The organism is Clostridium polyendosporum, assembly GCF_018332455.1.
GTDB classification, from domain to species: Bacteria; Bacillota; Clostridia; order Clostridiales; family Clostridiaceae; genus Clostridium_AY; species Clostridium_AY polyendosporum.
On sequence record NZ_BOPZ01000004.1, the window covers coordinates 1 to 191,222 of the forward strand.

Below are 191,222 nucleotides of genomic sequence, written 5' to 3' on the forward strand. Positions count from 1 at the left end.
TCTTGCTCTCAAAAGAATTGCTGTACTTAATTTCCTCTGTTTAATTTTCAAAGACCAAGTTACTTTTGCGTGTCATCAACTGACCGCTTGATTATCTTATCAGCTTTTCGCTTCTCTGTCAACAACTTTTTTTATAATTTTTCAAGTTGAATTGACATCTAGTGAGAAACTACTTTTTAATTTGTCGCATCAAGTCGACAAGTGATATCTTATCATCATATATCACTATAATATTTTAGCATTTACACCTTTATTTTAATTTAAAGCTTGTATACTTACTTATTATTGTTATTCCTTATGATATCTTATATTGATACACCGGGAGAAGTATATTGATAAATAGTCTTGTATTTATCTTTAGACCATTTATTTGTACTGCTGTTTTTTATAAAGATACACAACTTCAATGCTAAAAAAATTCATTTATGAAGTTGTGTATCTATAGCTTGAGTAACATTTCACTTCGTGAAATTACATGAAATAAGATATCAGCTTTAAGGGCTATCCCCTTTTGACAGAATGCTTAAAAACTATTGATTTTAGTATATCTTTTCTACCTTAATTGCACATCACTTAAAATAGCATATCCATTATAAATTTTAATTTTTGCAGTATATAGCCACTGATTGTTATTATATTCTATATTTTCTGGATATGAATTTAAAGATTTATTTTCATTAGAAGTAAAAAACCTATCTAAAGTATAAGTAATATAAACATCTTCCTTTTTAAAACCATCAATACTTTCATCAAAGTATGGTAACACTCTACATTTTAAATATAATTCTGTTTTAGGTTTTTCAATGGATATATAATCTAAGTCATATATATCTCCAGATTTTTTTAGTACAGCATAAGCATTTATAGGCCTATTGTTAGAATTTTTATTTAATGTTTTTATAGAGTCTGGTAGCTTATCAACAGTAACATTACTAATTTTATATTCTAAATATAAATTTTTTCCTCTAAATGAATCTGAAGAATGGTATGCATTTGCTAGAATGGATACTTCAGTTCCTTTATATAAAGTAAGCAAAGGTAAAATGGTCATACATAATAAAATTATTACAGGTATTAATGTGACTATTAAAAATTTTCTTTTAATATTAAGTTCTTCAAATTTAGAAAATAAATTAAACCTTAAAAATTCTTTTATACTATTAATCATATTTCTCACCTCTACTATCTTTTCTAAACTTTTCAAAATAGTAGCCAAAACCTATTAATACAATTCCTCCAATTATAAAGAATAAAGATTTAGGCATAAAATCATACAAAGTATCAAAATAATATCGCATAATTATAAAGAGTATAATAGGCAGTGAAATAAGATTTTTCTTATGTGTTTGTAATAGTAAAAATATTAGAAAACCTATTGAGAAAACTACACTTACAATCTTAGTATTAGAATCAGTTAAAAATTTAAGTTCTGTCCAATTGTCAGGGAAAGTTAACATTAAACCAGTTATTCCATATATTATGTTTCCTTGAAACTTGAATACATTCCCTTGAAAGTCCATTGGAATATAGTACATAATCATTCCAATAACAAATACTACTATAATATCTATAGTAAAATTTTTTCCATACTTATCTAATAAAAATATAAATGTATTTATAGCTATCCAATTATTAAAAAAGGTTATATTTTTATCCAAATTAAAATGGTTATTAAGATAATAAAGAATAGGAATTAGGATCAAAACAGCTAATGGTAAGTTATTCGTTGAAAAGTGGCCATTTATATAAATCAAGAGAAGAATATCTGAAAAAATAAATAAAATTTTATCTTTAAAAAATACCACAATAGAGAGTGTTCCTAGAGCCCATAATAATATTGGTGTAGTAAATTCACCTCCAAAATTAAACATTTGACCAACCAAAAATATGCCTGCTCCAAAGGTTATTACTCCACTATAAAGTAGACTCCTACTGGTTTTAGGTAATCTATTATACAGCTTATAACTTCCAAAATTAAAACCTAAAAAGATAATCAATATAATCGAAAACTTAGATAACTTACTTAGAGCTTGCCAATTACTTGCTATAAAAGTTAGTATTCCAAGGCCAATAAGTACAGAGCCTATTAAAAGTAAAATAGTAATAAAATTCAAATCATTTTTAACAGAGTATAAACTCATTATATTTTTATACTGTTCTACTGTTATGAGACTATTATCTTTATAGAAATCTAGTTCATCCTTTAAAACTTTGAATTTATTTTTTGTAAAGCTACGCATAAAATCCCCCCTTTTTTTTATCATATCATCTATGGAGCTATATTTCCATACATAATATTCCAAATATTCAAAATTAACCAATAATATTGCTATTCTTAAATTTTTCTTATATATGTAAGCCATATATTTTAAAATCTGATCTCTGATATGCATACCATATGTACCCAATAAGCTGATCTCTACTAGTATCACAGCCCCAATAATTAATTATTGATTTGTTAGTAGAAAATTGAATAAATATCTCTTTCAGTTGCAAATTATGCTGATAGCATAGAGATAAGCTTTATATTTGATACAGAGATAGAAGAAAAAATAATGGCTTGTAATCCAGCTAATATAGAAAGAATTATGCTTAAGAATTTAAAGTATTCAAAAAAATTGACGTCCTCACATGAGTGAGAACGTCTTTGTTATTTTATAACCTTGCCTATCTTGGTTATCTCTATTAAATCCTCGTATATTATATCCCTCTTTGTCATATCCTTCTGCATCAAAACCTCTTCTATCATAACCATCTCTATCAATGCCAGCTTTGTTATATCCATATATATCGAAGCCTTCTCTATCATATCCATCTATATTAAATCCGTCTATATTATATCCTTCTTTATCATATCCTTCTGCATTAAATCCATATCTATTATAGCCTTCTTTATTATAGCTTTCCTTATTGTACCCATACATATCGAAGCCTTCTCTATCAAAGCCATCTTTATTATATCCGTATCTGTCATATCCTTCTCTGTCATATCCCTGTTTATCTAGGCCACCTCTATTATATCCATCTCTATCTAAACCTAAAATATTAAAACCATCTACTCCATATCCCTCATCATCAAAATATGTTCCATTTTGATGTATACTATTTTTATTAAATCCACTTATATCATACCCACTTAAGTCATATCCATCATCATCATATCTTGTTCCATTTTTATGAAGTCCTTGCTTATTAAATCCTCTTTCGTCATAACCTCTTACATCATAACCTTCAAAGTCATATGTTGTTCTATTTCTATGAATTCCATACTTATTAAAACCTCTTGCATCATAACCTGTAGAATCATATTTTGTTCCACCTTTATGAAGTCCTTGCTTATTAAATCCTTTTTTATCATAACCTGTTATATCATAACCTTCATAGTTATATCTTGTCCCATTCTTATGAATCCCATCCTTATTAAATCCTCTTACATCATATCCACTTAAATCATATCCAGTATTATCATATTTTGTTCCATTTTCATGAAATCCATCCTTATCAAATCCACTTTTATCATAACCCTTTATATTATACCCCTCATTATCAAAGTATGTTCCATTTTTATTAAGACCTTCTTTATTAAACCCCTTTATATCATAACCGTCATTATCATACCTTGTTCCATTTTTATTAAATCCCTCTTTACCAAACCCCCTAATGTTATAACCTCGTATATCATAACCAGTATCATCAAAAAATGTTCCATTTTTATTAAGTCCTGCTTTATCAAATCCTCTTATATCATAGCCTTCATTATCATATCTTGTTCCATTTTTATTAATTCCAGCCTTATCAAATCCCCTTATATCATAGCCATTTATATCATAACCGTCATCATTAAAAAATGTTCCACTTTTATGATAACTGTCATAATCATAGCCTCTATTATCATATCTTGTCCCATTTTTATGAACTCTATCTTTATTAAACCCTCTTGAATCATACCCTCTTAAATCATAGCCTTCATCATCATATCTTGTTCCATTTTTATGAAGTCCTTGCTTATTAAATTCTCTTATATTATACCCTTTTAAGTCATATCCATCATTATCGTATCTTGATCCATTTTTATGAAGTCCCTGCTTATTAAATCCTCTTCTGTCATATCCATTTCTATCATATCCATTTCTATCATATCCATCACAATCATAACCTTCATAATTATATCTTGTTCCAGTAATATGGATTCCGTCTTTATTAAATCCTCTTATATTATATCCATTTCTATCATATCCATTTTTATCATATCCATGGTAATCGTAACCATTATCGTCATATTTTGTTCCATTACTATGGATTCTTTCTTTATTAAATCCTCTTATATTATATTCTTTATTGCCTAAACCATTTTCATAATATTCACTTAAACTCCGCACAAATCTTTTAATTATATTCAATAAACTCACCTCATTAAAAATCTTATATTTTATATTATAAGATATAATACATATTCAGATAATAAAATTATTTAATATAATCTGTTTTAAAATTTGTTATTTAAGTAAATTATACCTTCTAATTACATAAAAAGTAAATATTTTAATTAATAAAAGTAAAAAAAAGGAAATATTTAAAAAAAGATTTTAGAATGACTTTTTATAAAACAAAAACTATAAAGTACATGAAAATGAATAGTGTTAAAAATGTTTTGACAATATATCAATATAAAAAGTAATAATCTAAGGAGTAAAACTATGAATAACAAAACTATAGAAATAATCCTAAGAAGTATATCTTCATATATTATTCTATTAATTCTAGGAAGATTAATTGGAAGAAAATTAATCTCACGGATAACATTTTTTGATTTTTTAGTTGGAGTTACTATTGGGTCTGTGGCAGTAAGAATGGCATTGGGATCGGAGGATTCCTTATTCTTGGCTATAATTTCAGCAGCAATAATTACTATATTAGTGATAATTACAGATTATTTACATATTAAAAGTTTTAAATTTAGAAAATTAATAGGTGGTGAACCAATCATATTAATTAAAAATGGTAACATATTAGATTATAATCTTAAAAAATCAAAAGTTACTATAAACGACTTAATAATGCAACTAAGAGAAAAAGATATATTTAATATAGGAGATGTTGAGTTCGCAGTTATGGAGATTGATGGTGAGTTATCTGTACTGCCAAAACCTAATAAGCAACCAATAACAACTGGTGATCTAAATATTTTGAGAACTTACAAAGGATTGACAAGCGACGTAATTATTGATGGCAAAATAATATATGATAATTTGAAATATACAAATTATGATGAATATTGGCTTAGAAAACAGCTAAAAACTCATAATATTAAAGATGTGAAAGATGTATTTTATGCAGGGTTAGATACTTCAGGAAATCTATATGTTTCTCCCAAAAAAAAATAAACTTATCAAATCCACCTATCTAGTTTTATTTTCTGTCATTTTATGAAACAACAAACAAAAGCCACTACTTTTTTCGAAAATTTAGTAGTGGCTTTATTACTTTAGTCTTTATTTTAGAGTAGAATTCAATAAATTTTTATAGCCTTAACGTGGTCCATACTGTGCTGCAAAAACCTTATCACTGTAAATTAAATAAATAATTCCTTCTATAACACCAAGTATTACTGGTACCAACGTCCAGGAGAAAAGTAAGTATACAATCCCTACACCAGTTTGACCTAGATAAAATTTATGTGCACCTAATCCACCTAAAAAAATAGCTAATAATGCTGCTGCAACTCTACTTTTAGTACATTTGGGATATAGATTTACACTATCTGAAGAACTTGATAAACTAGAAGAATTGAAAGCTGTGGCATCATCTTGATCAGTATTCATAAATACCATAGACTGTTGTTTTGCCATCTCTTCTAATTCTTCAATTTTTGTTAACTTTTCAATATACATTTCTTTAATACATTTTCTACAATAATTCTTGCCATTTATCTCATTGTTACATTCAATACATATAAAACAACCACAACTATCACATGTTTCAGTGGCTTCTCTATCATTGTGAATATAACAATTCATACATATCTCTCCTAAATTTATAGTATAATCAATATATTATATTATAACAAAATTAGAATTAGAATTTGAAATGGAGTGTTTGTGAATGCTATCTAAATTATTAGTAAGAACATTTGTAAAAAATTATGAAGACACAAACAATGAAAAGGTAAGAGAAAGCTTTGGATTACTTGGTGGAATAATAGGAATAGCAATAAATATTATACTTTTTACCATAAAACTTTCAGTAGGACTTATCGTAGCTAGTATTGCAGTAATGGCTGATGCATTTAATAACTTATCTGATGCCGCTTCTTCTATAATAACTATAGTAGGTTTTAAAATGTCTAATAAACCTGCAGATGAGGAGCATCCTTTTGGTCATGGAAGAATAGAATATATATCTGCACTTATAGTATCTTTCATGGTTATACTTGTGGGGTTTCAGTTTGTTAAGTCTTCTTTTGAAAGAGTAATTAACCCAGAACCAATCACCTTTGAGGCTGTTCCCTTTTTCCTCATATTAGGATCTATAATCTTTAAATTTTGGCTAAGTAAATTTAATAAATATATAGGTAAAACCATAAACTCTTCTGCCTTGAAAGCAGCCTCCTTTGATGCTTTAGGAGATGTAGTAACTTCAAGTTGTGTTGCCTTATCATTATTACTTCCTAAATTCACAACATTACCTGTAGATGGTTATATAGGTATTTTAGTAGCATTAGTAATACTTTACTCAGGATACTCCCTTGTTAAAGAAACAGTCAATCCTCTTTTAGGAGAAGCACCTGATCCACAGTTAGTTAAAAAAATAAAGGAAAGCGTATTGGAATATGAAAATATAACAGGAGTTCATGACTTAATAATACACAATTATGGTCATGGGAAGTGTATGGCTTCTATACATGCTGAAATTCCGTCAGATATTGATATAATGCAAATTCACGATATAATCGATACAGCAGAAAGAGAAATTTCTAAAGAGTTCAATATATATTTAGTAATTCATATGGATCCAATTTGCACAGATTGCGAAGAAATAAAATCCTGCAAAAGAATGGTTGAAAAAATAATAGAATATAATCCCCTTGTAAAATCTATGCACGACTTTAGAGTTGTAGGAGATGGAGAGAAGAAAAATCTTATTTTTGATGTAGTAGTGAATTCATGGCAGTTAGATAAGATGATGACAGAAGAGGAGCTTAAAGAAAAAATTACACAGGATATAAAGAATCTACATCCACAATATAACTGTATTATTACAGTAGATAATGATTTTATGTAATTGAACTAGAAGTCGTGGCAAAAGTAATTTTAGGCAAAACTTTAGCTAAGTGACTTACAAAAATATTAAATATAGCTATAAAAACCAGTATTGGGATATCAATATAATGCTCAATACTGGTTTTTTAATTATAAAATAAATATATAATTATAAACTTACAGATAAAAAAAGCTCCCTTTTTAAGAGCTTTATATCAGTTTTATATAATATTCTTACTTCTACCTATATAATAAAAATTCTTCTTATCGCTTATCATAATCCATTCAGGTATTCTATTACTAAACAATGTTAAATATTTAAACCCTGCCTGCCTTGCAATTTCGATACCCGTCTCTAGATCCTTTCCTACATCATTTGCACAATGGGCATCAGATCCTATAGTTAATATTTCGCCTCCAAGTTCATGATAAAGCTTCAGCACATCTATTCCCGGCATAGTTTCTTTAGGAGCTTGCCTTAATCCTGAAGTATTAAGTTCAATGCCCTTACCTTTTAAAATTAATATTTTAAAAATTTGTTTTAACAATTCTTGTTGCATCATTAATGTAATCCTTGATTTATAAATATCGGTACTATATCTTTTTATTAAATCTATATGACCTACACAATTAAAATCAGCATTAATTACAAGTTTCTTTACCTGGTTGATATAAATTTGGCATATCTCTTCTAAAGCCACACTGTTATAGTCAATTTCATTAACATCTATATCTCCTGGCAATTTATGAACTGATCCAACAACATAATCAAAAGGTACAGAATTAACTAATGCTTGAGATGTTGATGAAAATAAATGTGGTTGTCCTAGTTCTACTCCAACCTTTACTTTAAGTTTCCCTCTAAATATTTCATTTGCTTCTGCAACTTCTAACAACAAATTGTTAGGTTTGTATATTTCATACTTCTCATCTTTAGATGTTGGCTCGAAATGATCTGTTATAGCGATTTCCTTTAACCCCTTTTCCACCGCACTTTTACATACTTCAAGCAGTGTATTCTTCCCATCGACTGAATAGGTAGTGTGGATATGATAATCATATAAATAATTCATTTTTTACCTCCACCATTTTATTTTAAAACACTATCTACTATTATAATAATTATCTTATATTAAGTTCTTATTATCTTAGCGTAAATTAAATATTAAAAATACATTCTAGAAATATAGATATACTTAATAAACAGCTTGAAATTGATATAGTTCCATTCATTAAGGTGCTTCTTTTTATTACACAAAAGAAGCAACAACTTTTATTTTCCAGTAAGTATATTTTATTTTTAATTATAGCTAATTATAGAATTTAATTTTTTTACTACTATAGTATAATATTACTATATAGATATTTCATAATAACGAGGTGCACTTATGAATTTTTAAGAATTAGTCAAAACCCGTCAAAGTGTTCGTTCATATTTTGATATACCTGTTAAAAAATAAATACAAAAACCTCTAAATATACCTAAAAATCAAAGGGTTGCACTAGTAATATCTGTAGGTTACCCTAAAGTAAATACTATAAGAAACAAGACCTGAAAATCTATAGATGAAATATATAGCTTTAACCCCTAATCTTTGTTTTTCTTTAATTAATGGCATACTAAGTAATATGAATTACGTTAAGGGGCGAAGAAAATGAATTATATAATATTTGATTTAGAATTTAATCAAGATTACAATTTAAACAAAGAAAATAAAAACATAGTAACCCAAAGATGCCCTTTTGAAATAATTCAAATTGGTGCAGTAAAGCTCGATGAAAATCATAAAACAATTTCAACTCTAGATAAACTAATAAAACCTGAAATATATACTGAAATTCATCCTTATGTAAAAGAAATTACAGGTATTACAATGGACGAATTAAATACTGCAGAATCTTTTAAGGAAATCTATAAAGAACTTATCGATTTTGTGAAAGATGACAAAAGTATTTTATGTGTATGGGGAATAGCAGATATGAAAGAGTTATTTAGAAACATAGCATATCATGGGTTAGATGGATCCCCAATCCCTAAAGAATATATTAATCTTCAATCTTACGCATCTAAATATCTTAATTGCCCAAAAGGCACTAATATTGGCTTAAGCAATGCAGTAGAATTATTAAATATTGAATTAAAAAATCAATTTCACCATGCTTTTAATGATGCTTACTATACTGCAGAGATCTTCAAAAAAATCTATAGTGAAAAGATTAAAACTACTATATATAATCCAAATAGACAGAGTTCAAATAGACATAGACGCAGAAAAGAAAAAATTGACACATCTAAATTAATCGAGCAATTTGAAAAAATGTTTGATAGAGAAATGACTGCAGATGAAAAATCCATAATTAAGTTAGCTTATATGATGGGAAAAACAAATCAATTTCAAATTAAAACTCCTGATAAGGATACTTTATAAATGATAAACATTAACATGATAAGATCAAAAGCGTTTATAACTGAATAGAGCGAAACGGAAAATTAATCATTTTCTATTTCACTCTATTTTTAAGTTTATAAAATATTTATCTATTATAAAGGTATCTAAGAAACTATGCTTACTTCCTAAAATATTCATATATGCTTTCAAAAGTAGTATTAACCATATACTTAATATCCTTTTCTGTTATAACGTATGGTGGTAAAAAATATAACACATTTCCTATAGGCCTTAATAAAAGACCTTTATTTAAAGCTATTTTATATATTTCATAGCCTACTCTATCCTTCCACGAAAAAACTTCCTTCGTTACTTTATCTTTAACAAGTTCCACAGCTGTTACCATTCCAAGCTGACGAACCTCCCCTACATAAGGGCAATTTTTAGCTTTCTCTAGTGTTAATTCTCTTATTAATTGCGATTTTATCTTATTATTTTCAAGAACATTGTCCTCTTCAAAAATCTTTAAACTCTCACAAGCTATTGCACAGGCCATAGCATTTCCTGCATAAGTATGACTATGTAAAAAAGCTTTAAGCTCTGTATATTCTCCATAAAAAGCCTCATATATTTCATCACTAGTCATTACTACAGACATAGGCATATATCCAGCAGAAATTCCTTTAGATAAACACATAAGATCTGGACTTATTCCTGCATGTTCACAAGCAAACATCTTACCTGTTCTTCCAAAGCCTACAGCTATTTCATCAGCAATAAAATGTATTTGGTATTTATCGCAAGCAATTCTTAGTTTCTTAAGATATATCGGAGAATACATTCTCATACCCGCTGCTCCCTGAATCATTGGTTCAATTATTATACCACAAAGCTCTTCATGTTTATCTTGTAAAACTTTTTCCATATCTTCAAAGCATTCTGCATTACAAGTTTCTCTATTTTGACCATACTTACACCTATAGCAATCAGGACCCTCTGCCCTTATAGTATCAAATAGAAGGGGCTTATATATTTTACTGTAAAGATCTAAATGCCCAACAGATAAAGCTCCTAAAGTTTCACCATGATACGCATTTGTTATAGTCGCAAATTTAGTTTTTTTACTTACTCCTTTTTGCTGATGATAATGAAAACTCATCTTTAGAGCAATTTCTACTGCAGATGAACCATTATCAGAGAAATAAACCTTCTTTAATCTGTCAGGAGTAATCTCTACAAGTTTTTCTGCTAATTCTATAGCCGGTTTATTTGAAAAATTTGCAAAAATAACATGTTCTATATTATTTATTTGATTCTGTAGTGCTTTATTAATCCTTTTATTGCTGTGTCCAAACAAATTTGTCCACCATGACGATATACAATCTAAGTATTTATTACCTTCCACATCATAAAGGTAGCACCCCTCTCCTCTTTCAATTACAATAGGAGGTAACTCCTCATAATCTTTCATCTGGGAGCAAGGATGCCATATATACTGTAAATCTTTTTTCTGATAACTATTCATTCTATCCTCCATATATAGATAAATTAAATTTCATCCATACAATTAATTAAGTCTTCTACCTGTAAAGAATTATGGACTTCATCAATAAACTTTTTTAACTTTAATTCTTCTTTATCTACGCCATCAATCCATGGAAATATTGCAAGTATAGGGACTTTAGTAAGTTTTTCAATCATTTTTATATTGTCATTACAAAGAACAGTATCCTCATAACCATTAACTATAATCCCCTTAATTTTTATTCCTAAATTCTTAATATAGGCAACTGTAGTTACTGTATGATTTATTGTTCCAAGACCTGCACTTGCTACTATTATCACAGTTAAATTTAATTCCTTTATAAGATCCTGTAGAAGATAGATTCCATTCTCATTATCTATTAAAGGACATACAATACCTCCACTACCCTCTACTACTATAAAATCATATTTCTTTTTCAAAGCTTCAAATTTTTCTTTTACAAGGTTTATACAAATAGGCTTATTTTCTATTTTAGAAGCAAGATGCGGAGCTGTAGCAGTTTTATATATATAAGGTGTTATATCTTCATATTTTTCTTTAAGGCCACTTACTCTACTTACAAACTTAGTATCCCCAGGGATTAACATATGATTTTCTTCAATGGCACCACTTAGAGCAGGCTTAAAATAACATGCATTATATCCATGAGAACGAAGTAATTCCATTAATCCTGCAGTAACAATTGTTTTTCCTACATCTGTTCCTGTACCTGTGATAAAAATACCTTTAGTCATTAAAGTGCACCTTTAAGCTTCTCTTCTATTTTAATACTATATATAAACTCTTCTTTTGTTAATATAGGTACAATTTTTACTGATGGTGCTACTAAAATCATATCTCTAGTTTTGTTATTCATATAACTCCTCCTAATATCTATTGTAAACCATCCTATAATTACAGGTTTACAATAAATAATACCTAAACATAGAATAATTGTCAATTTAAATTTAGTTTTAAAAAAAATAAGTAAAATGTGACTGAAATCATATATTCTTTATTACAATTATGTTATAATTCAATAAAGAATATCATACAATAGTAAAAACTAAATAAAACATATTATTAGTTATGAGTATAAACAACTTTAATCCTTATAAATTTAGTTATAAAATTGTTTATCGATATAATCAATCTATTTATTAGTTAAAGATATTATTAAATTATTGCAAAACTTAATACATTAGGGGTGATAACTATGGATAATAGAAATGTAACAATAGTCGTATCAGGAGATATATGTATAAATTCTCTACAATGGATAACAGATCCTCAAAATAATAAAGGTTTGAACTGGCAGACTCATTTAAATATGCATAATGCCTTAAAGTCTGGAGAGGCCCTACTTCTATCAAAACTTGTAGCTTTATCAACAGGTGCTTGTATACTTTCACCTAAAATACCAGATCTAGAATCAGCTTCATCAAGAGAATTTCTTCGCTCTACTGCAGAGTTAGAGCTTTTTCCTATATCTGCTAATGAAAAAAATAATGATAAAGTGTACAGAGTAGGACGCTTTCTTGGGTTTACAGGACCATCATCTGGTCTGCCTAAGTTACTCCCTATTATAAATGATAATGATAATGCTGATATAGTTATATTAGATGATGAAAATAATAGTTTTAATTCTAATAAAGAATTCTGGCCTTTAGCTTTAAAATCATCTAATAAATCTCCAATAATCTTATATAAGATGAATAATCCTAATGGTTCCAGCACTCTTTGGAAACACTTAGAAAAATTTCATATTGAAAAAACCATAGTAGTTATAAACGGTGATGATCTACGTTCAAAAGGAGTTAATATAAGTAAAAGTCTTTCTTGGGAAAGAACAGCTCAAGATTTTGTATGGCAAATTAATAATAATCCTAACCTCTCCTTTCTTGCAAAATGTAGTCACTTAATAGTTCCCTTCGGCCTTGAGGGTGCCATATATTATAAAAATGAAAGCTCAACTGAATCTCGTTTATACTTCCTTCCTTATGAATTTGAAGGAGGTTCTTTTAAAGAAACTCAAGGCAAAATGTATGGACTTACCTCTTGCTTCGTTGCTGGACTTGCACGTGGTATTGTTTCAGGAAATCATAACAACGACGAGCTTTCTCAATCAATAGATAAGGGTATTCGTGACGGTATTGTTGCTGCTCAAAAATATTTCACCGAAGGCTTTGGAAAAAATATTGAAGAATATCAATTTCCTAATCCTTCAATATTTCTTGAAGGAGAAAATGATTTTATATACAAGGAACATGTTCAAGATGTGAAAATACCTAATTCATTTAATACTAACTGTTATTCCTGCTGGTACATTCTTAAAGATAAAAGTTCTACGAATTTAGCAGAAATAGCTTATGATATTGTTAAAAATGGAGTAAAGAATGCACTTAAATTCATACCTATAGCACAGTTTGGGAAATTACAAACTGTAGATAGAACAGAAATTGAAAGCTATAGAAGTATTAAAAATCTCATGTGTGAATATATCTCATCTAGGAATATAGAACGTCCACTTTCTATTGCTGTATTTGGAACTCCTGGATCTGGAAAATCTTTTGGTGTAACGGAAGTAGCTGCTAGTATTGCTCCAAATTTAATTAAGAAATTAAATTTTAATTTATCGCAGTTCCAATCACTATCAGATCTAATAAGCGCCTTTCATAAAGTAAGAGATCTTTCTTTAGAAGGCAAAGTTCCTCTAGTATTTTTTGATGAATTTGATTCAGCCTTTGAAGGAAAGCTTGGCTGGTTAAAATACTTATTAGCCCCTATGCAGGATGGAGTATTCAGAGAAGGAGATTCTATTCATCCTATCGGGAAAGCTATTTTTGTATTTGCTGGTGGAACAAGCAGTACATTTAAGGAATTCTGTGGTGAGGATATAAACGATGAGAATGAGCAAAAACAATTTCTATCAGAATTCAAAGGTGCCAAAGGTCCAGACTTTGTAAGCCGTCTAAGAGGCTACGTAAATATCCTAGGGCCAAATCAAACTGATAAAAAATGGGATCAACTATTCATCATTAGAAGGGCAATGTTATTACGTTCACTACTTGAGAGAAAAGTACCTCATCTTATAAATGACAATGGAGAAGTTCAGATTGATAATGGTGTAGTAAGAGCTCTACTTAAAGTTCCAAGATATAAGCATGAATCAAGATCTATGGAAGCTATATTAGAGATGAGTATGCTAACTAATGCAAAAAAGTGGGAACAATCTCATCTACCATCTAAAGAGCAACTAAAACTGCATGTAGATGAAGAACAATTCTTACGTCATTTAATGCATGATGCTTTTTTTAGTGAAAAAATCGAAAAACTTGCAATAGATATTCATGAAAAGTATAGAATACTTAATGAGAATAACAAGAATATAGATTTGGATTTTATAAAACCATGGGAAGAACTTAGTGAAGATTTAAAAAATTCTAGTCGTAATCAAGCAAAACATATTCCAAATGCCTTACTCAGAATTAACTATGATGTCGTTTCTGTTAAAGAGAAACCAACAGCTATAGAATTTACTGAAAAAGAACTTAATATTCTAGCTGTATATGAACATACTCGCTGGTGTCTTCACAGAAAAGAAACGGGTTGGAAATATGGTGATAATAAAGATAATAAGAAAAAAACTGATCCTAGTCTTGTACCTTGGGATATTTTGGCCGATAACAAAAAAAATAAGGTATATCAAATGGTTAAGATTTGGCCAGAGATACTAGCAAATTCAAACTTTAAGATAGAACGACTAAAATTCCTATGTCAATGCGAAGCTACAGTTTAAAGTTCTATTAAATTTGAGCCAGAGTTTAGGCAGCAAATAAGAGTGCAAGGCCACTAAGCCTCCTAAAGATCTACATAAACAATTAATGAAAGTAAAAGTTAAGGGGCCGTTTCAAAAGTATTACTACTTTTGAAAAAGCCCCTTTAATATATTTTCAATTATTGACTTTTTACTTCAGTCCAAATTTTATCATATTCTTTAAGAGCATCTCCTAAATCCTTAAGATGTTCTCCTTTTTTCATATCTTCTTCACCTGGATATATAGTCTTGTTTTCTAAAGTCTCTTTATCCATATATTTATGTGCTTCTACATTAGGATTTGCATATGGAAAATCCTTTGAAATCTCTGCACTTATCTCAGGATCAAGTATAAAGTTTATAAAAAGCTCAGCATTTTCCTTGTTAGGTGCACCCTTAGGAATTATAAAGTTATCTTGCCATAAATACATACCTTCTTTAGGTAATACGGCTTTTATATCTTTATTTTCCTTTTCTGCAAGTACTGCTTCAGCACCCCAAACGATTCCAGCAGCAGCTTCTCCATTTATAAGCGAAGTTTTCGGACTATCACTGTCATAAGCTTTTATATTTTTCTTAAGCTTTAAGAACTCTTGTTTAGCTTCTTCTAATTTCTTCGGATCAGTTTCATTCATGGAGTATCCTAGCTTTTTAAGTACAGCACCTAATATTGCTCTCTCATCGTCTAATACTACAAGTGAATTGTTAAATTCACTATTCCATAAATCACTATATCCTGTAACATTAGTTTTTACTTTGCTTGTATTAACAGCAATTACAGCATTTCCCCACATATATGGAACGGTATATTTGTTTCCTGGATCATATGACATATTCTTAAATTGTTCACCTATGTTCTTAAGATTAGGAATATTGTCCATGTTTATTTCTTCAGCTAATTTTTGTTTTATCATTATATCTGCCATATAATCTGTTGCTACGGAAATATCAAACTGTGAACCACCAGCCATAATCTTTGCTAGCATTTCTTCATTTGATGAATAAGTAGTATAGTTAACCTTTATGTTATATTTTTTTTCAAACTTTTCTATAACTGATTGCGGAAGATATTCAGACCAATTGAAAACATTAAGCTCTGATTGTTTTTTGCCACATCCAGTCATGACACTTCCTAGCATAAAAGCTATAAGTCCTGCACTTATTAATCTTTTAAATATCCTTGATTTCTTAATCATTAAAATCATCATCCCCCAATTATATAAATTTTAATTGTTGTTACTAAACTTCAATCTAATTAGTTCTGAAATAACTGCAACTGTTAATGTAAATATTAACATTACTGTTGAAAGTGCATTTATTTCAGGCGTTACTCCAAGCCTTACCATAGAAAATATCTTCAGAGGTAAAGTTGTAGCTCCTGGACCCGAAACGAAGAAGCTTATTATTACGTCATCAAGTGATAATGTAAATGCTAAAAGAGCTCCTGCTATTATTCCTGGCATTATAATAGGAAGTGTAACTTTTATAAAAGTTTGAAACGGACTAGCTCCTAAATCCATTGCTGCTTCTTCAAGTGCTTTATCAAATCCTTCTAGCCTTGCCTTTACTACAATAACAACATAAGAAATACTAAATGTTATGTGTGCTAAAATCAATGTTAACATTCCAAGCGGAAGTTTCACCTGAGAAAATAACATAAGTAGCGCTATACCCATTACTAATTCTGGTATTATTACCGGTACATAGATCATACCATCTAACACTGTTTTACCCTTAAATTTATATTTATACATTCCTACTGCTGCTAAAGTACCTATCATTGTTGAAATCAAAGTGCTTATAACAGCTATCATAATACTATTTGCCATGGCCTTTAAGACTGCACTATCCTTCATCAATCCTAGATACCATTTGAAAGTAAATCCCTGCCATACAGCATTAACTTTTGAATTGTTAAATGAAAAAACCACTAAAATAATCATTGGCATATATAAAACTATATATATTAAAATTGTATATAATGAAAATATACTTCTCGTTATTCCTTTATTCCTCAACTATATCACCTCCGTTTTTTTACTACCTCCACTAAGCTTAACGTATAATCCTATAAGTATAAAAGTAATCACTATAATGACTATAGAAATAGCTGAACCAAAAGGCCAATCCCTTGCTGTAAGGAATTGATTTTTTATAAGATTACTAATAAGCATGACTTTACTACCACCCATTAAATCTGGAATGAAAAACAATCCTAATGTTGGAATGAAAACAAGTATGCATCCTGCTATTATTCCTGGCATTGTAAGAGGAATAGTTATCTTCCAAAAAGTTCTCCAAGGGGTAGCTCCAAGATCAGTTGCGGCTTCAATATAAGATTTATCAACACTATCTATGGATGCATATAACGGAAGAACCATAAAAGGGAATAATGTATATACAAGACCAAGTAAAACTGCACCATCTGTATAAAGCATTTGTATAGGTGCAGAAATCAAACCTAATTTTAATAAATATGAGTTTATAATACCTGTTGTCCTAAGTAATACAATCCAAGCATATGTTCTTATAAGAGAATTGGTCCAAAAAGGTATTATTATAAGCATAAAAAGTAATGATCTATATCTTTTTGGTGCCTTTGTTATAAAATAAGCAAAAGGATATCCAGTTATAAGACACGTAATCGTAGCTAAAAAAGAGATTTTTAAAGAATTTATTAATATCTTTATATATACTGGATTTAAAAGTTTAGTATAATTTTCTGTATTAAAATTATATTCAACTTGTCCATATACACCTCTTGTAAGAAACCCCATAACCATAACTATAATAAGAGGTATAGTTAAAAAAGCAAGTAGCCAAAATACTATTGGTGAAAGGGTCCATATAATTCCTTTGTCTTTTAATTTCCTCATGGTTTTATCACCACCGCATGTTCATATTCCCAACTCACAAATATATCTTTTCTATCCTTTCCTAAATCTAATATATATCCAGCTGGTTCATTAACAACGATTTCTTTTCCATTTTTCAAAGTTACTACAGTCTTCTGAACAGAACCAACATATATTCTTTCTTTCACAGTCCCTAAAAGAACATTCTTTCCTTGATCTTTTGAGCAACTCAATTTCATTCTCTCAGGTCTTATAGTTATTAGTATGTTATCATCTATTCCCAGAGTATATTCTGATAACATTTTAAGTTTTATACATATTTGCTGACCATCTTCTATTTCTATGTACACATTATCTTCTTCTATTGTTTTAATTTTCGCCTCGAAAATATTTATTTCACCAATGAAATCAGCAACAAACTTTGTTTTAGGTCTTTCATAGATTTCATCAGGAACTCCAATCTGCTCAATTTTCCCACCGTTCATAACTGCAATTCTATCAGACATAGTTAATGCTTCTTCTTGATCATGCGTTACATATATAAACGTAATTCCTAACTTTTGCTGAAGATGTTTTAATTCAAATTGCATTTGCTTACGAAGTTTTAAATCTAATGCTCCAAGAGGTTCGTCCAACAAAAGTACTTTAGGACTATTTACAATTGCTCTTGCTATTGCAACTCTCTGTTTTTGGCCGCCACTAAGCTGGGATGGATATCTATTTTCATATCCTTTAAGTTGTACAAGTTTTAATACTTCCATTACCTTTTCTTTTATTTCACTTTTAGAAAACTTCTTTAATTTCAAACCAAATGCAATATTATTGAATATAGTCATATGAGGAAACAAAGCATAACTCTGGAATACAGTATTAACATCTCTTTCATGTGGTTGCTTATATGATACATCTTCATTATCAATTAACAACCTACCACTTGTAGGTTCTTCAAAGCCTGCAATAATACGAAGAGTTGTTGTCTTTCCACATCCACTAGGTCCTAATAAAGTTAAAAACTCTCCTTTTTTTATATCAATAGAGATATCATCTACTGCTATATGTTCCTTAAATTCTTTTTTTAAATTGATAAGTTGTACCATATAGTCGCTCATGTTAAATCACCATCCACTATACTTTTTATTTTAATCAATTTCACACATAAACTATGTATTTGATGCTATTTACATTATAGTATATTATTTCATAAATAGTATATTACTGTATAAAACTTTCATCAACGAAGTTTATAACAATTTTTTAACAACTTCATCACATTAAAATACTAAAAACATTCCCGCTTCTCCAAAGATAACGGGAATGTTTTTATTTATAATTATCACAACATAACCTATCTAAAATCTATCTAATATTTATTCCTTAAACTTAACCTAGATAAGCCTCTCTTACCATATCATTCTTAAGAAGTTCCTCGCCAGTTCCTTCTAAAACGATACTTCCTGTTTGAAGTACATATCCCCTATTAGCAATTTTTAATGCTTTATGCGCATTTTGTTCTACAAGTAGTATTGTCATACCCTTAGAATTTAGTTTTTTTATTATATCAAATATAACATCAATCATTAATGGTGCAAGTCCCATAGACGGTTCATCCATAATTAATATAGAAGGTTCACTCATTAATGCACGACCAATAGCAAGCATTTGTTGCTCACCACCACTTAAAGTTCCTCCTTTTTGCTTTTCTCTTTCCTTAAGTCTAGGGAACAATCCATACACATACTCTTTATTTCTTTTTATTCTTTCATTATCATCAAATCTAAATGCTCCCATTTCAAGATTTTCTTCAACAGTCATTCTCGGAAATATCTTTCTCCCCTCAGGTACATGAGCAATTCCAAGCTCTGCCACTTGATGAGCATAAAGATTATTAATTGTTTTATTCTGAAAAATCACTTCACCACTTTTAGGTTTTACGATAGATGATATAGTTCTAAGAGTTGTACTTTTCCCTGCTCCATTACTTCCTATTAATGTTACTATTTCTCCACTTTTAACCTCAAAAGAAATATCTTTAAGGGCATGAATACTTCCATAGTAGGTATGAATATTTCTTAATTGCAAAACTACTTTATCGTGTAACATTACTTCACCTCTCTTAAGCTGTTATCTCTTCACTTTCTTCTCCAAGATAAGCTTTAATTACTTCTTTATGAGTTTTAATATAATCAGGTTTGCCCTCTGCAATCTTTACTCCGTAATTAATAACAGCTATTTTATCTGAAATACCCATAACAAGCTTCATATCATGTTCTATTAATAATATCGAACACCCAAAATCTTTTCTTATTTTTAAAATAAATTCCTTCATTTCTTCTGTTTCCTTCGGGTTTAAACCTGCTGCAGGTTCATCAAGCATAATAAGTTTAGGTCTTAAAGCAAGAGCTCTTGCTATTTCTAATCTTCTCTGATCTCCGTAAGGAAGACTTTTAGCAAGTTCTTTTTCTTTTTCTTCCAATCCAACGTACTCTAGAAGCTTTAATGCCTCCATATATGCACTTAGTTCCGCATCTTTCATTTTCTTTGTTTTAAAAATAATATCTTTAATTCCATAGGATAGGTTAATATTCATTCCTACCATTATATTTTCAACTGTAAGCATCTCTGGGAAAAGTCTAATATTTTGAAATGTTCTTGAAATCCTACAGGAAGCCACCTTTTCTGGAGTAAGCTTATTAAGTTTTTTCCCATTAAATATAATCTCTCCTTCATCAGAAGGATAAAGACCACTTATCATATTAAAAAAAGTTGTTTTTCCTGCTCCATTAGGTCCTATAACACTTACAATTTGCCCTTCATCAATGGTTAAATCTATAGAATCAATAGCTGTCAGTCCTCCAAAGCGTTTGGTTAATCCTTTAACTTCTAGCAGTTTCATATTATCCCTCCTAATCACTAGTTAAAAAAGAGTCTTTTTCTTTTTTAATGAATCTAAGAGTCTTTTTACCTGCAATATGAAGTTTTCTTTTAGCAGGTAAAATACCCTTGGGACGCAAAATACACATTATAATAAGAATAACACCAAAAACTAATCTCTCGTATTTAGCTGGATCTAACTGAGAAGGAATTTGTATAATTCCAGAAGTCGATAGACTTGTGAAGAAATTTGATAACTCCTTTAATACTTGAAATTGAAGAATAACTACTGCCGCTGCTCCAATAACTGCACCAGCTATACTTCCCATACCCCCCATAAGTACCATAGCAAGTATCCCTATGGATTCCATGAATCCAAAGCTTGATGGATCAACAAAGGACTGCTTAGCTGCAAAAATTACTCCCATCATTCCTGCAAAGGCTGCTCCACAAGCAAAAGCCATAAGCTTCATTTTAACAAGAGGTACTCCCATAGTTCTTGCTGCTAATTCATCCTCCCTTATTGCAGTCCAGGCTCTTCCTATTCTTGAATTATTTAATCTGTTTACTACTACAATTGTTAGTAAAAGAACAATAAGTACAATAAAATAGAAGTGCACAGAAGAATTTAATGTAATTCCAAATAATTTTGGTGGTTCAACAGGAACTATCCCCTTTGGTCCATTTGTTATATTGATTGGTTTATCCATATTGTTTAATAAAATTCTTATTATCTCTCCAAACCCTAAAGTAACTATAGCAAGATAATCTCCTTTTAGTCTTAAAACTGGAAGCCCTAATAATACTCCTACAAGAGCAGCTATTATCATACAAATTAATAAAAATAACCAAAACCAGTTCCCTGATATCGGGAAGCTAACCCATGAGGAATATATGAAATTGCTTGCTTGAGCAGAAGCAAATATAGCATATACATACGCTCCTGTTGCATAAAATCCTACATAACCTAAATCAAGTAGTCCTGCAAAACCTACAACTATATTAAGACCTATAGCTAGCACTGAATATATTCCAACCTGAGTTATTATATCCATATAGAAACTGTTGCTTCTACCCACAACAGGAATAATTAATAATAGGTTTGCTATAGCAACTCCAATCTTTATAGGAATTTTAAGTTGACACTTATATAATGTAAATAAAGAGAATAGATATAATAAAAATGTAATTGGAGAATTGTCAAATACTAAAAAGAGTGCGGGAGCTACTATAATCAGTAGAATTTGTACTTTATTATAAATATTTCTCATTTCTTACACCTTCTCTCCTACAGTTTGCCCTAATAATCCACTTGGTTTGAATAAAAGCAACACAATTAAAATTATAAAGGCAAATATATCCTTATATTCTGCGCCTAAAACACCATGAGAAACAACACTTAAAGAAGCGGATCCAAAAGTCTCAAGAATACCTAGAATTACACCTCCAAGCATTGCTCCTGGAATATTTCCTATACCACCTAAAACTGCAGCTGTAAAAGCTTTCATTCCAAGTACAAATCCTATATATGGATGAATTAGTGAATATTGAATTGAAAACAATGTACCAGCAGCTCCACCTAAAGCCGCTCCAATTAGAAAAGTAAGAGAAATTACTTTATCTACATCTATACTCATTAGCATAGAGGTAGATTGATCCTGTGCTACTGCTCTCATTGCCTTTCCCCACTTTGTCTTAGAAACAAAAAGATTTAAAGCAACCATAATAAATATTGAAATTGTAGCAATGTAAACTGCTTTCACAGGAAGCTTAAGTGAGCTTGAAATATTTACACTTGAATTAAAAATTGTAGGAGCAGTAATATAAAACGCATTTTTAATTAATCCTTCTACGAGACGAACAGCATCCTGTAAGAAGAAGGAAACTCCTATTGCTGATATAAAAGGAATTAACTTAGGTGCCTTTCGAATTGGCTTATATGCAATTCTCTCAATTATTACTCCTAAAGTACCACTAAATAACATAGCAATTAGTAAAGCAATAATTAAAGCGATTGGCGCAGGTATAGAACTTAAATACCCCATGCTTTGCATAAACAAAAGCACTTCTGTTCCAATAAAGGCCCCAACCATAAACACCTCACTGTGAGCAAAGTTTATAAACTCCAAAATACCGTACACCATAGTGTATCCCAAAGCTACAATAGCGTAGACAAGACCTAATGTTAACCCATCTATAATAAGTTGAGGAATCATCTGTAATAATTGGTCCATAGATTCACTTCCTTTCTATTAACGATAACAACTTCACTCTTTAAACAATTCATGAAAATAGTCTCAACATGTAATGCTTTTCCTAATGATATATAAGTTCAATCATTAAATCCTTAATTTAATTATGAACTTGTATATCTGAATTATAATTCAGTTATGAAGTTGTTTATCTATATTTAATTCAAAAACAGCGGACCTGAAATATCAGGTCCTAATAATATATATTAATTAAAGGAAAAATAAGGGCTATTTTAAATAATCTTTTGCTTTTATACTCTTAACTACAGTAGATGGATATTTAGCTTCTTTAAATTGACATACATACATAACAGCATCTTCATTGTCACCTTTGCTATTAAAGGTTACTTTTGTAGCTACTCCCTCAAAGCCTTTTATGGCTCTTACTGATTTAACAACTTGTTCTCTAGAAGGTTTTTTACCATCATTATCTTCAATAGCTTTCTTTATCCCATCTAACATAACATTCATAGCGTCATATCCATAAATAGACCAATTTTCTGGTGCCTTTCCAAGTTTAGCTTCGTACTTTTTAGCCCATTCTTTACCTGCATCGGTTACAGTAACATCTGCAGACATAGATGTATAATACACTCCTACTGCACTTTCCCCTGCGATTTTTACAACCTCACTAGAATCCATACCATCTGGGCCTATAAATTTTGCTTCTATATTCTTTTCCTTCATTTGCTTTATGATTAATGAACCTTCAGGATATATTCCTCCAAAATAAACTACATCTGGTTTCACAGAAGAAACTTTATTTAAAACTCCATTAAAATCTGATTCTCCAGCAGTTATACCTTCATAGCCTACTATATTTCCACCATTTGTCTCAAAGGTCTTTTTAAATTCATCAGCTACTCCTTGTCCATAGGTTGTTTTATCATGAATAACAAATGCTGTTCTTGCCCCTAGATTCTTTAATGCAAAATCAGCAGCTGCCGGCCCTTGAACATCATCTCTAGTACAAATACGATTTACACTTTCAAGGCCTCTTTCTGTTACTGCAACTCCTGTATTAGCTGGAGAAACCATAGATAAATTTTCTTTCTTATAAATCTCTGAAGCTGGAATCGCTACTCCTGAGTTAAAGTGTCCTACTACTCCTAGAACATCCTTATCAACAATTAACTTTTGTGCAATTGAAACACCAAGTTTTGGGTCAGCTTGATCATCCTGAGCAGCTAATTTCAAATCAATATTTAGCTTTTTAAATTCCTCAACACGTTCTTCAAGAGCCATTTGAGCTCCATTTTTAATTGATTCCCCAATTGCTGCCTGTGAACCTGAAAGAGGTGTACATGTTGCAATTTTTACTACCTGACTTCCTGAACTAGCACTATCAGCTTTTCCACATGCCCCTAACATGCTTGATACAGTCATTGTAGCTATCAGTCCAAAAATAAATGTTTTTTTCTTCATTAAGTAGTCCCCCTTAAAAATCTCATTTTTTAAACTAAAATCTTATGTCCCTTCTACCCCAATTAGTTTTACAAAAAAAATGGTGCTAAGGAAGTTAAACACTTCCTTAGCACCATTGCTCTATTTATTCGTAATAAATATCCCCTTAACTGCTTTTCATCTCTCTTATTAAGAAGAATTCTATTTTCAAAAAACTTACTAAACCCTAACTCTTACTATAATTTTACTTATATAGCATCATTTGTTCAACACCCAAAAACTTAAGATTTTATAAATATTTTCAATATGTAAACATTATCCACTGGGTTTTTCTCATCTTTTTGCACTTTTTTGTATTAATTTATTAACTATTCTAATTAAACACTTATAAATTAACAATATGAAAACCAATTTCCAATAATGTTCCAACTGCACCCTAAGAAAGTGAAACATGTAAAAAACTATCTAAAGTTTTGTTGTTCTTTAGACAGTCTTTTATTGTTACCGTAGCTACCTTATTTATTAATTATCCAATCATTAGGTGCTTAGAACCAAACAATATCGATATATATGAGGTTTATTTAAGTAAAATCCTATAAAACTTCTTTACCTGTAAAGCTCAATACATCCTCTGCATTTACATAAAGTAACTTTAAATCATTAGCAACTGGCTTACATGTTACAAATCCATTATAAGTATTTAATCCTAAAAGAAGTGTTTTATTAGATAACATTGCTTCTTTAGCACCCTTATCTGCAATTTCTAATAAATAAGGTAGTGTAGCTGCTTCAAGAGCCAATGTAGATGTTCTTGGAACTGCTCCTGGCATATTAGCTACTGAATAATGTATTACTCCATATTTTTCATAGTATGGTTTATCATGAGTCGTTACTCTATCTATAGTCTCAATTGAACCACCTTGATCTATTGCTACGTCTACTATTACAGAACCCTTCTTCATAGTTTTAACCATTTCTTCTGTTACTATCTTAGGTGCACTCGCACCCGCAACTAATACTGCTCCTATTAATAAATCTGCCTTTTCAACCGCACTTTCAACGTTATATTCATTGCAAGCTAATGTTGTTATTCTCCCTCCAAAAATATCATCAAGATATGCCAACCTCTCATTATTAATATCAAGCACTGTTACCTTTGCTCCTAATCCCACTGCCATCTTAGCAGCATTTGTTCCTACTATACCTCCTCCTATGATTACTACCTCTCCAGGAGCTACCCCTGGCACTCCTCCTAACAGTATCCCTGATCCTCCATTAAACTTTTGAAGAAGATTTGCTCCTATTTGAACTGACATCCGTCCTGCAATCTCACTCATTGGAACTAATAAAGGTAGTCTTCCATTTGGAAGTTGAACAGTTTCATAAGCAATGCCCGTAACCTTTTTGTCTAATAAAGCCTTTGTAAGTTCTAGATTTGGCGCTAGGTGAAGATAAGTATATAGTGTTTGTCCCTGTCTAAATAGTTCATATTCACACTCTAAAGGTTCTTTTACCTTTACTATTAGATCAACAGTATCAAATATCTTCTTTTTATCTGGAAAAATTTCTGCTCCTGCTTTTTCATATTGACTATCTTCAAACCCACTGCCTTCTCCAGCAGATTTTTCAACTAGTACTTTATGTCCTCTTTTGATTAGCACAGATACTCCATTAGGTGTTAATCCTACTCTGTTTTCATTGTTCTTAATTTCCTTGACCAAACCTATAATCATTACTAATCCCCCCATAAAGTTGTTTCTTATATATTATATAAGAAAATGGTGCCATAGAAATTAAATACTCCCATAGCACCATTGCCTTTATTTTCTACCTTTTCACAAAGTGAAATTTGGCTAAAACTTAGCAGACTTGACGCCTGGTCAGTTTTATTACATATAGATTTATTGTAAAATATGGTTACATATTAATTTTATGCCTTTTAACAATATTTATTCAATAATTAAAAATATTGTTAATTATAGATATTTTAGATATGTAAACATTACCTACTCCTACTTACTTAAATTAACATAGTATTTTTTATATTAGAAGAATACTATGTGCCTAAATATATAAAAACTATAATTATAATATAGTGAAGGAGGATGTCTCAAAAGTAGCTTGGGGCATCCTCACTAAAGAAACAACTTCTGTTTCATTTATAGGCTAAAAACTTCACATATTCAAGCAATCTATATAAAGCAGTATTTCTCATTTTATACGCTCCTATAGTGGACAGTAGATTATCTGGTTTTGAGTTTAATTCTATGATAAAAACATTAGAATCTTTATCTATAGCAAAGTCAATAGCAATTTCTCCAGCCTGTATTTGTTTATTATCAATTAGTTCTACAACTTTCCTAGATGCCTTTCTTATATCCTCTACTATTTTTTCAGCATTATCACCAAAGCAAGTTGACATCACTACTGAAGATTTAATATCATATTCCTCATACGGAGTCATAAACTTTTTATTTTTGCCTGAAACTCTTGCAACCATACAGGTTCTTAACCAAAATCCTTCACCATTTTTTTGCATTACTACCCTTATTTCAAATTTTCTTCCTAAATATTTACTAAGCGGTATAGCCTTTTGAATAATATAATCTGATGGACTACAATCAAATTTATCAAACAGATCTGTTACAGCACTTGTCAATTCTGCTCTATTTACTTTCATTTTTACGGTTTGATCATGCAAGTTTTTATAAGTTAGCTCACAGTATCTGTCATCCAATTTTTCTACAGAAATAATACCTTTGCTCCTGCTTCCTTTTCTTAACTTAAGAAATACATGTTTGTACCTATCAATACAATCCTTTAAAAGTTTATCTTTTTCATATAGGAAAGTATCTATTTGATATTCTTTAGTTCTCTCATCTGATTCCAAAAGACAATGGATATTCCATTTATCATTGGTAAGATTTATACAATCTAAACTGTTTATAGACTTTATATCATATTTATTTGTGTAATCTATATACTTAGTAAAATATTTTCCATAATGCTCTTCAGTATATACATCTCCTCTGTCATAAATCACATTAGGAATTTTAAAATATCGTTTTATCCATTTTTCTTTTTCAAAATCATAGGTATACCCTTTAACTTGATGATTTTTCCAATCTGCATCCCAAATAGTGAATACATAAGTTATAATTCCTTTATATTTAGAAAGCTTTATTAATTTTTTAAATAAAGATGTTTGTCTAGCAAAAGGTCCAAGAGGATCTTCTTCTCTATAGCTTAAAATTCCTAATATAGGTCCTGCCCTAAAGATTTTATCTTTATCATCAAACCATAAACCTACACAATCATCCCCTTTTATTCCTATTTCTTTGCATATATCCTCTGAAAAACTTACTAAGCTATCTTTTTCAGGGGAGAAATCATCTTTAGGATATACCTTAACCATATATTTATTTCTTCCAATCATTATTGTTATTGTACTACCCTGCTTGATATTAAGTTCTTCTCTTTTCTTCTTAGGAATAAAACATCTTAAGGTTTGCTTGTACACCTCATTAGATGAGGGAATACTCCAGTTTTCCTTTAAATCTGTTGTTTCATCCCACTCTTTACATTCCATAATACGTTTAAATAAAGGTCGCAATTCTTTGCTATATTGTATAAACGTATGGGTTTCTGAAATATTCTTTAGGATTTTCCCTACTTTATCTTTAAAATAATTTTTATTAACTTGATAAAAAGCTCTAATATCAGAATAATTACAGATAAATTCTTCATTTAAATTTAAATACTCTTGAGCAATAACCTTTGCAAGACAAAGTATTCCCGTTGTAATTTCTGGATTTATAAGCCAACTGCTTAAGGTACAGTATTCAAATCCACCATATGACTTTAAGCGATAGTTTCCAAGTGCTCCATATTTAATTCTTCTTTTTCTTGAAGAATAAGAGTTCTCAATCATCATAACAGGCAGTGCTAAATAGTTATCTAGAGCTCTTATGAGTTTATAATTAGGTTGAATTCCGAAGTGGATATGTCCTCCTACCCAGTAATCAAGTAAAGGCATACTACCTGCATATAATCCTATATTTTTATAGTCAATAGTTTCACCTATCATTTTTAGTATATATTTAATGGATTCTACCACATCTCGAGGATTAGTGGAATATTGTGGTCTTAACTCTACTAAAGGGTAACATCTTTTCCCCGATTCTATACTTCTATCATCCAAGCCATAGAGACCTTTCTTACCGAAAAAGTCTGAGGCATAAATCAAGCTATTTGTATCTTTATCTTTTAACATGCACTCTGGATCAGCACCAATTGTTACATTAATCTTTCTATTCATTAAATTATCGTACTTTAATAAAAGATTACTAAATTCCTTAACATATGCATCAAGGCAGTTTTTTGACATATATTTACAAGAAGCATCTACATCAAGTGCGTAAAATTTGCCATCTAAACTCTTTCCTATAGTAACTACACCAAAATCTAAACCTAATGCATAAACTGATTTTATAGCTATCGTAACTAGCTTGTCTTTTTCATTAGAACTAAGATAATTTAAATCTGTTCTTCTAAGCCTCCAACCAAATTCTTTACTTCTAATAATAATATCAGACTGATTTTCAAACTCATCTAAGTCATCTGAACAGTAAATTTGTTCCTTAAATAATTCATCTTTTCTGGCATTAAAACTAATTTTCTTTAACTTACTTGGTGATATCCTTTTAACTTTATAATATTTCTTTAGATGTATTTTTTTAGGAAGATATTTTTCTTCTATAAAGAACACTTTTCCATCCATTACATGTATTCTGTATTCTTCCTCAAGTTTAATATATTCCACAAAATATTCTCTATCACTTTTTTTATATTCAGATATACTGTCGATTACTATAATGTCTGTACCCCCGTTACTATGCTCAAACATTCTCCCGATTATAGGAAAAATAGTTTTTTTTCCTGGCTTTATTCTTCTTGGACAGTTTATATGATTCTTTCCTAAAATTAATATTACCTGTTCCTTGTCTGATGTGTTTTTTATTGCTGTGCAAGAATTAAATGTGGTTACTTTGTCTCCCTGATCTATCCAATTTCCCCATCTTATTTGATAAGAGCTATATAACTTACTACTTATTCCCTCATCCTTAAGAAGATTCTCTATTTTAACACCTTCCGGAGAACCATCAGTTATAATTGTCAACTTCATAAAACTTCCTCCTTGTGAATAGTCAATATATGTAATCTGAAGTTTTCATTTTATGAAGTAAAACTCAACTAAGAATCTGTTTATTCTAAGTTGAGTTTTTGATAAAAAGTACAAAGTATTAAGATGCTTAAAGCTTATTGAAAAAGCTATCAATATTCTACTCCCAGAGATCTAATAAGATGTCTTATAGGTACGTAAACTGAAGCTTTAAAAACTATCACACTTCCGGGAATTATTGAAGATTTAAAATACTTTTCAGCTTTTTCTACAGTTTCAAAGTAAACCATCTTTGATTGAGGAACTCCTTTACTCATAGCTCCTCTCACATATTCCTTTGCCCATTTACCAATAGCTATTAAACTATCGAACTTTATTTGAGCTAATTGTTCTCCAATAGAAAAGTGTACTTCCTTAGCATATTGCCTTACTTCCTCATCCGGACGTTCCATATCACCTAAAACCAACATAAGTGGCTTATCATCTGTAAAATAAGGTATTTCTTGAAGCAACTGTCTGGTGGAATCAGGGTTTGCATTAAAGTTATCATTAATCAATACAGTTCCCTTAATTCCATCGTATATCTTTAACCTACCACTTGAAGGTTCAAAATTTGAAAGGCCTCTTTTTATGTCTTCTTTTCTTAATCCTAGTTGAAGACCAACTAGAATAGCGGCCAATGCATTAGCTATATTATATTTTCCTACGGTATTTAATATACAATCAATCTCAATCCCTGGCCCATTAGCTCTAAAATAAGACTTAAAATTCTTATATTTAATATTTGATGCCCAAAGATCAAACTTATCTGAAAATCCATACTTCAGTACTTTCCCTTTATATCTGCCAATCGGAAAATTAATGCAGTTTTCATCCTCACCATTTATAATAAGCAATCCAGCTTCATCAAGATAGTCAAAAATCTCGGCCTTAGCTTCAATAATATTTTCAATTGAACCAAGACTAACAAGATGTGCACGTTGAATTGACGTAAGAACTCCAATATTAGGCTTTACCATCTCAGAAGATAACGACATAATACCACGCCCCTTCATGCCTACCTCTAACACTGCAGCTCTGTGATACTTTCTAATAGAAAATAGATTATACGCAACTCCCGAAGGAGCGTTATAGTTATTGTACCCTACAAGCGTTGGAATACCTGCATTAAGAACTGCTCCTATCATATCTTTTGTTGTTGTTTTTCCAGAGCTTCCTATCACTTGTATGATTGGAATATTAAATTGTGAACGAAATACTTTGGCAAGTTCCAAATATGACTCCGTGAGATGCTCCACCTCTATAACGCCAATCTTAAACTTTTTCCATTTATATATATTAAGTCTATGTGGTGCTTTTATTATCACGCCAGTTGCACCACATTCTACTAACTTCTTTAATAACTTGTCTTCATCATCACAACCGTCAAATAAATAATAAAGACAATTTAACAGAGGTTTATCTGGCTGTTCCACAAACAACTCTACTGGCCGATTGGTATTCCAATTGAGTATATTCCCATTTATAATATTTTGAAGATCCTCAAGAAAAAATTTCTTCACTATTACCATCTCCATAGTACTACTAAGTTTTAAAATTAACTGTAAGCAGTATTTGTTATTATAATATGCTTTCCAGGGAATATTCGACACAATTCTTCAAAAGAATATAGTAAATAAAGTTAAGCAAACATGGAGCCTATTTAAATATACACAGTTCAGTTATTAAGTTGTATATCTATAGTTTGAGGCAGATTTCACTCTGTGAAATGACAATAACAAAGCTGAGCAGGTATCATACCTGTTCAGCTTTACAATCTACAGATTTATTTTTAAAATGTAGTTAGATATTAAGTTTATGTTTTTTAACAATGCTTATTGAATAATGAAAAACATTGTTAATTAGAGATATTCTAGATGTGTAAACATTCCCTAGTCCTACTTACTTTAAATCAACGACTTTTTCTTCCTTAATATATTTTCGCTGCTAGTGCTATAGCGGTAGGTTCTGTGCATTCCAGAGCTACTACTAATTCTTTATCTAATATTTGAAAAAATATCTCTTCTTTCATGAATATACACTCCTTTTATTTTCTGATTATACGTTCAATATAAAATTCTTAAGTATATTCTTATACATATATACAGAATCTAGAACTACATATTCATCATCACCATGCCAATTTCCACCTATAGGTCCAAATTCAACAGCTGGTATTCCATATTTTGAGTAAAATTTTGTATCTGCAGAACCATGTTGTCCGAAAATTTCTGCATTAAGCTTTGTAAAATTAGCTATATATTGGCTAAGATTTTTAACATAAATATCATCTATCTTAGTCTTAACTGCATCACCATAAGAATGAATATTAACTTTAGTTTCTACTGCTTTCTCTATTTCTCTTATAATTTTATTTATATTTTGATCAGGCAAAAATCTTATATCAAGGCACATTTTGCAATAATCCGGAACGTTATTATACACATCTCCACCTTCAATTTTTGACAAGTTTATGGATGGAGCTTCGTAAAGGTCGGATTTTTCTTTTGTAAGAAGTTGGAATTATGCAATGGACTATAAGTATTATTGCATAGGCTACAATGTCAGTTGGATTTACTACAGCTTTCGCCAAAATCTGGCCCGCAGCTGCTAATACCTCTACAAAAAATATTATATATGAAGAAGGAAATATTTCCTACACAATCTACTATAAAAAGAAAAAACCTATAATAATCTTAACAAAAATAAAAACCCAACTCATAGAGTTAGGCTCTTTATAAAAGGTTTATTGAATTCTTTCATTATTGCTAAATATTATCTTCTTTATTTGTGCTTCAACTTCTTGCACTTTATCTATCGATCCTAGTGGAAACATTCCAAAAAGTTCACCACTAGCCTTACAAAAACCATTATAATCACAATTGCCTGCTCTCTCACCGATACCACCTATAGTACAATCTACAAATGCTGCTCCTGCTTCATAAGCAGTAAAAGAATTTGCTACTGCCATCCCAAAATCATTATGACAGTGAATCTCAATATCTACACCTGTACTTTTTCTTAAGCGAGCAATCTTACTTTGAATTTTTGTTGGTATTTCTATACCTACTGTATCCGCATATCTTACTCTATTTACTCCAAGTTTTACTGCATCCCCGCAAAGTTCTTCTAAAAAGCTAAATGAGGCTCTAGAAGCATCTTCAAGACCAATAACTACCTCTGCCCCCTTTTCCTTTGCAAAGTATACAGCCCTTATCATGTTATCCTTAACCCAAACTCTATTACGCCTAAGCTTTGAATAAATTTGTATATCTGATGCTGGTACTGAAATATGAACAATATCTACATTACAGTCCAAGGAATGACTTATATCCTCCTTACTCATCCTATTCCATGCAGATATTTTCGAAGCAAGCCCAAGACTTGCTATTTTCTCAATACTTTTTTTCTCATCGCCTCCCATGGCTGGTATACCAGCTTCAATTTGATATACACCAAGGGAACTTAAAAGCTTAGCTATCTCTACCTTATCCCAAAATCCTAGAGCTATTCCTGCCTTTTGTTCTCCATCCCTTAAGGTGGTGTCAACAATCTTTACTTCCATATTACCACCTACCTATTCCCAATACTCTTAATATTCATACCTTTAATTAAAGATAAAAGTTCTCCATCATTAAGACCTCTTCTCATTTTAATGCTCCACTCTCTTACCGTCTCAAGAACTAAACTAAGATCAAGTGGACTATAGTCAATTTCCAGATCAATAAGCTTCATCTTCAAGGACTTTGTTCCTGAATGTTTGCCTATGATAAGTCTTCTCTTCATGCCCACATCTCCAGGTTCATAAGGTTCATAGGTATGAGGATCTTTTGCTATACCATCTGCATGTATTCCAGATTCAAAATCAAATATTTCCTCTCCTATTACAGCTTTACATTTTCTAACCTTGACTCCCATTAGATTCTCATATATCTCCTTAAGCTCACTCAGCCTACCGATGCTTCCTCCAAGCTGAAACTTATTTATAACCTTAAGACCTACTAATGCTTCTTCCATGGATACCATACCATAATCTCCTCCATTAAAGCCGCATATGATACCATCTGACACCTCTGCTCCTTCCAATACAATAGCAGTACCCATCGAGAATCTATCAGTTGGAAAAAGTATAACTTCTACATTAAGGCTCTCTCTTAACTCCTCTATCATCAATGGTAAGTGTGAAAACTCATAATAGTCAATATGAGATATAACCAAAGAAGATATAGAATAGGCTTTTATACATGTTCTCAACCAATTTAGATCCAATCTCTTTAAAATAGACAGTGGAATTTCAAGTATAAGTGTTTCCTTAATATCAACTAATTTTTCATAAAAAAGATAATCCTCTACAATAGCATCATAAGTAATCATAAACTTATTAATACCAAGTCTATTTCCCCTGTTAAACTCCTCAATATTTTTTACATAAAGTATAAAATCCTTACAATGATCTTCAATTTTTATCTTTTTTAATAGATTCTGATCTATTAAAAATAGGTCTACTCCTATTTCCTTTGAGAGGTTTATGAAGGAGCTAACCATACTCTCCTTCAACTGTATATTCCTAGGTAATGTTGCATCTATAATTTTTAATTCTCTGTTATTATGATATAGTGACATTTAGCTCCCTCCTTATTAGATATATAAGTTCATATTGAGATTTATAAACTGAACTTATATATTCTAACTCTCTCATTTTATTTCAATAAAAGACAATTATAAATACTACTACATAAAATATAACTACTCCACATCCCCCCAAAAAAGATGCGGAGAGATTTACATTCTTACTTCTTAAATGTTCATTAATTTAGCAGCTTCTCTAATACCATTATCGATGCCATCGTACATTTGAATTAACTTTATTCCTTTTTCTTGCAGCTTCTTTTCTGGAGATAATCCTGCTCTCATTGTAAGAACTGCATCACAATCTTCAATTGTCTTTATTATTTTTTCAATTTTATCTTCGTGATCATCACACTCTGATTTTCCTGTACAGTACTTAGCAATTGGTCTTTTTTCTAAGAACTTAACCTTTCCTGCGCTATAAGAATATACATATAATTCTTCTACCATGCCAAAGTGTTGATCTATATTAGTTCCACTTTTTGTGGTAATTGCAAACTTGTAACTCTTTATGCTTATACCATCTTGAGATTTTGAACAAGAAGATCCACAACCACTTCCTCTAAACTCTATAGATCTGTCTTGAGCAAGTATTCCCACTGCATCCGCTCTACATTGCTTACAGTGATACATCTGCTTTAAGTGACCTTCACACTTCTTTCTCATCTCATTAAGCTCTTGATTGCTTACTAGAGACAAATCTGAAAATACACTTTCCTTAACTGGTATATGCTGCATGATGTTTGTAATAGATGCTCCATGCTCTTTTACAGTCTTAACTACTTCTTCAATATGATCGTCATTTATACCTTTTAACATTACTATGTTAACCTTACATACAACACCATGTGAAGATAGGAACTTAAGTCCTGCTAATTGATTATTCAGCAATATTTCTGCAGCCTTTTCACCAGTATATGTGGTTCCTAGGTAATTTACAAATTTATATATTTTTGCTCCCATAGTCTTATCTACTGTATTAATCGTTACTGTAACGTGAGATACACCTAGGTTTACAAGTTCCTGCGCATAGAATGGAAGCATAAGTCCATTTGTTGAAAGACATATAATTGTATCTGGATATTCTGCCTTTATAAGCTCAATAGTCTTCTTTGTTTCTTCAAAGTTTGCAAGAGCATCTCCTGGTCCAGCTATTCCAAGAACTGTTAGTTTCTCTATCTTTTCTTTAGCTTCCTTGAATCTTGCAAATCCCTGTTCTGGTGTTAACACCTCACTGGTTACTCCTGGTCTACTTTCATTAGCACAGTCATACTTTCTACTGCAGTAGTTACAGGATATATTACATTTTGGTGCTACTGGAAGGTGTATTCTGGCACAATCGTGAGCGTCCTTATTAAAACATGGATGATTTAAGTTTTTATCAAGATTTGTTATCATATTGTTCCCCTCCTGCTTTTTCTCCTCTTCAAGCTTCTTCTCTTCTTGAATCTTATTATCTACAAAATATTTTGTAAAAGCTTCTTCTCTAAAGCTTTCTTCCGTCTCTTCTATTATTACATTTGCTATTTCATCTAAAAGTAGTGCTGAACCGTTATATAGAGTTATGCACTTTTTCTGAGCTCCAACTCTGTCGTGAACAGGAAAAGCGACTCTTACTATTTTAAGATTCAACCTACTTGCCATTCTTCTACCATCAGAGCTACCAATTATGATATTTATTCCTTGCTCTTTGCATAGAGATTCTATAGTCTCAAAATCGGTATCCTTAAGTAGGATACATTCTTCTCCTAAGTTCATTGTTTCTTCCTTTAGCATTTTAATAACTTTAGGATTATTGCCACCTGTTGCTACAATCTTTGGAACTATCCCATTCTCACAACAAAGCTTAACCATTGCTATCACTAGTTCGCCTTCACCATAAATAACTGCTCTAGCCCTTCCGGTAAACTTGTGGTTATCAACCATAGTGTCAATATATCTTCCTTTATCGGTCTTTATACTTTTAGGAAGTTCTTTTCCAGCAATATTACATAAAAGTTCCAACAATTTATCAGTATTCCTTAATCCAAAAGGAAGGGAACATTTATAAAGTGGTACATTAAATTTATCTCTAAGGTATGCCCCTGGAGAACTATCCTCAGGAACTGCAATTCCCATCTCAATGGTTGCAATTGAATTTGCCATATCCTTTATATCCGCTATAGTCGTTCCACCTTTTCTTATGCGGCTATACTCTTTTTCGTATGGTCCATCCAAGGTCTCAGACACATCTGGCAGCAGTATATAGGGAATATTTAATTTTTCGAGCATTTCCTTAAGGGCTCTAACGTCACCAGGATTTAGATTACCGCAGATTATATTTATCTTACCGTTATCCTTTCCTTTTTCACTAAATCTCTCTACTACACCTTTAAGGGCACTATAATATCCTTCCTCCTGTGTACCCGCGTAACCTGGAGTATGCACTGGCACAATATCAACTCCACTTATTCCTGTCTCCTCATAATACTCTGCTACTATTCTTTCAATATCCTCACCTATGGTTTCTGCAAGACAGGTAGTGATAACTCCTATAGTTTTAGGCTGATACAGCTTAATCATGTTGCTCAAGCCTTTTTTAAGATTTTTACTTCCTCCAAATACAGTGCCATCCTCTGTAAGAGATGAAGACGCTATGTCTATAGGTTCATTATAGTGTGTTGCCATGTGCCTTCTTATGTAAGTGCTACATCCTTGTGAGCCATGGATTATTACCATGTTGTCTTCAATTCCTTTAAATGCCATTACTGCACCCATTGGCATGCACATTTTACATGGGTTTACATTTAGGTTTTTATAATTTCTGCTCATTTTATCCCCCCTACCGTATATAGCTCCATACTGGGCTATTAACTGTTAGATCTATCTCCTTAGCAAAATTTAAAGCTCCTTCAAAGCCAGAAAGCGGGTGTTTTCTTTCGTGGTTATGATCACAAAAACCTACACCTAACTTGTAAGCAAGTGGTCTTTCCTTTACGCCTCCAATTAATAGGTCTGCACCTTTTTCTTTTATAAATTTTTCAAGTTCAAATGGATTTGAGTCGTCTAATATTACTGTACCTTCATTTGATAACATTCTTATCTCATCATACTCATCTTTTTTTCCTGTTTGAGTACCAACTAATACAGTTTCAACACCAAGATCTCTTAACTGCTTTATAAGAGAAATTGCCTTAAATCCTCCTCCTACATATATCGCAGCCTTCTTTCCTTTAAGTCTCTCTCTATAATAATTCAGCTCCTTAATGACAGAATTTATCTCATCATCAAGGAGCCTCTCTGCTCTCAATCTAATTTGTGGATCATTAAAACAATCTGCTATTCTTAATAGTGAAAGTTTTGTATCTTCTATTCCAAAAAAGCTTACCTTTATAAAGGGTACATCATAAAGTTCTTCCATTCTTTTTGCTAGGTAATTCATAGAACCAGCACACTGTACTATGTTTAAAGATGCCCTTTTTGCTTTCATTATTTCTTCGCACTTACCATCTCCAGTTATCTTTGCTACAACGTTAATACCTAACTTCTTTAGGTATTCTGATATAATCCAAATTTCTCCTGCTAAATTAAAATCTCCAAGGAAATTAATTCCTTCAATTTTTTCTTCTGTTGACTTTTCTTCTCCCATAAGCTCTATTAATGCATTACAGGCAGCTTTATATCCCATAGATTTATGTCCCGCAAAACCCGGTGACCTTACAGGAATAACTCTTATAGAATGCTTCTTTTCAGCCATTCTACAAACAGCATCAACATCGTCTCCAATTACTCCAACTATACAAGTAGAATACACAAATATTACCTTTGGATGATGCTTCTCTACAATTTCATCTATAGCACCAGCTAACTTTTTCTCTCCCCCAAAGATTACATCCTTCTCTAAAAGATCTGTAGAAAAACTATTTCTATATATTTCTTCTCCACTGCTCAAGCTTCCTCTTATGTCCCAGGTATAGCTGGCACAACCAATAGGTCCATGAACAATATGATAAGCATCTGTTATGGGGTTAAGCACTACTCTAGCACCACAGTAAACACAAGCTCTTTGGCTTACAGCACCTGATACACTCTCTGAATCACACTTAAAGCCTGCTCCTCCATTTTTTTCTTTATGGCATACAAATGCTTCTCTTTCTTTTAACAACCCTTCTTTTAAGCTTAATCCCATGGACTTCTCCCCCATGCTATCCCTCCTATGACTTTTAAATTGTGATTCAGGGGAATCCCCCCTGAATCATTCAATTTTATTATCTAACTAATTCAAAATCTTCATCTGCACAGTCTCTGTCCATTCTATCTAATATAGCATCAACCATAGACTTCATAAGGTTTATTGATCCCTTATATCCAACAGTTGGAATATAATGATGTGCATATCTATCTAGTATTGGGAAACCAAATCTTACAAAAGGTACATCCTCTGCTCTTGCAATATGTTTTCCATGAGTATTACCCATAAGTAGGTCTACTCCTTCATTCTTTATCCATTGTTGTAGTTCAAAAAGGTCTGCACTGTTCTTCACTATTGAACCTTCTATTCCTGCATCCTCAATCATCTTTTCGATTACTCTGTTAAATTCTTCTCCTGGAGTACCAGTTATAACATACTTTGGAGTCATACCTAAGCTTATTACAAATTGTGTTAAAGCGATAACTAAATCTGGATCACCAAATATTGCTACCTTTTTACCATGTAAGTATTGATAGCTATCAAGCATTAGGTCAACTAATTGTCCTCTTTCTTCTTCTATGTTCTTAGGAATATCCTTTCCAGTAAGAGAAGAAAGTGTCATTAAAAGTTCATCAGTTGCTTCTAAACCGATTGGAGTCTTAAGAGTCTTAAATGGTACCTTGCACTTCTTTTCTAATGATACTGCTCCTGCTTGTGAAGCGTAACTTCCTAAAGCTAATGTTTGAGAAGAGTTTCCTGCATTTCTTATATCTTCAACCTTAGCTCCGCCTTCTGGATACATATTAAATTCTCCAGTTGCTGGAGAATCAACAACTCCGCTAGTATCTGGGAACATAGTATAAGGTATATTCATTGCTTCGAATAATCTCTTTATTTCTCTCATGTCTGCTGGGCTCACAAATCCTGGAATTACATTTACTGTATCATTTTTCTCAGCAGCAGTTGCTTTACATAGGTAATCTACGATTCCTTTAACCATGTTTGAGAAACCAGTAACATGTGATCCTTGATAACTTGGTGTATTAGCATGAATAATAACTTTACCTTCTGGTACTTCTGAATCTGATATATAAGTAGGTAAGTCATCACCTATAGTTTCTGATAAACATGTTGTATGAACTGCTATAATATCTGGGTTATATAACTTCCAAATGTTTTTAACAGCCATTTTTAAATTTGCGCCTCCGCCGAATACGCTGGCACCTTCTGTAAAGGAGCTTGTTGAAGCCATTATTGGATCTTTAAAATGTCTTGTTAGCTGCATTCTATGAAATGCACAACATCCTTGTGATCCATGGCTGTGAGGAAGACATTTGTGAATACCAAGTGCTGCATACATAGCACCGATTGGCTGACAAGTTTTAGCTGGATTTATTTTTAACGCTTTTCTTTCTACTACTTTCTTTGGTGTTGCATCTAACATTACTCTTCACCTCCAACAACTTTTCCTTCTAACATTGGTTCTACTTTCCATGGTGGAGTTACATACTTCCATGCTGGAGTATAAACTCCTGCTGCTAATTCTCTAGCAAATATTAATGCTCCCTTAAATCCTGCATAAGGACCTGTGTAATCATAAGAGTGAAGCTGTCTTGATAAAACGCCCATTTTTTGAAGCATATACTTTTCTTTTACACCTGAGAAGAACATATCTGGGTTTAATAATTTAATAAACATTTCTGTTTCATGGTGATTTAAGTCATCAACCATTATTGTTCCTTCATTCATTTCTTTAACCATTCCACCATAGTAAGCTAGTGGAATTTCTTGCTTAAGAACTTCATATCTATCTTCTGGTATGATAACACGATATCTATTTTCATCCTTTTGAACAGTTATTTCAGGAATATTCTTGCTATCTGCATCAATTTTTATTGATGGTATAACTTCTCTTCCTTCATAGTCGTCACGGTGACCAAACTCATAACCAGCAAGTATAGTTTCGATACCAAAATCCTTTAATAATACTTGATAATGGTGAGCTCTTGAACCACCAACATAGAGACATGCAGTCTTACCTTCAAGCTTTTCCTTATAATAAGTCAATTCACCTTCCATTGCAGAAAGTTCCTCTGCTATAACCGCTTCAGTTCTCTCATATATATATGGATCATTAAATACTTTTGCTAAGTTTCTTAATGTGTCAATTGTTCCTGTTACTCCGATAAAGTTAGCTTTAATCCATGGAATACCAAACTTAGTTTCAAGCATTTCAGCAATATAGTTAATTGATCTGTGACATTGTACTAAGTTACAATCTGCTGTATGAGCATTCGTAATTTGTTCATATTCTACGTCACCACTAAGTGTTGCAACAACATTGTAACCAATTTTCTCAAGTATTCTCTCGATTTCCCATGAGTCTCCACCTATGTTATATTCACCTAAGATATTTACAGAATACTTCTTATGTTCCGCATTTCCTTTACCAATCATATCTTCAAAAACGATATTATTTGCTATATGGTGACCTGCGGATTGAGTTACTCCCTTATATCCTTCACAGCTAAAAGCAAAAACATCAATTCCATAAAGCTTTCTAGCTTCTGCTGCTACTGCATTTATATCATCACCTATAAGACCAACAGGACAAGTTGCATATATACCGATAGCTTTCGGATTGAAAATTTCAACAGCTTCTTTTATTGCTTCTGCTAATTTCTTAGTTCCACCGAAAACTATATCACTTTCCTGCATGTCAGTTGAAAATGCGTATTCAATAAAATTCTGACCGCCTTCTGTTGCTCTTGCCTTGTTTCTTCTAGTACCCCAAGTGTAGTAAGCACAACCTATTGGACCATGTGTGATATGAATCATATCCTTAATTGGTCCCATAACAACCCCTTTACAACCTGCGAAACAACAGCCTCTGCTTGTGATTATACCTGGTACTGTTCTTACGTTAGCTTGTATTACTGGATTTGGATCTTCCTTTGTCTTAACAACAATATGAGTCTTTCTATTTTTAAAGGTTTTAGCAGGGTATTGTTCTAAAACCTGGTCTACAACCTTTTGCATATCTTTTTTCATATATTTCACCTCATCCTATATTTAAATGGCTTTTGGTCCTGTTTCTCCAGTACGTACTCTTGCTGCATCAATTACATCTGTAACAAATATCTTTCCGTCTCCTGGATTACCGGTTTTATTAACTTCTATAATTGTATTTACGACTTTATTTACATCTTCATCATTAACCAAAAGAACAACCATTCTTTTTGGTACTAATCTATGCATCTCTGATATTTCTTCAGCTATGCCTGAATTTAACATAACTCTCTCTGATAACTTTTCATCAATCATAGAAAAGTCTACCTTCTTCTTACCACGACCAACCACTTTTCTACAAGTGAAAGAGGGGAACCCTCCTTTCAGAAGGGCATCCTTGGTTTTACTAACCATGTTCATTCTGATGATTGCAGTTATTTCTTTCATCTCTCCCCCTCCTTCTATGTTAAAGCTCATTTGAGCCTGAGCTTATTGTATATGCTGCTTCTACAGGAACTATAAAGATTTTTCCGTCTCCGAAAGCACCTTTTTCTCCTGTTTTTGCATTTTTCATGATTATCTTGATAACATCATCTTTATCTTCATCATTTATAACTAACATAAGCATTTCTTTTGGGATTTCATCATAGAAAACTTCTCCAACTTTAACCCCTCTTTGCTTACCTCTACCTACTACATCATACTTAGTTACCGCTGGAAAGCCTGCGTCACATAACTCAGATAGAACGCAATTTACTTTTTCAGGTCTAATAATAGCTTTTACCATTAACATACATTGACCTCCTCAATACAATTGTGATATAATCTATATACGAAAATTTACTCAAGTTATTTTGAATCACCACTGTCCATCTGTTTGTTGGCTGTGGTATATTTTTTTTTATTCTTCAAAATAACCCCACCTAATTATATATCTATACTCTTAATCCATGTTCAATTCTTCTTTATCACAACGTACTTATGTTGAATTCTTCTTTAGTTAGCAACTTATTCATTTCTTCTTTAGCAAGTAACTATGTTTAGCAAGTAACTATGTTCAATTCTTCTTATATCTTATAGATCTATTAGACCATATTCCATTAATATTTCTTCTAATCTATCTTGTGTCATTGGTTTTGGTATAACAAACATTTCATTATTGTGTATGTTCTTTGCTAATGTTCTGTATTCATCAGCTTGTTCAGCTGTTGGATCAAAATCTATAACAGTTTTCTTGTTTATTTCTGCTTTTGTAACCATAGGGCTTCTTGGTACAAAGTGAATTAATTGGCTTCCTAATTCCTTAGCAAAAGCATCTAGTAATTCATATTCATTAGCAACTTTTCTACTGTTACAGATGATACCACCTAATCTAACTCCACCGCTGTGTGCATATTTTTGTATACCTTTTGCTATGTTGTTAGCTGCATATAATGCCATCATTTCACCTGAAGCAACGATGTAGATTTCTTGTGCTTTACCTTCTCTTATTGGCATTGCGAAACCACCACATACAACGTCTCCTAATACATCGTAGAAAACATAATCTAATTCTGCTTCATATGCTCCTAGTTGTTCAAGCATATTGATTGAAGTTATGATACCTCTACCAGCACATCCAACTCCTGGTTCTGGACCGCCTGATTCAACACATTTGATACCACCATAACCTGGCTTTAATATTGATTCTAATTCAACATCTTCTCCTTCTTCTCTTAAAGTATCTAATACTGACTTTTGTGCTAAACCTCCAAGTAATAATCTTGTTGAGTCAGCTTTTGGGTCACATCCTACTACCATTATTTTATTTCCCATTTCAGCTAAACCTGCTGTTAAGTTTTGAGTTGTTGTGGATTTTCCTATTCCACCCTTTCCATAAATCGCTACCTGTCTCATAATATTGCCTCCTTGTTTTAATTATTTTTTTGGTTGTTTTTTGTTTGTTTTTTTATTTGTTTTGCTTGATGTATATACTATAACACCCCCCAATTATAAAATCAATACTTTTTTTAAAATTTTTTTGATATTTTTTTAATATATTATACGTTTTCATAAACATTTGTTAATCAAAAAGACTTTTTATTAACATTTTGTTAAATGAGAACGCTTTTTTAGCTCCTAAATTTAACTTTTTATCAAAAATTTTGCGAATTATTTTATATTTATAAATAAAATAGTTCGTATATTAATATAACAATTAAGTTCACATATTAATATTCATTCGTGTTTCAGAAATTATTGGAAATATACTTTAAGAATTATTTGTATGATTAGTTCGATATTTTTAAAAAGATATATCTCTTTTGTGAGATATTATAATTGATTCGTAAGATTGGTTTAAGTTTACCAAGTTAAACAGAATTAATAGGCATCAAGTCTATTAATTTTGAGCCACATTTCATTTTGTGAAATGATAGTAAATAAAAAAACCATTCTTGCCACATAGCGCAGCAAAGAAATTTGCCACACCATCGTGAACAAGAACGGTTTAACTTAATAGATCGTTATTCTATTTCAGTAAACTATCTTTATAAGTATTTACTACTTATTAGAAACTTGTTTTTAGGTAAAATACCTTATTTTCTTTTTTCAACAATTTATGTCATAATTTTATCATTTCACCCTCTGTATGTCAATATTTACTTTAGAAATAAAAAAACCATTCCTATCACACCAGCGCAACAAAAAGATTTGTCACACCATCGTGAACAAGAACGGTTTAACTTAATATATAGTTATTCTATTTGAATAAACTATTATTATACATACTTATTACTTCTTCTAAACTTATACTTTCCGGATGATTTCTTAACTTTACTTTGTTTTTAATAAAGCCATGTGCCTATTTTATCATTTTATCCTCTGCGATGTCAATATTCATTTGAAAAAATTTATTAAAGATTCTTTCTAATTTTTCTATGTCTTTAACTTGAAGTATTTCTAACATTTTGTGCTATCCATCTTCCATCTTAGATGATGAAAAAATTTTATACAGTTTACTTGAAATTATTGGAATATAGTTTCGTCATATATTATTCTAATGTTCGTATATTAGATACCGGCACTTTATTTTTTACCTCTTCAAAGGGAAAGTTTACTCCAGGACACTGGGTATCCATAATATCTTTATGTCTTAATAAATCTGTTATTGCATATTTCTGGACAAGATGCCTAGAAAGTAAAATTAAAGAATTTATCTGTTTTTTAGTGGGCTTCTCTATCATAAAATTTCCCTCTAACGCAATACCTAATGCAACATTATTGTAGGCACCAGCATGAGCACCAACAGAATTTTCTGCTCTTCCTCTATATATCTTACCATCTTTTCTTATATAGAAATGGTATCCAATTCCCGCCCAACCTCTTTTAAGATGTAATTCATGTATATGCTGTGGTGTCTTATTTTGTTCCACAGTATGATGAAAAATTATCATTTGAGGATTTAATGTATATTCCAATTCACCTTGCCACTTATATTTTACTTCAATAATTTTTAATGAGTGCTTTGTTTTACGTATATTTAAATATATCTTTTCTAACTCTCTCAATTCTTTTCTCCTATAAAGTTTTCTTCTTTAATTTATGCTAGGAGATTTTTTTTGTCACTATCATAGTCTTAGTTATCCAGTTAAAATTATTTAAGTAATTATCAAGGTGCTGTTATCTATCCATCTCCACCGAGGTCTTAAATTCTTAATATCTTCAGTGAGCTTAAATAAAGCTAAGTCCTTCATCTTTGCTTCCAACATTATATCAAAGTCCATACCTAATTCTTTTGCAATATCTAAAAATCTAATAAAGCTTTCTGCCTCAATATAATCCGCGTGTTTTCTATCCTTTTCCCCTTCTCTTGGCGAAGAAAAATGAATTTTGGGCGGTAAACTTTCTCCTTCCCACGTTTGAAAAATTTCTCCTAATAAATCTGTTAATTTTTCCCCATTATTATTACAAATATGATGATGCACATCTAATACCATAGGTATTGATAAATCTTTACAAAGTTCTAGAACCTCCTTAGTTGTAAATGTCTTATCATCATTCTCAATTATAATTCTTGATGATATTTCTTGTGGTGTTTTATTAAAATTAGCTTTGAATCTCTCCAATGCTTTTTCCTTACCTCCTACACCACCGCCAACATGCATCACCATTTTTCCTTCTGAGTACTCCATATCTTCGAAAAAGTGAGCATGAAACCATAAGTTTCTAATTGTATTTTCTACAACTTCATCTCTATTAGAATTTAAAACATTAAATTCATCGGGGTGCGTATCCACCCTCATATTATGTTGTTTTATGAATGCACCGATTCTTTGGAAGTCCTTTCTAAAAATTTTTCTGTAATCCCACATAACTTCTGGATGTGTGCATAAAGGGACTAGTGCGGAAGTTATTCTATAGAAATGTATTTGATTTTCTATAGTATATTTAAGAATCGTATATAAATCATCTAGATTCGATAATGTTACAGCTTTAAGTTTCTCTATCTTTTTTTCCATTGAAAGAAGCTTATTATAATTTGAATAGGTTACAGTACTTGATGACGTAACTTTAGGTAAATTCAATGCAATTGCTACATATCCTAGCCTTACCTGCATTATATCGTCTCCTTAACTATTTTTTTTAGTTTATGAAGAAGAAGCTTTAATTATCTTATTTTACTGTAATAAATATAAAAAAGGATGTTCCCAACCTTGGAACATCCTCATATAAAATTACTCACCTAAATATGCACTTCTTACCTTATCGTCTTGTAAAAGCTTGCTTGCTTCTCCACTAAGAACTATACTTCCTGTTTCAAGAACATACGCTCTATGAGCAATAGATAGAGCCATATGAGCATTTTGCTCAACAAGAAGTACTGTTGTACCACCCTTGTTGATTTCTTGAATAATATCAAAAATACTTTTAACCACTAGTGGTGCAAGTCCCATGGATGGTTCATCAAGAAGAAGAATTTTAGGCCTGTTCATAAGTGCTCTTCCCATGGCAAGCATTTGCTGTTCTCCACCTGAAAGGGTACCTGCCATTTGATTTATTCTCTCCTTAAGTCTTGGAAACTTTTCATAAATCATTTCATAGTCTTCTTTGATACCATCTTTATCTTTTCTAAGATAAGCACCTAACTCTAAGTTTTCTCTTACCGTTAAGTTTGCAAATATCTTTCTTCCTTCTGGTACATGACCTATACCTAATGCTACTAGTTTATGTGCTGGAATGCTTTTTAATGGCTTATCTTGAAAGTATATTTCTCCACTCTTAAAAGGAATAAGTCCTGATATTGCCCTTAAAGTAGAAGTTTTTCCAGCACCATTGGCACCTATCAAGGTTACAATCTCGCCTTCATTTACCTCAAGTGTAATATTTCTCAAAGCTTGTATTCCTTCATAAAAAACATTTAAATCTTTTATCTTAAGCATTTGCAGCCTCCTCCTCAAGACAGGTTCCTCCAAGATATGCCTCTATTACTCTTGGATTCTTCTTGATCTCTTCTGGTGTACCTTCTGCTATCTTTTTACCGTAGTCAAGAACAGCAATTCTCTCACAAACCCCCATAACCAGCTTCATATCATGCTCGATAAGTAATACTGCAACATTAAAATTATCTCTTATCCAACTGATGAGATTCATAAGCTCGTGAGTTTCCTGAGGATTCATTCCTGCTGCTGGCTCATCTAACAATAATAACTCTGGTTCAACAGCTAAAGCTCTTGCAATTTCAAGTCTTCTTTGATCACCATAAGAAAGATTCTTTGCAAGTTCGTTTGCTTTTATATCTAAATCAAAAGCTTTTAGAAGCTCTAAAGACTTTTTCTCTATTTCTCTTTCTTCTCTTTTATATTTAGGTGTTTTCACTACTGCATCAAATAGATTGTATTTTACTCTATAGCTAAAAGATATCTTAACATTATCTAATACTGTAAGATTACTAAACAATCTAATATTTTGAAAGGTTCTTGCAATCTTTTTTTGGGTAATGTAATAGGGCTTTAATCCGTGGATATTCTCCCCTTTGTAGGAAATAGTGCCTGCTGTAGGTGAATATACTCCTGTGAGCATATTAAAAACTGTTGTCTTTCCTGCCCCATTAGGTCCAATAAGCCCTATAACTTCTTTTGGCTTAATGTGTAAATCAAATTCTGAGACTGCTTTTAGTCCTCCAAATTGAATTGTTAGTTTTTCTACCTTAAGCATCTACATTACCTCCCTTCTTTTTTTGAAAATAATTTTTTTAATGGCTTTAAGGATATTTCTTTTGTTCCTAATAAACCTTCTGGTCTAAATATCATTAGTACTATAAGGGCTACTGAGTAAATTATCATTCTTAAATCCTTTATACTTCTTAGAAGTTCTGGCATAAATGTTAATATTACTGTTGCAATTATAGAACCTGATAACGAACCCATACCTCCAAATACTACGAAAGTTAAAATTTCTATAGATTTTAAGAAGTTAAATCCATCTGGTTGAATGAACATTGTATAATGTGCATAAAGTGCTCCAGCTACACCAGCAAAGAAAGCTGCTATTGCAAAAGCCATTATCTTAAATCTAGATGTATTAACTCCCATTGCTTCTGCTGCAATCTCATTTTCACGAATTGAGATCATGGCTCTTCCTTGCGCTGAGTGTATAATGTTATAAATGATTATCACTGAAGCTATCATTAAAAAGTAAGCCCAAGCAAAAGTTGTTTTTGGTGGTATCCCTGAAAATCCTCTTGGTCCTCCTAAATAGTCTATATTAGTTAAGATTACTCTTATTATTTCTCCAAAACCTAGTGTAGTAATAGCGAAATAGTCTCCCTTAAGTTTTAACGTTGGTATACCTATAATTAAAGCCACTAGTGCTGATAATATACCTCCTGCTATAAGTGCTGGAACAAAAGGAAGATGTAACTTTACAGAAATCATAGCTCCTGTATAGGCTCCTATAGACATAAATCCAGCATGTCCTAAGCAAAGTTGTCCTGTAAAACCTGTAATCAAATTAAGTGAAGCAGCTAATATAATATTTATACAAACTAAAACTATTATTCCTCCATAATAACGGTTTACTATTCTTTCTTTCATTAAGAAATCAAAAAGGAAGTAAAACCCTATTATTAATAATGCATATACTAAATATTTAACTATCTTTTTCATGCTACCACCTACACTTTCTCTCTAGTTTGCTTTCCTAATAACCCTGCAGGTTTTATAAGCAGAACTATTATTAATATAGAAAAAGCTATAGCATCTGCAAGTCTTGAGGATATATATGCTTTTGTAAGAGTTTCTGCTACTCCCATAAATAGACCACCTATAAGTGCTCCAGGAATTATTCCTATTCCTCCAAGAACTGCTGCAACAAAGGCCTTTAACCCTGGCATTATTCCCATATAAGGATCAATTGTAGTCCACGCCAATGCAACTAACACACCTGCTGCTCCTGCTAATGCTGAACCTAAAGCAAAAGTAAAGGAAATAGTATTGTTTACATTGATACCCATGAGGGCTGCAGCTTCAATATCATATGAAGCTGCTCTCATAGCTTTACCTACTTTCGTTCTATAAACTATATATTGGAGTAATACAACAAGTATTAAAGACACAGCTAAAGTTAATATTTGAATATTAGTTACTTGCAGTGATCCTATATTTATCTTTGAAGCTTTTATAAGTTGTGGGAACGTCTTTGGTGCTGGCCCCACAATAAATCTCATTCCATTTTCTAGTAATAACGACACTCCAATAGCTGTTATTAACAGCGTTATCCTTGGAGATTTTCTAAGTGGTTTATAAGCTATTTTTTCAATAATGATTCCCAATAACGCTGAGATAACCATTGCAATTATCAAAGTTGGGAAAAATGATAATTTTAAAGCTATAGCAGCATAAAATCCTGCAAAAGCTCCTATCATGTATATATCCCCATGAGCAAAATTTATAAGTTGGATTATACCATAAACCATGGTATAACCTAAAGCTATAAGGGCGTATATACCTCCAAGTGCTAGTCCATTAATTAATTGTTGTAGTAACTCCATATTTGCCCTCCTTAATTCACTAATTTAAAAGTTAAGGATTTACCTTTGTAACTAATGATGTTTTTTCTCCTTCAACTTTTACTAATACAGATCCCTTTACAGCAGTTCTATCTTCACCAAAACTCATTTTTCCAGTAACACCAGTAATTTGTACCTTTGATATAGCTTCTCTTATCTTGTCTCCATCAGTACTCTTTGCATCTTCAAGCGCCTTAAACATTATCTTAGCTGAATCATAACCAAGTGCTGCAAAACAGTCTGGTTCTTTATTGTATTCTTTCTTATATGCAGCTACGAAATCTTGAACTTCCTTAGTAGAATCTCCAGCGAAATAGTGATTAACATAAACGGCTCCCTTCACTGCATCTCCACCAATCTTGTACAATTCTTGAGATTCCCATCCGTCACTTCCTAAGAATTGAGACTGAATTCCAAGCTCTCTTGCTTGTTTTGCAATTAATGCAGTTACGTCATAGTAATCTGGAAGAAGAAGTACATCTGCATTTGCACTCTTTACCTTTGTAAGTTGAGCATTAAAATCTTTATCTCCATTATTATAGCTTGTATATTCTACAACGCTACCACCTTGAGCTTCATATTCCTTTTTGAAAGCTTCCGCTACACCCTTTGAATAGTCTGAACCTACGTTATATAAAACTGCTGCAGTTTTCTTTCCAAGATCTTTTGCAGCATATTTTGCCATAATAACTCCTTGATATGAATCTACATAACAAGCTCTAAATACATAATTTCCACCAGTCTTTGTTATTGTTGGTTCTGTCGCTGTAGGTGTTATCATTGGCACCATTGCTTGAGTTGCCTTTGGTGCAACTGCTAAAGTTGCTCCTGAAGTTACAGGCCCAATTACTGCTGCTACCTTTTCATCATCTACTAACTTATTGAAGGCATTTATTGAAGCATTTTGATCTGCTTGGTCATCTTCATAAACAACCTTAACCTTCTTTCCATTGATTCCACCTTTATCATTTAACTCTTTTTCTGCTAATAAAACACCTTCCTTAACAGAAAGACCGTAAGTTGCTACCTTACCAGTAAGTGGAGCTATTCCACCTATTTTAATTACATCACTTTCTGATGCTCCATTCTTTGAACATCCTGCAAATAAACTAACAGATAGTGTAAGCGCTGCCGCCATACCTAACATCTTTTTCTTCATAATGTAGACCCCCTTAATAATTAAAAAAAATAAAAAATAAGTTCTATTTAGCGTACTTATTTCATATATTTTTTATCTATATATAATTTTTCTTGAGCATTGGAAAAATAAAGATAAATTGTCCACAAACAGTGTATTTGTCTTACTTTTCCGACAATAAACTTGTCTTTCTCAGTAACTATATTATCAAGTTATCTCTCAAAAATCAATAACCATTTTATCGTTTTATTATTAATCTATTACAATATAGTTTTTATTGATACTAAATTATTACAATTATACGATAATAATTAATAATTTAAACATTAGTAATATATAGGTAATCGTTTACTAACGGCAACATTTTTTTACAAATATCATGATTATTTACACATTCTTATTTTTTCAACATTGTTTTTTGAAACTAATATTCTAGATTATTGTTTTTTGACAAACTTATAATTTTTTTATATACATACAATTAAAGCATCAATTTATACTTAATATTTTATTTTAAATTTTGCTAACTAATTTCCCATATAAAAAAAACGTACTTCAGTACGATTTTTTTATACTTTTTTTGTAGTTAAATGTAACATAATTATTTTCCCTCTTAAATATTACTTATTTATGAAATTCTGAAGATTAACTCCGGAAGATTCCATCAATTCTCTAATTTTTCTAGCAAAAGTTAATGCATGAGCTCCATCACCATGTATACAAACTGTATCTGCTTTAATTTGAATATCAATCCCTTGTTGAGATAGGACTTTCCCATCTTTAATCATTCGTATTACTTGAGTGATAGCTTCATTATCATCTGTAATTACAGCATTAGATTCACGGCGCGGCGTCAATGACCCATCTTTTTGATAAGTTCTATCAGCAAATACCTCGTTAGCAGTTCGAAGTCCTATTGCATCTCCAGCTTTTATAAGCTCACTTCCCGCTAATCCAAATAATGTTAATTCCGAATCTACTTTATAAACAGCTTTTGCTATTGCCTCAGCTAATAGATGATTTTTAGCTGCCATATTATATAGTGCCCCATGTGGCTTAACGTGCTGCATTTTTGCTCCTTCAGCTTTCACAAAACCATTTAATGCTCCAATCTGATAGACTACCATATCATAAGCTTCTTGAGGAGATATATCCATATTTCTTCTTCCGAACCCTACTAAATCAGGAAATCCCGGATGTGCTCCGATTGCAACTTTATTTTTAAGTGCTAGCTGTACTGTTTTGTACATGGTACTTGGATCACCAGCATGAAATCCACATGCAATGTTCGCTGAAGTAATAAACTTAAGTATTTCTTCATCACTACCTAGTTTATAAGCTCCATAACTTTCTCCCATATCACAATTTAAATCTATATTGTACATAACCCACCTCCTATAACCTGCTTAAAGTAAGACCTACTTTTAGTTTTTTAATATCTAGTTCTCTTTGTATGTATAATATTTGCGCTTCTTCTATAGAAATTTCTTTAAACCTAATTCTTTCTCCAGGTTTTATCTGTGCAATTATTGGAAGATCTACTGAAGCAACTTGAGCAATTTTAGGATAACCTCCAGTAGTTTGCCTATCTGCAAGAAGTACAATTGGATTTCCATCAGGTGGTACTTGAATAGTTCCAAAGGATACCGCCTCTGATATCATTTCTAGAGGTTGTGATAACTCTAAAGTTGATCCCTTTAATCTATACCCCATTCGATCAGATTGAGAAGTAACTTGAAATTCGCTTGTAAAGAACAATTCTCTACTTTTAGCAGAAAATTTCTCAAATTCACCACCATGAATTATACGGATGATAGGATTAGAACTATACTTCGGCAGTATTTCTGTGCTAACAAACCATTTTGGGGCTGCGAAATAATTCGATTCACTCATAGAAGAAAGTTTCTTAATTATATTAATACCTTCATCAGAAGGCTCACTAAACTCTAAAACATCATTTTCTTTTAAAGAACGTCCTTGAAATCCCCCAATTTCAGCTCTTAAATAAGTACTCTTACTTCCCATTACTTCTTGAATATTAAATCCTCCTGCTACTGATAGATAAGCACGACAACCTGATACACAAGCTCCAAATTCAAGAATACTTCCCTCTTTTACATAAACTGACCTCCATTGTGGAACCGGATATCCACCTATCTTTGGTGATAAGTTTCCTCCGCAGATAGAAATTAATGTATCTTTTTTTATTAATAATGATGGACCCATCATTGTAATCTCTAAACACGCACTATTTTCTTTATTTCCTAGTAACAAATTAGCTATACGGAGAGAAAATTGATCCATAGCACCGCTGATTATTACACCATATCTTTGAAATCCATATCTACCTAAATCCTGTAATGTAGTAAGAAGTCCAGGACGTATAATTTTTATACTCACATAAATTCCTCCTTCCAAGTATTATATTCATCATGAGAAATAGATTTAAACTTAATTATATCTCCTGATCTTAGAAGACTTGGAATATCATCTTTAGGTCTAAAAAGCGCTAAAGGAGTTCGTCCAATTAATTGCCATCCCCCTGGTGTACCTATAGGATATACTCCAGTTTGTTTTCCTGCAATTCCTACTGTTCCAGCAGGAATTAGTAAACGTGGAGATTGACGTCTTGGTGCAGCAATTCGTTCTGACATCCCTCCAAGATAAGGAAACCCTGGTGCAAAACCAATCATATATACGAGATATTCACCGCTAGAATGAATATTTATAACCTCTTCTATGGTAAGTCTATTATGCTTTGCTACATATTCTAAGTCTGGCCCAAATTCACCACCGTAACACACTGGAATCTCTACAATTCTTGGTTTATAATTTATATCATTTTCCACAGATAATAATATTTCTTTCATTATTGACTCAACAATAAAATAAGGAGACTTATAATTTGAGATATTTTTGTTTAGTCTATTTTGGGAATCTATATTATATACCTGTAAAGGATCGTAAAATACTGTAACAGTTGTAAATGCAGTAATGTATTCTATCATTCCTGGAAATGGATGCTCATCTAAATAAGCTGCTAACGCTTTTACCTTATGGTGTGTTTGAAGATCAATACTTTTACTAAATTCAATAATGATTGCAGAATCTCCAAGAGCAGATAGTTTCACTGAATTTATATCTTCCATATTAGTATCACTTCCTATCTTTTATGTATAATTATTAAAACTGAATAGACATATAGTCTATTCAGCTTTATTGTAACTAGTTGTTTTTCATAACAAATTATTAACTCAACAATTAAAAACTCTTATTTCGACAATGAACACATCTATTTTACAATTAAATTATTAAACATTCAATAAAAGAAAATTTATTACATGGTAACTAAAAAAGCCTTACTCTAAATTTGTTAGAGCAAGGCTTCTCTGCCAATTTAATGAAAATATGTATTTATCAAGGTAATTAAATTCTATTATAAAGCTGCTTATTAACCTTGTCAAACATATTTAAGGTTCTGCATCAATTTTCGAAATATATAAAATACTAACATACTAAAATTATATATAATACTTCTTAAATTTTATGAACATTGCACATTAAGAACTTTTTCACCAAATTTTTCATACCATATATTGAGTTCTTTATATTCAATTTAATAAAAAGGAGTAATTTTTAATGATTTCCCCAAGTGAATTAATAAAAACTTTAAGGCCAACTAAATCTGTAACAGAAACAAAAGTAGTAACCATTCCACCAAGACCTCCTAAGGCAGACATCATTTTTTCTTTTGACTTGACTGGAAGTATGCTTGCTATTCTTAATACAGCCAAAACAAAGGCCATAGATTTAATGAATGCTTTAGATGTTCTCGGTGTAGATATCAATTATGGAGTAACATCACACATGGATTATCCCCACTTCTATGCAAATTTTCATGGCTACACTGCACAATATGGATCTCCTGGAGTTGATTATGCTTATCAACTTAATCAAAGCATTACTTCTGATAGAACTGTAGTGTCATCCGCAATTAACAGTTTAATAATAGGCAATGGTGTAGACTTTCCTGAAAACTATACAAGAGTTTTCTATGAAAGCTATGCAGACCCTTCTGTAGGATGGCGCCCTGGTGCAAGAAGAATATTTGTACACTTCGGTGATGACGTTCCTCATGATGACAATATAAATCAAGGACTTCCAAAATTACCACAAACTACAGGCGGAGATCCTGGTAGAGACGAAGTTGCCAATACTCCTGACGACTTAGATCTTCAAAACGTGTTAAATGAAATGGCTTTAAACGGCGTTGTATTATTAGAATGTCATACAACCAATGATTTTATAGATAATTGGGAATACTGGGCAGGTATCACAGGAGGTAAAGCTTTTATTACAAGCTCCGCTTCACTTATAGAAGACTTAGTTATTGAAATCACTAGTCTTCTTAGTAATCCAACAGTCTCCAACCTTCACCTTATAGCAAGTCCTGGATATGAAGCTTGGTTAACTTCCGTTACTCCGCCTTCCTACCCAAGCGTTCCTACTGGAGAAAGCAGAAATTTTACTATTATAATTACAGTGCCTGCTGGAACTCCCCCTGGAGAGTATACGTTTTTAATTAGTGCTATTGCAGATGAAACAGTTAATTATGGAGATCAAACAGTTCGTATCACTGTACCATGCAGAGGATGCCAATTAATTTATCTTGATTAAAACTTTAAAAGGAAAAGTATATTCCTTTTAGTGGAGTTAAAAAATGAACTATGAAACTTTCAAAAGATGATCCCTGTATTTTACAGGAGTCATCTTTTTTAAGTTCCATTGTAAATGATAATTATTATAATAATCAGTATAATTACTTAATTGTAGATTTTAGTTCATGATAGGTGTTGAATATATGAAAACAATTTTGTTCTTTAATTTAAGAGTTAGTTTACGGATTAAAAATTAATATGATAGTAAGTAAAAACACTCACCACATAGTGAGTGTTGCAATCAATTTAGTGCAACTAAGTTTATAAGCCTAGTTCTGTATTAACCAACCATCTATCTAGGCCTATTGTTACCAATAGGATCTAGAGACATACCCGGAGACGGGACGGGCAGCCCCATAATGTCTCCTGTAACTTCTATTTTTCTAATAATAAGCCTCTACATACTCTACAAATAGTAAGATCATCGATACCTGTATAACCTGGAAGAAGTCCAATAACCCTGACTTTTTTAATAATATTATTTCCCCTATCAATACTTAGAGGATCCCATTGGGTATATCCATTATTATAATTTGCAGGGCCTGCAGTGGATGCAATTAAATTATTAGATTGATCATAAGCTTCTAATGTCACATTATAAGCTGATGCATAAAATAATGATACACTTGCTATAGGGTTGGTAAAAATTATTTCACGATAATTATTAGGATAACCGGATTGACTTAACCAAAAAGCTATGGTAACTGGTGAGGGTTCATTGGAATAATTACCTGACGTAAGAGTTAACCATGCTGGAAACTGTACTGTAGAAAAACCTACATTCACATCAGGAATAGGAGTACCTTGACCTCCACCCTCGAAAGTTATTTTGGCACATTCTTTATTCAAATAAATTACTTCAATAGAGTCTGCAGCCCTAGTTTGATTTATTATTTCAAGAGAATTGTAAATACTTACTGGTTTAATACCTTTATTAATTTCCAAAATATCATCTCCTAATTAATATATCTTTTGTTGATAAAATTTTATTTTAATAACATAGGTTGTTTATATATATATCGTTGTATTAATATTTCACAAACCATAATTCTACGAGTTTCACAGACTTGTCCATAACCACCTTATCAAATGCCACTTTTATTTTTTAAGTTTTATTAATTAAACTTAATGCTCGTACTATATTATATTTAAAATAATATTAATTGTTATGATTTATTTAAAAACAAATCTATGATTCATCAGAACTATTCCTACTCCACTAATGCTTTTAACATTGTAAACTACAAATAAACAAATAAAAAATTTATTAATGATTTAGCATACTCTTATGTTTACAGGCTAAAAATTAACATATTAACAAGTAAAAAACACTCACTACATAAGTGAGTGCTACAATCAACCTCTTAAGAAAAGTATTTTATAGAGTAGCGAGTAACATTTATAAAGGTTAATATCAATACCTTTTATTCCTCTAATAATAACCCTCTGCATACTGTGCAAATAGTAAGATCATCGATACTTGTATAACATGCACGTCCAATAACCCTAAGTTTTTTAATAATATTATTTTGCTTATTAATACTTAAAGACTCCCATCGTCTATATCTATTACTATAATTTGCAAGACCTCTAATGGATGCAATTAAATTATTAGATTGATCATAGGCTTCTAATATCAAATTATAGGCTGATGCATAAAATAATTCTACACTTGATACAGGTTCACTAAAAATTATTTCACGAAAATTATCATGATAACGCCATTCACTTACCCAATAAGCTATGGTAACTGGTGAGGGTTCATTAAAGTAATTACCTGAGTTAAGAGTTATCCATCCTGGAAACTGTACTGTAGAAAAACCTACATCCACATCAGGAATAGGAGTCTGTTGTCCTCCACCCTCAAAGGTTATTTTGGCACAGTTTTCATTAATATGAATTACTTCAATAGAATCTGCAGCCTTGTGTTGACTTATTTTTTTAATAACTTCACTATTTTTCAAATAATCATCTCCTAATTAATATATCTTTTGTTTAGATAATTTTATTTTTAGTAACATATATTGGTTTTTACGAAAAATATACAGCTTCAATCCCTAAACAATTCGTGAAATAGCCTCAGCATGCAATGCTTTTTCTACGCCATACAAGTTCAGTTATGAAGTTGTGTATTCTATACATACTATGTTACTTAACAAATAAAACGTTACCTTCATCCCCTACTGTTATTCAATTTATATTTATACATACTTGTTAAATACATCTGATTGCAGTAAATAGTTAACAAACTATAAGTCCTCTAGTTTTACAAACTGGTCCACAAACATCTTGCCAAATACCACTTCTATCTTCAGGACCTGCTCCAGCTTTAAATCCAATATCAACAGGACCAATTGGAAGTTGTCTAGTTAGGGTAAAGTTTAGCACTACCCTTGTTTGTTCTCCTGTTTCTTCATCTCCTGAGGGTATATTATCAAATTTTAATCCTTTACAAGCAGCAGGATTTTCATTAGGATTAGGTATGGTGTTATCTATAAAACAATCTTCGGAAGTTATTGATGAATCATCCTCAAAAAATACAGTATATGAACATGAAGCTAATAAGGCTGTTCTATCATTATCAGAAATATTAGGACAAAGGCATATTCTAATATTACTAAGTTCCCTTGAATCTGAATATGGTTCTATACGAGTTATTGTATATTGAAAAATATTTGATGGCCCAATCGGTGCAGGAACAGTAAGCTCAATCTCCCATCCATTTACCATATCAGTTACATTACAACCATTTGACATAACATACACTCCTTTTTTAATTAACTAAACTATATTTAACAATTATAATCCTTAATCCTTCAGGAAACATAAAATTTACTAGATATCGAGTCTATTAAATTTGAGCAAATTTCACTTTGTAAAATTGCAGCAAACAACCTCGACATGCAATGCTTTTTCTAGCATATACAATTTCAGTTATGAAGCTATTTCTCTATATATTATTATATTTAAAATAACATTAATTGTTATCATTTATTAAAAGCTACCCATATCATTCATAAGAATTCTTCTTACTCCGCTATGTTTTTTTAACATTATAAGTTGCAACTGAATAACATATATTAAGCAATATCTGCTATTTAATTTTAAAAATAGTATTTTAATTACTAAGGATGCTGATAAAATGATTCGTAAAACTACAAAAAAATGGACCATACTCATTTATGCAGATGGAAATAATGAAATGAACGATACGATGTATAATGCTATGCTAGCTTGCAAAAAGGCTGGTTCTAATAAAAATATAAATGTAATTATGCAGATAGGACTAATAAATAACAACGAAAATAAGTATTCTGATATTTGGTCAGGAGTAAGACGTTATTATATAAAAAGAAATAACCCTCTTTTAATTGAAGATTTAGGAAAAGTTAATATGGCAGATCCTAATAGTTTATATAAATTTATAAAATGGGGAATGGAAAACTATAAAGCAGAACAGTACATGCTGATATTATCAGGCCATGGTGCTGACTTTGTAGGTTGTTTAACAGATTTAAGTTTAAATGTTCCTTATATTATGGGTATACCAGAAATGATTAAAGCTATTAATTCAATAAAAGAAAACTCAAAGGATAAAATCGATGTATTAGTATTGGATATGTGTTATATGAATTCTATTGAAATTATTTATGAATTAGGGAAAGCAGAAGATACTGTCGTTAAAAGCATGGTCACATATACTGACTATGCTCCTTATGAAGGACTATCTTATGATAAATTAATTTTTTTCATCAAAAAATATAGTAAAGTTCATGATTTGAATTTATTTCTAAAATATTTAATAGATAATTTAAAATTTAATCTAACAGCCTTTGAAATAAATCATAAAAAATTAGAACAAATAAAAAATTTATTTAATGATCTAGCATACTCTTATAATAATAATAATGAAATTATTCAAAATCCCATTGATTTAATAAACAATCTTACACCTAAAAGTGAGCTTCCTGATTGTATAAAAAATATTAATAATAAATTATGGTCAATAATTATATACAGTAAAACAAAATTTAATGGAATAAATAATTCTATTAAAATAACTTCGAACCATATAAATAAATTAATATTTTTTTACTATAAATTAGCTTTTGCTAAAAATAATTATTGGACGAATTTATTGAGTAATATTTCTTTAGATCAACAGGTTACCACCGAAAATAAAATTAAAGTAAGACCAATAAACTCCTCATATCCAGTAGTTCATCATATATTAGAATTTAATTCATTCACAAACAATTGAAAATTCCCTCTATTCGCTTCTAATCAAGATTTTACTTTGTAAAATGGCAGCAGATTAATTAAAAGCAAACATAAATTAAAATAAAAAATTTATATTTGCTTTTAATTAATCTGCTTAAAATATCTTGACCTAAATTACTCGTTTTTCTATATGCATTTACATATTTTCTTACCAATTATCACCACTTAAAATCAAAGTGCATATTATATTAATGAGAGGTGATCATATATGAACTTATTTAACTATCTTTTTGGAGAAAAAGAAGATACTATAAACAATATTGAAATAAAAGTAGATAATAATCAATTAAAAGAAGACACTAATACAAATATTCAAAATGAAATAGCAATGGGCTGTTGCTGTGAACCTTGTGATCCAGTACGACCACCAGATTGTTCTAATTCTGTACCTTTTCAATGCACAATAATTGTACCTGCTATATTTAATTTACCTTTACCACCACCACAAGATTTGTCAAGATTTGTAAGCATAGCCTGGAATGATGATTGTTTAGAATGTATTATGGATAAGTGTGAACTAAATGCAATAGTTGATGATCCTTGTAGACCAGGAACACCACTACCAGATTGTAAAGCATGTGTAAAGAGATTTAGATATGTTGGCTGCATTAAATTTATTGCATGTCTTTCTCCAATTACAGGAGAAGGTCCCTCAACTACAGGTGGCGTTACAATCCCAAATTCAACAGCTTGTGCATCTGGCACATGTTGTGTATGTGTTAACCAAGTTATTTGTTTCACATGTGATTGCGACGACATGTGTCCAAGCGGTAATCTTATCTCTGGATATACTATAACTAGTGCTATACCAACACGAGTTTGTGAAAATAATGTTATCTGTGTAAGTGGTACTTTTAACTTTGTAACTACACCATGTGCTCCTGCTTCAGCTCCAGCTTGCTGTGCCCCAGCTTCTCAAAAATAGCTATACTACTTGAAGTAGTTTCTAATACAGGCTGTTGATAAGTATTGAATATCAACAGCCTGTAATTATGTAACCATAAGTTATCATTTATATTAATAAACCACTATTAAAACATATTAAAAATTAATACGAAATAAAGCTGAGCAGGCTGGATGTTCTACTGTTACATTAAAGTAAAACTTGATACACAGCGGCTATCAGTAAAAATCAATAGCAAAAAAGCTCACGGTAAAACCGTGAGCTCTATTCTCTAGTTATGCGACCAAGTCTATAAGCCGAGTTCTGTATTAAGCAATCATCTATCTAGGCCTATCGTTGCCAATAGGCTCCAGCGACACACCCGGAGGCGGGACGGGCAGCCCTAATGCCTCCCTATTCGGTCTTGCTCCAAGTGGGGTTTACATAGCCGTGAAGTCGCCATCACGCTGGTAAGCTCTTACCTCACCTTTCCACCCTTACCTTAAGGGAAACCCTTAAGGCGGTATCTCTCTGTTGCACTTTCCTTCGAGTCGCCTCGACTGGACGTTATCCAGCACCCTGCCCTATGGAGCTCGGACTTTCCTCTCCTGATTATTCATCAGCAGCGATTGCCTGACTTACTCGCAAGATTTATATTATCACACAAATTTATTATTTGCAAATAAAATTTATGGAAACATAGAAAGCTTATGGCTTATAAAATTTATATATTATAGATTTTCAAATTTTGTAACATCATAACCAGTGTCTTCAATGATAGCTTTGATTTCTTGTTCACTAGCAGATCCTTCAACTATAGCGTACTTTCCCTCTAAGTTAACTTCTACACTTGAAATACCATCTAATTCGCTTAACGCATTAGTAACGTGGTTTACACAGTGTCCGCAACTCATTCCTTCAATAAATACTTTTCTTTTCATAAAAAATACCTCCTAAATTTTAAGTATTATAATAAATTATTTAAACTAAAGGCTTAAACGTCTTTAGTCTAAGAGCATTTAACAACACAGAAACTGAGCTAAAGCTCATTGCAAGTGCAGCTATTATTGGATTTAATAATGGACCACCAAAGGCATATAAAATCCCCATAGCTACTGGTATTCCAAGTGTATTATACCCAAAAGCCCAAAATAAATTTTGTTTTATATTTCTAATGGTTTTTTTGCTTAATTGCACTGCTGTAGGAACGTCCATTAAATCACTTCTCATTAAAACTATATCTGCTGATTCTATGGCCACATCTGTACCTGAACCAATCGCAATTCCTACATCTGCTTGTGCTAATGCTGGTGCATCATTTATTCCATCACCAACCATAGCAACAACCTTTCCCTGACTTTGAAGTCTTTTTATTTCTTTAGCTTTATCATTTGGTAAAACCTCAGATATAGCTACATCTATTCCTACCTGCTTTGCAATAGCATCTGCAGTTCTTTTGTTATCACCAGTCAGCATTGCAACTTCTATACCCATTGAATGCAACTTTTCTATTGCTTTCTTACTGCTTTCTTTAACAGTATCTGCCACTGCTATTATTCCCTCTAGCTTATTGTTGATTGCAATATACATAGGTGTCTTACCTTCTGAAGCTAATCTGTTTGATTCTCCTTCTAGTAACTCAAGCCCTATACCCCTATCTGTCATTAATCTTTTATTACCTAATAAAACACTTTTATCATCAATATTAACTTCAATACCTTTTCCAGATATAGCTTTAAAATCCTTTGTAGATCTTAGTTCAATTCCTCTTTCTTCAGCACATTTTACTATTGCTTCACCTAAAGGATGTTCAGAACCCTTTTCTCCACTAGCAGCAATCTGTAACAATTCATCCTCTGAAATACTCTTTGATATTACATCCGTTACTTTTGGTTTTCCTTCAGTTATAGTACCGGTTTTATCAAAAACAATGGTTTTAATTTTATGAGCAGTCTCTAAAGCTTCACCACTCTTGATTAATACTCCATTTTCTGCACCTTTACCTGTTCCAACCATAATTGCTGTTGGAGTAGCTAATCCTAAAGCACAAGGACATGCTATAACTAAAACAGCAATAAATATGGTTAATGCAAATACTGGTGTCTCTCCAAGAGCATACCAAGTTACTGAAGAAATTAATGCTAACCCTATAACAATTGGAACAAAATAACCTGAAATCACATCAGCCATCTTTGCAATTGGTGCTTTTGATCCTTGAGCATCTTCTACCAACTTAATAATTTGAGCTAAGGCAGTATCTTTTCCTACCTTTTTAGCTATATATTTTATTGAACCATTCTTATTAATACTTGCACCTATTACTTTAGATCCCACAGTCTTTTCCACTGGTATGCTTTCACCAGTAAGCATTGACTCATCTATAGAAGTCATTCCTTCGAGTACTTCACCATCAACAGGAAGTTTTTCGCCTGGTTTAACAAATATAACATCTCCAACTTCAACTTCATCTATTGGTATAACTACTTCTTTGCCATCTCGAATGATAGTTGCTGTTTTTGGAGCAAGTCCCATAAGCTTTTTAATAGCTTCTGAAGTCTTACCTTTAGTTACTGATTCTAGATATTTTCCTAAGGTTATTAATGTTAAAATTGTAGCTGCTGATTCAAAATATAAATCATAAGCATAGTCTACATTTCCAATAAAAATCTGATAAATAGCAAAAATTCCGTATATAAATGCTGCCCAAACTCCTATTGATATCAGTGAATCCATGTTTGGATTTCTCATAACTAAAGATTTAAATCCTACTTGAAAAAAACGAGTTCCAGCTAACATTACAGGTAATACTAAAACAACTTGAATTACCCCATAATTAGCAGGGTTTTTCATTGGGTCAATGAATTCTGGCAGCATATACCCTAACATATGACCCATAGTTATCACTAATAATGGTACTGTACATATCACTGAAACTATAAATCTTCTCCATAAGTTCTTTATCTCTTTTTCTTTTCTTTCTTTATCTTTATCAACTGCAGCTTCTGCTTCACTAGCTTTATATCCTGCTTTTACCACTGCTTTTTTGATATCTGATATTGTTACTGTAGAAGGCTCAAAGGCGATAGAAAGCTTCTCTGTTGCAAGATTAACATTAGCCTCAACAACGCCATCTAATTTCCTTACTGCTCTTTCAACAGCTTTAGCACAAGCTGCACAAGTCATCCCTTCAACCTTTAACGTAGCATTTGTAGCTTCATTCATTGTTTTATATCCAGCTTTTATTATAGAAGCTTTTATTTTTTCTAAATCAGACTTTCCTTCATCAAAAGTCACATTTAATTTCTCTGTAGCAAAATTTACATTTGCCTCAGTAACACCTTCTACCTTTTTAGCAGCTCTTTCAACAGCCTTAGCACAAGCTGCACAGGTCATTCCTTCAATCTTTAAAACTTTTTTAATCATATCTTCCTCCTTATTTATCAATTAATTTACCTAAAATCATAATAAGTTCGTTAATCTTTTCTTCTTTGTCTTCTTCTTTTTCCAGTGCATGTTTAATACAATGAGTCATATGCTGCTTTAGTATAAGCTTATTTGCCTTTTTTAATAAAGCTTGAGCAGCAATTATTTGATTTGATATATCTATACAATATCTCCCATCTTCAATCATCTTAATTATCCCATCAACCTGACCCTTACAGGTCTTTAATGATTGAAGAGCTTTCTTTTTTTCATCATTCATAAAATACCTCCCCACCCCCTAGGGGGGTGCTATACTTTTATAATAATTTCAAATTATTATAATGTCAAGAGAATTTTTAGAAGTCTATTTTAACTATAACTTACCTAATTAATTCGTCTTTCTTATTAAAAATAAACAACTTCAATTCTTAATCACTTCTGGAAAATATCGTTGGCATCAGATACTTTTCCTAAAATTTTTAATTCAATATGAACTTATATATAGTAAACTATAAGTTCAGTTACGAAGTTGTTTATCTCTATATTATTACTCTAAACGAAAGGACTATACCTGCAGGTGATATTTGTAAAATATTATAGTAGAGAAATATGAATTTTTTATGTAGAAAATAATATTTAGATTTATTTAATAGCTAAACTAATAGTAAGTTCTTCATATATCAAATAAACAATTTTAGCTTGGCAAGTATATTCTAAATATTGTTCCCTCATTTATATTACTCTCTACTGTTATCCCTCCACCATGTGCACTTACAATTGCTTTTGTGATTGCAAGGCCTATACCTGCACCTCCCGTATTTCTTGTCCTTGACTCATCTACTCTATAAAACCTTTCAAATATATGTGAAAGATGTTCTTTTGATATACCAATACCACTATCCTCTATGCTTATTACTCCTTTACCATCTTCATAATAACACTTTACAATTACTTCTCCACCTTCTGGAGTATATTTTAGTGCATTGGAAAGTATATTAATGATAGCTTGATTTATCTTATCCTTATCAACATTTATAATGCATTCCTTTATATCACTTATTAATTGAACTTTTTTATCAATAAACTGTTTTTCAAAATTTATTATTATTTGATTCACTAATTCCTTTACATTTATTTTTTCCTTATCTAGTTTCATTGTTTCCTGATCGTATCTTGATAATCTTTCTAGATCACCAACTAATCGCTTAAGTCTTAAAATTTCTTCATGAAAACTCGTTAATCTATCTGAAGTTGGCTCCCATATACCATCTAAAATTGCTTCTAAATGACTTTGTAGTGTTGTTAGTGGTGTTCTTAATTCATGAGCAATATCTCTTGTCAATCTTGTACGAAGTAACTCCTGCTTTTCTAAAGATTCTGCTAGATTATTTACTGATGTAACTAAACTAGTTATTTCTTCAACTTTGGATTTTTCGATAATCCTATCCTTATAATGTCCTGTAGATATTAAATTAGTTGCTTTAACCACTCTTAATATTGGATTACTTATACTACCAGAGATAATGATTCCCAAAATAATTGATGAAAGTAACCCTATTACTCCAGCTGCAACAAAAATCTTGTTTAGAGTGTTTACAAAAACAAAATCTGCATCATTGTAATAAAATGGACCGTAATAGCCAACTTCTAAAATCCCATTTTTTACTCCATCAGAAGATAAATCATACTCATTAATTACATATTGACCATTAAAATTTGGAAACTTACTCATCATATTATTACTTATTTTCCGTATCATTGCTTCACACATTCCATGATTGTACTCTCTGGCATCCCAAACTACATTTCCATTAGTATCAGTAACTTTTATTATCAATCCATCCTGTAGAGCATTAATTCCTATGTTAGTAATAGCATTTACATCCCACTGATTATTTTTATATTGACTTTCTATGGAAGTAATAACAAAGTTTTTTCGTTCGTTTATTTTATCAGATACATATTCATTAAATCCTTTTTCTAAGTACAAATTAGCAAGTATACTAATTATAATAATACTTAAAGCAGTAACAAATATATAAGAATAAATAAGCTTTTGCCTTAACTTCTTCAAAAATTATTCACCACCAAACTTATATCCAATTCCATGAACTGTTAAGATATATCTAGGCTCTTTAGAATTATCCTCAATCTTTTGTCTTAAATTTTTTATGTGTGAATCTATAACTCTATCGTATACATCTAAATATTCATTCATACTCTTATCAATTAATTCCGCTCTCGTAAATGCTCTGTTTTGATTTTTAACGAAAACAAGTAGTAATTTAAATTCTGTTGGAGTTAGATATATAACCTCTCCCTTTTTTCTTACTTCATGTTTTACAATATCAATTATTAAATCACCATCATTAACTGAAATAATATCTTGATTAACAACTAAGCTACTACCTTCTGCTCTTTTAATCACTGCATTTACTCTTGCAACAAGCTGCTTAGGACTAAATGGTTTAGTTACATAATCATCTGACCCTAATCCAAAACCATTTAAGATATCTTCCTCTTGAACCTTAGCAGTAAGCATGATAATAGGAACATTTGAATTAACTCTTATTAACCTACAAATCTCTTCACCTGAAATATCCGGAAGCATCAAATCTAATATGATAAGCGATGGATGACTTTCTTTAAATAATCTTATTGCATCACATCCATTATAAGCAGTACAAACAACATATCCTTCTCTTTCAAGATAAGCTTTTATTACTTCCGCTATTTTAATTTCGTCATCCACAACTAAAATTTTCTTATTATTTTCCATATTATCCTCCTAATAAACACAGTTAAATTATTAGTACAAAGTTCTTGATGTATATCACCTTTAATCTAAGGCTTTTTTTTAATATTAATACTTATAAAATTATACCTTTATATTACTTCTATTTTATGTAGAAAATATGAATTTAAATTTACAGAACTACTTAACATCTACATAAAAAATTCATAACATTACTATATAATTCATAACAACGAAACTTAAATGAGGTGATATATTTGACCATTAAAACTTCAAAAATTAATGTTGATGGAATGGTATGTACGTCCTGTGAAAATAGAATTGTAAATTCTATAAAAAAGTTAGATGGAGTTATAGATGTAAAGGCAAATTATAAAAAATCTTACGTAACAGTAACCTTTGATAATTCTAAATGTACCTATAGTAAAGTTTGTGCTGCTATTGAAGATGTTGGTTATAGAATAATGACTGATATTGATTATAAAAAAGGTAGCTCATCAAGTTCTTCTTCAGACATAATATCAATTATAGGTATCCTCATTATTGCAATAGTAATAATGAGACTTGGCGCAAACTCTGGAAGCTTTGATATGAGTTCTAAGCTTGGCACCAATACAAGTTATATTATGTTGTTTGTTATAGGTATATTTACATCACTACACTGCGTAGGAATGTGTGGCGGTATAATGATGTCTCAAAGCATATCAATTGATACAGGCAACAAATGGAGTAACCTTAAGCCTGCAGTTCTTTATAACTCAGGTAGAGTTATTTCGTATTCTATACTAGGTGGTATCGTTGGTGCAGTTGGCTCAGTGTTTAACATATCTCTAAATGCCCAAGCAACAATTGCAATTGTTGCAGGTATATTTATGATAATTATGGGATTTAATCTAGCAGGTTTTAAAGCTTTCAGAGGCTTTAGCATTAAATTACCATGGTCAAACTGTTCAAGCAATAATAAAAGTACAAAACCTTTTATAGTCGGTTTACTTAACGGTTTTATGCCTTGCGGACCACTTCAAACTATGCAGCTTTATGCTCTAGCAACAGGCAGCGCTTATAAAGGTGCGTTATCAATGTTGCTTTTCGCATTAGGAACTGTTCCTTTAATGCTTCTTTTTGGTTTAGCTACCAACTTATTAAGTCAAAATAGTACAAAAAAGTTAGTTAGATTAAGTGGTTTTTTAGTTATATTTCTTGGTCTGATGATGGCAAACCGTGGTCTTACTTTAAGAGGTGTAAACTTTTCTCCTATGTCCCTAATAAGTGGAAATAAAGCATCTGCAAATGTTCAAATAACAGATGAGAATAAAGCTAAAATTATAGATGGAAAGCAGATCGTAAGAATTACTGCTGATGCAAACGGCTATACTCCTAATGTTGTTTTTATACAAAAGGGAACACCAACTCAAGTTATATTTGATGGAAAAGTAATAACTTCCTGTAATAATGAGGTAATTTTCCCTAGTTTAAATAAAAGAAAGAAACTTCAAAAGGGAGAGAATATTATAGAATTTACCCCTAATGATAGCAAGGACATAAACTATAGTTGTTGGATGGGTATGTTAAGTGGAGTTATCAAGGTAGTTGACAATTTAGATAATGTTAAGGATTCGGACATATCCTCTGCTCAAAACTCACTTCCTCCTAGCAGTGGTGCTGGTTGTTGTGGTGTTGGTGGGGACCAAGGTACTATGTCGCAGGAACCTCAAGTATATGGAATTCCATTATCACAAGTACCAACAGATAGACTTATTAAAATAGCTGATAAATCATCAACAGGACAAACTTTAACTGTTAAAGATACAAATTCTAATTTTGACCCTTTAGTTATAGTATTAAATAAGGGATTACAAAGTAAAATTACCTTTAACTTAAACAATGAAAATAGTACTGATGCCGAATACAACATATATGATTCAACTACTAATAACAAAATAACCTCTTTTAAAGTAAATAAAACTATTGGTACACTTAATTTTAAATTTTATAATACTGGATTATACTTAATAGAAAAGGATTCCCAGATTCAAGCCCTAATAAAAGTAGTGGATGATATAGAAAATGTAAATACTGAAACCATTAGAGAAGAACTATTACAATAATAGTCATATATATTAAAGCTACTAGATTTAGCTAAGAAAAGAAAGAATCGACAGGTGCTTCGTACCTGTCGATTCTTTTTTTAAAAATTAACGAAATGTTTTAAAAATTAGTATAAGTATAAGAATCACCAACAGTATGGGTATCCCAATCCTGCTAAAAAGAAGAAGTACTATTATGGTTCCTAAAGCTACTATTTTAATCCAATCTCTATCTTTTCCTTTGCTTGTATGAATTTTATATCCAAGTTTTTTATATATCTCTGTAAAATCGCTTCCAATTTTTTTGAAATCATTACTTAAATCCTGAAAATCATTATTTAAGCCTTTGTAGGGTTTGATTCGTTTCTTCTTTGCCACAATTCTCAACCCCTATAATTTTTAAAAACCATCACCATCTAAAAAATTACCTATTGTTCCTAGTATACTACCTTCTTCCTTTCTAGCTCCTCCACCAACACCAGATGCAGCAAAAACCTTTGAAGCAAGTCTTGAGAATGGAAGGCTTTGAATCCATACTAAGCCTGGCCCAGTTAAAGTTGCAAGAAATAATCCTTCTCCTCCAAATAAAGTATTCTTAATTCCACCAACAAATTCTATATCATAATGTACATCCTTTGTCATTGCTACTAAACATCCTGTATCTATCTTTAGAGTTTGACCAGGCATCAAATCCTTTCTAACTATCGTTCCTCCAGCGTGAACAAAAGCCATTCCATCTCCCTCAAGCTTTTCAAGAATAAATCCTTCTCCACCAAAAAAACCAACACTTAGTTTTTTTCTAAAATCTATACCAACTGTTACCCCTTTAGCAGCACATAAAAAAGCATCCTTTTGACATATAAGTTTTCCTCCAAGTGCTGATAAATCCATAGGAATAATCTTTCCTGGATATGGAGATGCAAAAGAAACTTGAGCTTTTCCATAACCTCCATTAGTAAATGCCGTCATAAATAAACTTTCTCCAGTAAGTACTCTCTTCCCTGCTGAAAAGAGCTTACCCATAAGACCTCCACCTGCATTAGAACCATCACCAAAAATTGTTTCCATTCTGATGTTTTGATCCATCATCATCATAGCTCCTGCTTCTGCTACAACAGTCTCATTAGAATCAAGTTCAATCTCAACGAATTGCATATCATCACCGTATATTTTATAATCAATTTCATGTGCGTTCATTATATCAACTCCTCAAACGTAGTTATAATATTTATTTTATTGACAGTTTTCCATTAATAGAATACTTTTATGATATCATTAAGAAAAGTTTAAGCTTTCTTGGTGAATCTAACATAGTTTTATAATGTAATTTCTAAATATGACCTAAAACTACAAAAGAAGTGTAGTTACTATTTCATAATTACATAAGCTGAACTTTCACCATCAAATATGGTATAGCTTATCTTAACACATCTAGGCGCACCAAATAGAAGTAACTTATTTACTAAAAGCTACTTTGTCTAATTTTTAACTCTGTAGATACTATCACTTTTTTAGACACATTTCTACCACCAAATCTCTCTACTAATAAATCTACCGCTGTTTCTCCCATTAGTTCTGTATATACTTTTATTGTACTTAGGGAAGGAAAAACATATTGAGAAACACTTATATCATCTACACCTATTATATTTACCCTCTCAGGTACAGAAATTTGAGCTTCTCCAAGGGCTCTTAAGCATCCAATTGCCATTGAATCATTTCCTACAAAGAAAGCTGTTGGTAGTTGTTGACCATGTTCTTCTATTGCCTTTTTCATCAATGCATAACCATCATTTACTGTAAAGCTACCTATGTATATATAATTATCCTTTAATAATCCTTTTTCATTTAAGTAGGATTTAAAGGTTACCTCTCTAATATCTTTAATATCAGAAGTTTTATCCTTGAAAGTTTCCTTTCCTCCAATATACCCAATCTTCTGATGACCTTTTTTTAAAAAATAATCAATAACCCTTTTAGTTATCTTTTCAAAATTTACTACTACAGAATCAAACATATCTTCATCAGGTGAAGAATCCACGAATATAATATTTTTTGTTATTCCTTTAAAACAGCTTATTTCTTTTTCACTAAATTTACCTATTGCAATAATTCCTTGAATATTTTCTTTAGTAAGTTCTTCGATATTATTTTCAAAAAACTTTACTATACCTAGATTATGTTGCTTACAGCATTTTTCTATGCCTAAACGAATTGACATATAATATAGGTCTCCCAGTTCTTCTTTCTCTGTATACCAGTGAATTAGAGCAATTTTAGTAGTTGCTATTTTACGCATTGAACGTTTCTCATAGGAAAGTTCTTCTGCAATCTCAAATATTTTCTTTTTTGTTTCATCACTTACAGATAGCGTTAAATCATAATTTAATACTCTTGAAACAGTAGCAATAGATACTCCTGCCTTATTTGCAATATCCTTAATAGTAGCCATACATCCACCTTCCTTCTTCTTCTATTTTACCCCCAAAATCTATTTAGTCAATGTGAAGAATAGATGACTTTTCCCTAGAATATAAGGAGGCAAATTAGAGGGATGGAGTGCATTAAAAAGCTTCTATATTACTTTTAGAATTATAGTTAAACTTTTCATAAAAATCCTTATTAATTACAGATGGCTTGGACATAAGACAATCCATGATTTTTATTTCTAGAATCTTTCTATCACCAGAAACATTTTTAATGATTCCATTTTCACATGAATAATCTACCAACTGTTCCAGCAAATTAGGTACCTTATCATCGCTTTGTACTGAATCTCCTAACACAAAATCACTTATATTAAGAAGTTGCATAATTTGATTTCTTACGTATATTTCATCTTCTTGTTCAATAAATCCTAAAAAAACTTCACAGTCAATTAAATGCTGAATCACTTGGCATACATTCATGCATATTCCTCCTTCTTTAATCCTCGTATCCAGTTAGGGATTTTGATAACCATTCCATACATCTTAAGTAAATTTATGAATGTATGATATTTTGGTTGTCATCCCAATATCTTCTTAGCTTTTTTAAAAAAATCTATTAATTTGCTATACTTTATAAATAAATATATATAAATAACTCTAGTTACACTTATAAATTTATTTTTACCAAAACTATATATAAGTTTCCTATATTTTACTATTTTTTACCAAAAAAGTCAACTTCCACATTTTAACAATCTTATCTAACAAGTTTATAGTATTTTTATATAGATATATAACTTGATAAATTAACATATACCTCATGATATACACGTTTATATTGAGTGCCGGGACTATTTGCTATTATTTGATAAAGTGAAATAGAGACAAATAAAACTTCAACTCAGTAAGTCTTTTTAAATTAATAACTTACTGAGTTGAAGTTTTTTAGATTTAATAAAAAATTTAAGCAAAACTATATGGATCTTCGGAGGCTTTCGAAATAATAATATCAACATGAGAATCAAATTTATTGATCTGCTCTTTAATATTTTCTGAAATAGCCACTAGTGCAGGCCATTCAGAACTAAAATGTCCAATATCAATTATAGATATACCTAACTCTTTAAAATCGCTAACAAAATGGTAGGTTGTATCTCCTGTAATTATACAATCTGCTCCCATTCTTTTAGCAACTTCAAAGAAGTCCTGTCCACTGCCATTAATTACTGCAATTGTTCTTACTACTTGATTCTCTTTGCCTGCATATCTTAGTGAATTAACTCCAAGCTTTTGCTTAATTCTTTTTATTAAACTTTGAAGTTCTATGCCATCTTTAACAGATATTATTCTACCTAACCCTGAGTTTTCATATCCTCTTTGTTTTGAAAGTTCAATTATCTTATCTGAACTAAAGCCTAAAAGTCTTACAATTGTATCATTCATTCCTTCTTTTATAGAATCAAGATTTGTATGCGCACTATAAAGATTTATATCACTTTTAATTAATTCTATAATTTTCTTACCTAATAAAGTATCAGTAGTTATAGATGAAGGCTTTCTAAAGAGTAGTGGATGATGAGTAATTATAAGTTCTACCTTTTCCTTCTTTGCCTCCTCAATAACTTGAAGAGTGCAGTCTAAAGCAATCAAAACTTTTGAAACAGTAGACTCCATATCTCCAACCATTAATCCAACATTATCAAAACTTTCCTTAAGCTCCAAGGGAGCTATACTTTCCATTAGCGATGCTATATCTCGTACCTTCATTACATCATCTCCTTGAGCCTTTTAATTTTATCTACAACTTGTGATTTTCTTAATCTAGCAGACTCTGTATTTTCTTTTATATATTCTGCTATATTTTCATACTTTTCAATTTTATTTTCAATAAATTTACTTAAAAGTGGATGATGTTTTTTTCTTAATATTTGACTTACTTCATAATCTAATTCGCTATCAATTTTAATTTTATATGAATTCATACTATATTTAACCTTAAATAACTCATAGAATTTATTATCTTCAAAACATAAATCCTCATCAAGAATTTCAAATTCACTATTATAAAGAAATTCTCTTAGAACTTCTGGATTTTGTGCTGGTTGAAGTATTAAAAATTTATACTCTCTTACTTTTTCCCAATCTTCAAGAAGAATATCTCTGGTTAGGTTTCCACCCATTCCAGCTATTATAACCCCTTCTACTTCTCCTTTTTCTACCGTTTTAAGTCCCGGACCTAATCTACAACTTATTTTATCCTTTAACCCCTCAAAGGTTACGTTTATTTGAGCCTTTTCTATAGGTCCATTATTTATGTCAGAGGCCACACCCTTTTTACATATATGATTCTTAACTAGGTATATAGGTACATATCCATGATCAGTTCCTACATCCACTATACTATTACATTCATCTACTTGATTAACTATCATTTTTAATCTTATGCTTAAGTCCATTTTATCACCATTTCTATAAATATAAGTTTAATATTCTTAATTGAATTAATAAAAACGTAATTGCTGTTATTAGTGAAATATAAATATACTTGTATGCTGAACGCTTATCATATTTTGCACAAAAGTATGCTGCATAATGCATACAAATCAATATAATCATATTTAATACTCCATAAGTCATCTGCTTAAAGGCAAATTGCTTTCCAGTTCCAAATATTATAGGTTTAAAGGTTGCATCAAAAAACAACGGCATTTTTGATGGTAACTTATTCATTAAGTACAATATAAGTGGATTTAATGTTATCAATAATATTATTAAGGTTACTATTATAAAAGGAATAAAAAAGCTTCTTTTCTTAAATAAATCCCTATTTCTATTTATCTTTATCTTAAAATCACCTTTTTCATAACCTTTTCTTATAAGAAAATCCTCAAATTCTTCTACTTTTTCTGGCGAAATACCATAACTCATATTTTCTGTATGAATATATATTACTTGTTTATTAGATGTAACAAACATATGTGTTATCCCAACATTTTCTATAACTGATCTCCCAAAGCAGTATTGTGTCTTTCCAAATCCAGAAAGCCTTAACCCGTTAATTTTACCTATTTGTATATTATATCCGTTAACTTCGTTAAAAGGAATTAAAATCTTATTAAATCCCCAAAGACTACTTATTTCAAACCCATCTTCTCTTATTATATATACTAAACTAACCACTCTTAATACATAAATTAAGCAGTAAACAGAAAAAACAACCATAAATATTTTTATTAAGCTAACTTCTATATAAGAGTTTAAAAAAAATGTAAGGAAATATAGTATTCCATTCCCTAAAACTACGAAGGCTAAAAGCGCATATATTGATATACCTTTTCTAGTCTTATATTCTTGCATCTAATATCACCTCGAAGTCATTATATCATAGTTTTCATGTATTTAACATCCAGTTAAACCATATAAAACCATATAAGACTATAAATCAAACTTTATTAATAGAATTTAATCGACATCTAACCTAATTAAAGATATACACTTCAATCATTACTGAATTTTAGAGAAAAGTCTCGGTACTCAATACTTTTCCTAAAATTCTTAACTCAATTATAAAGTTGTATATCTATAATTTGAGTCAGATTTCAAGCAGATAAAAAAATCGCCAAGGCGACTGTGGAGCTGTCGATTTTTTTACGTATCTGCCTTTCCGAACACATGTGAGGAAAAATTGGCAGGCGAACTATATTTTATTTTTTACTCTTTAGGTGTCATAATTAAACTAGCTGTCCTACATTATATTTTCAAGTTATTCACAATTCTTCAATTTTATAATTTCCTAAAGAGTAAAAAAATAGCACCTAAAATAGGTGCTAATCTAAATAATCCTTTAACTTTTTACTTCTGCTTGGATGTCTAAGCTTTCTTAGAGCCTTTGCTTCTATCTGTCTTATTCTCTCTCTTGTAACATTAAATTCCTTACCTACTTCTTCAAGAGTTCTTGCTCTTCCATCATCAAGACCAAATCTTAATCTTAGAACTTTTTCTTCTCTTGGAGTTAATGTATCGAGTACATTTATAAGCTGTTCCTTAAGCATAGTAAAAGCAGCAGCTTCTGCAGGTGCTGGTGCTTCATCATCAGGTATAAAGTCACCAAGATGGCTATCTTCCTCTTCACCGATTGGAGTCTCAAGTGAAACTGGTTCTTGAGCTATCTTTAAAATTTCTCTTACTTTATCGACAGGCATATCCATATGCTTTGATAATTCTTCTGGAGATGGATCTCTTCCAAGCTCTTGTAATAATTGTCTTTGAACCCTTATAAGCTTATTAATGGTTTCAACCATATGAACAGGTATTCTAATAGTTCTTGCTTGGTCTGCTATAGCTCTTGTTATCGCCTGTCTTATCCACCATGTTGCATATGTAGAGAACTTATAGCCCTTTCTATAATCAAACTTCTCTACAGCTTTTATAAGACCAAGATTTCCTTCTTGAATTAAATCTAAGAAAAGCATCCCTCTTCCTACATATCTCTTAGCTATACTTACTACAAGTCTTAGATTTGCTTCAGCAAGTTTCTTTTTAGCATACTGACTTCCTTCTTCAATTTTTTGAGCTAACTCTATTTCTTCATCTGAGGACAATAGCGGAACCTTTCCTATTTCTTTTAAGTACATTCTAACTGGATCATCAATTGCTATACCTTCTGGAATTGAAAGATCTAAGTCTTCTTCTACGGCATCTGCATCAGCCATATCACCTATAACTTCAATTCCCATAGATTCAAGAACCTCATATATTTTTTCTATTTGTTCAGGACTTAAATCTATTTCATCTAACTCATCCATTATTTCCTTATATGTTAATGTTCCACTCTTCTTTCCCTTTTCAATTAGTTTTTTAACTATTGCCATTTTAGCATTCTTATCTTTTAAATCACCTTTTACATCACCTTTTACGGCAACTTTATCTTTCTGTACTTTACCTTTTGGTGATTTTTCATTATTTTCCATATTCATGCCTCCTTCCGCTATTTCCAACCTAACCTCTTTTTAATCTTTTTAGTTTGTCATCTATCTCTTTTGCTTCTTTTGCAAGCTTTAATGACTCTTGAAACATACCTTTTTCCTCACACATCTTCAGATTGTAAATTAACTCCTTTTTTTTCTTCTCAAGATTATGTTTTTTAAGTTGGTATATGTAATCTTTTATAAGCACTTCTATATCAGAGCTTTTATTAACAATATCTAACTCTTTGATATATATCCATTCCTTTAAGCTCTCTGCATCATCACATCTTAGCTCTACACTTTTTTCTAACTCTTCTTTTCCTTCATTTATAAGCTCATTGATGATAGTATAAAGCTTTCTGTGTGATTCTAAGATTAAATTCTCTTTACTTATATGCTCAATAATATAGGCATAGAATTCACTGTTAATCATCAATTTGATTAAACTCCGTTCTGCTTTTAGATAAGCAGGTTCTACATATAATTTTGTTCCATTTTCTTCCTTATTATTCACATATTTGTAATCCTCGTTGCTTTTTGTCATCTTATTTGCCAAAAGATCATAAAGTGCCTGTTCTCTTATACCTGTCTCTTCTGCTATCTTTCTAACATAAACATCTTTTTCAACTGGGTTTAGATTTGCTAAAACCTCTGTAACTCTTTCTCCATACTCTATTAATTTTTCATTATTTGAAAAGTCAATATCATCCTTTGCTTTACTTAAACGATAGTCGATAAGTTGCTGTGCTAAATCTATTAGCCTAATAAATGCTTCCTTACCATTACTTCTAATATATTCATCAGGATCCTTCCCTTCAGGAACTGTTAAAACTCGAACATCAAACCCTGCATTTCTTAGGATTTCTAAACCTCTTATAGTTGCTTTTTGTCCTGCAAGATCAGCATCATAAGAAATTATCACTTTATCTGCATACCGTTTTAAAAGCCTTGCTTGATTAATTGTAAGTGCTGTTCCTAGGGAAGCAACTACGTTAGTAATTCCAAATTGATGAAGTGATATACAATCCATATATCCTTCTACTATTATAAAGTACTTTTCCGGCAAGCCGTTTTTTATGGCAAAATTTAAACCATATAGATTGGTACCCTTCTGAAATATTAATGTTTCAGGAGAATTTAAATACTTTGGTTTAGAGTCATCAAGTACTCTTCCTCCAAACCCCATAACCTTCCCCTTATAATCAAAGACAGGAAACATCACCCTATTTCTAAATCTATCATAAATATTGCCTTTCTCATTTTTTAATATAAGTCCTGCATCTAATATGATATCTTGGGTGTATCCTTTAGTTTTTAAATGATTTAGCAGTGCATTCCAACTATCAATAGAATATCCAAGACCAAACTTCCTAATAGTGGATTCTGTTATTCCTCTCCTTAAAAAGTACTCACTAGCAGCTTTACTTTTATATAGGTTATTAAAGAAAAACCGTGCTGCATCAGTATTTATCTTGTAAAGTTGTTCTTTCCTTTCTGTAATCTTGCTCTTTTTTCCACTGCCTAAATCCAAAGGAATGTTTGCACGCTCAGCAAGATATTTTACTGCTTCATAAAAAGAAATATTTTTTGTCTTCATCACAAAAGTTATTACATTTCCAGCCTCACCGCAGCCAAAACATTTGTATATCTGCTTATCTTGAGTTACTGTAAAGGAAGAGGACTTTTCATGATGAAAAGGACAAAGACCCATGTAATACTTCCCAGATCTTTTTAATCTCACCTTTTCAGATACTATGTCTACTATATCATTTTGCTCTTTTATTTTTTCTAAAAGTTCCTCTGGAATTTGCAAGGAAAATTCCCCACCTTACTAAATAAATTTCGTCAAGTAAAAAATATTCGACATGAGATACTAAATTCCTTCTTTTTATTCTATATTTTTTAAACTTTTTGTAAATAAATCTATTTTTGTTTATAAATTATTTATTCTTTACTTTTTTCTAAATTCCTTCTTCTAGGTATTAACTCTCAACATTTATTTTTAGATATAATTTAAAAATTATTCCTAAAATTATTAATATATTACAAATTTGGGCATATAGAGCCTATTAAAAGTATTAAGGCAATAGTCATCACTCATACCTGCTACATAATCCGCTACTGCCCTTTCTAATCCTTCTCCCTCTACTATAATTTTATACATTTCAGGCATTTCCTCAGGATATTTCATATAATGTTCTATAACATGACTAAGTACAAACTTTGCCTTATCCCTTTCTACCCTTAATCTTTCTCCAAGATAAACTTTTTTGAACATAAAATCTCTAAGGTTTTCTAAAGCCTTACCTATATCTTCGCTTAAGCAAACCTTATAAATATTTTTTTTTATATTATATGATGTTGTTTCTACAATGTCCCTAACTAAAGTATTAATTCTTTTACTGTTAGTTCTTCCTAAAACTTTTAAAATATCCTTTGGAAGTTCTTCTTGTTTTAATAAACCTGCTCTTATCGAATCATCTATATCATGATTTACATACGCAATTTTATCACTATACCTAACTACTTGACCTTCCAAAGTCTGTGCATTAGCTATACCATTTGCAAAACCGCTATGATAAAGTATTCCATCTAACACTTCATATGTTAGATTTAATCCTTTCCCTCCGTTTTCAAGTGTTTTAACTACTCTTACACTCTGCTCATTATGTTTAAATCCTTGAGATAAAAATTTATCTAATACCTCTTCTCCAACGTGAGAAAAAGCCACATGCCCTAAATCATGAGCCAATGCTACTGCTTCAACTAAGTATTCATTTAAACCTATACCTACTGCTATAGTTCTTGCCACTTGTGAAACCTCTAAGGTGTGAGTTAATCTTGTTCTGTAATGATCACCGAAAGTTTTGATATAAACTTGAGTTTTGTGCTTTAATCTTCTAAAAGACTTGCAATGTAATATCCTATCTCTATCTACCATATAGCAAGTTCTCAAATCGTCTAATATTTCTTCTTTTTCTCGCCCTTTTGTCTGAGATGATAAAGCTGCTCCTTTTATCAATGTCAACCTTTCAAATTGCTCAATTTTTTCTCTTACCGTCATAAACTCACCTCCTTATTAATATTCTATACTTTTTCTTAAAATCCTTTCGAATTATGCTACTAATTATAATTTGCATTTTTAATCAAACTATTACTTTTTTTATTAATTAAATAAAAAATATAACTTACCTATACTTATTTTTCTTTATGTGAGTATATTGTAATAGTTTTTATAATATCTTTATAATAAGAAATACTATGCTAAGGAGGATAATATGCCCTATGAAATACACGCCATACAAACTGAGTCCCTTTCTGAAACTAACATAAAAATAAATGTACTACCCCATTTCAATCTAAACAATGCCTCCGTAAAACAAATAAAAATTAAAAATACCGATAAACAAAGAGCAGTTTACAGAGTTGATGCTAAAGATAAAACTTTCTGTTTAAAAAAAGTCTACTATAATGAGGGAGACTTACTTTTTGTATATTCAGCTATGGAGTGGCTTTATAGAAATGGAATTAATGTTCCAAGATTTTTACCCACATTAAATAAGAGTAGATTTGTTAAATATAGTAATATGCTCTTTATATTAACGCCTTGGGTTGAAGGAGAGAAATGTAACTATGACAATATAAAGAATATTATTGATTCATCTAAAAATCTCGCTAAAATGCACAAGGTTTCAAAAAAATTCACCCCCATACCTGGAAGCAGTATAAAAAAAGGATATGACGATATATACATATCCACTACTAAACACTTTCAAAAACTTTTAACTTGCTCTAATGCTGCATATATACACAAGGATAAATTCTCAAAACTTTTTCTAACAAACTTTGATAAAAACCTTCAACTTGCACAACTTTCAATAGATGTATCTTCAACTATAAATACTAATAACCTATCGACTTCTCTATGTCATGGTGATTATGTAAATAAAAATATTATCTTCGACGATAAAGGATTACTATGGGTTATTGATTTTGACAAGTGCTGTTATGACTATGCAGCTCATGATATCGGTTATTTTTTAAGAAGGTTATTAAAAAGAGACAATACTAAATGGAATGTAGAAGTTGCAGTAAACTGTTTAAAAAGTTATTGTGAAATTAATCCCCTTACTTCAGATGATTTAAAGTATATTTTAGTTTATCTTGCTTTTCCTCAAAAATACTGGCGAATCTCTAAAGACTATTATAATAATATAAAAAAATGTAATAAAAACTCTTTCTACAGACTATTAGAAAAGGCTATAGATAAAACAGATTATCACCTTCAGTTTGTATGTGAATTAGTCAAATACTTAAAAAAGGATTATGAAATAAAGATATAAAGCCCCCGGTCTCCCAGGGGTTTTATTTACTGCGACTTCACAAAGTGAAATCTGGCTAAAACTGAGCTGGCTCGATATCAGATCAGTTTTATTTTATCACTATCTCTTATTTTTAACTTGTGCTTGAGCTGCTGCAAGTCTTGCAAGTGGTACTCTAAATGGTGAACAGGAAACATAATCTAATCCTAAGTTATGACAGAACTCAACTGATGATGGATCTCCTCCGTGCTCTCCACAAATACCTAATTTAATATCTGGTCTTACCGCTTTACCCTTTTCACAAGCTATCTTCATTAATGAACCAACACCAATCTGGTCAAGCTTAGCGAATGGATCCTGTTCGTAGATTTTCTTTTCGTAGTAGTCTTTTAAGAACTTAGCTGCATCATCTCTTGAGAATCCAAAAGTCATTTGAGTTAAGTCATTTGTACCAAATGAGAAGAATTCTGCTTCCTTAGCTATATCATCTGCAGTTAGTGCAGCTCTTGGTATTTCAATCATTGTACCAACTTTGAATGGTATTTCTATACCTTTCTCAGCCATTACACTCTTAGCAGTTTCAACAACAACATCCTTAACAAATTTTAATTCTTTTATCTCTCCAATTAGAGGAATCATAATTTCTGGAACTATATTATAGCCCTTTCTTTCTCTTACGTGTATAGCAGCTTCTATTACAGCTCTTGTTTGCATTTCTGCAATTTCTGGATATGAAACTGCAAGACGACATCCTCTATGTCCCATCATTGGGTTAAATTCATGTAAATATTCTATAGTTGACTTTAATTCCTCAGAAGTCAATCTCATTTCCTTTGCAAGGGTTTCTATATCTTCAGCCTCTGTTGGTAAGAATTCATGTAGTGGTGGATCTAGGAATCTTATAGTTGTTGGTCTATCTTCTAGAGCCTCATAAATACCTATGAAATCTTCTCTTTGCATTGGCAATAGCTTATCAAGAGCTTTTCTTCTTTGCTCTTCAGTCTTAGCAACTATCATTTCTCTAACTGCTGAAATTCTATCTTCAGCAAAGAACATATGCTCTGTTCTACATAATCCTATACCTTCTGCTCCAAACTCAACTGCTTGTTTTGCATCTCTTGGAGTATCAGCGTTTGTTCTAACTTTAAGCTTTCTAATCTCATCTGCCCAAGACATAAATGTAGCAAAGTATCCACTAATCTCTGGTGCTACAGTCTTAATTGCTCCTGCATACACATTACCAGTGGAACCTTCTATTGAAATCCAGTCATTTGAAGTTAATGTCTTTCCTGCAACTTGTAACGTCTTAGCTTCTTCATTAACCTTTAATTCTCCACAACCTGCAACACAGCAAGTTCCCATACCTCTAGCAACAACTGCTGCATGAGAAGTCATACCCCCTCTAACAGTTAATATACCTTCGGCAGCAACCATTCCTTCTATATCTTCTGGCGAAGTTTCTAATCTTACAAGAACTACTTTCTCACCATTTTCTGCTCTTTCCTTTGCTTCTTCAGCAGTAAATGCTATCTTGCCACAAGCTGCTCCCGGAGAAGCTGGAAGTCCTTTTGCCACTGGATTAGCCTTCTTAAGCTCATTAGAATCAAATGCTGGATGAAGCAATGTATCTAGCTGCTTTGGCTCAACCTTTAGTATAGCTTCCTCCTTAGTCAACATATCTTCTTCTACTAAGTTAACAGCTATCTTTAAAGCGGCTTGAGCTGTTCTCTTACCATTTCTAGTTTGCAAGAAATATAATTTTCCTTCTTCAATAGTGAATTCCATGTCCTGCATATCTCTGTAGTGGTTTTCAAGAGTATTTACAATATCTTCAAATTGCTTGTAAATTTCAGCATTTTGCTCTTTTAACTTATCAATTGGTTGAGGAGTTCTTATACCTGCAACAACATCCTCACCTTGTGCATTCATTAGATATTCACCATAAATTGCTTTTTCACCATTAGCTGGGTTTCTTGAGAAAGCAACTCCTGTACCGGAAGTTTCTCCTTTATTACCAAATACCATTTCTTGAACATTTACTGCAGTTCCCCAACTACCTGGAATATCATTTAACCTTCTATAAACAATAGCTCTTGGATTATCCCATGATCTGAATACTGCTGTAACTGATTCAATTAACTGAGTCTTAGGATCTTGTGGAAATTCCTTACCTTTTTCTTTCTTATAAAGAGCTTTAAATTCTCGAACTAACTTCTTTAAGTCATCAGCATTAAGTTCAGTATCAAATTTAACCCCTTTTGCTTCCTTCATATCATCTAGTTTGTTCTCAAATAATCTTTTCTCTATATCCATAACAACATCTGAAAACATTTGAATAAATCTTCTATATGAATCATACGCAAATCTTGGATTGTTGGTTAATTTGACCATAGCTTCAACAGTAGCATCATTCAATCCAAGATTTAGTATTGTGTCCATCATACCAGGCATTGAAGCTCTTGCCCCTGATCTTACAGAAACAAGTAATGGATTTTCAAGGCTACCAAATTTTTTTCCAGAAATCCCTTCTAATTCAGCCATTTTTTCTTCAATTTGACGAATAACCTCTGGAGCAATTTTCCTTCCATCTTCATAGTACTTATTACAGGCCTCAGTCGTAACAGTAAATCCTTGAGGAACTGGTATCCCTAGGTTAGTCATTTCAGCTAAATTAGCTCCTTTACCTCCCAATAAATTTTTCATGGATGCATTGCCCTCTTTAAAAAGGTACACATACTTTTTATTCTCCATCTCAATACTCCTCCGTTCAATACTATTTATAGTAAGATTAATATATACAAACGGGATTTAGGTCCCGTAAGCTTGCTTTTTTGTATTTGACAGAAGCATTTATATTTCTTTCCTACAATTGTTTTATATACCCTTTTTTCACAATTTATACCATTCAGAATTTTATACCCATTGAAATAACTTACTACTCATTTTCAAGTTTTACAAATAATTTAGTTATATTTGTTTTTGATATCTTTCCAACTATTTTATATTGTTCTTTCCCTTCATCATCTACAACTTTTTCTACTACAGGCAAGGAGTCAATTTCATGCTCTATTATTTTTCTAGCTACATCATACGCACTTTCTTCTCTTTGAACACATATTATATTGGGCATTCTCGTCATAATAATACCCACTGGCACCTTGTGTATATCTGTTCCCCCTATTGCAATCTTTAAAAAATCTTTTCTTGATACTACACCAATAAGATAGCCATCACTTTGTACAAAAAGAGTTCCAACATCATTTAAGAAAAGGTATACTATAGCATCATATACCATTGTTTCTTCATCTACAAAAACTGGTTTTCCCATTATATCCTTAACTTTAATGTTAGTTATATAATCATACAATAATCCTCTAGAAGGATTCTCTGAATAAATATATCCAACTTTTGGTCGTGCATCTAAAATTCCTATCATTGTTAAAATTGCTAAATCTGGTCTTAAAGCTGCTCTTGTCACTCCAAGCTTTGATGCTAAAGCTTCTGATGTAACAGGCTGTCCTTCTTTTACTAACCTAATTATCTCTTCCTGCCGTGGTGTTAGCTTCAATATCTTTCCCCTCTTTCTAAAAGGTAAGAGGAATATTCCTGTAATCATATATAATCAATTACATAATATATACTTTATGCAATTGATTATACCATATTTTTCCACGTGATATATACAATTATATCACTATATTCAAGTTTTACTATCCAGAATTTTCTGAATAATATCTAAAATTTCTAGAATATCCCTCATTTACTTTTAATCTTTACTAAATTATTGTGTTTTTCTAAGAATTACTTATCCTTTTCAACTTCATCAAATTTCACTGTATAGGTATAAACAGGTGAATTATCATCCACTTTAACTGACTTTGATGAATTCTTTTGAAAAACTTCATCTTTTACTGAATTTATTTTCTCCCTTACTGTTCCTGCAAGATCTACAGCTTTATCCTTAACATCACTGACAGTTTCTTTAACCATCTTATTAACAACTTCAATAGAACCATCATCTTTAGTTATTTCTACCGTTAATTTTGTAGCTATAGCAGTTATAATACCTATAGCTAACAGCTGAGGCATAATTATAGCTATCACCCCTGCTGCAATACCAGCATTGACAGGAATATCAATTATAACTTTATCTTCTCTTTTTATCTTAACTCTTGACACATTTCCCTTTTTTATTAATTCATTAAGCCAGAGCTTGAATTCTTCAAGAGTTTCATATTTTGTGGAGGAACTTTCACCTTTAAACTTTTTCCAAGCATGTGTTTTATCTTCATTACTTCTTTTTATATTTTCAATATAAATTAAAGCTTCTAAAACATCTCCTCCATTTACTTCTAAAGCAAGCTTTGCTTCAGCATATCCTACACCAGTCCTATCTCTTACTTGATCAACCTTTTCTAATGAGATTTCACTCATATTCCTCACTCCTTAATATAATTTAGCATTTCTAAACTCTTAGGCTTTTTTGAGTAATTTAAAGAAATAATAGAAGAAGTAACCCTATATATTTCATCTTTAATTTCTCTTGAAACATTAAGTCTATAAACTTTATCCATAGGGGTTTGATTTAAAAACCTCAAAGCATTATATGCACCTTTGGAAACATATACGCCATGTTCCTTTGGACACTCCTCACAAACTCCACCGTAGTAGAATAAATTTATGTAATTTGTTGACGATAACTTTTTCATGCAAAATACACAAGTATCAAAATTCAACCCATAACCTGTTGCTTTTAAAAGTTTAAGTTCAAAACTTCTTATTAGGATTTCGTAATCTAGCGCATCAGTGTTTAGAAGATACAGGCATGTAATAAACTCTTTAAACAAAAACCTATTGCTTTCTTCATCTTGAAGACATATGTCTATAAGTTCACAAATATATGAGGAGTAAGTAAGCTTTTCAAGGTTATTTAACAATCCTTGAAAAGAATTAGTTATCTTTCCCTCTGAAAGAGTATAGAGATTTTTTCCTTTAAAAAGCACATATTCACCGAAACAAAGAGGCAATGTAATTGAAAGAAATTTACTTCTGCTCTTTTTTGCCCCCTTAGCTACTGCTGTTATTTTACCAATATTTTCCGTAAAAATCCATACCAGCTTATCATTTTCCTTAAAATCTTGTGTTTTTATAACTACTCCATTAGTTTGAAAGATTGACAGAAAATCAGCCCCTTATGCTATTTTTTCTTGTATCCTAATTCCTTTAAGAACAGTGGATTATCTCTCCATTCTTTTCTAACCTTAACCCAAATTTTTATATTTACCTTGGAACGCAAAAATTTCTCAATATCATATCTGGATCTTTCCCCTATACGCTTTAAAGTCTGACCATTTTTCCCTATTATAATTCCCTTATGAGAATCCTTTTCACAAATTAAATCTACTTCAATATTGTATAATCCTTTTTCATTTTGCTTCATCTGAATTATATCAACAGCAATCCCATGAGGGACTTCTTGACTTAATGTTCTAAGAGCTTTTTCTCTCACTATTTCAGATATAACAAATCTTTCTTGAACATCTGTAATCATTTCATCTGGAAAATATTTAGGTCCTTCTGGAAGATAGTCTATCATAAGCTTTAATAAAGTATCAGTATTCTTTTCTTTCATAGCTGAAATTGGTATTATTTCAGCAAACTCCATTTCTTCGGCATAATTTTTAAGTGTTTCTGCTACTCTTTCAGATGTGTTTTCATCTATTTTATTTACTACTAAGAATACAGGCGCCTTTTGATTTTTAAGCTGCTCTAATATAAAACTATCTCCTCTTCCTAACTCTACTTCAGGTGTGGTTAAGAAAAGAACTAAGTCTACATCTTTAACAGATTCTCTAGCTGAGGATACCATATATTCTCCAAGTTTATGTTTAGGTTTATGCATTCCTGGAGTATCTACAAAAACTATTTGATATTCTTCTCCAGTTAATATAGTCTGTATATTGTTTCTTGTAGTCTGTGGTTTATTCGAAACTATAGATAGCTTTTCTCCCATTAATAAATTTAATAGTGTTGATTTTCCTACATTAGGTCTTCCTACAATAGTTACGTATCCTGATTTAAACATTTATCCTCCTTAATCCTGCATCAATAAGTCTTTTTTTGAAAAAACTCCTGGCAGTACCTCATCTAAGGTTTTTACTATAAATTCTTTTTTATTCTTAACAATAAATATCTTTATATCTCCATTTTCGGCAAACTCAGCAATTACTTGCCTACAGATACCACATGGAAAAGTAAAATTATTTGGGTCACCTATAACTGCTACTGACTTTATTGTTCTACATCCTTCTGAAACAGCCTTAAATATAGCTGTTCTCTCAGCACAATTAGTTGCTCCAAAAGAAGCATTCTCTATGTTACAGCCTGAAAATATTTTTCCATTTTCACATAATACTGCTGCACCCACCATAAAATTTGAATAAGGGGCATAAGCATTTTCTCTAGCTTGAATAGCTGCTTCTATGAGTTTATCATACATATTATAACCCCCAAACTTTTTAATGCATATAAATTATAGCACTATTTATATTATTTACAAGTACAGCTCTTAATAATTACCTACTGAATATTTTAAATACAACTATTGTGAGCAATGTGCCCAAAATAGCTCCCACTACTACTTCCCACACACTGTGTACTTCCGAGTCTACTCTACTTTGCGCAGTAATAATAGCCATAAGATAACTAAGCATGATGCAAATTGGTTCTTCTGTTATTAAGGATATAGTTGTTGCTAGCGAAAAAGATAATGCACTATGCCCACTTGGCATTCCACCTTTTAAAGGAGTACCTTCTCCAAAAAACGCTTTAACTATTATGGTAACAATACATACCATAACAAAAGCTATAAATATTATATAGGGCTCAGCCTCTTTAACTTGCCCTATTATCCTATACGTAGCATTAGTTAGTTTATCCCAAAAAACTATATATCCAACTAAAATTGCATTTATAGCAGTTACTAACACCGCACCTGCAGCTGCATTTTTTGCAATCTTTGCTAAAGGATGATAATAGTTAGTAGATAAATCGATTGCACTTTCTATAGCTGTGTTAAACAACTCAGAAGCGATTACCATAGTTACAGAAACTGCAATTATTAAAAACTCTGTTTTTTTTACGTCGTATACAAAACAAGCAGTAAGAACCATAAGTGCCACCGCAAAGTGGATTTTCATATTTCTTTGGGTTCTTACAGAGTGAGTTATTCCATTTATTGCATAATTAAAACTATCTACTAATTTTCTAACTCTCATATCCCCACCTATATTTAACCTTATCTAGTAATACTTAATTTGTTTAATATGACCTCCTCTCTTTCTCTCATTATTTTCTTTTCTTCCTCTTCCATATGATCATAACCTAAAAGATGAAGAACAGAATGTACCACAAGATAACAAGCTTCTCTTAAATATGAATGACTATACTCATTACTTTGTTCTTGTGTCTTTTCAAGAGATAATACTATATCCCCAAGCACTAGTTCTCCTTCGTTCATATATGAAGCCTGAAAATTGTAGTTTTTGTAAACATCCTTGTAAACTTTTCCCTTAGGATAATCTAACATTGGGAATGATAAAACATCTGTTTCTTTATCTATGTTCCTTGTTTCTTTATTAATTTCTCTTATTTGACTATTATCAATAAAGATTACACTTATCTCACATTCTCTATTTACTCCCTCTTCAAAAAGTGCAAATCTTATAACTTCTTCAACTTTTTTTTCAAAATCTTCATCTACTAGTATTTTATCCTGTCTATTATCGATGTATATCATGGATTTCTCCTTCCTAACACTTACTTTTTGCTTTCCATAGGATATTCTATTCTGTTATGGTATATACCATTTAATGTTTTTAAGAAACAACTTCTAATCTTATTTATATCCTTTAATGTAAGGTCACAATTATCAAGTTGCCCTGAATAAAGCTTATCCTTTATAATGTTATTTACCATTTCTTCTATCTTACCTTTAGTGTGTTCATTTAAAGATCTAACTGCTGCTTCGACACTATCAGCAAGCATTATAATACCTGCTTCCTTACTTTCAGGAATTGGACCTGGATATCTGAAATCCTCTTCCTTAATTTCTTCTGGATTTTCAGAATTATTTTTTGCAGTTATATAGAAATACTTTACTAAAGTGGTTCCATGATGCTGCTCTATTATATCTTGAATTACCTTAGGAATATTATACTCCCTTGCTAGTTCTAAACCATCCTTTACATGTGATAAAACAATTAAAGTACTAAGGTTTGGAGTAATTTTATCATGTGGATTCTCTTTGCCCACTTGATTTTCCTTAAAAAAGTATGGTCTTTTAGTTTTCCCCACATCATGATAATATGCTCCTATTCTCGCAAGCACAGGATTACCCCCTATTTCTTCTGCTGCCATTTCTGCTAAATTTGCTACAAGCATGGAATGATGATATGTTCCATGTGCCTCCATTAGAAGTTTCTTAAGCAGTGGATTATTAGGATTAGATAATTCTAAAAGTTTGACAGTAGTTACTACATCAAATGTACTTTCAAAAAATGGTAAAAGCCCTACTGCTAATACACCTGAAAATAAACACCCAATAGCACTAAGACCTGTCTTTATTAATATATCAATAATATTATTAGACAATAGCATACCTGTCCCAAATGTTAAAAGAGATATAAACGCTGCTAGGAATATTGTTGAATAAAGAATATCATTTCTTTGTTCTATTTTTCTTAAAGATGTTACACCTAAAATAGTATTTACTATACAAAGTATAATAATTTCAGGATTAAAGTTTACTACAACTGCAATTAGCACTGAGTTTAAAAGACTCTGAACTAATGATATTTTATAATTTATTAAAAGAGTTATTAATATAGGAGCACATGCTAATGGGATTAAGTTTGGTGAAATAATAGCTAATGTTCTAGCTAAAACTAAAGACGTTAGATTAACAATACTTATTAATAATAGTTTACTTATATCTTGATAAATACTATTGTAAAACTTGTTTATATAATAAAATTGTAAAAATAATGGTATGGCAATATATAAAGCTAGATTAATATAAATAATAAGGTTAAAACTAGATTCATTTAAAAGGCCAAGATCATCTAATGTCTTTAGTTGATTTTCTGTTACAGGTTCTCCTTCTTTAACTATAGTTTGATTTTTCTTTATAACTATAGGTGGAACACTTCTTTTTGCCTCTTTTATTTTTTCATCAGTTTTTTCCTTATCGAAAAAAAAGTTAGGGGCTATCTGCGAATATCCTATATTTTTAAGTATTTCCTTTATAGTTCTATTGTAATTAATATTAGCCATTTTATTATCTATTATAATTTTAGCATTCTGTATATCACTTTGTTTATCTTCTTCAATAGCATTTGTATAAACCATTGCTATACTTTCTAGCACAATCCCTGAAAGTTCATTTATTTGCTCCTTACTCAATGATAGTAATGTAGCATACTCATCATTATCAAGTTTCACATTCAATTTACTAAGAGATAATACCTTATCATTTTCAGATATAGAAGAATCTTTAAGACTTATTAATTTTGCAAAAAAGTTTTTTATATTTTCCTCTGCCTGTTTCTGTACATCAGTCTTTAAAGTATACTGCTTATCAACTTTCTCTGCTTCCTCATTTTGCCTTGCTTGAGTAGCATTTTCATCTACTATTTCTCTTGGTGCCTTAATATCAAACTTCGGTATATCTCCTACTGTTAAATCATATTTTTTTGTTAATGTAGCTGATAATAATATTATATAAGCTATAAAAAAAGTTACTATATAAAGCAATACTCTTTTTTGTTTTCTAATTTCCTTAAACAATAAATACCTTTTTATCCTCAAACCTGTCACCTACTTATAAGGTTTTTTTATAGATACACAAGTTATAATTGAACTTGTATATCTTTAGTTACTCACATTATCACTTAAAGTTTATTATATATTTTAACATATTTTATGCGAAACTCTCCATCTTCTAAAGGTGGATATGGATAGCATAGTATTATAAATGCTTTGATACAGTTTTTAACAATTACCTTTGTATACAATGGGGGGTAGTTTACAGAATATCTACCGTTATATTTTCGTAGAAATATCCTGTTCAATTACAAATACTGCTTTGATTCTTATTTTTCCTTCTCCCAATTCCTCAATATTCACAATTTTTTTAATAAATTTACATTGTTTATCAACCTCAAGCATAACGGATTTATAAAGCCCATCAATAGCATTCTCTATTTTCTTTTCCCTACTTTCAGTAATTTCCTTAGAAATTATCTCATAGTATGTTGTTTTATTTAGTATTTTATCCCTATTCTCTATTTTATCATAGTCTTTAAAACTTTTTGTAGGCTTTTTCAAATAAATTTTCTTTCCCCATAACTCTACATAAATGGCCTCATCCTTATTACCTGTTCTCTCACTTATTTTTCCACTAACTTGAAGTTCCATAACTTTTTCATAGAAAGTGTTAGCTAAAACTTTTCCTTCAGGGTTTACGTTATATTCAAAACCTTCCTTTCCTTCGTAACCATGTACAAGAACTTGTCCTTTCTTCACTATTTCTCCAGGTTTTACTGCTGGAGTCCCAGCAGTAGTATAAATTCTAACTACTTCACCATCCATCTTTGCTACAACGTTATTTGAATCAACATTTTCTTTTATATTAGGAGGATTTATTTTTTCTTCTACTTTTATTTTAAGGGTTGACCCTTCAATTCTTGCTCTTATCCACATTATCTCTCCATTGCCATCTTCTAATTTCTTCTCAAGCTCATACACATTTAATTTTGTTTTTTTAATTCCCGGACTAATTCCTAATAATTTAAGCTGTTGTCTTACTTCATATGGAGAAACATACTTATTGGTAGTAATCTCTATTCCCCAAATATACATAGAAAGATAAAAAAGCACAGCTAAAAATAATATTGCTCCTAATACTAAAGTAGACTTTTTCTTTATCCTTAATAATAGAAATGCTATTCCCTTCCTACCTATAACTGTAATCTTAGCATCTACTCTTTTTGCAATTTCATTAATTTTTCTATAATCTGATAACAATATATCCATAGTTACTGTGGATATATCTGTCCTCTGAATGTTCTCTGCTTTTATTCCTCTGTGCCATAGCATATTAATAAATTTTTCAGGTATTAGGGCTTTAACCTCAATTTTAACAGTACCTTTTTTATATTTTTTCAAATCCATACTATACCAATCCCTCATATACCACAGATTTAAACTTTCCGCCTATAGTTATGGTATCTCCACCAATAAAAAGAATTTCAAGGCCTACTCCTTTTATAATTATAGCCCCTACCCTTGAATTTATTTTCATCTCACTGTCCTCAAAAGAAATAATACCCTTATGATTTTCAATTGTGATTTCATTATCCCCTGTAATTATAATCTTGGGAAAATTCAAAACCACATCTTTTGGTAAATCTAATTTTTCTACAAGCCCTTCTTTTACCTTGTTTATCCTATCCTCCATAATATCTCTCCTAAAAAATTATTCCATACTAGTTTATGAATGCTAATTATTATTAATGCTAATGAGGACTTGGATTTTAGTTTTAAATAAATTTCATAAAATTCTTATTTCAATTATGAAGTTGTGTATCTATAACTTTAGTTAGATTTCAATTCGTGAAATAACAACAATAAAAAAAAAGAACTCACCTTTGTGAGTTCTTTTTTATTTATCTAAATATTCTTTAACCATTTGACTTACAAGCTTGCCATCAGCTCTTCCTACAATTCTAGGTCTAACTGCTGACATAACTTTTCCAATGTCTTTAGTGCTATTTGCACCCACTTCGATAGCTGCTTGTTTGATAAATTCTAGGATCTCTTCTTCACTTAACTGCTGAGGAAGGTAACTTAACAAAATCTCTATTTCAGCTTTTGCCTTATCAACAAGATCTTGTCTATTTCCCTTTTCGAAATCAAGCATAGCTTCTCTTCTTTGCTTAACTTCTCTAGATAGAATTTCTATGACCTGTTCATCCTCAAGCTGTACTCCATCTGTTTTTTCAACTAAAAGAATCGCAGACTTTGCAGTACTTATTGTTCCGGCCTTAAACTTGTCCTTGGCCTTTAAAGCTTGCTTCCAGTCTTCTTGAAGTCTTTCTTTTATTGGCATTATTCAACCTTCTTCCAAAGAAATTCTTACTTAAACTTTCTCTTTCTAGCAGCTTCTGACTTCTTCTTTCTCTTTACGCTTGGTTTTTCATAGTGTTCTCTTTTTCTTACTTCTGAAAGAACACCAGCTCTAGCACATTGTCTCTTAAATCTTCTAAGTGCTTGATCTAATGATTCATTTTCTCTTACTCTGATTTCTGACATTCCTTTTCCCTCCCTCCGCTAGCTATATTACTGTTTTGAATATATCACAGCTATGGGCTTAACAACACACGCTATATTATACAATATAGCATTTTATACTGTCAAGAATTTAACTGTTATTTTTTAATGAGTTTTAACCTGGTGGCCATTGAAGTTCCCTTCCACCTAATACGTGGAAATGCAAATGATTTACAGTCTGACCTCCATCATTCCCACAGTTGTTTACTATTCGATATCCACCTTGTGAAATATTTAATTCCTCTACTATTTTATTAATCACTTGAAAAATATGTGCTATAACTTTTGAGTTTTCTTGAGTAATATAATTAGCACTTTCTATATGTTCTTTCGGAATAACAAGTACATGAACAGGAGCCGCAGGACTTATATCATGAAATGCTATGACTTTATCATCTTCATAAATCTTCTTTGATGGAATTTCCCCTTTAATGATTTTACAAAAAATACAGTTTTCCACATTCTCACCTCCTTTTAAGATTATAATCCTATTTATAAATTTAATTTAATGACTTTATTTATAGATAAACAACTTTATCTTTAGTTACGTTATGATTTTTCCAACAGCATAATCCTCTTCTGCTGACACCAAACTAACCTTTAATATTTTTCCTATAACAGAATTACAATCAAAAGATGCAATAACTCTCATATAATTTGAGGTATATCCTTCATAATGTCCTGGTTGAGTTGAAACCTCCTGTTCAAATAGAACATCCATCTCTCTATCTATATTTTTTTCAATAAACTCTTTTTCATTCTTTTTATTAAGGGCTATCAGCAGTTTGCTTCTTTCCTCTTTCTTAATTCCATCTACCTGATTTTCCATTGTAGCTGCCTTTGTACCTTTTCTTGGACTGTATTTAAATACATGCATTTTTGAAAGCTTAATCTTTTTTAGAAAATCATAAGTTTTTTCAAATTCTTCATCATTTTCTCCTGGGAAACCAACAATTACATCTGTAGTAATAGATACATCCTCTATATTATTCCTTAAAATATTAACTATATTTTCGTAATCTTCAGAGGTATATTTTCTATTCATTCTCTTTAGAGTTTCATCACAACCACTTTGGAGAGATAAATGATAATGTGGACAAAGTTTCTTAAGTTTTGTAATTCTCTTAACCACATCTTCTGTAAAGAAAGTTGGATCTATGGAACCTATTCTAACTCTTTCTATACCATCAATCTCTTCAATCATTTCAAGAAGATCAACTAAGGTTACCTTTTCTTCTAGATCAACACCATAAGATGCAGTATGTATACCTGAAAGTATTATTTCCTTAAAATTATGAGATGCAAGCTTCTTTACTTCTTCTATGACCTTTGCTGGTTCTTTTGAACATACAGCACCTCTTGCATATGGAATCAAACAGTACGAACAGAAACTGTTACAACCATCCTGTATTTTTAAGAAGGCTCTTGTTTTATCCTGGTATTCTTCAATATTCAAGTCCTCAAACTGGTTATTTTTTAGAACTGGAGCCACTTGTATCTGCTTCTTTCCTTCATCTCTTGATTTATGTACCCAATAAACAATCTCACCCTTATTCCTTGTTCCAAGTACTACATCTACTCCTTCTATCTCCCCAACTTCCGTTGGAGCAATCTGTGAGTAACATCCAACCACAGCGATTATAGCTTCAGCATTTAACCTTCTTGCCCTTCCTACAATCTGCCTTGATTTCTTATCTCCCATATTTGTTACTGTACATGTATTTATAACATAAACGTCAGATGCCTGATCAAAATCTACAACATCATATCCTTCTCTTATAAACTTCTCAGCCATTGCCTCTGATTCGTATTGATTAACTCTGCACCCTAACGTAGCAAATGCAACCTTCATTAAAACTTTCCTCCTATATCTCCTAACTCATACTGAAGTAAGGAAGCACAAACAAAGCCTGCTGTCTCTGTTCTTAAAATTCTAGGCCCTAATGTTACAATATAAGCTCCTTTACTTCTTAGTTCCTCAATTTCTTCTTCTTCAAATCCGCCTTCTGGGCCAACAATAATAGCAGCCTTTTTAATCTTAGAAGAATTAACCTGACTAACCATATTACGTATACCATATCCTTCTGCATTTTCATATGGCACCACTACAAGATCCATTTCCATTAGAACTTCCATCATTTCTTTAAACTCTACTGGCTCTTTAACCTCTGGAATTAAGGTTCTCTTACATTGTTTGCAAGCCTCAAGTGCAATTCTTTGAAGTCTATCCAACTTTTTAAATTCTCCTTTTAATTTTACGTCCACTCTTGAAGTTATAGTTGGAATTATTTCCTTAATACCAAGTTCAGTACCTTTCTGAACTATCAAATCCATCTTTGCTGACTTTGGAAGTCCTTGAAAAAGATAAATCTCTAAAGGGCTTTCATTATTTATTTCTAGCTTCTGTAAAAGCTTTATATTTACCTGTTGTTTATTTACTTCCTCAATCTCACCAAGGTACTCTGTCCCCTGTAGGTTATTTACAATTACTTTTTCACCAATTTCTATTCTTAACACTTTATATATATGTTTAACATCATCTCCAACAATTGTTGCGTGAGTGTCACTAAACAAATCTGATGGTGTGAAAAACTTATACATTTTTTACTCTCCTCATATATGTACTTATATCTTTAACAAAAAATACATCTCAGATATGCATTAAAAAGCTTTCTTTTTGAACAATAAATTAACTTTTATTAGCTAAGCTTTGCCACTATGCAGTTCCATTCTCCGTCCATATTTACTTCTACAACCTCAAATCCACTTCCTTGAAGCTTATCTATAACCATTTGTCTTCTATCATGAATTATACCAGACGTTATAAATAATCCTTCTTTATTTAAAACCTTCTTAACATCATCTGTTAATATACATATAATTTCTGCAATAATATTAGCAACAACTATATCAGCCTTACCGTTAACTACATCTAATAAGTTTCCTTCTAATATTTCTATATTATCTAACTTGTTAAATTCTACATTTTCTTTTGCTGAATCCACTGCTACTGGATCTAGGTCAACACCAACTACGTGTTTAGCTCCAAGCTTTGATGCAACTATAGCAAGTATTCCTGAGCCAGTACCTATGTCAAATACTGTTGTATCTGCCTTTACATACTTTTCTAAAGCTTCAACACACATTCTAGTAGTCTCATGGTTTCCTGTACCAAAAGCCATTCCTGGATCTAATTCAACTACTAATTCTTCATCACTTTCTACGTAAGCTTCCCAGATCGGCTTTATAACTATTCTGTTTCCCACTTTTGTTGGCTTATAGTATTTTTTCCAATTATTTGCCCAATCTTCTTCATGCATTTCAGTTCTAACAACCTTACCCTCACCAACATTTATTCCAATATCTTTAAGTTCCTTTATCTTTTCTTCAACATAATTTATAACTTCATCAATATTATCTTCCTTTGAGAAATACGCCTTAACTACTGCAGCATTTCCTTTATGTTCAAGAATATTTATATCTGCAAAATCCCACGTAAGTGGTCCTTGTTCTCTCCCTAAAATATCATTTGGATCTTCTATTGCAACACCTTTGCAATCTAAAGCGTAAAAAATTCCTGAAATAGGTTCTAGGGCCTCACTTTTTGTTACTACCTTTACCTCTATCCAAGTACCATTCATGTATAATCAATCCTCTCTTTCCTACTTTGACTAATATTATATTTTACACTTATAAACTTTTTATGTCTACCGTTTTAAATTGCTAAATCTCAAGTCCTAAGTAATAAAATTTTTTCCATGATATCATTTGTACAAAAGTCAACCATATTACTAAAGTTATGTTTTTCTCTGTATCAGCATATATTTTAGAAAAGAACTATCTTCATCATTATTCTTAAAATCTTTAAGAGAGGTGATATTGTGAATTGCTATGATGCAATGAAAAGAATTCTAGAAATTGATGTTAGAATGCAAGAACTCGGAGACTTATTGAGCAATGCTAAGGATAGTGCTGAAAAAATGAAATATGAAGATATGATTGATGCACTAGAGATAGAATTTTTGAAGCTTAGGAATGCCTTAAAACATACTGAAATAAATATAAACTTTGCAAAATAATTTAATAAAAATGAAATTAAATATACATTAAAAGTATTGAATTTAGTCAGATTTCACTTTGTAAAATCGTAATAAATAAAGCTGAACAAGCATCGAATCTACTCAATTTTAGCTAGATTCTACTTTGTGAAATGAGAGTAAATAAATCAAAAGAGAGTGTTGATGAAACTCACTCTCTTTTTTATATCATTACTCTTATTTAGTTTTAAATTGAGTTAATAAAGATGCAATGTTTTTACAATTCACTTCAATTTAACATATCCTTGGAAGTTGTATTCCCGACGGCATGTCCACAATCCTTTTTCCACCTATTATTGTTTTTAGGTAAACCTTATGTGCTTCTGATTCTACAACCTTTCCAATTATAGCCGCTTCTGATCCAAGAGGATGTTTTTTCATTTGTGTTATTACCTGTTCTGCATATTCTCTAGGTACGAAACAACATATTTTACCCTCATTAGCTATATATAATGGGTCAAGACCTAACAGTTCACAGACACCTTTTACTTCCTCTCTTACAGGAATAGAACTTTCTTCTAGTTCTATAGAAACGCCACTACTATCCGCAATTTCATTTAAAACTGCTGCGACTCCCCCCCTTGTAGCATCCCTAAGCACATGAATATGAGGACATACTTCTAATATAGAATCTACAAGTGAATTTAAGGCAGCACAATCACTTAGCAACTCACCATCTATACCTATACCATTTCTCTCACACATAATAACTGCACCATGATCACCTAAAGTACCATTAACTATTACTACATCATCAACTTTAGCATTATCTACCTTTATATGTGTATTCTCATATATGGTTCCTATACCAGAAGTATTGATAAATACTCCATCTACTCCACCTTTTTCAACTACCTTTGTATCACCTGCTACAATTTTTACTCCTGCCTCTTTTGCAGCAGTAGCCATTGACTTTACAATAGACTCAAGCTTTTCAATTGAAAATCCTTCTTCTATTATAAAAGCACTTGATAAATAAAGAGGTTTGGCACCACTCACTGCTAAATCATTTACTGTGCCATATACAGCAAGTTTTCCTATATCTCCACCTTTAAAAAATATAGGATTAACTACAAATGAATCTGTAGTAAAAGCAATCTTATTACTACTTAACATAAGTTGTGCAGAATCATTCATTTCACTTATAATTTCATTATCAAAATATCTTATAAATAAATCACTAATTAAATTATTTGTCTGCTTTCCCCCACTGCCGTGACTTAATAATATTTTTTCTTCCATACTTACCTCCTAGACACAATTTATATGTTAAGGCATATCTTTATTTAACCATTATATTTATAATAAGCCGCACATGTACCTTCAGAAGATACCATACAGGAACCTACAGGATTATCTGGCGTACATATCTTTTTAAAAAGAGGACATTCTAATGGAGTTATTTTTCCCTTTAATATATCACCACATTTACACCCTGGACTACCATCATAATCCTCATATACTATGTTAAAGTGTTTTATAGCATCAAAATCTTCATATTCTTTATTTAATATATACCCACTTTTGGGTATATTACCTATACCTCTCCACCTGCAATCAGTTATTTCAAAAGCATTATTTAAATATTCCATGGCATTAGAATTTCCTTCGTGTTTTACTATTCTTTTATATTCATTTACTATCCTATAATCTTTGTTAGAGATCATTTTAACTAAAGAAATTAATCCTTTAAGTACATCTATCGGCTCAAAACCTGTTATTACCCCTGGAATATTATATTTTTCTCCTAAAAATTCATACGGTTTTTCACCTATAATTGCACTTACATGTCCCGGAAGCAAAAAACCATCTATCCCCAATTCCTTATCTTCTACAAGAGCACCCATTGCAGGAGGAACTATTTTATGCGCTGTTAAAAAAAATAAATTTCTTACATTATTTTTCTTAGCTTCCATAGCAGTTACTGCAGTCATTGGTGCTGTTGTTTCAAACCCAACAGAAAGAAACACAACTTTTTTTAAAGGATTATTCTGTGCAAGTAGCATAGCATCCATAGGTGAATATACTATCCTTATATCCGCGCCCTCTGCCTTCCTCTTTAATAAAGATGTTTTCTTACCCGGCACTTTCATCATGTCTCCAAAGGTTGCAATAATAACATCTTTAGCTAAAGTTAATTCCAAAGCTTTATCTATGTAACTTTGAGGAGTAACACAAACTGGACATCCTGGTCCTGAAATAAGCCTTATATTATTAGGCAGTATATCCCTTATTCCATATCTAAATATAGACATAGTATGGGTACCGCATACTTCCATAATGTTGATTTTTTCATCTGAAATATTTTGGAGTTCTTTTACAAGACTTTTAGCATAAATTTCATCTCTAAATTCATCAACAAACTTCATCCTCTGCTAGCTCCTTTAATAAATCTAATGTTATCATTGCCTCTGCTTCGTCTACAACTTGGATAGCACATCCAGCATGGACAAGAACATATTCTCCTATTTTTACATCAGGTACAAGATGCATGAAAACTTCACGCTTCATATTCCCTACTTCCACAACTCCTTTATGATCGACTATACTTAAAACCTTTCCTGGAACTGCTAAACACATACTACGACCTCCAGTATTAAATTTTCTAAAACTTACTTAATAATTTCTTTTCTTTTTTCTATAAAATAAACAATCCAAATACTTATTTCATAAAGTAATAAAATAGGTGCTGCTATTAATGTACACGTTAATAACCCTGCATTAGATATAAATAATCCTTCAAGAGTTAAGATAAATATAATAACATACTTCCTCCATTTTTTTAGCTTGCTTGAGCTTAAAAGAGATATTTTTGATAAAAGTACAATTAAGTAAGGAATCAAAAACATAATTCCTGTTAAAAAGCAGAAAACACCAATGAAGTTAAAGTATGTACTTCCTGAAAGCAGTGGTGTCATATATCCCTGCCCATAAGATATAAGAAAACTTAATGTATAAGGTAATGTTAATGTGTATCCAAAAATTAAACCACCAAAGAATAATATAGATACAAAAAATATATTTTTATACAAAAACTTTTTCTCTTTTTTGGTTAATCCGGGATTAATAAATGCAGCTACTTGATACAATATCACAGGACTTGTAACTATAACCCCTATAAATAGAGATATTTCCATTCTAGTTGTAAAACCTTCGGTTAACGAAAAATATACAAGCTCTAAATTATATTTAGCTATAGGCACCAATAATATCTTAATTAAATAATAAACTTTATCATAAGTAATTATCGCTGCAACGCTAACGAAGGCTATGATAATTATTAATCTTTTTCTTAACTCATGAAGATGATCTACCACAGACATCTCTTCCGTAACCATAACTTCACCTCTTAAATTAACATTTATGTTTTTGCTCTAACTGCTAGCTTTTTTATTTTTTTCTAATACATAGATACACCAAATACTAATCTCATATAATGCAATAATAGGTAAAGTTATTAAAATAAATGTAAAAGCATCTAATGAAGGGCAAATAAATGCCACTGTAATAAAAGAAATCATTATTGCAAATTTTCTTTTACCCATTAACATTTTTGAATTTACAATATTTATGCTAGATAACGCAATTAATATTAATGGAAGTTGAAAAAGCAATCCTATAGTTAATAGAAGTGTATCTACAAACGAAAAATAGTCACTACCGGACAAATTTGCTTTCATAAAGTCATTACCACATTCTAATAAGAAATTAATGGTGGAAGGCAACAATAATTTATACCCAAATATAATTCCACCGATGAATAACAAAACAGCAAATGGAATTATAATAAAATATAATAGTCTTCTAGCTTCTTTTGTAATCTTTGACCCACATACGGAAATCACTATATAAGCTAATATAGGTGAAGATAAAACTACTCCCCCTAAAAAAGCAACTTTCATCTTTGCCATAATTCCTTCTACAGGAGTCATAAAATATAACTTTATTCCACCAAGAGGTTTAGTTAAAATGCTAATAATATAATCCGATTTAAAATACATAAAAGATGTAGCAATAATAACAATGATAAACATTGTTATTATTGCTTTTCTAAACTTCTCAAGAAAATGTGCCAAATGAACAATCTGTTCGCTCTTTATCATTCCTATACCTCATTTATCCTATTTTTCTTCTTTCTTTTCCTCAACCTTTTCTTCAGAAGTATTTCCTTTAGTAAGTTCACTTGACGCTTTTTTAAATTCATTAATAGCCTCTCCAACAGATTTACCAACCTGTGGCAACTTGCCTGGTCCAAATATTACTAACGCAATTACCAATAAAACCATTAACTCAGGAAATCCTATTCTAGGCATGAAACTATTCCTCCTTATACTCTAATTAATCATTCTATATATGTTTATTTTTTCTCTTCTCTACAACTTTGTTCTTTAACCACAAGCATATTTCATCAATACCTTGATCTTTTGTACAGCTTGTTTCAAAAGTTTTAGCATTAGCATTCAAAGCTTTTATATCTATATAAAACTCTTCTTTATTGAAATTAGTAAAATCTATAAGATCTATTTTATTTAATATAACTGCTCCACTCTTCTCAAACATTAGTGGATATTTAAGTGGCTTATCATTACCCTCTGTAGTACTTAAAACTGAAATCTTTATATCTTCACCGATTTCAAATTCAGCAGGGCATACAAGGTTTCCAACATTTTCAATTACAAGAAGATCCGTTTTTTCTAAATTTAATGAATTAAGAGCATTCTTAATCATTTCACCATCTAAATGACATGCTCCACCAGTGTTTATTTGCACAACTGGTATTCCTTGTGCCTCAATTCTTTCTGCATCCTTTGTTGTATAAATGTCGCCTTCTATTACAGCAATTTTTATTTCATCTTTAAGCTTTCCAATAATTTTTTCTAATAGTGAAGTTTTACCTGATCCAGGTGAACTCATTAAGTTAACAACATAAATACCTTCTTTATCTAACATTTTCTTATTTTGCGCCGTTATTTCATCATTTGTTTGAAGTATATTGGTTACAACTTTAATTTGGCTCATTTTCTAATCTCCTTCTATTGTATAAATTAAAAGTTCATATCCAGTAATAATATTGCTTGAAAACTTATTACACTCAGGACATAGTTTATTAAAGTGATCCACCTTAAATGTAATTTTGCACTTCTCACATTCTGCTGTGGCCTCAACTTTTACTATTTCAAACTCTGCACCTTCTGCTGCTGTACCTTTGGAAACACAGTTAAATGCAAAGACTAATGAATCTTCCATAACTCCAGACAGTTCTCCAACTCTTAACGAAATCTTGTTTATCTTTTTAAGGTTATTTTCCTCAGCTTTCTTTGATGCAATTTCTATAACATTTTGAACAATTGAAACTTCATGCATAACATCACCTAATTTATATTTAATTCTTTTTTAACATGACCTATAACCTCAGAGATGCTATTTTTCATGTTATCAGTCATATCTAAATCAAAGCATATGTGCTCCGGCTCTATCCCAAATATTACAACATCTGGATACTTACCAATCATATTTGCCATTTTAACTACGTCAAGAATTTGGACATCGTGTATAGATAAGTTTTCTTTTCTATAATTAGTAATATCCTCAGGTTTTATCTTATAAATAGTACCTGGTTCGTACCCAGCTTTAAGGCAGTCTATAACTACTACTTTTTTATAATCCAAAAAATATCCTAAAATATCTAGTGTAGAAGTACCTCCATCTACTAATTCAATAGTAGATGGAAGATTTTCATTTTCTAGCTGTTTTATTGTATGCACTCCTACACCGTCATCTTTAAGCAGTATATTTCCTATTCCAATGATGACAGTATCTTTCATAATTAAACTCCTAAAGGTTGTACTATAAAATTAGACATTTCTACTCCTTCTGGTGACATAACATGTACTGAACATCCTGTACATGGATCAAAAGAGTGTACTATTCTTAAAAGTTCAATAGGTTGATTTGGATCTGCAACATGTGTTCCAATTAATGCTTTTTCTATTGGTCCAACATTTCCGCTATCATCCATTGGTGATGCATTCCAGCATGTTGGAGTGATAATTTGGTATCTAGATATTTTTGAGCTTGAAACAGATAGCCAGTGTCCTAATGCTCCTCTTGGCGCCTCTGTAAGCCCTATTCCAGCTCCAGAAGTTGGCGTACTAACATTAGTGTATGCACTTGTTCCAACTACTATTTGATCAAGCCAAGTTTGCATGTTGCTTGCTATCTTTGCAGTTTCTGTATATCTTGCTTTATGTCTATCCATAACTGATACACCGTTTCTATAATCTCCACTTACCCAAGTTCTAGCTAAAGAACCTGCTTCATAAGATTGCCCATTATATCTTGGTGCTTTAAGCCATGTATATGCTCCAGTTTTTCCGTAGCTTGGAGTTGTTGTTTCACTAGCAGGGTTTACTCCTGATGGTGATGAATACCAAGAATGTCCTACATATTCTTTTATGTTTGGTTCACTAAAGCTTCCCACTGTTCCATTAGTTACAGTTCCCGCTGGGAATAGCTTACTTCCAGTTGTGTTAGTATCAAATACTCCATAGGATATTAAGTTGCCATAACCTTGACCGACGTTATAATAATCACTATAAGTAGAAGCTAATTTATTTACATCCCCTTGATATGTGTTTGTAATAAATGATGTTATGTCATTTAAATATGTTCTAAAATTGTTTATATCAGTTGAAGTTGGAGTTGCAGTCACTCCGCCTGGAACAACATTACCAACATGAGGAAGTTTACCTCCGAATATTGCTCCCATTTCATGTGCTTTTCTTCTTATTGATAACGCCGTAACATAATTATTTATTAAGTTTTGAGTATCAGTGGAATTAAATCTGAAATCTTGAGTGTATCCTGGAGTCCATGGACTCATCTGTGGTCCTTGAATAAAATCCATTAATGCAAGATGATAGAAGTGTAATATGTTACTTGATATGAAATTTGAACCTTGTATTAAGTTTCTTAAAAGTATAGCTTGTAGATTAGGAGTAAAATTTAATGCCTTCTCTACAGCTTTCGATGAAGCAATAGCATGAGAAACTGGACATAGGCCACATATTCTTTGAGTTAAAAATGCCGCATCCTTTGGCACTCTATTTATAAGCATATTTTCAAAGTCTCTATAAAGATTGCCTGCAGCCTTAGCCGCTGTTACGTTGTTATTTGCATCTAGTGTTACCTCTACCTTTAAGTGTCCTTCCAATCTAGTGATTGGATCCAATACTAGTGTACTCATTTATATCATCCCTTTCATTTTTAAATATTACTAACTTATTGATTTAGAGGATTTGTAGGGAATGTTGGGTTTGCACATCCTATACAAGGATAATTAGATCCAATGCACCAATTGACTCCATTATTCCACTTCATAGATGGACATACATTACTACATCCTGGTCCTTTACATCCTATTGCTCTATAACACCCATATATGCCTGGTTGACTTACCTGTGTTTTTCCTCTTCTTGGACAATTTGAGTGAATTTGAGAATTATAATATTGAGTTGGTCTATTATAGGAATCTAATTGTGGCATACCAGTTAAGATAAGATTTAATAAAGTTTGTATCATAACAGTTGGGTGGACAGGACAGCCAGAAAGATTTATAACAGGATTAGCAGTTTTACCACTTAATAAGGACTTTGCTGTTGTACAAGATGTTGCATTAGGGGCAGCTGCTGGTACTCCTCCAAAAGAAGCACAAGTTCCTGCTGATACTACATATTTAGCCATAGGGCCATATTTTAATACTGCCTGCTGCATTGTTAATGGAGTACCATTTTGTTCACCAATAATACAATAGTTTCCATTCTCTCCAGTAGGTATTGCTCCTTCGACCACAAGTATAAACTGTCCATTATACTGAGTTGCAGCATTTTCAAGTGCTTGCATTGCGCTTTCTCCAGCAGAAGTCATAATTGTCGTGTTATACTTCATGCTTATCTTGTTTAAAAGTACATCATCAATAGTTGTGGGATTAGTAACATTTAGCATTGATATTGTACATCCAGAACATCCAGATCCATTTAACCAAATAACAGGTGGATCTGTCTCAGCTGCAAGTACAGTATTTACTCTGCTCATATCAAACTCTAATTCTAGTGCAATAGCTGTGGCAACAGACCACTTTAAGAATTCTCTTCTACTAATTTTCATGCTTACACCCCTTTAATATGTATTTTAATATCATTAACAATTTAACATACGTTTATTAACATATTAATCCAATATGTGAGCTTATTCAACAAATAGTATGTTAATTATTTGTTAATATGTAATAAAGATACACAATATCAACTATTTACAATCTAGTTAAATAAGCATAAAATCATCCCTACCTTATCTCTATAATTTAAACATACGTATGAGAAACTGGGCATACGCCACATATTCTTTGAGTTAAAAATTCTGCATCCTTTATCTTTATACTAACTAATCACGATAACTTAATAATGGATTTGTTGGGAATGTAGGGTTAGCACAGCCTACACATGGATAATTTACACCTATACACCATCCTTGGCCATTATTCCATTTCATAGATGGACATACATTTTTACATGTTGGCCCCATACATCCTATACTTTCATAGCATCCATATATACCTGGTCGATTAGCATCTGGAGCCTCCTCCCTAGGGCATTTACTATGAACTGAACTTGCGTAATATTTAGTTGGTCTACTATAAGAATCTAATGTTGGTGTTCCTGTTAATATGATATCAAGAAGTGTTTGTATCAAAACTGTCGGATGAACAGGACATCCTGGAAGATTAACAACTGGATTTTTAGTTTTACCACTTAATAAGGACTTTGCTGTTGTACAAGATGTTGCATTAGGGGCAGCTGCTGGTACTCCTCCGAAAGAAGAACAAGTTCCTGCTGATACTACATACTTAGCCATAGGACCATATTTTAATACTGCCTGCTGCATTGTTAATTGAGTACCATTTTGTTCACCTATGATACAATAGTTTCCACTTTGTCCAGTAGGTATAGCTCCTTCAACCACAAGTATAAACTGTCCATTATACTGAGTTGCGGCATTTTCAAGTGCTTGCATTGCACTTTCTCCAGCAGAAGTCATAATTGTTGAATTGTACTTCATGCTTATCTTATTTAAAAGTACATCATCGATAGTTGTAGGATTAGTAACATTTAGCATTGATATTGTACATCCTGAACATCCTGCTCCTTGAAGCCAGATTACAGGTGGATCTGTTTCTGCTGCAAGTACAGTATTTACTCTACCCATATCAAACTCTAATTCTAGTGCAACAGCTGTAGCAACAGACCACTTTAAAAATTCTCTTCTACTAATTTTCATGGTTACACCCCTTTAACATTTATTTTTAATATCATCGATGATTTACCGCATATGCTTACTTTCATATTACTCCAAGATATGAGCTTATTCAACAACATTCGCGTTAACTTTTTGTAAATTTGTATTATAATTACATAACATGAAAAATTAGTAAAATAAGCACAAAGGGATGTTATTATATAATTAAAAAGTATTATAGATAACTACAATAGATATCTAACTTCTTCCTTACGAATTGCATAAATTTCTATTTAAAACTTCATTTGCTACCACGACTTGTCCCACAGAAACTCCACCATCATTCATCGGTACTAATTTATTTGTATAAACAATAAATTCATCATTTTTTAATTCATCAATTAATCTTTTAAGCAAGTAAGCATTTTGAAACACTCCACCGCTTAATGCCACCTCATTAATACCAGTATCTATTCTTATTAAATTGCACATTTCTTTAGAAAATCTAACTACTGTATTATGAAATTTAGCTGAAATAATCTCTTTGGGAACGCTAAGAAGTTTATCTTTTATAACTCCCTCAATAATTTTATATGGCTCTATTATATAAGTACTATCTTTTCTAATATTATAAGAATAGTAATCTAAGCATTCATCAGAAATAATTGCTTCCATTTCTACAGCAGCTTGCCCTTCATATGTAATGTTATCTCTTATTCCAATTAAACTAGCTACCGCATCATAAAAACGTCCCATACTAGAGGTTTCAGGACAATTAATATTTGCATCCAAAACAGACAAAAGCTTAATAGCCTTGTTACCATAAAGTTCCATTAACATTTCTTTTAATTTACTATTAACATTATCCCTACTATCTCTCTCTAATTTAAACATGCTATAAAGATATGATACTGCCATTCTCCATGGCTCTTCTACAGCCTTTTCACCCCCAGGCATTTTTACGTAATCCAGGTACCCTAATCTTTTAAAATCCCTAGTATCACAAAGTAAAAACTCCCCTCCCCATATCTTTCCATCAGTACCATAGCCCGTTCCATCAAAGGCTATTCCTATAACTTTACTACTTACATTATTTTCAACTAAACAACTAACAACATGTGCATGGTGATGCTGTACTTGGATTTTAGGCAGATTTAAACTGTTTGCATATTCATTTGCTGCATAGTTAGGATGCATATCATAAGCTAGATATTTAGGATAAAAGGAAAATATGTTTTTATAATGTGTAATATTGTTTTTATAATGTTCATAGGTTTCCAAATTTCCCAAATCTCCATTATGCTGACTTAAAAACAAGAAATTTTCCTTAGCAATGCTGAAGGTGTTTTTCATATTAGAACCACATGCTAAAATCTCCCTAATTCCACTTCTTTTTAAAGGTTCTGGTGCATATCCTCTTGCTCTTCTTATCATCCTAACCTCATCATCCATTACCCTTACCACTGAATCATCCACTGGTATATAAATATCTCTATTATGTTGTAAGAAATAATCTACAACATGTCCCAGTTTTTCTACAGCACTGTCATTTTTGAATTCTAAAGGTAGCCCATAAATATTGGCACTAGTCATTATTAAAACTTCTATTCCACTTGAAAATAATAACTGATGCAAAGGAGTATATGGCAACATAACACCTAACGTTTTCTGGCGTGGAGCAATACACTGTGGTAGGTTATAATCTTCTCTTTGTTTTAAAATTACTATTGGCTTCCTTATCCCAGTAAGGACTTGCTCTTCGATAGCATTTACATGACAGTACTTTTTGACAACTTCCATATCTTTCATCATTACTGCAAAAGGTTTATCCTGTCGCTTTTTTCTTACTCTTAACAGATCTATAGCTTCTGAATCAGTTCCATCACAAACTAAATGAAATCCCCCAAGCCCTTTTATTGCAAAAATTTTACCATCTTTGAATTTTTTGCTTGTCCATTCGATAACATCATCAACTTCTATTTTTGTCCCATCAGAATCCTCAATCCAAATATTAGGGCCACAATCACTGCATGCATTGGGCTGTGCATGAAATCTTCTATTAGTTAAATCAATATACTCTCTTTTACAATCCCCACACATTGTAAATTCTTTCATAGTTGTTTTTTCCCTATCATAAGGAATAGACTTAATTATTGAAAATCTTGGCCCACAATTAGTGCAGTTAGTAAAAGCATATCTATATCTTTTATTTAAGGGATCTGATATATCTCTGATACACTCCTTACAGGTAGCCATATCTGGTGAGATAAGAGTAATCTTTTTTTCTTTTTTTTCACTTTCCCTTATCTCGAAATCTACATAATTATTTAACTCTAGTTCCTCTATGATTATATTTTCTATTTTTGCAAGTGGAGGTGTATTATATTTTAGCTCACTAATAAACTCATTTAGCCTGTCTTCGTTCCCTTCTATATCTATATCTACCCCTTCAGAATTATTGTTAACCCACCCTTTTAAGTTATATAAAATTGCTAAGTTATAAACAAAAGGACGAAAACCTACTCCCTGTACGATGCCTCTTATCTTTAAAAATACTCTTTTCATAATAAAACCTACCTATAAGTATCTATTACTTTATATTATGTAGCCTCAAGAACTGCTCATCCTTGATCACCTGATTATAATCACAATGTTTTACAATACAATGTTCATCAGAAAAAACTATTATCTTATTAAATACTCCCTCTAAGTATTCAAAATCATGAGTAGCACATATAATGGTTTTTCCATAAGAATTAAGCTTGATTAGCAAATCCCTCAAAAAACTCTTTGTCTTTGGATCTAGGCTATTTGTCGGTTCATCTAATATCAAAACATCAGGATTAAGTGATAATACACTAGCTATCGCTACCCTCTTTTTTTCTCCTCCACTTAAATTGTAGGGTGCAATATCTGATAGATCTCCAATGTGTAACATATTTAAACAATCCCTCACCCTGACCTGTACCTCTTTTTCATCGATTCCCATTTGTCTAGGTCCAAAAGCAATCTCATCATAAACCGTAGAACAGAAAAGCTGTGCATCAGAATTTTGGAATACAAAACCTAACTTTTTATGAAAAAGTTTAGCAAACTTATTGTTCCTCATAGCTTTTTCACTTATTTCTGATCCTTCAAAAACGTAACTTCCTACACTTGGGAATACTAAGCCATTCAAAAGCTTTAAGAACGTTGATTTACCGCTACCATTAGGTCCTATTATAGCAACAGAATCTCCCTTTTCTATCCTAATGTTTATATCCTTCAATGCTATTCTATTTTTATAACTAAAAGTTAAATTGCTAATTTCTATCATTTCTTCACATCCTGTTAAAGATTATAAATGCTAAAACTAAAACTATAATAAATAAACCATAAATATAATCTACTAAATTTAACTTAAATTTAGTAAGATGCACATACTCTCCCTGAAAGCCTCTGCATTCCATAGCTAAGTAAAGCTCATCTCCTAAGTCCTTTGATTTTAAAAAAAGTGTTCCTATCATCTCTGATACTGACGTATATTTATCTTCATTTTTACCTATAGATCTCAGCTTAAGAGCATATAACATATCTAAAGAGAATTCACCAAGTATATATATGTACCTTAAAGTTATTTCCATAACTAGAATAAAAATATCTGGGATATACAATAGTTTTAAAGCACCTACTATATCATTCCACTTAGTAGTAAAAGATAAAATATTAGTAACTAAAACAGCACTTAAAATTCTCATTACAATTATTAAGCTATTATAGACATTACCTGCAATTATAGAAGGGATTAATGCAATTAGGGTAAAAATGGGGATTACTAGGCTTATGCATAAAATTTTTTTAATTTCCTCTTTATTTAATAAAGCGAACATAACAAACAAATAGCTATAAATTACTAATGTAAATTTATAGCTTTTAGAAATTGATATTAAAATAATAATTAAGAGTGATGAAATTAACTTTAATGCAGGATTAATACTATGAATCCTTGATGGAAATCTTCTACTACTCCTTTTTATACTGGATAATACACCTAGCAATGAAAATATACTTTTATCAACGAACGCATCCTTATCTTCTTTAGGGACATAATCATCCTGCTTAAAAAGCCAATCCATAATTTATCACCTATCCCTTACTACCAAAACTTTTTTATTTATTAATTTTATTATTATATATATTCCTAATACTCCTAACACAGCAGATATTATGTATCCTACAGTTTCTGGCAATCCTGTTACCACATAGTCAAGAAATATTGTTTTATAACTTAATCCATTTTGCATTCCTTGCGGAACATATCCTATCAATCCTTTTAGTTCCTCAACACTCCATTCCCCCCAAGCAGTGCCACTAGCAAGAAGCCCAAGTGGACATAAAATGATCATAGTAGCAATTAAAGCATATATAGGTCTTAATCTTAATTGACTATTTTCTGATTCATGTTTACGATAAATTACTTCAGGTGATAATTTTCTAACATACATATATACTCCTGCTGTAATAATCCCTTCCACTACCCCAGCAACCAAAAGATGTGGAACTAACATTGATGGTATTGTGACTTTAAGTGGATATGGACAATAGATAGGAAATCCCAAAATACTCTTAAACAATATTGGCTGTATTCCAAATTCTATAGCAGCTAAAAAAGCAGCAGCATTTATACTTATATAGGCTCCAAAAAATGCAGCAATGTAATTTCTATTTTTATTTTCACTTTTTCCTTTTATTAATTTAAAAATATAATATCCTATAAACGGCATGATAAATGCCATATTAAATGCATTTACTCCAAATGCAAGTATACCTCCATCTCCAAAAAATAAAGCTTGTATAGCAAGAGCAACAGTAATAGAAATTACAGCAGCATATGGCCCTAAAAGAATTGCAACTAGAGTAGAACCTACAGCGTGACCTGTAGTTCCTCCTGGAAGAGGAATATTGAACATCATAATAAGAAATGAAAAAGCAGCGCATATACCTAATAAAGGAAATTTCCTTTTATTGAACTCATTTTTGACCTTATCAACTGCTCTTCTCCATACAACAACCATAACAGTAGCTAGCGAAATACATGTTGATGGACTTAAATAATTATCCGGAATATGCATGAAATCCCTCCTAGTTAATATATTTTATCGGAATTTTATATATTTTTCAGTTAGATATATAATTTTAATACCTTTTTAAGTAACATTAACAATTTTTTATAAACTTTTGATTACCTTTTGGTTAACTTAATGTTAAATATCTGATAAAATATTAAATAAAAGTAGTATTATCCTAAATTTAGCAAATAAATATGAAAGATTGATATTAACCAATCTTATAGTTATATCACTTTAAGCTCAGTTCCTCACATGAATTATTCTGTTTTTATCATGTTTTGTTACTTTATGTTATGTTTTATTATAAATTATACTTAACAGCAAATCAATATCAAATTCAAATTTTACCAAGTATCCATAGTTGTTTTGTTAGTAAATCTATAAAAAAAAGAATTCAGTCTTCACTTAGACTGAATTCTTTTTTACACTTTGTACTGCAAAATGCAATAATTTTAAAATGTTAGCTGGTAAAATGAGAATTATATTTCCTATTTCAATGATAACAGTATCTTTCACAATTAATCTCTTATTATTCTCTTTCTCTTATAAAATTTATAATAATATATACTATCCCACCCAATATAATAAACTTAAGATAGGAAGATAGGAAAACAACTACTATATAAGCAAGTATAATAGCTAGAATAATATAAAGTAATCTTCCTGCTGATCCTTTAAATGAAACCTTCAGCAATCCTTCACTTAACCCAAATATTAAGAGACAAATAAATAATAAAATTATATAATAAAACATAGCTTTATATTCTCCTATAAGGCTTATTTACATAAGAAAAATCTTATTATAGATAAATAACTTTAGACAAATTTAATTTATGAAATGGCAATAAATCAATTCAGTTATGAAGGTGTTTATCTATATTATCAATATATCTTATAATACTTTATAGTTTAAGTTACAATTTCATATAAAAAAATCGTCAAGGCGACTGTGGAGCTGTCGATTTTTTTACGCATCTGCCTTTCCAACCACATGTGAGGAAAAATTGGCAGGCGAACTATATTTTTTACTCTTTAGGTGTCGTAATTAAACTGACCATCCTAAATTACAGTTTCAAGTTATTAACAATTATTGAATTTTATAGCTGTTCTAAAGAATTAAAAAGGAATCCAGTCTTTACACAGACCGAATTCCTTTTTGATTCTTTAGGAATCTATATAAGATTATTCTCAATAACTCAATATAAATTCTACTGACGGCCAGATTAAATATATCTTAGCCAAAAATCTTGCCCATAAATCCTTTTTTGTCTTTTCCATCCTTAGAGTCCTTTGGTTCCTCAAAGACCTCTCCTGAAGCCTCCATAAAGAGCTTTAAGGCTTCTTTTTGCTTATCGTTTAAGTTCTTTGGTACATCTACTATGATGTTTACATACTGATCTCCTCTTCCTGAAGAGTTAACCCTTGGTACACCTTTACCCTTTAATCTAAATAATGTACCTGGTTGAGTTCCAGCAGGCACAGTATACTTAACATCTCCATCTACTGTAGGTACTTTTATTTCCGTACCTAGAGCAGCTTTTGCCATGCTTAGATGGTAATCAATATAGATATCAAAGCCACTTCTCTTAAATGTCTTAGAAGACATTACATTTATTCTTAAATATAGATCTCCTGGAGGACCTCCATTAGCACCATGCTCACCTTGTCCTCTAAGAGGCATTACATTACCTGTATCTACTCCTGCAGGTACTTTTACAGATATTTTTCTTGTTTTTCTTACCTTACCTTTTCCCTTACACTCTAGACATGGATCATCTATAATCTGACCCGTTCCTCCACATCTGTCACAAGCTGACGTAGATATAAAGTTTCCAAATGGAGTTTGTCTTTGGGACCTTACTTGGCCAGAACCACCACACTTTGGACAGCTCTTTGGAGCTGAGCCTGATTTTGCTCCTGTTCCTTTACAACTTTCACAGTTTTCACTTCTTGTTATAGATATTTCCTTATCCACACCAAATACAGCTTCTTCAAAATTTAAAGTTAGAGTATATTCTATATCAGCGCCACGAGAAGGACCATTTCTTCTTCCGCCTCCTCCGAAACCACCACCAAAGAATGTCTCAAATATATCCCCAAAGCCTCCCATACCACCAAAATCAAAGCCTTCAAAGCCGCCTCCGCCAGCTCCAAAATCAGCTGTACCAAATTGATCATACTGTGCTTTCTTCTGAGGATCACTTAAAACTTGATAAGCTTCATTTATTTCTTTAAATCTTTCTTCAGCTTCTTTATTGTCTTGATTTCTATCTGGATGGTACTTTAATGCAAGCTTTCTAAAGGCTTTCTTAATTTCATCATCACTTGCACCTTTTTCTAGTCCAAGTATCTCATAATAATCTCTATTAGCCAAATATTTCACCACCTAGTTCTATTAATTATGTAACCTAATGATTTAAGAAAGGGAAGACGAGTTTGCCTTCCCATGTCATATTATATATGAATTCTTTTATTTGTTACAACTATTTATCATCTTCAACCTTAAAATCTGCATCAACAACATTGTCGTCCTTTGCAGTATTTCCTGCACCAGCAGCATTACCACCCATATTCATATTGTTTGGATCAAAACCAGCTGCACCTTCAGGGCTTTGAGCAGCATATATCTTTGATGATACAGCATAGAACTCTTGAGTTAATTCGTCAGTTGCCTTCTTTATTGCCTCTAAATCTTCTCCGTCCTTAACCTTCTTAACTTCTTCAAGCTTAGCTTCTATCTTAGCTTTATCTTCAGCTGAAACCTTATCTCCAAGTTCGTTTAATGTCTTTTCAGTTTGGTAAACAACTTGGTCAGCATTATTCTTAACTTCTATGCTTTCTTTTCTCTTCTTATCAGCTTCAGCAAATTTTTCAGCTTCCTTAACTGCCTTATCGATCTCTTCATCACTTAAGTTAGTTGAAGCTGTTATTGTGATATTAGCTTCCTTACCTGTTCCCTTATCTGCTGCTGAAACCTTAACGATACCGTTAGCATCTATATCAAAAGTAACTTCGATTTGTGGAATTCCTCTTGGAGCTGGTGCTATACCTGATAATGTAAATCTTCCAAGAGTTTTATTATCACCAGCCATTTGTCTTTCCCCTTGAACAACGTGAATTTCAACAGAAGTCTGTCCGTCAGCTGCAGTTGAGAATATTTGGCTCTTTCTTGTTGGTATAGTAGTATTTCTTGTGATTAATGGAGTAGCTATTCCTCCTAATGTTTCTATACCAAGTGATAATGGAGTAACATCAAGAAGTAATACGTCCTTAACGTCTCCTGTTAATACTCCAGCTTGAATTGCAGCACCTATTGCAACACACTCATCTGGGTTAACTCCCTTTGATGGCTCTTTTCCAGTAAAGTTCTTAACAGCATCTTGAACTGCTGGAATTCTTGTTGAACCCCCAACTAGAACAATCTTGTCTATTTCATTTAATGAAATATTCTTTGAGTTTAATGCATCTCTCATTATGTTTATTGTTCTGTCTACAAGGTCATGAGTAAGTTCATTAAATTTAGCTCTTGTTAATGTCATTTCAATGTGCTTAGGACCTGTTGCATCAGCAGTAATGAATGGTAAGTTGATCATTGTTTGAGTTGATGATGAAAGCTCAACCTTAGCCTTTTCAGCAGCTTCTTTTAATCTTTGAAGTGCCATTTTATCATTTCTTAAATCTATTCCATATTGGCCTTTAAAGTCTTCAGCAATGTAGTCCATAACTTTTTGATCGAAGTCATCTCCACCAAGACGAGCATCTCCACCTGTAGCATTAACTTCAAATACTCCATCTCCAAGATCAAGAACTGATACGTCGAAAGTACCGCCACCTAGGTCGTATACAAGAATTCTATGATTGTGCTCCATCTTATCTAAGCCGTATGCAAGTGAAGCAGCAGTTGGCTCGTTGATTATTCTTAATACTTCTAAACCAGCAATTCTACCAGCATCCTTTGTTGCTTGTCTTTCAGCATCATTAAAGTAAGCTGGAACTGTGATAACAGCTTGAGTTACTGATTCGCCAAGATAAGCTTCAGCATCAGCTTTAATCTTTTGTAAAATCATTGCTGATATTTCTTGTGGAGTATACTCCTTACCATCTATATTTACCTTATGGTTAGTTCCCATATGTCTCTTTATTGAGATTATTGTTTTATCAGGATTTGTAATCGATTGTCTTTTAGCAACCTGACCTATTAATCTTTCACCATTAGCTTGGAATGAAACAACTGATGGAGTTGTTCTAGCTCCTTCTGCATTAGCTATTACGACTGGTTCTCCTCCTTCCATAACAGCAACACATGAGTTTGTAGTACCTAAGTCAATTCCTATAACCTTTCCCATATTTAAATCCTCCTTTAAATTTCTGCTTTTAGTTTTAAATTTGTAGTAAAATTTATTTAATTTGCTACTTTTACCATTGTATATCTTAAGACTTTATCCCCTCTTTTATATCCCTTCTGGAATATTTCAGCTACTGCATTTTGCCCAAAAGCTTCGTCTTGAATATGCATTACTGCTTGATGAAGGTTAGGATCAAATTCACCAGTTGCATCAATTTCTTCAACACCTAGTTTTTCAAATGCTCCTTTAAACTGTCTTATAGTCATTTCTATACCTTTTTTAAGGTCTTCCACTGACCCTTCAACAGTAATAGCTCTTTCTAAATTATCTAAAACTGGTACCATTTCTTTTAAAACATCTTCACACGCATCGGTATAAATACCTTCTTTTTCTTTTGAAGTTCTTTTTCTAAAGTTATCATATTCTGCGTTTAATCTTAATAATCTATCTTTTAGAGCCTCAAGCTCATTTGAAAGCTTTGAATTTTCATTTTTTAACTTTAATAGCTCGTCTTTTAGAGTTTCATCTTCATTTTCTTCAAACTCCTGATCTTCTAGAGCTTCGCCAGTCTGCCATCCTTCGTTATTTTCATCATTTAAATCATCTATGTTTGTTTCTTGCTTAAGTTCTTCTTTTTCTTGTTCTAATTGATCTTTTTTTATTTCTTCCATAGTATTATTCTCACACCTCATCTCTATTTTTAATGCCATATGAACAATCACGTTTATTAAAAATGGAACTTGTTTATTCTTATTTTAAACCTTGATTTCTCAAAGTTTCATTTAGCTCTTTCATCACTTCTGCCATAATAGAGATTACCTTAGAGTAATTTATTCTTCTCGGGCCAATAAGTCCTATAGTTCCCAGTGGCCTTCCTCCAAGTGAATATACTGCTGAAATGACACTACAATCCCTAGCCTCAGGAAGGAAATTTTCATCTCCAATTTTTATAGTCATATTACTGTCACTTTTTATGAGTTTTGAAACATAATCCTTGTTATATAAAAGAGACAGTATTTCCTTTGCCTTTTCGATGTCATTATACTCAGGATAGTTAAAAATATTTGTAGTTCCTTCCATGAAGACTTCTGATGAATCAGAAGTGTTCAAGGTTTCATACAAAGCTGGAATAAGTTCATTAAAGATTTCTTCGAATCCTACTAAATCTACTTTTAACTTATTAATAACTTCTAGATTAATTTGTTCAATTGTAAGATTTCTCAATCTACGATTTATAATGTTATTTATTCTTAAAAGAGTATCCATAGGTGGTACTTTTGAAACCCTAATTAAAGTATTCTTAATAAGACCGCTATCAGTAACTATGACACATAAAAGATTATTAATATCAACATTTATTAACTGTATAGATTTAATTTGACTCTTCTTTACAGAAGGAGCATTTACTATACAAGTAAGTTTGGTTAACTCTGATAATAAAGTACTAGTCTGCTTTATAACCTTGTCAACTTCATAAAGTGCCGCGTCTATGATACACTTTCTTATTTTGAACTCTTCTTCCAAACTCAACCTTTCATATTCTACTAACCTATCCACATAAAGTCTGTAGCCTTTGCTAGAGGGTACTCTGCCTGCTGATGTATGAGGCTGTTCTAAATAACCCATATCTTCTAAATCAGACATTTCATTTCTTATTGTGGCAGAACTTACACCTAGAGCATATTTTTTAGCGATAGTCCTAGACCCTACTGGCTCTCCAGTGGTTATATAATCATTTATTATTGACTGGAGAATTTTTATCTTTCTTTCATCTATCACTAACATCACCTCTTTTGTTAGCACTCACTTCAACTGAGTGCTAATGACTACGATTTAAATATATTATTTATATATTTTTTTGTCAATTTTATTTATATGAAGATAATAATTAATTTTCACAAAAATAATGAATATATTGTGTTTTTCTCATCATTTCTTTTATTTACTAAGAATTTCATTAAATATTATAAAAAATCAGTCTTACTCGTACCTTTAGACACTAATAATCAAGTAAAGAATATTAAAATTTAATGTTATATAAAAAACTATTGATATTTAGAAGTTACTTTTTTCTCTATAGTTTCACTTAGATTAAATTTTTCATAGAGTTAATATAAAATCGCTCATTACATAATTTGAAAGCTCAATACCTTTATTACTTAAATATATTTTCCCACCGTTTTTTATTAATAACCCTTCAGCTATATGTTTATTAATAACAGTTTTATAAATTTTTTCAATTTTTATTCCAAACTTTTTATAAAACTTTTCCTCTGAAATTCCTTGAGTTTTTCTCAACCCCATAAACACAAATTCTTCCATATCATCCTCTTTAGTATTTACAATTACTTCATTAAAAGTTTTTTCATCATCTTCAACTGCCTTAATATAATCTTCAATACTTTCAAAGTTCTTATATCTTGTTCCCTCTATATATGAGGCCGCTGCACTTCCACAACCTAAATATTCTTCAAGCTCCCAGTACACAATATTATGTCTACATTCTTTTCCTTGCTTCGAAAAGTTTGATATTTCATACTGATGATAACCTCTATTCTTTAAAACCTGCAGCGTAATTCTATACATTTCTCGTTCATCATCTTCTGAAGGTAATGAAAGCTTATCATTTTCATATAATTTATAAAATATGGTTCCTTCTTCAACTATAAGGCTATAGGCTGAAATATGCTCTGGTTGTAATAAAAGAACCTTTTCTAAGGTTTCTTTCCACTGTTCTACCTTTTGATTAGGAAGACCAAACATTAAATCTACATTTATGTTTTTAAATCCAACGCTTCTTGCCAATAGATAATTTTCTTTAAAATCTTCAAAACTATGAATTCTTCCTATTCTTTTCAAAAGTTCTTCTTGATATGCTTGAAGACCTATTGAAAGTCTATTTACCCCTTTACTTTTCATAAGATTAAGTTTTTCCTCTGTTAAGGTTCCTGGATTACATTCTACGGTAAATTCTATATTGTTGGATAGATTTAAGGTATTCACTGCATTTAAAAGTTTTTCAAGTTCATTTAAATGCAAATAGGTGGGAGTTCCCCCACCTATAAATATAGTTGAAATATAATATTTGCTTGCTTTTTCCTTAATCTCTTTTATTAAGGCATCAATATACCTCTCCATAAGAGTATCCTTACCGCAGAATGAAGGAAAGTCACAATACATGCACTTCTGTTTACAGAAAGGTATATGTATATATAACGATATTTTTTTCATATATTTCCTCCATTCATTTTAAGAAAAAAGAGTTTACTTAAGGTTATTCAACCTTAAGCACTGCCATAAATGCTTCCTGTGGTACTTCTACAGAACCAACCTGTCTCATTCTCTTCTTTCCTTCTTTTTGTTTCTCTAATAACTTTTTCTTTCTTGAAATATCTCCACCGTAACACTTTGCTAGAACGTCTTTTCTCATTGCTTTAACAGTTTCTCTTGCTATTACCTTTGAGCCTACTGTAGCTTGTATTGGAATTTCAAAAAGCTGTCTTGGAATAATTTCCTTAAGCTTTTCAGCAATACCTCTTCCTCTTTGATATGCCCTTTCCTTCGGTACTATCATTGAAAGAGCATCTACTGTATCTCCGTTAAGAAGTATATCAAGCTTAACAAGTTCTGACTGAATGTATCCCTTTAACTCATAGTCAAGAGAAGCATATCCTTTTGTTCTTGATTTTAAGGCATCAAAGAAATCATACACTATTTCATTAAGTGGAATATCATAGTTAATAACCACTCTTGTAGTTTCAATATACTGCATATCTAAGAACTTTCCTCTTCTATCTTGACAAAGATCCATAACTGGTCCAACGTAATCTGTTGGGCTTATTATCGAAGCCTTAACCATTGGCTCCTCCATGTAATCTATTTCTGTTTGTGGAGGAAGGTTAGTTGGATTTGTAAGTTCGATAACCTCTCCATCTGTCTTTATTACTCTATAAATAACGGATGGAGCTGTTGTAATAATATCAAGATTGAATTCTCTTTCGATTCTCTCTTGAATGATTTCCATATGTAGTAATCCTAAGAAACCACATCTAAAACCAAAACCTAAAGCTACTGATGTTTCAGGTTCAAAAGAAAGTGATGCATCGTTTATTTGAAGCTTTTCAAGTGCTTCTTTAAGCTCTTCATACTTAGCACCATCTACAGGATATATACCAGAGAACACCATTGATATAGCTGGTTTGTATCCAGGAAGAGGTTTATCTGTTGGTCTGTTTGCTTCCGTTATAGTGTCACCAACTCTAGCATCCCTAACGTTCTTTATAGATCCAGTTACATATCCAACATCTCCTGCTCTTAACTCTGAAATAGGCATAAATGCTGGAGTAAACACACCTACTTCTGTAACTTCATAAACCTTATTTGTCGCCATAAGTTTAATCTTAGTTCCTGGTTTTACTGTTCCTTCTTTAACTCTTACGTAACATACAACTCCTTTGTAACTATCATAGAAAGAGTCAAAGATCAGTGCCTTTAAAGGTGCATCTTCATCTCCTGTTGGTGCAGATACCTTTTCTATGACTGCTTCCAATACATCTTTTATGTTTAATCCTGTTTTTGCTGAAACTAGAGGAGCGTCATGAGCTTCGATACCTATAACATCTTCTATTTCTTGCTTAATCTCATCTGGCCTTGCACTTGGAAGATCTATTTTATTTATCACAGGCACAATTTCTAAGTTGTTATCTAAAGCAAGATAACAGTTTGCAAGAGTCTGAGCTTGTATTCCTTGAGTAGCATCTACAACAAGTATTGCTCCTTCACAAGCAGCAAGGCTTCTTGAAACCTCATAGTTAAAATCGACATGTCCTGGAGTATCTATAAGATTTAAAATATATTCCTCTCCATTGTCTCTTCTATATACCAATCTAGCAGCCTGAGATTTAATAGTTATTCCTCTTTCTTTTTCAAGCTCCATATTATCAAGAACTTGCTCTTCCATCTCTCTTTTAGTTAAAGTTCCTGTAGTTTCTAAAAGTCTATCTGCAAGCGTTGATTTTCCGTGGTCGATATGTGCAACGATTGAAAAGTTTCTTATATGTTTTTGTCTTTCACTTTGCATATTCATAATCCTATTCTCAAGAACATAAAGTTCCCAGAACAGTTTTCACCCCCATGTATAATAAATCATGTAAAATTATATCACAGTATCCCGCTTATATGTCAATAAAGAACGATGAATACCCCACATTTATAATACTTGTTCTATAGTTCTATTAAATTTATTAATTACAAAATCTAATCCTTCTTTTGCTCCTAATAAAATATTTTCTGTTTTCTCACCAGTTTTATACAAAAATTGCTTTATATTTCCTTGATTAAAATTAATTACTTTATCATATACCTCTATAGTTATATCTCCATCATAATTAAATATTTTAAATTCGCAATTATCATTTAAAAATCCTACAAAATTATCACCAAATTCATCTTTTATGTTGTTTAATTCTTCCTGAGAAATAGCTACAGACCCTCCAATATTTTTACTAATGGCAGCAGTATTTGTGATATTAATCTTTATTATTCCCCATATTAAAAAAGATACAAAAGAGATTATTAATATTACGCTAATTTTTTTCATAAAAAGAACACCCCTAATATTTACTATCTATAAGGATGTTCATTTTCCCTGATTTTATACGCTACCTTTTTTCATTTAAGTACTCTGCTATTATTCTAGCTATATACTTAGCAGATGCTTGGGATTCTTGAGCAGTATTAAGTTCTGCTCCCACCTCTATTAACACTGAATTCTTACTAAGTTTTTGATTAAAAGTATTTTTCCCTCTTCTGTATGATACAATCCCTTTACAAAACCCTGGGAAATATTGTCTACCTAATTGATTTAACCTTTCAGCAGCTGCTGCATTATAAGTATAATATTGACTATTTTGTGCAGTTACAAACATTATCTTCGCGACATTTTCTCCATTAAGATTTGCTGTAACTGTCGCTTTATTACTAACTGAATCTCTATGCAGGTCTATTATAAGCTTAAAATCTCCATACTTTTGTAAATATTTTTTTACTGTAGTTTCTGATCTTGAATAACTATCCTCATAATTTAGACTATGCATGGTTTTATCATGTATTACAGATATGCCGTAATTTTGCTCCAGTTCACTTTCTAATACGTTACCTACGCCAACTACACTATAATTTTCATCCTTAGAATCAGCACTTGCTGGACTATACGCTTCAGTAGTATGAGTATGATAAATTAAAACTTCGGGTTTTGATTGATTTAATGTCTTCTTTAAATTCGGATTATATGCTGGTGAAGTCTTAATTGGTTTTGCAGGGTCGTTAATATTCTGAAGCTCCTCTGGATTTAGTTTTGCAACACTTCCATCATTGAGTTTAAAAGAATCAAATGTAGCAAAAGATTCCTCATATTCTATATGTGTTTCGTTAAATCTAAAATACGGTACTTCCATAGCAATCAAATTTGATGGATTAAAAAAATTTATGTTTAATTTCTGTGCTACTTCGTCTCTTAAAGATATTTTTTCTAAATTAATCCCATCAGCACTTTCTGATGTATTCTTAACCATTGGAATTGTAAGTTGTAACAGCTTTATATATATGTAATTGCTGTCTTTTATTGATGTTTTTATTATCCCACTAATAAAAACAATTAACACAATTACTATAACTGAAAAGGCTGCCGGCGGCTTCCACTTAGTGGTGTTCTTACTCCGCTGCGGATTAAAATACATATGTATCCCCTCCTCATATTAAATATTTATATGAAAAGGGGATAAGCTTTATGTTATAAATGGACAAGTTTAAAAATTTGAAATTAAAGAAAGTAAAATTGAATAGACATCAATCTTGCTCAGTTTCAGTGAGATTTTACTTTATAAAATAGCACCAAATAAATATATCTAATTCATAAACTTCGTTATTTCTTCCATATCTAAATTAGGCTGTAATGCAAGATTTAAACCACTAGATATTATTTTTGATACTGAATCTATAACTATATCTACTTCCTTCGGAGTTACCATAAGATCTCCTACATGAGGATTAAGTAAAGTTCTAATTAATTGACCTTTTTCATTTTTATCTATAGATTTTAGCATATTATAAAACTCGCCACCTGAAGAAGCTTGATTTATCATTTCATCTAATACTAAATCCATCGCATCACTAACTATAGTTGCCGCATCTACTACTGTAGGAACCCCTATTGCTATAACGGGTATTCCTAAAGTTTTTTCACTTATCTCCATTCTTTTATTTCCTACTCCAGCACCTGGTGAAATTCCTGTATTACCAATTTGTATAGTTCTATTAACTCTTCTAGTATTTCTTGATGCAAGAGCGTCTATACAAACTACAATACTGGGTTTAATTCTATCTACAACTCCCTTTATGACTTCTCCTGTTTCAATTCCTGTAATCCCTAAAACTCCTGGTGCAAGTGCACATACAGGTCTTACAGAATCATCTATAGCATCAGGCATAACTGATTTTAAATGTCTTGTTACCATTATCTTTTCTACTACTTGAGGTCCTAATGCATCCGGTGTAACGTTCCAGTTACCTAACCCAACTACTAGTGCTGTTTTTGTATGTTCTATATCAATAAGTTTTTTAAGACTTTCAGCTAAAACATGTGCTACATTATCCATAATTTCTCCATCATAATGAGTAAATTCTGGAATATCTATGGTTATGTAAGTTCCCATAACCTTCCCAATCATTCTAGCTCCCTCTTCATTTTTTACATTAACAGTGGTTATCTTTATATCATCCTTTTCCTCTTCTACTACTACTACTCCATCAGCCTCTCTTTTAAACTGTTCCTTATATATTTCACGTGCTTCAACTGCTAAATCTGTTCTAACATTTATCATAACTTCACCCCTTAAACTATTATCTTTACTTTAATTTATTTTTTCCTTAAATTAAATTATTATTAGATTATGATAAGTCTTGTTATAAAATTGATTCTCTATATTTTTTAAATTTAACACTTGAATTCACTATTTATCAATGCTATAATATCTCTTGTTGAATATAAACTCGTACGCAGATTTCCCCAAAAACTGCAGAGGCCCTATTAAAATGAAGGGGGTGAACTGGAATGGCAAATATTAAATCAGCTAAGAAAAGAATAAGAGTTAGCGAAAAGAAAACTCTAGTAAATAAAATAGTAAAGTCAGCTCTTAAGACAGCTATAAAGAAGTTTGAGGTAGCTGTTGCTGCTAGCAACGCTGATGAAGCTAAAGTTTCTTTCACTGGTGCTGTTAAGGCATTAGATATGGCTGCTTCAAAGGGAGTAATCCACAAGAACATGGCTGCAAGAAAGAAGTCAAGATTAGCTGCAAAGTTAAACGCTATGGCTTAATTGATAAACCGGTCAAATTGACCGGTTATTTATTTTTGTTAAAATTTCTAATTATTTATATGGCAACAAATAAAGTTAATAGACATCAAGCCTATTAACTTTAAGTCAGATTTCACTTTATGAAATGGCAGCAAATAAGAACTTGGTGATACCAAGTTCTTATTTTAATTATACCCTTACAGTATCAATTAGCATTAATTCCATCTCTGTTTTCTTATGGAAACCAGTACTCTTTAACCTTTTCTCAGTTTCTATACAAAGCTTCATACATTGCTGAAGTTGTTTATAAGAAAATTTTTTACTCTGTCCTATAAGCTTCTCACAAACAAAAGCTGGTCTTCTTAGCTCTCTTACAAAATCTTCTTTAGTTTTTCCTTCACTTATACCAACTTTAATTTTATATAGCATTAAGAATTGACTTTCTATCAGGGAAAGTATGAGCATCATATTTTCCCCTTTGTTTAAAAGTTCATTAATAAGATCAACAGCCTTTTCAGGTCTTTTTTGAGAAATATAATCTACAAGGTCAAAAACATCATCTTCTTCCTTATTAGGAAGCATTAGAGAGATATCTCCTCTGGTAATATCTCTGCCTTGTGTATAACTTATAATTTTTTCTATTTCTCTCTCTATTATATCAAAATTATTTTCTACAGAGTCGCAGAAAAACTTTAATTCCACCTTACCTATTCTCTTACCTTTTCTTTCAAATATACTATTTACCTTTCTATAAAGCTTCTCCCCTCTTAACTTATCAGCCTTAATCAAAGTACAAGATTTATCAAGAGACATAATCTTTTTATTTTTCATTAGATTTTCTCTCTTATCATTCAATAAATAATATAAAACTAAGATACAATGCGATGGGGTATTTTTAATATATTCTGTACATTGAGAGTAAAGTTTTGCTCCTAGACTATCAGTTTTTTCTCTTAAAAAATTTGCTCTATATATAATTACTACCTTTTTATCACTCATAAAAGGTAATGTTTCACATGCATTCATTATATCCTCAAAGGTAGTACTTACTCCATCAAGTTTTATCACATTTAAGTCTTTAAAAGTTTCATCAATTACGGTATTTATGATGTTCTCCACACTTTCCTTTATTAACATCTCATCCAAACCAGCAAATATATAACAATTATCTAACTTATTATTCTTTAAATTACCTTCTAGCACCTCTAAATCAATCACAACAATCCACCTTTCAATGATGATGTTATTTTATAGCAGTCAATTTATCTTTAGATAATCTAAAGGTTATATTATTATTTTCATTAAGCTTAATTATATCATAATAGTTATCAAAAGTTTTATTTTCTTTATTTTCAGTTAAGAAATACTTCTTATCACTACATATAACCCAAAAGCTTTTTCCATTATCATTGAAAGTTATTATATTCTTTCCAACTTTAAAACTACTTTTATTATAGTTTCTTAACACCTCAGTAGGTTGAAATTCTTTTTTCATATTTTCTAAATAATATGCATTAGAGACATCAGTTAATAGTAATCTATGAAAACCATATTCTATTAATATACCTTTTTCAAATCTTGAGTTTATATATGTTAATTTAGGATAGAAGGAAAATATAGATAAAATTGCAGCTAAGGTTAAAGCAATTGGCATTAGTTTAAATCTATCAAAGCCTTTTTTTGTCATAAAGAAACATATTAATACGGAACAGTAATGATAACAAATAATCGAATTCATATAAACTATAGGCAAAGAAAACCAGTTAATGATAGTTATTCCACCATTTAGTGCAATAAGTAAAATTTTCAATCCATAACAGCATAGATTAAATAACAGTGGATTCCATATAACCACCAACGCTATATTTCCAAGTATTACAATCCCAGTAAATATAGGTAAAATCAACAAGTTTCCCCATAAAAAGTTAGGGGAAAAAGTATTTATAGTCAATATTACTACTGGAAAAGTAAAAACTTGTGCTGAAAGTGAAATACTTATAGTATTATTAATATATTCTGGAAACATATAGAGTTTTCTCCTTAGTATTTCATAGAAAAGTATTATTCCTAGAGTTGAAAGATAAGAGAGTATAAATCCTAGATCATAAATATAATATGGTTTATAGAAAATAAGTAATAGTGCAGAAAAACATAACGATGATATTGCATCATAATTTCTATAAAGTTTCTTTGAAAACTTTAATATAGCTATCATTATAAATGCTCTTAATGTAGGTGGCTTTCCCCCTGTAAAAATTAGATAAAAGAAACTTATAACTAAGGTTATCTTAAATCCTAAAACCTTTTCAAGTAAGGTATATAATACTGCAAGGTGAAATCCCGAAACTGAAATAACATGAACTATCCCAAGTTTATTCATTTCCTCATTCTGCTCTTTTTTTAAATAAGTTGTATTTCCGAAAGAAGATGAAGAAACAATAGCTGCACCCTCTTCTCCTAATTTATCTTTGAGTTTAGAATAGATATTTTCTTGAAAAGAAAATATCTGAAAATATATCCCCTCATTAAGTTTAGTGTACTTATTTATATATATGGTACCAATTATACCTTCTTCTATTTTTCTATCCTTTTTGAAGCTTCCATGGACAAGATAATTAGTTCCTTCTTGTACATTGGGAATTTTGCCTGATAAATATACTTTTCTTCCCTCATACTCCACAACACTCTTTTTTGTATCGGTTACCTTTATATTAAAGTCTTTAATATCAGTTATATCTATAGAGTAATAGTTCCAAGAGTTCATAAACGCACAACAAAAGAATACTAAGATTATTATTGTTAGTTTTTTATTTGATATAAGCATATGAAGTGAAAAAAATGATGCAGCTAGAAAAGCTGCACCTAGAAGAGTATAATTTATCACATTAAAGCAAAAAGAACCAACTACAACGCTAATAAGAATGTTTATTAATGGTTTATTCATACTGAACTTTTGTTGAAATATTCTCATTAGAAATTAGGTCTGGTACCTCATATAAATTTCTGTCTCCAACCATACTATAATCTACATCCACTGTAATTCTTACAGTATTGGAAGCTGTAATAAGCTCAATATTTTTTACATTTGGCATACCCTCTCGTGATCTTAATTGAAAATAATTATCTACTAAGTCCTTTGCACTATCAAAATTTAATGAATTATAAGAAAAAAAGTAATCTTCTTGAGGTATACTCAAGTGTACTGTATTACTTCCTTTTATTAGCGTTTCATTTACATTGTTGAACATATGACCACCTCCATAGTGCTTATTGTTCCCTTTTTATCGCTAATAATTCAAATAAAATGTATAAACTTAGAAAAAATTTATAATATTATCCTAATTTTCAGCTAGAAATATTCTTATAATTAAATAGGTATAAAACAAATAATTTAAAAACTTTTACACTATGATTTGGTTTTAGGATTAAATATAAGTGCCATTATATATCCAAAAAAGATTACTGCAGCTATCCCTCCTGCTGTTCCCTTTATTCCTCCAGTAAAAATACCTATTACGCCCTGTTCTTTTACTTCTTTTATAGTTGATTTAGCTAAGGCAAAACCAAATCCCGGAAGAGGGACTGTAGCTCCCGCTCCTCCTATCTCAACAACCTTATCGTATATATTTAAGGCTCCTAAAATTGTTCCTGCAGTTACAAAAGCAACTAAAATTCTCCCTGGAGTAAGCTTTGTCTTATCCATAAGAATCTGAGCAATCACACATATTAATCCTCCTACTATAAATGCTGATATGTAACTTTTCATCTATATACCTCCAAAATTTAGTCATACTCTATTGCTACTGCATGAGCAATACCTGGTATGGTTTCTCCCTGAAGTGATGAAGTAGTACTCATTAAAGCACCAGTGGAAACTAAAAGCATTCGTTTTATATCCTTATCTAACATTTGTTTATATAAATAACCACAAGTTACTACTGCTGAACACCCACAACCACTACCTCCAGAATTAGTTTTTTGCCTTTCATGATCAAAAATTATTGCACCACAATCTATATATACATTTTTAACATTATATCCATATTCCCAAAGAAGGTCTTCAGTTATTTTCTTACCTACTAATCCTAAATCTCCTGTTGCAATCACATCATAATCTTTTGGACTTCTTCCTGTATCCTTAAAGTGTTTATATATAGTATCTACTGCCGCTGGCGCCATAGCTGCTCCCATGTTATTAGCATCTTTAATTCCATAATCCTTTACTTTTCCTGTAGTGACATAAGTAACGTAAGGTTTATTGCCCTCATGCGAAAGAAGCATTGCTCCTGAACCAGTTACTGTCCATTGAGCAGTTTCACTTCTCTGACTACCATATTCTAATGGAAATCTAAACTGTCTTTCAGCAGCACTAAAATGTGATGAAGTAGAGGCTATAACATAATCTGCATACCCTCCATCCATTATTAACGAAGCTAATCCTAAAGATTCAGCCATCGTAGAACAAGCTCCATAAAGTCCGAAAAAAGGTATATTAACATCTCTAGCAGCAAAATTTGAAGAAGTAAGCTGATTTAGAAGATCCCCTGCAAAAAGATAATCTATATTTTCTTCTCTTAAATTAGCCTTCTTAATGGTGTCTTTTATTGCCCTATACATCATACTACTTTCAGCTTTCTCAAAACTTTCTTCACCATACATATCATCTTTTAAAATTAAATCAAAATATTCCCCTAAAGGTCCATCTCCTTCTTTAGGTCCTACTATACTTGTTGTTGTAATTATTTTAGGGGGATTTTGGAGTTTAACAGTCTGCTTTCCAATCCTTTTATTTGATCTACTACCCATAATACCACCCTCATTTATCCTAATATAGACATTATATAATATACAATTCCTACTATAACAGATGTTCCTATACCATAGACAAGTACCGGACCTGCTATAGTGAACATCTTTGCAGCTACACCAAAAATAAAACCCTCTTTTTTAAACTCAATTGCTGGTGAAACTATGGCATTAGCAAAGCCTGTGATTGGTACAACTGTCCCTGCTCCAGCAATGGTAGCGAGCTTATCATATATTCCTATACCTGTTAAAAGTGCTCCTAAGAAAACCATTATTATTGATACAAAGGTTGATACCTTCTCTATTGGAATTCCCCAACTTAACAATGTGTTAGTGAAAAATTGTCCAATATCACAAATTAATCCTCCAATAATAAAAGCATTTATACAATTCTTTAAAAGCTTAGGTTTAGGTTCGGCCTCTGCAGATAATTTTTGAAACTTGTTTTTTATTTTAGCTTCTTTGATATCCATATTTATACATCCTCATATCTATATTTATACATACTCCTATCATAATTTTGTGTAAATACACAAACTAATCATTAAATTTATTTATGCTTATATTATTATCTGTAAAAATAGGTATGAGTTATTCAACATTATGTAGAACAAATATATTGGAGTTGTCGATTTTTTTTACGCATCTGCCTTTCCGAACACATGTGAGGAAAAATTGGCAGGCGAACTATATTTTATTTTTTACTCTTTAGGTGTCGTAATTAAACAGGCTGTCCTAAATTACATTTTCAAGTTATCCACAATTCTTTAATTTTATAACTGGTCTAAAGAGTAAAAAAGCGGATGGATACAACCCAACCGCTTTGTCACTCAGTAAGCTTTTTCTTCATTTCTTTAAGAACCTTTTTTTCTATTCTAGAGACTTGTACCTGGCTTATTCCCAACATCTTTGCTACTTGTATCTGAGTTTTATCCTTAAAGTAACGAAGCATAATAATCTGTCTTGATTTTGCATCAAGACTTTTTAATGCGTCTTTAAGAGCAATTTTATTAATCATGTCTGAATCTTCTTCACTATTTTCTGATAACTTATCTATTAAAAGAACAGGAGAACCATCATCTTGATGTATAGTGTCATAAAGATATTGCATACCATTAGACGATTCAAGTGCAAAAACTATATCTTCTTTACTAACTCCAGAGAATTGTGCTAACTCTTCTACAGTTGGATCTCTATCTAGCTTTTTTGTAAGTTCTTCTTTATCAAAATGAAGCTTTCTTGCTAAAGTTTTTGTATTTCTACTAACCTTAATAAATCCATCATCTCTTAGAAATCTTTTTATTTCACCTATAATCATCGGAACAGCATAGGTAGAGAACTTTACATTAAAAGAAGTATCAAAATTATTTATCGCTTTTACCAACCCAATAGAACCTATCTGAAATATATCTTCATAATCGTACCCTCTGTTCAAAAACTTTCTACTTATTGAAGACACTAAAGGGAGATTTATTTCTATAAGCTTATTCATAGCATCACTACTACCAGCTTGGGCTAACTTAATAAGCTCTGCATTGTTATCGTAATTAAATTCTTCTTTATTAAAATTACTTTTATCCATATAATTCACCTAGCTTACCGTTTTAAATTTTTTCTTCATCACTACCTTAGTTCCTTTTCCCCTTTCACTAAACACCTCTAAACTATCCATAAAGGTTTCCATTACTGTAAATCCCATTCCTGATCTTTCAAGATCAGGTCTAGAAGTATACAAAGGCATCATTGCCTGTTCTAAATCATCTATACCAGTTCCTTTATCTTCTACAGTAATTGTGATCTCTTCATTCAAAAGAGTAGCTTCAATAATAACTATTCCGTCCTCTTTTTCATCATACCCATGTATTATTGAATTTGTAACAGCTTCTGATACTGCAGTCTTTACATCTGTTATTTCCTCTATTGTAGGATCTAATTGAGATACAAAAGCTGCAACAGCTACTCTAGCGAAACCCTCATTTTGGGATTTACTAAGAAACTCTATCTTAATCTTATTTTCCACCATCTTGACCCCTCCATTAAATGCAACTTACTGCCTCATCTAAGTTATTGTAATAATTTATTATTTTAAACATACCGGACAGTTCAAATACTCTTTTTAAATTATTATTTACAGAAATAACAGAGACTGTGCCTTTTCTTAAAGATAGCTTTTTATATCTTCCTATTACTACCCCAATACCAGAACTATCCATAAATGTAACACCTGAAAAATCAAAAATTATATTTTTTACATTTTCTCTATCAATTCTATCATCAATTTTTACTCTAACTTCTTCAGCACTATGATGGTCTAACTCTCCTATTAAGATTACAACTAAATTATCTTGTATTTTATTAAACTTTAAATGCATACGCCTTTACTCTAAAGTGATTTAGAGTAATTCACCTCCTTTTCCTTCACAATGCCTATTTTACCTTCTTTTTCCATAATTTTAACACAATAAATCGTGTATAGTCAAACAAATTTATCATAAAATTCAATATTATGGAATAAGATCATTATGTTTAGTATTAGATGTATAAAAGAAAGCTAATCATGTATTAAACCTATTAAATTTGAGCCAGATTTCACTTCATAAAATAACAACAAATTAAGGGGGTGATTCTAAATCCCCCCTTAATTATTCTCTATTATTCATTAAATAAAGCTCAAGTTCTTTTTTAATTGATATTAGGACATCCTCTGTAGTTATATCACCTGTTAAGAGAACTTGAAGAGCATCATTCAAACTTTTCATGGTATAGATATGAAATTGTCCCTTCTTAACAGCTTCTTCTACCTCCGGAACTAATATCAATTCATCTTTATTGGCATAAGGTATAAGCACACCTTTATCCTCAATATTATGAATCAATTTACAAACCTTAAAGAAACCCTCTATCTTTTCATTTACACCTCCTATAGGTTGAACTTCTCCAAATTGATTTAAAGAACCAGTGACTGCTATATTTTGATTAATAGGAATTTTACTTAAAGCAGATATCATACTTACAATTTCTGCTACTGAAGCACTATCTCCTTCAAGCATTCCATAAATTTGTTCAAAACTTACATAAAAATCTACTGGTATTCTATTATAAGGATCTAAGAAACTATTCAAAAGCCCTCTTAATATGTTTATAGATTTACAATGAATATTTCCACTTAGATTACTTTCTCTCTGTGTATCTATGATTCGTCCACTACCTTTGCAGCATATGCAAGTTATTCTTGTTGGCTTTCCAAAACTATAGTAACCTGTATCAATTACTGATAATCCATTTACACTACCCACTAATTTTGAAGTTACATCAACTAATATTTTTTTATCTTTATATAGATCCATAATTTCCTTTTCAATTAATTCTGAGCTATAAGCTACTGATATTATTTCATTACTTCCTATTATTCTCTTATCTCTCTTTTTTGCAATATTATTAGCAAGCATTAAAAGCTTATCTATTTCATAATCATCAATGTATAGTTTTTTCTTATTTCCTGCCTTTCTTGATAAGTATTTTGCTACCTCATTAATACCATCAATAGATATTTCAAATAAATTATTCTTATCACTTATATCTTTAATAATAGATATAAGTGAAGCTTTAATATTATCTGTAATACTATCTGTAATACTAACATAAGGGTTATATTCAGCCTTAATTCTAAAAAGCTTCTTAAAGTCCTCATCATAAGTATAAAGTATATCGAAAGTTTCATAATCTCCAATAATAACTACCTTTAAATTTATATCTATTGGATTTGGCTTTAAACCATTAAGTGCTAAGAACTCAAGATATCCTCTGTTATAATCATAGCTTACTTTATTAGCCATAAGCGTTTTTCTTAAATAATAATAACTACCTGGATTATTCACAAGCGAACTTGCTCTAATTATCAAACATCCTTCATTTGCATTTAATATCGAACCTGAAGTAATCAATGACACATCTGTAGAATATGCTCCATTATGAGTTTCATACTCTATAGTTCCAATCAGGTTACTTATACTTGGATCCTCTTCAAATATTACTCGTGGATGATCATACTCTTGATTATCTACTATAACATTAACAGCAAACTTGTTTATAATATCATTTATCTTATCCTCATCTTCCTCAAAGTTCATAGAATATCCTTCAATTACTTCTTTTTCTATAACTGAAAACATACCCTCAAAATAATCTAAAGCTTCCTTATCTAAAGTAAATTCTTCTATTATATCTTCTTTAATATCACTTGATTCTTCAATTAGATATCTTTCAAGTATTTTTTTAATTTTTTCAATAGAATTAAGTTCTATATCCTTAAGCTGTTCTAAGACATCCTCTGCCCCAGTCTTAAGTTTGCCAGCCTTTGTTATTATTTCATCTTTAGACTGCTGCTCTAAGTTTTCATAATCTTTTTCTGTCATAGCTTCCCCTTCTTTAAGAGGAATAAAAGCAAATCCTGAATTGGTAGTCTTAACGTCAAATCCCTCACTTTTAGCCAGCTCTACCAAACCACTTATATAATCACTTCTCTTTTTCTGTATTTCATCAATTATATCTTCCTTTTCTTTATTTGAAGAAGAATTATAGAAAGTAAAAATTTTATCGAAATAAAAATTTTTAACAGCTTCGACCCTTTCTTTAAAAGCTTTTCCTCTTCCGTTGCTTAAAAATAAAGGTTTCGGATACCTTGTATCATCATAAGTAATATAACAAATATCCTTAGGTGCTTCTCTACTTTTTAAAATACCATCTATATAATTTATGATATTTGTAAGTTTCTCTTTAGAAAATGTATCGACTAGATAGATGTTAAATCCTTCCCTATCTATACTTAGGCCAGTTTCAATATTTTTATATACGTCACAGTATTCAGGTATTAAATTTTTACTTTTGCTTGCTATTTGTCCTGTAAAATCGATTGTGTATACAACTTCTTGTGGAGTTAACTCTCTTTTCATAAAATCCCACTCAAAAATTGCAAAGGGCAAGCCTTACCTCAATTTGTTAGAGCAGTTCCCTCCTCCATATAGTAATCTATTATATTAATATTCGATTTTCTTCAATTTAAGTATTTTTTTTAATCTTTTGTTTCACCAAATTTCCCTATAAATTAACTATTTTAAAATACAATAGCTTAAATAAAGCTTACCAGGTATCGAGCTTAATTAGCTTTAGTCTGATTTTTACTTCGTGAAATGACAGCATATAAAAAAGTCCATTACGTGAATTGTGTTATAAGTTATCTACAACTTGACGATTTTATAATTTCCTATGAAACAAAAAACAGCTTTTAAAATTAAGAATTATACTTAACTTTAAAAGCTGAATATTAGTTTTTAGTAAGTTGAGTTTGACTTCTTTCCTTCACATATAGCAATTGAAGCTGAAGCCCCTATTCTAGTAGCACCACTTTCTATTACAGCTAATGCCTCCTCATAGCTTCTTACTCCTCCTGAAGCTTTAACACCAAGCTCTGACCCAACAGTTTCCCTCATAAGTTTTATATCCTTTGGAGTTGCTCCACCCGTTGAGAATCCTGTAGAAGTCTTAACAAAATCTGCTCCTGCTTCTTTTGCAAGTTTACAAGCTATAATCTTTTCTTCATCAGTAAGAAGGCACGTTTCTATTATAACCTTTGTTAAAGTCATACTCTTTGCAGCATCTACTACTGCTCTTATATCTTCTCTTACATAATCATAATCTTTTTCCTTAAGCTTTCCTATATTTATAACCATATCAACTTCAGTTGCACCATTTTGTATGGCATCTTTAGTTTCAAAAACCTTTACTGCTGAAGTATTTGCTCCTAAAGGAAAACCTATAACAGTACATACCTTTACTTCACTATCTTTTAGAAGCTTTGCCGCTAATACTACATTTATTGGATTTACGCAAACAGATGCAAAATTATATTCAAGAGCATCTTTGCATAGTTTTCTTATTTGCTCTGATGTAGCTTCTGGCTTAAGAAGTGTATGATCTATCATTCTTGCCAGTTTATTTTTATCCATAGTTGCCTCCTTAAATTATAGAATATACATAAACAATATCATTATGAACTTTTAGATTTTTTAGTCTATAATGACCTCTTCTTTAATAAATCTTTAATTAATTGAAGATATTAATCCCTGCTGCTGATTTAATAAAGTATAGTTAATAGTTAAGGCAATTATTGAATTTATAAACTTATTACCTTTTATGTGATAAAAAATACTAATAGCCATTGAGAGTATTAATCTAAAACTTCTATCCATAAAAAAACTGTACTCTGGATATTCACATAGGTAACTGTTAATTTTCTTAACTTCTTTAATAAAAATATTAATATTATCACTTACTACTGCTCCAAGTCCTACTATTGCAGTATGCTGTGGCTGTACTTTACCACCCATTTTTTCTACATTTTTTAATATATCTATCGACTTTTGCAAATTAACTTTCCAGTTAATAAAATCTATACATAGTATATTAGCTAGAGTTTGCGCACCATTATTTGTAGTAAGCCCCTCTGAAGTTACTCTATTAAAGGAGGAATCTATTACATTAATATAGATGTCACTATTCATATCTATTACAACAAGCAATGCACAAAGAACATAATCATCTACTGAAGTAACATTCTTATACTTTTTCTTAATAAGAGAGTAAATTTCATACATTTTTTTAGAAGCTTTCTCTATTTCGTTGTCATTAAAGTATTCTGTTAAAACCCATATACCTATGGATAGATATGAACTTTCAACGAACCCTTCTTCCTTTAATCTTTCTTCCCATGTAAGTATTCTCTTAAATCTAATTTCCCAATTCTCTTCAATAGATAAAAGTATAGATAACATATAAAGAGTATCTCCTCTAAAACTTGAGAACCAGATAGTATTTTCCTTAATGTATTTTCTTATGTGCCTTATCTTCTTAGAATTGATTTCCTTATCAGAATTTGTAAAAATCAATGCAGCAAAATGATTCATATAAAGCCCATCATATTTTAATTCTTCTTCGCACCTTCTATAATTGTTAATCATGTTGTCTATTTTATATTTAAGCCTATAGTCCATATAAACCCTCTTCCCCTGTAAAATTATCATATAATAAGTTATTTAATAACCCTTATCTTAAATTCTAATCTTACAAAGCAATAAGGTCAATTAACAAATTGTTACTAAAATATTAAATTAAAGCGGAGCTTTCTATAGTTATAGATAAACAAATTCTTAATCAATTAATTTACTGCTATTTCACAAAGTGAAATCTAGCTAAAACTGATTTAAAACCCTTTATTTATAAAGTTCTTGCGACAACCCTTAAAATAGATGAATCTGCTTTAATTTTTAATGGAAATGCAATAACTTCAAAATTGTCTATTGATATTAGTTGTTCAAGATTTGTTAAGTTCTCTAATATTAGAATATTATTATCAAATAACTTTTTATGAATCTCAAAGGGATCTTTATCTGGAGAAGGTGAATCTATTCCAACAAGTTTTACCTTCTTTTCCACAAACAACTCCACCAATTCCATATCTATAATTGGATGTTGTTCAAAATATTTATCTGTTCCGAATATCCTATTAAATCCAGTATAAAGTAAAACAATACTATTCTCTGTAATTTTTTCTTTATATTCGTCTTTTAATTTTATTAATGATTGATTTCTTACATCTATTACACAACCATTACCAATAAAATTCTCTAATGGAAATTGATATATATATTCTTCTCTATCGGTTAAATGCATAGGGGAATCTATATGTGTTCCAGAATGCATTGAAATCTCCAATCTATGATTATTAAACTTATCAATTTTTAAAAATTGTGTTTGATATAGTTTTGTTTGTTCATCTCCAGGATAAACTGACATACAATCATTAATCAAATGAGTTAAATCTACTATTCTTTCCATTTCTTCTCCTAATTAAATATCTACTTATAGATTGAATACTCAAAAACTTTTTGTGGAATTTTTTCAAATAATGAACTTATTGATTTTCTATCACGCATCCTTAATATCCCTTCAGCAAACAAAGGCGCAACTGATACTATTTTAATTTTTTCTGACAGTAGCACATTATTATTATTAACCGAATTTGTGCTAATCAATAAATCAATTGGACTATTCTCAATTTTTTCTACACCAGATTGATTTATTAAAAGATGAGATGAACAAGCGTATATATTTTTCGCTCCTCTTTCCTTTAAACCATTTGCTAGATTTACTAGAGTACTGCCCGATGCTGTAAAATCATCTACTATTAATGCATTTTTTCCTTTTATATTTCCTACAATTTCTAATACCACACCATTTTTTTCGTATAACCTTTGAGTTTTATAACCTATAGTGAGAGTTGTATCAAAATAATCAGCATACTTCCTAGCTTGTTTAACAAATCCAGCCCCTGAAGAAACAACTACTAAATTATCCAACTCTAATTTATTAACATACTCTGCTAAAACAGGTAATGCAAAAAAGTTATCTAAGGGCTTTTTAAAGAAACCGTGCATATGAACACTATGTAAATCCATTGTTACTATTCTGTCAGCACCTGCTAATTCAATACACCCTGCACAAACTTTTGCTCTAATAGATACTCGTGGTTCTTCTTCTTTATCTCCTTTTGAATACCCAAAATAGGGTATTATTGCTGTTATTGAATTAGCACTAGCTCTTTTTAATGCATCAATCCAAAATAATATTTCTGTAAATTCATCATTAGGATTTACTCCAATTGATTGAACAATATATACATCCTTACCTCTAACAGTCTCATCAACCCTAACGAATATATTTCCATTAGATGATTTAGTCACCTCTGATTTTCCTATTTCTATTCCTAAGTAGTTGCACATTTCTTTAGCAAAAACAGCACCTGTACTACCTCCAAGAATTTTAATCTCTCCATTATTCAACATAAATTTTCCCCTTCTATATCTAATACTTTATATTACAAGTATATCATATTCCTTTTAATTCTTATCATAGCTTTAAACTACTTATACAAATCTATATATCAAACCACCCTTTTCGTTTAAACCAATAAAACATTACTATACCGATAATAGCCATTACTAACAAAACTCCAGGATAACCGTATTTCCAGCTAAGTTCTGGCATATATTCAAAATTCATTCCATAAACGCCTACAATAAATGTTAATGGTATAAAAATAGTTGTTATAACAGTTAAAACCATCATATTTTTATTCATACGAGTTGAATTTATTGATAAATAGTTATCACGCATATCAGAAGTCATTTCTCTACTTGATTCAATCATACTTGAAAGTTTAAGTAGATGATCATGAATATCTGAAAAATATAACTTATGTTCTTTAAAGCCATAAAGTCTTTCAGAATTTACTATTCTATATACTAAATCACGCATAGAGTTTATTATTTTTCTTAATTTAATTAAATCACCTCTTATCTTGAATACTTCATCAATTAATCTATGAAGAGATTGTCCCTCAATATTACTTTCAATATTATTTATTCTATCTTCAATCTTATAAATTGCTGGAAAAAACTGATCAACTACTTTATCCAATATTTGATGAGCAATATAAGTAGATCCCTTATTCCAATCTTTTTCATTCATTATTGCTCTTTTCCATGCCTCATCTATTTCGTTTAATTCAATACTGTGATAAGATACTATATAATTATCACTCACAAATAGAGACACTTCTATTGGATCTAAATTCTCTTGATTTAAAGCATTAAGAATAACGAAATTATAATTATCATAATAATCTAGCTTAGGACTATTTAGTGAAAAAAGACAATCTTCTATAGATAAATGATGAAAGTGAAAATTTTTTTCCAAAAACTTTATCTCTTCTTGGCTAGGGACACTAAAATCTACCCAAAACCAACTTAAATCATATTTTGATAGTTCCTCTAGAGATAAATTATAAATTGGTTTTAAATCCTTTGTTATAGCTAATATTCTAATCAAATAAATTCATCCTTTCTTTATATTACATTTATATTATTACTATATATTGTAGCTATTTCCATTACACTATTATTTATAAAAAATTATATTATTGTATAAAAATATTTTAATAATTATCTAACCACAAAAAATAATAGCGAAAGACTATCAAACTCTTTTGCTCGTATCAAATTTTACTTTGGTATATTGAAATAAAAATAAAAACACCCACTAAAAGATATACAACTTCATAACCAAATTTACAATTCGTGAAAAAGCATTGTATGTTGAGGCTATTTTCATGAATTATTTAAGAATTGAAGTTCTATATCTTTAATTAGTGAGTGTCTCAATTAAGTAATTTTGTTGCTTATAAAATTGTTTATTTATAACAAAGACTTCATGCCATCTTTAAACTTTCTTGTAACTCCTCTATAGAGTTGAACTGCATTACTTTCTTCATTACATAACTTAATTCATCAACTTTATTCATCTTTTGAATCTGCTGAATAATTCCATCCACATCCACATCTCCATATTTATGCTTTATACATTCTATTATTAAACCCTGAACTTGATATAAATTTGCATTAGAATTTTCACTTAATGCTGCTATTAGAACACTTACTATTCCTAAACCAACTCCCGCCTCTAAAAATTTAGTGAAGTTTCGAATAATTACATTCACTCCTATCTGCGAAATTTGTTCAATATATCCCTTTTGTATTAAGTCCCGTGTTATTACATTAATTCCTATTTCAAATATTTCTTCTATGTATCCTTTTTCGATTAGGTCTTTTACTGCTTTAGCACAACTTTTCCCTAAAATTTTTATTAACGTTCTCTCTAAACCCATATTTAACGTTAACCCTTGTAAATTAATTACTATTAATATGATATTTGCATTAAGCTGATAATATAACATATTATCATTATTCAATATAATAAATCTGGTAGCTAATTATTATATTAAATTTTAGTTATATTTTACTTTATGAAATAGCAATAAACAAAAAAAGAGACAGCAATCTAATGATCAGTCTCTTGTATTTTTAAATTATTTTTCGTTAAAGCTCAATATAATTTAATATCTCGGCTATAAGATCCTGATCACTAGTTCTGGATAAAACGTTTATATTTAAGGATCCTACTTTAATTTTTGTATTTTTTAGATTTTCCTTAAATTCTTTTAGCTTATTTTTTATTTGCGGAGATAGCAATAATAAATCTATCTTTTCTTTAATAGCTTCAATAATATCATTGTTAAGTATCTTTTCTTGTGCAAAAATAAATGTTATGCTTTTTTCAGTATCATTTACGTTTATCCTTCCTTTTACAAAACTGTCTAATGAACCAAATTCTGAGTCTATACCAAGCTTTCTACAAGCTTTAGCTAACTTATAAGCTGCAACACTTGAAGTAGCACTTTCCTTACATAATATTAAAACAACTTTCATACAATAGCCACCTAAAATTAATTCACTATATTATATTCTTTTTTAATCAAAAAAATCACAATAAGCTTTTAATAAATTTTTAAGTTTGTGATAAAATTAAACTTACTAATCTATAAGGAGGATGCTGTATGCACGAAATATCAATAAACCTACCTTACAAAGAGGTTGAAAAAACTATTGAAATACTTCAACTTAATGACTTTTATAATACATATTATAATGCACCCTTTGAAGTTACTACTGAAAAATATGGATATGGATATTTTGAGAAAAAAAATGAGAATATAAGCTTAAAGATAGTAATTGAAGGAAATAGACAGGAAGCTGAAAAACAACTTGAACTAATTAAAAAATTAATTGCAGCAAATAATTATGAGATAAATAGCATTGAAACTACAAGCGATACAATTGAATTTGAGCCCATTGACTTAAAAAACGGTTGGTTCTTAGCCTCTCCACACTATGAATGTAATCATAAAAAAAAGATTAATTTTATTCCTCAAGGAGCCTTTGGCACAGGGCTTCATGAAACTACCCAAGATTGTTTAAGGTTTATTCTAGATGAAAACTTTATTGGCAAGAAAGTTCTAGATATAGGTACAGGTTCTGGAATTCTTTCTATAGGTGCTGCCCTAAAGGGAGCTGAAAAAGTTTTTGCGCTAGATATAAGAGATGTTAGAGACGAAATAGAACTTAATGCTTCCCTTAATAGTATAGATAATATAGACGTTTTAGTTGGAAATGCCTTAAATGGAGAAATAACAATCAATGAACGTTTTCAATGGATTTTTATTAATATAGGTGGAGAAGAAACTCAAATGTTTATGCCTCTTATAGCTTCTCATATAACTAGTGGTGGGAAGTTGTTATTATCAGGACTTGTAGAATGGAGCTTTAATTCTGTAATAAATGAAGTAGAAAAATATAATTTTACTCTTATAAAAAAAGTACAAAGTAACGAATGGTGTACTGCTATCTTAATTGAAAACAAAGTGAATGGGAGTTAAACCTATTCACTTTTAGTCTTTTTATCTAAGTTAATAGTTCTTAGGTCCAATAAATTCCCCCTAACACTACGGTATATCTTTCCAAATATTCAAGACAGTTTATTGTTTGAACAAATAACGTTTTGCTTATACTAAGAACAAAGCAATATATTTTTTGATAATTAGTTAAATCCTTACTCTGTTATTTACAGTTTTATGATTAGTTTTTCAAATCAACTTTATATTTCTTAAGTTTACATTTTTTAACTTTACTATTTTAATACATTTAATATTATGCTATAATACTACTACTAGTTTACTACATTGTAATATTATGGACTAATAGATAACTTTAAGGAAAAGGAGCTAACAATATGAGTTTAAAAGAAAGACTTTCTAAATATTATACCGAATCTTATATAAAAAAATATGGGGATAGAATGGCACAAATTCAAGGTACAGTAATTTCAGCTAAAGTTGAAGAAAAGACTATTCTTTGGATTTTTCACAAGGTTACTGCAACCTTAATAGTTAGACCTGAAAGAAGTAAAGCTGTTATTAAATGTGTTTATAACAAGAATAGATGGTTTAAAAAACCTCAATTTATTCAAGTTAATCAAGGGCATAATGTTATGATTCAAGGTCTAAAAGGTAAAAAAGGTAAAGAAAATCGAGAAATAATTCAAATAATGAATGTTCTAAACTTAACCACAAAAAAGGACTTAATACCAGTAGATCATTCTCAAATAAAAAAGGCAAAACAACAAGTAATGAGAACAAAATAGCATAAAGATTAATAATAAAAGTGATATTCTATATTTAAAGAATATCACTTCTTTATTTGTTGTCATTTCACCAAGGAAATAAAGCTAAAAGTTAGTAGGCTGAATCCTACTAACTCTTATATTACTTTACTTTTATATAAAGATATACACTATTAATTAGTGCTATAGTTCCTGAGAAGAATAATACTATTAACCATTGACCAATAGTTAAAGCTGTAGTATGGAATATTTTACTTAGAAACGGTACGTAAAGTATTAAACATAACATAGTTATAGAGGTGCAAACAGCTATAACTAAATAAGGGTTTGTTAGGAATTTTATTTCAAAGATAGAATGTCTTTCAGACCTGCATTCAAAAACATGGATTAACTGTGACATAACTAGTGTACTCAATGCCAATGTTCTAGATGTATTCAAATCAAACCCAAAATGAATTCCTACTAAAAAAGATAATAACGTGCAAACACCTATTAAGGAACCCCTAACCATTATTTTTTCTGTTAGTCCCCTAGAAAAAACACTTTCAGTCTTTTCTCTAGGCTTTTGCTTCATTATATCTTTATCCGCAGGATCTACCCCTAGCGCTATAGCTGGAAGACCGTCAGTGGCTAAATTAACGAATAATATCTGTATAGGTGCTAATGGAGTTGGAAGATAAAAAATTGAAGCTAAAAACATGGTTAGTACTTCTCCAAGATTACAAGAAAGAAGATATCTTATAAACTTTCTTATATTAGAATAAATTGTTCTTCCTTCTTCCACTGCAGCAACTATAGTTGCAAAATTATCATCCATAAGTATCATGGAAGATGCTTCTTTAGTTACATCTGTTCCTGATACCCCCATAGATACTCCTATATCTGCTTCCTTTATCGCAGGAGCATCATTAACGCCATCACCAGTCATTGCAACTATGTTACTGTTCTTTTTAAAGGCTTTTACTATCCTTAATTTATGGCTTGGACTTACTCTTGCAAAAACCCTGGTCTTTTGTACCTTTGAGAAAAGTTCCTTATCACTTATAACTTCAATCTCTTCACCAGTCATAACCTGGTCTATAGTGTTACAAATATTTAATTCCTTTGCAATAGCATAAGCTGTATTTTTATGATCTCCTGTTATCATTATTGGTTTTATACCAGCAAGGCGACATCTCAACACTGCATCTTTAACCTCTGGTCTAGGTGGATCTATAATCCCCGCAACTCCAATAAATATTAAGTTTTTCTCTAAATCTTCTCCTCTTTCTAAGTTTGAATCTTTGTAAGCCGCTGCTAGACATCTCAAAGCCCTATTAGACATAGCTTCAACAAAAGATATTATTTGTTTCTTTTTTTGGTAAGTAAGAGTTTTAACCTTTCCTTCTTCATATATATGGGAACATCTTTCCAAAAGTCTTTCTGGTGCCCCTTTTATATAACAGGTTTCTTTTCCATTCTCTTTTACTATAACACTCATCATCTTTCTTGATGAATCAAAAGGTATATCATACACCCTATGAGACATACTTAAAAAACCTCTTAATGCGCCAATTTCTCTAAAGAAAAGTTTTATTAAAGCTGTTTCTGTAGGATCACCATAGAGAGCCTTTTCTACATCCTTTTCTCCAAAATTATAATTGGTATCATTACAAAACACAAAAGCTCTTGCAAGCATTGGATTAGACGGAAGTTTTTCTTGATTAACATTATAAATCCTTTCATTCATATAAACTTCTTTAACAGTCATCTTATTCTGAGTTAAAGTTCCTGTTTTATCACTACATATTACTGATGTACATCCTAAAGTTTCGACTGCAGGTAACTTTCTTACTAAAGCATTTCTCTTAAGCATTCTTGAAACTCCGAGAGCTAGGGAAACAGTTACTATAGCTGGAAGTCCCTCTGGTATTGCAGCTACTGCAAGACTTACTCCTAAAAGAAACATTTCTGCTAAATCATTTCCTCTTAAAATACCTAACGCTGTTACTACTGCACATATACCAAGACAGATAAACACTAGAACTTTACCTAGGGATTCTAATCTTTCCTTTAAAGGAGATTTTTCTTCTTCTATATTTTGTAGAAGATTAGCTATATTTCCCATTTCTGTTTTCATGCCCACTTGAGTGACTTTTATAAGACCTTTTCCTTTTAAAACTGTAGTTCCCATATAAAGGTTACTTTCCTTTTTGCCTAGCCCTTTATTGACACCTACAGACTCGCCAGTAAGAAGGGATTCATCTACCATTAGTGAATTACATTGGACCAGCTCACCATCAGCAGGTACTCTATCGCCTGACTCAAGAATTATAATATCTCCTAAAGTTAAATTCTTTGCGCTAATTACTTGTACATTACCATCTCTATATACTTTACATGTAGGCGCAGCTAATGATTTTAATGCTTCTAGAGATTTTTCTGTTTTAAATTCTTGAATAAAACCTAAAATACCATTAATAATAATAATAATTAATATAGTAATAGCATCTGCCTTTTCTCCCATCAGTCCCGAGATCACTGTTGCTGTCATAAGTACCCAGACCATAAAATCATTAAATTGAGAGAAAAATATTATAATAGGTGATACCCTCTTTTTGTGACTTAATTCATTTAATCCAAAAGTTTTCAGTCTTCTTTCAGCTTCTGCAGTTGAAAGTCCTCTTACAAGTTCCTTTTCCTGTATCACGCTAGTTCCTCCTTTATCTATAAAATATCTATAGTAATATATGTGGACATGTTTTCTCTTAGAACTTCTTTACATTAACTAAAACTAAGGAAGAAATTCTAATTAATATGGAATATAATACTTAATTTTCTAACAATATACTATATTTCCTAAAATATTATGATTTTGGAAAGGTAATCGTTTTAATGATAAGTTTAAGATTCTTTACTTTTGTATAAAATGTTATTATAAGCTTTACATTTACTAATATAGCATTTAGAATATATTCTGTATAACTAAAATAGCTAATAAGGAGGATACTGTCAGTGAAGGACATTATATACGTTACTGGTCATAAAAACCCTGATTCTGACTCAATATGTGCTGCTATTGCTTATGCTGAATTTAAGAATAAAACTGGAAATGTTCCAGCAGTACCTGTTAGACTTGGAGAATTAAATCAAGAAACTCAATTCGTTCTTGATTATTTTAAAGTAGAAAAGCCACAGTTCTTAGAAACAGTTAAATTAAAGGTTGAGGATTTAGAATTTGATAAGGTAGAATCTGTTGCTTCAGAAGCTTCACTAAAACAAGCTTGGAATGTTATGAAACAAAGCAATGTAAAATCCCTTCCAGTTGTTGATAGTCATAAACATTTAATTGGTGTTTTATCAACTGCAAACTTAACTTCAAGTTACATGGACATTTGGGACAACTGTATTCTAGGAAAGAGTAATACATCAATCGAAAACATAATTGATGCACTTTCTGCTGAAGAACAATATATAAATAGAAATAAAGAGAGTTTTTCTGGTAAAATTGTTGTTGCAGCAATGCAACCAGAAACAATGAGAGAAATAGTAATCAAGGAAGATATTGCTATTGTTGGAGATAGACCAGAAGCTCAAGAAGCTTTAATTGATATTAAGGTTTCTTTAATTATAGTAACTGGTTCTAATAAGATTAATGAAGCGTTAATTGAAAAAGCAAAAGAAAATGGAGTTTCTGTTATATCAACTCCTCATGATTCTTTTACTGCTTCAAGGCTTATAGTTCAATCAATACCAGTTGAATACGTAATGGCTAAAGAAAATCTTGTTTCATTCTCAATAGATGAACTAGCTGACGATATAAAAAAGGTAATGGCAGAAACTAGATATAGAAGCTATCCCGTATTAGATGAAGATAATAAAGTTGTTGGTACAATTTCAAGATACCACTTAATCTCAAATCATAAAAAGAAGGTTATCCAAGTTGACCACAATGAAAGAGCTCAATCTGTTCACGGATTAGAAGATGCTGAAATATTAGAGATTATAGATCATCATAGAGTTGCTGATATTCAAACTGGAAATCCTATTTACTTTAGAAATGAACCATTAGGAAGTACATCAACAATAGTGGCTAAAACATTCTTTGAAAATGGAATTATTCCATCAAGAGAAATTGCTGGTTTACTTTGTAGTGCTATCATTTCTGATACATTATTATTTAGATCACCAACTTGCACTACTATTGATAAGGAAATCTGCTTAAAACTTGCTGAAATAGCAGGTATTGAAGTTGAATCTTATTCAAAAGAAATGTTTAAAGCTGGTACTTCATTGAAGGGTAAAACTGTTGACGAGATATTTAATCAAGACTATAAACCTTTTACAATTGAAGGAATTAAAATAGGTGTTGCTCAAGTTAACACTATGGATATAGAAGGATTCATGCCTCTTAAAGACGAAATGCTTGCTTATATGGAAAAGAAGGCTGAAGAAAGTGGACTTAAGATGATAATGCTTCTATTAACAGATATAATAAATGAAGGTTCACAAGTTTTAGTTGCAGGTAAAATGCCTGAAATAGCTGAAAAAACATTTAAGGTTACTCTAAAAGATAATACAGCATACTTACCTGGAGTGCTTTCAAGAAAGAAGCAAGTAGTTCCACCACTAACAAATACAATAACATCGATGTAAAAAAACGCGACCAAGTCGCGTTTTTAATTTTATACATATAATAATTTAATCTAGAACTTTTGTTATTACCTCAAGTACTCTATCGGCTTGAAAGGGCTTAACTATAAAATCTCTTGCACCTGCTCTTATTGCATCTATAACCATACTTTGCTGTCCTATTGCACTACACATTATAATTTTAGCCTCTGAATCAAAATCCCTTATTTTCTTTACTGCTTCTATACCATCCATTTCAGGCATTATTATATCCATAGTAACAATATCTGGCCTTTTTTGCTTATACATTTCTATTGCTTTTATGCCATCAGTTGCTTCCCCTACAACTTCAAATCCATTCTTCTCTAATATATCTTTTATCATCATTCGCATAAATACTGCATCGTCTACAACCAATACTTTAGCCATTTTTAATATCCCCCCAAGTGAATTATACCTATAAAACTGAATACTTTCTCTTCGGAAATATGCCTATCTCAGTAACTAAATCTTTAAGATCTAATGTAGTTTTTTCTAACTGTTCTAAAGTTTCATTAAGTTCTTGAAGTTTATAATCATTGCTTATCTTCTCTAACCTCATTTTATACATAATAAGCTGCGAAGCCATATCCATAATACTATCTAGTCTTTTTGAATCAACACTTACCAATTGAGTAGACTTCTTTAATTGATTATTATTTCTTTTTTCATTATCATTTAATGTATTTATGAAAGGTATTACTTCATCAATCCTCTTATTCTCTACCTTCTTTTCACTTTCATCTCCAAAATAACCTCCAATTTCTTCTACAAAAACCTTATCAACTTCTGAAATGTTATCTACTATTTTCTCAATATCTAAAGGTTCTAAAGTAGTTATTACAAGAAGTTCCATTGAAAAATCAAAATTTTCATATTCTATATCTTCAGCAGCTGGATATGATTTAATTATTTCTCCATACTCTTCTAAATTCTTAAAAATTACAAAAGCTCTTGCCGATTTTAGCAGGGTATTTTTATTAAGATCTATTTTAACTCCTATAGCCTTAAACCCTTTTTGCTTAGCTTTCTTTATTATATTAGTATCATACTCATTTATATCCATTAGGAAATTATCGTCTTTAATATCTATCTCTTTTCTATCTACTTGTTTTTTCTTTAGTATAAGGCCATCGATACCTATATCATTTTGTGGTTGTTCTAAAGCTAACAATATTTTATTTAACACATGTAATTTATCAATGGACTCTTCTGAAAGCATTGAAATATATTGAGATTTGCCCATATTGTTCCCCCCATAACTCCTCACTACTATTTATACCGTTAAAAATATTATTTATATCTTACATTATATCTACCAAAAAAATCCTTACAGCATTAAGTATACCATATTAAACATTAACTTCAATTTATTTTTAGTAAAAAAATGTAATTTTTTTTAACATAAATGAAATCGAAAAAAGCTAACCAAACATCAAGTCTACTCAGCTTTTTTCACATTCAACTTAGTAGAATAACAGCAAATAAATCTAACCTTTAGTAAAGTTCAGAAAAACATAAAATCTCAATACCTCTAAAATTTTAAATTTAATTATGTTTATTTATTAAAAGTTGTTCTTTCTAATTTCAATATAATTATTAATATTCTTATCATATAATTTCATAAGCTTCAAAATTAAATCATTACTACTTGAATTAAAATTTATTTTATCAACAGCACATATTGGTAAAATTTTAGGTGAAGTACCTGTAATAAATAAACCATCAAAACTACACATTGTCTTATAACTAATCTTATCTTCAATTATTTTAATATTATTATCTATGCATAAATCAATCACAGTACTACGAGTTACTCCTGGAAGTACATCATGTAATGGAGATGTAAAAACCTCATTATTCTTAACCATAAATATGTTTGATCTGCTTCCTTCAGTAACAAATCCATTTCTGTCAACTAAAATAGCCTCATAAACGTTATTTGCTTTAATTGCTTGATTTACAGCTTCTCTAAAATTACCATTTATTATCTTTGCATTTGGATTTTGTCTTTCACCAAAATACAATATGGTCTTTACTCCTTCATCATATTCTTGCTCCGAAGGATATGAATGCTTAACAAAATAAATCATTAGATGTTTCTCTTCACTATATGAATCAATTATTAACTTTATATTTCCCGTACTCGTATTATTCACTTCAATTAACTTATTAATATGTTTTTTAATTTCATCCTCTGTATACTTTAAAGTTTTATTTATAATTTTAAAAGAGTTTTCCATTCTTTTTAGATGTCTCTCTAAAAATAATGGTATACCATCTATTACCCTTAAAACTTCATAAACTACTCCATTCTTTAGAAGTATATTATCATTAAATTCTCCTTTATCTTTAACTACTCCATTTTCAATATATTTTTCGTTATGACATTCATTCATTTATTACACCTCTATTTCCTTAATTGTTATTTTAGTAAAGATAAATAACTTCAATCCTTATAATATAAAAAGACGGGTAGTCGCTTACCCGCCTCGTCTTACTTTTTTTATTATTGAGCTAATTCAGTCTCGTAGTACTTAGTTACCTTATCAAATTCTTCATCATCAGGAATTACAAGTTCTCCTTGTTCTCCTTCTGATCTAAATAGGTAAACTGATCCATCATCTGGATTTTGAACTAGAACATATTCCTTATCATCGTGTTCAAAAGCATCTATAACTTCACAAGAAACTACATTTCCATTTTCATCTTCAAGATCCACTACAAAAGATTCATGTTCATGTTCTCCGCATCCGCATCCATCATCACCATGATCTCCACATCCACATGTATTTTCCTTTTCTTCATTATGTCCGCAGTTACAACCGCCTTCGCAACCATTTAATTCTTTATCTAACATACACTTTCCACACAATCAATATTTGATGTGTGAATTCACCTCCTCGGTATAATTTGGTTATGTCTTAATTTTACCCTTAATTCACCAATATTAAAAGTACTTTTTTCTTTTTTATATAGTTATTTTTATAACAATTTCTATAAATCAAGCTAATCAACCATCAAATCTACTAAAGACACACAACTTAAATTCTTAAAGAGTTATGGTACACCAAAATAAGAGGAGTTCAGTCAAATTGGACTGAACTCCTCTAAGTGATTATTTCAATCTATATATTTCACGTAATATTAATTATTGTTGATTAGCAAGTTTTTTATATCCTTCTAATCTTTCCATAGCATCTTTTTGAGTCTTCTCAAACAATGCTTCAGCAGCTTCTGGGAATGCCTTAGCAAGTGAAGCATATCTTACTTCTCCCATTAAGAATTCTCTAAAGTCACCTTTTGGTTCCTTAGAATCTAATATGAATGGGTTCTTTCCTTGTTCTTTTAATGCTGGATTAAATCTGTACATTCCCCAGTATCCGCATTCAACAGCTTTTTTAGCTTCTAGTTGGCTGTTACCCATACCAACTTTTAATCCATGGTTGATACATGGAGCATATGCTATGATTAATGATGGTCCTGGATAAGCTTCAGCTTCAGCTATAGCCTTAAGAGTTTGATTCTTGTCAGCTCCCATTGATATTTGAGCAACATACACATAACCGTAGCTCATCATCATCATACCAAGATCTTTCTTCTTTGTTCTCTTACCACTAGCAGCAAACTTAGCTATAGCAGCAGTTGGAGTTGCCTTTGATGATTGTCCACCTGTATTTGAGTAAACTTCTGTATCAAATACAAAGATATTTACGTCTTCTCCTGAAGCAAGTACATGATCTACTCCACCAAATCCTATATCGTATGACCAACCGTCTCCACCGAAGATCCATTGTGATCTCTTAACTAAGAAATCTTTATCTTTTAATATTTCCTTAGCTAATTCGTTATTATTTTCTTGTTCTAGAGCAGCTATAACTCTATCAGCTCTATCTCTAGTTCCTTCTCCATTGTTTATGTTCTCTAACCAATCAGTTAAGGCAGCCTTAGCTTCATCACTTAATTCAGTTTGAACAGCCTTCTTAATAGTTTCAGCTAATCTTTCTCTTGTAGCCTTAACTCCTAAGAACATACCAAGTCCAAATTCAGCATTATCTTCAAATAATGAGTTAGCCCAAGCTGGACCATGTCCTCTATGGTTAACTGTGTATGGAGTTGAAGGTGCTGAACCTCCCCATATTGATGAACATCCAGTAGCATTAGCTATCATCATTCTGTCTCCATATAATTGAGTTATAAGCTTAGCATATGGAGTTTCTCCACAACCTGCACAAGCACCTGAGAATTCAAATAGTGGTTGTTCAAATTGGCTACCCTTTAATGTTAACTTGTTCATTGGGTTAGCTTTTGGAGTAACGTTCTTTACTACATACTCCCATCTTTCTATTTCATCATGTTGAGTATCTTGTGGCTTCATTACTAGAGCCTTTTGTGGTGCTGGACATACTTGAGCACAATTTCCACAACCAGTACAATCTAATGGACTTACTGCAATTGTGAAATTCATTGGCTCGTCCGTCTTTAATGCCTTAGCAGCTACAATCTTCATGCCTTCTGGAGCATTATTCTTCTCTGCTTCATTTAATAAGAATGGTCTAATTGTTGCATGTGGACATACATATGCACATTGGTTACATTGTATACAGTTACCAGCTATCCATTCTGGAACATTGATAGCAATACCTCTCTTTTCAAATGCAGCTGTTCCATTTTCGAAAGTACCATCTTCCATACCAACAAAAGCTGAAACTGGAAGGTTGTCCCCTTCTAATCTATTCATTGGATCAACGATATTCTTTATGAAGTTTGGCTTATCAGTTGAGTTAGCTACTTCTTCATCTACAGCGTCAGCCCAATCTGCTGGAACATCTATAGCAACTATTGCATCGATTCCCTTATCTATAGCACCATTATTCATATCAACTATATGTTGACCTTTCTTACCATATGACTTTACAACAGCTTCTTTTAAGTACTTAGCTGCATCCTCAACTGGAATGATCTCAGCAAGTTTAAAGAATGCTGATTGCATTATCATGTTTATTCTTCCGCCAAGACCTATTTCTTGAGCTATCTTAACAGCATTTAAAGTATAGAACTTAATACCGTTATTAGCTATATATCTCTTATACTTAGCTGGTAATTTTTCATTTAACTCTTCTGGAGTCCAGATAGTGTTAAGTAAGAAGATACTATTCTTCTTTAATCCATCAAGTACAAAATACTTATAAACATATGATTGGTTATGACATGCAATAAAATCAGCCTTATTGATTAAGTAAGGTGACTTGATTGGCTTCTTACCAAATCTTAAGTGTGATACAGTTACACCACCTGATTTCTTTGAATCATAAGCAAAATAACCTTGAGCATACATGTCAGTATAATCACCGATGATCTTTATAGCACTCTTGTTAGCTCCAACTGTTCCGTCTGATCCTAATCCCCAGAACTTACAAGCCTTAGTTCCTACTGGAGTAGTATCAACATTAGCATCAGTAACTTCAAGTGAAGTATTAGTTACATCATCAACTATAGCAATAGTGAATCCATCTTTTGATTCATCCTTAGCTAAATTTTCATATACAGATATGATATGAGCTGGAACAGTATCTTTTGAACCTAATCCATATCTTCCACCAACGATAACTGGAGCATTTTCTCTACCATAGAATGCATTCTTTACATCTAGGTATAATGGTTCTCCAGCTGCTCCTGGTTCCTTTGTTCTGTCAAGAACAGCAATCTTCTTAACAGTACTTGGAATAGCCTTTAATAATCTTTCATTAGAGAATGGTCTGAATAATCTTACCTTTACAAGACCTACCTTATTTCCATTTTCATTTAAGTAATCAACTGTTTCTTCTACAGTATCAGTTATTGAACCCATAGCTATAATTACTTTGTCAGCATCTGGTGCTCCATAGTAATCGAAACAGCTATATTGTCTACCAGTTAAATTAGTTATTTCAGCCATATAGTTTTCAACTATTTCTGGTACTGCGTCATAGTATTTATTTACAACTTCTCTTTCTTGGAAGTAAATATCAGGGTTTTGAGCTGTACCTCTAGTTACTGGATGGTCTGGATTTAAAGCTCTTCTTCTAAAAGCTTCTACAGCATCCATATCTACTAGTTTAGATAATTCATCATATTCTAAAACTTCAACCTTTTGAATTTCATGTGAAGTTCTAAATCCATCAAAGAAGTTTAAGAATGGAATTCTTGACTTGATAGCTGAAAGGTGTGCAACAGCTGCTAAATCCATAACTTCTTGTACTGAACCTTCAGCAAGCATAGCAAAACCAGTTTGTCTTGCAGCCATTACGTCTTGGTGATCCCCAAATATGTTTAATGAACTTGTAGCTAGCGCTCTAGCTGAAACATGTAATACTCCTGGTAATAATTCACCAGACATTTTATACATGTTTGGTATCATAAGTAATAAACCTTGTGAAGCGGTAAATGTAGTAGTTAAAGCTCCAGCTTGAAGTGAACCATGAACAGCTCCAGCAGCACCTGCTTCTGATTGCATTTCCATGACATTAACTGGACGTCCAAAAATATTCTTTCTTCCTTGAGCAACCCATTCATCAACATACTCAGCCATTGGTGATGATGGAGTTATAGGATATATCGCTGCAACATCAGTAAATGCATATGCTATATGAGCAGCAGCTGTGTTTCCATCCATAGTTTTCATCTTTCTCATTGCCATTATGTTTGACCCCTCTTTCTATTATTGTTTATGTCTATTATTGTTTATATTAGAATTACATTTCTAAAGCTTAGTTTTAGAAATATTAATCAACTATTTTAACATTGTTATTCAGATAGCCTTTTTCCAAGCTCTTTTGCTAAATTTAATTGCTCTTCATTTGGTGATTCTTTAACTGCTAAATCACCTATAACATCAAAACCATAGTCCTTCATTCTAACAACCCAATCCTTCATAAACTGTCCTTCGTCCCATCCATAAGAACCAAAAAGAACAATCTTCTTTCCACAATTAGGAAGCAACTTAAATTGAGTTATAAACGGCTCCATTTCATGCTGTTCTATTCTATTGTTATCCATGGAAGGACTTCCAAAAGCAACTGCATCTGCATTTATGACATCATCAATGTTAGCATCTACAACATGTTTTATTGTTACTTCTGCACCAGCAGCACCTGCACTTTGAGCAATCGTATTGGCAAGTACTTCAACATTGCCACCATTACTCCAGTAAACTATAGATACCTTTTTCATTAACACAGCACCTCATTTACTTGTTAGATTAATAACAATGGTTTACCATTGTTATTAAGTTACTATTTTTCACTATATTATCAATTATACTCTATGTAAATTATTTTTCAAGTTTGATATTACCACATATTGAACAAAAAAGTTCTTATATAGGACAAACATTAACAATATATTAAAAAAACATCACTAATACCTAATATTTCTTATTAATTCTTAATATTTCTCTACTACAAATCATTTGTAGATTTTCACTAAATTTAGAATATTTTCACATATTATTAGATTAACTAAATAATTAATTAAATTATTTTACAAAAAAGAGATGAACTTTTTTTCATCCATCTCTTATAATCTACCATATTTCATTGTTTTATTAGTTACTAAATACTATTCTACTACTATTTGTTTATTACACCCATTATTACGTCAATTATTTTTCCAACACCATTTTTCATTTCACTAGAGTCCATATTTTTAATGCAAATATCTTTTGTTTTTCTAAGGTCATCCAATGATTTTATAAGACTTTCTTTATTTAGACACTCTTCTTCAAGTACTACACTGTAGCCTGCCTTTTTAAAAGAATTAGCATTTAATACTTGATCCCCCCTACTTGCTCTCTTTGATAGGGGTATTAAAATATTAGGCTTTCTTAACGCTAAAAGTTCAAATATAGTATTAGCACCTGCTCTTGATATAATAAAATCTGCATACGCCATAAGATGAGGAAGGTCATCAGACACATATTCAAATTGTATGTATCCCAAAGTCCCCCTTAATTTCTCATCTATATTTCCTTTTCCACATATATGAACTATATTAAACTTTTTTAATAAATCATTAATACTTTGTCTTACGGCATCATTTATAACCTTTGATCCTAAACTTCCTCCAATTATGAAAAGTACAGGCTTATTATCCGTAAAGGCACAAATATTCTTTCCCTTTAATCTACTACCTTGAAAAATTTCTTGTCTGATTGGAGTTCCTGTTAAAACCCCCTTATTGCTCTTTATGTATTTTAAACTTTCTGGGAAGGTTACACAAAGTTTGTCACAAAAAGGTGAAGCAAGCTTGTTAGCAAGTCCAGGTGTCATATCTGATTCATGAGAAACTACTGGAATTCTTTTCAGCGAAGCTGCCATAACAACTGGTACAGTAACAAATCCTCCCTTTGAAAATATTACATCAGGTTTTTCTTTTGTTAGTATACTCCAAGCATCGAAAATTCCTTTTATAACTTTAAAAGGATCAGAAAAGTTTTTTACGTCAAAATATCTTCTAAGCTTTCCACTTGATATACCGTAATATGGAATAGAGGTATTTTTTATTATATCCTTCTCAATTCCATTATTACTCCCTATATACTTTATCTCAAATCCTCTCTTTGTAAGTTCAGGAATTAATGCAAGATTTGGCATTACATGACCTGCTGATCCCCCACCAGTCATCACAATCTTATATTTACTCAAAAAATCATCCCCTTAAATTAAATTCCATTCAAAACATAATATATTAAATTGTTAGTAAACTTAATATATTAGCACCTAAAGAACCCTTCTTCAATTTTTAACTCAATATACAAATTTATATATCTATATAAAAAATTATAACCACCTTTATTATACTAAAGTCAAGCATATTTAGTGATTTATACTTTAAATCGTATAAGAATCTATTTCAATAATAATATTGTTAAGCACTTTAGGGATATGACGAAAACCATACCCCTAAACTTATACCCAACTCTAAAACCTTATACTTTTTATAATAACCTGAATAGTTCTATTGCCATTATACTCATTAATTGACGGGTAGAACAGAATATCCATCTTAAAATCACAATAACTTGAAGTAATAATTTCAGTAAATTTTTCTTTACCGTATATATTAATATATTGTTCTTTAAAATCGTCAAATCTATCAAAGGAAATTCCATCAATTGGATAATAGGAATTCGGTACTTTCATCCTAAACTTCACTATATTCTTTTCTCTTCCCATTAGCCAAATTCTACTTACTTCTATGCCTCGTTCTCCAAAAATAGGTGTGTTATTACCTTTTCCAAACGGCTCAAGTGCATTAATCTCTTCGATTATACCTTCATTTAATAGATTAAGAGGCAGTCTTGCATCTATTCTAACCTTAGGTATTATATCTTCATCAGAAAGCACACAGTTTTTTAAAAGTTCCTGCCTTAATAGTGGCAACGCCTCTTCCCTTACAGAAAGTCCTGCTGCCATTGGATGACCACCAAATTTCTCTATAAGATACTTACATTTAGACAACTCCTCAAACATATTGTACTCTTCAATAGATCTTCCTGATCCTTTTGGCATACTCTTCCCTTTGGTCATTATAATTGTCGGTACATTATATCTTTCTCTAATTCTTCCCGCTACAATACCAGCGATACTTTCATGTATATATGGGTTGTATACAACAAGAACCTTATCTTTATCCATATTATTTTTCTCTATTTGATCAATGACCATCTCAACACTTTCTATAGTTAAATCTTGTCTTTTCTGATTAAGTTGAAACAACTCCTTAGCTAGGTCTTCTGCTCTTTTTTCATCTTCTGTAATAAGCAACTCTACAGATAAATCAGCAGTTTCTAATCTTCCAGTAGCATTAACACATGGTCCAATAACAAATCCTAAATGATAAGCACTTATATTCTTTTCCTTTAGTCCAGTTTCCTTTATTAGAGCTTTAAGTCCAAGATTATTAGTGTTATTTAACATTTCTAAACCTTTTTTTACAATTATTCTATTTTCATCTAACAGATCTACCACATCACAAACAGTAGCTAATGCACAGAATTCTATCAATTTATCGGCTTCTTTTGAGTCTATTCCCATTTCCTTAAGTAAACACTTCCCAAACTTTAATGCTACCCCTGCACCACAAAGCTTTTTAAAAGGATAATTGCAATCTTTTCTCTTTGGATTAATGATAGCATCAGCTATAGGAAGTAAAAACTCTTTTTCTCCATTCTCTTTTTCCTTAAAAGGTATGTCATGATGATCTGTTATAACTACATCCATACCTAAGCTTTTAGCTAAAGCTACTTGCTCAAATGCAGCAATACCATTATCGCAGGTTAATATTACCTCATAGCCCTCTTCCTTTAACTTTTGAATTCTCTCACTATTCATTCCATAACCTTCATCTTCCCTATCTGGAATATAAAAATTATAATTTGCACCACATTGCTTTAAAATATCATATAAAATAACAGTACTTACAACTCCATCACAATCGTAGTCACCATATATGATAATTCTTTTTCCACTTCTTATAGCTGACGATACTATTCTTACAGCAATGTACATATCTTGCATTTGGAAACCATCATAAAGATCATCTAAACTACCTTCTAAAAACCTCTTCACGTCTTTAATCTCTGCAATATCCCTATTTAAAAGAAGCTTTGCTGTAAACTGACTTATACCATTTTCTGAAGAAAGTTTTTTTACATCTGATACATTTCTATTTATAAGAAGCCAATTTTCCTTCATTCTATCCTCCATCACTTTAAAACTTGAATTGTTGGGTTTGTTAAAGTCTTCCTTAATACATTCTCTATTTGATCAATAGTAATACTTTCTTTTAACTCTAACTCGTCATAAACGCTAAAACCATTTCCATACATTATTTCATATGTAGTAAGTCTATTTGCCATAACAATACTTCTTTCTAAATCTAGCGCTCTTTTTAACTTTAATCTATTGATAAAATGTTTAATATGTTCTTCTTTTATATATCTCTTTATTTCCCGTGCACTTTTTATACAATAATCAATAACATATATACTCTTGTCTATATTATCTTTACTACAACTGCATGATATGGAAAATACCTTTATTCCCTTATCATTCTTAATCTGACTTGATATTTCATAAGCTAGAGCATTTTTTGTTCTTACTTCATTAAACAAAAGACTGCTTACACCTTCACCAAACCACATATTAAAAACTCTAAGTGCTTCTATTTCCTGTGGTGAAAGATTTGTTATATCAAAGATATATTGAAGCTTTGCGCCTTTAAAACCTTCAACAACACCATAGAATTTTCCATATTCATTTCTTTCCTGTGGTATAATAACTTCATTGAAGGTTTCTCCTTTAAAATCACCAAAATATCTATTTATTACATCAGTAATCTCTTCAAAACCTTTAGAAGTTACTACAGAAATAACGCAATTTTGTGGTACATAAACTTTTTTGTAAAAATCCCTAAGCTCCTTAATAGTTATCCTTTTCAAACTTTCCTCTGTGCCTATGATTATATTTTTTATTCTCTTTTTATTAAATCCATTAAAAAACACTTCATCTTCACAGTGTTGAGTTATGTCTTCTTTCCATTCCCTACATTCTTGAATTATTACCTCCATCTCATCTTTAAAACCTTCTTCTTCTAAAAGAGGATTTAAAATTATATCTGAATAAAGTTCAAAAGCTTTATCAAAATCTCCTGAGATGCAAGTACCATAATATATTACATAAGGGAAATTGGTCATGGCATTATTAAACCCAAATAATATATCACATTCTTCGTTAATTTTCTTTTCACTTCTATTCTTTGTACCCTTAAAAATCATATGTTCGAGAGCATGAGCAACACCTAAATTAAAACCAATTTCCGAATTGGCTCCACCTTCAAAACCAATACAGAAAGACGTTAAATTTCCTTCTCTGAAACTATATAAAACCTTAACTCCGTTATCTAAAATAATCTTTTTCATTTTTATTCCTCTCACAAATTTATGTTAATGAAGAATATATTAAGTTACTCTAATAATAAACTTAATATAAATTTCTAGAGAATAAAAAACTCCCGAGTATATTTCCCAGGAGTTAGTATTGATTTATTTATTCATTAAGTAATCTACTAGCATTCCTTCACTTAATTCCTTAGCCTCTTCTTCATATCCTAACTTCTTTAATATTTCAAAAGCGAATAAAAGAGTTGTCGCCGGTCCTCTACTTGTAATTATATTTTGATCAACAACCACTGGTTGTTCAATATATATACAATTATCTAACTGGTCTTTAAAGGATGGATATGAAGTAAGAATCTTTCCATCTGCAATGCCTGCTTTTGCAAGAACTATTGGAGCTGCACATATAGCTGCTACTAACTTTCCAGCAGCATAATAGTCCTTAACTAATTCTACTACTTTTATATTGTCTCTGAGATTTACTGAACCAGGCATACCTCCTGGAAGTACTATTCCATCGTAAGTATTTAAATCATTATCCTCTAAAGACTTATCTGCTGTAACTAATATATTATGTGCTCCCTGAATCTCTTTTTCCTTTAAACTACATGTAACACATTCAACATTTGCTCTTCTTAAAACATCCACCACTGTAAGTGCTTCAATCTCTTCAAACCCTTCAGCTAACATAACAAGTATTCTTTTCATGTCATAACCTCCCTATTTTAATAATACCTCTTTAATATAGTCATCTAAACCCATAAGAATCAAGCTACTGCCTCTTCCTGCTCTATTTTGAATATTAATATCATTTATATTTATTTCTTTCTTCTCTTTTTTCTTAGAAAGTAAAATAACTTTTTCTATTGGACTAATACTAATTGCAACTTCATTATAACCTTGCTGTGAAGCTTGCGCAACATTTGAAGGAATAACCCCTCCAAATATAACTTCATCTCCTTCTTTAAGACTTATTCCTGTTACTCCTGATGCAACCTTACCCATTGGATTAACATTATTGTCTTCAAATTTTATACCCATTCCTTTTTTTGTCACTATAACAACATGATTCCCTTCACCAAAGGAAAAGTCTATAGCAACCAATATATCATCCTCATTCTTAAATCTATAAGTAAGCTGATTATTATAGCTTCCTTCGTATTCCTTAAAGGAGGTCTTTTTAACCATTCCATTTTTCGTAAAGAAGTATACTACTCTATTTTCATCAAAGTGTTTTTCAGAAGTTATATTTAGTATTTCCTCCCCATCCTCAAATCCATCTACTAAAGTACTAATATTAATGATATTCTCTAATCCTTGAACCATATAGCTTGGAAACTTGAATATTTTACCTTTATTTGAGAAGGCTAAAACATATTCATTAGAAGAAGTTTTTGTTTTCTTAAAGCTATCACTAGTTATCTTTTCATATACCTTAATATCACCTTTTTTATTAATACCTACAGTGAACTCACAGAAGTTGTATTCATCAACATATTCTACATTAATAATTTCATTCTTAGAAGATACCGAACAAAGTACTGTTCCAAGTATGCTTCTATCAACTGGCTCTAACTTTGGCTCCTCAACTATAAACTGCAACCCTTGTAAAGTTTCGATTTTAATGAACTTTTCGTCCTCTGATTCACTTATTAGTCTAACATCAATAAGCCTTTCATCATTCTTTAATCTCAAACCAACAAGTTTTGAATAAGATGTTATGAACTTATCTAGCGTTGTCTTTTTTATTAATCCCTTTGAAGTTATGAATTTAAAACATCTATCTGAAAGGAGACTTTCTAGTGAATAAACAGCTATTATCTTCTCTTCTTCTAAAGATAATCCCTTTACTAAATCCTCAATTCTTTCTCCTTTATCTTTCCACCTATATTCTGGTACTCCATTACACTTTAACTGATACATATTTCCCTTATCAGTGAATATAATAATACTTTCCTTTGTATTAGACTTGAAGAGAAGTTTTAAATAATCCCCTTCTCTATATTCAATATGCTCAGTAGTAGAATTTAATCTATTATAACTCTTTAGAGAAATTCTCTTAATAAAACCTTCATTTGATAGTGTCACCATTACATCTTCTACAACTATAAGTTCTTCTAAATCTATCTTAGCTTCACTTTCATCATGAACAACTTCGGTTCTTCTATCATTTCCATACTTTTCACTAACCTCTTTTAGCTCTGCCTTTATAACTTTAAATAATTCTCTTTCATCATCAAGAATTTTTTTAAGCTTCTTTATTAACTTTTCTAATTCCTTATGTTCTTTTTGAAACTCCTTGATTTCAAGACCAGTTAGTCTATAAAGCATAAGTTCCAAGATAGCCTCTGCTTGTATATCTGTAAATCCAAATCTTGATATTAGATTTTCTGCTGCATCCTTTTTTGATTTAGATGCTCTAATTGTAGCTATAATATCATCCATAATATCAATAGCTTTAATAAAACCTTCTACTATATGAAATCTTCTCTCAGCTATTTCAAGTTCTCTTTCAGTTCTTCTAGTTATAACTTCTTTCTGATGATTAACATAGTGCTTTATTATAGTTTTTAGCCCCATTGTTTCAGGTTTTCCTTCAGCTAAAGCAACCATATTAAAGCTAATATTACATTGAAGATCTGTTTTCTTAAAGAGATACTTTAAAACTTTATCTGCTATATCTTCATCAGCACTTTTCTTAAGCTCTATTACTGCTCTAATTCCTGTTCTATCTGATTCATCTCTAATATCAATAATAGCTTCTAATGCTTTAGCATGTCTTTTATCTCCTGTCATCTCCGATATATTCTGAAGAAGTTTAGCTTTATTTCTTCTATATGGAAACTCAGTAATCACTATACCTAATCTTCCATTTTCAAGCTTTTCTATAGAAGTCTTTGCTCTTAATGTTACTTTTCCTTCTCCTGTTTCGTATGCAGAACGTAACGAATCCTTCCCTATAATAATTCCTCCTGTAGGAAGATCAGGTCCTTTAATATAATCCATAAGCTCTTTTGTAGTAATTTCTCTGTTGTCTATGTAAGCAAGGACTCCGTCAGTAACCTCTCTTAGGTTATGAGGTGGTATATTAGTTGCTAGACCAACAGCAATACCAAAGGTACCATTAACAAGTAAATTCGGATATCTACTTGGGAGTACCTTGGGCTCTATTTCAGTATCAGAGTAGTTAGGCACCATATCCACTACACCTTTATCTATATCTCTTATCATTTCCATGGCAATTGGTGCAAGTCTAGCTTCAGTGTAACGCATTGCTGCTGCACCATCACCATCAATTGAACCCCAGTTACCATGTCCATCAATTAAAGGTTGTCTTGTTGAAAAGTTCTGTGCTAAAATCACCATGGCATCGTAAACTGATGCATCGCCGTGTGGATGGAATTTACCTAGTATATCTCCTACTATTCTTGCTGATTTATAATACGGCTTATCTGGAAAAGCCTTAAGTAAATATGCACCATAAAGTATTCTTCTATGAACTGGCTTTAGCCCATCTCTTACATCCGGAAGAGCTCTATCCTTAGCCACTTCTACAGCATAAGGAAGATAGTTATCTGGCATTGCCTCTTCCAAAGGAATAGTGATTATATTATTATCCCTAGGTATCGCATTGCTTTTTTTAGTCATCTAAATTAGCTCCTTTCTATTAAAATTCAGCGTATTTATACATGTAGTTCTTTCTTGGTTCAACTACATCACCCATTAGAAGTGAAACCATCTTTTCTGCCTTTGCTGCATCATCTATAGTAACCTGATAAAGAGTTCTAGTTTCTGGGTTTAAGGTGGTTTCCCAAAGCTGGTCTGGATTCATTTCCCCTAATCCCTTATATCGCTGAATTAATGCACCCTTACCAATCTCTTTTTTAGCTATTTCTAAATCTTCATCACTATAGGCATATTTAGCTATCTCTCCGTTCTTAGTGTTCTTATAAACTTTGTAAAGAGGTGGTTGTGCAATATATAAATGACCATTTGCAATTAAAGGTTTCATATATCTATAAATATAAGTCATCCAAAGAGTTCTTATATGGTAACCATCTACATCAGCATCACTCATAATGATTATTTTATCATATTTTAAATCCTCATCTCTGTAATTATCCAACGTACCTGTTCCAACCGCAGTATTAAAGATTTTTAGCTCCTCACTAGCAAGTACATTTTCAAGCTTCTGCTTTTCAGTATTCATGATTTTTCCCTTGGAAGGCATAATAGTCTGAAATCTTCTATCTCTTGCCTGTTTAGCAGAGCCGCCAGCAGAATCTCCCTCAACAACAATAAACTCAGTAAAACTTTTATCCTTCATGGTGCATACAGCTATTTTGCCTGCAAGAGGGGCTGTACCTTTCCCAATCTTCTTCTTTTCAGCTTCATTAATCTTTTTTATCTTTTCTCTTCTTGCTGCTGCTTCTAAAGCATTATTAATTATAGTAGTTGCCAGTTCTTTATTATCTTCAATCCATTCAGAAAGCTTTGTATAAGCCAAATCATTCATCATAGTATAGGCTTCATTATTACCAAGTTTAGTCTTGGTCTGCCCTTCAAACACTGGATTTGTAATTTTTATTCTAACAATGGCAGTCATTCCTTCTCTTAAATCATCACCTTCGAATTCCTTTCCCTTTTCCTTTATAAGCTCAAGTTTTTTAGCCCACTCCTTGAAAGCTCTAGTCATTCCTGTTTTAAAGCCTGTTTCATGAGTTCCTGCCTCTGTAGTAGGAATATTATTTACATAACTTGCTATATATTCAGTGGTTGAATCTGTAAATTGAATACATATCTCCCCATACAGGTTTATATTATCAACAATTCTTTCGCCCTCAAAAAGTATTGGTGTTTCATGTATTGGTGTCTTACTTTCATTTAAATATTCAATAAAATCGAGAAGTCCTCTTTCTGAAAAATATTCTTTTTTAATAGGCTCTTCTTTTCTATTATCTATAAGTTCCAACCTAATACCTTTATTCTGGAAGGCTAACTCTTGAAGTCTTTCATCTATAACATCAAACTTAAAATCAGTAGATGAAAACACCTTTGAATCTGGCATAAAAGTAACCTTCGTCCCTCTTTCACTAGTTTTTCTAACTGTTTCAAGAGATGTTACTGGAGTACCTGGCATTAGTTTCCCTAATTCCTTATCAAAAGCATGTTCAAACCTTTGCTTGTATACATTTCCGCTTTGATATACTTCAACCTCTAGCCATTTTGATAGAGCATTTACAACAGCAGCTCCAACACCGTGAAGACCACCTGAAGTTTTATAGTTTTTATTATTAAACTTACCTCCTGTATGGAGCTCTGTAAAGACCATCTCTACCCCAGATTTTTTCTTTATAGGATGAATTCCTGTAGGTATCCCTCTACCATTATCTATTATTGTTACACTTTTATCCTTATTTAAAATCACTATAGCCTTATCTCCATAACCATTAGTAATTTCATCTATAGCATTATCAAGTATCTCCCAAATACAATGATGGAGCCCTTTACTACCTGTTGAACCTATATACATCCCTGGTCTAATTCTTACTGGTTCAAGCTTTTCAAGAGAGGTTAAATCTGTAACATCATAACTACCCTTAGTTGTCTCTTTATTCATATTTCTCCTCCACTCAATTAAATTGTCATAACTTCTTATCTTTCTGTAAATGGCCTAAATTTTCTTAAAATTTCTTTAATAAAGATAAGCAATTTCAACACTTAATAAAGTTGTGCATCTATAACTTTTAGTCAGATTTCACTTCGTGAAATGACAGCAAACCAATTAAGTTATGAAATTTGTTTATCTATATCAACATCAAATTTATCTATAAACAATATTTTACTTTAGAAACTTATATATTTTCATAAAGAAAAATAAAGGGTTATTATCACATATCTTCTTCATTTCTTTTCTTATATATTCTCTATTACCCTTATATCCTCCTTTAAACTTGTGGAAATTCTTAAAGAATTTAGTTACGTTAAACACAAATACACAAATATGCCTTCCTTTCTATTAAATTAGTATAATTACAATAATCGCCCTTGTCAAACACCTGTTCGGCAATTAAACTAGAGGTTTTTTAAATACTAAACGCCCAATGCTTATGCATTGAGCGCCAAATCTTCTTTATATACTACACTTCGTATATTCCTATTTGTCTTACGTGCTTTGTATGTGACCATTCTTTATTGTTTTTATTTAATATTCCTTGAATTGTAATTGGAATCCATGTTAATGTATAAAATCCATATAATAAAACATATCTAAAGAATATTAAATAGCTCTTCTTTCCAAGAAGTAAATATGTTACTGCAAAGAAACTAATAGTATAAATTATATTAACTGCAGCTATAACTAACATATCCTTATTACCTTGTAGTAATTCAGGTAAAATAAACACACTCAGTGAATAAATAGCTAGCATTGTAAATAGCTTCTTTGACAGCTTATTATCCTTTAACATAACAAATGGAGTTAAAAGGAATTGGAATACACTGAATAACTTCCATACCCATACATAATTTAAGAACATATAACTGATGACATAAATATGCAATCCCTGTTCTGAATAATTCTGTGCTAATGTAAGTACTAAAGACACTGCTAAAAGAAGAGTAACAAAAGGTTGAATTACGTATAATGCGCAATCAAAGGCTATAAAATCTTTATCTTTGAATGCTTTCTTTATCAGCTTAAAGAAGAATCTAGAGGATACATCTGTGAATCCTTGCATCCATCTTTTTCTTTGATTCCATGATTCCTTTAAGGTTAAAGGCTTTTCATCATATACTATAGCATCATGTGCCCAACCTACCTTAGAACCATTAAGCACTAACTTACATGTAAATTCAAGGTCTTCTGTTAAGCAAGTAGCTCCCCATCCAAGCTTTTTCAAAACTTCTAAATCTAAAGCAAAGCCAGTTCCACCTATTTGGTTTGATAATCCAAGATTAGCTCTAGCAAGTTGGAACATCCTATTTGCAGACCAAAAAGCTACAGAATAACTTTGAGTTATCCATGAGTCATATGGATTCTTACTATCAATGTATCCTTGTACAACTTTATAGCCTTGACACATCTTTGAATTCATTTCCTTTAAGAAATTTTGACAAACTAAATTATCAGCATCAAAGATAGCTACTGCATCATATTTTTTGTCCATCTTAAATATCTTATCGAACATCCATTCAAGGGCATAACCCTTTCCTCTTTTTTCTTTGTCGGACCTCTCGAAAACATTAGCCCCATGCTTTCTTGCAATCTCTGCTGTTCTATCTGAACAGTTATCAGCAATAACAAATACGTCATATAACTCTTTCGGATAATCCTGCTTTTGCAAACTATCAATAAGGTTGCCTATTACCACTTCTTCATTATGTGCTGCAACAATCATTGCAAATCGTTTATTTGGCTCATAATTTTTCTTTTCCTTTTTTCGATAAAACCCGAACATTGACAACACAAGATAATACAATGTTAGTATAAATACAAACATCTGGAAGGCAAAGGTTGTTGAAAAAATATAATCTCCCATTGTTTTCACTCCTATTTAAATCTTTTGTTCCATCTTATTATATTATATAAAAAAATTGAGAAAAGTTCAAATTTTTGTAAGTTTTAATTTCTTATTTTTAAACTTACAAACCCTTTTATAAATATATTTCAATAATAGCAAAAAATCAAGTCCATTTATTTATTAATTTTTACATTTTTTATCATTTTCTTATTTTAATAGCTATTTATTTACTTATAAAATCTATATAAATATATTATTAACAAAATTCATTATCAATATATTATCAAATTAACTACTTTTAATATTGCTTTAATAAAATTATTAAAATAACTTGTATAATTAGTAACACTGGTAATCCATATACAAAGTACCAATGTTTTGTCTTATGCCTAAAAACATACATTCCTAAGATTGAACCAATACTTCCTCCTAACAAGGCAGCTAAAAACAGCTGTCTTTCTGATATTCTCCATGTTTTTTTTATGGCTCTGCGCTTATCAATATACATCAAACTAAAACCAATAGAATTTATTAAAGCAACATACCAATAAAGATACTCCTGCATTACATCCTCCTTCTGTATTTATTTCTATATTTTAAATCCTCACCAAAGTATAACTTATCTCATATTATAACTTGTACCATGAGTTTACTGCCATTTATTAAATCGCAAAGTAATAATAGCTTAATTTAAAAAAATACCAATTAATAACGTTTCTTAACATATGACTTTTAAGTTGAATATACTTAGAATTGAGTCACAAAGGAGGTTTAATATGAATGTACTTGCAGTATTACTTTTTGTATTAACAAGTGGTATTGACGCCCTTACCGTTTCTATAGCTTATGGAATGAAAAAAATTAAAATTGGTATTCTAAGTAATATAGTTATTGGAACAATTTCAACCCTTGGTACATTTTTATCTATGTCCTTAGGATATATTATAACAAAATTTATATCCGAAACTATAGCCAATATCTTGGGTAATACAATACTTTTAGGTATAGGAATTTGGTTCTTATTTGATTACTATTCATCAAAACAAAGTAGACAAGCAAAAAATCATCCCCCTGAATCATGTCCTTCTTGCATAGAAATCCTAGAAAAACCTGAAAAAGCTGACTTAGACCATTCTGGCTCTATAGATTTAAGAGAATCATTATGTCTTTCTATTGCTTTAACAATAAATAATATCGGGCTTGGAATAGGGGCAAGTATTCTAGGACTTAATATTACTTTAACAACACTACTTACTTTTATCTTTAGTATTGTCGTAATACCTCTTGGAATGTTATTTGGTAGAAGTATTCTTTCAAAAGTCTTTGAAAACAGTACCTCTTTAATTTCTGGTTTAATTATTATAATTTTAAGCATGTATGAGATAATATCAAAATTAGTTTATTAAATATTATATATAAACAACTTCATAACTGATTGAACTTATATATCCTTCTAAAAAGCCTTGCATGTCGAGGCTTTTTACTGTTATTTAACAAAGTGAAATCTGGCTAAAAGTCAATAGGCATTGAGCCTATTGACTTTTATTTCATTATCCTACTAAGACATCAAATATTATCTGCAGGATATATAATTCCAGTTTGGCTTCTTGCTTTCTCTATAACATCTATAACCTTTAGTGATTGGTTATATGAATTCACTTCAGATTCTACCTTATTATTTTTTATTAATTCAATGAATTCTTTAGCTTCATAATACATTGTTTCTTTTAATTGTGGCACTGATAAATCTTCTTTTTCTCCATTTCTATATATGATTTGAACCTTTTCTGTGTTATTAAATTTATCAATTATCATAGTTCCTTTTTCACCCTGAATTTCACATGGAATATATGAATCAGCAATCTTTGAGTGAATTATAACTGCATCCATATCTTCATATGAAAGAATTAGGCTTCCTTGTCCATCTACTCCTGAAGAAAGCTTTAATGCAGATGCTTGTATCTCCTTTGGCATACCAAAAAGTTTCACTACCGGATATAAACAATACACACCTATATCCATAGTTGAGCCATTAGAAAACTCAGGTTTAAATGTATTTAAAATCTTTCCTTCCTTATAAAGGTCATATCTTGAAGAATACTGGCAATAGTTTGCAAAATATCTTCTTATTTTTCCTAGCTTATGTAGGTTGTTCTCTATAACCTTAAAATTAGGCAAAAATGTTGTTTTCATTGCTTCCATTAATAATACATTATTATTTTGGGCAGCTGCTATCATAGCATTTAATTCTTTAACATTAGATGCTATTGGTTTTTCACAAAGAACATGTTTTTTGCTATTTAGAAATATAATGGATTGTTGTGAATGACAAGAATTAGGACTTGCTATATAAACAGCATCAATACAGTTACTTTTTGCCATCTCTTCTAAATCTGTAAATATATTTGTTATCCCATATTTTTTTGCAAAGTTTGTTGCTTTTTCCTGTGTTCTAGAATAAACAGCATTAAGTCTAAAACCTTCTACCAAACTAGCACATTTTATAAATTCATTAGTTATCCAATTAGTTCCTATTATACCCACATTAACCATAGTAATCCTCCTAAAATTATAAATTACCTTTATTATACACCACATTTAACTATTAATTTAAAATATATCCAAAGTAATAAGTTGAATTCTAGTATTTCTTTACTATTGTTTTTACCAATCATACAATAAAAATATAATGCATTATCTTTACTTTCCCTCAGCTAACCCATATTCATCATTAAAAGATGCATAAAGCCTTATTTAGTATAATATTTGATTTATCCTACATAATTAACATATCATCTTTTAAATAATTTTTAAAATAAATATAAAAAACAAAAGGCTAAATGCTGGATTTTTAATTATATCCTTGCAATTAACCTTTTGTACATTTTAATAAATTATTTTAATATTCCAAAAGCGTATCCTAAAATACCAACAGCAAATAATCCAAATATTAATATAATAGCATTTACTTTTTTCTTTAATAAATTCATACATAAGAAAGTTAATAATAATGGTAATAATCCTGGTAGTAACTGATCTAATATATTCTGAACTGTTGTTATTACTTCTTTTCCGTCTGCACCTTTAACTACTGATACTACTAATGGTACATTCATACTTGTCCACTTTGATACTAACGCACCCATTACAAATAGTCCTAGAATTGAAGCTCCCTCTGTTAACTTTTGAAGCTTATTTCCACCCATATCAGAAACAACTTCTGTTCCTTTTTCATATCCGTACTTTAATCCAAACCACTTTGTTGATAATCTTAAAACATTAAATAATACAAAGAATAGTATAGGTCCTAATATATTTCCTGCCATTGCTAATGATGCACCTAAAGCAGCTGTTACCGGTCTAAATGTTCCCCAGAATAGCGGGTCACCCACTCCAGCAAGTGGTCCCATAAGCCCTACTTTTACACCACTTATTGAAGCATCATCAATTGGAGCTCCATTTGCTCTTTGCTCTTCCATAGCTGCAGTTACACCCATAATTGGATTTGCTATAAATGGTTGAGTATTAAAAAACTCTAGGTGTCTTTTCAATGCTGCTTTTAACTCTTCGCCCTTATATAATTTCTTTAATGCTGGAATCATTGAAAAACAATATCCTACTGCCTGCATTCTTTCAAAGTTAAAAGAACCTAAAAGGAAATTTGAACGAATAAACATACTTACTATATCTTTTTTATCTAATTTCTTTTCACTCATTGCTTTTCCCTCCTTATATAACATCTAATTCATCAACAGCTGCTGATGCTGCATTGTATTTTGGACTTTGTTGAATATAAATTATTGCACCAACTGTACCTAATATACCTAATGCTACTAGGTTAAAACTTGTAAATGCTGCTATAACAAATCCTAAGAAGAAGAATGGCATTAAGTGTTTTGCTTCCATCATATTAATTACCATTGCATATCCAACAACTACTATAAATCCACCTGCTACTTGTAATCCTCTTGTAATAACTTCTGGTATTGCAGCTAACAGTAGGTTAACTCCTTCTGTTCCAGCTACCGCTGCTACTAATGCTGCTGGGATAGCTACACGTATTGCTTGAATTCCTAAAGCTGCTATATGGCATCTTTCTATTCCTGCTAGATTTCCATTTTCAGCATGTTTATCTGCTCTATGTTGGAAAAATACGGCTATTGTTCTTGCAAATATTGTCATTACCTGTCCTGCTGCTGCTATTGGAATAGCTATTGCTATACCTGCGCCTATTGATTGCTTTCCTACTATAACTAATATTGTAGAAACTACGCTAGCTAAAGCTGCATCTGGTGCCATTGCTGCTCCTACATTCATCCATCCAAGAGCCATCATTTCTAAAGTACCACCTAAAATAATTCCTGTTTTAAGATCACCACACACAAGTCCTATTAAAGTACATGCAATTAATGGTCTATGTGTTTGTCCTTCATCAAGCACACTTCCCATACCTGTTATACATGCAATAATTACAACTAAAATAATTTGAATAGTACTCATAACTTAACAACCTCCCAATAAATTCTTCATTATTAAATTTTTGTCATAATATCAACTTTTGGATCAGAAGCAAGTTTTCTTATCTCTAATTCTACTCCCTTTTCATTTAGCTTTTTAAATGCTTCAACATCTTTCTTATCTACTGAAACCGCACCAGTAATTTGAGTTTTACCTTCTTTAAAACACATTCCACCTATATTTACTGATTTAATATCTACTCCACCTTCAACAAGTCTTAAAACATCTGTTGGATTTGTGAATAAGAACATAGTTTTAAAGCTAGCATATTTCGGATTTTTGTAAACTTCTATAACTTTATCAATTTCTAATACGTGAGCTTTAACTCCTGGAGGAGCAACTTGTAGTAAAAGAGTTTTTCTTAAATTATCATTTGCCACCTCATCACTGCAAACAAAAATTCTATTACATCCTGATACCTTTGTCCAAACTGTTGCTACCTGACCATGAATTAACCTGTCATCAATTCTTGCTAAAGAAATTTCCATTTTATAATTCCTCCTCTTCATCACCTTCGATACTTGATTTAAATGATTTTACTGAATCTTTTACAGCATTTTTAGCTGTCTCTACTAATTCTGATACGCTTAGAAAACTTCTTGAACCATATACTTCAAGAAGCATAGGTAAACTTACACCTGTTACTATGTCCATGTTTTCATTGTTTATTGCTATTCTGCTTGCTGCATTAAATGGGCTTCCTCCAAATAAATCAACCATAAACAGTACTCCCTGACTACTGTCTAAACTTTCTATAACTTCTGTGTACTTTTGTACTAAACCATCAGCACCTTCACCTGGTTCAAATGTAACCACGCCTACATTTTCCTGCTTTCCAAATATCATCTCAGATGATCTTACTATTTCTTGTGAGAACTTACCGTGGGTACCTACTACTACTGCTACCATTCTCTTCCCTCCTATATTTTTTCTTTGTGCTTATTTATATAGCAACTACCGTGCCAACTTTGTGTATCAAAAACTTTTAATATTGTAAATTATTGGTATCACTAGTTTTTTCAAAATTAGAAAACGTATTCTTTGATACTGATTCTTTATTTTTGATACACATTAATACTGTTTATAAATATTTTTAATACTAAATACGCATATTAATTCATTAATAATCATATTCAATCATTAATAATCAAAAAAAAGCATACATTTTAATATTTTGTACAGAATTCTAAACTAACTTAAGAACTTTTTATCAATATTTAACTAACTTAACATTTCATAAATAAAGAATTTTTCATCCATTGTTATTGATAGTCTTAATGTATCTTCAAAAACTTTACAAGCTTTATCCACTGAACTAATTATACATTGATTAAATTGAGTTTTATCCCCACTATAATTTAAACCATCATTAATTACCATTCTTTCTAAAGAACATCCTACATGAACAGCTATTTTAAATTTCACAGGATTACTAAACTCTGTTTTTAGTTCGCTCTCTAATACACTTATAAATTTTAGTAATACACTAATTATTTTATGTGGATTTAAATAAGTTAAAAATTGTTTCAAACTATTTTCACATAAGTCTTCTACAACAACATTTTCTTTTTTTGGTGATATAGATATATTGTTGTTAAGAATAACTTCTTTTAAAAATTTCTCACCATTTCCATCAATAAGCATTTCAAGTGGAATAAATGGCATTTCTATATTAGGCTTTTTTATTCCAATTGCAGCTATAATATCATGTTTTTTCCCTATTTCTTCAATTTTTTTATCTAAATCAGATAATCCTACTGTAATAACTGTTATTCTTTCTTCTGTTAAATTGTAGACAATATCTTCAACAAGCTCTTTTAACTTAACTGCTGTTCCTTTACCACTTGAACATATAGTAACAATAACTTTATTACTGTAATCTTTTATTTCCTTTGCGCTATTGGCATAACCTTTAAAGTTCTTTAAAGAATTATAAATATCTTCAAGATTCATACCAAAAATATTAGTCTTTCTTGCAGCTTCAAGCACTAACGGAGTAGAAACCATATCAATAGTTTTTATCCTTATACCTGTTCTTTCCATAATTACTGATTCAAAATTGCATAAGGAACCCATATCTACAAGTAATAATACACCTTCTCCCATATCTATCTGCTTTACTTTTTCAATAATTACTTCTAATATATCTTTTGGACTTACCTCTAAAGGCATATCAACAGAATAAACAATACCTTCTCCTAAAAGTTTATTTGTTACATTAGCCATACTACTTGCTGTACTGTTTCCATGAGCTACTACTAAAATTCCTACCTTTCCCTCACTAACTTCTTCTACTGAACTAAGTAGAACTGTTATATACGCTACTTCAACCTCTGAAACAATAATCTTATAATTTTCGTCTATAAGTTTTTTTATCTTTAAAGCCACTTTGAATTCTTCTGGTCTATCTTTAATAACACTTTCAATATTTGCATAGTTAATACTTTTTTCATTTCTTACTCTTTTGAAAAATGCACTTAAATGAAGACTTAATGCATATACAAATCTATCGCTATATGTTCTTTTTAAATCTTTTTCTGCTATTCTTTTAATTTTTTCTGAAAACTCTAATATATCCTTCTCAACTATCTTAAGGATTCGTTCTCTTTTATCCTTATCCTTATTAAATCTATCATAAAAACTCTTAATATGAATATTAATATCCGTAATTATAAATTTATTTATATATTCAGTATCCATTCCTTCATCTTTTAATACACTTGCTTTGTCTTCTATTATTTTATATAGATTAAATGGAGGTTCATATGGATCTTCTTCTAAAATAACTTTATAACCTTTAGGAGTTACTAATATAGGAGATTCTATTATCCTACCTATTTGTTCTAACTCTTTGCGCCTATTTCCTATATTAAACAATCCATCTTTTATTTTTGAAGGAAGATTTTTAAAATCTAATTCTATACTTTCATCATTACCAATACTATTTAAAAAACCTCTAGCACATATAAGTTGTATATTTGATTTTAATTGCCCTACGTTTCCATATGAAGAGCTCCCTATTAATGCCCTTATAACTTCACTTGATACCTTAATAGGTTTATTAACTCTATGAGATTCTTTTGATAATAGATATTTTATAATATCTATCTTTTCCTCAACAGATCTTTCTTCTAGTGATGGTATATTTATTATTATTGGAATTCTTCTTATGAAAGTTTTAAGCATATATGAATTGGGGTCTTCCGTGGTTGCTCCTACAATTAGTACATTAGCTTTTCTAGTTCTTTCTGTCTCACCTAACTTGTTATAAGTACCTGTATCCATAAAATAAAAAATCATTTCTTGTCCTTCTGGAGGTAACCTATGGATTTCGTCTAAAAATAAAATCCCTCCATTAGCTTTTTCTACAAGTCCATGTTTCTCACAGTCTGCCCCAGTAAAAGCTCCCTTAATATGTCCAAAAATATGTGATAATAATAATTGAGGATTATTATAGTAGTCTGCGCAATTGAATATAATAAATGGCGATTTTTCATCTAACTTTTTTGCATACCTTGCGTAATTATACATCATATTAGCAAATAAGGTTTTACCTACACCTGTTTGTCCAACAATAAGTGTATGAAGACCATTGGGGGGATATAGTACTGCAGCTTTTGCTTGCTCTATTGGATTTTTTAAACTAGCTTGAGCACCTATTAACAAAGCAAAAGGATCTTGATCTTCCTCTTTTACTTCTTCATTGGCAATTATTTCATTTATATTACTAATCTCTATAGGTTCATCTGGTAATTTAACACTAAAAACTTCTTCAAAAGCCGCTTTATGAATATAAAGAACTGGTCTTCCTTTTATTTTTATTATTTTCCCTAACCTATGCAGCTCATTAAGTTCTTTACTTACATTATTTCTTAAAATATTTAAATCCTCTGCAATTTCTGTAGCTGTAACTCCATTGCCTATTAGCAATTCTTCCGATTTCAAATTTCTTGTCTTTTTTTCTAAATAGTCATAAATCCTATCAATCCTCTTCATGTGTACCCCCTTTGTATATAGATAAAGAAATTTATAAATTTTATAAAATACTTATTATTTAGACTGCTTATTTACTAATTTTAACAAATATAAATATGAAAGAAAAGTCGAATTTATTGGTAAATTAATGCATAAATGTGTAAAACCTAAAATAAAATTGAGTAGTCTTCAAGGCTGCTCAGTTTTAGTCCGATTTCACTTTATGAAATAATAGATAGTAAATAAACAGTACCTAACCTTCTAGATTAAGTACTGTTTAATATATTTAAGCTTCTTTTTTTAGAACTTTATTCTTAATTACTTCCACTACACCATCTTCATCATTGCTTTTGGCGATAAATCTTCCATATTTTTTAACACCCTCTGGTGCATTTACCATAACATAACTATGATAGGCACTTTGAAGCATATGAATGTCATTAAAGTAATCCCCAAACACCATGGTTTCTTCATGACTAACCCCAAACTTATCTTGTATAAATTGGATAGCAACACCTTTGTTTATGTCACTTCTTCCTAAGTCTAACCAATTTTCTCCGGATACTGTAACCTGTAATATTTCTCCCCATTTTGGATTCATAATTTTATTTGAATTCTGAGATGCTCCTTTTAAATCATACAAAGCAATTTTTAAAAACTCATCTTTTACTTCTTCTAAGTTATTTACTAACTTGTTTTTATGATAATACTTATTTACTTGTTCCATAAATTTCGGTTCATCATCTTCTATATAAGCAGAATTTTTACCGCATAACACTATCTTGCAATCTTTAATTTTTCTTGCATCTTTTATAATATCCATAGCTATTTTATTAGATAAGGTTTTTGAAAATAGCTCTTTTCCTCTATAGACTACAAATGAACCATTTTCAGCAGCAAACATAATATTATCCTTTGCTTTAGAAAAATTCTCTACAAGAGTAGCATATTGTCTTCCACTTGCGGCTACAAACATAACACCTCGGTTAGTCAAATCCTCTAAAACCTTAAAAAAACCCTTAGGTAACTCCCCACTACTATTTAGTAACGTTCCATCCATGTCCGTAGCTATTAACTTTATCATTTATATTCCCCCTATGCCGTTGGTATTACACTGTCTATTATATCATATATAGATAGTTATATATTTATAGGTAGAAACTTCTAGTAGTATTCTTATAAAAACAATTGAAAAATGTAAACAGCCAAAACAGCACTTATAGCTACTTTCATCAACCCTTGTTCAAAATATGCTAAAACTACTGCAACTATCATACCAATTAATGCAGAATATGTATTTCCAGTTGAAGATAGTATATTAGGAAAAGTCATAGCTCCTAAAACTGCAAAAGGCATATAATACAAAAATGACTTAAAAAACCTTGAGTTCAATTTATTTTTAAAAATTATAATAGGTAGAACTCTTGGTATATATGTAACAAGTGCCATTAAAAATACGGCTATTAATATTCTGCTCATATTTCATCATCCTCCTTTGGAAAGAAAGCTGCACCTATACTTGACGCAATAATAGTTGAAATAACAATACTCCATCCCCCACATATTTTTTTTAAATACGGAATCCAAGTACAAATTAAGCTAATAAATACTGCAGCGATTACAACTATCAAAGCCTGTTTTGACTTTTTTGCTGTTGGGATGATAAGAGCAATAAACATAGCATATAACGCTATTCCCATTGAACTTTGTAACTTCTCAGGCAATATTGAAGTTGATACTGCTCCTAATAAGGTTCCAAAAAGCCATCCAAGATATGGATAAGTTATAGTTCCCATCATATATCCAAAGGTAATGTCTTCTTTTTCTAAAGAAGCAACTGTAAATGTCTCATCAGTGATTCCAAAAGCCATAATGCATCTTTTAACCATTGGCATGTTAGATACAATTTTCTGAGAAAGTGATAATGACATTAACATATATCGGATATTTATAACAAATGTAGTTAATGTAATCTCTAACATTGATCCACTTGCTATTATTAAAGAAGTTCCTGCAAATTGTCCTGCAGATGTAAAATTGGTTAATGATATTAGAACAGCAGTCCAAACTGGCAAACCTCCATTAACTGCCATGAGTCCAAAGGTAAAAGAAACTGGTATGTACCCTAATGCAATAGGAATTCCTTGCTTAATACCTCTAGTGAATCCGTATATACTTTGTTTTTTTAAATTTACAATTTGCTCATTAGTTGCGTTCTGTGAAATACTCAATAATTATAACCTCCTAATTTACATACTTAAATTACCTTACTAAAGATAAACAACTTCAATCCTTAATCAATTCAGGAAAATAGCCTCGACATGCAATGCTTTTTTCTGAATTATAAGTTCAGTTATGAAGTTGTTTATCTATATATACATAAATTCGAACCTTAAAAAATTCATGAAAATAGCCTGGACATGTAATGCTTTTTCATGAATTACAGGTTGAGTTATGAAGTTGTATATCTATAGCTTGAGTCAGGCTCCACTTCATGAGATGACAACAAATCAAAACAAGAGCATCTAACTCGAAAGATTAGATGCCATTTAGCGTAAAATTGTATTTATCTGAGCTATATTTAGCTTTATTTACTTATTAATTTTATTATTCTAAATATCAACATCCATAACTTGAAAAAACGCCTTAAATTCAATATATTTTTACTGTATGATTATAACATATGTTATCAAAGACATATAAAAATGAGAATTACGACATCATTAAAATAACTTGATATTTCTCTTAATTTCTTGTCCTATCTAGAACTATAGTCAATATTAATAATTTTTTAACGTGAAAAATATTAAATATTATCATGGAAATATTACAAAAAATTTATCTTTCTAGACGTTATTTATCTTTAGCTATATTGATCTCTAAGATTTTTGTAATTAGCCTAGCTACTATTTTCTTCAGTATATTTACTCTCGCTTCAACATAATAGTTTTTTCCCACTTCAAGCCAACCTTTTTCTCTCCAAAACTTAGCATCAAGTGTTGATTCATCATTATTTCTATAATAATTTTGATTATATTGAAAAGCTGTCAAACTAGTAATACTTGGTGAATATTTTTCACTTTCAATTACTGCCTTATAGAATTTTGCTACTGCCTTATCTATTTGTTTAAAATATTTTTCTGGTATTGAGTGAATGGAGTTTGTTCCCATGACAATGCCAACTTTACTTGTTATATGAAACCCCCAAGCTGAAACCGCTAAACTAAGAGAACTAAATAGTTGAAAAAGTCCTGCAATACCTGTAGTTGATACAAGCAAAGCCTTCTTGTTATAGAACAAAGGACGATGACATATATAGGCTAAACGATCAATAAAATTCTTCATAATTCCTGAAACATTTGCTACATATGTGGGACAAGCAAATATTACTCCATCTGATTGAATCATATTTTCAGCGATTTTCAGGGTATCATCTTTAAGAGGACAGTGTGCTTCCCCCTTATTAAAACATGAAGTACAACCTAAACACATTTTAATGTCAGCGTCCCGAAGAAAAAGATAATTAAATTGAATGTTATGATCAAACTGTTTTAGTCTTTCTTCAATCATTTTAGTTACTAGAAAAGTATTACCCTCTTTTCTAGGGCTTCCCATAATAGCAAGTATCTTCATTATTTCACCCTACCCTTCATGTAATTTTCTTATCTATAAATTAGAGATAAATAAACTTAATCTCTAGGAAATTAAATTTATTAAATTGTTACATAATAAAATCAATAAGAAGCTAACAAACTTGACAAAATTAATTGATATAAATATAATTGTCGTGACAACTATATTGAAGGAGATGCACAAGATGAAAATGGATGAATCTATGGGTTTTATTCTTAATGTTACTACTAGAAAATTTCTACAGCTCCTATCACTTAAATTTAGCTTATATGATATTACGACAGAACAATGGTCCTTACTTAATCTATTAGAAGACTATAACGGCATAAGTCAAAAAGATTTAGCTAAGCGATCCGAAAAAGACCCAGCAAACGTAACAAGAATATTAGATCAATTAGAGCGAAAGGGATTAATTAAAAGAATACCAAACTTAGAAGATAGAAGATCCTTTTTGGCGTATATAACTGATGAAGGAATTGAGTTAAATAAAAAATTAATTCCTATAGAGCACGATGTTGTAAACATAGCGTTAAATAATTTATCTGATGAAAAAATAGCTTTACTTAGAGAATCACTAAAGGAAATAACTACAAATATAAATAACTATACTAATGACTAAATTATAAAATAGAATGGAGAGATGAATTTTGCAAAAACAAGCTTTATGGAACCGTAATTTTTTAGGTATTTGTTTTACCAACTTTTTTTTATTTATGACTATGTATAGTCTAATGAATACACTACCTATTTTTGTGACAGATGTACTTAAAGCGGACAAGCAACAAGTTGGTCTTGTTGTAACTCTTTTCCTAATCGGTGCTGTTCTCATTCGTCCTTTAGCTGGAAAATGGATAGAAAACCTTGGACCAAAGAAAATTCTTCTGATATCACTTACTTTATTTATGATTTCAAATGTTATAGATATTAAAATAAAAAACTTTTTTCCCCTTCTTATTTTACGTTTTATTCAAGGTATTGGATTCGGAATGGCTACAACTGCAACAGGAACTATCGTAGCAGACCTAATTCCTGACAATCGTAAAGGAGAAGGAATAGGCTACTTTAATATGTTTATGAGTCTAGCAATGGTAGTTGGTCCATTTTTAGGTCTCACTGTTATATCACATTATAACTTTACTATCTTTTTTACTATATGCTCTATTTTTTGCTTACTTGCTTTACTATGCGGAAATATAACTAAAACTCCAGAACATATATCTAATAAAAAAACCAAAACTAATAAATCATTACAATTGAAAGACTTTATTGAACCAACTGGTATTCCTATATCTTTAATTAGTTTTGTTCTTTCATTTGGATACTATGGAAGCATTGCTTTTATTACTCTTTATGCAAAAGAAATTAGGTTGGCTAATGTTTCAAGCTTTTTCTTTGTAGTTTTTGCTGTGATGATAGTGATATCTAGACCATTTTTTGGAAAGCTATTTGATAAACGTGGTGAGAACATTGTTATTTATCCTGGCTTTTTACTATTAGCAATAGGACTAATAGGATTGAGTAAGACACATACACCTTTTATGTTTTTAGCTTCTAGTGGAATAATCGGTCTAGGCTTTGGAGCACTCTTTTCAAGCCTGCAAGCACTAGTATTAAAAGCCGCTCCTGCTCATCGAAAAGGTTTTGCAACCGCAACATTCCTTTCATTTTGGGACTGTGGCTATGGATTGGGGTCATTTCTCCTTGGTCTAATTTCTGTATATACAGGCTATTCCATCTTATGCGTTGTATCTTCTGTAATTATCTTGTTTGATGCTTTATTATATTACAAACTACATCATAGAAAGACAGTTACTTTCGTAGAACACACTAGTAAAGCAGCTTAATTTATACTGGTCTGAAAGGATTTTAAAGGGTATCCCTATTAAAGGATACCCTTTGCCCATTCGGTAGATAAAAAAATTAATCATTTATATTAATTCGCATCTTAACACTAAATCTTTACAAATAACTTCTGAGTCACACACTTTAGAAAACTTCTGTATTTTATCTTCATAGTTAGTAACAACTACTGGTGTTACAATTTCTTTATTATTTTCTTCTATAAAATTAATATCAAAATTTAATAAGTGATCTCCTACTTCTACAAAATCACCAGCCTTAACTATCACTTGAAAACCTTCCCCATTAAGTTCAACAGTTTCTAGTCCTACATGAATAAGAATTTCTAATCCCTCTGCAGTTTCAATTCCGATAGCATGTCTAGTAGGGAAAATTTGTACTACTCTACCTTTTACTGGAGAGAACAATTTTCCGTTCTTTGGAATAACCGCAAAGCCATCACCTACCATCTTTTGAGCAAATACTGGATCAGGAACCTCCGTAATATTTATAATTTCTCCGTTTAAAGGTGAAAATATCTCAACAATCTTTGGTTTTGTATCCACAACCTTTGATTTTGATTTAAATAAATTTTTAAACATACCTTTCATCTCCATTCATATTCAATTTTAAATATTTATATTTCTAGCTTATTTAATAAAAATTTCATATGTTTCTATGCTCTTGAATCATCCAAGGAGATATTAGCAAGTATGTTCTTCTTCTAATGTTCATCTCTCAACTTTTATTGATTGTATATTATTCTCTTGCTCCTGCTCCTGTATATAGCTAATATACTGTCTAAACAGTGATTCAATTAAGATAAAAAACATTGAACAACTTTCATAGCTCAAACCATTGCTTAAATTCATATTTGAAGTAGTTACATATAAGTTGTGTGGTGTCGTTCTCGAAAGCTTGTTATTACTAAGCTTTGTAATAGAAATATATTCAATACCTTTCATTGTTAATTCATTTATACAACTATGCAAAGATGTTGTATTGCCTGATAAGGAAACAATAATAACAACGTCGTTCTCTTTTATACTAGACATTAATACTTCAAATTCACGATATCCCTCAATTACATAAAAATATTTATGTGCTGATAAAAAAGATCGCTTTAATTCTTGTGCAACAGCTATCTGAGCTGTACCCGTACCATACACAAAAACTCTTTCAGCATTATATATTAATTCGCAGATACTTGTGAAATCCTTTTCTTTGATAAGTTTTATAGTTTCATTTAGATCCGTATACAGCTTTTCAACATAATCAATTTCTTCGTTGTCTTTTTCCTCTTCTTGCCACTTTAAATGTACTCGAAATTCACTATAACCCTTAAAACCTAACTTTTGTGCAAACCGGAGAATTGTTGTTCTAGATACATTACATTTTTTAGCAAGTTCATTAATCCCCAGATTACAACATTCTACTTTATTATTTAAAATATACTTTAAGATGTATAAATCATTTTCATTTAATTTATTATAATTATTGTTAACTAATTCTTCTAATCTCATAATACATTTACCCCCTTGTTACTTACATTATATCAATATTTTATCGTAAATAACAAATTGGTACAGATAAATGAAGTAAAAAGTACAAAATATAATAAGATATTTTGTACTTTTTTGTCCATTATAGATAAACCACTTTATAACTATATTCACTTACTGTAATTTCACGAAGTAAAATCTCATTAAAGCTAACGGATTGAAGTTATTTATCTTTAGACAATGAGGATAATCTTACTTTAACTCTGGCCAAAATTCTCTATTAGCTTCAATTAAATCATCTAAAATGTTCTTTGCAACTTTAGCACTTGGAACTGTTTTAGATAATGTGATAGCTTGCCATAACTTTTGGTAAGACTTTTCTGCCCATGCTTCTACTACTAATTTCTCAACAGATACTTGCTGTTCCATTAAACCTTTTTGGAATTGTGGAATCTTTCCTATTACAAGTGGTTCTGGACCATTACTGCCTACTATACAAGGAATCTCAACCATTGCTGTTGGATCAAAGTTTTCTATTGCTCCATTGTTCTCAACAATTAATAACATTCTTTCTTGCGTGTTATAGGCAATTGCACGTGCTAAGTCTACAATGTAAGAAGCATGCTCATCAATATGCAGTGCACAACCCTCAGTTGATTGATCTTCTATTACCTTTTTACATTCACCAAATACAAACTTTTCACGACCATCCATTACTTCATTTGCTCTTGTATATTCTTTATCAGAATGTTCTACTACGTAATCTGGGAATAAGTAGTACTTTAAATATGTGTTTGGTAAAGTACTTGGATCTACTGCATATACATCACGTGCTTTAGTGAATGTATCATTCCAGCTAGCATCTGTATGTTGATTTTCATTGATGTCAACATTATAACCGTATTTTGCTACATGTTCTTTAATCTTTGGCATTAAATCATTGCCTTCTTTATCAGTAATGCTTGACCACCATCCGAAGTGGTTTAATCCATAGTAGCGTACTAACATATCTTTACGAGATTCTAATCCTACAATTTTAGCCATATGTTCTTCAATTCCTACTGGCATATCACAGATATTTAATATCTTTGAATTTGGTCTTAATTTACGAGTAGCTTCTGCTACAATTGCAGCTGGATTAGAATAGTTTAACATCCATGCATTTGGAGAATACTTTTCCATATAATCGATTATTTCAAGTATTCCACCGATTGAACGCATACCATATGCAACTCCACCTGGTCCACAAGTTTCTTGACCTACAACGTCATATTTTAGAGGAATCTTTTCATCTAATTCACGCATTGCGTATTTACCTACACGTATATGTGCCATAACGAAATCTATATCAGTAAATGCTTCTTCTGGATCTACTGTTGCTAAAAATTCAATCTCTGGTGCCTTTTCTTTTAAAAGTATTTCACATGCCTTTGCAATAGTATCTTGACGTTCCTTATCATTATCATAAAATTTAATTTTACGAATAGGGAACCTATCTAAATTATCTAATAACATTAATACAATCCCTGGTGTAAATGTACTTCCTCCGCCTGCAACAACTATAGAAAACTTTTTCATAACCATTTCCTCCTTATACTCATACCCTTTATTTTATTCTTATTTAAAATTCTTCCATCCATTTAGATAAACAACTTCAATCTTTAATCAATTCAGGAAAATAGCCTCGACATGCAATGCTTTTTCATGAATTATAAGTTCAGTTATGAAGTTGTATATCTATAAGTAAACTTTTTAATAAAACACTATTTTAAAATATAACTATACATAAATTCCTTCATAAAACTTACGTTTCTTTTGTAAAACTTTCTTGAAAGCACTTTCATTGATTTTATGATAACAAATAACGAAAACCGTTACAATACAACTAAACCAATCAGTTCTTAATTCCTCTAGTTGTGATTATTCACACTTTCAGGGAATTTTCACTGACTAAATTCTAGCTATTGACACTTTATTATGGTACCAATACTTAAACACCTACTCTTTATTTTTTTATACAAAAAAGACCAGCATTGAGCATTAAATTGATATCTCAATACTGGTTTTTCTAACTAAATTTAATATTTTTGCAAGTAACTTAGCTAAAATTCCACCTAAAATTACTTTTATCACAACCTCTTAACTAGAGCTCACTTTGTGAAATAGAAACAAATTAAAATTCATAATTATTAGATGATATAAAATCACTTTTAGCTTATACAACTAATAAAAGAATTGAGTTAAATATAAAAGTTTATATTTATGTATCTTCTTTAGTTCACCTCTAAACTATCTGGTAACTCTTGAGTGATATTATTTTTTCTTTCCGCAAGTAGTGACGATATGCCTACGGTTATAGGTATAGCGCAAACCAACCCTATGCTTCCAGAAAGAGCTCTTAAGATTTCTGAAGCTATTAATTCTTTATTTATTACTTCTGATGCAGACATATTATAAGCCACAAATAGCAGTATCATTTGTATTGAACTCCCAACATATGCAAGTATTAAAGTGTTGGACATGGTTCCCATTATGTCTTTGCCTATATTCATTCCAGAAGTTATAAGATCTTTTTTTGACATTTTTTTATTCACTTCTTTTAGCTCAAAAATTGCAGAAGATATAGATATTCCTATGTCCATTACTGCCCCTAGAGATCCCATTATTATTCCCGCAAACAGCAATCCCTTCAAATCTATTTTTATAGGGGCATTGATAAGAAGTTGAGCGTCTTCATTAGCAAAGCCAGTGATATTTGCATATTTTCCAATGATTAAAGAAATAACTCCAGCTATAATTACACCACTTAATGTACCGAATAGTGCAGATAGAGTTTTATTATTTAAGCCACTCGTTATAACAAGTGTTGTTATTGATATTAGGACGCAGGTTAAGATAGATGCTCCTATAGGGGAATACCCTTTTATTATCATTGGTATAAATACCTTCCATATTGTGAAGCCTGTTATCACTAATGTAATAAGTGACTTAACACCCTTGAGTTTCCCAATAATAATCATTAATAACGCAAAAATAAGAACTAAATATAGTAGATAGGTGTCTCTCGCCATATCTTCGATGTTTACACCAAGGTAATTGCCATTCTTATCTTCCATTATTAATACTAAAATAGTATCTTTTTCATGAATGTCAAGATTATAAGCTAAGTCAGATCTTATGGTATTTTCTATAGTAAGTACTTTACCTTTGTATTTTCCATTTGTAACTTGCACCGTTATTATTTGCCGTATATCTCCCTTGTTTTCAGATATCCCTGTAGAATTGTTTTCTTCTTTAACCCCCACAACCTTTGCTCTAGCAGAAATGATGTTTGGGTTGTCCAAAGTATCGGCTTTAACATTTAACGTGCTGATATTAATAGTACAAAATATTATAAATAGAAATAACAGTATCTTTTTCAACAATAACCACCCCGTTTTAAAAAATTATTAAAATAATACTCACAACTATTTTTAGATTATAATATAAAAAGTATTAGAATTGTTTGTATTTAAGAAAAGTATACAATTTTTTAACTTGTTTAATTCTCCCTTAAATAGCTCCAACACTTAATTTACTCATTTTTAGTGCTTTTCCAAAATTCTTAATTCAGTTATGAAGTTGTGTATCTATAGATTTTAGTCAAATTTCACTTCGTGAAATAACAGCAAATAAAATGACCGCATTATTTCTTCATAATACAGTCATTTTATTAATGGAGATGATGCACATCACATAATATCGCATTATACTATAATATTTGCTGGATGTTTTATTAAAATTTATCTCTTTTTACGTAATGGGTATGAAGAAGTTCATGACTTAAATATCCATTAGGCTTACCAAGAAATTCTTTATAAACTTTAAGTATATATGGATTCTTATGTGACTTTCTTATAGGCATTTCTTTATCCTCTTCATAAATAGCTCCCGCTCTTTCACACTTAGCATTTATAATAGCTAAATCATTAGAATTTAGTATAGGCTGTCCTCCACCGGTTACGCACCCTCCTGGGCATGCCATAACCTCAATAAAATCAATTTTCATTTCTCCACTTTTCACTATTCTCAGAAGTTCTCTCGCATTACCAAGTCCATGAGCTACTGCTGCAGTAACCTTTTTACCATTTTGCAGCTCAATCTCAGCTATCCTTATACCATTAATTCCTCTAACTACTTCAAAATCAATGTTATCTAATTCTTTATCTCCAGTAATCTCATAAATAGTTCTTAAAGCAGCTTCAGCAACCCCTCCTGTGGCACCAAATATCACAGAAGCACCAGTAGACTCTCCCAGTGGATTGTCAAAATCCTCGTCCTCAAGATTTACAAAATCTATACCTGCCTCCTTAATCATCTGAGCTAACTCTCTAGTAGTTAGTACATAGTCTACATCCTGCATATCATTATTAGAAAGCTCTTGTCTTTGTCTCTCAAACTTCTTTGCTACGCATGGCATTATGGATACTACTACAATCTTTTTAGCGTCTATGCCCATCATTTCTGCAAAATAAGTTTTAATTAGCGCACCTTCCATCTCATGAGGAGATTTACAAGTAGATAAATTGTTAAGCATCTCTGGATAAAAATGCTCAACGAACTTAATCCATCCAGGACAACAAGATGTCATAAGAGGAAGATTTTCTTCTCTTTCTAGCCTACTTAATAATTCTGTACCTTCCTCCATTATAGTAAGGTCAGCAGCAAAATCTGTATCAAACACCTTATAGAACCCTAAGTTTCTTAAAGCTGATACCATTTTCCCAGTAACTCTTGAACCTATTTTAATACCAAATTCTTCGCCTAATGCTACTCTTACTGCAGGAGCTGTTTGAACTATAACGTACTTATCTCTCTCTCCTAATACCTTCCATACGTCATCTACATTATTCTTTTCACTGAGAGCACCTACCGGACAGGCCATTATACATTGACCACAATTAATACATACGGTATTTCCTATACCCTTATCATAAGGTGCTTCCACCTTTGTATTAAAACCTCTTTTAGCAAAACCAATGGCATATACAGTTTGTACATCAGAACAAGTGCTTATACATCTACCACAGAGTATACATTTTTCCGCATCCCTTACTATAGAAGTAGAAGATAAATCCAACGGTTTTGAAATCCTTTCTCCTTCATATTTTATTTCTCTTACATTAAGTTCTTTAGCACAACTTTGAAGTTCACAATTCTCATTTCTAATGCATGTAGTACACTCTCTCTTGTGATTAGATAATAGAAGTTCTACTACCATTCTTCTGACTTCTCTTACCGCAGGAGTATTAGTTTTTACGACCATTCCCTCTTCTGCTTCTAAAGAACATGATGCAATAAGTTTTGATCCTACTTCTACTACACAAATTCTACAGGCTGAACACTTATTAACATCTTTAAGGTAACAGAGGCTTGGTATTTTGATACCTATACTTCTTGCTGCTTCTAATACAGTAGTTCCTTTAGGAACCTGTATTTCCTTATCATTTATTTTAAGCGTTACTATTTCCATCCTATTCACCTCCAACATTATGAAATTATTTCTTTTCAATTGCCTTAAATGGACACTTATTTACACAAGAACCACACTTCACACACTTACTTTGATCTATATTATATGGATGTCTAATCTTTCCACTAATTGCATTCACAGGACATTGCCTAGCACATAAACTACAACCTCTACATTTGTCAGGATTGATACTGTATTCTACAAGTGCTGCACAAACGCCTGCTGGGCACTTCCTCTCTACTACATGAGCTATATATTCATCTCTAAAATACTTTAATGTTGATAATACTGGATTTGGTGCTGTTTGACCAAGTCCACAAAGAGATGCTACTTTTATTTGCTTTGCTAGTATCTCCAATTTCTCTAAGTCCTCTAACGTCCCCTTCCCTGTAGTTATCTTTTCTAAAATTTCAAGCATTCTCTTAGTACCTATTCTACAAGGAGTACACTTACCACAGGATTCATCTTTTACAAAATCAAGGTAGAATCTTGCTACATCTACCATACAATTATCTTCATCCAATACAATCATTCCACCAGATCCCATCATAGAACCTAGGCTGCTTAATGTATCATAATCAATTGGTACATCAAGATTTTCAGTGGTAATACATCCTCCGGAGGGTCCACCAGTTTGAACTGCTTTTAAACTTTTCCCATTAGGTATACCCCCTCCTATATCATAAATAACCTCTCTCAAGGTAATCCCCATAGGAACTTCTACAAGGCCTGTGTTAGTGATCTTTCCACCTAGCGCGAATACCTTTGTTCCTTTACTCTTTTGAGTACCTATACTTGAAAACCAATCAGCACCCTTTAAAATTATCTGAGCTATATTTGCGAAAGTCTCAACATTATTGATAACACTCGGTTTTTTCCACAATCCACTTTGAGCAGGAAATGGTGGTTTTGGATTAGGCATTCCTCTCTTTCCTTCAATAGAATTCATAAGTGCAGTTTCCTCACCGCACACGAATGCACCAGCACCTAGCCTTATATCAATATTAAATTTAAAATCAGTACCTAAAACATTATCACCTAGAAGTCCATATTCTCTTGCTTGTTTTATGGCTGCTTTTAATCTTTCAACAGCTAGTGGATACTCAGCTCTAACATATATATACCCTTCACTAGCACCTATAGCATAACCTCCTATAGCCATAGCCTCTAGCACTGCATGTGGATCTCCTTCTAAGACAGAACGATCCATAAAAGCACCCGGATCTCCTTCATCAGCATTACAAATTATATATTTTGTATTATTAACCTGTTTAGCAGCTAACTCCCACTTTAGTCCTGTAGGAAATCCTCCGCCTCCCCTCCCTCTTAACCCTGATTTTTTAAGAATTTCTATAACCTCTTGAGGAGTTAATTGAGTTAAAACCTTTTCCAGAGCCTTATATCCATCAACAGCAAGATATTCATCTATGTTTTCTGGATCTATTACTCCGCAATTCCTTAGTGCTATTCTTACTTGCTTTTTATAAAATTCAACATCATCTAAGGATCTTATTCCATAGTCTTGAAGAGATTCAAAGTATGCCAGTCTTTTTACTATTCTACCGTTTACCAGATGCTCTTCCACAATTTCAGCTACATCCTTTACATTAACCTTACTGTAAAAGGTTCCCTCAGGATAAACCATCACAATAGGTCCAAGTTCACAAAGACCTAGACACCCTGTTCTTATTACCTCTATTTCATTTTCTATTATATGCTTTTTTAATTCATTCTTTATAGAGTTGGTTATATCCATTGCGCCTTCTATGGAACATCCTGTTCCTCCACATATAAGTACCTGACCACGAAATAAATTCATTCTAACCCCTCCATCTTAGCCATTTAATACTGTATAATCATTTAATACTTTGCCTTCTACTACATACATAGTATATTCATCAATTACATTACCATCCTTAATATGTTCTCTTACCATTTTTCTAGCCCTAGAAGCACTCATTTTCACATAAGTAACCTTTTGCTCACCTGGCATAATAACCTCTACTACAGGTTCTAATTTACATATACCAATACATCCTGTTTTAACTACTTCTACATTAGTAATTCCTAATTTATTAAGTTCTTCAATTATGGTCTCTAGAACATATTTTGCTCCTGCTGCAATGCCACATGTAGCCATACCTACTGTTATTCTAGGATTTTTTCTATCTCTACCTTGATTAACCTTCTCAAAGGTCTTCTTTCTTATTTCATCTAATTCTTGTATTGTCTTCATAATTGTTCCTCCCTCTCTATATACTCATCCAGAATTCTTCTGACATCTTCTAGAGTTACTTTTCCATATACTTTATCATCTATGGTCATTACAGGAGAAAGTCCACAAGCACCAAGACACCTAGTAGCTTCAAGGGTAAATTTCCCATCTGAAGAGGTTTTACCTATTTCTATATTTAATTCTTGCGACAATCTATTAAGAATGATTTGTCCTCCTTTAACATAACATGCAGTACCAAGACATACTCTTATAATATGTTCTCCCTTTGGCTCTAAAGAGAAAAAATGATAGAAAGATGCTACACCATATATTTCTGTCATTGGAATATCTAGTCCCTCAGAAATAATCTGAAGAACTTCTTCCGGTAGATATCCATATAACTGTTGCACAGCATGTAGCACAGGAATTAATCCTCCTTTTACCTCCTTAAACTCCTCAATGATTTTTATTACTTTCTCGTTTCTTTCATCATTGTTACTATTTTCACAACAACACCTATCATTACTTGACACTTCCAATCTCTCCTTTATAATTATTTACCGTTCAAAAAATGTACTAGTAGAAAATACATATCGTCTTTCTATGCTATTATATTGTTTCTTCAGTAGTCATTTATAACATTATTTCCCTTTTAAATTTTTAATATCCTTAAATATAATTTTTCTTACTGTATAAATTTATTGATATTTTCTAATATAAAAGTGAACATTTTTATCATTAATATATATTTTGAAGTATTGTTGTATATGAATAACAAAATTTATTTATAAAGGCTTAATAGTTAAAATGGAACATTATAAGAAGAATACTAATTTAACTGAGGCATTAAATTATCCACTCGAAACTATTCTTAAATCACTACATTACACTATACTGCCATTAAAATTTATACTAATTTATCAATAGATCAAACATAATTTAAACTTCTAGAAACAAAAAAAGGCTATGACAAAGGTATAAAAATACTTTTATCATAGACTCTTTTTCCCTGAATATATTTCCTTACTACTCCATTAATATAGATAAAACTGAGCAGGCCAGATGCCTGTTCAGTTTTAATAGTACAAATGTCGACTAAGTTTACTTACTTATATATTTATCTACTGCCAAGTAAACTTTCAAATTCTTCTCTTACTTGAGGGACTGATAGTCCAACAATAACCTGAATAGCTTTTCCGTTTCTCACTACGCCATGCGCACCAGCTTGACGGAATACATTATCACCTGCTAGTTTAGTTTCATCTTTTACAGATATACGAAGACGAGTTGCACAATTAGTAACATCTTGAATATTTCCACTTCCACCTAATGCTTGTAAAAACTCCATAGCTTTACTACCTTTTTGTACTTCATTACTTTGAGCAGCTACAGTTCCTGCTTGTCTTGCCTTGTAATCAGCTTTTGTATAAAGCTTTGCTTCCTCATTATCTTGTTCACGACCTGGTGTTGCAAAGTTAAACTTCAGAATCGCATAACGGAATACAAAGAAATAAATTGCTGTAAAACATAAACCAATTCCTATCTGTGTTAGATACGTACCTGGATGGTATTTAAATAGTGGCAACCAGTTTTGTGCTGCCCAGTCAATTATTCCACCACCAAAGTTACCTACTACTCCAAAGGCAAATGAAGTTGCTGCTAAAGTTGCTGCTAAGACTGCATGTACACCAAATAAAGCTGGTGCTATAAATAAGAAAGTAAATTCAAGTGGTTCTGTAATACCAGCTATAATTGCTGTTAGTGTAGATGGTATAAGTAAACCTGCAACAACTTTCTTCTTTTCAGGTCTAGCTGTTGCATAGATCGCTAATGCAATACCAGTACATCCAAAGACTTTAGATGATCCATGTAGTGCAAATCCACCTGCAGGGAACATTTCTTTTAATGAATGTGCAGTTGTTGCAAACTCAGGTAAGTG

Annotated in this window: 169 protein-coding genes, 1 other RNA gene and 2 pseudogenes; 17 read left to right on the top strand and 155 right to left on the bottom strand. The window is 31.1% G+C overall.

All coding sequences use genetic code 11. From position 1 onward, the window contains the following. Positions 1-553: 553 nt before the first annotated feature. From CPJCM30710_RS03240 to CPJCM30710_RS03250, 3 genes are all read right to left on the bottom strand, one after another. Positions 554-1,168: a GDYXXLXY domain-containing protein gene (locus CPJCM30710_RS03240; RefSeq protein ID WP_212902742.1), complete on the bottom strand. Its 615-nt coding sequence runs from the start codon at positions 1,166-1,168 to the stop codon at positions 554-556. Beyond that, positions 1,161-2,240 (bottom strand): DUF2157 domain-containing protein, encoded by a 1,080-nt coding sequence (locus CPJCM30710_RS03245; protein WP_212902743.1) that lies wholly within the window; start codon positions 2,238-2,240, stop codon positions 1,161-1,163. The genes CPJCM30710_RS03240 and CPJCM30710_RS03245 overlap by 8 nt, the downstream gene beginning before the upstream one ends. A 387-nt stretch (positions 2,241-2,627) precedes the next feature. Beyond that, entirely contained in the window at positions 2,628-4,400 is a 1,773-nt protein-coding gene (locus tag CPJCM30710_RS03250) for a hypothetical protein (protein ID WP_212902744.1), read from the bottom strand. Between the two features lie 297 nt (positions 4,401-4,697). On the opposite strand from CPJCM30710_RS03250, the gene CPJCM30710_RS03255 reads away from it, so the two are divergent. Then, positions 4,698-5,384 (top strand): DUF421 domain-containing protein, encoded by a 687-nt coding sequence (locus tag CPJCM30710_RS03255; protein ID WP_212902745.1) that lies wholly within the window; start codon positions 4,698-4,700, stop codon positions 5,382-5,384. 144 nt (positions 5,385-5,528) lie between these two features. Here CPJCM30710_RS03255 and CPJCM30710_RS03260 read toward each other — a convergent pair whose 3' ends face one another. After that, positions 5,529-6,017: a TM2 domain-containing protein gene (locus CPJCM30710_RS03260; RefSeq protein WP_246503438.1), complete on the bottom strand. Its 489-nt coding sequence runs from the start codon at positions 6,015-6,017 to the stop codon at positions 5,529-5,531. 85 nt (positions 6,018-6,102) lie between these two features. On the opposite strand from CPJCM30710_RS03260, the gene CPJCM30710_RS03265 reads away from it, so the two are divergent. Next, positions 6,103-7,281, top strand: coding sequence for a cation diffusion facilitator family transporter (locus tag CPJCM30710_RS03265; RefSeq protein ID WP_212902746.1), 1,179 nt, complete (start codon positions 6,103-6,105; stop codon positions 7,279-7,281). 199 nt (positions 7,282-7,480) lie between these two features. Here CPJCM30710_RS03265 and CPJCM30710_RS03270 read toward each other — a convergent pair whose 3' ends face one another. Beyond that, complete coding sequence (locus CPJCM30710_RS03270; protein WP_212902747.1) at positions 7,481-8,332, bottom strand: histidinol-phosphatase HisJ family protein; 852 nt, start codon at positions 8,330-8,332, stop codon at positions 7,481-7,483. A gap of 582 nt (positions 8,333-8,914) precedes the next feature. On the opposite strand from CPJCM30710_RS03270, the gene CPJCM30710_RS03275 reads away from it, so the two are divergent. Continuing rightward, entirely contained in the window at positions 8,915-9,688 is a 774-nt protein-coding gene (locus tag CPJCM30710_RS03275) for a 3'-5' exonuclease (RefSeq protein WP_212902748.1), read from the top strand. 139 nt (positions 9,689-9,827) lie between these two features. Here CPJCM30710_RS03275 and bioA read toward each other — a convergent pair whose 3' ends face one another. Genes bioA through CPJCM30710_RS18000 form a run of 3 tightly spaced genes read right to left on the bottom strand, consistent with a single transcriptional unit; the run spans position 9,828 to position 12,051 of the window. Further along, on the bottom strand, positions 9,828-11,174 hold the full coding sequence (gene bioA / locus CPJCM30710_RS03280; RefSeq protein ID WP_212902749.1) for an adenosylmethionine--8-amino-7-oxononanoate transaminase: 1,347 nt from the start codon (positions 11,172-11,174) through the stop codon (positions 9,828-9,830). Positions 11,175-11,197: 23 nt separating this feature from the next. Next, a complete protein-coding gene (bioD, locus tag CPJCM30710_RS03285) occupies positions 11,198-11,929 on the bottom strand; it encodes a dethiobiotin synthase (protein ID WP_212902750.1) in 732 nt (243 codons plus the stop codon). After that, positions 11,929-12,051 (bottom strand): hypothetical protein, encoded by a 123-nt coding sequence (locus CPJCM30710_RS18000; protein ID WP_281413946.1) that lies wholly within the window; start codon positions 12,049-12,051, stop codon positions 11,929-11,931. Before CPJCM30710_RS18000 ends, bioD begins: the two co-directional genes overlap by 1 nt. A 339-nt stretch (positions 12,052-12,390) precedes the next feature. Here CPJCM30710_RS18000 and CPJCM30710_RS03290 point away from each other — a divergent pair, with 339 nt between their 5' ends. After that, the gene (locus tag CPJCM30710_RS03290) at positions 12,391-14,973 is read left to right on the top strand and encodes a RyR domain-containing protein (protein WP_212902751.1); all 2,583 of its coding nucleotides are present in this window, start codon (positions 12,391-12,393) and stop codon (positions 14,971-14,973) included. Between the two features lie 158 nt (positions 14,974-15,131). Here CPJCM30710_RS03290 and CPJCM30710_RS18145 read toward each other — a convergent pair whose 3' ends face one another. The 33 genes and pseudogenes from CPJCM30710_RS18145 to pxpB all read right to left on the bottom strand — a co-directional run bounded on the left by CPJCM30710_RS18145 (position 15,132) and on the right by pxpB (position 53,737). Further along, positions 15,132-16,187 (bottom strand): ABC transporter substrate-binding protein, encoded by a 1,056-nt coding sequence (locus CPJCM30710_RS18145; protein WP_212902752.1) that lies wholly within the window; start codon positions 16,185-16,187, stop codon positions 15,132-15,134. A 30-nt stretch (positions 16,188-16,217) separates the two neighbouring features. Then, positions 16,218-17,009, bottom strand: coding sequence for an ABC transporter permease (locus tag CPJCM30710_RS18150; RefSeq protein WP_246503439.1), 792 nt, complete (start codon positions 17,007-17,009; stop codon positions 16,218-16,220). Further along, complete coding sequence (locus CPJCM30710_RS03305; protein ID WP_212902753.1) at positions 17,010-17,867, bottom strand: ABC transporter permease; 858 nt, start codon at positions 17,865-17,867, stop codon at positions 17,010-17,012. Beyond that, entirely contained in the window at positions 17,864-18,955 is a 1,092-nt protein-coding gene (locus CPJCM30710_RS03310; protein ID WP_212902754.1) for an ABC transporter ATP-binding protein, read from the bottom strand. Before CPJCM30710_RS03310 ends, CPJCM30710_RS03305 begins: the two co-directional genes overlap by 4 nt. Positions 18,956-19,226: 271 nt before the next feature. Beyond that, positions 19,227-19,946 carry an ABC transporter ATP-binding protein gene (locus CPJCM30710_RS03315; RefSeq protein ID WP_212902755.1) on the bottom strand — a complete coding sequence of 240 codons (720 nt, stop codon included), beginning with the start codon at positions 19,944-19,946 and terminating at the stop codon, positions 19,227-19,229. A gap of 13 nt (positions 19,947-19,959) precedes the next feature. Further along, positions 19,960-20,739 (bottom strand): ABC transporter ATP-binding protein, encoded by a 780-nt coding sequence (locus tag CPJCM30710_RS03320; RefSeq protein ID WP_212902756.1) that lies wholly within the window; start codon positions 20,737-20,739, stop codon positions 19,960-19,962. 10 nt (positions 20,740-20,749) lie between these two features. Next, positions 20,750-21,988: an ABC transporter permease subunit gene (locus CPJCM30710_RS03325; protein WP_212902757.1), complete on the bottom strand. Its 1,239-nt coding sequence runs from the start codon at positions 21,986-21,988 to the stop codon at positions 20,750-20,752. Positions 21,989-21,991: 3 nt separating this feature from the next. Further along, positions 21,992-22,951 (bottom strand): branched-chain amino acid ABC transporter permease, encoded by a 960-nt coding sequence (locus CPJCM30710_RS03330; protein WP_246503440.1) that lies wholly within the window; start codon positions 22,949-22,951, stop codon positions 21,992-21,994. A 246-nt stretch (positions 22,952-23,197) separates the two neighbouring features. Next, complete coding sequence (locus CPJCM30710_RS03335; protein ID WP_212902758.1) at positions 23,198-24,394, bottom strand: branched-chain amino acid ABC transporter substrate-binding protein; 1,197 nt, start codon at positions 24,392-24,394, stop codon at positions 23,198-23,200. Positions 24,395-24,966: 572 nt separating this feature from the next. Then, positions 24,967-26,106: an alanine dehydrogenase gene (ald, locus tag CPJCM30710_RS03340; protein WP_212902759.1), complete on the bottom strand. Its 1,140-nt coding sequence runs from the start codon at positions 26,104-26,106 to the stop codon at positions 24,967-24,969. 422 nt (positions 26,107-26,528) lie between these two features. Further along, positions 26,529-29,558 (bottom strand): putative amidoligase domain-containing protein, encoded by a 3,030-nt coding sequence (locus CPJCM30710_RS03345; RefSeq protein ID WP_212902760.1) that lies wholly within the window; start codon positions 29,556-29,558, stop codon positions 26,529-26,531. Between the two features lie 149 nt (positions 29,559-29,707). Further along, entirely contained in the window at positions 29,708-31,117 is a 1,410-nt protein-coding gene (locus CPJCM30710_RS03350) for a UDP-N-acetylmuramoyl-tripeptide--D-alanyl-D-alanine ligase (protein ID WP_212902761.1), read from the bottom strand. A gap of 535 nt (positions 31,118-31,652) precedes the next feature. Continuing rightward, positions 31,653-31,964 (bottom strand): M20/M25/M40 family metallo-hydrolase, encoded by a 312-nt coding sequence (locus CPJCM30710_RS03355; protein WP_281413948.1) that lies wholly within the window; start codon positions 31,962-31,964, stop codon positions 31,653-31,655. Next, positions 31,941-32,072 (bottom strand): annotated as a pseudogene (locus CPJCM30710_RS18010) (peptidase dimerization domain-containing protein); the annotation flags it as partial. The gene CPJCM30710_RS03355 and the pseudogene CPJCM30710_RS18010, both read right to left, overlap by 24 nt. Before the next feature lie 268 nt (positions 32,073-32,340). Beyond that, positions 32,341-33,159, bottom strand: coding sequence for a beta/alpha barrel domain-containing protein (locus tag CPJCM30710_RS03360; RefSeq protein ID WP_212902762.1), 819 nt, complete (start codon positions 33,157-33,159; stop codon positions 32,341-32,343). Between the two features lie 8 nt (positions 33,160-33,167). Then, on the bottom strand, positions 33,168-34,217 hold the full coding sequence (locus tag CPJCM30710_RS03365) for a homocitrate synthase/isopropylmalate synthase family protein (protein WP_212902763.1): 1,050 nt from the start codon (positions 34,215-34,217) through the stop codon (positions 33,168-33,170). A 174-nt stretch (positions 34,218-34,391) separates the two neighbouring features. Next, on the bottom strand, positions 34,392-37,034 hold the full coding sequence (gene nifB / locus CPJCM30710_RS03370) for a nitrogenase cofactor biosynthesis protein NifB (RefSeq protein WP_212902764.1): 2,643 nt from the start codon (positions 37,032-37,034) through the stop codon (positions 34,392-34,394). Between the two features lie 10 nt (positions 37,035-37,044). Next, the gene (gene nifE, locus CPJCM30710_RS03375; RefSeq protein ID WP_212902901.1) at positions 37,045-38,391 is read right to left on the bottom strand and encodes a nitrogenase iron-molybdenum cofactor biosynthesis protein NifE; all 1,347 of its coding nucleotides are present in this window, start codon (positions 38,389-38,391) and stop codon (positions 37,045-37,047) included. Between the two features lie 79 nt (positions 38,392-38,470). Continuing rightward, positions 38,471-39,838, bottom strand: coding sequence for a nitrogenase molybdenum-iron protein subunit beta (gene nifK / locus CPJCM30710_RS03380; RefSeq protein ID WP_212902765.1), 1,368 nt, complete (start codon positions 39,836-39,838; stop codon positions 38,471-38,473). Continuing rightward, the gene (gene nifD / locus CPJCM30710_RS03385) at positions 39,838-41,445 is read right to left on the bottom strand and encodes a nitrogenase molybdenum-iron protein alpha chain (RefSeq protein WP_407644972.1); all 1,608 of its coding nucleotides are present in this window, start codon (positions 41,443-41,445) and stop codon (positions 39,838-39,840) included. The genes nifK and nifD overlap by 1 nt, the downstream gene beginning before the upstream one ends. A 21-nt stretch (positions 41,446-41,466) precedes the next feature. After that, positions 41,467-41,850 (bottom strand): P-II family nitrogen regulator, encoded by a 384-nt coding sequence (locus CPJCM30710_RS03390; RefSeq protein ID WP_212902766.1) that lies wholly within the window; start codon positions 41,848-41,850, stop codon positions 41,467-41,469. A 19-nt stretch (positions 41,851-41,869) separates the two neighbouring features. After that, the gene (locus CPJCM30710_RS03395; RefSeq protein ID WP_212902767.1) at positions 41,870-42,196 is read right to left on the bottom strand and encodes a P-II family nitrogen regulator; all 327 of its coding nucleotides are present in this window, start codon (positions 42,194-42,196) and stop codon (positions 41,870-41,872) included. Between the two features lie 281 nt (positions 42,197-42,477). Then, positions 42,478-43,299: a nitrogenase iron protein gene (nifH, locus tag CPJCM30710_RS03400; protein WP_212902768.1), complete on the bottom strand. Its 822-nt coding sequence runs from the start codon at positions 43,297-43,299 to the stop codon at positions 42,478-42,480. Between the two features lie 1,136 nt (positions 43,300-44,435). Further along, on the bottom strand, positions 44,436-44,951 hold the full coding sequence (locus tag CPJCM30710_RS03405) for a peptidoglycan recognition protein family protein (RefSeq protein WP_246503443.1): 516 nt from the start codon (positions 44,949-44,951) through the stop codon (positions 44,436-44,438). 90 nt (positions 44,952-45,041) lie between these two features. Beyond that, a complete protein-coding gene (gene uvsE / locus CPJCM30710_RS03410) occupies positions 45,042-46,001 on the bottom strand; it encodes a UV DNA damage repair endonuclease UvsE (protein WP_212902769.1) in 960 nt (319 codons plus the stop codon). Positions 46,002-46,118: 117 nt separating this feature from the next. Then, entirely contained in the window at positions 46,119-46,823 is a 705-nt protein-coding gene (locus CPJCM30710_RS03415; protein WP_212902770.1) for an ABC transporter ATP-binding protein, read from the bottom strand. Further along, positions 46,816-47,598, bottom strand: a complete 783-nt coding sequence (locus CPJCM30710_RS03420) for an ABC transporter ATP-binding protein (protein ID WP_212902771.1) — start codon at positions 47,596-47,598, stop codon at positions 46,816-46,818. The genes CPJCM30710_RS03415 and CPJCM30710_RS03420 overlap by 8 nt, the downstream gene beginning before the upstream one ends. Positions 47,599-47,603: 5 nt before the next feature. After that, positions 47,604-48,548 (bottom strand): branched-chain amino acid ABC transporter permease, encoded by a 945-nt coding sequence (locus CPJCM30710_RS03425; RefSeq protein ID WP_212902772.1) that lies wholly within the window; start codon positions 48,546-48,548, stop codon positions 47,604-47,606. Positions 48,549-48,556: 8 nt separating this feature from the next. Next, the gene (locus CPJCM30710_RS03430; RefSeq protein ID WP_212902773.1) at positions 48,557-49,432 is read right to left on the bottom strand and encodes a branched-chain amino acid ABC transporter permease; all 876 of its coding nucleotides are present in this window, start codon (positions 49,430-49,432) and stop codon (positions 48,557-48,559) included. Positions 49,433-49,463: 31 nt separating this feature from the next. Continuing rightward, complete coding sequence (locus tag CPJCM30710_RS03435; RefSeq protein ID WP_212902774.1) at positions 49,464-50,609, bottom strand: ABC transporter substrate-binding protein; 1,146 nt, start codon at positions 50,607-50,609, stop codon at positions 49,464-49,466. Between the two features lie 599 nt (positions 50,610-51,208). After that, a complete protein-coding gene (gene pxpA / locus CPJCM30710_RS03440; protein ID WP_212902775.1) occupies positions 51,209-51,973 on the bottom strand; it encodes a 5-oxoprolinase subunit PxpA in 765 nt (254 codons plus the stop codon). A 10-nt stretch (positions 51,974-51,983) separates the two neighbouring features. Continuing rightward, positions 51,984-52,988 carry a 5-oxoprolinase subunit C family protein gene (locus CPJCM30710_RS03445; RefSeq protein ID WP_281413947.1) on the bottom strand — a complete coding sequence of 335 codons (1,005 nt, stop codon included), beginning with the start codon at positions 52,986-52,988 and terminating at the stop codon, positions 51,984-51,986. Continuing rightward, positions 52,985-53,737 (bottom strand): 5-oxoprolinase subunit PxpB, encoded by a 753-nt coding sequence (gene pxpB, locus CPJCM30710_RS03450; RefSeq protein ID WP_212902776.1) that lies wholly within the window; start codon positions 53,735-53,737, stop codon positions 52,985-52,987. The genes CPJCM30710_RS03445 and pxpB overlap by 4 nt, the downstream gene beginning before the upstream one ends. 490 nt (positions 53,738-54,227) lie before the next feature. On the opposite strand from pxpB, the gene CPJCM30710_RS03455 reads away from it, so the two are divergent. After that, entirely contained in the window at positions 54,228-55,265 is a 1,038-nt protein-coding gene (locus CPJCM30710_RS03455; protein WP_212902777.1) for a vWA domain-containing protein, read from the top strand. A gap of 48 nt (positions 55,266-55,313) precedes the next feature. Here CPJCM30710_RS03455 and CPJCM30710_RS03460 read toward each other — a convergent pair. The 4 genes and pseudogenes from CPJCM30710_RS03460 to CPJCM30710_RS03475 all read right to left on the bottom strand — a co-directional run. After that, positions 55,314-55,409, bottom strand: a pseudogene (locus CPJCM30710_RS03460) (IS3 family transposase); the annotation flags it as partial. A gap of 272 nt (positions 55,410-55,681) precedes the next feature. Further along, positions 55,682-56,251: a hypothetical protein gene (locus CPJCM30710_RS03465; protein ID WP_212902778.1), complete on the bottom strand. Its 570-nt coding sequence runs from the start codon at positions 56,249-56,251 to the stop codon at positions 55,682-55,684. A 479-nt stretch (positions 56,252-56,730) separates the two neighbouring features. After that, entirely contained in the window at positions 56,731-57,270 is a 540-nt protein-coding gene (locus CPJCM30710_RS03470; protein ID WP_212902779.1) for a hypothetical protein, read from the bottom strand. A 277-nt stretch (positions 57,271-57,547) separates the two neighbouring features. Beyond that, entirely contained in the window at positions 57,548-58,063 is a 516-nt protein-coding gene (locus CPJCM30710_RS03475) for a hypothetical protein (protein ID WP_212902780.1), read from the bottom strand. 385 nt (positions 58,064-58,448) lie between these two features. On the opposite strand from CPJCM30710_RS03475, the gene CPJCM30710_RS03480 reads away from it, so the two are divergent. Together CPJCM30710_RS03480 and CPJCM30710_RS03485 are read left to right on the top strand one after the other, a co-directional pair. Then, positions 58,449-59,567: a clostripain-related cysteine peptidase gene (locus CPJCM30710_RS03480; RefSeq protein ID WP_212902781.1), complete on the top strand. Its 1,119-nt coding sequence runs from the start codon at positions 58,449-58,451 to the stop codon at positions 59,565-59,567. Positions 59,568-59,795: 228 nt separating this feature from the next. Then, on the top strand, positions 59,796-60,512 hold the full coding sequence (locus CPJCM30710_RS03485; RefSeq protein ID WP_212902782.1) for a hypothetical protein: 717 nt from the start codon (positions 59,796-59,798) through the stop codon (positions 60,510-60,512). Between the two features lie 255 nt (positions 60,513-60,767). Here the strand turns inward: CPJCM30710_RS03485 and rnpB are convergent. From rnpB to CPJCM30710_RS03515, 6 genes are all read right to left on the bottom strand, one after another. Next, positions 60,768-61,115, bottom strand: an RNA gene (rnpB, locus tag CPJCM30710_RS03490) — RNase P RNA component class A. Between the two features lie 86 nt (positions 61,116-61,201). Next, the gene (locus CPJCM30710_RS03495) at positions 61,202-61,411 is read right to left on the bottom strand and encodes a heavy-metal-associated domain-containing protein (protein ID WP_212902783.1); all 210 of its coding nucleotides are present in this window, start codon (positions 61,409-61,411) and stop codon (positions 61,202-61,204) included. A 40-nt stretch (positions 61,412-61,451) separates the two neighbouring features. Further along, positions 61,452-63,893, bottom strand: a complete 2,442-nt coding sequence (locus tag CPJCM30710_RS03500; protein ID WP_212902784.1) for a heavy metal translocating P-type ATPase — start codon at positions 63,891-63,893, stop codon at positions 61,452-61,454. Between the two features lie 10 nt (positions 63,894-63,903). Beyond that, the gene (locus CPJCM30710_RS03505; protein WP_212902785.1) at positions 63,904-64,173 is read right to left on the bottom strand and encodes a metal-sensing transcriptional repressor; all 270 of its coding nucleotides are present in this window, start codon (positions 64,171-64,173) and stop codon (positions 63,904-63,906) included. 414 nt (positions 64,174-64,587) lie between these two features. Beyond that, complete coding sequence (locus tag CPJCM30710_RS03510; RefSeq protein ID WP_212902786.1) at positions 64,588-65,967, bottom strand: sensor histidine kinase; 1,380 nt, start codon at positions 65,965-65,967, stop codon at positions 64,588-64,590. Between the two features lie 3 nt (positions 65,968-65,970). Beyond that, positions 65,971-66,672 carry a response regulator transcription factor gene (locus tag CPJCM30710_RS03515; protein WP_212902787.1) on the bottom strand — a complete coding sequence of 234 codons (702 nt, stop codon included), beginning with the start codon at positions 66,670-66,672 and terminating at the stop codon, positions 65,971-65,973. 233 nt (positions 66,673-66,905) lie between these two features. On the opposite strand from CPJCM30710_RS03515, the gene CPJCM30710_RS03520 reads away from it, so the two are divergent. After that, a complete protein-coding gene (locus tag CPJCM30710_RS03520; RefSeq protein WP_212902788.1) occupies positions 66,906-68,756 on the top strand; it encodes an urease accessory protein UreH domain-containing protein in 1,851 nt (616 codons plus the stop codon). A gap of 87 nt (positions 68,757-68,843) precedes the next feature. On the opposite strand, the gene CPJCM30710_RS03525 is transcribed toward CPJCM30710_RS03520, so the two are convergent. The 10 genes from CPJCM30710_RS03525 to CPJCM30710_RS03570 form a co-directional block, all read right to left on the bottom strand. Then, a complete protein-coding gene (locus CPJCM30710_RS03525) occupies positions 68,844-69,113 on the bottom strand; it encodes a hypothetical protein (RefSeq protein WP_212902789.1) in 270 nt (89 codons plus the stop codon). A gap of 21 nt (positions 69,114-69,134) precedes the next feature. Next, the gene (locus tag CPJCM30710_RS03530; RefSeq protein WP_212902790.1) at positions 69,135-69,932 is read right to left on the bottom strand and encodes a TIGR00266 family protein; all 798 of its coding nucleotides are present in this window, start codon (positions 69,930-69,932) and stop codon (positions 69,135-69,137) included. A gap of 265 nt (positions 69,933-70,197) precedes the next feature. Beyond that, positions 70,198-71,187, bottom strand: a complete 990-nt coding sequence (locus CPJCM30710_RS03535) for a LacI family DNA-binding transcriptional regulator (protein WP_212902791.1) — start codon at positions 71,185-71,187, stop codon at positions 70,198-70,200. Between the two features lie 112 nt (positions 71,188-71,299). Beyond that, a complete protein-coding gene (locus CPJCM30710_RS03540) occupies positions 71,300-71,644 on the bottom strand; it encodes a hypothetical protein (RefSeq protein ID WP_212902792.1) in 345 nt (114 codons plus the stop codon). 483 nt (positions 71,645-72,127) lie between these two features. Further along, a complete protein-coding gene (locus CPJCM30710_RS03545) occupies positions 72,128-72,931 on the bottom strand; it encodes a Nif3-like dinuclear metal center hexameric protein (RefSeq protein WP_212902793.1) in 804 nt (267 codons plus the stop codon). Then, the gene (locus tag CPJCM30710_RS03550; protein WP_212902794.1) at positions 72,931-73,620 is read right to left on the bottom strand and encodes a tRNA (adenine(22)-N(1))-methyltransferase; all 690 of its coding nucleotides are present in this window, start codon (positions 73,618-73,620) and stop codon (positions 72,931-72,933) included. The genes CPJCM30710_RS03545 and CPJCM30710_RS03550 overlap by 1 nt, the downstream gene beginning before the upstream one ends. Positions 73,621-73,633: 13 nt before the next feature. Continuing rightward, positions 73,634-74,521, bottom strand: coding sequence for a PH domain-containing protein (locus CPJCM30710_RS03555; RefSeq protein ID WP_212902795.1), 888 nt, complete (start codon positions 74,519-74,521; stop codon positions 73,634-73,636). 470 nt (positions 74,522-74,991) lie between these two features. Continuing rightward, the gene (gene rpoD, locus CPJCM30710_RS03560) at positions 74,992-76,155 is read right to left on the bottom strand and encodes an RNA polymerase sigma factor RpoD (protein ID WP_212902905.1); all 1,164 of its coding nucleotides are present in this window, start codon (positions 76,153-76,155) and stop codon (positions 74,992-74,994) included. A 7-nt stretch (positions 76,156-76,162) separates the two neighbouring features. Then, entirely contained in the window at positions 76,163-77,944 is a 1,782-nt protein-coding gene (gene dnaG / locus CPJCM30710_RS03565; RefSeq protein ID WP_212902796.1) for a DNA primase, read from the bottom strand. A 222-nt stretch (positions 77,945-78,166) separates the two neighbouring features. Further along, entirely contained in the window at positions 78,167-79,195 is a 1,029-nt protein-coding gene (locus CPJCM30710_RS03570) for a deoxyguanosinetriphosphate triphosphohydrolase (RefSeq protein WP_212902797.1), read from the bottom strand. A 214-nt stretch (positions 79,196-79,409) separates the two neighbouring features. On the opposite strand from CPJCM30710_RS03570, the gene CPJCM30710_RS03575 reads away from it, so the two are divergent. Continuing rightward, positions 79,410-80,474, top strand: coding sequence for a CotS family spore coat protein (locus CPJCM30710_RS03575; protein ID WP_212902798.1), 1,065 nt, complete (start codon positions 79,410-79,412; stop codon positions 80,472-80,474). A 99-nt stretch (positions 80,475-80,573) separates the two neighbouring features. On the opposite strand, the gene ppdK is transcribed toward CPJCM30710_RS03575, so the two are convergent. From ppdK to prmA, 17 genes are all read right to left on the bottom strand, one after another. Further along, positions 80,574-83,204, bottom strand: a complete 2,631-nt coding sequence (gene ppdK, locus CPJCM30710_RS03580) for a pyruvate, phosphate dikinase (protein WP_212902799.1) — start codon at positions 83,202-83,204, stop codon at positions 80,574-80,576. Positions 83,205-83,388: 184 nt separating this feature from the next. After that, positions 83,389-84,021 carry a helix-turn-helix transcriptional regulator gene (locus CPJCM30710_RS03585; RefSeq protein ID WP_246503444.1) on the bottom strand — a complete coding sequence of 211 codons (633 nt, stop codon included), beginning with the start codon at positions 84,019-84,021 and terminating at the stop codon, positions 83,389-83,391. 233 nt (positions 84,022-84,254) lie between these two features. Beyond that, entirely contained in the window at positions 84,255-84,887 is a 633-nt protein-coding gene (locus tag CPJCM30710_RS03590) for a DUF4342 domain-containing protein (protein ID WP_212902801.1), read from the bottom strand. A 5-nt stretch (positions 84,888-84,892) separates the two neighbouring features. Continuing rightward, a complete protein-coding gene (gene recO / locus CPJCM30710_RS03595) occupies positions 84,893-85,627 on the bottom strand; it encodes a DNA repair protein RecO (protein WP_246503446.1) in 735 nt (244 codons plus the stop codon). 23 nt (positions 85,628-85,650) lie between these two features. Continuing rightward, positions 85,651-86,538, bottom strand: a complete 888-nt coding sequence (gene era, locus CPJCM30710_RS03600; RefSeq protein ID WP_212902802.1) for a GTPase Era — start codon at positions 86,536-86,538, stop codon at positions 85,651-85,653. A gap of 9 nt (positions 86,539-86,547) precedes the next feature. Further along, positions 86,548-86,952: a cytidine deaminase gene (locus CPJCM30710_RS03605; protein ID WP_212902803.1), complete on the bottom strand. Its 405-nt coding sequence runs from the start codon at positions 86,950-86,952 to the stop codon at positions 86,548-86,550. Between the two features lie 76 nt (positions 86,953-87,028). After that, positions 87,029-87,730, bottom strand: a complete 702-nt coding sequence (locus tag CPJCM30710_RS03610) for a diacylglycerol kinase (protein ID WP_212902804.1) — start codon at positions 87,728-87,730, stop codon at positions 87,029-87,031. A 20-nt stretch (positions 87,731-87,750) separates the two neighbouring features. Then, positions 87,751-88,251 carry an rRNA maturation RNase YbeY gene (ybeY, locus tag CPJCM30710_RS03615; RefSeq protein ID WP_212902805.1) on the bottom strand — a complete coding sequence of 167 codons (501 nt, stop codon included), beginning with the start codon at positions 88,249-88,251 and terminating at the stop codon, positions 87,751-87,753. Positions 88,252-88,271: 20 nt separating this feature from the next. Next, entirely contained in the window at positions 88,272-90,320 is a 2,049-nt protein-coding gene (locus CPJCM30710_RS03620; protein WP_407644973.1) for an HD family phosphohydrolase, read from the bottom strand. A gap of 234 nt (positions 90,321-90,554) precedes the next feature. Further along, the gene (gene yqfD / locus CPJCM30710_RS03625; RefSeq protein ID WP_212902807.1) at positions 90,555-91,685 is read right to left on the bottom strand and encodes a sporulation protein YqfD; all 1,131 of its coding nucleotides are present in this window, start codon (positions 91,683-91,685) and stop codon (positions 90,555-90,557) included. A 1-nt stretch (position 91,686) separates the two neighbouring features. Continuing rightward, positions 91,687-91,971 (bottom strand): sporulation protein YqfC, encoded by a 285-nt coding sequence (gene yqfC / locus CPJCM30710_RS03630; RefSeq protein WP_212902808.1) that lies wholly within the window; start codon positions 91,969-91,971, stop codon positions 91,687-91,689. 204 nt (positions 91,972-92,175) lie between these two features. Next, positions 92,176-92,622 (bottom strand): GatB/YqeY domain-containing protein, encoded by a 447-nt coding sequence (locus tag CPJCM30710_RS03635; protein WP_212902809.1) that lies wholly within the window; start codon positions 92,620-92,622, stop codon positions 92,176-92,178. 26 nt (positions 92,623-92,648) lie between these two features. Next, positions 92,649-92,825, bottom strand: a complete 177-nt coding sequence (rpsU, locus tag CPJCM30710_RS03640; RefSeq protein ID WP_072897356.1) for a 30S ribosomal protein S21 — start codon at positions 92,823-92,825, stop codon at positions 92,649-92,651. A 133-nt stretch (positions 92,826-92,958) separates the two neighbouring features. Continuing rightward, on the bottom strand, positions 92,959-93,303 hold the full coding sequence (locus CPJCM30710_RS03645; protein ID WP_212902810.1) for a histidine triad nucleotide-binding protein: 345 nt from the start codon (positions 93,301-93,303) through the stop codon (positions 92,959-92,961). Between the two features lie 84 nt (positions 93,304-93,387). Next, positions 93,388-94,695, bottom strand: coding sequence for a tRNA (N(6)-L-threonylcarbamoyladenosine(37)-C(2))-methylthiotransferase MtaB (mtaB, locus tag CPJCM30710_RS03650; protein WP_212902811.1), 1,308 nt, complete (start codon positions 94,693-94,695; stop codon positions 93,388-93,390). Beyond that, the gene (locus CPJCM30710_RS03655) at positions 94,695-95,444 is read right to left on the bottom strand and encodes a 16S rRNA (uracil(1498)-N(3))-methyltransferase (protein ID WP_212902812.1); all 750 of its coding nucleotides are present in this window, start codon (positions 95,442-95,444) and stop codon (positions 94,695-94,697) included. The genes mtaB and CPJCM30710_RS03655 overlap by 1 nt, the downstream gene beginning before the upstream one ends. Before the next feature lie 98 nt (positions 95,445-95,542). Further along, complete coding sequence (gene prmA / locus CPJCM30710_RS03660) at positions 95,543-96,484, bottom strand: 50S ribosomal protein L11 methyltransferase (protein ID WP_212902813.1); 942 nt, start codon at positions 96,482-96,484, stop codon at positions 95,543-95,545. A 240-nt stretch (positions 96,485-96,724) separates the two neighbouring features. Between prmA and CPJCM30710_RS03665 the strand changes: the two genes are divergently transcribed. Beyond that, the gene (locus CPJCM30710_RS03665) at positions 96,725-96,922 is read left to right on the top strand and encodes a hypothetical protein (RefSeq protein ID WP_212902814.1); all 198 of its coding nucleotides are present in this window, start codon (positions 96,725-96,727) and stop codon (positions 96,920-96,922) included. 252 nt (positions 96,923-97,174) lie between these two features. Here the strand turns inward: CPJCM30710_RS03665 and hypE are convergent, their stop codons facing one another. The 26 genes from hypE to gpr form a co-directional block, all read right to left on the bottom strand. Next, positions 97,175-98,182, bottom strand: a complete 1,008-nt coding sequence (gene hypE, locus CPJCM30710_RS03670) for a hydrogenase expression/formation protein HypE (RefSeq protein ID WP_212902815.1) — start codon at positions 98,180-98,182, stop codon at positions 97,175-97,177. A gap of 44 nt (positions 98,183-98,226) precedes the next feature. Then, positions 98,227-99,309 carry a hydrogenase formation protein HypD gene (hypD, locus tag CPJCM30710_RS03675; protein WP_212902816.1) on the bottom strand — a complete coding sequence of 361 codons (1,083 nt, stop codon included), beginning with the start codon at positions 99,307-99,309 and terminating at the stop codon, positions 98,227-98,229. Further along, entirely contained in the window at positions 99,296-99,520 is a 225-nt protein-coding gene (locus CPJCM30710_RS03680; RefSeq protein WP_212902817.1) for a HypC/HybG/HupF family hydrogenase formation chaperone, read from the bottom strand. Before CPJCM30710_RS03680 ends, hypD begins: the two co-directional genes overlap by 14 nt. A 32-nt stretch (positions 99,521-99,552) precedes the next feature. Then, the gene (tatC, locus tag CPJCM30710_RS03685) at positions 99,553-100,278 is read right to left on the bottom strand and encodes a twin-arginine translocase subunit TatC (RefSeq protein ID WP_212902818.1); all 726 of its coding nucleotides are present in this window, start codon (positions 100,276-100,278) and stop codon (positions 99,553-99,555) included. A gap of 36 nt (positions 100,279-100,314) precedes the next feature. Continuing rightward, positions 100,315-101,043, bottom strand: a complete 729-nt coding sequence (tatC, locus tag CPJCM30710_RS03690) for a twin-arginine translocase subunit TatC (protein WP_212902819.1) — start codon at positions 101,041-101,043, stop codon at positions 100,315-100,317. An 18-nt stretch (positions 101,044-101,061) separates the two neighbouring features. Next, positions 101,062-101,253, bottom strand: coding sequence for a twin-arginine translocase TatA/TatE family subunit (gene tatA / locus CPJCM30710_RS03695; protein WP_212902820.1), 192 nt, complete (start codon positions 101,251-101,253; stop codon positions 101,062-101,064). 34 nt (positions 101,254-101,287) lie between these two features. Then, positions 101,288-101,959 (bottom strand): hydrogenase nickel incorporation protein HypB, encoded by a 672-nt coding sequence (gene hypB / locus CPJCM30710_RS03700; RefSeq protein WP_212902821.1) that lies wholly within the window; start codon positions 101,957-101,959, stop codon positions 101,288-101,290. Between the two features lie 3 nt (positions 101,960-101,962). Further along, on the bottom strand, positions 101,963-102,304 hold the full coding sequence (hypA, locus tag CPJCM30710_RS03705) for a hydrogenase maturation nickel metallochaperone HypA (RefSeq protein WP_212902822.1): 342 nt from the start codon (positions 102,302-102,304) through the stop codon (positions 101,963-101,965). Between the two features lie 8 nt (positions 102,305-102,312). After that, positions 102,313-102,765, bottom strand: a complete 453-nt coding sequence (locus CPJCM30710_RS03710) for a HyaD/HybD family hydrogenase maturation endopeptidase (RefSeq protein WP_212902823.1) — start codon at positions 102,763-102,765, stop codon at positions 102,313-102,315. 2 nt (positions 102,766-102,767) lie between these two features. Next, on the bottom strand, positions 102,768-104,186 hold the full coding sequence (locus CPJCM30710_RS03715) for a nickel-dependent hydrogenase large subunit (protein WP_212902824.1): 1,419 nt from the start codon (positions 104,184-104,186) through the stop codon (positions 102,768-102,770). Positions 104,187-104,221: 35 nt separating this feature from the next. Further along, a complete protein-coding gene (locus tag CPJCM30710_RS03720; RefSeq protein WP_212902825.1) occupies positions 104,222-105,106 on the bottom strand; it encodes a hydrogenase small subunit in 885 nt (294 codons plus the stop codon). A gap of 276 nt (positions 105,107-105,382) precedes the next feature. Continuing rightward, complete coding sequence (locus CPJCM30710_RS03725; protein ID WP_212902826.1) at positions 105,383-106,276, bottom strand: hydrogenase small subunit; 894 nt, start codon at positions 106,274-106,276, stop codon at positions 105,383-105,385. Positions 106,277-106,504: 228 nt separating this feature from the next. Continuing rightward, positions 106,505-108,799, bottom strand: coding sequence for a carbamoyltransferase HypF (gene hypF, locus CPJCM30710_RS03730; RefSeq protein ID WP_212902827.1), 2,295 nt, complete (start codon positions 108,797-108,799; stop codon positions 106,505-106,507). Between the two features lie 25 nt (positions 108,800-108,824). Beyond that, positions 108,825-109,550 carry an energy-coupling factor ABC transporter ATP-binding protein gene (locus CPJCM30710_RS03735; protein WP_212902828.1) on the bottom strand — a complete coding sequence of 242 codons (726 nt, stop codon included), beginning with the start codon at positions 109,548-109,550 and terminating at the stop codon, positions 108,825-108,827. Between the two features lie 4 nt (positions 109,551-109,554). Then, positions 109,555-110,349 (bottom strand): energy-coupling factor transporter transmembrane component T, encoded by a 795-nt coding sequence (locus CPJCM30710_RS03740; RefSeq protein ID WP_212902829.1) that lies wholly within the window; start codon positions 110,347-110,349, stop codon positions 109,555-109,557. Between the two features lie 6 nt (positions 110,350-110,355). Then, on the bottom strand, positions 110,356-111,345 hold the full coding sequence (cbiM, locus tag CPJCM30710_RS03745) for a cobalt transporter CbiM (protein WP_212902830.1): 990 nt from the start codon (positions 111,343-111,345) through the stop codon (positions 110,356-110,358). A 526-nt stretch (positions 111,346-111,871) separates the two neighbouring features. Next, positions 111,872-112,096, bottom strand: a complete 225-nt coding sequence (locus tag CPJCM30710_RS03750) for a hypothetical protein (protein ID WP_212902831.1) — start codon at positions 112,094-112,096, stop codon at positions 111,872-111,874. 480 nt (positions 112,097-112,576) lie between these two features. Beyond that, positions 112,577-113,716 carry a molecular chaperone DnaJ gene (dnaJ, locus tag CPJCM30710_RS03755; protein ID WP_212902832.1) on the bottom strand — a complete coding sequence of 380 codons (1,140 nt, stop codon included), beginning with the start codon at positions 113,714-113,716 and terminating at the stop codon, positions 112,577-112,579. A 109-nt stretch (positions 113,717-113,825) separates the two neighbouring features. Then, positions 113,826-115,688: a molecular chaperone DnaK gene (gene dnaK / locus CPJCM30710_RS03760; RefSeq protein ID WP_212902833.1), complete on the bottom strand. Its 1,863-nt coding sequence runs from the start codon at positions 115,686-115,688 to the stop codon at positions 113,826-113,828. A 56-nt stretch (positions 115,689-115,744) separates the two neighbouring features. Next, positions 115,745-116,359 carry a nucleotide exchange factor GrpE gene (grpE, locus tag CPJCM30710_RS03765; RefSeq protein WP_212902834.1) on the bottom strand — a complete coding sequence of 205 codons (615 nt, stop codon included), beginning with the start codon at positions 116,357-116,359 and terminating at the stop codon, positions 115,745-115,747. A gap of 79 nt (positions 116,360-116,438) precedes the next feature. Continuing rightward, positions 116,439-117,473 carry a heat-inducible transcriptional repressor HrcA gene (gene hrcA / locus CPJCM30710_RS03770; protein WP_212902835.1) on the bottom strand — a complete coding sequence of 345 codons (1,035 nt, stop codon included), beginning with the start codon at positions 117,471-117,473 and terminating at the stop codon, positions 116,439-116,441. A 315-nt stretch (positions 117,474-117,788) separates the two neighbouring features. Beyond that, a complete protein-coding gene (gene hemW, locus CPJCM30710_RS03775) occupies positions 117,789-118,919 on the bottom strand; it encodes a radical SAM family heme chaperone HemW (protein WP_212902836.1) in 1,131 nt (376 codons plus the stop codon). Between the two features lie 43 nt (positions 118,920-118,962). Continuing rightward, the gene (gene lepA, locus CPJCM30710_RS03780) at positions 118,963-120,768 is read right to left on the bottom strand and encodes a translation elongation factor 4 (RefSeq protein WP_281413949.1); all 1,806 of its coding nucleotides are present in this window, start codon (positions 120,766-120,768) and stop codon (positions 118,963-118,965) included. 129 nt (positions 120,769-120,897) lie between these two features. Continuing rightward, on the bottom strand, positions 120,898-121,287 hold the full coding sequence (locus CPJCM30710_RS03785) for a hypothetical protein (RefSeq protein ID WP_212902838.1): 390 nt from the start codon (positions 121,285-121,287) through the stop codon (positions 120,898-120,900). A 61-nt stretch (positions 121,288-121,348) separates the two neighbouring features. Continuing rightward, positions 121,349-122,425, bottom strand: a complete 1,077-nt coding sequence (locus tag CPJCM30710_RS03790) for a stage II sporulation protein P (RefSeq protein ID WP_212902839.1) — start codon at positions 122,423-122,425, stop codon at positions 121,349-121,351. Between the two features lie 168 nt (positions 122,426-122,593). After that, positions 122,594-123,568, bottom strand: coding sequence for a GPR endopeptidase (gene gpr, locus CPJCM30710_RS03795; RefSeq protein WP_212902840.1), 975 nt, complete (start codon positions 123,566-123,568; stop codon positions 122,594-122,596). Between the two features lie 230 nt (positions 123,569-123,798). On the opposite strand from gpr, the gene rpsT reads away from it, so the two are divergent. Continuing rightward, entirely contained in the window at positions 123,799-124,062 is a 264-nt protein-coding gene (gene rpsT / locus CPJCM30710_RS03800) for a 30S ribosomal protein S20 (protein WP_212902841.1), read from the top strand. Between the two features lie 168 nt (positions 124,063-124,230). Here the strand turns inward: rpsT and holA are convergent, their stop codons facing one another. The 17 genes from holA to CPJCM30710_RS03885 all read right to left on the bottom strand — a co-directional run bounded on the left by holA (position 124,231) and on the right by CPJCM30710_RS03885 (position 140,228). Continuing rightward, on the bottom strand, positions 124,231-125,259 hold the full coding sequence (gene holA / locus CPJCM30710_RS03805) for a DNA polymerase III subunit delta (RefSeq protein WP_212902842.1): 1,029 nt from the start codon (positions 125,257-125,259) through the stop codon (positions 124,231-124,233). Between the two features lie 25 nt (positions 125,260-125,284). Beyond that, positions 125,285-126,985 carry a ComEC/Rec2 family competence protein gene (locus CPJCM30710_RS03810; RefSeq protein WP_212902843.1) on the bottom strand — a complete coding sequence of 567 codons (1,701 nt, stop codon included), beginning with the start codon at positions 126,983-126,985 and terminating at the stop codon, positions 125,285-125,287. Further along, entirely contained in the window at positions 126,978-127,289 is a 312-nt protein-coding gene (locus CPJCM30710_RS03815; RefSeq protein WP_212902844.1) for a hypothetical protein, read from the bottom strand. The genes CPJCM30710_RS03810 and CPJCM30710_RS03815 overlap by 8 nt, the downstream gene beginning before the upstream one ends. Before the next feature lie 158 nt (positions 127,290-127,447). After that, the gene (spoVAE, locus tag CPJCM30710_RS03820; protein ID WP_212902845.1) at positions 127,448-127,807 is read right to left on the bottom strand and encodes a stage V sporulation protein AE; all 360 of its coding nucleotides are present in this window, start codon (positions 127,805-127,807) and stop codon (positions 127,448-127,450) included. Between the two features lie 17 nt (positions 127,808-127,824). Continuing rightward, positions 127,825-128,847 carry a stage V sporulation protein AD gene (gene spoVAD, locus CPJCM30710_RS03825; RefSeq protein WP_212902846.1) on the bottom strand — a complete coding sequence of 341 codons (1,023 nt, stop codon included), beginning with the start codon at positions 128,845-128,847 and terminating at the stop codon, positions 127,825-127,827. Between the two features lie 14 nt (positions 128,848-128,861). Beyond that, positions 128,862-129,320: a stage V sporulation protein AC gene (gene spoVAC / locus CPJCM30710_RS03830; protein WP_212902847.1), complete on the bottom strand. Its 459-nt coding sequence runs from the start codon at positions 129,318-129,320 to the stop codon at positions 128,862-128,864. Positions 129,321-129,673: 353 nt separating this feature from the next. Continuing rightward, complete coding sequence (gene sigF, locus CPJCM30710_RS03835) at positions 129,674-130,429, bottom strand: RNA polymerase sporulation sigma factor SigF (protein WP_212902848.1); 756 nt, start codon at positions 130,427-130,429, stop codon at positions 129,674-129,676. 9 nt (positions 130,430-130,438) lie between these two features. Further along, positions 130,439-130,870, bottom strand: coding sequence for an anti-sigma F factor (gene spoIIAB / locus CPJCM30710_RS03840; protein ID WP_212902849.1), 432 nt, complete (start codon positions 130,868-130,870; stop codon positions 130,439-130,441). Between the two features lie 13 nt (positions 130,871-130,883). After that, the gene (spoIIAA, locus tag CPJCM30710_RS03845; protein ID WP_212902850.1) at positions 130,884-131,219 is read right to left on the bottom strand and encodes an anti-sigma F factor antagonist; all 336 of its coding nucleotides are present in this window, start codon (positions 131,217-131,219) and stop codon (positions 130,884-130,886) included. Positions 131,220-131,489: 270 nt separating this feature from the next. Beyond that, on the bottom strand, positions 131,490-133,799 hold the full coding sequence (locus tag CPJCM30710_RS03850; RefSeq protein ID WP_212902851.1) for an AAA family ATPase: 2,310 nt from the start codon (positions 133,797-133,799) through the stop codon (positions 131,490-131,492). Positions 133,800-134,177: 378 nt separating this feature from the next. Further along, the gene (gene deoC / locus CPJCM30710_RS03855) at positions 134,178-134,852 is read right to left on the bottom strand and encodes a deoxyribose-phosphate aldolase (protein WP_212902852.1); all 675 of its coding nucleotides are present in this window, start codon (positions 134,850-134,852) and stop codon (positions 134,178-134,180) included. 93 nt (positions 134,853-134,945) lie between these two features. After that, positions 134,946-135,896 carry a DUF4003 family protein gene (locus tag CPJCM30710_RS03860; protein ID WP_212902853.1) on the bottom strand — a complete coding sequence of 317 codons (951 nt, stop codon included), beginning with the start codon at positions 135,894-135,896 and terminating at the stop codon, positions 134,946-134,948. 223 nt (positions 135,897-136,119) lie between these two features. Then, positions 136,120-136,740: a cyclase family protein gene (locus CPJCM30710_RS03865; protein WP_212902854.1), complete on the bottom strand. Its 621-nt coding sequence runs from the start codon at positions 136,738-136,740 to the stop codon at positions 136,120-136,122. A 20-nt stretch (positions 136,741-136,760) separates the two neighbouring features. Next, positions 136,761-137,747, bottom strand: a complete 987-nt coding sequence (locus tag CPJCM30710_RS03870) for a ribose-phosphate diphosphokinase (RefSeq protein WP_212902855.1) — start codon at positions 137,745-137,747, stop codon at positions 136,761-136,763. Positions 137,748-137,838: 91 nt separating this feature from the next. After that, on the bottom strand, positions 137,839-138,792 hold the full coding sequence (gene corA, locus CPJCM30710_RS03875; protein ID WP_212902856.1) for a magnesium/cobalt transporter CorA: 954 nt from the start codon (positions 138,790-138,792) through the stop codon (positions 137,839-137,841). A gap of 379 nt (positions 138,793-139,171) precedes the next feature. Then, complete coding sequence (locus CPJCM30710_RS03880; protein WP_212902857.1) at positions 139,172-139,627, bottom strand: hypothetical protein; 456 nt, start codon at positions 139,625-139,627, stop codon at positions 139,172-139,174. A 211-nt stretch (positions 139,628-139,838) separates the two neighbouring features. Further along, on the bottom strand, positions 139,839-140,228 hold the full coding sequence (locus CPJCM30710_RS03885) for a PTS sugar transporter subunit IIB (RefSeq protein WP_212902858.1): 390 nt from the start codon (positions 140,226-140,228) through the stop codon (positions 139,839-139,841). 128 nt (positions 140,229-140,356) lie between these two features. Here CPJCM30710_RS03885 and CPJCM30710_RS03890 point away from each other — a divergent pair, with 128 nt between their 5' ends. Continuing rightward, positions 140,357-141,235: a 50S ribosomal protein L11 methyltransferase gene (locus tag CPJCM30710_RS03890; RefSeq protein ID WP_212902859.1), complete on the top strand. Its 879-nt coding sequence runs from the start codon at positions 140,357-140,359 to the stop codon at positions 141,233-141,235. A 353-nt stretch (positions 141,236-141,588) separates the two neighbouring features. Beyond that, a complete protein-coding gene (locus tag CPJCM30710_RS03895) occupies positions 141,589-141,999 on the top strand; it encodes a hypothetical protein (RefSeq protein ID WP_212902860.1) in 411 nt (136 codons plus the stop codon). Between the two features lie 121 nt (positions 142,000-142,120). Here CPJCM30710_RS03895 and CPJCM30710_RS03900 read toward each other — a convergent pair whose 3' ends face one another. Continuing rightward, positions 142,121-144,667, bottom strand: a complete 2,547-nt coding sequence (locus tag CPJCM30710_RS03900; RefSeq protein WP_212902861.1) for a calcium-translocating P-type ATPase, SERCA-type — start codon at positions 144,665-144,667, stop codon at positions 142,121-142,123. A 305-nt stretch (positions 144,668-144,972) separates the two neighbouring features. On the opposite strand from CPJCM30710_RS03900, the gene CPJCM30710_RS03905 reads away from it, so the two are divergent. Continuing rightward, positions 144,973-146,613, top strand: a complete 1,641-nt coding sequence (locus CPJCM30710_RS03905; protein ID WP_212902862.1) for a putative manganese-dependent inorganic diphosphatase — start codon at positions 144,973-144,975, stop codon at positions 146,611-146,613. Between the two features lie 45 nt (positions 146,614-146,658). Here CPJCM30710_RS03905 and CPJCM30710_RS03910 read toward each other — a convergent pair whose 3' ends face one another. The 14 genes from CPJCM30710_RS03910 to CPJCM30710_RS03975 all read right to left on the bottom strand — a co-directional run bounded on the left by CPJCM30710_RS03910 (position 146,659) and on the right by CPJCM30710_RS03975 (position 166,654). Then, positions 146,659-147,018, bottom strand: coding sequence for a response regulator (locus tag CPJCM30710_RS03910; RefSeq protein WP_212902863.1), 360 nt, complete (start codon positions 147,016-147,018; stop codon positions 146,659-146,661). Positions 147,019-147,046: 28 nt separating this feature from the next. After that, complete coding sequence (locus CPJCM30710_RS03915) at positions 147,047-147,874, bottom strand: hypothetical protein (protein WP_212902864.1); 828 nt, start codon at positions 147,872-147,874, stop codon at positions 147,047-147,049. A gap of 319 nt (positions 147,875-148,193) precedes the next feature. Continuing rightward, a complete protein-coding gene (locus tag CPJCM30710_RS03920) occupies positions 148,194-149,027 on the bottom strand; it encodes an aminotransferase class IV (protein WP_212902865.1) in 834 nt (277 codons plus the stop codon). 110 nt (positions 149,028-149,137) lie between these two features. Beyond that, a complete protein-coding gene (locus CPJCM30710_RS03925; protein ID WP_212902866.1) occupies positions 149,138-149,488 on the bottom strand; it encodes a DUF1292 domain-containing protein in 351 nt (116 codons plus the stop codon). Between the two features lie 291 nt (positions 149,489-149,779). Continuing rightward, positions 149,780-153,301, bottom strand: a complete 3,522-nt coding sequence (gene nifJ, locus CPJCM30710_RS03930; RefSeq protein ID WP_212902907.1) for a pyruvate:ferredoxin (flavodoxin) oxidoreductase — start codon at positions 153,299-153,301, stop codon at positions 149,780-149,782. Positions 153,302-153,414: 113 nt separating this feature from the next. Beyond that, positions 153,415-153,840 (bottom strand): flavodoxin, encoded by a 426-nt coding sequence (locus CPJCM30710_RS03935; RefSeq protein WP_212902867.1) that lies wholly within the window; start codon positions 153,838-153,840, stop codon positions 153,415-153,417. A gap of 398 nt (positions 153,841-154,238) precedes the next feature. Then, entirely contained in the window at positions 154,239-155,312 is a 1,074-nt protein-coding gene (locus CPJCM30710_RS03940; protein ID WP_212902868.1) for an undecaprenyldiphospho-muramoylpentapeptide beta-N-acetylglucosaminyltransferase, read from the bottom strand. A gap of 276 nt (positions 155,313-155,588) precedes the next feature. Next, complete coding sequence (gene recJ, locus CPJCM30710_RS03945; protein WP_212902869.1) at positions 155,589-157,364, bottom strand: single-stranded-DNA-specific exonuclease RecJ; 1,776 nt, start codon at positions 157,362-157,364, stop codon at positions 155,589-155,591. A gap of 11 nt (positions 157,365-157,375) precedes the next feature. Continuing rightward, positions 157,376-158,590 carry a M16 family metallopeptidase gene (locus CPJCM30710_RS03950; protein WP_212902870.1) on the bottom strand — a complete coding sequence of 405 codons (1,215 nt, stop codon included), beginning with the start codon at positions 158,588-158,590 and terminating at the stop codon, positions 157,376-157,378. A gap of 123 nt (positions 158,591-158,713) precedes the next feature. Continuing rightward, complete coding sequence (locus CPJCM30710_RS03955; protein WP_212902871.1) at positions 158,714-159,274, bottom strand: DJ-1 family glyoxalase III; 561 nt, start codon at positions 159,272-159,274, stop codon at positions 158,714-158,716. 12 nt (positions 159,275-159,286) lie between these two features. After that, positions 159,287-162,214 carry a DNA topoisomerase IV subunit A gene (locus CPJCM30710_RS03960; RefSeq protein ID WP_212902872.1) on the bottom strand — a complete coding sequence of 976 codons (2,928 nt, stop codon included), beginning with the start codon at positions 162,212-162,214 and terminating at the stop codon, positions 159,287-159,289. A gap of 19 nt (positions 162,215-162,233) precedes the next feature. Beyond that, entirely contained in the window at positions 162,234-164,186 is a 1,953-nt protein-coding gene (locus CPJCM30710_RS03965) for a DNA gyrase/topoisomerase IV subunit B (protein ID WP_212902873.1), read from the bottom strand. Positions 164,187-164,706: 520 nt separating this feature from the next. Continuing rightward, positions 164,707-166,107, bottom strand: a complete 1,401-nt coding sequence (locus tag CPJCM30710_RS03970) for a glycosyltransferase family 2 protein (RefSeq protein ID WP_212902874.1) — start codon at positions 166,105-166,107, stop codon at positions 164,707-164,709. A gap of 280 nt (positions 166,108-166,387) precedes the next feature. Next, positions 166,388-166,654: a DUF1294 domain-containing protein gene (locus CPJCM30710_RS03975; protein ID WP_212902875.1), complete on the bottom strand. Its 267-nt coding sequence runs from the start codon at positions 166,652-166,654 to the stop codon at positions 166,388-166,390. Between the two features lie 211 nt (positions 166,655-166,865). Here CPJCM30710_RS03975 and ytaF point away from each other — a divergent pair, with 211 nt between their 5' ends. After that, positions 166,866-167,495, top strand: a complete 630-nt coding sequence (gene ytaF / locus CPJCM30710_RS03980) for a sporulation membrane protein YtaF (RefSeq protein WP_212902876.1) — start codon at positions 166,866-166,868, stop codon at positions 167,493-167,495. Between the two features lie 160 nt (positions 167,496-167,655). Here the strand turns inward: ytaF and CPJCM30710_RS03985 are convergent, their stop codons facing one another. The 10 genes from CPJCM30710_RS03985 to CPJCM30710_RS04030 all read right to left on the bottom strand — a co-directional run bounded on the left by CPJCM30710_RS03985 (position 167,656) and on the right by CPJCM30710_RS04030 (position 178,215). Beyond that, complete coding sequence (locus CPJCM30710_RS03985) at positions 167,656-168,642, bottom strand: Gfo/Idh/MocA family protein (RefSeq protein WP_212902877.1); 987 nt, start codon at positions 168,640-168,642, stop codon at positions 167,656-167,658. Positions 168,643-168,983: 341 nt separating this feature from the next. Continuing rightward, positions 168,984-169,805, bottom strand: coding sequence for a PTS mannose transporter subunit IID (gene manZ / locus CPJCM30710_RS03990; protein ID WP_212902878.1), 822 nt, complete (start codon positions 169,803-169,805; stop codon positions 168,984-168,986). A gap of 13 nt (positions 169,806-169,818) precedes the next feature. After that, positions 169,819-170,589 carry a PTS mannose/fructose/sorbose transporter subunit IIC gene (locus CPJCM30710_RS03995; protein ID WP_212902879.1) on the bottom strand — a complete coding sequence of 257 codons (771 nt, stop codon included), beginning with the start codon at positions 170,587-170,589 and terminating at the stop codon, positions 169,819-169,821. 32 nt (positions 170,590-170,621) lie between these two features. Then, positions 170,622-171,095, bottom strand: coding sequence for a mannose/fructose/sorbose PTS transporter subunit IIB (locus CPJCM30710_RS04000; protein ID WP_212902880.1), 474 nt, complete (start codon positions 171,093-171,095; stop codon positions 170,622-170,624). A gap of 1 nt (position 171,096) precedes the next feature. Further along, positions 171,097-171,516: a PTS sugar transporter subunit IIA gene (locus tag CPJCM30710_RS04005; RefSeq protein WP_212902881.1), complete on the bottom strand. Its 420-nt coding sequence runs from the start codon at positions 171,514-171,516 to the stop codon at positions 171,097-171,099. A gap of 312 nt (positions 171,517-171,828) precedes the next feature. Then, the gene (locus CPJCM30710_RS04010) at positions 171,829-174,603 is read right to left on the bottom strand and encodes a sigma-54-dependent transcriptional regulator (protein ID WP_212902882.1); all 2,775 of its coding nucleotides are present in this window, start codon (positions 174,601-174,603) and stop codon (positions 171,829-171,831) included. 265 nt (positions 174,604-174,868) lie between these two features. Further along, positions 174,869-175,666 (bottom strand): Cof-type HAD-IIB family hydrolase, encoded by a 798-nt coding sequence (locus tag CPJCM30710_RS04015; RefSeq protein WP_212902883.1) that lies wholly within the window; start codon positions 175,664-175,666, stop codon positions 174,869-174,871. Positions 175,667-175,758: 92 nt separating this feature from the next. Continuing rightward, entirely contained in the window at positions 175,759-176,061 is a 303-nt protein-coding gene (locus CPJCM30710_RS04020) for an AzlD domain-containing protein (RefSeq protein WP_212902884.1), read from the bottom strand. After that, complete coding sequence (locus CPJCM30710_RS04025; protein WP_212902908.1) at positions 176,058-176,807, bottom strand: AzlC family ABC transporter permease; 750 nt, start codon at positions 176,805-176,807, stop codon at positions 176,058-176,060. The genes CPJCM30710_RS04020 and CPJCM30710_RS04025 overlap by 4 nt, the downstream gene beginning before the upstream one ends. Positions 176,808-177,435: 628 nt before the next feature. Continuing rightward, on the bottom strand, positions 177,436-178,215 hold the full coding sequence (locus CPJCM30710_RS04030) for a flavodoxin family protein (RefSeq protein ID WP_212902885.1): 780 nt from the start codon (positions 178,213-178,215) through the stop codon (positions 177,436-177,438). A 121-nt stretch (positions 178,216-178,336) separates the two neighbouring features. On the opposite strand from CPJCM30710_RS04030, the gene CPJCM30710_RS04035 reads away from it, so the two are divergent. Further along, positions 178,337-178,834, top strand: coding sequence for a MarR family winged helix-turn-helix transcriptional regulator (locus CPJCM30710_RS04035; protein WP_212902886.1), 498 nt, complete (start codon positions 178,337-178,339; stop codon positions 178,832-178,834). 28 nt (positions 178,835-178,862) lie between these two features. Further along, positions 178,863-180,059, top strand: coding sequence for an MFS transporter (locus CPJCM30710_RS04040; RefSeq protein ID WP_212902887.1), 1,197 nt, complete (start codon positions 178,863-178,865; stop codon positions 180,057-180,059). 84 nt (positions 180,060-180,143) lie between these two features. On the opposite strand, the gene CPJCM30710_RS04045 is transcribed toward CPJCM30710_RS04040, so the two are convergent. The 9 genes from CPJCM30710_RS04045 to CPJCM30710_RS04085 all read right to left on the bottom strand — a co-directional run. Beyond that, a complete protein-coding gene (locus CPJCM30710_RS04045; RefSeq protein ID WP_212902888.1) occupies positions 180,144-180,656 on the bottom strand; it encodes a PTS sugar transporter subunit IIA in 513 nt (170 codons plus the stop codon). A gap of 129 nt (positions 180,657-180,785) precedes the next feature. Next, positions 180,786-181,577 carry a MurR/RpiR family transcriptional regulator gene (locus CPJCM30710_RS04050; protein WP_212902889.1) on the bottom strand — a complete coding sequence of 264 codons (792 nt, stop codon included), beginning with the start codon at positions 181,575-181,577 and terminating at the stop codon, positions 180,786-180,788. Positions 181,578-181,808: 231 nt separating this feature from the next. Continuing rightward, positions 181,809-183,134, bottom strand: coding sequence for a 6-phospho-alpha-glucosidase (locus CPJCM30710_RS04055; RefSeq protein WP_212902890.1), 1,326 nt, complete (start codon positions 183,132-183,134; stop codon positions 181,809-181,811). 695 nt (positions 183,135-183,829) lie between these two features. Next, positions 183,830-184,978 (bottom strand): YibE/F family protein, encoded by a 1,149-nt coding sequence (locus tag CPJCM30710_RS04060; RefSeq protein ID WP_212902891.1) that lies wholly within the window; start codon positions 184,976-184,978, stop codon positions 183,830-183,832. A gap of 353 nt (positions 184,979-185,331) precedes the next feature. Continuing rightward, complete coding sequence (locus CPJCM30710_RS04065) at positions 185,332-187,068, bottom strand: NADH-dependent [FeFe] hydrogenase, group A6 (RefSeq protein ID WP_212902892.1); 1,737 nt, start codon at positions 187,066-187,068, stop codon at positions 185,332-185,334. 25 nt (positions 187,069-187,093) lie between these two features. After that, entirely contained in the window at positions 187,094-188,887 is a 1,794-nt protein-coding gene (gene nuoF, locus CPJCM30710_RS04070) for an NADH-quinone oxidoreductase subunit NuoF (RefSeq protein WP_212902893.1), read from the bottom strand. 15 nt (positions 188,888-188,902) lie between these two features. Then, a complete protein-coding gene (locus CPJCM30710_RS04075) occupies positions 188,903-189,304 on the bottom strand; it encodes a (2Fe-2S) ferredoxin domain-containing protein (RefSeq protein ID WP_212902894.1) in 402 nt (133 codons plus the stop codon). Beyond that, positions 189,301-189,816, bottom strand: coding sequence for an NADH-quinone oxidoreductase subunit NuoE (gene nuoE / locus CPJCM30710_RS04080; protein WP_212902895.1), 516 nt, complete (start codon positions 189,814-189,816; stop codon positions 189,301-189,303). Before nuoE ends, CPJCM30710_RS04075 begins: the two co-directional genes overlap by 4 nt. Before the next feature lie 584 nt (positions 189,817-190,400). Further along, positions 190,401-191,222 (bottom strand): glucose PTS transporter subunit EIIB (locus CPJCM30710_RS04085; protein WP_212902896.1); only part of this gene is annotated, 822 nt, incomplete at its 5' end.

Coding starts and splice junctions, on each gene's coding strand:
- CPJCM30710_RS03240 (WP_212902742.1), bottom strand. CDS start 1,168: ATGATTAATAGTATAAAAGAATTTTTAAGGTTTAATTTATTTTCTAAA.
- CPJCM30710_RS03245 (WP_212902743.1), bottom strand. CDS start 2,240: ATGCGTAGCTTTACAAAAAATAAATTCAAAGTTTTAAAGGATGAACTA.
- CPJCM30710_RS03255 (WP_212902745.1), top strand. CDS start 4,698: ATGAATAACAAAACTATAGAAATAATCCTAAGAAGTATATCTTCATAT.
- CPJCM30710_RS03260 (WP_246503438.1), bottom strand. CDS start 6,017: ATGAATTGTTATATTCACAATGATAGAGAAGCCACTGAAACATGTGAT.
- CPJCM30710_RS03265 (WP_212902746.1), top strand. CDS start 6,103: ATGCTATCTAAATTATTAGTAAGAACATTTGTAAAAAATTATGAAGAC.
- CPJCM30710_RS03270 (WP_212902747.1), bottom strand. CDS start 8,332: ATGAATTATTTATATGATTATCATATCCACACTACCTATTCAGTCGAT.
- CPJCM30710_RS03275 (WP_212902748.1), top strand. CDS start 8,915: ATGAATTATATAATATTTGATTTAGAATTTAATCAAGATTACAATTTA.
- bioA (WP_212902749.1), bottom strand. CDS start 11,174: ATGAATAGTTATCAGAAAAAAGATTTACAGTATATATGGCATCCTTGC.
- bioD (WP_212902750.1), bottom strand. CDS start 11,929: ATGACTAAAGGTATTTTTATCACAGGTACAGGAACAGATGTAGGAAAA.
- CPJCM30710_RS18000 (WP_281413946.1), bottom strand. CDS start 12,051: ATGAATAACAAAACTAGAGATATGATTTTAGTAGCACCATCAGTAAAA.
- CPJCM30710_RS03290 (WP_212902751.1), top strand. CDS start 12,391: ATGGATAATAGAAATGTAACAATAGTCGTATCAGGAGATATATGTATA.
- CPJCM30710_RS18145 (WP_212902752.1), bottom strand. CDS start 16,187: ATGATTAAGAAATCAAGGATATTTAAAAGATTAATAAGTGCAGGACTT.
- CPJCM30710_RS03305 (WP_212902753.1), bottom strand. CDS start 17,867: ATGAGGAAATTAAAAGACAAAGGAATTATATGGACCCTTTCACCAATA.
- CPJCM30710_RS03310 (WP_212902754.1), bottom strand. CDS start 18,955: ATGAGCGACTATATGGTACAACTTATCAATTTAAAAAAAGAATTTAAG.
- CPJCM30710_RS03315 (WP_212902755.1), bottom strand. CDS start 19,946: ATGTTACACGATAAAGTAGTTTTGCAATTAAGAAATATTCATACCTAC.
- CPJCM30710_RS03320 (WP_212902756.1), bottom strand. CDS start 20,739: ATGAAACTGCTAGAAGTTAAAGGATTAACCAAACGCTTTGGAGGACTG.
- CPJCM30710_RS03325 (WP_212902757.1), bottom strand. CDS start 21,988: ATGAGAAATATTTATAATAAAGTACAAATTCTACTGATTATAGTAGCT.
- CPJCM30710_RS03330 (WP_246503440.1), bottom strand. CDS start 22,951: ATGGACCAATTATTACAGATGATTCCTCAACTTATTATAGATGGGTTA.
- CPJCM30710_RS03335 (WP_212902758.1), bottom strand. CDS start 24,394: ATGAAGAAAAAAACATTTATTTTTGGACTGATAGCTACAATGACTGTA.
- ald (WP_212902759.1), bottom strand. CDS start 26,106: ATGATTATAGGTTTGGTCAAGGAAATTAAGAACAATGAAAACAGAGTA.
- CPJCM30710_RS03345 (WP_212902760.1), bottom strand. CDS start 29,558: ATGAAGTTGACAATTATAACTGATGGTTCTCCGGAAGGTGTTAAAATA.
- CPJCM30710_RS03360 (WP_212902762.1), bottom strand. CDS start 33,159: ATGGAAGTAAAGATTGTTGACACCACCTTAAGGGATGGAGAACAAAAG.
- CPJCM30710_RS03365 (WP_212902763.1), bottom strand. CDS start 34,217: ATGTCACTATATCATAATAACAGAGAATTAAAAATTATAGATGCAACA.
- nifB (WP_212902764.1), bottom strand. CDS start 37,034: ATGAGCAGAAATTATAAAAACCTAAATGTAAACCCATGTAAAATGTGC.
- nifE (WP_212902901.1), bottom strand. CDS start 38,391: ATGGGATTAAGCTTAAAAGAAGGGTTGTTAAAAGAAAGAGAAGCATTT.
- nifK (WP_212902765.1), bottom strand. CDS start 39,838: ATGTTAGATGCAACACCAAAGAAAGTAGTAGAAAGAAAAGCGTTAAAA.
- nifD (WP_407644972.1), bottom strand. CDS start 41,445: ATGAAAAAAGATATGCAAAAGGTTGTAGACCAGGTTTTAGAACAATAC.
- CPJCM30710_RS03390 (WP_212902766.1), bottom strand. CDS start 41,850: ATGAAAGAAATAACTGCAATCATCAGAATGAACATGGTTAGTAAAACC.
- CPJCM30710_RS03395 (WP_212902767.1), bottom strand. CDS start 42,196: ATGTTAATGGTAAAAGCTATTATTAGACCTGAAAAAGTAAATTGCGTT.
- nifH (WP_212902768.1), bottom strand. CDS start 43,299: ATGAGACAGGTAGCGATTTATGGAAAGGGTGGAATAGGAAAATCCACA.
- uvsE (WP_212902769.1), bottom strand. CDS start 46,001: ATGCAGGTAAGGCTAGGATATGTAGCAATTGCATTGAATTTACCTAAA.
- CPJCM30710_RS03415 (WP_212902770.1), bottom strand. CDS start 46,823: ATGCTTAAGATAAAAGATTTAAATGTTTTTTATGAAGGAATACAAGCT.
- CPJCM30710_RS03420 (WP_212902771.1), bottom strand. CDS start 47,598: ATGCTTAAGGTAGAAAAACTAACAATTCAATTTGGAGGACTAAAAGCA.
- CPJCM30710_RS03425 (WP_212902772.1), bottom strand. CDS start 48,548: ATGAAAAAGATAGTTAAATATTTAGTATATGCATTATTAATAATAGGG.
- CPJCM30710_RS03430 (WP_212902773.1), bottom strand. CDS start 49,432: ATGGAGTTACTACAACAATTAATTAATGGACTAGCACTTGGAGGTATA.
- CPJCM30710_RS03435 (WP_212902774.1), bottom strand. CDS start 50,609: ATGAAGAAAAAGATGTTAGGTATGGCGGCAGCGCTTACACTATCTGTT.
- pxpA (WP_212902775.1), bottom strand. CDS start 51,973: ATGTACAATATAGATTTAAATTGTGATATGGGAGAAAGTTATGGAGCT.
- pxpB (WP_212902776.1), bottom strand. CDS start 53,737: ATGGAAGATATAAATTCAGTGAAACTATCTGCTCTTGGAGATTCTGCA.
- CPJCM30710_RS03455 (WP_212902777.1), top strand. CDS start 54,228: ATGATTTCCCCAAGTGAATTAATAAAAACTTTAAGGCCAACTAAATCT.
- CPJCM30710_RS03475 (WP_212902780.1), bottom strand. CDS start 58,063: ATGTCAAATGGTTGTAATGTAACTGATATGGTAAATGGATGGGAGATT.
- CPJCM30710_RS03480 (WP_212902781.1), top strand. CDS start 58,449: ATGATTCGTAAAACTACAAAAAAATGGACCATACTCATTTATGCAGAT.
- CPJCM30710_RS03485 (WP_212902782.1), top strand. CDS start 59,796: ATGAACTTATTTAACTATCTTTTTGGAGAAAAAGAAGATACTATAAAC.
- CPJCM30710_RS03495 (WP_212902783.1), bottom strand. CDS start 61,411: ATGAAAAGAAAAGTATTTATTGAAGGAATGAGTTGCGGACACTGTGTA.
- CPJCM30710_RS03500 (WP_212902784.1), bottom strand. CDS start 63,893: ATGATTAAAAAAGTTTTAAAGATTGAAGGAATGACCTGTGCAGCTTGT.
- CPJCM30710_RS03505 (WP_212902785.1), bottom strand. CDS start 64,173: ATGAATGATGAAAAAAAGAAAGCTCTTCAATCATTAAAGACCTGTAAG.
- CPJCM30710_RS03515 (WP_212902787.1), bottom strand. CDS start 66,672: ATGGAAAATAATAAGAAAATTTTAGTTGTGGATGACGAAATTAAAATA.
- CPJCM30710_RS03530 (WP_212902790.1), bottom strand. CDS start 69,932: ATGAACGCACATGAAATTGATTATAAAATATACGGTGATGATATGCAA.
- CPJCM30710_RS03535 (WP_212902791.1), bottom strand. CDS start 71,187: ATGGCTACTATTAAGGATATTGCAAATAAGGCAGGAGTATCTATTGCT.
- CPJCM30710_RS03540 (WP_212902792.1), bottom strand. CDS start 71,644: ATGAATGTATGCCAAGTGATTCAGCATTTAATTGACTGTGAAGTTTTT.
- CPJCM30710_RS03545 (WP_212902793.1), bottom strand. CDS start 72,931: ATGAAGGTACGAGATATAGCATCGCTAATGGAAAGTATAGCTCCCTTG.
- CPJCM30710_RS03550 (WP_212902794.1), bottom strand. CDS start 73,620: ATGGACTTAAGCATAAGATTAAAAATGATAGTTAATCAAGTAGATGAA.
- CPJCM30710_RS03555 (WP_212902795.1), bottom strand. CDS start 74,521: ATGCAAGAATATAAGACTAGAAAAGGTATATCAATATATGCGCTTTTA.
- CPJCM30710_RS03570 (WP_212902797.1), bottom strand. CDS start 79,195: ATGACGGTAAGAGAAAAAATTGAGCAATTTGAAAGGTTGACATTGATA.
- CPJCM30710_RS03575 (WP_212902798.1), top strand. CDS start 79,410: ATGCCCTATGAAATACACGCCATACAAACTGAGTCCCTTTCTGAAACT.
- ppdK (WP_212902799.1), bottom strand. CDS start 83,204: ATGGAGAATAAAAAGTATGTGTACCTTTTTAAAGAGGGCAATGCATCC.
- CPJCM30710_RS03590 (WP_212902801.1), bottom strand. CDS start 84,887: ATGAGTGAAATCTCATTAGAAAAGGTTGATCAAGTAAGAGATAGGACT.
- era (WP_212902802.1), bottom strand. CDS start 86,538: ATGTTTAAATCAGGATACGTAACTATTGTAGGAAGACCTAATGTAGGA.
- CPJCM30710_RS03605 (WP_212902803.1), bottom strand. CDS start 86,952: ATGTATGATAAACTCATAGAAGCAGCTATTCAAGCTAGAGAAAATGCT.
- CPJCM30710_RS03610 (WP_212902804.1), bottom strand. CDS start 87,730: ATGAGAGTTAGAAAATTAGTAGATAGTTTTAATTATGCAATAAATGGA.
- ybeY (WP_212902805.1), bottom strand. CDS start 88,251: ATGATATACATCGATAATAGACAGGATAAAATACTAGTAGATGAAGAT.
- yqfD (WP_212902807.1), bottom strand. CDS start 91,685: ATGGATTTGAAAAAATATAAAAAAGGTACTGTTAAAATTGAGGTTAAA.
- yqfC (WP_212902808.1), bottom strand. CDS start 91,971: ATGGAGGATAGGATAAACAAGGTAAAAGAAGGGCTTGTAGAAAAATTA.
- CPJCM30710_RS03635 (WP_212902809.1), bottom strand. CDS start 92,622: ATGCCAATAAAAGAAAGACTTCAAGAAGACTGGAAGCAAGCTTTAAAG.
- rpsU (WP_072897356.1), bottom strand. CDS start 92,825: ATGTCAGAAATCAGAGTAAGAGAAAATGAATCATTAGATCAAGCACTT.
- mtaB (WP_212902811.1), bottom strand. CDS start 94,695: ATGAAGGTTGCATTTGCTACGTTAGGGTGCAGAGTTAATCAATACGAA.
- CPJCM30710_RS03655 (WP_212902812.1), bottom strand. CDS start 95,444: ATGTATAAGTTTTTCACACCATCAGATTTGTTTAGTGACACTCACGCA.
- prmA (WP_212902813.1), bottom strand. CDS start 96,484: ATGAATGGTACTTGGATAGAGGTAAAGGTAGTAACAAAAAGTGAGGCC.
- hypE (WP_212902815.1), bottom strand. CDS start 98,182: ATGGAAGAAAAAATATTATTAAGTCACGGCAGTGGGGGAAAGCAGACA.
- hypD (WP_212902816.1), bottom strand. CDS start 99,309: ATGAAGTTTGTTGATGAATTTAGAGATGAAATTTATGCTAAAAGTCTT.
- CPJCM30710_RS03680 (WP_212902817.1), bottom strand. CDS start 99,520: ATGTGTTTAGCAGTTCCAGGAAAGGTTTTAAGTATAGTCGATCATAAA.
- tatC (WP_212902818.1), bottom strand. CDS start 100,278: ATGGTTACGGAAGAGATGTCTGTGGTAGATCATCTTCATGAGTTAAGA.
- tatC (WP_212902819.1), bottom strand. CDS start 101,043: ATGATAAAGAGCGAACAGATTGTTCATTTGGCACATTTTCTTGAGAAG.
- tatA (WP_212902820.1), bottom strand. CDS start 101,253: ATGCCTAGAATAGGATTTCCTGAGTTAATGGTTTTATTGGTAATTGCG.
- hypB (WP_212902821.1), bottom strand. CDS start 101,959: ATGAGCCAAATTAAAGTTGTAACCAATATACTTCAAACAAATGATGAA.
- hypA (WP_212902822.1), bottom strand. CDS start 102,304: ATGCATGAAGTTTCAATTGTTCAAAATGTTATAGAAATTGCATCAAAG.
- CPJCM30710_RS03710 (WP_212902823.1), bottom strand. CDS start 102,765: ATGAAAGATACTGTCATCATTGGAATAGGAAATATACTGCTTAAAGAT.
- CPJCM30710_RS03715 (WP_212902824.1), bottom strand. CDS start 104,186: ATGAGTACACTAGTATTGGATCCAATCACTAGATTGGAAGGACACTTA.
- CPJCM30710_RS03720 (WP_212902825.1), bottom strand. CDS start 105,106: ATGAAAATTAGTAGAAGAGAATTCTTAAAGTGGTCTGTTGCCACAGCT.
- CPJCM30710_RS03725 (WP_212902826.1), bottom strand. CDS start 106,276: ATGAAAATTAGTAGAAGAGAATTTTTAAAGTGGTCTGTTGCTACAGCT.
- hypF (WP_212902827.1), bottom strand. CDS start 108,799: ATGAAAAGAGTATTTTTAAAGATAAGAGGCATCGTACAGGGAGTAGGT.
- CPJCM30710_RS03735 (WP_212902828.1), bottom strand. CDS start 109,550: ATGATAGAAATTAGCAATTTAACTTTTAGTTATAAAAATAGAATAGCA.
- CPJCM30710_RS03740 (WP_212902829.1), bottom strand. CDS start 110,349: ATGGATTGGCTTTTTAAGCAGGATGATTATGTCCCTAAAGAAGATAAG.
- cbiM (WP_212902830.1), bottom strand. CDS start 111,345: ATGCATATTCCGGATAATTATTTAAGTCCATCAACATGTATTTCGCTA.
- CPJCM30710_RS03750 (WP_212902831.1), bottom strand. CDS start 112,096: ATGTTTTATTATATAATTTTATTATTTATTTGTCTCTTAATATTTGGG.
- dnaK (WP_212902833.1), bottom strand. CDS start 115,688: ATGGGAAAGGTTATAGGAATTGACTTAGGTACTACAAACTCATGTGTT.
- grpE (WP_212902834.1), bottom strand. CDS start 116,359: ATGGAAGAAATAAAAAAAGATCAATTAGAACAAGAAAAAGAAGAACTT.
- hrcA (WP_212902835.1), bottom strand. CDS start 117,473: ATGTTAGTGATAGATGAAAGAAAGATAAAAATTCTCCAGTCAATAATA.
- hemW (WP_212902836.1), bottom strand. CDS start 118,919: ATGAAAAAAATATCGTTATATATACATATACCTTTCTGTAAACAGAAG.
- lepA (WP_281413949.1), bottom strand. CDS start 120,768: ATGCAAAGTGAAAGACAAAAACATATAAGAAACTTTTCAATCGTTGCA.
- CPJCM30710_RS03785 (WP_212902838.1), bottom strand. CDS start 121,287: ATGAAAAAAATTAGCGTAATATTAATAATCTCTTTTGTATCTTTTTTA.
- CPJCM30710_RS03790 (WP_212902839.1), bottom strand. CDS start 122,425: ATGTATTTTAATCCGCAGCGGAGTAAGAACACCACTAAGTGGAAGCCG.
- gpr (WP_212902840.1), bottom strand. CDS start 123,568: ATGATAAATGTTAGAACAGATTTAGCAGTTGAAGCACGTGAAATATAT.
- rpsT (WP_212902841.1), top strand. CDS start 123,799: ATGGCAAATATTAAATCAGCTAAGAAAAGAATAAGAGTTAGCGAAAAG.
- CPJCM30710_RS03810 (WP_212902843.1), bottom strand. CDS start 126,985: ATGAATAAACCATTAATAAACATTCTTATTAGCGTTGTAGTTGGTTCT.
- CPJCM30710_RS03815 (WP_212902844.1), bottom strand. CDS start 127,289: ATGTTCAACAATGTAAATGAAACGCTAATAAAAGGAAGTAATACAGTA.
- spoVAE (WP_212902845.1), bottom strand. CDS start 127,807: ATGAAAAGTTACATATCAGCATTTATAGTAGGAGGATTAATATGTGTG.
- spoVAD (WP_212902846.1), bottom strand. CDS start 128,847: ATGGGTAGTAGATCAAATAAAAGGATTGGAAAGCAGACTGTTAAACTC.
- spoVAC (WP_212902847.1), bottom strand. CDS start 129,320: ATGGATATCAAAGAAGCTAAAATAAAAAACAAGTTTCAAAAATTATCT.
- sigF (WP_212902848.1), bottom strand. CDS start 130,429: ATGGATAAAAGTAATTTTAATAAAGAAGAATTTAATTACGATAACAAT.
- spoIIAB (WP_212902849.1), bottom strand. CDS start 130,870: ATGGTGGAAAATAAGATTAAGATAGAGTTTCTTAGTAAATCCCAAAAT.
- spoIIAA (WP_212902850.1), bottom strand. CDS start 131,219: ATGCATTTAAAGTTTAATAAAATACAAGATAATTTAGTTGTAATCTTA.
- CPJCM30710_RS03850 (WP_212902851.1), bottom strand. CDS start 133,799: ATGAAAAGAGAGTTAACTCCACAAGAAGTTGTATACACAATCGATTTT.
- deoC (WP_212902852.1), bottom strand. CDS start 134,852: ATGGATAAAAATAAACTGGCAAGAATGATAGATCATACACTTCTTAAG.
- CPJCM30710_RS03860 (WP_212902853.1), bottom strand. CDS start 135,896: ATGGACTATAGGCTTAAATATAAAATAGACAACATGATTAACAATTAT.
- CPJCM30710_RS03865 (WP_212902854.1), bottom strand. CDS start 136,740: ATGGAAAGAATAGTAGATTTAACTCATTTGATTAATGATTGTATGTCA.
- CPJCM30710_RS03870 (WP_212902855.1), bottom strand. CDS start 137,747: ATGTTGAATAATGGAGAGATTAAAATTCTTGGAGGTAGTACAGGTGCT.
- CPJCM30710_RS03880 (WP_212902857.1), bottom strand. CDS start 139,627: ATGGGTTTAGAGAGAACGTTAATAAAAATTTTAGGGAAAAGTTGTGCT.
- CPJCM30710_RS03885 (WP_212902858.1), bottom strand. CDS start 140,228: ATGAAAGTTGTTTTAATATTATGTAAGGAAAGTGCTACTTCAAGTGTT.
- CPJCM30710_RS03890 (WP_212902859.1), top strand. CDS start 140,357: ATGCACGAAATATCAATAAACCTACCTTACAAAGAGGTTGAAAAAACT.
- CPJCM30710_RS03895 (WP_212902860.1), top strand. CDS start 141,589: ATGAGTTTAAAAGAAAGACTTTCTAAATATTATACCGAATCTTATATA.
- CPJCM30710_RS03910 (WP_212902863.1), bottom strand. CDS start 147,018: ATGGCTAAAGTATTGGTTGTAGACGATGCAGTATTTATGCGAATGATG.
- CPJCM30710_RS03915 (WP_212902864.1), bottom strand. CDS start 147,874: ATGGGCAAATCTCAATATATTTCAATGCTTTCAGAAGAGTCCATTGAT.
- CPJCM30710_RS03920 (WP_212902865.1), bottom strand. CDS start 149,027: ATGAATGAATGTCATAACGAAAAATATATTGAAAATGGAGTAGTTAAA.
- CPJCM30710_RS03925 (WP_212902866.1), bottom strand. CDS start 149,488: ATGTTAGATAAAGAATTAAATGGTTGCGAAGGCGGTTGTAACTGCGGA.
- nifJ (WP_212902907.1), bottom strand. CDS start 153,301: ATGAGAAAGATGAAAACTATGGATGGAAACACAGCTGCTGCTCATATA.
- CPJCM30710_RS03935 (WP_212902867.1), bottom strand. CDS start 153,840: ATGAAAAAGGTATCTATAGTTTACTGGAGTAATGGTGGCAATGTTGAA.
- recJ (WP_212902869.1), bottom strand. CDS start 157,364: ATGAAGGAAAATTGGCTTCTTATAAATAGAAATGTATCAGATGTAAAA.
- CPJCM30710_RS03950 (WP_212902870.1), bottom strand. CDS start 158,590: ATGAAAAAGATTATTTTAGATAACGGAGTTAAGGTTTTATATAGTTTC.
- CPJCM30710_RS03955 (WP_212902871.1), bottom strand. CDS start 159,274: ATGAAAAGAATACTTGTTATGTTAGCTGAAGGGTTTGAAGAGATTGAA.
- CPJCM30710_RS03960 (WP_212902872.1), bottom strand. CDS start 162,214: ATGACTAAAAAAAGCAATGCGATACCTAGGGATAATAATATAATCACT.
- CPJCM30710_RS03965 (WP_212902873.1), bottom strand. CDS start 164,186: ATGAATAAAGAGACAACTAAGGGTAGTTATGATGTTACAGATTTAACC.
- CPJCM30710_RS03970 (WP_212902874.1), bottom strand. CDS start 166,107: ATGGGAGATTATATTTTTTCAACAACCTTTGCCTTCCAGATGTTTGTA.
- CPJCM30710_RS03975 (WP_212902875.1), bottom strand. CDS start 166,654: ATGCAGGAGTATCTTTATTGGTATGTTGCTTTAATAAATTCTATTGGT.
- ytaF (WP_212902876.1), top strand. CDS start 166,866: ATGAATGTACTTGCAGTATTACTTTTTGTATTAACAAGTGGTATTGAC.
- CPJCM30710_RS03985 (WP_212902877.1), bottom strand. CDS start 168,642: ATGGTTAATGTGGGTATAATAGGAACTAATTGGATAACTAATGAATTT.
- manZ (WP_212902878.1), bottom strand. CDS start 169,805: ATGAGTGAAAAGAAATTAGATAAAAAAGATATAGTAAGTATGTTTATT.
- CPJCM30710_RS03995 (WP_212902879.1), bottom strand. CDS start 170,589: ATGAGTACTATTCAAATTATTTTAGTTGTAATTATTGCATGTATAACA.
- CPJCM30710_RS04000 (WP_212902880.1), bottom strand. CDS start 171,095: ATGGAAATTTCTTTAGCAAGAATTGATGACAGGTTAATTCATGGTCAG.
- CPJCM30710_RS04005 (WP_212902881.1), bottom strand. CDS start 171,516: ATGGTAGCAGTAGTAGTAGGTACCCACGGTAAGTTCTCACAAGAAATA.
- CPJCM30710_RS04010 (WP_212902882.1), bottom strand. CDS start 174,603: ATGAAGAGGATTGATAGGATTTATGACTATTTAGAAAAAAAGACAAGA.
- CPJCM30710_RS04015 (WP_212902883.1), bottom strand. CDS start 175,666: ATGATAAAGTTAATAGCTACGGACATGGATGGAACGTTACTAAATAGT.
- CPJCM30710_RS04020 (WP_212902884.1), bottom strand. CDS start 176,061: ATGAGCAGAATATTAATAGCCGTATTTTTAATGGCACTTGTTACATAT.
- CPJCM30710_RS04030 (WP_212902885.1), bottom strand. CDS start 178,215: ATGAAGATACTTGCTATTATGGGAAGCCCTAGAAAAGAGGGTAATACT.
- CPJCM30710_RS04045 (WP_212902888.1), bottom strand. CDS start 180,656: ATGTTTAAAAATTTATTTAAATCAAAATCAAAGGTTGTGGATACAAAA.
- CPJCM30710_RS04050 (WP_212902889.1), bottom strand. CDS start 181,577: ATGAGATTAGAAGAATTAGTTAACAATAATTATAATAAATTAAATGAA.
- CPJCM30710_RS04055 (WP_212902890.1), bottom strand. CDS start 183,134: ATGAAAAAGTTTTCTATAGTTGTTGCAGGCGGAGGAAGTACATTTACA.
- CPJCM30710_RS04065 (WP_212902892.1), bottom strand. CDS start 187,068: ATGGAAATAGTAACGCTTAAAATAAATGATAAGGAAATACAGGTTCCT.
- nuoF (WP_212902893.1), bottom strand. CDS start 188,887: ATGAATTTATTTCGTGGTCAGGTACTTATATGTGGAGGAACAGGATGT.
- CPJCM30710_RS04075 (WP_212902894.1), bottom strand. CDS start 189,304: ATGAAGACAATACAAGAATTAGATGAAATAAGAAAGAAGACCTTTGAG.